Genomic DNA, 214918 nt, shown 5'->3' with positions numbered 1-214918 from the left:
TCCTTTATCTCGTCGGGCTCCAAATAGTTGGGAGTTCCCCCGCCCCAGTGGAGTTGCTCCACCTTCCTCTCCCTGTCCAGGAGGGGAGAGACCATGTCCATCTCCCTGTAAACCCTGTCGAGATAAGGTTTTTCTATCCCTTTCCTGTGGGAGATGATGATGTTGCACCCGCAGTAATAACAACCGCTCTCACAGAAGGGAATGTGAAAATACAGGGAGAGGGGTGTCTTTCTCTCGTTGCTCTCTATGAGCTTTCTCCTGTAGTCCTCCGCCGTAACCTCTTCGGTGAACTCTGTTGCGGGGGGATAGCTCGTGTACCTCGGACCGGGACGGTCGTACTTCTTTATAAGCTCTCTGTCAAATATCGTTCTCATGATTTTATAAATATAGTCCCTTTAACATTTCAGGCTCCGCCCAGTATGAGATTGTAAAGGAATATGAGGGGAGGGTATATGATCCTTCCCAGAACTCCAGTGAAGAGGAGTATCGTTATGACGAAGAAGCCGTAGATCTCATACTTGTAGAAGATCTCCCAGTATTTGAAGGAGAGGAAGCTCATGACCGCCTTGCTACCGTCGAGGGGAGGTATGGGAATTATGTTGAATAGGGCGAGGATAAGGTTTATAAGAACCGACTTGGCTGAGAATATGAGGAGGGGATAGATGATAGTGTTGGTAATAAAGGGATCTACCACATCGGAGAGGTTGTAGAGTATCCGGTAGGCTGCTCCGAAGAGGACGGCGAGGGTGAGGTTCATTACAACTCCCGCTATGGATGTGAGGAACGTCCCTCTCCTCAGATCTCTGAAATTGAGAGGATTTATGGGCACGGGCTTCGCCCATCCGAATATGACGGGAGATCCTAAGATTATGAACATCGCCGGGAGGATTATAGTCCCGAACGGGTCTATGTGAGGAATTGGATTCAGGGTGAGCCTTCCCGCCAACTTTGCCGTGGGATCACCCATCCTGTAGGCGACCCACCCGTGGGCTACCTCGTGGAGTATCACAGCTATCATGAGGGCGGGTATAGAGAGGACGGCTTCACTCAGGTTCATACCAACGAGAATTATAAAATAATACTCATGAATGTTGATAGTAAGGAGATAGCAAGAAAAATCAAAGAGTTGGTAGAGCCTATCGTGAAGAGGATGGGTTACCGGCTCTTTGACGTGGAGTTCAAACCGGAGAGGGGGTGGGTCCTCAGGGTAATAATAGACAAACCGGGAGGGGTTACTATAAGAGATTGCGAGGAGGTGAGCAGGAGGATAAGCGCTCTCTTGGACGTAGAGGATATCATACCCTTCTCCTACATGTTGGAGATATCTTCCCCCGGACTGACGAGGGAACTTGAGAAGCCTGAGCATTACGAGTTCTTCAAGGGTAGGCTCGTTAGGGTCGTTCTGAGAGAACCTGTCGGTGGAAGAAGGGAGGCGACCGGATACGTGGAGGATGTCAGGGAAGGTATAATAACGCTCAGGGAAAGGGAGAAGGGAGAAGAGCTCCACATACCCTTCTCTGCGATCGCCAGGGGAAGACTGGAGCCGGAGAGATGGTAAAGAACATAAGGAAGCTCATCGAACAGGTAGCGAGGGAAAAGGATCTTCCCGAGAGGGTCGTCGAGTACGCCCTCAAGAACGCTATAGCCATAGCTATAAAGAAAGACAAGAGAATAAGGGACACTCTCGATATAGAGTTCACCGACGAAGGTATAAAGGTCTACGTAGTGAAAAAGAAGGGAAAGAGAAGGGAGAGATTCCCTTTGGATATATCCACCGAGGATGTGAACAGGATTGCCGCCTACGCGGCTAAGGAGGAGTTTTTAAGTGAGCTCGAAAGAGCCGAGAGGGAGAGGGGATTTTTAGAGTTCAAAGAGCTCGAGGGTGAGATAGTTACGGGTATAGTGAGAAAGGTCTACGACAACGGGGACGTCCTCGTGGATCTCGGTAAGGTGGAGGCTATCCTCCCCAGGAGAGAGCAGATACCGGGAGAAGCCTATAAAGTGGGGGACAGGGTCAAGGCTCTGCTTTTAGAGGTAAAGAAGGTTCATGGAGAGCCGAGGCTTATCCTCTCGAGGACACATCCCCTCTTTTTAAAGAGACTTCTCGAGACGGAGATACCGGAGGTGGCAGAGAAGGAGATAGAGATCAAGGCTGTAGCAAGGATACCGGGTGAGAGGGCTAAGGTCGCAGTCTTCGCTAAGGACATGAAGATGGATCCTGTAGGTATAGTGGTCGGTCTCAGGGGATCGAGGATACAGCCTATCTCTGAGGAACTCCACGGGGAGAAGATAGACGTGGTGAGGTGGACCGAGGACGAGGAAGAGTTCATAAGGAGAGCTCTCTCGCCAGCTCAACCTACTGCGATAAGATTGATACCTGAGGAGGAAAGGGCTGAGGTGGCAGTTCCGAAGGAACAGCTATCTCTCGCCATCGGGAAGAAGGGGAGCAATGTTAAGCTTGCCCATAAGCTAACGGGGTGGCATATTGATGTGATGTCGGAGGAGGACTTTGAGAAGCTCGCAGAGCTTAGAGAATCGGAACCGGGTGAGTGAAGATACCTTACGCCTCAAGATAGATAAGCTCGTTTACGGCGGTTACGGACTGGGAAGGCACGGGGACAAGGTGTTCCTCGTCAGATACGCCGCTCCCAACGAGCTTGTGGACGTTGAAGTTTTAGAGGAGAAGAAGGACTACACCGAGGCTCAGGTAAAGAAGGTCGTTATATCCTCCAACGTCCGCAGGGATCCGCCCTGCCCTTACTTCGGAGTCTGTGGAGGGTGCCAGCTCCAGCACGTAGAGTACAACGCCCAGTTCGAGGAAAAGGAAAAGATCCTTTTAGAGACCCTCGAGAGAATAGGGAAGATAAGGGATTCCAAACTTCTCGAAGGTATACCCTCGGGTCAGGAGTTCGGCTACAGGATAAGGGTTCAGTTCAAAGTAAAGAACTCCCGGATCGGCTTCTTCCGCTGGAACGAGAGGGAGGTGGTGAACGTAGATAGCTGCCCCATAGCCCATCCGAGGATAAATGAGCTGATAGAGCCTTTAAGGGAGTGTGCGGAGTACATAAAGGAGCTTCAGGAGATCCACATAACCTACTCACCCACTGAGAATAAGTTCCTCGTTAAGTTCATAGCGCCGACAGAGATAGACAGGGAGTTCCTCAGCAGATTGAAAGAGGATTATCTCCCCGAGGACGTGGTCGGTGTGGGAGACTACTCGAGACTCAGAACGATACTGAATAGACGCTACTGGATCGGAAAGGATTACCTGTTTATGAAGGTAGGAAAGTGGACCTACAGAGTGAGTGCCGACTCCTTCTTTCAGGTGAACCACACCCTCTGGGAGAAGTTTATAGACGCGGTTGTGGACGACATCTCCTACAGGAAGGCTCTCGATCTGTACTGTGGTGTGGGTTTCTTTACAATACCTCTCTCGGAGCGGGGAAACTTCATAGAGGGTTCGGACGCGGGCACCTCGGCTATAAACGATGCGGAGTACAACGCTAAGATAAACGGAAGGGACAACGTCGTATTCGTCCGATCCGATGCCTTCAGACACCTGAAGAGCAGAGGTGGAGAGGTTCTTGATCTCGTCGTTCTCGATCCTCCGAGGAGCGGTTTAGAAAACAGGGAGCTCGATTTACTCATTAAGAATAAACCGGAGAGGATAATATACGTCTCCTGCAACCCCTCCACCTTAGCGAGGGATCTGAAGGTTCTGATAAAGAGCGGATACGAACTCGAGGGGACGAGGGTTATAGATATGTTCCCCCAAACATACCACGTAGAAAGCATAAGCTACCTGAGGGTTCAGGAGTAGGAAAAGACGAACTTTCCTTTCTGTATCTCTTCGGGAGTTAGAACTACCTTGTCGTTGGACATGAACTGAACGAAGCCCTCTATCAGGCCTATGAGGAAGTAGATTACCGGCGATTTCCCTATATCTTCAGCCCTTACGGCGTCGCTGAATATATCGTTCTCAACGGTTATCTTCCCGTCCTCCTTAATAACCTTTTTAGCAAAGCCGAGTTCCTCCAACATCATGCAAGTCCTTCTGACTGCCTCCTCCTTTTCAAGAACCTCCGGCAGATGACCTATCAGACTTTCGAGAAGCCTCGGACCGCTGTGTCTACCCGCGTCCCTGAGAACGGCGTTAGCCCCCTTATCACCTATAAGATTCCTAACACCCTCTATCATCTCAACGATCGCTATTAGGAGTATGTCCGGATCTACCATGCTTCACCCCCTGCACTGTTCTAAACCTGAAATCGGCACGAGCCGATCATCTTTAATCTCTACAAAGTCCGTAACTATGCTGTAGGTATCCCGAAGGGTGTAAAAGGCTTCGAGAACACTTTTTTCGAAGTTCCTTTCCAAACTTTTCACCGTGTAGTCCAGATCCCTCATCTTTATGAAGGCGACTCCTGCCCACCTGTCCTTGAGCATACCAACTGTGACATTGAGCCGGTTTATAAAATCGAAGATCCCCTCCTTCGTAAGCCTTACGCTCCCGTCTATGAGAAGGACGTCGCTTCCCCTCAGCTTCCTGAGACCCCTGTACGCTGCGAAGGCTGGATTCTCCCTCACGCTGTTTATCAGACAGAGATCCGGAAACCTATCGAAAAGATCCTTGAAGTGGGAACTCACCGAAGCGTACATACTGTCTATACCTATGATCTTCTTTATTATCTCAACGTTCCTTTCGAGTTCGGAGTAGAGTTTCTCCTTACCGTGCTTGAGGAGTTCCGGGTAGAGTATCATCAGAGCTTTCATGGGTATAATTCTAACGTGAAGTGGGAACTCAGGAAAAGGCTATTGCTCGAACCACCTGACTTAAAAGGAATCACCGATCCCCTATGGGTTCACTGCGCTAGCGTCGGAGAGTTCAACACACTGAAGCCCATCTTGCAGGAACTAAAAAGGCGCTTCCCTATAGTGCTTACCTACTTTTCATCGAAAGCAAGCGACTACCTTAAAGCTCAGAAGGGTTTCTACGACATTCTCTTCCCCCTTCCCTTAGACCTTCCCTTTTTAATTAGAAAGTTCGAGAAGTTAGTGAAGCCAAAAGCTTTAATAGTAGCCGAGAGGGAGATGTGGATATCTTTGATCAGCTTTACCCGATGCAGAAAGATACTTGTAAACGCCTACGCGAGGGGAGGTCTTTTGGAGAAGTTCCTCGTTCCGAAGTTTGATCTGATAATTGCGAGAACGGAGAAGGATCGGGAGATATTTCTGAGAGAAGGAGCTAAAGGTGTTATTACCTGTGGAAATCTTAAGCTCGTTCGGGAGGGAGAGGTAGAACCACCGGCCATAAAGATAGAGGAAGGCTTCAAGGTTATTGTTGCAGGGAGTACCCACAAGGGCGAGGAGAAAATAGTTCTGAGAGCCTTCACAGAGCTAAAGGAGTTCTTCCCTATAAAGCTGATAATAGCTCCGAGGCACATAAGCAGATCCGCGGAAGTGAAGAGAGAGGCGGAAGAATTTGGCCTGGAGGTATCTCTAAGAAGCGAAGATAAGGATACGTGGGACGTTTTGATAGTAGATACCCTCGGAGAACTCAGGGGTTTCTACTGTCTCGGGGAAGTTGCCTTCGTGGGGGGAACCTTTGTTCCGATAGGAGGACACAACCTTTTGGAGCCCGCCTTCTGCGGAAAACCTGTCCTATTCGGACCTCATACGGAGAAGGTGAAGGATCTCGAAGAAATACTCTCAAAGGCGGGTTACGGGTTCAGGGTGGGGAGTTATGAGGAGTTGAAAGACACTCTTCTGAACTTACTTAAGGCGGGCTTTTCTCCGAAGGAAGATATAAAAGGCTTGTCGGAAAAGGTGGAGGAGTGTTATCTGAAGAACCTTCTAAGAGAGCTTGAGTAGATTCCTAACATGTTCCTCTATCTCCTCCAGGGTTTCCCTGAAGGACTCCACCGTTTCCCTGGGCTCATCTATGAGCCAGTTTTCCCTTCTCTTGTGGGATATAACGAACTCGCACTTCTCCTTAGCCTCGTTGCAGACAGTCACCAGAACGTCAAGCTTTTTGTAGGGGATCTTCCCGATCGGTTTTGGATAGAGGCCTTTTGTAGAATAGCCCTTCTCCTCGAGTACCCTTAAAGTAAGGGGATGAACCTCTCTCGCCGGCTCCGTCCCTGCAGAAAACACCTCCGCTCTTATGCCGAGATCCGAGAGGACACTCTTCGTTACAGCCTCGGCCATTATGCTCCTTACAGCGTTCTTCTTTCCAACAAAACCGATCTTCATGGCTTTTAATAATACCATGTCGCTCAAGGTCTTCCTCTCCGTTGGGGACATATCTGCGGCTAACTACCTCTACGAGATCTTCAGAGAAGGCTTCGAGGACGTAAATCTTATCGGTATAACGAATGAAAAGCTCGAATCGATAGGCGTAAAGAGCGTTGCCAAGATATCTGATATATCGGTGGTCGGGATAGCGGAGGTTGTTCCCAAACTCTTCAAGATAAGGGAAGTGTTTAAAAGGACTCTTCTTGAAGTGAAGAAATCTGACGTTCTTGTAGCCTGCGATGCTCCTGGCTTTAACCTCCGGCTCATAAAGAAAGCTAAGGAATTAGGAGTTAAGAGAATCATCTACTTCATATCCCCTCAGGTGTGGGCTTGGAAGCCGAGGAGAGCTGAGGTAATAGCAGAGTTCGCCGACGATCTTATCGTTATCCTTCCCTTCGAGGTGGATATATACGGAAGGTTTGAAAGCCTCAGGGTTCACTACGTGGGACATCCCCTCGTAGACATGGTGAAGCCTTCCCTCGATAAAGCTGAGTTTCTGAGAATATTAAACCTCGAGAGAAAACCCGTAAACCTGATGCCCGGAAGCAGGTGGAGCGAGGTAAAGAGACATACCGACTTTCTGAAGGAAGTTATAAAGAAGATTCTCAAAGGAAAAAGGATAGACTTCGTTCTCCCTACCTTCCCCGAGTTTAAGGAGTTCATAGAGAGGAAGCTCTCGGATCTTCCCGTGAGGGTGATAACCTCTGAGGAGATCCCCGATCCTGCCTACAACTCCATGTTCCACTCCGAGATCTCCCTCATAGCTTCCGGAACTTCTTCCCTCGAGGCGGCTCTCGCCCTTAATCCCCACGTTGTCTTCTACAGGGTGAGTCCGATAACCTACCTACTGGGTAAGCTTCTTGTAAAGGTGTCCTTCGTATCCCTTCCTAACCTGATCCTTGGTGAGGGCATAGTTCCCGAGATGATAAACAGAGATCCAAAGGAGGTCGCCTCTGAGGCTCTGAGTCTTCTCGAGGATGAAAAAAAGAAGGATAGAATGAGAGAGCGTTTCAGGGAGCTGAGGGAGAAGCTCGGGGGTGGGGGGGGTATCCTGAAGTTGAGAGAACTCTTTAAAGAGCTGATCTTCTCTCCTTGACGGGAAAGTGATTATTTACAATACTTAAACTATGTTCACCGAAACGACGATCCTGATAGTTCTGAGCAGAATCGTGGAGTTCATGGGGATACTCGCCACCATGTTTCTCATGTTCAAAGGATACAAGCTCAGATACGTTGTCATAGTGGGAGGGGTCGTGGTTCTGAGTCTTATTACCAGCTTGATAGGACTCTTCTTCAGGGATTACCTGCCTCAGATAGCCCTCGCCGATCTTATAATTACGGGTTTAGTTCTCCTCGGAGTTATCCTCTACGTTAGCAGAAATCCAGAGAAGGCTAAGGACTTTACACCTCCCGAGAAGGTTAGATGTCCCGTCTGTAATGTCCAGATAATAAAGGAGGACGAACTCTGTACGATGAAGATAGGTTCCTATACCTATTACTTCGATTCCTGCGACCATCTCGTAAAGCTGATGAAGGAGATAGAGTTCTTCCTCGAGAGGAACAACCTCCCGAGAGGTGAGGTGAGGGATCTTTACGTAAAGACGAAGGACACGGGAAGGTGGAAGAAGTTGGAGAACGTTTTTATAGTGGAAGAGGAGGGGGTTTACAGAGCTTACGAGAAGCCTCAGGAGAACAAGAAGATCTTAGATCTTAAGGAGATCCTCGAGAACTTCAAAGACAAGATCGGAAGTAGGAAGGCTTGAGCACTCGTAAGTTCCCGTCCTGCACCTCTTCGGGTTAGGAGAACAGGGTGAGCAGGGAGCGGGATTGTTAATGTACCTGCCTAAAAGGGGGTAGAAGCCATACTCGGAGGAGGTCGCAGTATAGATGGTGAGCGCAGGAACACCGAGAGCGTTCGCTATGTGGACAGGGGAGGAGTCGTTGGAGATAACGATCTTAGAACCCGCAATCACTCCCATGAGCTCCCTGAGAGAGGTTCTCCCTACAAGGTCTATAAAATTTACTCTCTTTTTCAGTTCCTCAACCTTCTTCCTGTCCGATGGGAGACCTGTAACCACCACGTTGTCGAGCCTTCTTATAAGCTCAGCCCAGTTTTCCAAACTCCACTCCTTCAGGGGAAAGTTTGAGAAGGGGTTCACTACGATGTAATCCTTATCTCGAAGTCCGAACTTCTCTAAGGTCCTCTCCCTCTCCTCATCGGGAAGGGGAAGGTAAGTCTCCTTAACAAACTCCTTTATTCCGAGGGGTTTGAGCAGTTCGAGGTTTCTCTCAACTTCGTGGAGCTCCCACCTGTGCCTCACTATCTTCGTGTAAGCCCACCGGAACTCTGATCTGTCAAAGCCTATTCTCTCCGGTATTCCCGAAAAGAGCATTATCAGAGCAGTTCTGAGTGAGCGGTGGGGGACTATAGCCACATCGTACCCCTTTATTTTTTTCAAGATCGAGAAGCTCTCCCTGAGTCCTTTCGAGAAGGGGATTAACTTTATGTCCCATCCCTTGAAAAGTTCAAGAATAAAGGGTCTTCCCACGAGGGCTATCTCCGAACTGGGGAAGTTCTTTTTTAGAGTTCTTACCACGGGTGTAGTTAAGATTACATCCCCGAGGAATGCAGTCTGCCAGATAAGAAATTTCACTTCCCTTTAGCTTTAGTCGGAGGAACGTAAGGAGAGATATCCGCTATCAACCACTTCCCATCTTCCTTTATAAGAACGAAGCTAAATATTTTTTCTATATCGTTCTTGTCTTCTACCTTCACCTTTATAAGGGCCGTGTTCTCGCCTATGATCTTTCCGTCCTTTACCTCCACTTCCTCTATGTTAGCTCCCATAGTGCTCAGCAGGCAGGCAAGAACCTCCGAGGGCCGCAGTTCCGTAAACTGGACTGGCAGTTTGATTTCCTTCGCGAGGGAGTCCCTGTAGGAAGGGTGGAGGTACCTTATCGCTTCCATTCCTTCCTTTTCCTTTATCTCTTCCATGAAGTCCTCAACCGTGTCCTTTGCAGCTCCGTAGGGTTCACCACAGGACTTGATTCCAAACAGGGTAAGTGCTACAAGGGAGGCGAGAGCTATCTTCCTCATGCTAAAATTATACACCATGTTCATCGGCCTTCTCAAAGAAACGTATCCCAACGAGAAGAGAGTCTCCCTTATTCCGGCCGAGGTTCAGAAGCTCAGAAAGTGGGAAGTGAGTGTTCTCGTGGAAAAAGGTGCGGGCGAATCGGCGGGATTTTCCGACGAGGAGTACAGGGAAGCTGGAGCTGAAGTAGTAAGTAGGGAGGAGGTCTTCGAGAGATCCCAGATCCTCCTGAAGGTAAGGGACCTGATGGCAGATAAAGAAAACTTCTTAAGGGAGGCGGACGGATACTTCGGGAAGGTTCTCATAGGTTTTCTCGAGCCTTTTGCGGTGGAAGAGATCCTTGAAAAGGTTAAAGCTCTGAACCTAACCGCCTTTGCTATGGAGCTTATACCGAGGATAACGAGAGCGCAGAGTATGGACGCCCTTTCATCTATGGCTACCGTAGCAGGTTATAAGGCTGTTCTTATAGCTGCAGATATGCTACCTAAGATGTTCCCCATGCTCATGACCGCGGCGGGAACGATCCTTCCCGCAAAGGTGTTCGTGGTCGGAGCTGGTGTTGCTGGTCTTCAGGCTATAGCAACGGCAAAGAGGCTCGGTGCGGTCGTTCAGGCTTACGACATCCGTCCTGCTGCAAAGGAACAGGTTTTATCCCTCGGTGCCAAGTTCGTTGAGTTAGGTCTTGAGAGCGAACAGGCAGAGGACAAGGGAGGATACGCGAGAGCTATGGACGAAGAGTTTTACAGAAGACAGAGGGAGATGATGACCGAGGTGGTGGCGGAGAGTGACGTGGTGATAACCACCGCAATGGTTCCCGGTAAAAGGGCTCCCGTTCTCGTAACGGAGGAGATGGTTAAGGGAATGAGACCGGGATCGGTGATAGTGGATCTCGCCGCCGAAAGGGGCGGGAACTGCGAGCTTACCGTTCCGGGAGAGGTCGTTGAGAGGTACGGAGTAAAGATAGTGGGAGCTGTGAACCTTCCGTCGAAGGTTCCCCATGATGCAAGCCAGATGTATTCGAGGAACGTATTTAACTTCTTGAACCTGCTTATAAAGGATGGTGAGCTGAATATAGATTTAGAGGACGAAATAATAAGGGACACTCTCCTCTTCAGAGACGGAGAGCTCGTAAGTGAGAGGATAAAGGAGCTGTTGGGAGGTTGATCTAAATGGAAGACTTCGTCATGTACTTCACCATTTTTGTTCTCTCGATGTTCGTTGGTTTTGAGGTGATAACGAAGGTTCCTCCGACCCTTCACACTCCCTTAATGTCAGGTTCCAATGCCATATCGGGGATAACGATCGTGGGAGCTCTCATATCTGCAGGATCCCACCACACAACGTTGACAACCATCCTCGGCTTTATAGCTCTTGTCTTTGCGACCATAAACGTCGTGGGAGGATTCTTGGTTACCCACAGGATGCTTGAGATGTTCAGGAGGAAGGAGTGAATGGAAAAGATAGTGGTAAATCTCGCCTACCTCCTCGCCGCTTCACTTTTCATCTTCGGTCTTAAGGGGCTATCCCATCCAAAAACCGCTGTACGAGGGAACATGCTCGGTGCCCTCGGTATGCTGATTGCGGTTGTCGTAACTCTCTTAGACAAGAGGATAGTGGACTTTTCCCTCATCATAGCAGGTCTCATCATAGGTGCTGCGATAGGAACACTTCTGGCTCTTAAAGTTGAGATGACCGCCATGCCTCAGCTCGTTGCGGTCTTCAACGGACTCGGCGGTGGAGCCTCAGCCCTCGTTGCAGGTGCAGCTCTCTACGAAACCAAGAATCCTGACTACCTCTTTACCACAGCCTCCGTTGCTTCCGGGATCATAGGCTCCGTTACCTTTTTCGGAAGCGGTGTCGCCTTCGCCAAACTCCAAGGGCTTATAAAGGAGAGACCCATAAGGTACACGGGTGAGCAGGTAGTAAAGGCTCTCTTTGCTCTTGGAGCTTTGGTGTTGGGAGCTTACCTAATTGCGCACCCTCAAAACATCAGCCTTTACTGGATGATCCTTCTCCTCTCGGCTGTTCTCGGTATTCTCCTCACTATAGCCATAGGCGGAGCTGACATGCCTGTCGTTATCGCTCTACTGAACTCCTACTCCGGTCTCGCCGCCGCAGCTACGGGGTTCGTTCTCCAAAACAACGCTCTTATAATCTCCGGTTCTCTCGTCGGAGCGTCGGGAATAATCCTTACGAACCTCATGTGTAAGGCTATGAACAGATCCCTCCTGAACGTTCTCTTCGGAGGCTTTGGAGAGATCGCTAAGACGGAAGAGGAGGACATTTACGCTGGAAAGATAAAGGCTACCTCTCCCGAAGAGGTGGCACTCCTCTTAGAGGGAGCTCGGAGAGTTGTGATCGTCCCAGGATACGGCATGGCGGTTGCTCAGGCTCAGTATGCGGTGAGGGATCTTTACAACCTGTTGGAATCCAAAGGAGTCGAGGTTGAGTTTGGGATACATCCTGTAGCCGGTAGGATGCCCGGACACATGAACGTCCTGCTTGCAGAGGTGGACATACCCTACGAGAAGATGAAAGAGCTCGAGGAGATAAATCCGACCTTTGAACAAACGGACGTGGTGATAGTGATAGGTGCCAACGACGTGGTAAACCCCCTCGCACAGACCGATCCCAAAAGCCCCATAGCAGGTATGCCCGTATTAGAGGTCTGGAAGGCAAAGACCGTGGTAGTCATAAAGAGGAGTCTCAGCCCCGGATTTGCTGGAATTCCTAACCCCCTATTTGCTATGGACAACACACTTATGCTCTTTGCGGATGCCAAGAAGGCGGTTCAAGAGATAGTGAACGCTTTGAAGGAGGGATAAAGGTCTCTTACTTTTTTTCTTCCACTCCCAAAGCCTTATAGAGAAGATAACGGATTTCTTTCAACGCTGTCTATCCTCTAGTTCACCATGTCAATCTGTCTGTTCATCAAAAGCATGAAGATTGCCGTAAACACAGAAACACCGAATATGATAGTAATAACCTGACCCCAGTCCATGCTTTGGATATAAACCAATAATAACCCGGTTCAAGTTTTCCAAAGGTTTTATCTACTCTCGGCTTTTCTGCTTACCCTTTCTCTCTCCTCCCCAGAACCCTCAGAGGAAGCCCCCAAATCTTCGTGAAGTGCTTACCAGCTATATGATCGAAGACATCCTTCTCGGAGTAGGTGGCGAGATCCTCAACGTAGAGGGAGTTCGGAGACCTTCTACCCACCACACTGACACTTCCTTTGTAGAGCTTTAACCTCACTTCTCCCGTTACGTCCTTTGCGAGCCTTTCGGTGAAGGCGTCGAGAGCCTCTCTCAAAGGTGTAAACCACAGACCCTCGTAAACGAGCTTCGCATACTCGTGAGGAACGTGGCTTAAAAAGTGGTGGAAGGTGAACCTGTCGGTTACAAGGGAGAGCAGATCCCTGTATGCTTCATAGAGGACTATAGCTCCCGGAGCTTCGTAGATCTCCCTGCTCTTAATACCTACGAGCCTGTTCTCTACCATATCTATTCTTCCAACCCCGTGCTTTCCCGCTATCTCGTTCAGATCAAGAATAAGTTCGCTCAGGAGGTTGTAATTTTTGCCGTTCAAAGATACGGGGACGCCCTCTTCAAAGCCTACCGTTACGTACTCTGGCTGATCGGGAGCCCTTTCGGGGGATGTCGTTATCTGGTAAGCGTCCTCCGGAGGCTCGTTCCAGGGATCCTCCAAGGGTCCGCACTCTATGGAGACCCCCCAGAGGTTTCTGTCTATGGAGTAGGGCTTTTCCTTTGTAACCTTAACAGGTATGTTGTGTTTCTTTGCGTACTCTACCTGCTCCTCTCTCGCTTTGAACTCCCACTCCCTCACGGGTGCGAGAACCTCGATGTCCGGATCTAAAGCCCAAACCGAGAGTTCAAACCTAACCTGATCGTTACCTTTTCCGGTAGATCCGTGGGCGACGCAGTCGGCTCCGAGCTTGTGGGCGTAGTAGACGAGCTTCTTCGATATCAAAGGTCTCGAGAGGGAGGCGGTCAATGGATACTTCCCCTCGTAGAGGGCTAAGGCTCTCAGAGTTGGGAGGCAGAAGTCCCTCGCAAACTCCTCCTTTATATCCTCCACTATAGCCTCAGTCGCCCCGGAAGCCCGTGCCTTATCGGGTATTTCGGAAAGCTCCTCACCCTGACCCACATCGGCAGTGTAGGTGATAACTTCATAGCCCTTATCTGTGAGCCACCTTACGATTACTGATGTATCGAGCCCTCCGGAGTAAGCGAGAATAACCCTCTTAGCCATGGAAGTATTTTACTCCAAAAAGCTGAGCTTAAGAACTTTACGGGCTAAGGAGGGATCCTTCTTTAACAGCTCCTTTGCCCTGTGCTTGACCTCCCCCGAGGCGCCCTTCGGCACTTCTATGCCGAACCGCTCTTCCAACTCCTTTAATCTCCTCAGAAACTTTTCCCTGGCCATTATGCTCGCCACGCTCACCGCCACGTCCCTCTCCCCCTTCTCGATGAACTCAACCTCCTTGACGTCTCCAAAGGGGTCCCTCGAGGAGTATCTGTCCACAACCACCTTATTTAGTTTGAACTCGCTCAGCACCACTCTTACCAGTTTCCTGTAAGCGTCATCCATCAATCTGTTGATGTTTTTATAACTCTCGTAAAGTTCGTTGAATCTCTCGGGCATGAGGGTTATACACTTAACCTTAACGAGCTTTCTAAGTTCCTTCGCCTTCTTCAGAACCTCTTCATCCTTAAGTAGTTTGGAGTCCTTCGGGTTTAGAAGGAGAACCTTCTTGAAGTTTTCGGGGGTGATTACAGCACAGCAGAGAACGAGAGGTCCGAATATATCCCCCTTACCGACCTCGTCGCAACCTCCAACAGGAAACCTTAGATTATCCACCACCGAAAGTATCTTCTCCACCCACTCATCCGCTTCCTTTCCCTGTATAAGCAAAGTCCCCGACGGGTACATGTTGAAATAAATATCCTCCCCTTCGTAGCTCCAGAGGGTGTTCCTAACTTCTCTCCTTTTAAATCCTGAACTCTTCAAGAAGTCCTCTACTCTACGTATATCCTTTTCAGGCAATCTTAAAGCTTTCATATTGATACCGCCGTTACTGATTATATTTGTCCAGCAACCTCCTAAACTCAACAGGAGAAAGGATTTTTATTCCTCTAAACTCTTTCAAAGAAAGGAGTTCCCTGTCCCCACTGACGATGAAATCGGCTCCACCAGAAACAGCACATTCAAGGAACTTTACATCTTCTCCGATACCGTTTTGAAGTCTCCCCGCGCACGGGATCCAAATAGATAAACTCTACTTTCCTCATCGCTAAGAGCCTTCACATTCCAATAAAAAAGCCCCGCACAGGGCGGGGCTGGGAGTTTTTGGAGTAAGTAATTAGAAGTTGTACCAGAGTGCGAGGGTTACGTCGGTGTAGGAGTCCTTGTCGGGTGCCGCCGCATTGTCATCTTTAATATTGTCTACGGAAAGAGCTATCCTGTTCCCTACTCCTTTGACATAGAGCTGTGCAACTACACCAAGCACCTGAGCTTTCTTGGCACCATCAGGATCAGACTGAGCCCACCTTATACCCAACGCGGGCTTTCCTAAGAGGGTTGCTTGATTGAATAGAACCTGCCCCTGGAGGATAAGACCGTTCACATCATTACCGCTAGAACCACCCTTATCCTTGTGGCTTACGTAACCTATGCTCAAGTTGGGTGTGACCATACCAAGGTTCTGTTCCCAAAGGGCATCGACGCCGAAGGACTTCTGAGACTCCTTTCCAGAACCGTAATCCTGGGTGAAGTAAGACAGACCGACCGTAAACGTATTTTGCTTTCCGAGATAGGTTTCCTTAAGAACGTATCCAGGATGCCCTTTGTAACCTGCCATCGTTGGGGCAAACTCGACCCTCACACCGAAACCAGTTTTCACGTCTGTACCTGATTTCCTATTAGTCCCGTCCACAGCATAGAGATAGTATTTGAACATGCCACCTGCGACCTTACCCCATACACCAACCTGAGGCGAACGGGAACCGGATCCAGGAATTTTCTCAGCCGCCGGGTTCGAGAATGGATTTCCTGCACCTGTTTTTTTCAGCCCATAAGCAGGACCAGTGGGCATTACGAAGGACCATCCTGACTGTATACCGGAATGGAGTTCCCAGGGCACCTTTATAGCACCGGCATAGAGCTTAAATTCCTTAGCAAAATCGAGCATGACAAAAGCATCAACTATTTCAAAGACACCTGAAGTCTTACCACCAAAATCTCCCTGAAACGCCCACTTAAATATCTTTGAGATAGAGCCTTTACCGTATATCCTTGCATTTGGAACAGAGAAGAAGATATCAGACTTATCAGTATCAGACCTCTTACCCGCATATACAGCATGCACCTTTGCCCTGAAGCCCATCTTGAAGGACTTGCCTTTACCGAGGTCGATCTTGACCGCATGAGCCTGACCGGCAAAAACTGCTGCACCCAGTATGGCTGCCGCTGCTAAGTAGCTCTTCTTCATGACATACCCTCCTCTCAAAAATTTTTCAGAAAAATTATAGACACATAAGTGTGAATTTGTCAAGTCTTTTTGCACCAAGGCTTTGCTTTTGCAAAATTACCAAGAGCTTGTGTATCAAGGCTTTCATCTTTGCAAATTTGCAACCATTTGAATGAGAACATCGATCCTCTGATTTATCCTGCCCATATCCTGCTTAAGCTGACCGATTTCTTCCTTCATCTCCTGTCTGAGCTGTCCTATCTGAATTTCTACCTTCTAGTTGAGCTGATTTATTTCACTGTCAAGATGCTTGAAGTCTTCCTGTCTCTGTCTGTCAAGTTGCTCTATTTTCTCCGTGAGGTGCTTCGCATCCTCCTGTCTTTGTCTGTCGAGCCGGTCAATCCGCTGGATTAGATATCTAAACTATGTCGTAATATAAAGTCCTTTTGTCCACTCACGCATGGTTTAATTATTAGGTTCCTTATCTTATCTCCTCAATCGCCTTCTTTCTTTCGAAAACTCTGGGTATTAAAAGAGCATAACCCTTCTGCTGCCAGTGGAGGAGTTCGGTTATGGCTGAGGGAACCATCTCTATAAAGGGAGGGAAGTCCTCAGGTTTGTAACCGTAGATCAGCTCAGCCGCCATGGCACAGACCTTGAATTTCACTCCGTACATCTCCATCCCCTCGATCCTATCCCAGATGTCCCTGTACTTATCCTTATTCTTCTTTACGAGGGTCGTTATCTCCGTCCCGTGGATTATCACCACGATGTCTATATCCTCTCCGGGAATAAAGTTGTAGGGCTCCCTGGAAAGGACGTAGATGATGTTGGATACCCATTCCAGAGCCGGTCTTATCTTCTCGGGTTCGTCGAAGTAGAACTCGACCACAGCCCTGAAGGGTGCCTCATACTCGGTTTGGACAAACTTAGCCTTCTCCTGAGCAAAAATTACCGAGAGGGTAAGTAGAACTCCCATCAAAATTCCCCTCATGACCTCCACCTCCTTTTTAGAACTTAATCCCTGTGCTATACTTTCAGTATGAGAACGGTTATAAGGGGAAAGGTCTGGAAGTTCGGGGATAACGTCGATACCGATCAAATAATTCCAGCAAGGTATCTTAATACTTCCGATCCTTACGAACTCGCCAAGCACGTTATGGAGGACTCGGAACATCCGGAGTTTGCAAAGGAACACAAAGAAGGGGACATTATCGTGGCGGGGAAAAACTTCGGTTCAGGATCTTCAAGGGAGCACGCTCCAATAGCCATAAAGTTCGCTGGTGTCCCTGTTGTGATAGCCAAATCCTTTGCGAGGATATTCTTCAGGAACGCGATAAACATAGGCCTTCCTATAGTGGAGGCTCCTGAGGCTGTCGATGAGATAAGCCACGGGGACGAGATAGAGGTCGATCTGGAAAAGGGAACTGTCAGGAACCTGACGACAGGGAAGGAGTATAAAGCTACCAAGTTCCCTGAGGAGCTTCAGGCGATCCTAAAGGCGGGCGGACTCATGGAGTATGCAAAGAGTAAGCTCAAGAAGTCCTGAAGCGGTCCGCTTAGCCTATGAAGCTCTCTCTAAAGGTGAGTTCGTAGTCGCTCCAACGGATACCATATATGGAATCCTCGCCGATGCCCTGAACTACGAAGCTGTTCAGAAACTCAAAAGGCTAAGAAGACCCTCCGGAAGACCTTTCTTAGTCCTCGTTCCCGATGTATTTTGGGTCAGAAAGCTTGGTCTTGATGTAGGCAGAAGGGCTACAAAGCTCCTTGCCGTTCCCAGTCTTACCCTCATCCTTAAAAAGAAGAAAAACCTGTACCACTGGCTCGGTAGTCAAACCGTAGCGGTCAGGTGTCCGAAAAAGGGATTTATTATGAATCTTCTTAAGGATTTTGGAAGACCTATTGTAGCCCCAAGCGCTAACCTTGAGGGAGAACCTCCGGCGAGGACCATAGAGGAAGCTATTGACTACTTTGGAGATAGTGTATCCCTTTACGTGGACGGTGGTAAGATAGAGGGGAAACCTTCCACGATATTAGAGCTAACCGATGGGGATATTAAGGTTATCAGGAGAGGGAAATTAAGCTCTTCCAGCTTGAAGAGGTTGTTAAGAAGAACCAAACTTTAAAGCTTATAGAGGAGGCGAAGAATGTGGTCAGGAAGGTAACCCTTGAGCTTGTTTACGAGGTGGTAGAAGAGAGAACCGCTGAGCTTAAGGAGAGTATAAACAAACTCAGCGAGAAACAGGAGATGGACTTCAGGTATCTGAATGACAAGATAGACAGGGTAGCCTCGGAACTCAGACAGGAGATGGGACAGCTTAGACAAGAGATGGGACAGCTTAGGCAGGAGATAGGGCAACTCAGGCAGGAGATAGACAGGCTTGACGAAAAGATAGACAGGGTGAACCAACGTATGGATACTGTTATACAGATGCTATCCGAGCTGATGAGAAGATCCTAAACCTCTATGACTTTCCCCGGATTGAAAAGGTTCTTCGGATCAAATAAAAGTTTTATACCCTTCAGGAGCTCGTAACCTATCTCTCCGAACTGCCACTTGAGAAACTTCTTTTTGGTCAGACCAACACCGTGCTCTCCCGTTATGGAGCCGTGGTAGGAGAGGGCAAGCTCAAAGACCTCATCGACCGCCTTCTCGGCTCTTTCTTCCTCTTCCCTCTTGGTTTTATCGTAAAGGAAGTTCACGTGGAGGTTCCCGTCCCCTATGTGCCCGAAAACGACCATGAGGAGGTCGTACTTCTCGGCTATCTCCCTGAGTTTTGGAAGGGCTTCGGCGAGGTATGTCCTCGGAAAAACTATGTCCTCGTTTATCTTACCGCTTCTGAGGTTCCCCAAAGCCGGTCCTAAGTTCTTCCTCGCCGTCCAGAGTTTCTCAGCTTCCCTCTCATCTGAAGCGACCCTGACCTCTATCCCCATACCGCTGAGCAGTTCCCTCACCTCCTCTATCTGCTCCCTTACCGCCGTCTTTGAGCCATCTACCTCTATCAGAAGGAGCGCCTCCACGTCCTTCGGGAGTCCTGCAGGTTTAAAGTCCTCTACCGCCCTTATAGCATCCCTGTCCATGAACTCCAAAGCGGAGGGGAATATACCGGAGGTCATTATCTTTGTGACAGCTCTACCAACCGTCTCGAGGTCGTTAAAGAGCGCCAGAGCGGTAGCCCTCGCCTGAGGTTTGGGAATTAGCTTCAGGGTGGCTTCCGTGAGTAATCCGAGGGTCCCCTCCGATCCAACGAAGAATTTCGTTATATCGTACCCCGCAACGTCCTTTATGACAGGATTTCCCGTTCTGAGAACCTTACCTTCCTTTATAACTGCCTCTATACCCAAAACGTACTCCCGTGTTACCCCGTACTTGAGACATCTCGGACCTCCAGCGTTCTCCGCTACGTTTCCTCCTATAGTCGAGTACTTAAAAGAGGAGGGATCCGGAGGGTAGAAGAGCCCGAGCTTTTCAACGTGCCTCTGGAACTCGTATGTCACCACACCGGGCTGAACCCTCGCGGTAGCGTTATCCACGTCTACCTCGAATCCATTCATCCTCTCGAAGGAAACGACTACGCCCTTTTCCGTTGTGGGGACTGCGCCGCCGGTAAGCCCCGAACCAGCTCCCCTCGGGAATAGGGGTACGCTCTCCTCGTAGCAGATCTCTACGAGTCTTACCACGTCCTCCTTGCTCTCCGGGAAGACCACCGCTGCTGGAACGGCTCTCTCTATGGGTATAGGAGTAGCGTCGTAGGAGTAGAGTTTTCTCTCAACAATGGATCTGTTTACCTTCTCCTTTCCCAAGATCTTCTCGAGCTTCTCTATCGGATCTTTCTTAACTATACCGAGCATGGGAATAATATAAACTCTGACCGCGTAGTTAGGATGAGAAAGCTCAATTAAAATATATAGCGATGAAAAAGATCCTTCTTCTAATAGCGGTTGTACTTATAATTGCTTTTGTCATGCTAACGGCTATTCTCTCGAGGGTTCCGGTAGGGGACAGGGTCGCGATAATAAAGATCGCCGGAGTGATAGTTAATCCCCTTCCCACGGTAAAGAAGATAGAAAGACTCAAAAGGGATAAGAGCGTTAAAGCGCTCGTGATACGGGTGGACAGCCCCGGCGGTTCGGTGGGAGCGTCTCAGGAGATATACAGGGCTATAGAGAGGTTCAGAGCGGAAGGGAAGCCTGTGGTGGTTTCGATGGGTAACGTCGCCGCTTCAGGAGGTTACTACGTCTCCGCCCCGGCGGACTACATCTTTGCCAATCCGGGGACGATAACGGGAAGCATCGGTGTGATAATCCAGCACGTGGCTTACAAGGAGCTGATGGAGAAAATTGGCGTCAAGGCGACCGCCATAAAGACGGGGAAGTTTAAGGATACGCTGAATCCCTTCAGGGAACTCACTCCGGAGGAGAAGAAGTACCTTCAGGAAACTATAAACGAAGCTTACGAGCAGTTCCTCGAAGCGATTCTGAGGTACAGGGGGAAGAAGATAAGCGAGGAGAAGCTGAGAGAGGTGGCGGACGGAAGGGTTCTAACCGGTGAGAGGGCTAAGGAGCTCGGTCTCGTTGATGATATAGGGGGGCTGGAGGATGCGGTTGAGAAGGCTAAGGAGCTGGCGGGGGTTCCCAAGGCGAGGGAGTTCTTCGTTCCGGAGGAAAAGACACTTCTTCAGAGGGTCTTAGGAGGGGAAATCGAGGAGCTAAAGATATTGAACTCCTACAGCCCCCTCTTTTACCTCATGAGCTTCTGATATGGAGTTTGTTGTAGATAGAACGGACGAAGATACCCTCTTCAGGCTTGTCTTGGGTCTTGTGGTTCCGAGACCTATAGGCTGGGTTTCCACCGTAAGTAGGGAGGGAGTGAGAAATATAGCTCCTTTCAGCTTCTTCAATGCTGTGAACGATGCCCCGCCTGTTCTCATGATCTCGGTGAGCGACAGAGACGATGGAACTCTGAAGGACACGGTAAAGAACATATTAGAGACCGGGGAGTTCGTAGTAAACCTCGTTTCTGAGGAGCTCTTCGAGCCTATGTTGAAAACCGGGGAGGACCTTCCTCCGGAGGTGGATGAGTTCGAGGTTGCAGGTCTTACCCCCGAAGAAAGCAAATTCGTTAAGGCACCGAGGATAAAGGAGTCCAAAGCTTCCTTCGAGTGTAAACTTTACCAACATCTGAAGGTTTACGATATGCACCTCATACTCGGGGAGGCTCTCCTTATAAAAGTTCAGGACAACATACTCGACGAGGAGGGACGGATACTTTACGATAGGTACAAACCCCTCGGAAGGCTCGGAGGGAAGTACTATCTGAAGACACACAGAGACTGTCTTCTAAAAGCATGAACGTGGCGGTTGTATACAATCAGGACTTCACGGGTGTTCTGAAAAAAAGGAAAACCCAGACGAGGGAGGTATACAAGAGGGAGGTGATCGAGAGGATAGCTAAGGCTATAGGGGATCGGGGACACAGGGTAGAGATAATGGACGGAAACATGCACTTCTTCGAGAGGATAAGGGAGTTCGCTCTCGAGAACGGGGTGGAAGATACCTTTGTCTTTAATCTCGCTTACGGCATACAGGGGGAGAGCCGTTACTCCCACATACCCGGAATGCTCGAACTCCTGGGAATACCCTACACAGGTTCCGGACCTCTGGGTCACTCTTTAGCCTTAGACAAGGTGGCAACGAAGGTCATGTTCTCGCACAGTGGCATTCCTACCCCCGATTTCCACATCGTTTCAAAGCCTTCTGATATGCCGGGAGGGCTTGAGTTCCCTTTGGTAGTAAAGCCCCGCATGGAGGCAGTCTCACTTGGAGTCACACTTGTAGAGAACGAGGAAGAGCTAAAGGCAAACGTGGAGAGACTCTTAGAGGAGTTCTCTCAAGACGTTTTGATAGAAGAGTTTATAGAAGGTAGGGAGTTCTCCGTCAGCCTCATAGGAAACGGAGAGGATCTGAAAGCCTTCCCCGTATCGGAGATAGATTTGAGCGAACTCCCCCACGGGATACAGACCCACTCGGACAAGATGGAGAGACCTCCGAGGAAGATCTGTCCCGCAGAGATCCCAGAGGAGGTAGCCACAAAAATGGTGGAACTCAGTAAAAAAGCCTTTGACCTTCTCTGTCTCAGAGACTACGCGAGGTTCGATATAAGGATGAACGGGAGAGGGGAGATATTCTTCTTAGAAGTGAACTCTATGGCAAGCCTGAACCCTTCAGGATCCTACGTCTGTTCCACCAGGGCGGCGGGACTCACCTATGAGGAGCTTATAAACGAGATACTTGAGGTTGCAGTCAGGAGGTACGAAAGGGATGCTTGATCTTGACAGGATAGAGGGGAAGTTCAGGACATCGGAAGACGGGAGGTTTTTCGAAGCTGAGAACTGCATGGTCTCCACAGCCCATCCGGAGGCTACAAGGGCAGGAGTGGAGATACTGAGATCTGGGGGAAACGCGGTGGATGCAGCCTGCGCAGCAGCTCTGACTCTCTCCGTATGCGAACCTCAGGCGAGCGGTATAGGCGGACAAACGATGATGCTCATCCACACAGGGAAGAAGACGATGGCCATAGACGGCTCTTCAAGGGCTCCCTCCTTAGCCCACGTGAGTGCAGTGTACGAGGAGGACAGGGAGGTAGGTTATAGAGCCACTACGGTTCCCAGCACGCTTGCAGTTCTCGGATACGTCCACAGCAGGTACGGGGAGTTACCCTGGTCTATGATCTGCGAACACGCTATAAGGGTTGCCTACGAGGGCTATCCCATAACAGAGCTCCAGCACAGACTCCAGATGAGGGAGCTCGAGAACTTCAAAAAGGTGGAATCCTTCTCCGGAGGTAGATACTTCCTGAAGGATGGGAGACCTTACAGACCGGGGGAGATATTCAAGCAGCCAGACCTTGGGAAACTCTTGGAGGAGATAGCCGCGAACGGATTTGAGTACTTCTACAGAGGAAAGCCCGCGAAGATGATAGATGCGGATATGAGAGAGAACGGAGGACTCCTTAGGTACGACGACCTCGCCCTTATACCTCTTCCCATAGAGAGAAAACCTGTGGTGGGAAGCTTCAGGGGACTTAAGGTGGTAAGCATGCCCCCTCCGGGAGCGGGAAGACCTTTGATCTACGCCCTTCACATGTTCGATGCCATACCTCCCGAGGAGCTCCACAGGGAAAAGATCTCCAAAATTCACCTCCTCGTTGAGGTTATAAGGGAAGCTCTCTTAGAGTGGACTGGAAGGCCTTACGATCCCAACTTCTATCCCCAGATACCTCCGGAGAGGATGCTGAGCAAAGAGTACGCGAGAAAGGTTGTTAAGAGGATAGTAAGATCTATAGACATACACCTTCCGATCCACGAGACCTTCGATGAAATCGCAGGAGAGACGACCCACCTCTCCGTTATGGACTCCGATGGTATGGTAGTCAGCCTCACCCAGTCCATAGAGAGAGTTTACGGGAGTAAGGCAGCGGCGGAGGGTCTCGGATTTTTATACAACAACTACCTCATGGACTTCGATTACAGAAAGGTGGATCACCCCTACTACCTGAGACCCAACTCTGTGCCTTGGGCAAGTGTGGCACCGACGATCCTCTTTAAAGGAGATAAACCCTGGATAACCTTAGGGAGTCCGGGAAGCGAAAGAATTTTTTCGGTTCTCACCCAGTTCCTTCTGAACGTCATAGACCTCGACATGCCCCTTAGCGATGCGATAGTTCAGCCAAGGATACACAGTTCCCTCGGAGGTCTCGTAAGCATAGAGGAGGGAGGTGAGGACGATGAGGTTATCGACTATCTCAGGAGGGAAGGTTACAGGGTAAGGATAACCGATCCCTTCTTCTTCGGTTCGGTTCACGCCATACTGAGGAAGAGGGACGGAGGCTTTCAGGGTGTTGCAGACCCGAGAAGGGACGGAACAGCGGGAGGCTTCTGATGCTACCCTGCCTCCTGTCCATACCTCACGGAGGAACCCTAATTCCAGATGAGGTGAAAGATCTCATCCTCCTATCACCTGAAGACATAATCGAGGACGGAGATCCCTTTACCATAGAGCTCTACGATCTAAAAGTGGTGTCCCTTCTCAAGGCCGAGGTAGCGAGGGCTGTAGTAGATCTCAACAGGGCGCCCAACGACCTCCCTCCAAAAAACCCCGACGGGGTGGTTAAGAGCGAGACCGCCTTCGGCAAAAAAGTGTACAGGAGGTTCCCTGACGAAGAGCTTGTCAAGAAACTTCTCGATAAGTACTACTTCCCCTACCATAGGAGGATACAGGAGGAGGTGAGAAAGGATGAAGTTCTCATAGCCTTCGACTGCCATTCTATGGCTCCGGAAGCTCCCAAAATAGCTCCCGACAGTGGAAAGAGACCTGCAGTATGCCTTGGAGATTTTCACGGAAGAGCCTGTCCGGGGAAGATCACGGAACTCTTAGCTTTTTGCTTCAGGGAAGTCTTCGAACTCCCGGAGGAAGAGGTCAGGATAAACGAACCCTTTGCCGGAGGTTACATCACGAGAACCTACGGTATGAGGCCGAAACCCTGGATACAGATAGAGATAAGGAGGGATCTTTACATGAACTGGGAGGAGAGGAAGAAGGATCCGGAGAAGCTGTCGCAGGTTAGGAGGAAGATAGGCGAAGTGCTGAACCTGTTTTTTGAGAGGACGACTCTTTAAAATATATACATGCTTATAAAACACTTCAGCGATAAGGATCTCTTCTACAAGTTCCTCAAAGAGAGAGTGGGGATATTCTTCAAGGAGGCAGAGGAACGGGTCTTTGAAGGGATAAATCACTGCCTCTACTTCGAGTTCTCAGGGAATCCAGAGCCCCTTTACCTCTCCGCAAGAAAGACCTCTATCTCTGTATTCCAGAACGGGAACAGGTTCGCCCTCTGCGGGAGTGAGGCTCAGATAAGGGATATGTGCTCCGAGCTCGTCGGCTACCCCGAAACGAAGGCATTAGCCCGCGAGATCCTCGAGTCACTTATAAGATACAGAAAGAAGAACTTCCAGATCCAATACAACAGGAAGATCCTTCCTCTCGGACTCAAAACGGCGATAATGGGAGTACTCAACGTCACCCCCGACTCCTTCTCCGACGGAGGCTTATACACCGACCCTGAAAAGGCTCTCGCGAGGGCGGTTCAGATACACGAGGAAGGGGCGGAGATAATAGACATAGGGGGAGAGTCAACAAGACCCGGTTCGGAAAGGGTCCCTGCGGAGGAAGAGCTCAGGAGGGTTATCCCGGTTCTCAGACTAATAAGAAAGGAGTTACCCGACGTCTGGATATCCATCGACACCTACAAGTCGGAGGTGGCGAGAGCCTGCCTCGAGGAAGGAGCGGACATTATCAACGACATAAGCGGGGGAACCTTCGACGAGAGGATGTTCGAAGTTGTTTCCCAGTACGGATGTCCTTACGTTATCAATCACATAAAGGGAAGACCGGAGACGTGGAGGAGCGAGCCGATAGTCTACGAGGGCGTGGTCGCGGAGATAATCAGCTGGTGGGAGGGAAGAATAAGCCTTTTGAGAGAGAAGGGTTATAAAAGAGAGGAAAATCTTATCCTCGATCCTGGCATAGGCTTCGGGAAGCTACCCGAACACAACGTTGAGATCCTGAGAAGGTTCGAAGAATTCAGGATAATGGGGAAGCCTCTGATGGTGGGGGTTTCGAGGAAGTCCTTCGTAGGTCTCGTGCTCGAGGGATTTCTAAACAGAAAGACGGAGCCTAAGGAAAGGCTCTTCGGAAGTCTCGGCGCTGTCGCTCCCGCCGTCCTTCAGGGTGCTCACATAGTGAGGGTTCACGATGTCAGGGAGACGAGGGAGTTTCTTGCCCTCCTCGATGCGGTGAGGACCTACGATGCTGTTTGATCTCATCCGGGAACTCTTCGGTCCAAGAGACCTTATAGATATCATCGCCGTCGCCGTCTTCATATACGGGATAATCCACTTCCTCGTAATAAGCAGAGGCTACCAGATACTTAGGGGGCTGATAATAATCGGGATACTCTGGGTGCTGGCGGAGATAGTTCAGCTCAGAACCCTCTCGTGGATCTTTGAAAAGATCTGGACCCTCGGATTATTTGCCATAGTTGTAATATTTCAGCCGGAGATAAGGAAGACCCTCGCGAGGATAGGGGAAAGGACAAAGGTTCTGAAGCTCTCCTCCCTCGAGGAAAGGACGATTGAAAGGATTGTAAGAGCCTGCAGGTTTATGTCCGACAGACAGATAGGTGCGCTTATAGTGATAGAGAGATATCAAAATATTGAGGACATAATCGAGGGGTGCGTTTACATAGACGCCACAGTCAGCGTTGAGCTTCTAATCACTATCTTCTACCCCATGACCCCCCTCCACGACGGAGCTGTGGTGATAAGGGGTGAGAGGATAGCCTTCGCCTCCTGCGTACTTCCTCTGTCGAAGACGGCGGAACTGCCCAAGAAGTACGGAACGAGGCACAGGGCGGCTCTTGGAATAAGCGAAGAAAGTGACGCTATAGCGGTGGTCGTCTCGGAAGAGACCGGGGAGATATCCCTTGCTGTGGAGGGAAAGCTGGAGAGGAACTTAGATCCGGAGATACTCAAAGACAGGCTTACAAAACTTATGGGGTTGAGCGATGAAACTTCTTAGGGAGATATTCTTAAAGGACTGGAGGTACAAGCTTACCGCGTTGATAATAGCGGTAGCCCTCTGGAGCGTGGTGAACCTCGGTAAGAGGACCGCTATAACGGTCTCGAGATACGTAGATATCCGTGGGGAAAGACCGGAGTTCGTCTACAGGGTAAAACCCGAGAGAGTTGACATAACGGTTTACGTTGTAGAGAGGCTTCTCTTTTCCAAGATGATAGAGGAGGTAAGGGCTTACGTAAACGTCTCTGATATAGATAGACCCGGAACTTACAGACTTAAAGTTTTTACGGAAACGAAGGTGCCTATTTTTATCCATCCGGCGAGCGTGGACCCGCCGGTGGTGAGGGTAGTTATAAGATCAGCCGCAGCTGAATGAGCTTCCGCAACCACATCCACCGGTTGCGTTGGGGTTCCTTATGGTGAAACCACCACCCATAAAGTCAACAACGTAATCGAGCTCGGCTCCGTTGACGTAGGGCATGGAGAAGGCATCTATTACAACCTTCACACCTCCATGCTCAAAAACGTGATCGCCTTCCTCTATGGTGTCATCGAATCCCATAGCGTACTGAAATCCCGAACATCCACCCGGAACAACTCTAACCCTCAGGATAGGGTTCTCTATGTTGTTCTCCTTTGCCACCTTGAGTATTTCCTCAGCTGCCTTGTCGGTCACCTTAAAGACCATCGTTGTTTGCTCCTGCATACTTACGACCTCCTTATAAGATTTTGCTAATAAGATACACCATCAACTTAACCTCTTTATGACGTAAGTCAAGGGAAAGAAAAGGAAGCCAACGAGAAAGCCAGCAAAGAAAGCTAAAAGCACCACGAGACCGACGGGTAGTTCCGGAGTCCTCACACCAGACCAGAGGCTAACGCTCACGCTCTGCTGAGAATTCATGAGGAAAAAGTAGAGGGACAGCCCGAAGACTATGAGAAAGATGAGAACGTATAGAAGACTCTTCATGCCTTAAGATTTTGAACTAAGCTTTCTAACAATTCAAGGGCTTTGAGGCTCGGCATCGGATCAACTATACCTTTCCAAGCTATATCGTAAGCGGTTCCGTGGTCGGGAGAGGTTCTCGGGAATGGTATTCCGAGAGTAAGGTTCACTCCCTCCTTGAAGGAAAGCATCTTGAAAGGAATCAGCCCCTGATCGTGATACATGCAGAGAAAGGTATCGTAAGCCTCCGGATTTAAAAAGGCGGTGTCCGGGACGAGAGGACCCTCAACCTTGTATCCCTTCTCTTTAGCCTCTTTTACCGCCGGTGCTATCTCCTTCACCTCCTCCCCACCTATCTCTCCGAATTCCCCCGCATGAGGATTCAGTCCCAGGACTCCTATAACGGGTTCCTTACGAAAGAGACGGCTGAACTCCCTGACTATCAGCTCGATCTTGGAGAGTACGTTCTGCTTCTTTACATAGGAAGGTACGGATGACAGCGGTATGTGGGTCGTCAGAAGGACGACCCTTATCTTTTCCGAATACATCATCATGGCGTAGTTTTTCGTAGAGGTAGCCTGAGCCAAGTACTCCGTTTGACCTTCGTAGGAAAAGCCAGCCCTTCGAGCCCAGAACTTGTTTATGGGCATGGTGAGGATCCCGTCGATGTTTCCGTAAACGGCATCGGCAACGGCTCTTGCGAGGTAAGCAACGGCAACCTTGCCAGAAGTAAGGGAAGGTTCCGGTCTGGATGTTTCACATATGTTGAGATCTGCTATATAAACTCCCGGCGATTTCACTTCCTGAATGGTATTTACACCTTTGGCCTTCAGCTCGATTTCCAGTAACCTCTGAGCCGCCTCTATGATCTTTTCCTCACCGTAGATTATGTAAGCGTTCTCTTCTTTAAAGTGTTGGGATATCTTCAGTATTAGCTCGGGACCAACGCCCGCCGGGTCTCCTATCGTTATCCCTATCCTATTCACTGTACTCAGCTCCACAGTTTTCTGTTTCCCACACCACGACCTTTTTAAGTGAGGGGTAGCGTTCCTTTACCCTATCGTAGATCCACTTAGCCATATTCTCAGCGCTCGGGGAAAAATCGAAGAGGTCATTCAGGAGAGTATAGTCTGGGAGTATATCCTTTAGGTAGGTATCTATTTCTATAAAATCAACGCCCATTCCACCCTTGTCGAGCTTGTCAGCTTCTATATAAACCTCGATCTCCCACGTGTGCCCGTGTAAGGGTTCTGGGCTTCCATGATAGTCAGTTAGGTAATGGGCTGCATTAAACTTCCTCTTTACTCTTATCGTCCACGGCATACTTCTTTACCTCTTTAAGTATAGTTTTGGATCGGTACATCCTGCTGTCCGCAATCTCAACGAGTCTTGCGAGGCTATCTCCATCGTAGGGGAAACAGGCGTATCCCACACTCAGGGTGACTTCTATGTCCTTGTATTTTATAACGAAATCGCTAACAAGCCTGTTTGCAACTTCGAGTACGTCTGTATGCTTCTCCGCAGGAAGAACTACCAGAAACTCATCCCCTCCCCACCTCGCTATCATATCGTACTCCCTCAGATGTCTTCGGAGATCTTCTACTATTCTCTTCAGGACAAGATCGCCGGCGTTATGCCCGTATCTGTCGTTCACCTGCTTGAAGTCGTTCAAGTCGATAAGCAGAATACAGAACTCTTCTTTGAGCCTTTTCGCCTTGAGTATCTCCTCCTTCACAACCTCCTCTATAAAACCTCGGTTGTAGGCTTTAGTTAGTGGATCAAAGAAAGCCGTCTGCTCAAGAGCCTTTGCAGACCTAAGGTGGTTAGTGAGTTTTATCGCTGAAAGGACTAAAAGAAAGTATCCGCTCGCGGTCGTGACATAGAACAGAGGTATTAGAGCTGCTTCCCCTGTAAAGGCTAAAGCCCTCGATACAGCGACAAGGAAAAATCCACCGAGTAGATACTTGGGTTCCCTCAGCTCTCTATTCATAACAACTATAAATAGGAGTGTTAGGTTTACCATCAGGAGCAGAGAAAACTCGTAGGCTAAAAGGTCAAAGGTCATCTATATCCTCTCCCCTCAGGAGACGCTGGGCGTAGTTTACACAGCTGAGGACTGTAAACAGGAGGGCGTGCTTGTGGGTATCCTCAAAGTCCTCCTTCACCCAGACGGTCCCGTCTTCCCTCTCCACTATCTTTATATATTTCAGCGCTTCCTCAGCAAGTGCCTTGTTCTGAACTTTCTGGAGTATTCTTTCCCTCACCCAATCCGGGAGAGGTCTCTCCACTTCCCTCATACCCTAACCTCAGTATATCAGATACAAACAGGGGTTTAATGCCAAAAAGCAACTTACCAACTCTGAAAGCATAGGTATAACCTACTACCATGCACCTGTCGGTTTCAAGTTTATCTATCTCAGCACAAGATCCCAGAAACTTACCTACACGCCCAACCGGTGTGCAAACCACAGATAAAGTATTCTGGAACGGAGAGTATACCTTTATCACGTTTCCATCGTTCCAGACAAGGGAAGGCTTCTCTGAAAAGGATATTACGTTAACACCATCACGTAGAGCCTTGAGAAAATACTCCTTAGACCTTATCTCCATTTCAGAGATCATAAAGTTTCTGAGGAGAGACATGGAGAGTTTGTAGTCCGGGATGAGAAGTCTTTTCCCGATCTCTCTGAAATAGAGTTTAACGTGATGATCCAGCCCTCCCACCACTTTACTCCTCCATCCCTCCTCAAAGTATCTCCTTACATACCTCTCCGGATCTATCAGCTTAGAGAAGTTTTTAACAATTCTATTTCCGAGAATAGGATAGAGTAGCAAGGAAACGAGCAGATATAGAAACAGTCTTAACTTATTTTCCAAGAGGGCATCCCTCAGATCTATGAGTTCGAGGAAGTAATCGGATCTCTTCTCTAACCTCCAGCGATACTTGCCCCTGAAGTGATGGGCTATGATCTTTACATCTCCTACCTCCAAAAGATCTCCTAAGAGTTTTCCCCTTTCATCGTTCAGCTTTATTTCCCTCCCCGCTATCAGCCTCTCATCGGAAAAGTTCCTTATGCTGTCGTTATCGTGATCCGTGACTATCGCGTAGTCTATGCCGAGTTCGTCCCTCGCTCTGATCACGTCCTCCGGCTTCCCAAGGGAGTCGTAGGAAAATTGGGTGTGTATGTGAAGAACGTAGGAGTAAAGGAAAAAATCTGGCGGTTCTACCAGCCTTTTGCTCTCTTTGGCATCTCCGACGTACCTGATCGGGAAAAGGTAGAACCAAAGTATCAGCAAAAGGAGGAGAACCAAAAGGGCTGTTACTATCTCTATCATTTGAGGTTCATGGCTTGTCTGACTTCCTCCATGGTGCCCTGGGCGAAGTTCCTCGCTCTGATGGAGCCTTCAATAAATATCTCCTCAACTTCCTTTATGTTCTTCTCTATCTCCTTCCTCTTTTCTCTTATGGGGGAGAGAAACTCCTCGAGACCTTCGAGCATCATCTTTTTACAATCGACACATCCGAGTTTCCCACTCCTGCAATCCCTTTCTATCTGCTCTATCCTTTCACCCTCCTTTGTGAAGAGCTTGTGGTACATGAAGACGGGACATATCTCGGGTCTTCCGGGATCGTTCTTCCTCAGCTTCTGGGGATCGGTGAACATCTTCATAACCTTGAGCTGAACTTCCTCCTTAGTGTCAGCAAAGAATATAGCGTTGTTGTATGACTTGCTCATCTTCCTTCCGTCCGTTCCGGGAACCTTCGGGGTTTCCGTGAGGAGTGCCTCCGGCTCCGGGAAGGTCTCTCCGTAGAGGTGGTTGAACCTTCTCGCTATCTCACGGGTGAGCTCTATGTGGGGAAGCTGATCCTCACCGACGGGTACTCCCTGTCCCTTGTATATGAGTATGTCCGCTGCCTGAAGGACGGGGTATCCCAAGAAGCCGTAGGTGTCTGTCTCGTAGAAGTCCCTCTTGGAGACGTTCAGATTTTTGAGAAGTTCTGGTTCTATCTCTCCCTCAAATAGGGCGGCTACGAAGGTGTCGGCAAGATCGTCGAGAAGGTGCTCTTCGAATCTCTCAAAGTCCTCAACTTTGTAGGGGATCATGTTTATGAACTCTCTAACCACGTCCCGAAGCCCTCCTCTGAACTGGAGAGCTACATCCTGAAGCCTGAGGAGGTTGTACTTCATATCCTTGTAAGTCGGGTTCCACTCGAGCCAGCTCTTGGGTGTGATCATGGAAAAGAGGAGGTGGAGCTCGGCGTGTTCCTTTACCTTGGACTGAATGAAGAGAACGCTCTTCTTGGGATCGAGACCAAGGGCGAGCCAGTCTAACATAACCTCCCTTATGTTCTTCTGAAGCTCGTTTGTCTTCTTGTAAGCGGTTGTGAGGGCGTGCCAGTCCGCGATGAAGAAAAAGGTTTCGTGCTCTCGCTGGAGCTGAGTCCAGTTCCTTATGACACCAAAGTAGTGTCCGAGATGAAGTTTTCCTGTGGGGCGCATTCCGCTAACTATACGCATAGGGAGTATTTTACTATTAAGTTTTTATATCAAGCCTGTGGGCTCTACCAATTAATTCTTTGAAGTTTTTTACGCCTTTCCCCTTCATAAAGTTTTCAATTCCCTCGATAATCTTCAGAGGGGAAAGGGGGTCATAGAAGTTAGCAGTTCCGACTTGAACCGCCGAAGCACCGGCGTAAACATGTTCCAAGGCATCTTCGTGGGTGGTTATCCCTCCAACTCCTATTATGGGAACGGCAGAGCCGTACTTTTCGAAGGTCTGCCATATCATACGAACCGCTACGGGTAGTATGGCGGGTCCTGAGAGCCCTCCGGTTTTAGTAGATAACTCCGGCCTCTCCTTGTGTATGTTTATCCTCATTCCCAGAAGCGTGTTTATTAAAACGAGCCCGTCCGCTCCGGAGTCTACGCAGACCCTTGCAAATTCTGTGACGTCCGTAACGTTGGGCGAGAGCTTTACGAGGAGAGGTTTCTTTATACGCTTCTTTATGCTTTCGACCAGATTCCCCAAAATGATGGGGTCGTGTCCGAACACGATACCTCCCTTCTTGACGTTGGGACAGGAGACGTTAAGCTCGTAGGCAACTATCCTCGGGGCACTCTCCAAAGCCAAGCAGACCTCCACATACTCCTCTTCGGTCTCTCCGAATACGTTGGCTATGAAGTGGGTATCTATCTTCTCAATTTCGGGGTACAACTCTTTCAAAAACTTCTCCACTCCCGGGTTCTGAAGACCTATGGAGTTGAGCATACCGCAGGGTGTCTCAACTATCCTCGGAGGCCCGTTTCCGAGGCGTGGTTTTAGGGATATTCCTTTCGTCACTACTGCGCCCAACTTAGAAACGTCGTAAATCTCCCTCGCCTCCAGTCCGTAGCCAAAGGTTCCGCTCGCGACCCATACAGGGTTTTTGAAGGTTATTCCGAAAAGGGTGATGGAGAGGTCAGCCATTATAAGGCTCCTCCAAGTTCGTCTAATGCTCTTTTTATCTCCTCAACAACTTCCTGATTGTATATAACTTTCTTTCCATCCTTCTTTATGGAAAATACTACGAAAACCTTTCCTCCTATTTCACTTTCAAACTTCTTATGGCTATTTTTTAACCATTCATACCATTTGTGAACTTCTGGAATTTGATTATATGTAATAGGTTTAACTTGAATACCAATAATTCCCTTCTTTGCTTTTATATAAAAATCTACGTTGTATTTCCTATCCCACTCATCAGGAGCAGGCTCTATTTTAACTTTAAGTATCTTTTCAAGTATGCCATATATAGTATCTATTTCTGTCCTGTACCCCTGGTAGGTTCTATCAAAAACAAGTTCTTTTATATAACGCTTACAGTCTTCCTCACTTATTTCCTCAATCTCTTTTTTCATAACTTCATGTATCTTTTTACAAAGTTCCTTCCCTATCCATTCCAAATAATCCTCCTTACTCAAAGTTTTTATATGCTTTTTCTTTTTTATTTCCAAGAATTTCTGGGGTTCCACCTTGCCTATATAGTACTTTCTCCAATCCTCTAAATTCCTAGGCTGGCATTTACGTATCTCTTCAGAAACTCTACCTACATATTTAGGTCTATTAAACTGCCACCGATTAGTCGCTATATTAAGTATCCATTCCTTAGGCATCTGCAACCTCCAAGAATTTCTTCTTATAAGAAAAGTTTTTTTTGGAATCGACTCTCGCTAAACCCATTTGAAGCATCTTCCTGTTTACAAATATTTTGTTCTTCAGATACACGTATGCGCTAACCTTGTCCTTAGTCTCAGGTTTATATTCTGGATCAAATTTCAAGAACACCTGTTTACCTTTAATATACCTGTTAAGGTAGTTTATTGCTTCTTCTTTCTTATCTAAAGACACGCTTATACCCAGCAACTCTACCCTCAATCCTGTATCCAGCAAAATCTCTTTCTCGGAAAGAATATCCACAACCTTATAAAGCCTTTCTCCATTGAGTTTTAGTTTCTTCTCATCCAAAATAGGCTTTGCATCTTTCACCATTGGAGTGTAGTCAACATCTTCAAGCTCTACAGGATTATCACGCTTTATAACTGTCAAGTTTAAAGAGCCTACCTTTCTTTTTATAATCTCCACGAACTCCGGGTTTATCTCGTATCCAACTGCCTTCCTTCCGAGTTCAATGGCTACCTTCAGTGTGGTTCCGCTACCTGCAAAGGGATCAAGAACTGTATCGCCATAGAAGGAAAACATCTTTATAAGTCTCTTAGGTAGTTCCTCTGGAAAAACCGCTTCATGGTTTATCTGCTTGGCGCCTCCAAAGTTCCAGTGCCCTGAGAAGTACTCCTTCCACTCTTCCTTTGATAGTTTGGATTTCTCCTTTATCTCTTTTGCAACCTTCCTTTTTCCTTCTTTCCTAAAGATGAGAATGAACTCATAATCTATCTCCACTATCCCGTTGGGTGGGTAGGGAAAGCTCCCCATTATTACCGCTCCGCCCGTTGTGTTCATGGTGGTTTTCTTCTGCCAGATTATAGCCCCCATATAATCAAAGCCGATATGTTCGCACATGGAAATTACCTCAGCATGCAAAGGAATCACCTTATACTTTCCATAAACAATCGCTCTCGTAAACTGGTCGCCTATATTTACACACATTCTTGAGCCCGGCTTTAGAACTCTGAAACATTCCTTAAAAACTCTGTAAAGGTCTCTCAGGTATTCGTGCAGACTCTGTCCGTATCCTATCTGATTTTCAACACCGTAATCTTTTATATGCCAGTAGGGGGGCGAGGTTACGACGAGGTCAACGCTTGAATCCGTTAGCTCATTCATAGAACGAGAATCAGCAATGTATAGAGTAGCCCGCATTCTCCTATTTAGTATAAGTTAAAAAGGTGGTGGACATGGATAAAGCGCTGCTAATACTTTACCTTGTAGCATTAGGAGGTAGTGCTCTATACTTAAGCTACGTGGCTTTTCGGCACAGGAAAGCTCTGAAAAGGCGGGAGGGTGATTATCTCAGCAGAAGATACGGAATCAGCCCTGATGTAGCTTTAGCCATAGGTTTGTTTTCCCTCCTGCTGTCCGCCCCCTTCTTTTACATGGAAAGGGAAAACATACCTTCGGTCTTCTTTGAAAACCCTCCGACGGTTCTATTTCTACTCTTTTCTCTCATCGGTTTGGGTTTCATACTCTATGCCGCTTTTAAGTTCGTGAGAGAAAAAAACGTATCTAAGGAACTCCGTATATCAGAGATTGACCTCTCTCCGAGAGGTATTCTCACTGGGGTGGGGAGGTTCAGGGGAAAGGAGATTAAGAGGGAGAGCCTGAAGGTGAGGTTAATTCTTCAAAAGTCCTACTTAGCTTCCAATAGGGAGCTCAGAATAGGGGAAATTCTCCTCTGGTCGCAGGAGATAGAGAGCGTGCCCTACCTCTTGGGGAACGTCCTCGAAGTTCCTTTCAAATTTGAACTCGGGGAGAGTTTTCCCGCTTACGAGGACTGGGAGGGGGGATACGAACTCTTTTTACTCGTGGAAGGAAGCGATTTCGGCGTTGAAGTCTTCCCGATTAAAGCAAAGAGAGCTCCTACCGAGGAAATTTCCCCCGATGAGGTCTTCAGAGAGCCCATAACTCCCCGCTCAAAGACCGCGGGAGAGATATTAACTGAGAAGCGGTATTCAAATCCGTGGTACGGACTCATAACTTCTTCTTTCTTAGTCGTATTTCCTCCCTTTATGTGGTTTCTGTTGAGAGAGGAAGAAGTATTTAAGATAGAAGCGATAAAGCGGTTCCTGTTGAGCGGTTTAGTAGGTGTAGTGGTTTTCTACCTGCCAATTTACTTATCTGTAAAGAAGCTCGGAGAGAGTAAGGTTGAGGAAAGGAAGATGATGGTAAGGAGGATAAGGAATACGGCGCTTATCCTTTTAATGGGTTCATTCATCGGTTGGGGGTACGTTCTGTTCAGGTTCTTAAAAGGTGATAGCGCTCCTCTGGAGAGGCTTATGAAGTTCTTAGAGATATACTTCGTTGACGGCCTCTTAGGTATGTTTTTTCTCTTGGGTGTATACGCGCTTTTCGTGAGCCTCAGAGACCTTCCGACAAGAAAAAGCACGTCTCCCTAAGAAAGTATACCTTTTAGAGCTTCCTCCCTCTGGATGCAAGTCGGGCACTCACCGCAGGGAGGCTCCGTTCCCCGGTAGCAGGAGTAAGTCTTCTCATAGGGAACTTCGAGCTCTTTGCCGAGCAGGGCTATGTCCCTCTTGGTCATTCCGAGGAAGGGAGCCCAGACGTGGATCCTCAGTTTCTTCTTTGCCGTCAAAATAGAACCTGCGTTTATCGCCGCTTCGGCGGAGGTTATAAATTCCGGTCTACAGTCGGGGTAGGGAGTGTCTAAGGCATGGACACCTATGCCTATATGGTCTATCTCGTAAGCGTCGGCGAAGGCGGAGGCTATTGCCAAGAAGTTTAAATTCCTCATGGGAACCGTGGTTACGGGAGGTTCGTTCTCAGGATAATCACCGGACGGAACCTCAACGGACTCGTCTATAAGAGCACTCCCCTTTACATTCCGGTATATCGGCACTTCAACTACTATGTGCTCCTCCACTTTGGCGATAGAGGCGAGCTCCTTGGCGTACCTTAGCTCTACCCTGTGCCTCTGCCCGTAGTCAAAGGAGATAGCCCATACCTTATCAAACTCCCTCTTGGCGAGCCATAGGAGCGTGGCAGAGTCCATACCCCCCGAGAGGAGGACTATAACCTTCCTCATCGGGAGTTAATTTTACATAAAACCGCACTTCCAGCTCGATCCCTCAAGGGTCTCCTTGTTGTATATCTTCAGTCTCTGAATTCCCTCTATGTTTTCCGTCTCCCTATCCAGGAAGCTCTTTAAAAGTTCGGCGGAAAGTTTATAGAACCCCTCCTCGGTGTTTTCCATGACCTTCTCAACAAAGATGTCGTACCACCTTCCGAGGTGATCCTTTAAAAACTTTATTCTGCCCTCACGGGTTATCTCCACGCCCTCGTTGTCTCCCCTCTGAGATAAGAGGAGCTCCTTCTGGTATAGGAAGGATAAGAACTCAAGCTCCGCCACAAGGCTATCCGGTTCTACGGGAGAAGATAGTTCAACGCCGAAGGCTCTGTAAAAACCGATCAGATCCGCCATCTCCATGGATCTCCTTGCCATCTTGTCCAGTTCGTAGGAGGTTTCCCTCGCGGGAGCCTTCATCTCAGTTTCAAAGAGGGACGTAAACTCTCCCTGAAGATCCATAGGATTTGCCTTCGCGTATAGGATAGCCTCCCTGAGTCTATCAAGAGGGAACTCTATATTTAGAGCTTTCAACACCTTCTCAAGATCTCCCAACGCGCCCTCCAACTCTTCTAAGCTCTCCTGAGAAGGATAAGAAAAGGAGAGGGCGAGGAAGCGGGAAAGGAAAGCCTTCTCTAAGAGCATACTCCTCACCTCTCTATCCTTAACTTTATCCACTGATAGCTGAGGACCTTCCTCGCTCCTCTGTCTCCTGAGCTTCCGTCCCACACTGCAAAGGTTACGTAGGTCGTCTTACCAGGTCCCCAATTGGGATTGCTTGAGTTCTCCACCTGAAACTTCCTCTTTATCACCACGTACCACTTTCCGTTCTTATACACGCCCTTTCCTTGTGCGGTCTGAACGTCCTTCCAAGTGGAGGACCCGTAGCCCTCCGCTACCACCTCTCTGACGGGTGTCTTGAAGGTGTTCTTTCTGTAAACCTTCTCACCGCCTATGTAGGCGAGGGCGTACTGGTTGCCCCAGTCTTCGGGATATTTGTAGGGTGGCTTGGCGTGGGGATACCAGTCGTAAGCGTAGTTGGGGTGTATCTTGGAAACGTCCGCGTATCCGTTCTCTATGTTCTCTTGACGGAAGGCGGTCCAGTGCAAGATAAGAACCCTGTGGCGTTTGTCCCCCATAGTTACGGGAACTTCGGAAGACGGAGAGTAGGGGATCTGAACCGCAACCGCATCGGAGAACTTGTTTATGAGGTGGAACCTGTCTTCAGTCTTATCCTTCCACACGAGCAGGAAGGCTATCTCCTTTCCGTTGTTTACGCTCTTGACCGTTACCTCATTTATGGGAGAGCTCACAACCATGGGTTTGGTAACCGCCTGACCGGTCAGAGAAACCTTCACGGCCTTCGCTTTCTTCCACACACCTGCGAATGGGTCGGTGGGTATATCCCCTCTGACCTTCTTAGAAACGAGCTCCTGGGAAAAGACCACCGCCAAGCTGATCAAAAGTCCTAACAGAACGCCCCTCATGGCTTACCTCCTTAAGGTATGTCCTGCCTGACAACGCCGAGCCTCTCGTCCTTGTGGGGTCTGATCTGGAGAGGCTCAACGAGGGGAACCCTAACTATCTCCTCACCCTCTTCGTTGTAGCCTATCACCTCGTTCTTTCCTACCGCAAAAGAGTGGACTATCCTGTCGGTGGATCCGAAGAGGTGCAGGAGTGCCTGAAGCTCTGGCTCTTTACCTTCCCTCATCTCCATGTAGGTCTTTACCGCCCTCTCGGCTCCCGGACCGAACATCTGCTTGAGGAAGTTGGTGGGAACGTTTATCGGAGGTATGTAGTAAACGTTGGGTTCAAGTCCCGTCTGCGGATAGAGAGGCAGGGCGACCTTCTTGATATGAACGAGAAAGTCTATGGGGTTGGAGCGTTTGGCTTTTTCAGGAGGGTTGAGGAAGCCCATGAGCCTTATCTTCCCGATGCAGGTTATCACGCACTGGGGCTGGAGTCCCTGCTCAACTCTCGGGAAGCAACCTATGCACTTCTGGGATATCCTCGCAACGTAGTTAAACATGGACTTTTTGTAAGGACAGGCTTTCACGCACTCCTGATAGCCCTCGCACCTTTCGGGATCTATCAAAACTATCCCGTCCTCCTGTCTCTTGTAGATAGCCTGCCTCGGACAAGCAGCAACGCAGGCGGGATAGGTGCAGTGGTTACATATCCTCGGAAGGTAGAACATCCAGACGGGGTGGGGGAAGTTTTCAAGAACCGTTCCTATATCAACGGGTTCGTTTACCTCGTCCTCTCCTATGTTCGGATTGGTCCAGTCCAAGTCGTCGGGTAGCCATCCCTTAACGACCTCGGTGTCCGTTCCGTCAAGCACCGTAGATCCCTTGTAAACCTCCCCTTCCCACCTCTGATTGTCTCCGAGGATTTCCATGAGCTTCACGTCCCATCCCAAGGGATAGAAGCCGTTGGGTTTTGTCTCTACGTTGTTCCAGAGCTGATACTCCTGACCTCTTCCGGGCGTCCACGTGGTCTTACAGGCCACGGTGCAGGTCTGACAGGCTATACATTTGTTGAGATCCATAACCACCGCGAACTGCCTCTTGGGTCTCTTGTGCTCGTAAGGGTAGTTAACTTCTCTCTTAAGTTGCCAGTTGTATGCCTTCGCCATGGCTAAAGACCTCCTTTATGCAAACTTCACAAACTGAGCCTTCAGATACTTCCTGAAAGCCTTGTTGGGCTTATGAGGTCTGAACCCTAACTTTACAGGTCTCCAGACTCCCTTTCCGTTTAGCCCGCCGGGCTCTGCCTTCTCTATCTTCGCAAAGGCTTCCCTCGGAGCACCTATGAGGCAGTGAACGTCTGGCGCGAAGCCTTTTCCGATAACCTGACCTGCGAGGTTCTTCCTGACGAGTGTATCCGTCTGGAGGGTAGCCTTGTGCCAGCTCCTCGTTACGCTCTGGTGGGAGCCTCTCCTGTACATGGACTGGTAGCCTGTGTAAGGGTTCTTGGCAAGTCCGTTCTTGTTAACCTTAGTTCCGAGGACTGATCCGTGGGAGGAGCCGTACATGTTGAACCATATCTTGGCGACTCCGGGAGGTGTGTTGTTGGAAGCTCTCGCCCTCAAGAGCAGCCTCGCTACCTCGTAGTCTTCCTTTCTCTTCTCCCAGCCTGCGAAGGGTCTGTCCTGTGGATCGGGATCAACCCAGACGTAATCCCCGTCTTCAATGCCCATCTTCTTAAGATCTTCGGGGTTTATGTCTATGTAAGCCTCGGAGACGAAGGGCTTCCTCTTGTCGTGCCTGTAAACGTCCCCAAAGGGTCCGAAGAGGAGGGTCGTTATGTCGGTGTCTCCCGTAGTGGTGTGAGCTGCGTGCCTGTACTTTGGCGTGTGGACTATATGGGAGGCACCTATTGTTGCCTTAAGGGGATGCTTTGTCTTAGGTAGCTTGACGGGAGAGACGATCACGTTCCTCGCCTGCCTCCACTCGGTGTTTACAAGTGCCTCCTTAGAGCTTACTCCGTAGTCCTCCGGCTTTTTAGGTCTCAGGAGCGGATGGGGCTTTTTGACGACTATAACGTTCGGTTCGTAGTCCGTCGCATCCACAGGCTCCCTGTAAACGGGCAGGTTCTCTCCCGCATCTATGAATTCGGGCTCTTCCCTGTAGAACTCTAACCTTCCGCTCTTGGTATACCAGGGCATGTTCTCCTGCAGTTGGTCCATACCCACGTACTTGGGATAACTCCTTGTCATTATCAGGGAGGGAATACCTTCCTGAGCCTTCTTAGCTATGTCCTCGAGCTTGTACCCTCTGAGGTTGGAGGAGGCGTTTATTACCCTCTGGACATAGACCTCCTGCCTTCCCTCTAAGGCGAACTTCCAGTAATCGGCGAACCTCCTATCTCCTGTAAGCTCTGCCAGCCTCTTGCCTACAAGGGCGAAAACTTCGGCATCGTTCCTCGTGTCGTAGAGCCTCCTGTGTCCCGTCTTTGGCCAGACGTATATGAAGGGATTGGTAACCGAACCCGCTATGTCCCAGTACTTGTTCTCGTTCCAGGAATCGACCCCTAAGACTATGTCCGAGTACTCACAGGTTAAAGACCACCACCATTCGTTGGTGATTATGCATTCTATCTTAGGAAGGGTGTTCATTATGATGTTGTACTTCCACTTGGCGTTTCCGAGGATGGAGTTGGCGTCGACGAACCAACAGAACTTGGTGGGCGTGGGCATGTGGGTCTTACCCGTGAGTATATGCTCGCCCATCATCTGAGGGTGATCGTCGTGGGAGTAGTAGTGGGCGGACTCTCCCTTCCAGTACCTCCTGACCTTGGCAGGCTTGTTGGGATCGAGCTCTATGTTGAAGGGATCTTCCAAGAAGTACTGACCGACCCCGTTGAAGAGGGCGAGCCTGAAGTTACCTGCGTAGGATCCGATGTTACCCGTTGCGTGTCCGATGTTGTCTGTCAGAGCGACTATAAGGTACATGGCTCTGTCCTTGAGATCCCCGTGGAAGTACTGGTTAACACCCATTCCCTGAGCGAGCTTGACGTTCCTCGGATGGGCGGCTATCTCCCTCGCCAATCTCCTTATCTTCTCCGCAGGAACTCCCGTGATCTTCTCTGCAAGTTCTGGGGTGTAGTTCTCCTCAAAGAACTCTAAATAGACTTGGAAGAGTGGTTTGACCTTGACCCTCTTACCCTCAACGGTCCTTACGGTGAACTCTCCCGTCAGGGCAGGATCTATACCGAGCTTCCAGAAATCGTCTCCCACATCGTCGCGGGTTATCACCTTGGGGGAGTTGGTTTTGGTGTCCCAGACGACGAAGTCGTTCATATCTTCCTCTCTGATCTTGTCGGGTATGTACTGCTTCTCCTGCTTGAAGAATGGGGGCAGCCTGTCTCCCTTCCTGAAGACCTCCGCCTTCTTAAGGGGCTTGGGTTTGTAATTTCTGATTATGTCCCTCGCCCTTAGAACCTTTCCGTTGTCCATCCTCACAAGGAGGGGCATATCGGTCCAGGCTTTGACGTACTTCTCCTGATAAAGTTTTTCCTTCATGATCACGTAGGCTATTGAGAGGGCAAGGGCTGTATCTGTTCCTGTTCTTACAACTATAAGTTCGTCGGCAGCTCTGGAGGTGGGTGAGTAGTCGTTGGATATGACTATTACCTTGGATCCTTTAATCCTTGCCTCTGTTAGCCAGTGGCAGTCAGGCATTTTAGTTGTGAAGGGGTTCATACCCCAGAGGATTATCAGCTTAGAGTACTCCCACATGCAGAGGTCGAAGTCGGTGTTCTGTTGTCCCGTTACCATCGGGTGTCCGGGAGCAAGGTCCGTGTGGAAGGAGTAGTTGTCCCATCCCCTTCCACCGAGAGCCTTCTCAGGAGGGACTCCCCTTATGAGGTGGTCGAGAAGACCCATGAGGTTCGCCATCCTGTATGGAGAGGTGTAACGTACCACCGCGAGGAAGGGCATCGATCCCCTGAACTTCATCGTCTGGGTTCCCGCTCCCTTCATAGCGTCAAGCATCTCCTTCTTGTAGTGTCCCTGTTTCTCGAGCCTCCTTCTTCCTTCCGGACCTGAGTAAGTCTTGGCGATATTTATCATCGTCTTTGCTATGATGTCAGCTACCTCGTCCCAAGTTACCTTTATGAACTTGTCCTTACCCCTCTGGAAGTACTTTTCGGGCGGTTTGCCTGTTTCCGGATCTCTGGGGAAGCCGTCCTTGTACCACTGGTAAAAACCTTTCCGAACCATGGGTCCCTTTACTCTTCTATCCCCGTAAAACCTCCTCATGAGGGAAAGCCCCTTGTTGCAACATCGGGGGTCCCACCTGTGACTCGCCTTCAATCCGTACAGGTCAGTAGCTTCTCCGAACCTGTAGGTAGGTTCTATCCTCGTTACGACTCCGTTCTTGACATGCGCCCTGAGCAGGCAGTTGTGGGTGTCGTTGGGAGCGCAGAGGAACACAAATGTGTCCTCCGACCTGAATATGTCCCTGTACATAGTCTCCCAATCTCTGTTGGGATAGTGGAGTATGGGATTGTCCACCTTAACTACTGGTTCGAAGACTCTCAGGGAAAAGGATGGAGAGGACAGAAGTGCAAGGGATAATCCTCCTGCCTTTACAAAGTCCCTTCTTGTGAGGCTCATATCTCACCTCCTCACCATGATTAAGATCATCTGATATAAGTCAGTATAGACTTATGTGACTAACTTGTCAATAACTCAGATTCTCTCTACACCAGTCTTTGTATGTAAGTATTTGCTAATACTTAATTTTTTGTAAGGATAAAATGGATACGTCGGGTTAAATTTAAAGTATGAACATACTTAAGGAGTACAGGCTTATACCTCTCGAGGAGAGCAACGGTAGGTTGAAGCTTCTCGTTCCAGAAAACTTTCAGGAGGAAAAGATAGAAGAGATAAGGTTCAGAACGGGTAAGGACATAGAGCTCGTTGTCCTTCCAGAGGAGGAGTTTGCCAAAGAGCTTCAGGAAAAGCTCTCGGCTGAAGATATACACGTAGAAGGTGAAGAGGAGGAGAGTAAGGAGGGTCTTGACCTGCTTCAGGCTCAAGATGAGAGCCCGGCGGTTAGTCTCGTAAACCAGGTCCTGATAAAAGCCTCCACAGTTGGCGCCTCCGACATACACTTTGAACCCTACGAGGACGAAGCAATCGTTCGACTCAGGATGGACGGAGTGCTCCACGATATACTCAAGGTTCCTACCTCAACATACCAGAACGTCGTATCGAGGATAAAGGTGATGTCCAACCTCAACGTTGCTGAGAAGAGGATTCCTCAGGACGGACGCATCCGAGTGAAGATAGGAAACAAGGATCTCGACATAAGGGTCTCGGTCGTTCCCACGGTCTTTGGCGAGAGGGTTGTTATGAGGCTCCTCGATAAAACTGGATCTCTACTCACCCTCGAACAGCTTGGGCTATCCGAAGAGGATAGGAGGAAGGTAGAGAAGCTGGCAAAGAAGCCTTACGGTATAGTTCTCGTGACGGGTCCGACGGGTGCGGGAAAGTCAACCACTCTCTACGCGATGCTCCTCTACGTGAAGGATCCAAAGAAGAACATAATCACTATAGAGGATCCCGTCGAGTACCAGATAAAGGGCATAAGCCAGATACAGGTAAATCCCAAAGTAGGACTTACCTTCGCCAGCGGGCTTCGCTCTGTCCTGAGACAGGACCCAGACATAATAATGGTCGGAGAGATAAGGGATGCCGAAACGGCGGACATAGCCGTTCATGCTGCTCTCACAGGACACCTCGTCCTATCCACACTACACACCAACGATGCTCCCTCAGCTGTCACACGACTTGCGGACATGGGAATAGAACCCTTCCTGATAGGAAGCTCCTTAGAAGGGGTGATAGCCCAGAGGCTTGTTAGGAGAATATGCGAACACTGTAAGGAAGCTTACAGTCCCAACGAAGAAGAACTTAAAGAGCTTGGACTGGAAGGATACGACGGACCCTTTTACAGGGGCAAGGGATGTGATATGTGCCTTGGAACCGGTTACAGGGGTAGGGTGGGTGTCTTTGAGGTCCTGGAGCTGGACGACGATATAAAGGCTCTCATAACGAGGACGCAGGACTCCAACGACATCAGGAAGCGGGCAAGGGAAAGAGGATTTAAGACAATGCTCGAGGACGGGATAGAGAAGGTGAAGAGGGGTATAACAACGTCGAGCGAGCTTATAAGCGTGGTCAGGAACTAAAGCCTCCTGTTTCGACCACACTGAGAGCCACCTTAAGAAACTTCTGTTTCCTTTCGAAGGAACCTATTCTATCGGCGAGCCTATGGATGAGTTCGTAGGCTTCCTCCTTAGTTATATGTTTCGGGTCTATAGCCATCTCCTTCACAGTCGCCTTAAAGATTATGGAGTAAGCTGGTCCTATCTCCTTTTTCAGCTCTTCGAGTATGGCGTCTACCTGGTGGGGGGCTAAGTATTTTAGCTGAGTTTTAGGTAAGCTCTCCTTTTCTCTCTCCTTTATGAACTCTTCCTTTTTCCTTTTCAAAATGTCCCTGAGCTCATCGGATCTGTTTTTTAGTACTTCAGTAAGCACACCCATAGACTGGTAAACCTTTAGGAAGTTGGTATCTTTCTGAAATACTCCAAGAAGACATATATCGGAGGTTATGGAGGACAGGTATATGAGGTTCTTACCAGCTGTACCAGCAAAGAAGCCCTCCGGTGAAGAGCTTTCCCCTTCAAGTTCTTTAAGCTCAGAGGCTACTCTGCAGAAAACGTTTATCATGCCGTCCAGCTCCGCTTTAGACATATCGTAACTTTCCAACCTCATGAAGTTGCTTCTATCGAACAGGACTATAGCGGCTGCCTTGGCAAGCCTCCTTTCCTTTTCTAAAAACTCTATTATTTCCCTCTCACTGTCCATCAGATCATCTCATACAGAGCTTTTATACTGAGTCTCATCCTTTCGAAGGCATCGGCAAGCTGTGCTATCTCATCGTTCCCTTTAATATCCAGACTTGCATCGACCTCACCAGTGCTTACCTTCTCCATAAGTTCGGTTATGTGCTCTATCTTCGACAGAATCAGCCTCTCTATTAGTACCTTTATGCCAAGTATGGGACCTACTATCCAGGACAGTTCCATAAATATGGCGGAGGCTATGGCGTATTTCAGAGCTTTAGAATCGTCCACACCGCTTTGAACAAGGGCAAGATAGAACATAAAACCTACGAAGGTCGCTCCTATCAGGGAGCCAAGGAAGACAATTAACATTATCTTTGTTATAAGACTGTTCTTCTTCATTTCTCGTCCACCTTAGACATCAGCAACTTTAGGCTCTTTCTCATACGCTCGAAGGCTTCAGCCATTCTACCCACCTCATCATCCGAATGTATATCTACCTTTGCATCTATTTCTCCTTCAGTTATTCTGTTAATTACTTCGGTCATGTGCTTTACTTTCCGGATGATGAACTTGTCTATCAGTATCCTGATCATATAAACGGGTATAAGAAAAGATATACCTATGAAGGTGCTGTATATTAAGGTTTTTCTCAGCGCCTCGGCAGGGTTCACGCCGGCAATTACGAGAACAAAGTAAAGAACTAAGCCTGTGAGGATCGCTCCAAACACCGCCCCACCGAGTACTATCAAGGAGATCCTGTTGAGTAAGGACATTCTATCGATTATTATTCGGCAAAGCAATGCACTCTAACATAAGAGTTCCTAATAGAGACCTTAGACTTAAGAATTTAAGAATATTCCTAAGCTCTTAAAAAGGCTTCTCGGGAACCTTCTCCCAGTCTTTCAGGAACAGCTCTATACCCCTATCGGTCAGAGGATGCTTGAAGAGCTTCTCCATTACGGCGAAGGGCATGGTGCAGATGTCCGCCCCTATCAGAGCAGCTTCCAAGACGTGCATAGGATGTCTAACGCTCGCGACAATTATCTCGGTATCCGCCTCGTAGTTGTAGAAGATCTCCTTAATTTCCCTTATAAGCTTCATCCCCTCTCCGGAGATATCATCGAGCCTTCCCACGAAGGGTGAGACGTAGGAGGCTCCTGCCTTGGCGGCGATCAGAGCCTGCATAGGTGAGAATACGAGGGTTACGTTGGTGGGAATCCCTTCAGCTTCAAGAACCTGAACAGCCTTCATGCCTTCTGGCGTCATGGGGATCTTTACCACCACGTTTTCGCCGAGCTCCGCCAGCATCCTGCCTTCCTTTATCATACCCTCTGCGTCCAAGGAGACCGTCTCGAGGCTCACGGGTCCGTCAACCTCCTCCAGAATCTCCTTGACCACGTCTTTAAACGGTCTTCCCGTTTTGGATATCAACGTTGGGTTTGTGGTAACCCCGTCGAGTATTCCCCAACTGTTCGCCGTCCTTATCTGCTCTATATCTGCCGTATCGAGGAAGAACTTCATCCCTTAACCTCCTTCAGTATTTTATCCTCGCTCTGAAAGCCAACGAAGACCTTTTTAATCCTTCCGTCTTTAACAACGACTGTCGTAGGTGTTCCCATAACCCCAAGCTCCTTCGCCATCTCAAGTCCTTCTCTTTCAGCAACGTTCATCCTTTTCACTCTGACCTTTTTAGATAACGTTTCAATGACAGGGTTCATCCTCCTACAGGCACCGCAGTTCGGCGAGTAGAAGTAAAGGATAACCTCCTTTCCGAAACCCTTCAGTTCTCTCCCTACCATCCTCCCAGCCTTCCAGCGGACAAAGAGCTGCAGACCGAACATAAATAGAATTGTGGCAGCAACACCTATAAGGAATATCTTCAGGATCTCCATTCAGGAGAGTATTTTAACCCAACCGCCGAAAAGAGCTGTCTTAATTCCCTATGTGTTAGATCCCTCCACCTTCCAGGGGGGAGCTTCCCGAGCTTTATAGGACCTATAGCTATCCTCTTCAACTTGAGGACGGGATGACCGAAGTGGGCTAAGAACCTTTTTACTATATGCTTCCTTCCCTCGTGAAAGACTATCTCTACGAAGGTGTTTTCCCCCTCGTATCTCACTATCCTCACATCGTCCGGCTTGGCAAAACCGTCCTCGAGATCAGCTCCATTTCTCATCTTGCGTAGAGTATTTTTAGATACCTTTCCCTTCACGAGAGCAAGATAAACCTTCGGGAGCTTATACCGCGGATGGAGTATTCTGTTAGCAAGTTCACCATCGTTGGTGAGTATCAGGAGACCTTCGGTGTTGTAGTCGAGCCTTCCCACAGGATAGACCCTCTCTGGTATATCCTTTATAAGCTCTTCTATCGTTTTCTTACCGCTCTGGGACTTCCCGAGCTGGGTGAGATAACAGCAGGGCTTGTTGAGGATCACGTATCTCTTCTTCGGAGGTTTTACCTCCCTACCGTCAACTTCAACCTTGTCTACCTCGGGATCTATCTTGACTCCAAGGTCCCTTACCACCTCGCCGTTTACCCTGACCCTCCCCTCCTTTATGAGCTGGTCTGCCTTTCGGCGGGAGGTCACCCCGCACATAGAGAGGTAGCGGTTAAGACGAATGAGCATATATAGAGTTTAATCGCTCTCGAGATCCTTTATGAGTTCCTCCTTCGTCTCCGGAGGTATCTCAACCATAGCCTTGTAGTTCTCGTGGTTTATCTCTATCCTCACAGGCTCCTTCTTGAAAGCCTCTACCTGCTCCGGTGTGAGATCCCACTTGAGGAAGTGAACCACCGAAGCTTTGCCTTCCCGATAGTCCATCTGACTCTTCTCGTCCGCACGAGCTTTTATCGTGTACTTGTTCCCTATATGCATGTAAACGGCGTCATGTATTCCCACGAGCTTGGGAAGCTCTTTTCTCCTCTCCTGAGGATCGGGTATCTCTATGAACATGGATGCGGATAGCTGGTTCTTCTCAGGGATGAGCTCGTTGTAGGTGTCTATCTCGAACTGTATGTCTTCATCTTTAACCATCCTCTCAGCTCTTATCATCTCCTGTATCTGGAACCAGGCGGTGTCAAAGTTCTCGAAGACAAGACTAACCCTGTCCCCTACCTGAACCCTCCTCCTCTTCTTCAGATCTATTATCTCCTTAACCTTCTGAGGTCTTACTTTCTCATACTCGTAGAGGTTGAGTACGTCCTTCATCGTAACCTTTCTCATCCCTGATCACCTCCGTAGGCTCTGAAGAGAACCTCTATCGGGTGGAGGGGTTCCTTTCCCGTTCCGAGCTCTATCATATTGCTCGCGAGGGGGCACTCGGATACGTAGAGATCGGCATCCTGAGCCTTAAGGTCATCGAAGAGCCTCGATCCTACTTTGTAGGCGTAATCGAAGGTCTCCTTCTTAACACCGAAGGTTCCGTCGTGTCCAGAGCACCTATCTACCACTCTTACCTTAGTTCCCGGTATGAGCCTTAGGAGGGCTACACCTTTATATCCGACGTTTAAGGATTTCAGGTGACAGGGGATGTGGTAGGCTATGTTTCCCATAGACACTTTGAAGTCGGTGTTCAGCTTACCTTCCTCTTTAAGCTTCCAGAGGTACTCGTGGAGGTCAAAGACCTTTTCGGAGACCGCCTTGACATCAGGGTCATCGGGAAGCAGGAGTGGATACTCGTACTTTATCTGAAGAGCGCAGGTCGGGATAGGGACGAGTATGTCGTATCCTGCATCCACGTAGGGCTTTAGCCTTGCAACGTTCCTTTTAGCCTTTTCCTTCGCCGAGTCAAGATCTCCTATGTCGAAGTAGGGGATACCACAGCACTCCTGATTCTCCGGAAGCTCTATAAAAACATCGTTCTTTTCCAAAACTCTGACCAGTGCTATTCCTTTCCTTAGATAGTTGTAATTGAGAAGGCAAGTCGAGAATAGAACGACCCTTCCGTTCTCCCCCTTAACCGGTCTTCTGTTCTTCTTGAACCAAGATACGAAGCTCTCGGTGTTGAACTTGGGGAGCTTAGCCCTACGGTCTATACCCATGAAGTTTTCCAAGATAACCCTGGCGGGTTTTGTATCCATAAGGCTGTTTACTATGTGTGCCTGAGGTCCAACGTTGAGCTTACCGTTTAGATCCGTATTCACCATCAGCTTATCTGTCAGCCCTGCTCCCTGCCTCTTGAACTTCCACGCCTTGTACCTTAAGGAAAGATGGGGGAAGTCTATCCTCCACTCGTGGGGAGGAGTGTAAGGACATCTGAAGTAGCACTGCTTACAGTGGAAGCACAGCTCTAAAGGCTTGGCGAGCTCTTCCTTAGTCAGGTTTTCAACGTTGTCATCCTTGGCGTCCACAGCATCAAACAGCGCTGGGAAAGAGGGACAGAAGGCAACACAGAGCCTGCAATCTTTACACTTCGAGTAAACCCGCTTTGCCTCCTCCCACAGAGCTTCTTCGTCGTAAAACTTTGGATCCTTCAGGTCAAAGTTGAACTCCTTAAGACCACCTATACTGGATTCGTACATTATCTCTCTCCCAAAATTAAAAGGAAGGGGGAAATCCCCCCTCGGGTATTAGGCGGAAGCCTTGTACTGCTCGAGAGCTTTCTGGAACCTTCCGGCGTGGGACTTCTCAGCCCTTGCGAGGGTCTCGAACCACTCGGCTATCTCATCGAAGCCCTCTTCCCTCGCTACCTTCGCGAAGCCGGGGTACATCTCGGTGTATTCGTAGGTCTCGCCGGCTATGGCAGACTCGAGCATTTCTTCGAGGGAGTTTATGGTTTTGTCAGTTGCGGGATCAACACCGCCGTACTTCCTCATCATGTCGAGGTGTCCGAAGGCGTGCCCAGTCTCACCCTCAGCGGTCTCCCTAAAGATATTTGCAACATCGGGATAACCCTGAATGTCAGCTTCCCTTGCAAAGTAAAGATACCTTCTGTTAGCCTGGGACTCCCCAGCGAAAGCTGCCTTGAGGTTCTCAAGGGTCTTTGTTCCAGATAGGCTCTTGCTCATGGCTGTCACCTCCTCCTTAGGATTTTATCTATTATTATATGCGAAAAATTTTCAAAACGCAATAGGGAAGTTATAAACTCGGGAAGCCCTCTCAGGTAAAGATCCCTGTATCCGAGCTCTCCCTTAAGGAGTTTAAAAAACCTCTCTAAAGCGAACCCTCTACCCATACCGAAAGCGGCCCTCTGAAACCTGTAGGCAAGCCTCGCTATCTTCCCAGCGTAAACGAGCTCAGGAAGTATGTACTTCTTAATCTGAGAGGCATATTCTTTTAGGGGATCTTGAGGACTCTCAAGTATTGATTTAGCTGCCAAGTGTCCGCTCAGGACAGCGTAGTATATCCCCTCTCCGAGGAGCGGATCGACGAGGTTCGCCGCATCTCCGAGAAGAAGGACCCTCCCTCTGCCGAGATGTAAGTCCTTTTCATTTTCCGTAAAGGGAATCATCCAACCCCTCACCCCTTTAATTTTTTTCTTCTCTATCAACCTGTGTCCTCCCACATAATCTTCAAGCTTTTTCAGGGGATTCTCTCTTCCGACGAGAGCGAGACCTACGCTAAGTCTCTCCCCCTTCGGGAAGATCCAGCCGTAGCCCCTCCTAACTATACCGGCGTCTATTACAACTTTATCTCCCAAATTTCCCTCCGTCCAGAACTCTACGGAGCGGAAAAACTTCCTTTTTTCGTAGCCGAGCGCTCTTCCCACTCTCGTATAGAACCCGTCTGCACCTATGAGGAAGTCGGCTCTTACCTCTCCCACCGAAGTCATCACCTTAAACCCTTGCTCGAAACCTAAAAACTCAACCCCCTCCCATAAATCTGCTCCCGAACTGACAGCTTCCTTAACCAAGAAGTGGTCGAAGCTCATCCTGTCGATTATGTAGGCTATATCCTCACCCGCATCTCTCTCGACAAATTCCCTTCCCCTGAAGCCGAGCACCCCACCGCGTATGACGTTTAGAATCTCCTCTTCCCAACCTTTGGGAAGAAGTTTATCTATTCTTTTAGACAGGCATCCTGCACAGAGCTTGAAGCGTGGTAGCTTCCTCTTCTCTAAAAGAAGGACCTTGGCGCCGTTTTCGGCGAGAACCTTAGCACAGCCCGCACCGGCAGGACCACCACCTACAACAACTGCATCGTACCTCACCGTTATAATTATCCCCCATGACTCCTAAGGAAGCGGTGATCTTGGGAATAGTGGAAGGTCTAACCGAGTTCCTCCCCGTATCCTCAACGGGACACCTGATCTTAGCCTCCCACATGCTCGGTATTCCTCAAACAGAGTTCACAAAGAGCTTCGAGATAGCCATTCAGCTCGGCTCCATACTTGCGGTCCTCACGCTATACTCCGAAAGGCTCATCAAGGATATAGAGACCTGGAAGAGGATAATCTTAGCGTTCCTCCCGACGGCTTTGGTTGGATTTTTCCTATACAAGCTCATAAAGGAGTATCTCCTCGGGAACGATCTAATAGTCGCCGTGAACCTGTTCATTGGAGGGATAATTCTTATCCTTGCCGACAGGTACTGTGAGAAGTTCTGCCATCTTAAAGACATGGATGAACTCCCTCTAAGGAGGTCTTTGATCATAGGTATCTTTCAGTCCCTTGCCGTGGTTCCCGGTGTTTCGAGGTCGGGGGCGACGATAATAGGTGGCATGCTCATGGGGCTTTCAAGAAAGAGTGCAGCGGAGTTCTCCTTTCTCCTGGCTATCCCAACGATGTTTGCTGCAACCGCCTACGACCTTTATAAAACAGGTCCTCAGATAAGCACAGCCCAGTGGGAGGTTTTAGGAATAGGTTTCCTGACAGCCTTTATAACAGCGCTCCTGACCGTGAGGGCTTTCCTCAAGTTCCTGAGCAACCACGGGTTTACTATCTTCGGTATATACAGGATCATTGCAGCCTTAGCCTACGCCTCCTTCGTTCTGTGAACTCTTATCTTGGAGAGACGAACTACTAAGAATATCATCGTCCCAACTATCCCGAGCATCCCTACGAGAAAGATGTGTCCCCTGAACTTCTCCGGCAGAGCCACCTCACCCCTCGCTATCCTCAGCGCGTTGGCAAACTCAAGCTTGTCAAAGGTAACACCGTACATGTACTTTCGGATCACGAGATCCTCATCGAGGAAGACTACAAGGTTCGGATGGACGAACTCCCTGTTGGGAAGGGTAGCGAAGCGAAAGTCCACAGCGTCGAGAAGCTCAAAGAGCTGGTTTTTATCCTTAACCAAAACCACCTTCCAGTCGGGAGGCAGGTCATGTTCCTTTTTAAACTTCTTTAAATCTGATGGCTTATCCTTCGGATCGAAGGTTAGACTCAGAACGTAGAAGTCCTTTCCGGGCTCTCCGAAGAGTTTTACGGTCTTCTTCAGGCTCTCGGTTATGATCGGACAGGCGGAGGTACAGTGGGTGTAGATAGGGCTCAGGATAACAGGTTTTCCCTTCAGGGAGTATAGGTTGAACTCCTCTCCATCAGAGCTTATCAGGACGACGTCGGGGACTTTATTTCCGAGGGTTCTACTCTCGTTGGGAGGTATCCCCGTGCCTCCCGTTTGGGAAAAGGAAAAGAGGAAGAGGAAAAGGAGGGAGAAGAGGGGTGCCAGAAGGAACATATCACCTCTCCTCCTTCAGGGAAACACTCTTCTCTCCCTTGCTCGTTTGCTTCATCTGCTTTATGGGTATGGGATACTTCTCGTTGTAAGCGGGAGAGTCATGAAAGACACCCCTCTGGGTTACGTCATAGAGGGGAGGTATGTAAGACAGAACTGCAAGGAGAACCGCCGCAACCGTCCAACCTTTGAGGTTATTTAGAACCGGAGAGGGTCCGTCGTGGTAAGCCTCCGCTATCGGAAACTCAACTACCGACTCCCTGATCTTGGGAGCGAGCAGAGTACCGAAGAAGGCTATGAGGAAGAGGACGAAGCCTATACCGAGGAGAGCTCCTCCGACAACGGAGAGCTGGGCGTATCCCACCCACTCTGGTCTGTAGAGGGGAGAGTCAGGGTTTAGATACGTGAGTCCGGCGTTGGTTCTCCTGGGAAAGCCTTCGAGAGCTCCTCCCACCATCATAGCGTAGGAGAACATGAACATACCCTGCATCCAGAAGTAAGGAGCGAGGGCAGCAAGACCCTTGAACTTAACCTCCGTCCCCCTGAGCTTGGAGACCATATAGAGGGACATTCCTAAGAAGGCAAGGAGGACGAGCCCACCGACGGTGGTGTGAAAGTGGCCAGGGACGTAAGCTGTGTTGTGAACCGTAAGGTTGAGGTTGTAGGAGGCATTCACTATTCCGGTGATACCGCCAAAGAAGAAGAGAACGAGCCCCGCGAAGAAGTAAGAGAAGAGCCACTTGTCCCCTTCGAGCCTGAGGTAGGGCAACCTTGTCCACCAGTAGAACTTGGAGTTTTTGACAGAAGGATCTTCCGCCTTGGCGGTATACTCTAAGGAAGCGGCAACCGTGAAAGCTGTTATTAGACTTGGGAGAGCCACGCAGAAGGTGAATATGGCGTGAATAAGCTTCCACGCGTTGGATATACCCGGCTCCGTAAACTGGTGGTGGAGCCCCACAGGCAAGGAGAAGAGGAGGAAGAGTATGAAGGCGAACCTCGCCGCCGGATCGGAGTAAAGTTTCCCTTTCTCGGAAGCTATCTTGGGAAGCATCGTATAGAGCATCACGTAGGCCGGAAGGAGCCAGAAGTAAACGACCGGATGTCCGAAGAACCAGAAGAGGGTTCTTGCAAGGAGCGGGTTTATCTCGTCAATCCAGCCTACAGAGAGAGGAAATAGCTGGAAGAGAATCTCTATCGCAACGGGTACGATCATTATAGTCCACAGGGTGTGGTTTACAAAAACTCCGAAGACAGCAAGGGGTAGTTTTTCCTGTTTTTCCCTCCTCCACGCTATGGCGTTCGGTATCCAATCAAAGAAGAAGGGAATTAAAGATCCTACGACAAGCAGAACCGCACCTATGTAAAAGGTCCAGTGTCCTATAAGGGGAGGGTAGAAGGTGTAGAGGACCGTTGCCTTTTTGGTGAACATAGCCCAGGCCGCCATAAGGGTTCCGCCGACCATGAGTATCCATGAAAGCCACTGAACCGTCGGTCTAAGAGGTCTCTTGAGAAGATAGAGAACTACCGCATTTCCGAAGGCGACGGCGAAGAAGGTGGTGAAGACTATCGCGTTTATAACTCCGTGGAGAGTAAGTCCCTGGTAGTAGTCTATTCCGAGGAATGAGTCCGCCTTAATTATCCCCGCCCTGTAAAGGACCTGCATAACGCCGTGATAGATACCAAATATAAGAAGGAGGATAGGGAAAACTATCTCACTGAGGATTATGAACCTTATGCTTCCTTCCACTCTCATCCTTACACCTCCTCACTTAACAACGATCTTCGCCTGCATGGCTTGATGTCCAACACCGCAGAACTCATGACATACTACGTGATAAACTCCCGGCTTGTTGAAGGTGTATCTTGCGTAGTTCACAGTCCCGGGTATTGCCATCAGGTTGATTGTCGTGTTGTTTATGTGCATTCCATGGACTACGTCAGCAGAGGTTAGGTATATATCCACCGTTGAGCCAACTGGTATCTCTATCTCCGTCTGTCCTCCGTTCATATCGAAGTACCACATTTTCGCCACGACGTGAAGTTCGTATCTCTTGTCGGCGTGTTTAATTAGCTTCCCTTCCTTAAAGGGCTGGACATCGGTTATGCAGGTCGGGAGGTCGATCTTCAATCCCTTCGCCGCGTAAACTATAAGGACGAAGAAGAAAAGAAGGAGTGCTATTGCAACGGTTATAGCGTTCCTTTCCGCTCTATCCATGGCTCACACCTCCTAAGAGGAGAAGGTCAAGAGCAGTAAGTAAACAAGCACCCACAGGAAGACGTAAAATCCCACAAGGAAGCCGAAGAAACTTATAGCTCCCGAAGGGAAGAAGCTCTCTCTTTCTCCCATGGCACACCTCCTGGTATTAGTAAGTCATAACTAACTAATATATTAGACCAGAAGTTTACGAAATGCAAGGAATTTTTAAATTGAAATTTTCCTCAGAAAATCTTCAAAAAATTAAAAGGCGGGGGCACAGCCCCCGAAAGAACGGCTCAGGAGGTTGCTCAAGGATCTAAAACACGGGAGGTGCGCCGTATTTGTAGGGATGATAATCGGGTTCTACCTTGGGATGCTCCTCACCGAAGTTATCAACGGGAGCAGGTGAAGGTATCCTCCACTCGAGGGACTGAGACTGCCACGGATTGTCAGGAGCCTTCTCTCCAGCGAGGAGTCCCTTGAGTATGCCTATGGTGAATACGAGAACTCCGAGACCGAGTATAAGACCTCCTATGGTCTGTATCTGGTGGAGGGTTACCCACTCGGGTATGGGAGGATAGTCAGGGTACCTCCTCGGGTTGCCGAGCATTCCGACAACCATCTGGAAGAAGTAGAAGAGGTTTGCACCTATGAAGGTGAGCCAGAAGGATACCTTTCCGAAGTTTTCCGGATACATCCTTCCGGTCATCTTGGGGAACCAGTAAATTATAGCTCCAAAGAGTCCGAGCGTCAGAGCCATTCCGAGAACGTAGTGGAAGTGTCCGACTATAAATAGGGAGTCGGATATTCCAAGGTCTATAGCTACCATGGAGTTAGGTATTCCTGTCAAGCCACCGATGAGGAACATGAATATTCCACCCAGAGCATAGAGCATGGGAGATCTGAGAATTATCGCTCCACCGTGGAGTGTTCCAATCCAGTTGAAGATCTTTATACCGGTGGGAACGGCGATCAGTATGGTGGTGTAGGACATTATAACTCTTGCCCAGTCGGGCACACCGGAGACGAACATATGATGTATCCAGACCATAAAGCTGAGTATGGTTATTCCCCACACCGCGAAGATCATCGACTTGTATCCGAAGAGGGGTCTCCTTGCGAAGGTTGGCACGAGTTCGGAGAAGAATCCAAAGACCGGCAGTATCTGAACGTAAACGACGGGGTGGGAGTAGAACCAGAAGACGTTCTGGTAGAGAAGTGGATCTCCCCCTTTGTCAGGGTTATAGAAGTTTGTTCCGAGGTACTTGTCGAGGAGGAGCATCGTAACCGCACCTGCAAGGGAGGGAACGCCCACGAGCTGAATAACGTTCGCTGCTATCAGACAGTGGACGAACATGTTAGTGTTCCAGAAGTTTATTCCGGGAGCCCTCATCTTTATGTAGGTGGTTATGAAGTTTACAGCCGTGGCTATGGAGGAAATTCCTATCAGGTGAATTATGAAAACGTAAAGGGCTGTAACTCCGGCATCACCCGTTGCAGAGTAGGGAGGGTATCCAGTCCACATCATCTTTATGTGGTTCCCGGGTATCAGGGTCAGGAGCACCAGCACACTCGCACCGAAGAAAGACCACCAGCTCAGTGCGTTGAGCCTCGGGAAGGCAACGTCCTTGGCTCCTATCATCAGCGGAAGGAGGAAGTTACCAAATCCACCTATATGGGAAGCTATCGCCCACCAGAGGAGAAGAACGGCGCCGTGACCCGTGAGCAGGTAGTTGTAGAAATCTGGCTGGACGAACTGATAGCCGGGAGAGGTCTGTTCGAGCCTTATAATCAGTCCGAAGAGACCTGCCACGAGGAAGAAGATATAGGAGGTGGTCAAGTAAAGGATCCCTATCTTTTTGTGGTCCGTTGTAAAGATCCACTCCTTAAGGCTTGCGCCGAAGTAAGGTACCGGTAGAGCTTCTCTCATCTCACAACCTCCTTAAAGATTCCCCTCTATTTGATTAGACTTTTCAGCAACGTTGGTCTCACCCTTAAGCCAGAGGGCAAACTGCTCGGGAGGGACTACCTTAAGCTTGGTGAACATGTGGGAGTGTCCCGTTCCGCAGAACTCCCTACAGAAGATCCAGTACTCTCCTGGCTTGTTGATCTGGAACCAGAGGTGGGTTATCCTTCCCGGAACCATATCCTCCGTTATCCTTGCAGGCTTCACATAGAAGGAGTGGATGACGTCCATGGAGGTAAGGAGGGCTTTGACAGGTTTCCCTGCAGGGACAACTATCTTCTGATCCTCTGGGACTTCGTAGCTCGTGGGGTTGAAGGATGTTACAACCGTCTTGATCGTGTTGCCGTTCTCATCAAGGTACTCCGTCTGCCATCCCCACATGAAGCCGGTGACCTTTATGGTCATAGCGTCCGGGGGAGCTGTCCTCTGCTTTTTGAACACCGCAAAGGAATAGGTTGCGAGGACAAGGACTATTATTGTGGGAACTATCGTCCATAGAGCCTCAAGTCCCCAGTGTCCGTGTTTCTCGTGATCACCGATTTCCCTCTCACCGGGTTTGAACCTGTACTTCATGATGAAGTAAAGACCCGGTATGGCGACCACGAGGTAGATAACAACCGCAACCACCAACCACACGGTTACGGCCTCGCTCCACCACTTTGCCGGATAGGCGAGCACCTGCTCCATCATTGCACCTCCCTTTTGATCAACTTATTGGAAGCAAAGGCTATCAGTATCACGCTTCCAAGAGCCAAGAAACCTATGCCACCGAAGATTATGGTCGGGTTTACGACGAAAGTACTCCTCGAGGGGTCGTAGGTGTAGCAAACCAGAAGGGCAAGATCTACCACCGAACTTGCAGAGATCCTACCGCCCTCTGCTTCAGCCAAGGCTATCCTGACATCCTTCTCGGGCGGGTTTATGCCAAATAGGTATCTCGTTATCCTTCCGTCGGGAGCGAGGAAGATGTAAACGTTCGTGTGAACGAAAGTTTTGTCCCTTTCGGAGAAGAAGAACTTAAAGCCAGTGCTACCTGTAAGGGTCTCTATCTTCTCCTTGGGAATAATTCCGAACACCCACTGGGATGTGAAGGGTCCATGGCCTTCCTTGAACTTCCTTAGTGTCTCGAGTGTGTCCCTCTCGTCGAAGGAGAGAACAAGCACCCTGAAGTCCCTGTTGAGGAGGGAGCCTGATTTCCTTATCAGTTTGTTCAGGTTGTCTATCCTTATAGGACAGGATCCCTCACAGGTATAGTAGGAGAAGAGTAGTATCGTGGGCTTTCCTTTAAGGACATCGTACAGCTTGGCTTTCTTTCCATCTTCGAGGATGATCTCTGTATTCGCCACGTAATTTCCCAGGTATTTACTCGTATCTATCTTCAGTATGGAGGGGTCAAAGTAGTCCTTTCTCAGAACGTTATTCGCCCCAACGGCCTCAGCGAGTGTCGTCCCTACAGCGAGAAGTAGCGCCAAGACAGCCATCATCATATTGCCGTGGACCCCACGAGGTATGCAGTTCCTGCGACGAGCATCCACATGACATCAACGAAGTGCCAGTATGCCGAAACCGCTGCCATCATGGTGGGTTTCTCCTTAGTCATCTTACCCGTTGCGAGGAGCCACATGACGTATATCTGGGATATCAGACCGACGAGAACGTGAGAGGTGTGAAGCCCCGTCAGCGCATAAAAGCCAGTCCCGTAGGCGTTCGCGCTCAGGGTGAAGCCCCCGTGCCAGAGGTGCATCCACTCCCTAACGTGAAGGACTATAAAGAGGGATCCCAGAATGAAGGTCAGGAAAGTCCACAAAAGAGCCTTTCCTGTATCCCCCTCTTCTTCTAAGGAAAGCTCGGCTTTGAAGATGGTAAAGCTCGACGCCCACAGGATGAGGGTAAGAATTCCTGCCATTCCGAGGCTTATCCCCTCTGGAACCCACTCAGACCACTTGTCCGCGTGGGCTGTTCTCGCCATCCAGAAGTAGGCAAAGAGCGTTCCGAATATAACTATTTCTGAAATTATGAAGGAGAGAATACCGAGCCATCCGTATCCTTCATCCTTCTCCACCTGGAAGTGTTCGTTAGCCCATCCTGCAGCTCCGACGAGGATAAGGACTAACCCGACGCCCCCTACGATAAGACCGGGCATCTGCATCCCGTAATGGAAAAACATAGTGAAGGCTATGGGTATTAACAGCGTCCCTATCCCAATCGGGAAGGGCCATATACTGGTCTCGTGGTGCGGATGCTCATGAACTGCTCCCTGTGCCATCTCAGTCCCTCCTATAAGTTAGCGTAAACTGAAATGAGCTCGATCATACGTGTCATATCATAGAACGTGTCCACATCTATTTCAACGCCTTTTTATTCAATAAATGACCATCAGGTAAGTTTATGATTTACTTGATTGATAAAGCTTTTAAACTTACGTTAGTTAGTTGATACTTACAAATGGACTAAAAGGTGCGCCTAAGTTGTTGTTAAGCTTAAATATTTCTATCAGTGTCTCAAAATTTGAAAACGACAGAACCATAAGCTAAAATTTAAAGTTAGCACTTACTAAAATGATGGAGGTCAGGCTATGGCGAAACATGTTGTGATAATAGGCGGTGGCATCGGTGGAATAGCTACAGCTTACAATCTTAGGAAGTTCGATAAGAATTTAAAAATCACGGTGATCTCTAACAAACCTTACTTCGGTTTTACCCCCGCCTTTCCTCATCTTGCCTTAGGTTGGAGGAAGTTTGAAGATATAACCGTACCCTTGGCTCCCCTCCTTCCGAAGTTCGGTATAGAGTTCATAAACGAGGCGGCAGAGACTATAGATCCGGACGCCAACAAGGTAAAGACGAAATCGGGAAGGGAGATAGAGTACGACTACCTCGTCATAGCAACAGGTCCAAAGCTCGTCTTCGGTGCCGAAGGGCAGGAGGAAAACTCTTCGTCGGTCTGCACGGCCGAGCACGCTATGGAAACCCAGAAGAAGCTTCAGGAATTCTATCAAGATCCCGGACCTGTGGTGATCGGAGCCATTCCCGGTGTTAGCTGTTTTGGACCGGCTTACGAGTTCGCCTTTATGCTCAACTACGAGCTTGTGAGGAGAGGCATAAGACATAAGGTTCCCATAACTTACGTCACTTCCGAGCCTTATATAGGACACTTAGGACTCGGAGGGGTAGGACCTTCGAAGAGGATGATGGAGGATCTCTTTGCAGAAAAGGATATAAAGTACATCACTAACGTGAAGGTTACGAAGATAGAGAAGGACAAGGTAGTCTACGAAGATCTTGATGGAAACACCCACGAACTCCCGGCAAAGTTCACCATGTTCATGCCGAGATTCCAAGGTCCCGACGTCGTAGCTTCCGCCGGGGATAAGGTAGCTAACCCCATGAACAAGATGGTTATCGTGAACAGGTGTTTCCAGAATCCGACCTACAAGAACATCTTCGGTGTAGGTGTTGTTACCGCCATACCCCCGGTAGAGAAAACACCAATACCCACCGGAGCACCCAAAACGGGACAGATGATAGAAGGTATGGCCATGGCGGTAGCTCTGAACATAATCAATGACATACACAACTCACCCGACAGGTACGCCCCCACGCTCGCTGCTATATGCATAGCGGACATGGGTAAAGAGGCGGCAGGTTTCATAGCGAATCCTGTTATACCGCCGAGGGCTTGGGTCAAGACCAAAAAGGCTAAGTGGGTACACTACCTCAAGACCGCCTTCGAAAAGTATTTCCTCTGGAAGGTAAAGAGAGGTGATATAGCTCCTTGGTTTGAGGAGAAGGTGCTCGAGCTATTTCTCCATCTGAAGCCTGTAGAACCCTGCAGAGAATGCGAAGGATCACCAGGTTCGAGATGTTAGTTATACTTATTGGTCATGGTGAGCACTAAGGAACGTATCATATCGGTTGGAGCCCAGATAATAGCCCACGAAGGACTCAGGATGTTTACAGCTAAAAAGATAGGTGAAAAACTGGGTATATCCGATGCGGCTATTTTCAAGCACTTCCCCACGATGGACAGTATAGCGGAGGAGATAATTTCCCGTTACACAAACGAGTGCCTTAGGAGGACGGACGAAGCCATAAGTAAAGGTAAGGACGCCATAGAAAAACTGAGGTTGATAATAGACGGGCACATAGACCTCCTCGAGGAGACCAAGGGGGTCACGCCCGTCCTCTGTTTTGAATTCTCGAGAAGCAACAAGCAAAAGTTAAAGAGGATGATCTTCGAGTTTCTGAATACTTATGCTAAGAAGGTGGGCGACGTGATAGCAGAAGGTATAAGGGAGGGAAGCATAAGGAGAGATATAGATGTGGAAGAGGTCAGCTTCTCTTTCATAGGTTTTATGCAGGCTAAGGTGTTTCAGTGGTTCATCAGGGGAAGAAAAGGAAAGATAGTTAAAGACAGGGAGTCTGTGAAGAAGATGCTCTTAGAGGGTCTTATCCACCGACCCTGAACATCTCCACCTTATTCGCGGAACCTTTCATAAGCTCAAACCTTCTCTCGGAGTATCTATCTTCCCTGTTCGACCAGAGTCCCCTTATTTTGGAAAGTATCTCCTCCTCAGAAGCACCGTTTCTCAAAAGCTTCTTTATATCAAACCCTCTGTCAGAAAAGAGGCAGGTAAAAAGCCTTCCATCGGCGGAGAGTCTCAGGCGCGTGCAACCTCTACAGAAGGGTTTTGTGACAGAGGCTATTATCCCGAACTCAAGTCCGTTGTCCGAGTATCTATATCTCAGGGCGGTCTCACTTTCTCCCCTCCCGATTTCCTCAAACCTGTAAACTCTGCCAAGCCTTGAGAGCATCTCCTCCGCAGAAACAACTCTCTCCATGCTCCAGCCGTTGAGCGTTCCCACATCCATGTACTCTATGAACCTGAGGATCAGTCCTCTCTCTCTACAGAACTCGGCTATATCCACTATCTCATCGTCATTTACGCCCCTCACAACGACGGTGTTTATCTTGATAGGATTTAAACCTACCTCTTTAGCTCTGTCTATTCCCTCTATGATCCTTCCAAGGTCCACCTCCCTGCCCACCATAGCAGGTAACTTTTCAGGTTTTAAAGTTAGAAGACTAACTGTTATCCTTCTCAATCCTGCCTCCTTAAGCTGATGCGCCTTCTCAGAAAGTCTGTACCCGTTCGTGGTTAGGGCTACATCCTCTATCTCTTCAACTCCGGCAATCAGCTCGATCAGATTTTCAAGATGGGCTCTTATTAAGGGCTCTCCTCCCGTTATCCTTATCTTCCTAACTCCCAGAGTTGTTAGTATCCTCACGAGTTTAGCTATCTCTTCGTAACTTAAGAGCTCCTCTCTCTTTAAGAAGTCAATCTCCTTATCGGGAGGCATGCAGAAGAAACATCTGAAGCTGCACCTATCGGTTACGGAAATCCTTAAATCCTTTAGTTCTCTGCCGAGTTTGTCTTCAACCATTATCAGGCTCCTAAGATCCACTCGCCCTTCCCGGAACGGTATACTTCCTTCTTCCATATAGGAGCCCTTTTCTTCGTCTCGTCCACCGCATACTTACAGGCCCTGAAGGTCTCCTCCCTGTGTCCTCCAAAGACGACCACCAGAAAAGAAGGCTCCCCAACGGGAACCACTCCGAGCCTGTGATGGATAAATACCTCTCTAACCCCAAACTTCTCAAGTGCTTCTTCCCTTATCCTCTTCATCTCTTTGATTGCCATCTCAGGATAGGCTTCGTAATGTAGCTCTTTCACATCCCCATCCTCGGGAGCACTCCTCGGTATACCGGTGAATATCACGGAGGCTCCACAGTCAGGCGGAACGCTGTAATCAGACAGGACCTTTTCCACGCCGAACCACTCATGACCTATATAGACACGGGGTATCATCGTGCCCTCCTCACTTATTATGACATTCATGTCATATATTATAGATCCGAGTGTATTTTTGACAAGAGGAACTTCCTGTATAATTTCCATTTAAGAAAGGAGGGGAGAATTGGAGGTCCAAACCGAGATTAAAGAAGTAAGGTTGATCGATATCATTCAAAGGGCGGTTCAGATGGACGCCAGTGACATACACATAACCTCGGGTGCAAAACCGGCTGTTAGGGTGGACGGCAACATAACCTTTCTGAATGACTTCCCCGTTCTAAAACCCGACATGACCCAAAAGCTCGCTTACTCCGTTATGTCTGAGAGGCACAGAAAGACGTTGGAGGAAAGGGGACAGGTTGACTTCTCCTTTGGAGTCAAGGATCTCGGGCGATTCAGGGCTAACGTGTTCTACCAGAGGGGCTCCGTAGCAGCGGCTTTAAGACGACTGCCTTACAAAATAAGATCAGTTCAGGAACTTGGCCTCAGCGAAAAGGTTCTTGAGCTATGTCATAAGAAGATGGGACTCGTCCTCGTCACGGGACCTACCGGATCCGGTAAGTCTACCACCCTCGCAGCGATGATCAACTACATAAACGAGAACTTCCCTCACCACATAATAACAATTGAGGATCCCGTAGAGTACATATTTCACCATAAAAAGAGCATAGTTAATCAGAGAGAGATAGATCAGGACGTTTACTCCTTTGCGGAAGCTCTACGGGCCGCTTTGAGAGAGGATCCCGACGTTATACTCGTCGGGGAGATGAGGGACAGGGAAACGATAGAGACAGCTTTAAGAGCCGCCGAGACGGGACACCTTGTCTTCGGGACACTGCATACGAACACGGCTATATCTACAATAACGAGGATAGTTGATATCTTCCCATCGGAACAACAGGAGCAGATAAGAGTTCAGCTATCCTTTACCCTTCAGGGAGTTATTTCTCAAAGGCTCCTACCAAGGATAGGCGGAGGAAGGGTATTGGCTTACGAGCTCCTGATACCTAACGTTGGTATAAGAAATCTAATAAGGGAAAACAAGCTACAGCAGATATACTCGCTCATGCAGAGCGGTCAGCTTGAGAGCGGTATGCAAACTATGAACCAGAGCCTTTTCAGATTGTACAAAGCCGGGCTAATAACTGTGGATGAAGCTTTAAGAGCCTCGCCCGATATAAGAGAATTAGAAAGGATGCTTGGACTACAGAAGAGGGTTTAAGGAATGCCAAGGTATAAAGTCAAAGCCTATACGGAGGAGGGAAACTTAGTCGAGGATGTTATAGAGGCTCCTTCCTTTAACGATCTCGTAGAGAAGGTTAGGGAGAGGGGTCTTCACTTCATAAACGCTGACGAAATAGTTGAAGCCACGCCCTCGGAGAAGGAGAGGGAGGGAAAGAAAGGTAGGGGTTTTGCATTATTCTCGGGGGTTTCAGATAGGGATATATCCCTCTTCTGCCGCCAGCTTGGAGCTATGGTGAACGCCGGTGTAGGAATAATAGAAGCCCTTGAAATAGTGGCGGAACAGATGCCTAACAAGAAGCTGGCGGAAGCTACGGCGGAGGTTGCAAAGAACGTGAGCGAAGGGATGTCTCTTTCCGAGGCTATGGCTTTAAGGAGTGATGTTTTCCCAGAACTGGTCATCAACCTCGCCGCTGTGGGTGAGGAAACCGGAGAACTCGATAGGGCACTCCTTAGGGCTTCCGAGTACTACGAAAAGCTCGCTATGATAAAGAGCAAGATAAAGAGCGCCTCCTTCTACCCCGTTTTCGTTCTTGTAATAGCAACACTTATAGTGACAGGTATACTTTACTTCTTAGTTCCCACCTTCGCAAATATATACGCAGGCTTTGGCGGATCGCTTCCTCTACCAACGCAGGTTCTAATAAACCTGTCGAACGCTTTGAGGGACAACATACTCTATATAGTGATTTTTATAGTCGGTGGCTCGATACTGTTCCGATACGCCTACAAGAAGAGTTATGGCTTCAAGAAGGCGGTTCACAGATTTATCCTCAGACTACCTAAGTTCGGTGATCTCGCAATAAAGAGCTCTATGGCGAAGTTCAGCAGGACCATGGCAACACTCTTCGCCAGCGGTGTATCCATCGAAAGGGCTCTGGAAGTAGCCGGCAAAGTGGCAGGAAACCTCGTTATAAAGGAAGCGGTAGACGAGGTTCAGAAGAAGGTAACGGAAGGTCAGAGTATGTGGTCCTCGATGGAAAAGACTGGGCAGTTCCCGAAGCTGATAGTAGCTATGGTTAAGGTGGGTGAGGAAACCGGTAGGCTCGATGAGATGCTCGATACCATAGCCAGATTCTACGAGGACGAGGTCGATAGGACGGTGGAGGGGCTGATAACCCTTATAGAACCCATGCTTATAGTTATCCTCGGAACTATAATAGGTGCAATACTCATAGCCCTGTACATGCCCATATTTAAGATGGGAGAGCTGATCAGGTAACTCGTTTATAGATAAGATCCACAAGGTAGTTAACCGCCTCCCCCTTTCTTCCAAATAGGCTCTCTACCAGCTTCTTGGTTCTCTCATATACATCGCTCGCGTGTTGGAGGGATCCTCTCTCCCCGTAGACGACGAAGTAGCCGTCCTTATCCAGTATATCGTCGGTTATCTGGAATAATAGTCCGACGTTCCTTCCGAGCTCTTCAAGATCGCCGAGGATATCCTTCCTTCCCGCTACCACTCCCCCGCAGAGAAAGCAGGCTTCGAATAGGGCAGCGGTCTTCATCAAGCTCGTCTTCCGAGGGTCCCCCTCTCCAGTTATATCGAGAACCTGACCACCCACCATCCCTGAAGCACCGGACTTAACCGCCAATATCCTGCATATCTCTATCAGATCGGCTTCGTTCAGACTAAAGAACTTGCTACCTTCGGACAGAACCTCGAAGGCGTAGGTCAGGAGTGCATCGCCAGCGAGTATCGCTATCGCCTCCCCAAACTTAATGTGGCACGTGGGCAGTCCCCTCCTCAGATCGTCGTTGTCCATAGCCGGAAGATCGTCGTGGATAAGGGAGTAGTTATGGATCATCTCTATAAGACATCCCACGGTGAGGGCGTCCTCCTCGTTGCCTCCGAGAGCATCGCTCACAGCCACCGTAAACAGAGGTCTTATCCTTTTCCCTTCTTGAAAGAGGTAGTAAGCCATCGCTTCCCTCAGTACGGGAGGTCCTTCTGGATCAAAGATCTCTCTCAGCCTCCTTTCTACCCTATCTTTCCACAGCTTTACCTTTTCCATAAGCTTTAAAATTTTAGCTTAAGGATGAGGATTGGCGTATTCGACTCCGGTGTGGGAGGGCTTACAGTTCTAAGGGCTATTAGGGAAAGATTCGATAAGGTAGACATTTTTTACCTCGGAGATACTGCAAGGGTTCCCTACGGGAACAAATCCCCTGAGACGGTCGTAAGGTACAGCCTTGAGTGTGCTGAGTTCCTTTTAGGAAAAGGAATAGAGGTTATGGTGGTGGCATGCAACACCGCCAGCTCTTACGCCTTAGACGAGCTTAGGGCTTTTTCTCCCGTTCCCGTTATAGGTGTGGTCGAGCCGGGAGTAAGGGCGGCCCTTAAGAGAACTAAGGGAAAGGTTGGAGTCATAGGAACAAGGGCGACCATAAGCAGCGGTTCTTATCAGAGACTCCTTGAAAGGTCGGGGGTTGAGGTCTTTTCTAAAGCCTGTCCGCTATTCGTTCCGCTGGTCGAGGAAGGGCTGGTCGAGGGGAGCATAACAGAAGGCATAGTCAGGATGTACCTTTCTGAGTTTTTGGATATGGGTATAGACACCCTGATACTTGGTTGCACCCACTATCCTCTGCTTAAGAAAGTCATCGGCAGGGTTCTGGAAGGGATAGAGATAATCGATTCGTCGGAAGCTGTGGCTGTTGAGCTGGACAGGTTTGTGAAAAACGAAGGGAACAGCCTGACCGAACTTTACTTTACGGACCGCTCCCAGAACCTCGGCAGGCTTGTGGAGATAATCTTAGGCAACGGAGTAGAACCTAAGATACTGAGCGGTGGGGTCCACAAGGCCTAACCGTATATCTCAACGAAGCTGTTCTTCTTAAGCTTGGAGATTATCTCCTCTTCCATCTCCTTCATCTTCTTCTCGACAATCTCCCTTTTTATCTCGTCCTCGCTCCTGCCCGAGATCTTTCTAATAACCCTTACCACCTTGGCTATGTAAATATGCTTTTCGTCCTCAGCTATAGCCAGATCTCCCGGTTTAACCCTCCACACCTCCCGGTCGAGAGGTTCCACCAAGTCCCCCCTGCTCACCTTTAAAGTCTCTGTGTTAAGTCCAAGGTTTTCGGCGATCTCATTAAGATCCGCTTTATCTCCTATGACTTTAAAAAGATCTTCTTTCTTGCTCTTATCTACAACAAGGAGTTCTATCTCCCTCAGGAATTTTATCTCGCCACCTTTCAATCTCTCAAGTTCTATCTCTATCTCTGATACCTCCACCTTAGTTTTAAGGAACTCCTTAAGTCCGAGGGTAGAAGCCACCTCTATTCTGAGGAAATCCTTAAGATCCTTAGGCGTCAAACCCTCTTCGTAAAGGTCCCTGTAAAACTCCTCAACGCTCTTACCGTTGGACTTGGCTATATCCTTTATAAGCGATTCGAGGTAATCCTCGGGAACATTTAGCCCGTTCTGTTGTAAAAACTGCGCTACAAGATGCTTCTCGACGAGCATCCTTATTAGCTCGTTTCTGTCCTTGATACCGTAGAAGATACTTGCTATCCTTACCTCGCTCTCGAGAATTGGTTCACCGTTGACGTTGGCAACCACCCTGTCTAAGAGCTGTCCAAAGGATAAGGAAAGTACGAATATCAGAGCCGCTCCAATTCCTCCAAGTAAATTACCAAGTCGTAGTGTTTTAGTATGTCCCTGAACCATCTTCTCATAACCTCCTCTCTTTTCTTCTTAAGGAGTTTCGATCTCACTTTTTCCTTTACCTCTGAAAGGGGCATAAAACCAGCCTTTCTTTTATCTGTTATTTTAAGGATGAGATAGCCAGTTTCAAGGTTTATAGGTTTGGACACTCTGCCTACTTTGTAGGGGTAAAGCTTTTTCTTTATAGTTTTGGGAAGTGACTCTATCGAGTACCATCGCTCCTTCCCTACAAGTATTCCCTCACCCCGGGGAAGCTTTCCCATTCTCAGAGCTTCGTACACCTTCCTCGCCTTCTCCCTATCTTCCACTAAGATCCGTAGGAGTTTTATCTGGTCGGGATAATAGAACTCCCTTTTATTTAAAAGGTAGTAAGCTTCTATCTCCCCCTCGCTCACCTTTACGTCTCCGGCTATCCTCTTAGTGAGCTTCTCCATTATTATTTCTCTCCTCACCATATCTACAGTCACATCCGATGCCTTCCTAACACCCCACCTCCTTAACCTATCTCGAACCTCCCCCTCGCCGACAGATATATCGAGATCTGAAGCTACCTTTTCGATGATTATTCCTTTTATATACTCAAAAAGGAACTCTCTCCGGTCCTTATAGGTCGCCTTTCTGCCGTTCACGTGGACCACATCTCTCCAATAGGTCTCAAAGGCTCGGTCAAACTCCTCACGGGTTATTATCCTGTCATCTATGCGGACTATCATCTGACCGAAGGATAAAGAAAGGGCAAGGAGAAGCGTAAAGAGGAGCATTAAGCCCTATTATATCTCCAGCCCCAAAACAGCAGTAGGAGAGGGAGAAGACCGAGGATAGCAAAGACACCGCTCCAAACAAAGAGATCCTGAAAGGCATAGGAATAGGCGAGTTTTGTTTGGAGAGAGCCGACACCGTAGTAGGCTTTTATCAGAGCTTCCTGAAGATCGGAAGAGGTACTTAAAAAGAATTGGGAGAGCTGTTCTATTTTCTGTCTCAGGTAGTGCAGGTTTGTGGACTGGATCGCAGATATCTCATCGTAGTGAAAGGAAGAGTTACCCTTTATTATGTTCGTAGCTATCGCCGTTCCGAAGGAACCACCTATGAACCTTATGTAGTCTAAGAGGCTAATGACGAGTATCGTCTTCTCCTCGAGACCCCTCAAGGCTATGACAGTTACGGGGGCGAAAAAGAGACCCATGCCCACGCCCATGAGAGCGAGCTCTAAGGAAGCCTGATACTTCGGAGTGTATATGTCGTAGTGCCTTATAAAAAGGAAGATAGAACCAAGGTAGAGAACTATGGCTATAAGAAGAGTTCCTCCCGCACTCCACCTGTCGCTCAGCGTCCCTGCGACAACGGAGAACACCGCTATCGAGAAGGCGAAGGGTAGAAGGAGTAATCCGGTGGTGAAGGTGCTCAGTCCCTTTAGAAACTCGAAGTAAAGAGGTATAGCGTAGAAGAGGGCGTACATGGAGAATCCGAGGACGAAGAGGAAGACTACAAAGGATACGGTGAAGTTCAACCTCCTGAAAATGCTCAGATCCATCAGTTTTGTCGGAGAAAAAATGTCGGAGAGTAGATAGAAAAGGTAGCAGATAACCGCCGTGAGGGTAAGGAAGGCGATCGTGTTGGAGGTAAACCAGCCAAGCTGCTGTCCCTTTGAAAGGACCACGAGCGTGCTAACAGTCGCAATAGATATAAAGGTGAAGGAGATGAAGTTGAAGGGAAGAACCTTTCTTTCTTCGGAGACCTCCTTCAGAAAAAAGAGTGAAGCGGAAGTCAGGACTATTCCGACGGGGACGTTTATGAAGAATATCCAGTTCCAGTTTATGTGTTCCGTGAGCCATCCGCCGAGGGTGGGTCCCACAGCGGGGGCAAAGGAAGCCCCGAGACCGAAGATACCCATCGCCACACCCTTCTGTTCCGATGGGTAGATGGTAAAGAGTATTGCTTGAGCTGAAACTATTATGAGAGCTTCCGCAAAACCCTGAATTGATCTGAAGATTATCATCTGGTATAGCTCGGTGGATATACCGCAAAGATAACTCGAAAGTCCGAAGAGTGCTATACCGGCGATGTACATTATCCTGAGACCTATGATCTTCTCCATCCACTCCAAGAGAGGAAGGGTAACCGCGGCCGCTATCATGTAAGAGGTCACGACCCACTGAATTCCGTAGAGATCCGTTTTTAGAGGAGCTATCATCTTGGGAAGGGCTATATCCACTATGGTGGTATCCAAGATAGCCATGAAGGCACCCGCCATAACTATGAGGGTGTGGATAACGAGGTCTCCTTTGGACAGGTTTACTGACTGACTCATCAGTTTTAGATTTTAACGTAGAAAGATCCTATCCTCCTTATCTTTCCCTCCATTTCGAAATTGGACAGTAGTGAGAATAACTCCCCGTCATCTATACCAGAGAATTCTCTTATTTCCTCAAACGTCCGGGGAACGTTCAGAAAATCAAGTATGGGAGATCCATCCTCTTCTCCTCCAAATATCTCTTCAGGATCCTTGAAAAGCTCCGCCTTACCTTCCTTCAAAAGCTTGTAACATCCCTCCCAGTTGGGAGACCTTCCCATACCTATGTGAACAAAAATTCTCTTGCCGTAGGATGAGGCGTAGTCCGCAGTTATAAGAGCTCCGCTTTTGGAGCCCGCCTCGGGAACTATCAAGAACTCAGAGAGAGAGGCGATGATTCTATTTCTCCGTGGGAAGGTGAACCTATCAGCCGGTTCGTTTGGAAAGAACTCTGAGAGTAGAAGCCCTGACTCTTCGAGTTTTCTAAAAAAGCTTCCCTTAGCTCTGAGAATTCCGAAACCCAAGACACAGACGGTATATCCTAAAAGCTCGAGAGTTCTGAAGTGTGCCCTCATGTCTATCCCTCTCGCCCCTCCCGAGACAGTCCCATATCCCCTCTCGACCGCCTTCCTGACGAGCTCATCCACCAAGGAGAAGCTGTAGGCGGCAGCCTTCCTCGTCCCTACTATTCCTACCAGGGGAAGATCCCTAAGCTCTCCTCTATAGAAGAGTACGGGCGGAGGATCCTCTATCCCCCTCAGTTTCTGGGGATAGTCCTCATCTTCCAGAGTAATAACGTTTATACCCTCCCGCTCTAAGGACTTTAAAATCGTATCAACCTTACTCTCCGATACACACTCCCTCCTCAGAATAAGGTCAGCTTTCTTTTCACCAACGATCTTCGATAAGGTATTCCTGTCCGCTTTTAAAATTTCCTCGGAGCTTCCCAGAGAGTTAAAGAGCTTTTTAAGGCTCTTTTCTCCCAGCCCCCTTATAGACTTTAAAACAATCCAACGATAGATTTTATCCATGGCTAATCTATATCATAGGGCAAACCCTTGTTTTCATATAAGGATTCCCTTATATTGTTTATACAACCGTCCGTGAGGAGGCAGGAGAATGTATTATGTCGCTCAGGTCATAAGGGATGAGTGTTCAAAGTACAACTGTAAGCAGTGTACCCTCTTCTGTCCAGAACCCAACACTCTCATGTACACCGACGAAGGTCATCATGCCTACGTTATGACGGAAAGATGCAAAGGATGTGCTCTCTGTGTCTATGTTTGTTCCAACCTTCTGAAGAGAGATTCTATAGAGATGGTATATGCAGAGAACAGGGACGTTGCAGGAGTTAGATAAAAGCAGGAGGTAGGTTATGGCAAAGTTAGGACCTTCGGGATACTCTCCCTATCCCGTTGCTATGTACGAAGGCTTGCTTACACCTCCACCGGGCAAGGCTCTCATGTTCAACGAGATAGTAGACGAAGAGATCGCCATGAGGGAGGCGGCGAAGGCTATGCTCACGAGAGAGAACCCCACCATATTCCCCGGACCTCAGGTTCTCTACGCCTGGAACGAGGAAGCTAAGGAGAAGGCAAAGCTCGTCAAGAAGATAGCGGAAACCCTCGGAGCGAAGATAATACCCATGTACGACTACAGACCCAAGTATCCCAAGATAGATCCCGAGAAGGAAATAAACCCCAATCACCCGAACCTGACCATCTGGCACAACAACATAAAAGCTTGCATCTTCGTAGGAGTCCACTGCCACTACGCCAACGTTGCTCTGAAGATAATAAGGGCTGAGACGGATTGCTTCACGATAGCCCTTTGCGGAAACGCCGGGCACGAGGATGCGATGATAACCCTCAGGGACCAACACGTTGAGGAGCTCGAGAAGTTCATAAGAGTTGCCGAAGAGGTGAAGAGGGAGCTGGGCAAGTGATGGCTACCCTCACAAAGAGGTGGACCTACGAGGACTATTTCAAACTTGAAGACGATAAGAGATATGAAATAATAAAGGGAGAACTCATTGAAATGCCGGCGTTTTCCACATCGCACCAGAGTATAGTCAAGAGGTTATTAAAGTTAATGGACGACTTTGTAGAGGAGCAAAAAACAGGTGAAGTTTTCGTCTCCCCCGTCGACGTCATCCTCTCGGAAGAGAACGTAGTTCAACCCGATCTCGTTTTCGTATCTAAAGAGAACTCCAAGATCATCAAGGATAGAGGCATATTCGGCGCTCCCGACTTAGTGGTTGAGGTTATATCTCCGTCAACTTTAAAGAAGGATACGGAGGATAAGAAAAAACTATACGCGGAATTCGGAGTTAAGGAACTCTGGCTCATATTTCCCGGAGAGAAGGTGGTGGAGGTGTTTTCTCTCGGTGAAGAAGACTATAAAGTTTGCTCCTTCGGATACGAGAAAGGTGAAGTTAGATCATGTATTTTAAAGAACTTTAGGGTAGATTTAGAAAAGCTCTTTAAGGAGGTGTGGTGATGCAGAAAACGGAGCAGGTTCAATACAATAGAGCGGGTCAGAGGGTAGTTTCTCCGGATTATCTTCTCTTTGAAGCTCCGAGAGAGAAGCAGTTCATGACAGGTTCGGAGGTAGTTAAGGAGGCTGTTAAACGTGCTTCCGTTGACGCCTCTGTCTCATACCCCATCACGCCCCAGTCCGAGGCAGCCCACCTCATAGGTGAGCTCTGGGTAGAAGGATACGTCGGAGTTTACTTCAGAGGAGAATCGGAGTTCGGTGTTATGTCCGAGGTTGCGGGTTGTTCCATGGCAGGAGCGAGAACGATAACCACCACCTCCGGACCCGGAACCCTCAGAGCCATGGAGAACTTCCCCATGTGGGCAGGATCCCGCCTTCCCATACAGCTCGTTTTGATGGCAAGGGGTGTGAACTCTCCTCTAACGATTCAGCCGGATAACCTTGAAGTTTCTTTCCTCTTGGATACGGGTTGTATGATATGGCATGCCGAAACCGCTCAGGAACTCTTTGATATGATCCTCGCCGGTTTTGTTGTTGCCGAACAGCCCGACGTCCACGTTCCCGTAATAACCGTGATAGACGGCTTCTTTATATCCCACACGAGGGAGGCGGTCATGCTTCCTCCGGATGACATAGCTCTTCCGCCCTACAACCCCTACAAAGCTCCCATGCCGCCCATAGACATGGAGATGTCCCCCGGAAGGTTCTTGAGAGACCCCTACGTCATGAAGTCCAACTACATATCCTACGCGGCTCACACCAGTTGGCAGTTTGAGGTTAGAGCGGCGATAGAGAGGTCAAGACCTTACGCCAAGCACTACCTCAGGGGTCTGATAGAGGAGTTCGGAGATCCCGAGGGCGAAATAGTCTTCGTAGCCTCCGGAACGGCCGCAGCCCAAGCCAAGGAGGCGACCCAGATGCTAATCCACGACGAAGGGGTGAAGGCGAGGGTTGTAAGGCTCAAGACCATAAGGCCCTTCCCCGCTCAGGAATTGATCGAGGCTGTAAAGGGTGCGAAGTACATCTTCGTTCCCGAGTTCAACGTCATAGGCTGGCTCGAAAGAGAGGTGAGAAGGGTCCTTTACGGAAACACCGACGTTCCGGTCATAGGATCCCCGAGGGTCGCGGGCGGTATGACCATGCCTCCTGAGTTTATAGTTAAGGAAGTTCTTCAATTCCTTGGAAAGGAGGTGAAGCATGTCGTTTAAGGTGTTCAAGATAAACGAGGACTTGAAGGAGTTTATGCCTGAGGAGATCATCGATCTCGAGGAGAAGGCCACCTGGGGCAACCCCAAGAGGGGCGTTATGGATCTTCCCTACGCCAAGGAGCTTATAGAGGAGCACTCCCTCTGCGCAGGATGCCCCGAATCCGCCGCTTTCAGATATATACTTGCCTCCCTTCCCAATCCGGAGGAAACCATAATCGTTAATTCGACCGGATGCACCTCTCTCGTCTTTCCCCATATAGCGCTCCACACGGTTCACTCCCTATTTGGAAACCAGAACGCGATAGCCTCTGGAATTAAGAGAACCTTAGAGTGGAGGTTCCCGGACAAGGTTAAGGATGTAATTGTCCTTGCGGGAGATGGAGCTACGGTCGATATAGGTCTCGACTGCACCCTTCAGTCCTTCTTCAGACAGGAGAAGATAACCACAATATGCTTTGACAACGAGGTCTACGCCAACACGGGAGGACAGGAGAGCGGTATGACCGTGAAGGGCCACGTCTTCAAGATGGCTCCCAAGGGTAAGCAGTGGGAGAAGGTTCCCATGTGGCAGCTCGCGATAGACGCAGGATGCCACTACGTCGCAAGGCTCACCGTCTCCTCTCCCAAAAAGGTTGAAAAGGTTATAAAGCAGGCGATCTACGTTGCGAGGGAGGTAGGACCCACCTACGTCCACCTCTACACACCCTGCATACTGGAGATAGGACTCAACTCCGACGACGGTCTCGAGGAGATGAGGAGGACCGACAAGGAGAGGTTCAAGTTCTTCGAATACATGACTGACGAAGCCAAGGAGGTCATCCAGAGGAAGAAAGAGGAGGGTCTGATATGAGCCAGGTGAAGAGGAGAAGGATAAACGTAAGGATGCCCGCTATAGGTGGTCAGGGAGCGGTTACCGCCGCCCACATAATGGCTACCGCCGCCGATCATGCGGGATACTACGCCGTCTCTAACCCCTTCTTTGGAGCCGAGAAGAGGATGGCTCCCGCTGAGAGCTACGTGAGGATCGGGATAGAACCCATATACGACAGAGGAGAGGTAGTCTATCCCGATGTGATAATGGTTTTCCACTCTCAAGTCATAACCATGGGGAAGTCCTACACGATGCCCTTCTACTCCGGAATAAAGAAGGACGGACTGATAATAATAAACACCGAGGAGGACTTACTTACCGACAGGGACAAGAAGTTTTTAGAGTCTTTGAATGTTAAAGTCTTTAACTTCCCTGCAACCAAGTTTGCTCTGGAAATAGCGGGAACTGAACTTGCAACGAACATGGCTATGCTTGGAGCTTTCTTCGGTGCCACCCAGATAGTTGGACTCGACTCCATAGAGGAAGGAATAAAGGCGAGGTTCCTTAAGAAGTTCGTCGCTTCGGGAGGAACGATGTCCCTTGACTCCGCTATAGAGAGGAAGTTCAAGAAGAAACTCGAGCTTATAGAGAAGAACATCAATACCGCAAAGGCAGCCTACGAGGTGGCTCAGGAGTGGGCTAAGGATCAGGGTATAGAGGTCTGGCTGCCGAAGCCTTCGGAGATAGCCGCTCTCCAGAGGTAACCTCCCTACCACTGGGAGGTTATCTTCGCCTTCTTGTTTATAAACTTGTCCACGGCAAGGGCTGCTTTACATCCGTCCGCCGCTGCGATAACCGCCTGCTTTATGTTTGTGCAGAGGACATCACCTGCGGCGAACACGCCGGGAACCGAGGTCATCATCTCCTCGTTCACGACTATACAGTCTCCTTCCGTCATCTCCACCTGACCCATGAGGAAATCCACTGAGGGTTTAGTTCCTCCCAAGAATATAAAAACTCCGTTCACCTCCAAGAGCTTCTCCTCCTGCTTTGCCACGTCCTTGAGCTTCAAACCCTTAACGAGCTGATCCCCGACTATCTCTAAGACCCTGTGTCTGGTGAGTATTTCCACGTTCTCCAACTTCTCAAACTCCTCTATCACTTCGGGAGGAGCCTTTATCTTGCTTCCGGGAACGACGAAGAAGACCTTGCTTGCGAACCTCGCTATGAACTCCGCCTCCTCTATCCCGTAGTCGTCCTCCCCTATGACGGCAACCGGCTGATCCTTGAAGAAAGCTGCATCGCAAACACCGCAGTAGGACACACCTCTTCCTAAGAACTCCTCTTCCCCTTTGAACTTGTTAGCCCTCTCCATGGCTCCAGAAGCCACTATTATCGCCTTTCCCCTGAACTCCCTGCCGTCTATGGTAAAGACCTTCTTTATCTCGTCGGAGAGCTCGGTGGCTATGACCTTCCCTCTAACGAACTGGGCTCCGAAGCTCTTAGCTTGCTCCCTCATTATCTTCAGGAGATCGTATCCCGACACAGGTCCGGGAACTCCGGGGTAGTTCTCTATCTGCTGGGTTACCCCGAGGGCTCCGTCCGCCTCCGCCCTGTAGAGGACGATTGTTTTGAGTCCCGCCCGTGCCGTGTATATGGCGGCTGTGGAGCCGGCGGGACCGGCTCCTATGATGATCACATCGTAGATCTCTTCAGGTTGATAGTTGAGACCGAAGCCTATACCCATCTACTTCCTCCACAATAATTTTAACCCACTCGCTCAGGCGCCGTTCCTGTGCCAGATCATTTCAGAGCCTCGTGAACCTTACCCACTATCTCCTCGGAAGGCTTGAGTGTCTTCTTCCCGGGCTCCCATCTGGCTGGGCAGGCTTCGTCGGGATGACTCATGAGGTAGACGTTAGCCTTCATCTTCCTAACGAGTTCCTCGGCATTTCTTCCCACGTTGTAGAAGTTTATCTCCGAACCAACGAGGACTCCGTCAGGGTTGATTATGAACGTACCCCTCAGAGCGAGTCCTGTATCTTCATCGTACACCCCGAACATCCTCGATATTCTTCCGGTGGGATCTGCCCCCATAGGATACCTGACCTTCTCCAACAGCTTTTCAGTTTGCTGCCACGCAAGGTGAACGTACTTGGTGTCCGTCGAAACCGATATCACCTCCGCTCCGAGATCAACGAGCTCTTTGTAATGCTCGGCAAGATCTGCAAGCTCGGTGGGACATACAAAGGTAAAGTCCGCCGGATAGAAGAAGAGTATGAGCCACTTCCTCTCTCTCATAAAATCTTCCAGGGATACCTTCCCAAAGGTTCCAGTTTTGGGATCGTAGATCTCGATCTCGAAGTTGGGCACTTTCCTTCCTACCTTAACCTGTTCCATCTCTTCACCTCCTTTCGATCTTATTGAGAAATTTTATCATTTAAAACAAATTGTCAATATGATCGTCATCATCGAAGTAGTGTGTCGGGCGATATGAGGGTGTCCCTCCTGAAGACCTCTCTCTCGTAAGGGAAGTCTGATCTGAAGTGAACACCCCTGCTCTCCCTCCTCGCCAGGGCACCCTCTACAGTGGCAAGGGCAACGAGTAGGAGATCGCAGAGCTGTCTATTCTTAACCGTCGGTTTGAAACCTTTTCCCCTCGAGATCCACCTCTCTAAGGTGTGCTTTGCCTTCAGCAGATCCACTCCGTTCCTTTCAAGTCCTACCCTCTCCCACATGAGCTTCCTCAGATCTTCAAAGGTGAAGTTGGGCTCCTCCTTAGACGTTCTCGAATTTCTGATCTTAGCCTTGCTCGGTTTCAGATATCTCACGTCCAGGTAGACCCTGTAAGCGGTTCTGTAACCGAAAACTACACCTTCGAGAAGGGAGTTGGAGGCGAGCCTGTTAGCTCCATGAACACCCGTACAGGCACATTCACCCACGGCGTAGAGACCCGTAAAGCTCGTCCTGCCGAAGCTGTCCACCTCGAGACCCCCTATGTAGTAGTGGGCTGCCGGAACAACGGGGACAGGATCCCTGTGAGGGTCTATCCCCTTATCTCTCAGGAAACCGAGGATTGTGGGAAACCTTTCCTCTAAGTTTATCCCCCTTTCGAGTACAGGTCTCATATCGAGAAAGACCTCCCCTCCCCTCTTGAGGATGTTGTATATGGCACGGGCAACCACGTCCCGGGGTTGTAGCTCATCGACGAACCTCCTTCCTCTCTCGTCCACGAGGTGTGCTCCCTCTCCACGAACCGCTTCCGATATGAGTACGTTCGTCCCCTTGAGGACCGTCGGATGAAACTGAACGAACTCAGGATTCCTAATACCAACACCGGCTCTGAGGGCTATTCCTATCCCGTCACCTCTCACCTTAGAGGGGTTGGAGGTGTAGAGAAACATAGAGGCTGCACCGCCGGTGGCTAAGACGAGAGCCCTCGTCCTGATAAGTTTCAAATTATCCCCATCCCAGTAAATAACTCCCGTTAAGTGATCCTCCCCAAGGATCTCCTGGAGCTCCCCCTGAATTATCGGTATATTCAGGTCTCTCACCTTCGCCAAGAGCTTGGTGTATATCTCCCTCCCCGTGTAATCCTTGACCTTCAGGACCCTTGGAAAGGAGTGTCCACCTTCGGTAGTTGTATGGTATATCTCTCCCTTCCTGTCGAAGTTAACCCCCCATCTCTCAAGATCGACTATCCTGAGGACTCCGTCGTTTACGAGGATCTCAACCGCCCTCTCATCGTTCAGATACCTTCCAGCTCTCAAGGTGTCTAAGAAATGGACGTAGGGGCTGTCCTCTGGATGAACCGCTGCGGCTATCCCCCCTTGAGAGTAGTAGGTGTTCCCTACACCCCTTGTGAGCAAAATGGGAGCAAGACCGAGTTCCTTAAGGACAAGGGCACAGGTGAGTCCTCCTATACCGCTCCCGCATACGATTACCTGAGCCTCCTCTTCGGGAAGCGAGGAGGTGTCAAAATCCAGAAAGTATCTCATTCTTAGAGATTCTCAGTATAACCTCAGTCAGTCTGTCGGGATCGTGCCTCACAAAACTGCCCTGCTCGCCTATAAGATCCTCCGCAAAGACAGATATATCCTCCTTAGCTATCTTACCCACGTCAGGAACTACAGGCTCCTGTCCTTGCTCCACGTACCTGCGGAGAACATCGTTGGGAGGCATCCTCGTGTTTACTATGGCGGCGTTAACCCTCTCTATACCGGAAAACCTCAGGAAGGTCATGAGGTGATCGTAGGCTGTAAATTCGTCAGTCTCGCCGGGCTGGGTCATAGCGTTGACTATAAATATCTTTAGCGCAGAACTTCTTTTAACTGACTCCCTTATATCCTTTATCAGAAAGTTGGGGATTATACTTGTAAATAGGCTGCCAGGACCTATCAGTATAACGTCAGCGGTTTCTATCGCCGCTATTGCCTCTATCGGAGCCTTTGCATCCTTAGGCTCTATCCATATCTCCTCAATTCTCACATTACCTTTTTTTCCGTACTCTGTTATCTCCTCCTCACCATGGACAACCTCCCCATCGCTGAAGCGAGCCACGAGATGAACGTCTTCAACTGTAGAAGGTATTATCTCCCCTTTGGTTCTCAGGATCTGGGAGGTGAGCTTTACAGCCTCAAGGAAGTTTCCTGTTATATCCGTAAGGGCAGTGAGAAATAGGTTCCCGAAGGCGTGTCCTTCGAGTTCTCCCCCCTTGAACCTGTACTGAAACAGCTTCTGCATGATCTCTTCACTTTCGGAAAGGGCAACTATACAGTTCCTTATGTCTCCAGGAGCCGGTATCTGGTATATCTTCCTGATTCTCCCAGTGCTTCCTCCGCTATCAGCAACGGTAACTATGGCGGTGAGCTCCTTTATACTACCACCCACCTCCTTTTTAAGACCCCTTAAAAGGGTCGAAAGCCCCGTTCCCCCACCAATCGCAACCACTCTCATACCCTAACCTCCTCTCTCTTTATATCGGCCGTTCTCCCAATAGTGAGAGTTCCACATCCCCCTATTTTATCCCTCCTAAAGCGCGTGGACAGGGTAACCCTGATTCCTAAGGATCTCAAGAAGAGGAAGGTGTTCTCATACTCCTCTGGACTGACAGGCATAAATCTGCCCGTATCGTTGTAATTGAGTAGCGTTACACCAACGCCAAGTCTAAGGGCAACACCGGCTAACCTTTTCAGATCCTCCTTACTATCGTTCACTCCCTTTAGGAGGAGGTAAGCGAGACTTATCTTGTTCCTTTTCCTCTTTGTAAGCCTGGAAAGTTTCTCCTCAAGGAATTTAAGAAGACTGTCCATATCCCCGGAGTGGGGCAAGAGAACTTTTCTTTTGAGTGGATCGAGAGAGTGGATTGAAACGGTTACTCCAGAATGAGGAAGATCGAGGAGTTCATCGAGGTTTTTAAGGGGAAATCCGGTGGTATAAAAGGAAACCTTTAGCCCCTGAGATTTAAAGTGCCAGAAGGCCTCCTTCACGTTCCTCCAGTTTGCCAAAGGTTCTCCTATCCCAGCCACAGCTATCCTCTTAACGGGTAGCTCCTCTTTTACTATGCCGTACTGCCCTACGATCTCATGAACTTTTAAGTTCCTTATAAGCCCATGACTTCCAGAAGCACAGAAGGTACACCTTACATGACAGCCCACCTGTGTAGATATACATAGGGTATCCCCCCTATAATGCACACTTTCGATTAGGTAGCCGTCCTCTAATTCAAAGATGAAAAGTTTATTTAAAGCACTCTTAACTGTGCGTAGTAGCTTCATACACCGATTCCTCTGATAATCTTCTACAACAGCCTCCGCAAGCCCGACAGTGCTCCAAGGCAACTTCGTAGCCCTTCGGGAGCATATCGTACATGTTTACTTCTTTCTTCCTATCCTCGAACTCAACAACAACAACACCTCTTAGAGGATCAACTTCTAAAAGCTTACCCACCTTACCGTCCATACATATTTCGGTTCCCTTTTCAGGGAAAAGGTTTTTGATCAGGTAGTTCTCCTTCTCAAAGGACATACAGCAAACGAGCCTGCCGCAAGGTCCCGTAAACTTCGATGGTGAGAGGGGCAGATTCTGCTCCTCTATATCCTTAAGGGATATGGAGTCGAACTTTTCCATAAACTTTATACAGCAGGGAACCTCCCCACAGAGTCCTATCCACCCGAGTATCTGAACCGCATCCCTCACTCCCACCTGTCTCATCTCGATTCTTTTCTTGAAAACCCTTGCCAGATCCCTTACGAGACGGCGGAAATCCACTCTCTCTTCGGCGGTGTAGTAAAAGAAGATCTTCTTTGAGTTCAGAGGAACGTAAGCTTTGAGCAGGTGCATCTGGAGCCCTTGCTCCTTTATCTTCTCCTTACAAGTGTTGAAAGCCTTTTTACTCTCCTCCTGATTCCTCTTGAACCTATTTATATCCTTCTCCGTCGCTTTCCTGACGAAGCGGAATCTTATTCCAGATGGGCTGTCCTCCTTAGAGCTTCCGAGGACCCTGACCACGTCCTCGCCCTTATCCTCAGCCTCTATAACCACGACTTCATCTCTTACAAGCTCCTCATCGCAACCGTCAAGAACACCGACCTTATTTGTGTCAAAGCTTCGAACCTTTATGTAATTCATGAGTTCTCACCTCCACAGGGTGCGCAAAGATACGAGTGCAAGGCTAAGCTTTATACCTCTGTCTATACCGTTCCTAATCTCTCCGAGCCTGCCCATGACAACCTCAAATCTATCATAATCCAATCTACCCTCGAGAAAAGACTTCCTCGCTCTCTCCTCTAAAAGATAGACGAGAATCTCCTTTTTCTCAAGCCTTTCCGCCTCTTCTACGGCTTTATAAACTTTTTTTGGATCTCCGCTTAAAAGGTCCTCCACGAGATTAAAAACCCTATCTTCCTTCTTAAGATCTCTTGCGCGGCTTACACTGCCTCCAGAGAGTTCGTAAAGCTCTCTATTTTCCTCTCCCAGAAGTTCGTAGAACGTCTCTCTGTCTAAAGGAGAAAACTCTACCTGATATGTCCTTGACAGGACTGTAGGAAGCAGGTTTTCCTTACCCTGAGCCACTAAGAAGAAGTGTGTATCTTCAGGGGGCTCCTCAAGAACCTTCAGCAGTGCGTTTGCCGATTCCTTAGTCATCTTGTGGACGTTGTCCATGAGGACAACCTTTTTCTTAGAAAGGGCCGGTCTCTTATTTACGAACTCCTTCACGCCTCTGACCTGGTCTATCTTTAAGCTACTTCCCGAAGGAGGGACAAAGATAAAATCTGGATGCTCTCCCAAGAGGTAGAGAAAGCTCCTTTTACCTCCCTCTTCTTCGTAAACCGATATTTCCTCCCACTCTTCGTTTAAGATCTTCCTTTCCGTGTGCTCGAAGTGGATACAGGAGGGGCACTCACCGCACCCCCACACCTCTCTTTTAAGACAGAGTACGCCCTTAGAGAACTCCAGGGCACAGGTCGTTTTCCCTACACCGGCAGGTCCATAGAATAAAAAGGAGTTTGGGAGCCTACCGCTCGAATGTAATGTTTCTAAGAACTTTTTAACCCTCTCCTGATCTTTGAGGCGCATAGGATAAATTTAATCCTTAAAGAACCACCTGTTTGACGAAGAGTATCTCCGGTATGCTCCTCAGATCCTCTAAGGCATGTTCGGGAACGTGGTCGTCGAGATTGAGGATACCGAGAGCTATTCCTCCCTTCTTCTCCCTTCCGAGTCTGAAGCCCGCTATGTTCACTCCCGCACTTCCCAAGACGGAGCCTATCTTACCTATAACTCCCGGAACGTCCTTGTTCTCGAAGACAAGGAGTATACCCTCCGGCTCCACGTCCACCCTGTATCTGTCGATCTGCACTATCCTCAGAAGCGATCCCTCCAGAACCGTTCCTGCAACTACCTTCTCGGAGCCATCTGATCTGACGACCACCTTTATGTAGTGTTTAAAGTCAGGAGTCTCCTCGGAGGATAGTTCTTCCACCTTTATCCCCCTATCCTTGGCGACGTAGGTAGCGTTTATTATGTTCACGGGGAAATCTACAACCTCCTCTAAAATTCCCTTCAGAACCGCGGCGGATATAGGATGGAAGTGCTCCGATATGTCTCCCCTGACCTCTATGTGTACCTCTCTTATTCCCTCTTCAGACCACTGAACCATAAACCTCCCCATCTTCTCCGCGAGGTCGAGGTGAGGCTTTATGAGAGTTAGAACGGATAGATCGGGGAAGGGAGCGTTTACGACGTACTCTACGGTCTGTCCTTTGAGAGCCTTTAGAACCTGCTGAGCTACTATGACCGCAACGTTCTCCTGAGACTCGTAGGTGTTAGCTCCTATATGGGGTGTGAGGGAAACGTTCTCAAACCTTCTCAGTTTATCTACAAATTCAGGAGGGGGTGGTTCCTTAGAGTAAACGTCTAAAGCTACACCCTTAACTTTACCGCTCTCGAGGTTCCTTAGAAGCGCCTCCTCGTTGATTATTCCTCCCCTCGCGCAGTTGACTATGTATATCCCCTCCTTCATTATCTCGAACTCCTTCTCGCTTATCATGTTCCTTGTCTCATGGGTTAGGGGAGCGTGGATCGTCAGAACGTCTATCTCTTTCAGCATATCGTGGAGGTTATCGACGAGCTTCACACCGAGTTTGTCCGCCTTCTCCCTCGGTATGTAGGGATCGTACGCCATAACTTTCATACCGAAGGCTTTAGCTCTGATCGCCACCTGTGATCCTATGTTTCCAAGCCCTATAATCCCTAAGGTTTTCCCGTAAAGCTCCTCTCCCATAAACCTCTTCCTGTCCCATCTGTGTTCGAGCATGGACTCGTGAGCCCTGTGTCCGTTTCTCAGGATCGTGAGCATGTGCATCATCGTGAGTTCAGTAGCTCCTATGGTGTTCGCTCCCGGGGTGTTCACTACGAGGATACCCCTCCTCGTCGCCTCCTCTATATCCACGTTATCAACGCCTACTCCTGCCCTGCCTACTACTTTAAGCTTTGTGGCTCTGTCGAGGAGTTCCTTGGTTACGGGAGTTCTGCTCCTCGTTATTATGCAGTCGAAGTCCTTAACTACCTCTAAAAGCTCTTCGTAGGATATCTCCGGCTCGTTATAAACCTCTACGTCCGGCTCTCTCTGGAGAAGCTCTATACCCTTCGGAGCTATCGGATCCGTTATGAGTACCTTGTACAATTCCCTTTCCTCCGTGGGATTTAGGAAAACTATTATAAAGCAGGAGTGTGTTGAGAACCACGCTCAGGGATGAGAGAGCCATCATCAAACCGGCTATCTCTGGCTTCAGAACTATTCCGTAGGAATAGAGTGCGCCTGCCGCAACAGGGATGCCTATAACGTTGTAGATGAAAGCCCAGCCGAGGTTCTGAAAGATCTTCCTGCGGACCCTTCTTCCAAGCCTCAAGGTCAGGGGGAGCTTCCCTATGCCCGAGAGTAAAACCACATCGCCCACCTGCTTTGTTATATCCACACCTTGGGGAACGGCGAAGGAAACGTCAGCCTGAGCTAATGCAGGAGCGTCATTCACCCCATCCCCCACCATACCGACTGTCTTCCCTTCCTTCTGTAGTTTTTCTACGAACTCCCTCTTCCCTTCCGGACTGACCTCAGCCACGAACTCGTCAAAGCCGAGATCCCGAGCCATCCTCTCCACGTTTTCCTTCCTATCTCCGGAGAGTAAGACGGTTCTGATACCGAGCTCCTTAACCTTCTTTACCGTCTCCTTTGCTTCCTGTCTCAGTATGTCTCTTAGGTAGAATCTCGCGAGAGTTTTCTCTCCCTTCTTCAAGGAAATCACCTTCGCTCCGTTCTTTGAAGTTTCCTCCCCTATAAAGTAATCACCGCACAGAACACCTTTGCCGATTATCTCCCTGCAGTCGGTCAGCGGTATCTCCTTCGCTCCGCTTCTCCTCGCAAATTCCCTTATAGCGACGGCGATAGGGTGATTGGATCTTGCCTCTAAGGAGTAAGCCAAATCTATTGCCCCGTTCTCGTAGAGCTCGTGCTTTATAACCTTGAACTTTCCCTCCGTGATCGTTCCGGTCTTGTCAAAGATGAGAACGTCGAGCTTGGGTATGCCTTCGAGGATCGAAGGTTTCTTTACGAGTATTCCGTTCTTAAGAGCCATGGAGAGTCCAACCGTTACCGCTAAAGGTGTGGCTATGCCAAGAGCACAGGGACAGGATATGACGAGAACGGCGAGGGAGAACTGGACAGCCCTCTGGAGGTCTCCGCTTTTCCAGAACCACAGGAGAAAGGTGAGAACTGCGACAGCCACGACGAACTGAACGAAGTAGTGAGAGACCTTGTCGGCCACTCTCTGAACCTTCGGTTTGTCTGAGAGAGCTCTTTCCACGAGGGAGCTCACCTTTGAGAGGTAAGAACTTTCGTAGGTAGCCTCAGCCCTTATCTTTAGATAGCCTTCCTCAACGATGGAACCGCTTATAACTCTGTCTCCCACCTTTTTAGGCTTAGCCTCCGGTTCTCCTGTCAAAACAGCTTCCGAAACGTAACCCTCCCCTTCCACGATAACGCCATCGAGGGGGATCATGTCTCCTGTCCTGCAGAGGAAGACCTCTCCTTTAAAGATCTCCCTCACGTTCTTCCTAATCTCCCTTCCATTTTCAAAAACCGTAACCTCGGAGTTCTGAACGGAAAGGAGCCTCTTGAGCAGTGAAGTTGCCCTCTCCTTAGCTTTTTCCTCTATAAACCTTCCACCCCTGACGAAGGTGATCAGAAAGGCGTTGGTCTCGAAGAAGGGATACCCCCCAAGTATTCCGAGGAAAGAGAAGAGACTGTAAAGGTAAGCTCCCGACGTCCCGAGAGCTACGAGAACATCCATACCCGCTACTCCGTTCCTGAGAGAGTTGTAGGCTCCCACGTAGAACTTCCACCCCCCAACTATCTGGACGAAGGTCGAGAGGAGAAGTTGAAAGGCCATTCCGTAGGGAACCTGATAGAACATCAACAGAGTTATGAGTAGAGAAGAGAGAGCGGACAACAAGAGTATATATAGATCCCTACGGCGGTCGATATCCTCTACTACCCTGTATCCGAGATCCTCTATGGTTCTTACTATCTCCTCCTCAGAGATCTTCCTCTCATCGAAGGATACCTTGACTCTTCCGAGCTCGAAGGATACCTCGACTCCCTTCACCCCTTCCTTCTTCTTCAAGGCTATCTCTATGGTTCTCGCACAGTTCACGCAGGACATTCCCTCAACCTTAAAGGTGCGCTTCATGGACTTTAGCTTATTCTTACGAGCCTGTTAAAACAAGTCTTTAATTTCACGTTAATAGTTTCATGATCTCCTCGTCCATTCCCTCCCTGTTATTCCTCGTAAGCTCTATCAGAACCGCTCCGGGCAGTTTCCTGAGCTCCCTCACGAGCGGATGGACGTCCCTTATAGGAAGGGTCGCCACCATGGTTACGGTAGGATCGTGGGCGAGTTCCCTCACAATATCCCCGAACCTCTTCGAGAAGAGCTCCATCTTCCCTATCTCGTCTATTACCAGTACCTTATCCTTTTCGTATCTTTCTAAGAGAGGAATCACCACGTCCTCGAACCTCTTCACGTTCACTCCGTAAGATCCCACGAGGTGCTTGGATGTAAAGGTCTTGCTCGCAAAGAGAACCTCCCTGCCTTCGGTGGTAACGACCTTAAAGCCGGTCCTCCTTTTCGTCTTCCTGTCTCTCACCTCCTCCGTCCAGAAGCCGTAGGCCTTATCCCCGAGTTTCTGAACTATCTTCTTGATAAGTGTTGTCTTCCCAACTCCCGGCTCTCCGGTTATAAAGATCTTCATGGGTCCTCCTTTATCCTTTTGAAGGCTTCCACTACCTGCTCCCTCGTTCTCTCCAGATCCATAGAGTTGTCTATCACGTAGTCCGCATACTTCACCTTCTCCTCTATGTCCATCTGGTTCCTCCATCTCCTCTCGAAGTCCTCCTCGGAAAAGCCCCTCTTCAGAGCCCTCTCCTTACATACCTCGTAGGGAGCGTAAACGACAACGGTCTTATCGTAATTTTTGTAGGTTCCCTTCTCTATAAGTAAACTCGCCTCGACGATAACAACGCTGTCCTCAGGAAGTGAACGGTAGAAACTTTCGAGCTCTTCGTAGAGGGCTCTGTGGGTTATCTCCTCGAGCTTCCTCAGCTTTTCCCTGTCGTTGAAGACGATATCAGCCAGCTTCTTCCTGTCTATGTTTCCCTCAGAATCTAATATCTCCTCTCCGAACTCCTCGAGAACTTTACTGTAAATAGGATGTCCCTTCCTGTAAAAGGATCTTATAACCTCGTCCGCATCGATCACCTTTGCACCGAGCTCCTCAAAGATCTTGGCAACGGTGGACTTCCCACAGCCTATGTTTCCCGTAAGAGCTATCTTCTTCATCGCTTTTACTATAATAATCCCATGCTCATCGCCGTTCCTCTCACGGATAAGGACTTTAAAGAAAGGGTAAAAGAAGCTAAGGAAAAAGGTGCAGATATAGTGGAACTCAGGGTCGATCAGTTTTCAAAGACAGATCCCGACTACGTTCTCGACCTTCTTCGGACGGCTAAGGAGGAGGGACTCAGGACCATACTGACGGTCAGATCTCCCGAGGAAGGCGGGAGAGAGGTGGCGAACAGAAGGGAGATATTCGAAAAGGTAGCCCCCGAAAGTGACTACGCGGACGTAGAGCTGTCTTCGAGGGATCTGATAATTCCTGTCAGGAACGCAGTCTCTAAGGGTGGAGGGAACCTTATAGTTTCCTTTCACAACTTCGAGCTCACGCCCGCCAACTGGATAATAAGGGAGGTTCTGAGAGAGGAACACAGGTACGGGGGTATCCCGAAGGTAGCGGTAAAAGCTAACTCCTACGAAGACGTGGCGAGGCTCCTCTGCGTTGGCAATCAGGAGAAGTACGAGAAGATACTTATAGCTATGGGAGAGATCGGTAGAATTTCGAGGCTCGCAGGCTTTGTCTTCGGCTCTGTGATAAGCTACGCCTCCCTCGGCGAGTCCTTAGCTCCCGGTCAGCTCCCTCTGGAGGAGATGGTAAAGCTGAGGGAACTCTTTTACAAATGAGGAGTAGATTAAATTGGCGGTGAAGTGGAGTAAAACGGGAGCCAAGATAGATCCGCTCTTCTGATAGGCGTATCCAAAGAGTAGGGAAGGGAAAAAGGTCAGGAGAGAGTTTAAGTTAGGGTAGTTTACCAGGTGAGCAAAGGAGAAAAGGAGAGAAGTTCTGAAGTTCCCGAATACATTTATGAGATACCCTCTGAAGAACACCTCCTCGGCTGTTGCAACACCGAGCTGATTAAGGATCCACGCAGGGCAGGAAAGATCGGGCGGGAAGATAAGCAATAAAGGGAATAGAAAGGATCCGTAGAGAAGACCTTTGCGATAATTCCTGAAGCCGATCCTATCGTCAGGGAGAAAAAACATCGGTAGCAACATGTAAAGGAAGGGAAGGAAATCCAGAACAGGGTGAAGCTTCCCTAAGAAAAGAAGTAAGATAAGACCGGCATAAATCAGAAGTCCTCGACGCATCTCTCTATATTCCAGTAGTGTTTCAGGGGTCCCCTACCCTTCCCTACGCTCAGGCTGTTCTCTATCGCCCCCTGAATGTAATCCTTAGCCCTCTTTATAGCTTCGTAGAAGTCGCTTCCCTTTGCGAGGAAGGCGGTTATTGCAGCGGAGAGGGTGCATCCAGTCCCGTGGGTGTTTTTAGTTTTAACCCTGTCACCAACAAAGTAGTGGAACTCCTCACCTCCAGTGTAGAGAACGTCTATCGCCTTGCTACCCTCCATATGCCCACCCTTTATAAGTACAGCCCTCGGTCCCATCTCCAATATCTTCTTTGCACAGAGTTCCACATCCCTCAACTTCTTAATCTCTTCGCCGCATAGTGCTTGTGCCTCATCTATGTTCGGAGTTACAAGGAGAGCCAAGGGGAAGAGTTCCTTAACCATAGCCCGCACACCCTCGTCCTTCAGGAGGGAAAACTCGTTCTTGGATCTTATCACCGTATCCACGACGAGCTTATCTATCCTGAAGTCCTTTATCGCTCTGGCAACGCTCAGGACTATCTCGGTGTTCGAGAGCATTCCTGTCTTTGCAGCGTCCACACCTATGTCCTCACAGACTACCTTTATCTGATCGTAAACAAGGCCGGGGGGAAGATCCTTCGTGTAGAGAACCCCTTCGGTGTTCTGGACGGTGATGGAGGTTATGGCGCTCATCCCGTAAACGCCGAGAGCAGTGAAGGTTTTTAAATCCGCTTGAACTCCGGCTCCACCACTGGGATCGGAACCGGCGATTGTAAGAGCCCTCGGGACCATGAGATTAAATATACTCAGAAGAAACCGCCTATCACGAAGTGGATCCTCGACGGTGAAGTGTCTCCGGGAACCTTCTTGGTCTTCCAAGCCCAGTCGAGCCTTATGGGAGCCATAGGTGTTATTAACCTTACTCCTATACCATAGCCTCCCCTCCAGTTCTTGGGATCAAAGTCCTTCCACTCATCGGCTCCAAGACCTGTATCGAAGAAAGCGCCCAGATAGAGCATCTGATGGAGCTTGTAGTTGAGTTCAAAGTTCAGGATTAACTCTTTGGTTGACCCTATCGGATCGTTGTTCTGATCCACAACACCGGCCATACCGTAGTCGTATCCTCTTATGGTAAAGTCCCCTCCCACAAAGAACCTCTCATCAAGAGGAACCTCCTCGCCCCCGTAAGGTTCAACAAAGCCAACGGTTCCTTTAGTACTTAAGACGAGACCTGTATCGAAAAACGTATCTTTAAAGAACTTAGAACCTGTAAGCACAACTTTGTGAAACTTCTCCGTTCCTCCTAAAACAGGAACGGCCACCGTATAGCTTGCGTTAACGTAGGACCCTTCCGTTGGGAACAGGAAGAAGTCCCTCGTGTCCCGAGATATAGAAAAGGTAAGTTTCCTTGAGTCCCTCCTGCCTTCCTGCTCTTTTATAAAGGAAGAGGCGTTTTCATCTATATCAGAGTACTTTATCCTCTGAACAGAGACTCCTACTGCCCATCTCCAGTACTCCCAGAACTCTCGGGAGAAGGTGACGCTGATACCCTGTCTCTCAACGGTGTAAGTCGTGTACTTTGTTCTCCTGTCAAAGATGGACCAGGTCAGATCCACTGGCTTTTCGAGGAACCACTTGTCTGTGTAAGATAATGAGTTGTCCTTATACTGGGAACCATAGCTAACGGAAAGACCCACGATATCTCCTGTTCCACGGAAGTTGCCCTTCTTAAGCGAAACAAAGGCGGAGAGTTTCGTCACCTCGTTGTAGGAAAGCCCTACTGAGAACTGACCAGTGAACCTCTCCCTGATCTTCACGAGTAAATCCCACTTATTCTTCTCTACAGGGAAAGGCTGGATTTGAACGTCTTCGTAATATCCTAAGTTCAGTATTCTGCTCCGCGATCTCTTGAGCCCCTTCTTTATAGCAAGCTCCTGCTCTTGAACTCTCATTTCCCTCCTTATCACGTAGTCCCTCGTCTCGTAGTTTCCCTTCACCTTGACCTTTCTCACGTAGACGGGCTTGCCTTCATGAATCTTTAAAAGGACAGATACGGTCTTCTTTTCGACATCGACATCCTTTTTTTCCTCTACCGTAACGTTGGCAAAGCCTATTTCAGAGTAGAGGTCTTTTATGTTCTCTTTGAGTCTCTCGATTACCTCCACCCTGTAGTATCCACCTTTCTTACTGTTCTTCTTTAGTATGTTACCCACAAGTTCGGAGTAGGCGTAGAGAGTGTTTCCTTCTATTCTCAGCTCTTTTAGCTTGTATCTCGGCCCCTCTTCTATAAAAACGTAAATGTCGTGCCTGCCTCCTTCCCTTTCTACCTTGTAATCAACCTTTACCTCAAAGAAGCCCTCTCCCTTGTAAAACTCCTTAATGTTTTCTATATCCTCCTTCAGAATTTCCTCACTGAAGGGAGGTTTCAACCTGAATATGAAGATGTTCCTATCCTGCGTCTGCATTAGATCCTCTAACTTCCCCGAGGAGAAGGTCTTGTTGCCTTTGAAGATGATGTGCCTTACGTACTTCTGCTCTCCTTCCCTTATATGGAACACGAGCTTTGAAGCTCCCTTTTTGGGAACGATCTCGGGAACGACCTCCACGTCAGGGTATCCCTCTTCCCTGTAGATTTCTTTTATCCTCTTAGCCAAGAAGTCTATCTCCTTCTGAGAGAGAACCCTTCCGAGCTTTATCCTCCTCTGGATCTCCACCCGCTCCTCTATCGCCGGGCTCGAGGTATAGCCGGTGATAAGTTCGTCAACGTCTATCTTCCCTACCTCCGTCTCCACACCCAGCTTGTCCGCAAGGTCCTCGTCATCGAGCTCTTTGTTCCCCCTGAACTCTATCTTGTAGATAACGGGCAGATCTTCCACAACGAAGAGGAGCCTCACCTTTCCGTCCTCTTCGAACTTGTGAGCCTCTATCCTTTTAAAGAACCCCGTTCTGAAGAGTCTCTTTATGTCCTCTCTTACCCTCTCTATAGAGAACTGGGATCCTTCCTTTGTCGTGATAATCTCCTTTATAAGATCTTCGGGAACGTACTTATTTCCCCTCACCTCTACTTTACTGACTATCTGGGCAAGGGATAGTCCTACGGTCACAAAGAGAGAGAGCAGCAAGATTGTTATACTCTTTGCCACGGAAAACGTATTATATCAGAAGGGAGGGAGAGACTCCCCTTTCAACTGGACTCCTTGAGGAGAGCCTCCTCTAACTTCTCTTTCTTCTTGACCGGTTTTATGTAAGGTTTGTTGTTCCTTACTCTTATCTCCACGAGCTCAACGTCCTTAAGAGTTCCCTTAATGAGCTCCTCAGCAAGGAGATCCTCCACATGCTTCTGGAGGGCGCGCTTGAGACTCCTTGCACCGAACTCGGGCTTGTACTCCTTGTCTATTATCCAATCGACGAAGCTCTTATGGAGCTTGACCTTTATATCCCACTCTTCGAGCTTTTCGTTCACTTCCTTCACCTGTAGGTCGAGTATCTTTTCCACATCCTTCTTCTCGAGCGGTCTGTAAACGATGATCTCATCGAGCCTGTTGAGGAACTCGGGGTTGAACGTCCTCTTGACCTGATCCATCACGTTCTTTCTCATCTGCTCGAAGTCGATCATACCGAACTTCTTCTCAAATCCCATAGTTCCGCCTTGAACTATCATCCTCGCACCAAGGTTAGAGGTCATGATGATGATCGTGTTGGAGAAGTCTATGGTTCTTCCCAGTCCGTCGGTGAGCCTTCCGTCGTCGAAGATCTGGAGGAAGACGTTGAAGACGTCGGGATGAGCCTTCTCTATCTCATCAAAGAGCAGAACGGAGTAAGGTCTTCTGCGAACCTTCTCGGTGAGCTGTCCTCCCTCTTCGTATCCCACGTATCCGGGAGGTGCACCTATGAGTCTGGAAACCGTGTGCTTCTCCATGTATTCGGACATGTCGAACCTGATCAGCGCTTCCTCCGTTCCAAAGAGATATTCGGCTAAGGCTTTTGCCGTTTCCGTCTTACCCACACCGGTGGGTCCGAGGAAGAGGAAAACGCCTATCGGTCTATGCTTACCTTTGAGTCCTACCCTCGACCTTCTTATAGCCTTCGCCACTGCTTTTATAGCCTCGTCTTGACCAACCACGCGTTTCTTGAGCTCTTCCTCTATATGGAGTAGCTTTTCCATGTCGCTCTCGTGAACCCTTCTGACCGGTATTCCCGTCCACCTCGCCACGACCTCGGCGACGTCCTCGGCTGTAACCTTGGGTCTGTCTTTCTCCATCTCCTGCTTCCACTTGGTCTTGAGGTTCTCGAACTTAGCTCTCAGCCTCAGCTCCTCGTCCCTTATCCTCGCCGCCTTCTCGTAGTCCTGTTCGTTAGCAGCCTCTTCCTTCTCCCTCTCGAGCTCCTTTATCTTCTCCTCGAGTTCTTTAAGTTCAGGAGGTAGATCCATTGCCTTGAGCTTAACTAAAGCTCCAGCCTCGTCCACCACGTCTATGGCTTTGTCGGGAAGGTTCCTGTCGGTTATGTACCTGACCGAGAGGGATACCGCCTTTTCGATAGCTTCGGGGGTGTACTCCACGCCGTGGAACTCCTCGAACTTCTTCTTGAGTCCGTAGAGGATCTGGATAGTGTCCTCCTCTGAAGGTGGATCCACCAGAACGGGCTGGAACCTCCTCTCTAAGGCTCCGTCCTTCTCTATGTACTTCCTGTATTCGTCCAAGGTGGTTGCACCGATAACCTGTATCTCTCCCCTCGCAAGGGCGGGCTTCAGCATGTTGGAGGCGTCTATCGAACCCTCCGCAGAACCGGCACCCACGAGGGTGTGAATCTCATCTATGAAGAGTATCACGTTAGGAGCCTTCTCCAGTTCTTTGAGGATGTTCTTGAGCCTCTCCTCGAACTGACCCCTGTACTTGGTCCCCGCCACAAGAGCAGCGAGATCGAGGGCAACCACCCTCTTGTTGAGCAAGGGTTCGGGGACCTCCTTGTTGGCGATCCTCTGGGCTAAGCCTTCCACTATAGCCGTCTTACCTACACCGGGATCTCCAAGGAGAACGGGGTTGTTCTTCCTCCTCCTCACGAGTATCTGGATAACCCTCTCTATCTCCCTCTCCCTTCCTATAACGGGGTCGAGCTTCCCTTCCCTCGCCATCTGGGTTAAATCCCTCGAGAACCTGTCTAAGTTGGGTGTAGGAGCGTACTTGACGCTCTCCTGAGGGGGAAGCTCTCCGAGTATCTGAAGGACCTCCCTTCTCACCGAGTACTCGTCGAGACCGAAGCCCCTGAGTATCCTTCCGCCGAGTCCCGTCTTCTCACGAACTATACCGATGAGAAGGTGTTCGGGACCGACGAACTGGTGGTGGAGTATCCTCGCTTCCTCAACGGCGAACTCTATCACCCTCTTGGCGTCGGGGGCGAAGAGGATCTCCCCGGTGTGGGATCCTCTGTTGATCTGCCCCATCACCGCCTTTCTAACTTTCTCAGGCGTAAGTCCAAACTTGGAGAGGACGAGGGTAGGGATATCTTCCTCTTTTATCAGAGCGAGCAGAATGTGTTCGCTTCCGAGATAGCTATGTCCTAAGTCTAAAGCCTCTTCCCTCGCCTGAAGTATTACCTGTCTTGCTCTTTCCGTAAACTTTTCAAACATGTCCTAACCTCACTTGAGTTTATAAGATAACAATAAGGGCAGTCCATGACAATACCATGTTAAAGGTCATTGACCGCCGTCATTTGACAGGAACCTTAAGGGACTTTATTCTAAAGCGGGATGGCTACCAAGAAGAAGGGCTTTAAGATCAGCCTCATAGTCGAAGCGTTTCAGAACCTCGAGAAGTCTTACGTGGATCTGAAAAAGCACCTCTCCCTCCCGAAAGAGGAGTTCCTTAGCAACAAGCTCGTTCTCGACAAGGTGAGGATAGACTTCAACTTAGCCTTCGAGAGCTCCATGAGGGTCTGCAGACACATGTCCGCTGTTCTCGGTCTCAGAACGAGCTCCAAGGACTGCCTTGTTAAGCTCGCCGAGCACATAGGCATGGAGGATGTGGAGAGGCTGAGAAAGTTCACCGAGTTTTACTTCAAGTACAGGGATCTAAAGGAATCAGTCTCTCCCGAAGAGCTTTACGACTTCATGAGGGAGAACCTCGTTATGTTCAAGGAGTTCGCAAGGGCTGTGGTGGAGTACATCAAGGAGACAACGGGTAACTACCTTCTGATAGACTTCGACCTACTCAACGAGAAGTCCAAGTTCATAAAGGACTCGGTTAAGAAGATTGACTTCGTTCTCTCTCAGGGGCTCGAAGAGTTCAAGAGCAAGCCGATGTACTACGACAGGACCAAGTACTTCTATCAGGTAGCCTACGACTCCCTCTTCGACATCTGCAAGCACCTCGCCCCCAAGTTCGGGATAAAGAAGTTCGGAGACGACTGCCTCTCCAAGATGGTCGAGCACGGGATAATCCCTCAGGAGCACTACATGGACGTCTTTAAGATGACGAACCTGAAGAACAAGCTCATAAGCACCTGGGAAGTTCCCCCGGAGGAGCTCTACGAGTCTCTGAAGGAACTCAACCCGAAGTTTGAAATAATAGTTAAGGAGATCTCGAAAAGCCTTAGGAAACTCTTAGAGGAGAGGAGCGTCAAGAGATGAACCTATTTATAACCGGCATAGGATCGGGTTTGGGTAAGGCTTTGACGGAGGAGGCTATTGCAAGAGGTTACAGAGTCTATGCCCTGAGCAGGCGCCTGCCCGAAGATCTTAAGGGAAGGATAGAGTTCGTGAGATGTGATCTCAGGGAGTTAGAGAGGGTTCAGTTCAAGGTTCTTGAGCTCTTAAAAGACGTAGAGAATCTCGACCTCGTCATACTGAACGCGGGTATCCTCGGGGAGTTCGGGGATATGCGCGATGTTCCCCTCTACAGGTTCCAAGAGGTAATGGATGTGAACGTATGGGCTAACAAGGTTATACTCGATACGCTCATCGATATGAAGATCCCCGTAAAGCAGGTCATAGGGATATCCTCCGGTGCCGCCCACAACTGCAACAGGGGCTGGAACGCCTACTCTATCTCCAAAGCCGCGTTGAACTGCCTCATAAAGCTCTACGCAAGGGAGATGGAGAGTTCCCACCTGATAGCCCTCGCGCCGGGACTGGTCCTGACCCCGATGCTCAAGGAGGTTATGAAGCAGGATCCGGAGAAGTATCCTTCCGTGAAGAGGATAAGAGAAGCGGATAAGAGAACTCCCGAGGAAGCTGCCAAGCTAATATTCGATCTTCTCCCAAAGCTCAGAGAGTTCGAGAGCGGATCCTTCGTGGACGTGAGGAAGATATAAACTCCGCTTCTCAGTCTCTATGAATTAAAAAATTCTGAAGTTTATCGCGAACCGAAGGGCCGTACTTCACGTACAGTTTACCCTTTTTCATGATTAGCTTAGTCACATTCCCTTCAAAACCGCTATGTGCCCAAAAGTTCCGCTCGGAAATATTTTTCTTCAGTTGAAAACCTTCTAACTAAAGTTTTGCAGATCTTGACAGGAAGCCACTCAAGTTGATAAAAAAGAACCTCCCCGAGGAAGTCCCCGAGGAGGTGAAGCTATGTTAAACGAAACCAAGTACCACGCTCTACTTAATATTTTCTCACAATCCCCCTACACTCTGTCATCCTCTCCTACTTATTCTGCCTCTGCCCTCTCAAGATTCCTTAGCTCTACCAACTTCAATCCTATGCCTCTGATCCGAGATCTCATTTCTTCACTCCTGTGTAAGCTTAACCCTTCAGATACCACCGCCTTCCTCATAGCAGATACCACTCTCTTGAGAAAAACAGGCTCAAAGATAGAAGGTATCAGAAAGCTCTACGATCCTTCCCTCAAAAGATCTGTTCTTGCTCACAAAGCCCTGGTTATCAGCCTCTCGGTTCAAAACTTCAGAATCCCTATTTACTTGGAGCTTCTGATTGACAAAAGCCCATAGATGCTCTGATATCTGTTCTCGGAGATCTCATTCCTCCACTGAAAAAGCTTTTCCCCAATCTCCTCTTTCTTTGCGATGCAGGGCTTACCTGCAACAGGCTTATTGACTTCCTTCTCTCTCAAGAGATAAACTTTGTTTGCGCCATAAGCCAGAGGAGAGTAGATGAAGAGACAGGACACAAATTAAGGGATCTGTGGTTTCCCAAGCCTGAAAGGATAAAGCTCAGAGGTATAGACAAGTGCCTTTACGCCTATAGGATAGGGGAAGGAACAGATAAGGAGAAGGTGGTAATAAGCAACAAATGGTTGAGTGCAAAGAGGTTTGAGAGCTACTACAAGGTGAGATGGGATATAGAGCATGAGATAAGGATTATGAAGGGGATGGGACTTGAGGACTATATGGTAAGGAGGCTCAGGGCTATAAAGCTCTGGATACTGGCTGTATGGCATGTGAGGCTTATAAGGCTCAAGGCAAGGCTAAGTGGTATAGACTTCAAGAGGTTTCTTCTTTCTCTTGTTATGCCTGACATTTACTTGCGGATTCTGGATCTGCTTGAGTTTTTTGAGTTACCGATACGACGAAGTTTGAGGTTTTCTTCTTTCCCTGATGATAGACTGGTCTTGCTCCTGTTCAAAGACTTTATGGGAGATCGCTCATGTTTCGCAAAAGTTTAGTCCGGTGATAAAACCCTTTCACTTGTGTTTAAAGAACCTCTGATTGATGAGAAGAACGCTCACCTTTACGCTTACCTGACCGCAGCTTATCTGAGGAGCAAGCTAAGGAACTGCACACGCATAACTCTTGAGACTTCTAACTCCTTCGCCTTCGCTCTTGGTTATTTCCTTGAAGACTACAAATGCTTAGCCCTCGTCCATCGCGAGAAGGTCGTTCACAGGATAGGAGGGGAATTTGCGGGTAAGCTCTATCTCCTGAACGCCTTTTCTTTAAGCATGCTCACCTCCAAAAAGGCTTTTGTGGAAGTTGAGAAGATACCGGTTCAGGAAGCCACAAAACTCTTGGAAACCAATCCATGGGTCTCCTACATCTCCCATGAATCCACTGCAAAGGTATTGAGCCGTTTTCTCGGAAAGGAGGTTCAGGTGAGACGCGAGAAGCTCATTCTTAAGCCGGGGGACAAGGCTTTAGTCTTCCAGATAGAGGTTAGACCTAAAGAAGGTCAGGTGTTTACGGAGGAGGAGATAAATAAAATAGTTGCTAAAAACCTCTTTTCCTTTAGGTTTGTTAAGGTATTGTGAGATGTTGCTGTTTTGTTCAAGGTATGCTGCCCATAAGTTTTTCCTGTTTGTCATGGTAACATATACAGAGGTTCCGTTGTAAATCCATAGCGTAAAGGTGTACAAAGCTTTTAGCATCTTACCCACTGGCCAACAAAGCTTTGAGCATCGAGGGTTTCGGAAGTGTTTGAATTTTAAGGAAAAGAAAATGGAGACGAGGGGATTTGAACCCCCGACCTCCGCCGTGCGAGGGCGGCGCTCTCCCAGTCTGAGCTACGTCCCCATACAGGTTATAAATTATACTTAGTCCATGGAAAGTCTCAAGGACAGGAAGAGCTTAGAGTCGAGAGAGTTAACTATTATTAATGAAGTTGCGAAGATACTGAGCAGGGGGTTGGACTTTAAGGAAGCTATCAACGAGATACTCAAGGCTCTTTACTCCTTTTGGGACGTAAGGTTAAGTTTCATGACACTCCTTGATCAAAATATAAAGGCTCTTAAGATAGTAGGAGCTTTTGGCTTTTCCGAAGAGGAAGTAAAGAGAGGCATCTTTAAAAAGGGAGAAGGTATCACCGGGAAGGTCTATAAAACCGGTATTCCGGCGGTTCTTTCGGACCTCAAGTCAAGCTCCGACTTCCTGAACAAGACGAGGGTGAGGGAAAGACTTACGGGAGACGAGACCTTTATAGCGGTCCCCGTCAGGGTTGGAGGGGATATAGTCGGCGTCCTTTCGGTCTTCAAGACCTTCTCCTCGAGGGAGAGCATTGAGAAGGGTCTCGAGATCCTGATGATCTTGGGAACACTGATAGGAATGTTTTACATGCTGAGCAGGAAGATGGAAGAGGAGAGGATGGAGTGGGAGGAGGAAAAGAGGGTTTTGAGGGAAGAACTTAAAAAGAACTACAACGTTCACGGCATAGTGGGGACGAGCGACGCTATCCTGAACCTCATCGAAACTGTTAAGAAAGTCGCCCAGACAGATACAACAGTCCTTATCCTCGGAGAGAGCGGAACCGGAAAGAGCCTTATAGCCAAGGCTATACACTTCATGAGCCAAAGGAAAGAGAAGCCTTTCATAACAATAAACTGCGCTGCGATACCCGAGACCTTACTCGAGGCGGAGCTCTTTGGTTACGAGAAAGGAGCTTTCACGGGAGCTACTACTTCTAAGAAGGGAAAGTTTGAGCTTGCCGACGGAGGAACGATCTTCCTCGATGAAATAGGCGATATGCCCCTCTCCCTTCAGGCTAAGCTCCTGAGAGTTATACAGGACAGGGAAATAGAACGTCTCGGCGGTGAGAAGGTGATAAAGGTAGACGTGAGGATAATAGCGGCGACCAACAGAGACCTGAAATCTATGGTTGAGGAGGGAAAGTTCAGAGAGGATCTTTACTACCGGCTAAACGTGGTTCCAGTTTACGTCCCACCGCTCAGAGAGAGAAGGGAAGACATACCTATACTGATAGAGCACTTCCTTGAGAGCTTCAACTCCAAGTACGGGAAGAAGGTTCGCATATCTCCGGAAGCCCTCGAGGTTCTGATGGATTACGACTGGCCCGGGAACGTGAGGGAGCTTGAGAACACCGTAGAGCGACTCGTCGTAATGCATGGGGGTCTCATAAAGGATATAGACCTGCCCCCTCACATACTCGCCAGCAGGCACAGGAAAAGGAAGGAAGGGGTTATGGATCTTCCGAAACACATCCAAGCTACCGAGAGGGAGAAGATAATAGAGGCTCTCGAGATGACAGGCTATGTAAAATCGAGGGCTGCAAAGCTCTTAGGATATACTCTAAGACAGCTCGACTACAGGATAAAGAAGTACGGAATAGAGATAAAGAAGTTCTGATGAAGTTCGATCCTCTCATCCCCGCCAGATTTCTGGAGAGATTAAACCGTTTTGTATGTCTCGTAGATCTTAAAGGAAAGGAGGAGAAAGCTCTAATAAGGAACACGGGAAGACTCAGTGAACTCCTGCAAAGGGGAAAGAGGGTTTATCTGAGGGAAAAGGCAAGCGGTAAGTACGGCTTCGAGCTCCTGCTCGTTGAACATCCCAAAACCCTCGTATGCGTGAACTCCCACCTTCCACCGAAGCTCCTCGTGGAGTATTTGAGTAAGAGCGGTTATCCGTGGGAGCTGAAGAGCTACAGGTTTGAATTTCCCCTCGGTGGCTCGAGGTTCGATCTGCTTATAAACGACAGAGTTTTGATCGAGACCAAGTCCGTGAATCTTGTTGTAGACGGGAAAGCTCTCTTCCCGGATGCTCCTACGATCAGAGGAAAACGGCACGTTGAGGAGCTTATGAACCTCGCCGATTCCTTCGAGCCTGCCGTTATATTTGTTGTCCAGAGGGAGGACGCTGAGAGCTTTGGTCCAAACTGGAAGACAGACCCAGAGTTCTCAGAGAGCTTAAAAGAGTTCGGCAGGAAGGGATACAGGATACACGCCTTCGGGTGCAGGGTGACCTTAGAGGAAATATATATAGAAAGAGAGCTACCTGTTGAGATCTGATAGGAGGTGGATAAGATGAGGGTGAGGATAACCGATCAAGATGCTCTCATAGTTGTAGATATGCAGAACGACTTTATGCCCGGTGGCGCCCTCCCAGTTCCGGAAGGGGATAGGATAGTTCCCGTTCTCAACGAGTATATAGAGCTCTTCGAAAAGAGGGGACTCCCCGTCTTCTTTACGAGGGATTGGCATCCGGAAAACCATATATCCTTCAAAGGATACGGGGGTGTCTGGCCTCCCCACTGCGTCCAGAATACCGAAGGAGCTATGTTTCACAAGGATCTCAAAATGCCCCTCGATAACAAGTTCATAATCTCCAAGGGAACCTCCCCCGACTTCGATGCCTACTCAGGCTTTCAGGGAACGGTTTTAGAATCCCTTTTGAGAGAAAGGGGTGTAAGAAGGGTATTTGTCGGAGGAGTTGCCACCGATTACTGCGTGAAGAACACCGTCTTGGGAGCTCTGAACCTCGGCTTTGGAGCCCTACTTCTCCTCGACGGTATAAAGGGTGTGGACGTTAAACCTGGAGACAGCGAGAAGGCAGTAGAGCTCATGTTAGAGAGAGGAGCGGTAGGTATAGAGCTGAAGGACTTGACAATTTGACAAAATTAGACTAAAATTTTATTAGAAAAACATTGTAAGGAGGTGGGAAAGATGAGAAGAGGATTGGCGTTATGGAGTCCCTTTGCAGAACTGGAGAGGATCAGAAAGGAGTTCGACAAACTCTTTGAAGAGGTCCTTCCTGCAAGAGCCGAAGGGGAGGAGATCTTCGTTCCTCCCGTAGATGTCTATGAAACCGACAGCGAAGTCGTCGTAAAGGCGGAGCTTCCCGGCGTTAAGAAGGAAGACATCGACGTCACCATCAGGGAGAACGCAGTTCACCTTAAGGCAGAAAGGAAGGAAGAAAGGGAGGATAAGACGGAGAACGTCCACAGGATAGAGAGGTTCTACGGAAGGATAGAGAGGATAGTCCCTCTCCCCGCAGAGGTCAAGCCTGAAGAGGCGAAGGCAGAGTACAAGGACGGCGTTCTCGAGATCAGGATACCAAAGGTGAAGGTAACAAAAGAAGCCAAGGTTAAGGTCAGCTAACGAGAGCGGGGAGCCTCTCAATCGAGGCTCCCAGACTTTTTAACTTCTCTTCGAGTTTCTCGTAACCCCTATCCAAGTGATATATATCCCTTATGATCGTGGTTCCTTCCGCAACCAGACCGGCGAGAACCAGCGAGGCGGAAGCCCTCAGATCTGTGGATACAACCTCTGCCCCCCTTAACTTATCGACTCCTTCTATAAAGGCGGACCTTCCCTTTATCTCTATATTCGCCCCCATCTTCACCATCTCAAAGGCATGTTGAAAGCGGTTCTCGAATATACTCTCGTAAACCATTGACTTTCCTTCGGTAATCGAGAGGAGAGCCATAAACTGAGCCTGCATATCTGTGGGGAATCCCGGATACTCTTTTGTAACTATCTCTAAAGGATTTAACCCAACACCCCTCCTTATCCTGATTAAGTTACCGAGCACCTCTATAATTCCCCCTACTTCCTTCAACTTCTCTAACACAGATTCCATGTGGTCGAGCCTAACGTTCTCAAGATAGAGCTCTCCGTCGGTTATGAGGGATGCAATCATCAACGTGCCCGCCTCTATTCTGTCCGGTATAACCCTGTGGGAAAAGCCTCTCAGTTGGGAAGAGCCCTCCACTATAGCGGTTCTACCCTCTACCGAAATTTCTGCGCCCATCTTCCTGAGAGCTTCAATTAGATCCATAACCTCAGGCTCTAAGGCGATATTCCTCAATACGCTCCTTCCTTCCACCGAGGCGAGGTAAAGCAGAGCGTTCTCCGTTCCTGTAACTGTGATCAGGTCGAACTTAAACTCTACAGGTCTCTTTTTCTCTATCTTCAAGTTCACGTAGCCGTCTTTTACAACTACCTCCGCTCCAGCGCTTATAAAGAACCTAAGATGTTGATCGATCGGCCTCGCTCCTATGGAACACCCGCCCGGTAGAGCCACCCGTGCCTGGCCGAACCTCGCCAGCAGAGGTCCCATGGTAAGGACAGAAGCCCTCATCTTCTTGACGATGCTCTCAGGTGTTTCCGATCTTCTGACTCCCTCGGTGGATATCCTCAGAAAACCTTCTCTCGAAAACTCCCCACCGAGTATCCTTATGAGCTCTAAAGCGTTTCTGACGTCTAAGAGATCGGGAACGTCCTCTAAAAGGCACTCCTCCACCGTGAGTAATGTTGCGAAGACTATCGGTAGGCTCGAATTCTTAGATCCCGAGACCCTTACCTTCCCCCTCAGTCTCGCCCCACCCTCTACCACGAAGATCTCAGAGGAATATGAGGTGGTGTTCATCATCCTTTGGGATTATTATCTTAACAACATCCCCGTCCCTCGAGTAAAAGATCTGGATTCCCTCGTCCTCCTCCTTAGAGTGGATCGGCTCGTCGGAGTATATAACTACGATCCTATCCTTCTCTTCGATCACCTTCGGATAGTTCATATCCTAACCACCACGCAGGTGAGAGCCTCCCTGACTCCCTCGAGGGAATGGATCTTGTTGATCACGAGTCTTCCGAGCTCGTCCTGATTGGGAACCTCGACGAAGACAATTATGTCGTAGGGTCCCGTGACAACGTCGGCGGTCTTCACACCCTCGAAGGTGGAGAGAGCGAGCATTATGGAGGGTATCTCCCTCGGATCAGCCTTGATGAGTATGTAAGCCCTTATAGCGTGCTCTCCTTCAAGTTCCATCAGCTCTGTTATAGACATAGGATAAGCTTTCTCTTCTGTCGACATCTCTAACCTCCTCGGCGAATATTCTGAATATTATAGATGCGGCGTTGGGATTTCTCTTCATCTCTCTGATAGCCCTGAAGACGAGCTTTCTCACGTAAGGGTTTTCCCTCTCCATCTCCCTCGTCCTCTCCTTCAGCTTCAGTATGAGAGGCTCTATCTTCAGGCTCTCGAGCCAGCCCATGAATTTCTTAACCTCATCCCAGAGTATTATCTCACCCCTCTTAGCCTCTCTAAGCCTATCCTTCAGATTGCTCTCGACCACCTCCTTCAGGTCGTCTATGTCGTACAGAAAGACCTCGTCTATCTTTCCGACCGAAGGCTCCACGTTCCTCGGGACGGAAATGTCTATGAAGAACATGGGTTCGTAATTCCTCCTCTTCATGGCGGACTTTACCATCTTCTCGGTAATCACGAAGTTCCTTGCTCCCGTGGAGACGATAACTATGTCCATATTGCTCAAGAAGTCCTCGAGTTCCTCGAACCTCAGAGCATTCCCGCCGAGCTCTTGAGAAAGCTTAAGAGCTTTCTCATAGGTTCTGTTAGTTATGAATATCTGACAGCCGAGACGCTTGAGATAGTTGGCGGCGAGTTCACCCATCTCCCCCGCACCCACAAGGAGAACCTTAGCCTTCTTGAGATCCCCGAATATCTTCTTCGCGAGCTCAACAGCGGCATAGCTCACCGAAACTGCGTTCCTGCTTATGCCCGTTTCTACCCTAACCCTCTTGGAAGCCTTGAGAGCCTTTTCAAAGAGCCTGTTTAGTATCTTTCCTGTCGTCCCCACCTCCCTCGCCACCCTGAAGGACTCCTTAAACTGAGCGACTATCTGAGGTTCCCCCACCACCATGGAGTCAAGGCTTGAAGCGACCTTAAAGACGTGAAAAACTGCCTCCTCTCCCCTCTTCACAAACATAAACCTCTCCCAGTCCTCAGAGCCCTTTTCCTTCAGAAACAAGGAGAGTAAAAGGTTTACACTCTCCTCATGGGTAGCGTAGGCGTAAAGCTCTACCCTGTTGCAGGTGGAAAGTACACAGAGCTCCTCCACACCGGAGGCAGTCTTGAGCTGGGGGAGAATCTTCTTTGTTTCCTCCAAGTTACAGGCTAACCTCTCCCTCACCTCAACGGGAGCGGTTTTAAAGTTCACTCCAAGGGCGTAAACTTCCCCCATCAGGATAATTATATGTCCTGTTAAAATTAAAGTTAGTATGAAGAGGCTCCTTCCTATGCTTCTGGTTCTCTTCTTCATAGGATGTGCCACCACACCGAGGGTTCCTATACACAAGGTGGTCGGATCTCCAACCGTTAGAACAAAGGTTGTGCTCTTGAAGAACAGGGACTTGGATTTAGCTTATCAGAAGATAGCTGTGAGGGAGTTCGAAGCCGCTCTTTTGAGAGAACCCATCTCATTTTCTATAAAAAAGACCCTCGGCGAAAAGGTGGATCTTGTCCTGATAACAAGGAAGGAGGTTCAGGTAATAAACAGCCTATCTCCCGAAGAGATAGTCAAGATAGGACGGGAGTCTGACGTTCAGGCGGTTGTAGTTGTGGAGCCTATGAAGATAGATTATAGCGAATGGGTCACGAGGGAAGATGAGGAGGTTTGTGTCGTAAGGAACGCTAAGGTTCTTGTATCGGCAAAGGTCACAGAGACAAAAAAGGGAGAGGTAGTCTTAGCAGGGGTCTACGAAGGGAAGGCTAAGGCTAAGCAGTGTTCTAAGGGGATACAGAGAACGGACAAACTCCCTTCTAAGGACTCTTTAATAATTAAAGCTCTGAAGGACGCAGCCTCTAAGTTCTCTGGGGAGTTCTGGTCTAATCTGTAGCGTAGCCGTAATCCTTCAGGGCTAACTTCATTATCTTCACGGGAGCCTCGCAGCCCGTCCATATCCTGAAGCTCTCAGCCCCCTGATAGACGAGCATAGGAAAGCCGTTCTGGTAAAGACACCCCTTCTCCCTCGCTACCTTTATGAGCTGGGTCTCTTTATAGATAAGATCAACTACCGTATGGAAACTTCCTATCTTTGAGTAGTCGAAAAGAGGTTTATCTTCAGGTCTCAGCCCCACGCTCGTCGTGTTCACAATTATCTCCACCTCGTTCAATATTTCCTCAACCGAGTTCACCACCTCTCCCCCGAACTCCTCCGAAAGGTTTAGAGCCTTCTCCCTGGTTCTGTTCCAGAGGAAAATCTTCGCACCGACCTTCTTCAGAGCGTAGAGCACAGCCCTTGACGCTCCCCCGGCACCGAGGACGAGAACTTTTCTGCCTCGTGGATCCGTCAGTTCCTCTATAGCCCTCAAAAAGCCTATCCAGTCTGTGTTGTAAGCTTCTATACCATCAAGGGTGAACTTCAACGTGTTGGCAGCCCCTATCTCCTTAACCTCCTCGCTCAGAAAGTCTGCAATATTTAGAACCTTTTCCTTGTGGGGAACAGTTACGTTCAATCCCTTCACTCCAGACTTCTTTAAGCCTCTTAACGCCTCCTCGAGATCCTGAGGCGCTATCTCGAAGGGAACGTAAACCGCATCTATTCCTAAGTAAGAGAATGCAGCGTTTTGAAATACGGGAGAGAGGGAATGTTTAACGGGGAAGCCTATTACTCCATATACCTCGGTGCTTCCCCTTACGTTCATGTAAGCTCTATCTTGCTCGGAAGTATCTCTACCTTCTTAACCCAGCTAAGGTTTCCTTTTAGAGCTATGTCCACAACGTTCTTGAGAGAAACGTCCACAACCGGGCAGTCGGAGCATCCTCCTACGAACTGGAGGTAAACGACCCCGTCCTCGATATTCACTATCTTGAGGCTCCCCTGGTGATCCTTGAGGGCAGGTCTGATCTTTTCAAGAACCTTTTCTACCTCGTCAAACTCCTTCTTAACCATCAGATCTCCTCCAGTTTTTTATTATAAAGAGTCTGAATTTCCCTTATGAGGCTTCCAGCTTCCTCCTCCCCGACCTTCATAAGCCTGAAGAAACCTCTGAGAGTCAGCTTATCGACAACTACGTCCTCCACGTCAAGCTCCGTAAGTTTCGTATAGCCGTAGTTCATAAGTATATCCTTAGCCTCTGGAAAGATTTCGAAGAGCTCCTTTAAAAGTATGTCCTCCGTTATCTTGACCGTGGTCATTTCAGCTCCTTCACCTTCTTAACAAAGAGATGGTACTCTCCGTCCTCTTCGTACATGCCGAGGAACTCCTGACCAGTGGACTGACACCAGGCGGGAATGTCCTCCTTGACCCCTGGATCGTCAGCTATAAGCTCAAGGATCTGACCTATCTCCATCTCCTTTATCTGCTTCGCGGTCTCCGCTATGGGAACGGGACAGTAAGTCCCCGTAACATCGTGAACGACGTCAGGCTTGATCTCTTCCAACTTCATCTCACCGCTCCTTCTCTGTGATAGATCTTGAGGGGCTCGATCTCCTCATCACTAACGGGATAGCCCCTCAAAACGAGTTCCCTTTCACCTACCTTCATGTATATATCAGATTCTTCCCTCTTGGAGTATCTGGCTATGATATTCGCTATGGTTTGAAGCTCCTCTTCCGAGGGATTACCTTTTATCAACGCGAAAGTTCCCTTACCGTCGAGTCTGTAGGCGTGGTTGTATCTGGTTCTAAAACCTTTCAGGAAGTTCACCTCTCCCTCGTTCCTCGCCACTATGAGCTTAACACCAGAGGGAAGCCTCAAATGTCTTCCTACAGAGAACAGGACGAGGTCATCTCTGGTTATCATACCCTCAACAGCAAAGGCTTCTCTGAACCTTGCAGCGTAGTTCTCATCGGTCAGATAACAGCATCCACCAGCGGGCTGTTCGTACTCCAGACCGTACTTTTTAGCGAGTTCTATCTGAACCTTCCTGCTCCTCCCCTTTATGCCGAGGAGCTTCTCCCTATCAACCCAGCCTTTTATTTCGGGTATAGTAGGAGGAAGAACCTTAGCGGATAGAGGTCTGAGTATGTATCCTTCAAGACCAGCTTCTTTCTCTATCAATTTCAACCTTTCCGGCGTTTGGCTCATAGGTCTTTGATAGAGAACCTCTCCCGTGATCACAAAGTGGTAGCCTTCCCTCTCCATTATCTCCTTCGCCTTTCTGAGCATCATTATCCTGCAGTCTATGCAGGGGTTTACGTTCTTTCCGTAACCAAACTTAGGGTTCAGTACAACATCGTAGTATTCCTCGGATATATCCACTATCTCAAGGGGAACTTTGAGCTGGGCTGCCGCCTTTAATGCAGGATTGACATACTGCTGCCCGTCCTCACGGGTAAGACCGAGGCGCCTCTTGTGTTCCGTTATGCAGAAGCCTGTGTAGAAGTGGAGAGCCCTGACCTCGATCCCCTGCTCCTGAACGAGGCGGACAGCTAAGGAACTGTCGAGCCCTCCGCTTAGAAGTGCGACAGCCCTTATCCTTTCCATCTTATGTGCTGAGGAACTCGAACTCGCCCTGTTCTTCCTCTTCCTCCTCTTCGTAACAATCGGGTATCTTGGCAGCTTCCTCTTCCCTGCCCTGCTTCATCAGGTAGTCCTTTATGGCTACGTGTAAGGTTTCGAGACCCAGGTTCGTGCAGTGGATCTTCTGAGGAGGGAGTCCCCCGAGCTCCTCGAAAATATCCTTGTAGGTCAGGTTGAGGGCGTAGTCTATGGGCTTGCCCTTTATCATCTCCGTAAGCTGGGAACTGACCGCTATGGCTGAACCGCACCCGAAGGTCTTAAACCTGACGTCCTCTATGACATCGTTCTCAGGATTCACCTTTATGGTAAAGAGCATAGCGTCCCCACAAGCAGGATTACCACACTGCCCCACACCGTTTGCATCCTCAAGCACACCAACGTTCCTCGGGTTCAAGAAGTGATCAAGCACCTTCTCGTTGTATTCGAAGCTCATCTCAGCACCTCCTATCCGTTTAAATTTTAACAGTTATTAATATCTCCTCGTCTCGTCGTCAAGTTATGACAGAAGTCAAGTGAGTTAGAATATTCCAAGGCTATGAGGAGTCTTATTTCGAGTAAAGACCTGAGAAAAGAAGAGGTTTTAAAGATACTCAGGAGAGCGAGAGATTTCAAGATCGGGGAGACCGAAACGGTTGAAGGAGACGTAGTTCTTCTCTTTCTGGAACCCTCGACAAGAACCAGGATCTCCTTTGAGAAGGCCTGTAGAAACTTGGGACTTAGAACTTATACCGTGCTGGGTGAAAGCAGTTCGATCACCAAGGGGGAGAGCTTCTTTGATACCTTGAAGACTTTCGAAGCCCTCGGATTTTCAGCTATTGTGTTCAGAGTTCCCTTCGTGGTCTTTCCCTACGAAGATCTATTGGAAAAGGTGGGACTCCCGCTTATAAACGCCGGGGACGGGACCCACCAACACCCGACACAAGGACTAATAGATCTCTTCACACTGCTCGAGCGCTTTGACAGCATTGAAGGGCTCAAGATTCTCTACGTGGGTGATATAGCCCACAGTAGGGTGTTCAGATCTGGGGCGCCCCTATTGAGAATGTTTGGAGCGAAGGTATCCGTATGCGGACCGAGGACTCTGATACCAAGAGATATACATGTATTTGAGGTGGAGTATGTATTCGATAGCGTGGATGAAGGGATGGAGTGGGCGGACGTCGTTATATGGCTCAGACTCCAGAAGGAAAGGCAGAAAGAGAACTTTATACCTTCGGAGAGGAGCTACTTTGAGCAGTTCGGACTGACGAAGGAAAGACATGAAAGGCTAAAGAGCTTCTTTATGCACCCTGGTCCTGTAAACAGAGAGATAGACGTAGACAGTGCTCTGCTTTACTCAGAAAAGTCTCTGATACTCGATCAAGTAAAAAATGGGATCCCCGTAAGGATGGCAGTGCTAAGCTGGTGTATGGAATGATAAGGGTAGGTCTTGGCTTCGATTCCCACGAGTTTGAGAAAGGGAAGCCCCTCCTCCTCGGCGGGATCGAGATAGATTTTCCTTACGGTCTTAAGGGACATTCGGACGGGGATGCCCTTCTCCATGCTATAACCGACGCTATTCTCGGAGCTCTTGGAGAGCCCGACATAGGTGAGCTCTTTAGCGATAAAGACGAAAGGTGGAAAGATGCACCCTCAAGGATATTTCTGGAAGAGGCACTCAGAAGGATGAAGAACAAGGGGTACGGAATAGTTAACGCGGACTGTACTATTATAGCCAACGAACCCAAGATAGCTCCCTGGAAGGATAAGATAAGAAGGAGTCTCTCGGAACTCCTGGAGATCGATGAGGATAGGATTTCGGTAAAGGGGAAGAGAAGGGAAGGCTTCACCAAGGAGAATGGAATAGCCTGTCTCTGTGTTGTTCTTCTGGAGGCTCTGGATTGAGGGTAAATCTCGTCCTCTCAGGAGGAGCGGCGAGAGGAGTAGCTCATATAGGTGCAATAAAAGCCTTTGAGGAACTCGGAATAAAGATTAAGGCTCTCAGTGGATCGAGTGCGGGCGCTCTTGTGGCGGTTTTTTACTCTCAAGGATATTCTCCTGAAGAGATGTTAAAGCTCATTAAAAGAACGAGGTGGATAACCCTATTTAAGCCTAAGATACCCAGAAAAGGGTTGTTTTCTTTATCTAAAGCGGAAAAAGAACTTAAAAATCTCATCGAAACCGATAGACTTGAGGATCTTCCCATAAAAACCTTCGTGTGCGTTACCGACTTCCTGAAAGCAAAACCACTCTATTTCGACAGGGGGGATCTCGTCCCCGTACTCTTAGGGAGCTGTGCTTTACCGGGTATATTCGAACCTGTGATATATGAAGGCAATGTCTTCATAGACGGGGGTGTTATGAATAATCTTCCGGTGGAACCCTTCGAAAGATACAGAACTCCAAAGGTAGGTATAGACGTGAATCCAATAGAAGAGGTGGAAAACGTCGGAAATATAGTGAACGTTCTCCTCAGGAGCTTCTTCTTAGCTGTCAGGTCGAACGTGGATAAGAGAAGGGAGCTCTGCGACGTTGTGATAACTCCCGATATACTCTCCTACTCTCCCTTAGATATCAGGAAGGCAGATGACCTCTTCAGACTCGGTTACGAAAAGACGTTGAAGGTCATGAGGAAGTTCATCGGAGATTAAATTGGTTATACTATCCCTTTAAGGAGTTCAGACATGAGGAAGATAGAGGTAACGGACGTATCTTTGAGGGATGGCATTCAGAGCCTCCTTGCAACGAGGGTAAGAACGGAAGATATGCTGGATGTCCTTGAGGTTCTTGACAAGTGCGGCTTCTGGTCCTTTGAGGTCTGGGGTGGAGCTACCTTCGACGTGTGTTTGAGATTTCTAAAGGAGGACCCCTGGGAGAGGTTGAGGAAGTTCAAGGACGTCGCCAAGAACACGAAGTTGGAGATGCTCCTGAGGGGTCAGAACGTTGTCGGTTACAGACACTACGCCGACGATGTGGTCGAGGAGTTTGTTAAAAGAGCTTACGACAACGGTATAGAGGTCTTCAGGATATTCGATGCCCTCAACGACACGAGGAACATGTGGAAATCGATAGAGACAGCCAAAAAGGTAGGAGCGACAGTTAAGGGAGTCCTCTCCTACACTATAAGCCCGGTTCATACCGTTGAGTACTACGTCGGTATAGCGAGGGAACTCGTGGACATGGGAATAGACATAATCTCCATAAAGGATCAGGCGGGACTCCTTTCACCTAAGATGGCTTACGACCTCGTATCGGCTTTAAAGTCGGAGTTCCCGAATTATCCCGTCCATCTTCACACCCAAACGACGGCGGATCTGGCAGAGATGGCTCAACTGAAGGGAATCGAGGCGGGAGCGGATATGATAGATACCGCCTTTTACACACTGTCCTGTCAAACCTCCCACCCGCCGGGAGAGACAATGATATACGTCTTAAGGGAGTTCGGCTACGAGGTTAACATCGATGCGGAGCTCTACAAGAAGGCGGGAGACCTTTTCAGATCGGTGAGGGAGAAGTATAAGAAGTTCGATGTTCTCCCCCCCTACCCCGATGTAGGGGTTCTCATACATCAGATACCTGGTGGAATGATAACCAACTTTATAAATCAGCTCAGGGAGCAGGGACTTGAAGAAAAGCTCGAAGAGGTTCTCGAAGAGGTTGTAAGAGTTCGTGAGGAACTCGGCTACCCTCCCCTCGTTACACCAACAAGTCAGATAGTCGGAACACAGGCTTTTATGAACGTCCTCCACGGGGAAAGGTATAAGGTCGTTACGAAGGAAACCAAGGATTACGTCAAAGGTCTCTACGGAAGACCCCCTGCACCCATTAAGGAAGAAGTACTCAGGAAGATACTCGGAGAGGAGGAGCCTATCTATGACAAGAGACCGGCAGATCTCTTAGAGCCAGAACTCGATAAGCTCAGGGAGGAAGCTAAAGAGGCTGGGGCAAGGAATGAGGAGGACGTTCTCTCATACGTTCTCTTCCCGGTGGTTGCCAAGGAGTTCTTCGAGTGGAGGGAAAAGGTTGAGAGGGGAGAAGTTCCGCCCGTTCCGGTTGAAGAAGTTGCTGAAGAAGCCTGCCCGGAAAAGGCTCCTGTGGAGTTCAACATAACCGTTCACGGGGAGCAGTACCACGTCCAGATAGCGGGAAGAGGTGAGGAAACGGCGGGAGGAAGGACCTTCTTCATAAGGCTTGACGGAAGGCTTGAGGAAGTAGTTCTCCAACCGATAAGGGAGGTGGAGGTAAGCGGAAGCTACGAGATATCCGAAGGCGCTCCCGTTACTCCAAGGAGACCAAAACCGAGAGATGTAGGAGACATTACCTCTCCTATATCGGGTAAGGTTGTGAACATAAAGGTGAGCGTCGGTCAGGAGGTGAAGGAGGGAGACGTTATTTTGGTAGTAGAGGCGATGAAGATGGAGAACGAGATCCACAGTCCCGTTGACGGAGTGGTGGAGGAGATACTCGTTCAGGTGGGCGAGAGCGTAAACCCTGACGAGGTTCTGGTGAGGGTGAAACCTAAAAGGAGATGAAGTTAAGTAAAGGAACGCTAAGGGAGCTTGGTAAGCTCCTTCTCGATTTTTCCAAGATATCAGGTGGTCTTGGACTTATCCTTCCATACCTGCGCGGTAAAGAATTTAAAGATCCGGAAATATTATCAGCGTTTATATTTACGGTTATTTTTATAGTGTTGGGTATACTCCTTCTGGAGGTTGGAAAGGATGAATGACGCTCTTATAGTACAGCTGATAATCTTCGGAACGGTAGCTTTTATAGGACTTTTAGCTCTTCTAATATCTATCAATCAAAAAAAAGAGGCTCCGAGGTGATATGCCCGCTTTAAAAATCGCCCTGCCCAAAGGAAGGCTCTTTGAGGAAAGCGTCGATCTCCTTATCTCAAAAGGAATTCTAAAGGAGAGGATAGAGGAGGGAAGGAGGCTTATCCTCGAGGTAAACGGACTCAAACTCTTCCTCGTAAAGCCCTTCGATGTCCCCGTCTATGTAGAGAGCGGAGCGGCGGATTTAGGTTTCTGCGGTTACGACGTATATCTTGAGAGGAAACCGGAGGTTTACAGGATACTCGACTTAGGAATAGGAAAGTGCAGGATATCTGTTGCGGGAAAGCCTGAGAGCTTGGAGCGTTACGGAACCTGCTCCTTTATAAAGGTGGCTACCAAGTATCCGAGGATAGCTAAGTACTTCTTCTCCAAGAAGGGGATAAAGGCTCAGGTCGTTGAACTCAGCGGTTCAGTTGAGCTCGCCCCCTTAGTAGGCGTGGCGGAGTTCATAGTTGATCTCGTCCAGACCGGTAGAACTCTGAGGGAAAACGGCTTGGTGGAAATTGAGAAGATAGACGACTCCTCAGCGTGGTTGATCTGCAACAGGGCGAGCTTCAGGAATAAGAAGGAGGAGATTTTAGAGTTTATAAGATCACTTGAGGGCTAAGTCAACGAACTCCCTGAAGAGATAGTAAGAATCGTGAGGACCGGGGGAGTTCTCCGGATGATACTGGACAGCAAAGATGGATAGTTCTCGGTGCCTTATGCCTTCAACGGTCTCATCAAGGAGGTTCAGATGGGTTACTTCCACCTCCGGAGGGAGTGAATCGGGATCTATAGCGAAGTTGTGGTTCTGAGCGGTTATCTCCACCTTCCCGGTTCTGAGATCCTTTACGGGATGGTTCCCTCCGTGATGACCGAACTTCAGCTTGTAGGTTTTCCCTCCAAGAGCGAGTCCGATTATCTGACAGCCAAGGCATATACCGAAGATCGGTTTCTTCTCCATGAACTTCTTCACGAGCCTTATACCGGAAACCACCCTTTCGGGATCACCCGGTCCGTTGGAAAGGAATATGGCGTCTGGATCTTCCCTCTCCACGAACTCCTCGGCGGTCTCCGGAGGAACTACGACTACCTTAGCTCCTTCTTTTATGAGCCTCCTTAAGATGTTGAACTTCACCCCGAAGTCTATGACCGCTATAAGAGGCCTGTCGTTTTCCCTTCTGATATACCCTTTGAAAAGATCCCACTCCCCCTGATCCCAGTGGTAGATCTCCTTCGTGGATACCTCCTGAACGAGGTCTAACTCCGAAATGTCGGGGACTCTCCTCGCCCTCTCGACCAGCTTTTTGGGATCTAAAGTTTCGGTAGATATGACACCCCTTATTACTCCATGTTCTCTTATCTTCTTCACGAGCGCCCTCGTGTCTATTCCCTCTATTCCGACAACCCCGTTCTCCTTCAGATACTCGTGAAGAGACTTCTGTGCCCTCCAGTTGGAGTACCTTGAAAATGCCTCCTTGACGACGAAGCCGTTTACCTGAACCTTCTTAGACTCTATATCTTCCAGATTAACCCCGTAGTTGCCCATCTGAGTGTAGGTCATAACCACTATCTGTCCCTTATAGGAAGGATCTGTGAGAATCTCCTGATAGCCCGTCATGGAAGTGTTGAAGATGAGCTCTCCCTGAGTCTCTCCCTCCGCCCCGAAGGATCTACCTACGAAGTAGGTTCCGTCCTCCAAGGCTAATACGGCTTTCTTCATATTGGGAAGATTGTAGAATATTTTAAATGGACTTTGCAAAGCTTCAGGGATCGGGAAACGACTTCATTTTGATAGACAACCGGGACGGAAAGGTTTATGAAACTATAGAAAGGCTCGGAGTTTGTCTTAAAGAGTTCGTCGTAAAGCTCTGCGAGTTCCACACAGGGATAGGTGCGGACGGACTGATACTTATAGAAGATCCAGAGTCTCCGGAGAACGACTTTAGATGGCAGTTCTTCAACGCGGACGGATCGGAAGCGGAGATGTGCGGTAACGGATCCAGATGCGCGGTTCGCTTCTGCTACGATTTGGGGATAGTTGATGAGAAGGTTAGGTTCGAGACCCTTGCGGGTGTTATAAAGGCGGAGGTTCTTGACGGTGGAAAGAGAGTAAAGGTTCAGCTCACACCCCCTTCCGAGCCACAGGAGAAGGTACTGGATGTGAACGGAGAGAAAATTGAAGGCATCTTCATAAACACGGGAGTTCCCCACTTCGTTGTTCCGGTGAGAGACATAGATAAGATAGACGTAAAAAAGCTCGGCAGGGAGATTAGATTCCACGAGGAGTTTCAGCCGAAGGGAACGAACGTGAACTTTATAGAGCCTGTCTCCGAGAACGCCATAAGGATAAGAACCTACGAGAGGGGAGTTGAGGCGGAGACCTTAGCCTGCGGGACAGGAGCTACGGCAGGAGCGATAGTAGCCTACTTAAAAGGTCTTGTGAAGGAAGTTCCCGTAGAGGTAAAGACCAAGAGCGGAGAGATCCTTAAGATAGAGTTCGACGAGGATCTCAGAGAGGTGTTCTTGGACGGGAGCGTTTACAAGGTCTTTGAAGGGACTCTAAGCTACGAGATATTCAGAGATTGAGCCTCCTACTAAGCCTGAGAGCTTCCCGATCGATTTCTTTGTACTCCTTAGCTCTTTCAAAGTCTTCTATGTAAAACCTACCCTTTTCGTAGGCTACAAAGCCCGACCTCTCCCCCGACAGAACAGACTCAACCGCCACTTCCCCAAACTTCATACCCATTATCCTGTCTGTGTGGGTAGGAATACCTCCCCTCTGGAGGTGTCCGAGAACAGTCGCCCTTATCTCTCCGTACCTCTCCCCTATCTCCTTCAGCAGAAAGCTCCTCAGATCCTCAGCCCTACCGTACCCTTCCGCCATGACGATTATGAAGTGTATCTTTCCCATCTCCTTGGCTCTGACTATGTCCTCAGGAATTTTCTCCATAGGATATTCCTCTTCAGGAACGAGAATAAGCTCCGCTCCCGTAGCCAAGCCCGCCTCAACGGCGATAAATCCTCTATTCCTCCCCATCACCTCCACTATAAAGATCCTTTCGTGGGAACTTGCAGTATCCCTGATCTTGTCTATGGCGTCCACCGCGTTCCTCAGGGCAGTATCGTAGCCTATGCAGTACTCTGTCCCGCCTACGTCGTTGTCTATCGTGCAGGGAACACCGATCACGGGAATTCCGCTCTCCTCCGCTATCAGCTCCGCTCCTCTGAAAGTTCCCTCTCCACCCAGAACTATGAGGGCTTCTATCTCCTCCCTTCTCACGTGTTCATACGCTTTCTCTCTGAACTTCAGATCCTTGAAACGTTCATCTCTGCTACTCAGGAGGATCGTTCCGCCCCTGTCTAAGATACCTCCGACGTCTCTGCTCTTTAAGGGGATGAAATTCCCCTCTATAAGACCCCTGTATCCCCTCCGTATACCGATAACTTCATGACCGAGGGAGTGGGCGGTTCTGACCACCGATCTTATCACCGCGTTCATACCGGGAGCGTCCCCTCCCGAACAGAGGATACCTATCTTCATGGTAACTCTATCTCCCTTTCAAACACGTCTTTCCACGTGTAGGGAGGTTTTTCGGGTATCTTGAACTCTTTAATATCGTATCCGTTATTTACAAGCCATTTATAGATTCTGTCCCTCGCATCCTCCCACGCCCTTTTGAGGTGCTTGTCTCCTATCCTCTTCTTTAAGCTCGGAGAGTCTTCAAAAGCTCTTTTCAGTTTCCTTCTGTGCTCCCTTATGCTTATGAGCCATCCCACTCCGCCTGACGAAATATCCCTCAAATGATCCCACTTGTAGAGATGCTCGAGAACTACGCTCAAATTGGAAACGAAACGATCAATCTCCTGCTTTATGCTCATCTGGAGTTCCTCTACGAGGTTTTCCCTGTCTATCATCTCAAGCCTGTTTTCCTTTAAAAGCTTTATGTTCTCTTCAAGCCATCCTACGTAATCCTTTTCGTAGAAATTATATTTGAAAACCCCATCAAAGTCTCCTATTGAATGGAGGTAGTTCATAGTGTTCACATTCATATTGCTCTAAAAGTTTGCGTTCCTCTCTCCCAATATCATCGTCGTCATTCAACACTTTAAAATAGACATGAATTCTATATCCTTCTTCCAATAATCTAACCAAGAAGTCCCCAACTCTTCTGTTTGTTATTTGACTTTTATCCGGATTAGAAGAGTAACGATCTAATCTGGTTTCAAACTTTTTTGCTCTACCTATATAAAGTATATCACTTCTACCCTGCAGCCTACCAAATTCTTCGCACAATATAAAAGCATAAACACCCTTCCCCTCAAGAACGCCATCTCTTCCTATTAGTTCTAACTTTCCTGTATCACTTAACTTCCATTCACCATATATCTCAAAACCTCGTTCTCTTAAATTTTCTGAATTCATCATGGTATTAAATTTATTAGGTCATCGATTAAAATTCAAGCATGCCAAACTACAGGCTCAGGCTCGCCTTTGTGGGAACGAACTATCACGGATGGCAGATACAGCCCGGCGTTCCGACCGTTCAGGGAACGTTGAAGGAGGCTATTGAGAAAATCCTCTGTGAAGAGGTAAAACTTATAGGTTGTTGCAGAACTGACGCAGGGGTTCACGCCAAGGACTACGTAGCCAACTTCTGGAGTTCCAAAAATATGGAGACCTACAAACTCCTTCGGGGTCTGAACTCCCTCCTTCCTAAGGACATCGGCGTTTACGAGGTGGAAGAGGTGGAGGAAGAGTTCAATTCGAGGTATTCGGTAAAGGGAAAGGTTTATCTTTACAGAATTTGGAACTCACACACCAGAGATCCGTTCCTTTACCCCTTCTCATGGCAAATCACGAGGGATCTCGACATCGAAAGTATGAAGGAGGCGGTAAGGATGCTCAGCGGACTCCATGACTTCAGAGGTTTTGCAAAGTTAGAGGATGAAAAGAGTACGCTTATAGATCTTAAGATAGAGCTTTCTAAAAAAGGAGAGCTAATAGAACTGAGGTTCACCGCCTCCCACTTTCTAAGGTATATGGTCAGGAGGCTCGTGGGGGCGATAGTCTGGACTGCAGAGAGGAAGCTTCGCCCAGAGGATATAAAAAGATTTCTCGAAGGAGAAAACTTCCCCTACACCGCTCCCGCGAAGGGGCTTACCTTAGAAAAGGTACAGCCTTAGTCCGCCTTTACCTCAACGGGCTTCTCTTCCTTTTCCTCCTCTTTCTTCTCGAAGTCGGAGGGTTTTATATCCTTAAGCTTTTCCCTTAACTTCTTCCTCTCCTCAACTATAGCCTTGAGCCTTTCATACTCCTCCATAGAGAAACACATGTCTCTCACCTCCTTACTCAGAAATTTGAGCCGTAATAGCGTACGGTCAATCTGCCCTTAGATATGGCTAACTCTCCCTTCGGGGACTAAATTTAAAGCTTTTGGAATGTAACTCCCTTATAATACTCTTCCATGCAAACCTTTAGAGTGGCGGTTCTAAGAGGAGACGGCATAGGTCCGGAGATAGTCGATGCGACCCTTCGGGTGTTGAAGAAGGTCGAGGAGCTCTTCAACGTCAGGTTCGAGCTCAGAGAAGGATTGATAGGTGGAATAGCGATCGACGAGACGGGAGACCCTCTGCCAGAAGAGACCCTCAAGATATGTAAGGAATCCGATGCAGTCCTTCTCGGAGCGGTCGGAGGACCGAAGTGGGACGACCTGCCCACGGACGAGAGACCCGAAAAGGGGCTTTTGAGAATTAGAAAGGAGCTCGACCTATTTGCCAACCTCAGACCCGCAAAGGTATGGGAACCTCTAATAGACTCCTCCCCCCTAAAACAGGAGGTAGTTCGGGGAACGGACATGCTTGTGGTGAGAGAGCTAACGAGCGGTATATACTACGGAGAGCCGAGGGGGATATTCGAGGAGAACGGAAAGAGGGTAGGGATAAACACCATGAGGTACACCGAGGACGAGATAAGGAGGGTCGTGAGAAAAGCCTTCGAGATAGCGAGGAAGAGGAGGAAGAAGCTCACGAGCGTAGATAAATCCAACGTCCTCGAGGTCAGCGCCCTCTGGAAGGAGGTGGTGGAGGAGGTAGCTAAGGAGTATCCTGACGTTGAGCTCGAACACCTCTACGTGGACAACTGCGCTATGCAGATAGTCAGGAGACCCAACACCTTCGACGTTATCGTTACTGGGAACATCTTCGGAGACATACTCTCGGATGAGGCAGGAGTTGTTGTTGGAAGCCTCGGTATGCTCCCCTCCGCGAGCGTTGGTGAGAGGTACGCCCTCTACGAACCTGTCCATGGCTCCGCTCCTGATATAGCTGGAAAGGGAATAGCCAATCCGATAGCAACGATCCTTTCCGCCGCTATGATGCTCAAGTACTCCTTCGGAATGGATGAGGCGAGCGATCTGATAGAAAAAGCCGTTGAGGAAACTCTCAATCAAGGCTACAGGACACCAGACATATACTCCGAGGGTTGTAAAAAAGTGGGAACTCAGGAGATCACAGATGTGATAATTGAAAATATGGGGAGGTTAAAAGGTGAAGAGACTTAATATCTTAGCCGTACTACTCCTACTCGTAGGGTTCTCCTTTTCCCAGAACCTCGAAGGGATAAAGAAGTTCTTCCAGAGAGAGGGCTACGTAGTTGAGAAGTTGGACGATAAGGTAGTGCTCGATCTGGGTAAAGGATCTGCTTTTGTGGGGGAAGTCTTTGAGGCGGTTAAGGAAGGGAAGAAGCTTGTCCACCCTGTTACAGGTGAGGTCTTAGGAGCGACCGAGGAGGTGGTGGGCAAGGTCAGGATTACTGAGGTAAAGGATAGGTTCTCCTTTGCGGAGATCCTTGAAGACAGGGGTATCGAGAAGGGAAACAAAGTCAGGCTACACCATGGAAGTATCTGCTTCGTGGGGAGCGAGGAGGGATATTTCAAGGTAAGCTCCCTCGTGGGGACCTTAAGAAAAGGTGAAGACTGCAACTACGTGGTGAGGGAGTTCGAGAGAGGCTTCGGGATAGAGAGGAAGGGTGTTGCCCTCGCCTTTTTTGAAAAACCGGCACCCAAGGTGGCTCAGATCGTGGAGAGAAGGCTCCCCGAAGAGTTTAGGCTACACGCCAAGTTCCTATTTACCTTCCCAGAACTACCTCTCTCGGCAGACGCCTGCAACTTCTTTGGAAACGAAAAGGACTACGTAGTGGTTCTTTTTAGCAGTAAGCTTAGAATTTACGAGATTTTGAGGAAGGAATTAGTTGAGTACGCCTCGATGAATCTACCATCCGGCTATCCTGTTTCTGTCCAGTGTGTACCCCTCGATAATGGCAAGGACGTGATAATCTTGAACATGATATCAGGGGATTCCGTAAACTCAGCCCTCGTCAAGGTCGTGGGTTCTACGCCCGTGATAGTGAAAAAAGACATACCCTACTTCATGGCTGTTTTAGACAAAAGCAGGGCTGAGGAAACCTTCGTGGGTCAGGGCTTCGATAGTAGAAACCTGTGGGGGAGCGTTAAGAAGTTAAAGCTTCAAGGGGAGGAGGTGGTAGAGGGGGAAGACTTCCCCGTTCCCTCCGGCTTCAGGATAGACTCCGCGGTACTCTTCAAGGATCTTCTCATATTCACTGACGACGATGGATACCTGAGGGTTTACAGAGGAGAGGAACTACTGCTTTCAGAGGACAACTTCTCAGGGTCCTACACCACGGCAGAACTTCCGGGCACTTATGAAGACGACAATAAGTACACCTTCAATCCACGTTTCGGATGGACCAGAGTTCTTAAAGAGGAGTATCCCGTACTGATTAAAAACGTGACGAGTCCGATTTACCGCTTCTTGGACGTTACGAAGTTCTCAGAGGGTGAGGTCTACCTTCTGGTCTCCGACAGGAGGGGCAGGCTCGAGCTAAAGAAGGTTATCGGAAAGAAGTTCGAGGAGGCTATTCAGGCGGTAGTTACAACGAGGAAGGGAAAAACCTTTGTGATAACAGGAAGAACGGGAACTCTTCCACTTCAGAACAGAGGCGACATCTTCGAGGTGGAGATAGAACCTTACTGAGCGGTTACTGGATATCTCGTCAAAGCGAGCTTGAAAACTTCTTCCAAGCGGTTCACAAAGTGAAGGGTCATCTTCTCCCTGACGTACTCGGGAAGATCCTCCAAGACTTCGTCCTTGTTCCTATCTGGAAGGATCACCTCATAGATTCCGGCCCTCTTAGCCGCGAGTATCTTCTCCTTGAGACCTCCCACCGGCAGAACCCTTCCCCTCAGGGTTATTTCTCCCGTCATGGCTATGTCCATCCTCACGGGTATGTCGGTGAGGAGTGAGATAAGAGCGGTGGCTATGGCAACGCCTGCGGAGGGTCCGTCCTTGGGAACCGCTCCCTCCGGAACGTGTATGTGGATGTCTATGTTGGGAAATATATCAGGATCTATCCCGTAATGCTCGGCGTTGGATCTTATGTAGGAGAGAGCTGCCTGAGCAGACTCCTTCATTATGTCCCCCAGAGATCCAGTCAGTAGAAGACCCCCCTTCCCCTTCATCTTCGTAGCTTCGATATACATTATCTCCCCACCGACCTCCGTCCAAGCGAGTCCTGTGGCTATGCCTACGAGGGGTTCAAGCTCCCTCTCGGGCTTGTGCTTGGGAACACCCAGGAGTTTCCTAACATCCTCTTTGGTTATCTTAAAGGGTCCTTCCTCACCCTTGAGCTTCTTCACCGCTATCTTCCTGAGAACCGAAGAGATCTGCCTCTGGAGGTTTCTGACTCCAGCCTCCCTCGTGTAGCCCCTGATTATCTCAAGAATAGCTTCGTCCTCAAACTGAACCTCTTCTTCCTTAAGACCGTGCAGGGGTATGAGCTTGGGTATGAGGTGTCTCTGGGCTATAAAGAGCTTCTCCTCTTCGGAGTATCCGGAGAGCTGGAGGATCTCCATCCTGTCCAAGAGGGGTGTGGGTATGGTGTCCATCCTGTTTCCGGTGCAGATAAAGATCACCTCTGAAAGATCGAAGGGGAGTCCTATATACAGGTCTGTGAAGTTCTTGTTTTGCTCAGGGTCTAAAACTTCTAAGAGCGCCGCCGCAGGATCTCCCTGAAAGGAGATGGCGAGCTTGTCTATCTCATCGAGCATTATGAGAGGGTTCTTAGTTCCCGCCTGCTTTATCGCCTGTATTATCCTGCCGGGCATGGCTCCCACGTAGGTTCTCCTGTGTCCCCTTATCTCCGCCTCGTCCCTTATCCCGCCGAGGGCTATCCTGACAAACTTTCTTCCGAGGGCTTCCGCTATGGATCTGCCGAGAGAGGTCTTACCGACACCGGGAGGTCCTACGAAAGCCAATATCTGAGCCTGAGACTCTTTCCCTTCGGTGAGCTTCCTGACTGCCAAGTACTCTATTATCCTGTCCTTTACCTTCTCAAGATCGTAGTGATCCCTGTCCAAGATCTTCCTCGCTCTCTCGAGATCGTAGTTGTCTTCCGTCCTTTTGTTCCAGGGGAGTTCGAGGATCCAGTCGAGCCACGTTCTTATAACTCCGGCTTCTGCCGAGTCGGGATGGAGCCTCTCGAGTCTCTTTATCTGTTTCTCTATCTCCTTTTTGGTAGATTCTTCAAGCTGGAGTTCTTCGAGCTTCTTCCTGTACTCCTCTATCTCCGCTCTCCTCTCGTCCGCTTCTCCAAGCTCCTCCTGAATGGCTCTCAGTTGCTGCCTTAAGAAGTACTCCCTCTGCTCCTTCTCTATCTGCTCCCTCGCCTGAGTACTTATCTGCTGCTTTACCTCTAAGATGCCAACCTCGTTCAGGAGGAACTGATGAACCTTCCTAAGCCTTTTCCTCGGGTCTATGGTCTCGAGGACCTCCTGAGCCTCCTTAGATTTCATCTCAAGGATTGAGGCTATCAGGTCGGCGAGCCTTCCGGGGTTCTCTATCTCCCTAATTATCATCACGATGTCCGGGATCACCTGCTTTCCGAGGGAGATAGCCTTATCCAGAAGTTCCTTCACTGACTTTATAAGGGCTTTGTCCTCTATCGTAAGATCCTTCTCCTCTATGTCTCTTTCCTGAACTGGTTCTACGAGGGCGACGTAGTGGTCGTCTTTCAGCTCTATGCTCTTTATAATTCCCCTCCTTATACCCTGGACGAGGACCTTTATCCTGTTTTCTTCTATGGGAACAACCCTTATTACGTGGGCTATAACTCCAACCTTGTAAAGATCCTCCTCCCTTGGCTCCTCTATATCCTTCTCCTTTTGAAGGGTAAGGAAGATGAGCTTATCCTTTTTACTTGCCTCCTCCACCGCCTTTATTGAAAAGTTTCTGCCAACGAACAGGGGAAGAACCATAGTTGGGAACACGACTATGTCCCTGAGGGGCATCAGTGGATATTCCCTCGGAAAGTCGGGAACTTCTGGAACCTGCATCAGTTCTGGTGTCACCGCTCTCCTCCTTTCCCTAAGTATATTATATTTTTCTTATGAAGATTCTCGTTAACGGTCAGGAGAAGGTTATAGATAGAGAAGTAACGGTTATGGAGCTCCTCGAGATCATGGATGTGAAGTTCCGCGAAGTGGGACTTGCAGTAGCGATAAACGAGGAGGTAGTTCCAAAGTCGGAGTACACAACAAGGAAGGTTAGGGAAGGGGACAGGGTTGAGATAGTCCAGCTGGTGGGAGGTGGTTGATTGAAGGCGAGAGTTCTTCCCCATTACACCGTAGAGGACTGGGAAAGGTGGGAAGGAAGATGGGAGCTTATAGAAGGTATCCCTTACGCGATGTCTCCTCTGCCTACTCCCAAGCATCAGAGGATAAGCCTCCTTATAGGAAGCCTTTTGGAGAAGGAACTTGAAGATTGTGAGAACTGCGTATCTCTTATCTCAATAGACTGGTTCATCTCAGAAGATATGATCTTAGAGCCTGACAACCTCATAGTGTGCTCCGAAGATCTTGAAAAGGATCTCTTTTCCAAGAAGAGGTTGGAGTTCCCGCCGAAGGTGGTTTTTGAGATATTATCCCCCTCTACGAGAGAGAAGGACAAAATAAACAAGTTCTACATCTATGAGAGGGAAGGCGTTGATTACTACGTAATAGTAGATCCGGACACTGAGGAGGTGGAGATCTACAAACTTAGAAACGGAAAATACTCCTTGGATGTCAAGTTTTCTAAGGAAGGCGAATACACCTTTGACCTCGGAAAGTGCAAGCCTAAATTAAATTTCTCTAAAATCTGGAGGTGAAGGAATGACCGACTGGGAAAGACTCCTTGAGGATGACCCCTTTGAGATAGCGGGAAGACGCTTCAAGTCGAGGCTGATCATAGGCTCGGGTAAGTTCAAGAGCTTTCAGGAGAACAAAGAAGTTCTCGAAGCCTCCGGTGCGGAGATAATAACCGTAGCGGTAAGAAGGGTCAACATAACCGATCCTACGAAGGAGAACCTCTTGGACTACATAGATCCCAAGAAGTACCTGATACTTCCCAACACAGCTGGTTGCTATACGGCGGAAGAAGCAATAAAGACCGCTATGCTCGCCAGAGAGGCGACAGGTATAAACTGGATAAAGCTCGAGGTCATCGGTGATCAGAAGACCCTACTTCCGGACATGGAAGAGACCCTCAAGGCTGCTAAGGTTCTTGTCAAGGAAGGTTTCGTGGTTCTCCCCTATATATTTGACGATCCTGTCTATGCGAAGAAGTTTGAGGACGTCGGTTGCGCCGCGGTTATGCCCCTCGCCGCTCCGATAGGTTCAGGTCTCGGACTCCAGAACCCCTATAACATCATGTTCATTAAGGAAGCTGTCTCAGTTCCTGTCATAGTGGACGCGGGAATAGGTAGCGCTGCAGATATTCCTCCCGTTATGGAGCTCGGTGTGGACGCTATACTCACCAACACCGCTCTCGCTGAGGCTAAAGATCCCATAAAGATGGCGGTCGCCATGAAGTACGCGACCATAGCCGGCAGGCTCTCTTACCTCGCCGGCAGGATGCCGAAGAGAACCTATGCGGTCCCTTCTTCTCCTACAAAGGGAGTCCCCTTCAAGTCCTGATGAGGGACGTCGTAGTAATCGGCTCCGGTATATCCGGGCTCTCGACCGCCTACAGACTTAAAAAGCTCGGCTACGACGTCGTGGTCTATGAGAAGGACGAGGACATAGGAGGGAACGTAAAAACTATCCGCAAAGACGGATATCTCTTTGAGCTCGGTCCCCAGACCATCTTGGCGGATGAGGAGGTTTTGAGGTTTTTTGAAGAGGTCGGATTAAAGCCTCTCAAAGCGAACCCTTCATCAAAGAACAGATACATTTACAAGAAAGGCAGACTCGTGCCTCTTCCCCTCAGTCCTGTCTCTTTTTTATTTTCTCCTCTCCTCTCCATCGGCGGAAAGGTAAAGGTTCTCTTAGAGCCGTGGGCTAAACCTTCTCTGAAAGAGGAGGAGAGCATAGCAGAGTTCGTGAGGAGGAGGCTCGGACAGGAGTTTTTGGATTACGTGGTAGCACCTTTCGTATCGGGAGTTTACGCGGGGGATCCCGAAAAGCTCTCCGTGAAGTATGCGGTGAGGAAGGTCTATGAGCTTGAGAGAGAGTACGGGAGTCTGATAAAGGGAGCCATCAAGAAGAAGGCTCTCGGACCGAAGGGAGGGCTCATATCCTTTGAAGGAGGTCTGAAAACCTTAATAGACAGGCTTGCGGATGAGCTTGAGGTAAAGAGGGAGAACGTAGTTTTAAGGATGAGAAGGAAGGACGACAGGTTCATCTTAGACACCCGCGGGGGAAAGGTTGAGTCAAGGAGCGTAGTAGTCTCTTCTCCCGCCTACACCTCCTCCTATCTGCTCAAGGATCTCTCTTGGAGCGCCTCCTTGGAGTTTGACAAGATAGACTACGTTCCGGTGGTTGTGGTAAACCTCTCGGTCAGCTCAGGAAATATTCCGGAAGGCTTCGGTCTTCTCGTTCCGAGGAAGGAAGGGAAGAGAATACTCGGCGTGATCTTCTCCTCCAAGCTCTTTCCCGGAAGGGCTCCGCAGGGAAGAGATCTCCTCACGGTTTACATGGGAGGGGCAGCGGACAGAGAGGCTATAGAGCTCTCCGACGAGGAGATAGCGGAGGTAGTGGAGAGGGAACTCAAAGAGATACTCGGAGTGAACGATGTGGAGATACTCCATATCCAGAAGTGGAAGAGGGCTATACCTCAGTACACTCTCGGCTACGGGAAGTATTTAGATCTGGCGAAGGAGATGGAGGAGATACATAAGGGACTCTTCCTTACAGGGAATTATCTGAGCGGTGTATCTATGGCGGACTGCATAAGGTTCTCCTCAAAGACCGCGCAGAAGGTGAAAGAGTATTTAGGATGAAATTAACGGATCTTGCCAAAGACTTTTACGTCGGGGAGATAAACGACTACAGACTCTACACGGAGCTTGCCGGCAGGGTTAAAGATCCGGAGCTCAGGGAGGAGCTGAAGAGAATAGCGAACATGGAGAAGGGACACGCCAAGTTCTGGCGTGAGTTCCTGAAAAGGAGAGGGGAGGAGGTCCCTTCCGAAAGGAGAAGGTTTTTTCAGAGCTTCGTTTTTTTCCTGTCTAAGTTTATAAATCCTCTGCTCCTCGTCTCTCTCTTAGAGCTTGGCGAGTCCTCCGCTTACACACAGTACTACAGGTTTGTAAAGGAAAGGTCCAATGAACTGAGCGAGGAGGAGGTCAAGGCTCTAAAAGCCATCATCTTGGACGAGCTATCCCACGAGAGCGCCTTCAGGGACAGGCTTGAGAGCATGGGACTTTCGAACGTTAGGGATCTCGTTCTCGGAATGAACGACGGCCTCGTGGAGCTCCTCGGCGTGGTTGCGGGTCTCTCGGCGGTTTACAGGAGCGAACCCGTAGTTGTGGGCGCAAGCGCCGTTGTAGTTGGTGTGGCAGGAGCTATCTCTATGGGCGTGGGAGCCTTCGTATCCGTCCGATCCCAGAGACAGGTGAACGAGGCTATGAGGGAAAGGGAAAGGATTCTCGCCGATATAACTGGGAAGGGGATACCGAAAGATTTCAACAGTTCAGAGAACGAGATAAGATCCGCTCTCTTTACGGGACTTTCCTACCTTCTTGGTGTCGTCTTCCCCGTCTCTCCCTACTTCTTGGTGGAGGATTCCCTTACGGGGCTCTACTTTTCCCTCTCATTGGCGGTTCTTGTCCTCGCCCTCGTGGGAGGCTTTATAGCCCTCGTCTCGGGTATATCTCTGAAGAAAAAAGTCTTAGAGATGGTTCTCTCGGCCGGGTTTGCCGCCGGAGCGAGCTTCCTATTTGGATCCCTTGTTAAAAGATTTTTCGGGCTTGAGGTATGAGTTTATAGCGTCGTTCATTTCCCTGAACACCTCCCTGTCAATCTCCTTCCTCGATCCCTCAACCTCCACCACAGGCACAGCTCCCATCAACGAGTTGGTTATGAAGACACCGTTCGCCTCCTCGAGATCTCTCAGCTTCAACCTCTCTTCCTTCACACCTATCTCCCTCGAGATAACCTCGAGGGTCGTTCCCCACAGAAGTCCCGACTCACTCGAAGGGGTGTAGAGTTTTTCTCCCTTAAGGAGCAAGAGGTTCGATGCTGAGCACTCCGTTATCTCATCTCTCTCGTTGAGGATCACGGCATCGAAGAAACCTTTTTCTTTTGCCTCCCTCTTCACAAGAACGTTAAAGAGATAGTTCATGGTTTTATGTCTCCATAGAGGATTTGAGGAGTGTCTTTGGAAGGGAGAGAGGGTAAGCTTTACCTCCGAAGGAGGTTCAGGGAGCTCTCTTACAATAACCTTTATCTCGTATCCTTCGGATCTATCGGCGTAATAATTCCCTCCTTTTGAAAAGAGACAGAACTTAACGTAGCATTCACCTTTAGCTTTTTGGGATATCTCTCTTATGAACTCTTCAAAGGTAGGACAGGGTATTCCGAAGAACTCTGCTGAACCTCTCAACCTCTCGTAGTGGAGTTTCAGTTTTCTGTTTACTCCCTTCCACCTGATCGTCTCGAAAAGTCCCTCCCCGAAGTAGAGGGTTCTGTTCATACCTTTGCCTGTAGCTTTCTGAAAGCTCTCCTTATCCCCCTCACAGCCTGCTTTATCCTCAGTTCGTTCTCGACGAGGGCGAACCTCACGTATCCCTCACCATACTCTCCAAAGCCTATGCCGGGGGATACAGCAACCTTGGCTTCTCTCAGAAGGAACATCGAAAAGTCCAAGGAGTTCATACCGATCCATTCGGGAATCTTTGCCCAGACAAACATGGAGCCTTTCGGTTTCTCCACGTGCCATCCTGCGGAGGCGAGTCCCTCAACGAGGACGTTTCTCCTCTGCTCGTACATCCTTGCGTTCTTTTCCACAATCTCGTAGGGACTGTCTAAGGCTATTACGGCGGCAACCTGGATGGGGGTGAAAACTCCGTAGTCGAGGTAGCTTTTAAGATGAGCGAGATTCTTTATGAGCCTTTCGTTTCCGACGGCAAAGGCTATCCTCCATCCCGCCATGGAAAAGCCCTTGGACATGGAGTAGAGTTCCACCGCAATGTCCTTAGCCCCCTCCACCTCCAAGATAGAGGGGGGTCTGTAGCCATCGAAAGCTATATCTGCGTAAGCGAAGTCGTGGATTATCCATATCCCCTTCTCCTTGGCGAAGCCGACGAGCTCCTTAAAGAAGTCCCTTTCAACGCATACGGTGGTGGGGTTGTGGGGGAAGCTCACCACTATCCCCTTCGGAGAGGGCATCGACTCCTTCACCGTCTGGTAGAGTCTCCTGAGGAACTCCTCCTGAGGATCCTGCCCTTCGTCGAAAACTATAGGAATGGTTCTAACTTCCCCTCCCGCTATGATCGGGGCGTAGTAGTGTATGGGATAGGTGGGATTGGGGACTATGATTGAGTCTCCGGGTGTCACGAGGGCAAGTATTAGGTGGGAGTAGCCCTCCTTCGCCCCTATGGTCATTATCGCCTCTCGGTCGGGATCCAGTTTTACGCCGAACCTTCTCTCGTAGAAATCACAGATGGCCTTCCTAAGTCTCGGTATCCCCTTCGAGGAGGAGTAGCCGTGAACGTTGGGACGTCTCGCCACCTCGCAGAGCTTCTCTATTATGTGGGGCGCTGGAGGGGTGGTCGGGTTTCCCATACCGAGGTCTATGATGTCTTCTCCTTCCCTCCTGAGCTTGTACTTGAGCTCGTTCACAACCGCGAAGACGTAGGGGGGAAGCCTCTTTATCCTCGGGAAAGCCCAGTCCATGTTCTGGTCAATCATTCTCGAGCTCCTCTTCCAGCTCCTTACACTCAAAACACATCGTCGTTACTGGTCTCGCCTTTAACCTCTCAAAGGGTATCTCCGCACCGCAGTTCTCGCAAATTCCATAGGTTCCCGACTCTATCTTCATCAGGGCGTAATCTATCTTGTGGATCAGCGTCGCCTCCCTTCCCTTTATCCTGAAGGTCAGGTATCTCTCCTCCTCTAAGTCCGCCCTGTCTATCTCGTCTCCTCCCTCGAAGGTGACATTTGAGGGATCCCTTATCTGCTCCTGCGCCGACTCTATGAGCTTCTCCCTCATTCTGAGGAGAGCTTCCTTGATTTCCCTTATCTGCTCCTCGCTCAAATGCTTCATTATATTAAGTATAACTACTTCTTTTCTTCCCGAAGTATGTTCGATAATAGGATGCGTATTTGAGAAAGTTCCCGTTTGATCAGACTCTTGCGTAATCAATTCCAAAATAGTCATGGACTATCACATCCCTGAAATCTGCCATCTCTTTCCACGGCACCTGTGGATACTTCCTCTTCAGCTCCGAAGGTGTCTTCTTAACAGCTTCACCTAATATCTGAAACCTTATCTCCACCGCGTCCCTCGTTTTTTCGTCTCCGACAAACTCCTCAAAACTCATTCCCTCCGTGTGTTCGAGTATCCTTCCTACAGCCTCGAAAGTATCCATAAGGTAGAGCAAGGGATCCTTCACTTCGACGACCCCCTCAAATACATGGTCCGCTATTCTCTCAGGGCGGGAACAGTTACAAGATCAATCTTTCTGCCTAAAAGTTCGGACAGGTAGTCGGAAAGCCTTACAAGATCAAAGATGGTTCTTGCTGGTTCCACCTCCACGAGGATATCAACATCGCTATCCTCCCTCTGTCTTTCTCTTGCAAAAGAACCGAAAACTCCTATCCTTCTGACACCGAACCTCTCTCTGAGTTCAATCAACTTGTCCTTTAAAAGAGATACACCCCTGGGAGGGAGGAGACCTTCCCTTTAACAGCCATGACTTATAATATAAGCTTCCCATGAGGGCGGTGATCCAGCGGGTGGAAGAGTCCTACGTTAAGGTGAACGGGGAGACAGTGGGGAAGATAGGACGGGGGGTAAACGTCCTCTTAGGTATTAAGAAGGGGGACGGAGAGGAGGATGCTGATAAGCTTGTGAACAAGATAGCGAACCTCAGGATCTTCGAGGACGAGAGGGGAAAGTTCCAGCACTCCCTGCTCGATATAGGTGGAGAGGTTCTCATAGTCTCCCAGTTCACTCTCTACGCCAGCGTCAGAAAGGGGAGGAGACCGAGCTTTGAGATGGCAGAGGAGCCGAAGAGGGCTGAGGAACTTTACAATTACTTCGTGGAGAAGTTTAAGGAAACGGGTCTAAGGGTGGAGACAGGAATATTCGGTGCCATGATGGACGTTTATATAAGGAACTGGGGACCCGTGACAATCATCTTAAATTCGGAGGAACTCTGAGCTTAAACAGGTTGAAATATTCGAAACTACCGACGAAATTATTAGGAAGCTGGAGGATCGGAATGGGACAGGACATAGCCTTTTTAGAGGGCATGCTCTTCAGCAGCATGTTCTCGGAGATAGAGGAGAGATACAACGACGTTGTAGATCTTTACAGAAACGATTACGAGATACTGTCCCTCGCACAACACCTAAAGAGCATAAGCGATGCTGTGGGGGAGATATTCAAGGAGATACCGAATCCTCAGAAGAAGATGGGAGAGGAGCTCTACACCACGCTGTACAACGTTCTGAAGGATGTCAGCTCTATACTCTACGATCTGTCCATAGCGGAGGGGGATCAGCTCAGCTACGTGGTGGTTCAGGCTTACAGGAAGCTCGATAGCATAAACTCGATCTTTGAGAAGCTGGTATGATTCTTGAAAACAGAGAGGAGGCAGGGAGGCTTCTTGCCGAGGTTCTGAAGGACAAGATTTACCACGAAGACAGACCCATAATCCTCGCCATTCCGAGGGGAGGTATCCCTGTTGCCTACGAGCTCTCAAGGGAACTCAGGATACCGATGAGTATAGTTGTAGTCCGGAAGCTCGGTCTGCCATGGAACGAGGAGGCTGGATTCGGTGCTATAGATCCCGACGGGGAAACCTACCTCGACCACGAGCTCGTCAGCTACGCCAAGCTCGATGCGGAGACTATAAGGAGCGTTGCCGAGAAGGAGTTGAAGGAGCTCAGGGAAAGGGAGAAGAAGTTCCTGCCTCAGGGATATCCCGACCTCAAGGACAGGGAGGTGATAATAGTGGACGACGGCGTGGCTACGGGATACACCGCTATAGCGAGCGCAGGCTTTGCCAAGAAGAGGGGAGCCAGGAGGGTAATAGTTGCCGTTCCCGTGTGCCCCAAAGATGCAGCTGAGAGGTTCAAAGGACATGCGGACGAGTTCCTCTGCTACCACAGATCTTCGGAGATGAGCTTTGCGGTGGGTATGTTTTACAGGGACTTCCATCAGCTCTCCGACGAGGAGGCTATCGATTATATAGAGAGAGCAAAGAAGGAGGGTCTCTTCGAACCGTGAGGGTATATATTAATCTCTCATGAAGATCCTGATGATCGACAACTACGACTCCTTTACCTATAACCTCGTCCAGTATCTCAGCTCGCTCGGTGCTCGGATAATAGTAAAGCGCAACGACCAGACAACGATCGAAGAGATAGAGTCTCTCGCTCCTGAAGGCATAGTGATATCTCCGGGTCCCTGTACGCCGGCAGAGGCGGGGATCTCGGTGGACGTCATAAGGAGGTTTCACAAAGAGATACCTATACTCGGTGTCTGTCTCGGTCATCAGTCAATAGGTGTAGCCTTCGGAGGAAGGATAATCAGAGCCAGGAGGCTGATGCACGGGAAGGTTTCTCAGGTATTCCATACGGGTGAGGGGATCTTCAAGGATATACCGAGCCCTTTTACAGCGGTCAGATACCACTCCCTCGTTATAGAGAGGGAGAGCCTCCCCGACGTCTTGAAGATAACAGCGTGGTCTGAGGACGAGGAGATAATGGGGGTTCAGCACAGGGAGTATCCCGTGTTCGGTGTCCAGTTCCATCCTGAGTCGATTCTCTCGGAGCACGGCATGGATGTCCTCAAGAACTTCCTCGACGTGGTTGGAGATAGGGTAAAGGTCTAAAGCTCCAAGCTCTCTATGTTGTATAGCTCAAAGACCTCCCTGTGTTTTAGAAGACCGAGAGCCTCCCTGTAGATTATCAGATAAAATCTGTGTTTGTAAGCTTCCTCCCTGACTTTTAAAAATCTTTTCCTCAGCCTGATGGACATCCTTATGGAGAAGAGGGGAGTTCGCTTCTCCCTCTCTATCCTCGATCTGAGGTAAAGGATAGCCCTCCTCAGCCTCTCCATCTCCCTCATGTACCTCTCTATCTTTGTTCCGTAGCCCCCACCTACGCTCGCTATCTCCTTGAGGAGCTCCTCGTCGAGCTGAGACTTGTCCATCCACTATAAGATATTCCATGCCGCCGATCATAGGATTCGGTGTCCTGTAGATATAAGATCATTGAAGTATGAAGAAGAGGATCGTAAGTCCGATAAATCAGAGACCGGACCGCCTTCCTCCCGGTCAGCACTGGATAAACTATCCGATCGTTTACGACATAGTGGAGAAACTGCCAAGGATCGATATAGAGAAGTACAGGTTCAAGGTCTGGGGAGAGGTAGAGAACCCCATAGAGATGACCTACGAAGAAGTGCTGAGCCTGCCTTCGGTGGAGCTTGTCGCCGACTTCCACTGCGTGACCCGATGGAGCGTTAGAGAGATCCAGTGGGAAGGAGTTCCAACTACAGAGATAATAAAGCTCGTAAAGCCAAAGCCCGAAGCCAGGTACGTCTTCGTTTACTGTCTCGAGGGATACACGACCAACATGCCCTTAGAGTACTTCGCAAAGGAGGACTCTATATTAGCTTACAGGATGTTCGGCGAGATCATACCTCAGGAGCACGGCTACCCTCTCCGCCTCGTTGTACCTCAGCTGTACGCCTGGAAGAGCGCCAAGTACGTCTGGGGAATAGAGTTCAGGAGGGAGGACAAACCCGGTTACTGGGAGGAAAGAGGATACCACATGCTCGGTGATCCATGGAAGGAGCAGAGATACTGGGGCGATTGATATAATTTCCCTGTGCTTATCACCTTCGAGGGAATAGACGGCAGCGGTAAAACAACTCAAGCAAGGAAACTTTTTAATTTTCTGAAGGAAAAAGGCTTGAGCGTTTCCCTCTACAGGGAGCCAGGAGGCACCCTTTTAGGAGAGAGGATAAGAGAGATACTCTTGAACTTCGACATGGACATAAGGAGCGAGCTACTTCTCTTCGAAGCGAGCCGTGCCCAGCTCGTCAGTCAGGTTATAAAAAAGGATCTTGAACTATCCAAGGTAGTTATTTTAGACAGGTTCACAGACTCAACCTTAGCCTATCAAGGTTATGGAAGGGGAGTAGATATAGATCTGATTAAAAAGCTAAACGAGTTTGCCACTCAGGGGATAGTTCCCGATCTGACCTTTCTCCTGGACGTCGATCCGGAAGTAGCCTTGAGAAGAATAAAGGAGAAGAGTCGTTTCGATGACATATATTTTCTGAAAAGAGTTAGGGAGGGATTCCTGAAGATCGCCCGGGAAGATAGGAGCAGAGTAGTGGTTGTATCCTCAGAACTCGAAGAGGAGGAGGTATTCAGGAATATAATAGGAATTCTCAAGGAGAGAACGGATTTAATTTAGAAAGGCCCCTCCGGGCGGAGGGGCAAAAACTCTTGGGGAGGGAGGGGGAGGGAGTTTATCACTCCCAGCCTCTTTCTCAATACCTAAGAAAAATATAACACTCCCTGGAAGTTTTGTCAAGAAATTTTGCACTCCTTGCCTCCCAAGGACTTCAGCTTATATCCTCTATGGGCTTACCTTTAGCTTCCACGCCGAATACACTCCACAGGAGGTAGGCGAAGAAACCAAACATCCAGAGGCAGAAAAGCCCGTATATACCGAGGACGTAGTTGAAGCCTGAAAGCCAGATAAGCAAGGGAGGGGCAAGAACTCCTCCGATCCTTCCGACTATCGAAATAAGCCCTATAGCCGTTGCCCTCAGGTAGGAGGGGTAAATCTCCATGGCGGTCACGTAAGCTACGCTGGCGAAGGAGAAGGCTATGAAAGAGTACAGGGCAAACGCCACGTAAAAGTCCCCCAAGTGAAGGAGGGCGAGTGTAGAGAGCGCCGAAAGGAGAGATACTCCGAGACCCGTAGCCTTCCTTCCCAGAACGTCGGCGAAGATAGCGACCACAACACCTCCGAAGAACCCTCCTACACTACCCACGAGGAACAAAAAGGGAATATCCTCCGAAGGAATACCCATCTCAGGAGCCAAGCTTATAGGAAGGAGAGCGACCAAACCGTAGTAGGTCGTGAGTATGGTAAAGCTGAGAGCACTGGAGAAGATGAACCTCCAACGATACCTGCTCAGGATGAGTTTGAGTCCATCGAGGAGACTTCCCTCGAAAACTGGAACCTTACAGGATGGGGGTTTTTCTTTTACACCGGCTAAACGCTCAAGTTCTTCGACTATAGCCTCCGCCTCCCTTTCCTTTCCCTTGGAAAGCAACCATCTGGGAGATTCGGGAACGTTCTTCCTGACCCAAAGGATCAGTAGGGCGATCACACCTCCAAAGAAGAAGGCAAAGCGCCAGCCCGTACCTTCAGGAAGGTTTCTTAGTAAGAAGAGAGCTGTCAGGGAGGCGAGTATGCTTCCTACGTTCCATGAGGCTACCACAAAACCATCTACCTTTCCCCTGTGCCTTGCGGGAATGAACTCGTCTATTGCCGAGTGAATGGCGGCGAACTCTCCTCCTATCCCCGCTCCCGCTATTATCCTGAGTAAAAATGCGCTATAAAAGTCCCAAGCAAAACCGGTGAGAAACGTTCCAAGGGAGTAGAGAAGTAGAGTTAGGAGAAATATCCTTTTCCTTCCATATCTGTCGGCAAGGTAGCCGAAGAGAAAGGATCCTACTATGGCTCCTATGAGGAAACCGCTTATCACCAGCGAACCTTCGAAGGGCGACAACTTAAGGGAGTTGGTCATGCTCTTTAAAACGTTCCCAACTATAACCACCTCGAAGGCGTCGAGGATCCATGTAACACCAAGAGCTAAAAGGAACCTCGTATGAAACGGACTCCAAGGGAGATTGTCAAGCCTGCAGGTTATATCGCTCTCTATGAGTCGCACCGGTATTATATTAATAGACACAGGGATGGTTAAAGAGGGATGTTGGGATTTCTAATTCCCACACTTCTCGGATTTGGAATAGCCTTAGGAGGAAAGGTTATGAAGGTGGAAAGTAAAGCGTTTAACGAGGGGGAGGTAATACCTGTTCGCCACACCTGCGATGGGAGCGATATATCTCCGGAGATAAGCTGGTCTGGCGTTCCGGAGGGCACGAAGAGTTTCGTCCTTATAATGGATGATCCTGACGCCCCTATTGGGACCTTCACTCACTGGGTGGTCTACGATATCCCCGCCGGGGTGAGAGAGCTACCCGAGGGCTTACCGAAGTCCGACAGGATTGACGGTATAAAGCAAGGCATCAACGACTTCGGCTACGTTGGATACGGAGGACCCTGTCCTCCCAAGGGACACGGGTACCACAGATACTTTTTCAAAGTTTACGCTTTAGATTTGGAAACCCTCGATCTTCCACCAAGAGCAACAAGGAGACAGGTGGAAGAAAGGATAAAGGGCCACGTCCTTGGGCAAGGATCAACGATGGGAAGATATAAGAGAGATTAAGTTTTCTGGAAGCCGAGGAAAATTTTCAACCATATTACCAGTTTCATCGAAGATTATTGTAGCAGGGAGAAAAATCAGTGTAACTTTATCAGCAAAAACTCCCTTAGGATCTGCAAGTACAGGATAGTTGGGTTCTATTCCGTTAGCTTTGAGAACCTCCTCAGCGTCTTCCGTGTCCATCATCACAGCTATAGAGATTAGTTCTGATTCTTTCTTAAGCTCTGGATATATCTCTACCAGTCTCTTTAGATCCTCCGTATGTCCTATGCAGGTGCCAGACCAAACGTAAACAACGAGTTTCTTACCTCTATACTTATACAGGGAAACCTCCTTACCGCTGAGATCTTTAAACTTTAGGTCATAAACACTCTCGGAACAGGAAGCGAGAAATATAAATAGAAAAGCGAGAACCTTAACCATTAGTGCATCATCATCTTCCTGACGGGAGCCTCGATGCTCATTTCGCCTGTCTTCTTGAAGATAAGTATCAGCTTAACCTTCTCCCCAACCTTTAAGGGCTTCTTCAGATCTATCAACATTATGTGCTTTCCCATAGGTCTAAATTCCACGGTCTTACCCGGCGGTATGGGAACCTCCTTCAGTCTCCTCATCTTCATCATCCCGTCTTCCATTATCGTAGTGTGTATCTCTGCAACCTTAGAAACGTCGGTTTTAACACCCACAAGCACATCCTCTTCATCGCCGAGATTGGCGACCTTCATGAAAGCAGCGCTCATAGTTGATACAGGAGGTACCTCCCTTACCCAGGGATCCTCAACGACGATCTTTGGTTTGGCAAAAACCATTCCAGCCATGAAAAGGAGCAGATAGAGATATCTCATCTATAACCTCCATTAGAAGAACTTTTTAAGATCCTCAGCTATAAGTTCGGGTTTCTGTCTCGTCGAGGGATAAATAAGCTTGAGGATTCCCTCAGGATCTATCAGGTATATATAGGCTGTGTGGTCCACGAGGTAGCCCCCCTCAGTTTCTCCCTTAACCTTTTGATAAAAAACCATATAGTCCTTCGCTACTTTCTTGATATCTTCCGGACTTCCTGTAAGACCTATGAAGGTGGGATAGAAGTACTCCGCGTACTTCTGGGCTACCTCGGGTGTATCCCTCTCAGGATCGACGCTGATGAAGATTACCTGTACCTTCTCCCTCTCATCCTCGCTCAGGAGGTTCATGGTCTTGGACAGTACCTGAAGGGCTGCCGGACATACGTCCGGACAGTGGGTGTAACCGAAGAACATTAACACAATCTTTCCTTTGAAGTCCGAGAGACACACCTTCTTTTCCTTTCCTTCCTTCCAGCCAGTAAGGCAGAACTCTTTTGCAGGTTTATCGTAGAGGGTTCCGTTAAACTCCTTCTTCTTTTCGCATGAGAGCAAGAGGAGTAGCGGGATAGTGAGGACTAACCAAAGGAATCTCATCATGGTAAAGTATAATCCCTTTCAGAGAGTAAATCAACTCCGCACTCGAGGTTCTCTACCCAGTTTATGAACCTATCTACCATCTCCTTTCCCTGAAAGACCGCTCCGTGCTGGGGAGCTATCGTTTCTACATCGAGGTTTCTTACCATATTAGCCCATAGCTTCATTACTTTACCGCTTGCCATGTACCTCCTGTGGAAACCCTCCATGTACTTGATGTGGGAATCGAAGTCCTCCACAAAGAAGTAATCCTGACCCAAGGAAGCTCCGAGGTCTCCAGAGAAGAGTATTTTGGAAACAGGATCGTAGACCTGGAAGTTTCCCGGGGAATGGAGGAAGTGGGCGGGAATTATGAGCAGTTCGCAGTTTCCTCCGAGGGTTATCTTCGTTCCTACGTCGTCTATTGGTATAACTCTTCCCTCTAACTTTGAATCGAGACCAAAGTGGGGCAGGAACCTCGTCCAGAGCTTTGATATAAGAGCATCGGCCTCTGTGGTCATAAGCCAGTAGTTTATGCTTGCTACTATGTCAGGATCTTGATGGGACAGGAAGATATATCTAATCTGCTTTGGTGGTACCAAGACCGCGATATCTGAAAAGAGTTTGGACTGAACCTTGTGCCCGCCAGGATCGAGAAGAATAGCCTCCTCTTTATGAATTATCAGGTACTGATTTGCTTGAACAGCGCTCGCCGGGGTTAACTCTTCGAATAGAAAGACCTTGTGATCTGGAGACTCAAAGAGAACTTTTCCCGCCATGACTCTCCTCCGATATGATATGTGTCATAGTTTAAATATTTTAGAATATCTGTGTGATGCTCTTCACAGGTATAGACGGAAAGAAGAGGTTCAGCGTTAATTGGTCTCTACTTAAAAGAAGTTGGGAGGTTTCGAAAAAAGAAGGTAGAAGGATTTACGTTGTTCCTTCCCATCTTACCTACGTCCGCATAGAAGAGACGGATATAAAGGACACCTACGATCTGAGGAGGTTCCTCTCCTTAGAGATAGAGGAGAAGTTCGGAGATGTTCTCTGGGATGTAAGACTTTCAGGAAACAGATACTGCCTCGCTCTAATCCGGGATTTCAATATGCCGGAGGACGCTTACGCCTTTGATCCAGAACCTTTTTCTCTCGCAAGGGCAGCAAAGGCACTTGGCGAGACTGATTGCTGGATCCTCGACCTCGGCAAGAGGAAGACAACTCTCGTGAAGTTATCGAAAGGTGAACTGTCCGGCTACAGGGTGATCCTGAAGGGTGGGGACTTTATAGATCGGGAAGTGTCCGAGAAGCTCGGTGTGGAACTGGAAGAGGCAAGGGCTTTAAAGATAAAGGAAGGGCTCGGGAACGAGGTGGTAAGGGACGCATTCGAAAAGATAGTCTCGTCCCTCGGCAAAGATGTGATAGACAGGAAGATCCTCCTTAGCGGAGGCGGGAGCAGGCTAAAGGGAATAGATGAAGTTCTCCCGAAGGCTGTAAGGAAGAGGGAAGTAGAACCGGAACTGTTTTCCGCCTTCGGAGCCTCCCTTAAGTTCGTCGTAAAGGACTGCTCACCGGACTTCAGAGAGGAGGAGCTGAGCGATAGAGATTTCAGGAGAGTGGCACTGATCTTTGGCACTTCCCTACTGCTTTTCGTAGGTGTAAACTTATCCCTTAACTTTATAGAGAAGGGCATAGTTAAAGAGGTGAGGAACGCAGAAAGGGACGCCTTTAGAAGGGTGTTTCCCAATTTGCCTCCCGTCGCCGTTAGAGACCAGTTAAAGAGCATGGTGGGTAGCGAACACTTCTCGGCTATGAAGAAGATGATATCCCTTTCTGAAAAACTCCCCGAAGGTATCAAGATATACAGAATAGAGTTTGTCGGCGGGAAGCTTAAGGTTGTGGGAGAAGTAAGGTCGAAGGATAAGATAATTGAGTTAAAACCTAAGGTGCTGAGAGAGACTCCCGAAAAGACTTACGAGTTTGAGGTGGAGCTGTGATCAGATATTTGAGTAAGAGGATGGTTTACGCCCTATCTCTTCTGTTATTCATGCTCTACGTAGGATACAGCCTTCCGGCAATCACAGACCTTAAAGACACTGTAGTAAGAGAGTACTTTAGCCACAAGGAATTCCTCTTCAATCTGAAGAACGCTCCCAGAGTTAGGAAGGAACCTGCCCAGGAAGAAGACCTACAGAGAATACTATCGGAAATAGGGGTTGAGCCTGAGAAGATCCTTAAAACGGAAAGCGGTATGGAACTTCAGATTTCCGAGCTGAGTTGGGAGAAGCTTCCACACCTGATTAAAGAGCTTGAGGGCAGATACGAGGTAGTCAGTTTTTCGGCTGTGGACAACACGGGAAAGGGTATATTCGAGGTCAGGATAGTCGTCCGATGAACATATTCAACAACTTGGTTAAAGAATACGACGAGTGGTACGAAAAGTCCTTCGGCAGCTCTGCGTATCGCTTAGAGGCTAAGTGCTTAAAAGAACTTATCGGAGAGTTCGGGCTCGGCTTAGAGGTAGGAGTGGGAACGGGGAGGTTCGCCTCACCTTTGGGAATAAAGGTTGGCTTGGATCCCTCCCTCGAGATGTTGAAGGTAGCTAAGAAGAGAGGGATACTCACCGTCCAAGGGGAGGGAGAAAGCCTTCCCTTCAAAGATAAGAGCTTTGATCTTGTTCTGATAGTGGTTTCCATCTGTTTCGTAAGGGATCCCCTCTTAGTGTTGAGAGAGTGTCGGAGAGTTATGAAGGATGGAGGCAAGCTGGTATTGGGACTTATACCTGCGGAGAGCAGATGGGCTGAGTTCTACAGAAAGAAAGCGGAGCAGGGTCATCCGATTTACAGAGAAGCCACGTTCTACCCGATGAAAGAGGTGGAAGAGATGCTCCACAGCACTGGCTTTAAAATAAACTCGATCAGGAGCACACTCCTCGATGAGCCTCAGGACATCCGTCCAGTAAGAAGGAAGGACATTATCGAGGGCTTCGATCCAGAGGGAGGCTTCGTCTGTATAAAGGCTACTTGAGAACCTCTTGAAAAAACTCGATCGCTATTGAGCTTAGATCCTCGGCAGCAAGGTCCCTGAAGAAATGATCGGCGTAGTCTATAACTTCTATACGAACGTTCTTCTTTCCCTTAACGTAGGGCTCTAAGAACTTCGGGAGGTCTTTCACCCTGTCGTCCTCTCCGCCCCAGACTATAAGAACGGGTACCTCTATCTTCTCGAGAGATTTTCCAATATTTCTGTTCACCCCGTAGTAAGAGTAGAGGGTCCTCGCGCTTACCCTGGTTTTCTGACAGTAAAAGAAGCTTGTTTCAAGCATTCTTTTCCCTTTTCCATCCTCAACGAGTTCCTTAGCTTCCTGAAGGAGGGGATGTTCCCGTGGCGTCCCCTTTGCGGGAGCAACAGCGAGCACACCCGCTAAGTCTATCCCATCTTTCAACTCCTCCGCAGTGTGGATAACCTGCTGACCCCCCATGGAGTGTCCGGCAAGAATTATCCTCTTAACCCCCTTTGATCTAAGCCACTCGATCCACTCCTTTATCTCCTTAATATTCAGTTCGTACTCATGGTCGAGAGGGTAGGAGCAGTCGTAAGGCTCCTTCCTGTCGTTGATTCCAAGGGTCAAGGTGGGAGAGAGAACGGGGTAACCCGCCGCCACCCAAGATTCCCTCTGAACGGATATGGGCTCCTTCATCCTGTGGGTCTGAAAGAGTCCGTGAAGCCAAAGAACAGCCCCCTTCTTCTTAGGATCTACACCTTCCGGCACGGACCATTCGGCGTTCGCCTTGAGCCTTTTCCCTTCATAGTCTATGTAAATGGATACCGGTTTAGACAAGAGTATTAAGGGTGTGAGTAGCACAAGCAGGAACAACCTTCCCATAGGAAACATTATAATTTTTTCCATGGAAAAGCCCCTTGTCGGGATCATAATGGGGAGCATATCCGACTGGGAACATATGAAGGGAGCTTCCGACATACTCCGGGAGTTCGGTGTTCCCCATGAGAGGAAGGTGGTATCTGCCCACAGGACGCCGGAGCTCATGTATGAGTATGCAAAGACTGCGGAGGGTAGGGGAATAGAGGTTATAATCGCGGGGGCAGGCGGGGCAGCACACCTGCCCGGTATGGTCGCATCACTCACAACCCTGCCCGTCATAGGTGTCCCCGTTCCCTCAAGACATCTATCAGGTCTCGACTCCCTTTGCTCGATAGTCCAAATGCCTGCCGGCGTTCCAGTTGCAACGGTCGCGATTGGAAACTCAACGAACGCCGGACTCTTAGCTCTGAGAATACTCTCGATCAAGTATCCCAATATAGCTAAGAAGCTCAAAGAGTACAGAGAGAAATTAAAGGAGAAGGTTCTAAACATGAATATAGAGGGCTGATATGAACGTCGGTATACTCGGAGGCGGTCAGCTCGGATGGATGACTATACTCGAGGGGAGGAAACTTGGCTATAAATTCTTCGTTCTCGATAAGAATCCAGAAGCTCCGGCTTCAAAGATCGCGGACGTGTGGTTTCCACCCGAAGAGGTCGAGGAGTTCTACAGCGTTTGCGACGTGATAACCTACGAGTTCGAGCACATAGAGGAGGAGGTTCTTGAAAAGGTTGAGGATAAGGTGATTCCTGATCCAAAAGCACTCAGGCTGAAAAAAAGTAGAGGCGAAGAGAAGGAGTTTCTTTACAGGCACGGCTACCCGCTTCCGAGGTTCAGAAGAGGGAGGATGGAAGATTTAAAGAGGTTGATCGATGAGATCGGAGCTCCCGCCGTGGTTAAATCCGAAAGGTTGGGGTACGATGGGAAGGGTCAGTACAGGGTGAGTTCAGGGGAGGATCTCGAAGAGATATACAGGAACCATTCCCCCGATGAGAGCTTCGTTGTGGAAGAGTTCGTGGACTTCGAGAGGGAGGTCTCGGCGGTAGGAGTGAGGGACAGAAGAGGGAGAATAAAGATTTACCCGATAACGGAGAACTTCCACGAAGAGGGCATACTCCTCTACAACCGCACGACTGAAAGGTTTCCCTCAGAGAAGGAAGTTCTTGAGATAGTTTCCTCCCTTATGGAGGATCTCTCGATAGTCGGTCTCCTCGCCGTGGAGTTCTTTGTGACCGAAGACAGGATCCTCATAAACGAGTTTGCTCCGAGACCCCACAACACGGGACACTACACCCTCGACGGGGCGTACACCTCCCAGTTCGAAAACTTTCTCAGAGCCATAACCGATCTTCCGCTGGGATCTACACGCTTGAAGCTACCCTCCGGAATGGTGAACATACTTGGTCTTTCCTACAATGAGCTCAGTATCCCTGAGATACTCTCGGTCGAGGGGAGTAAGCTCTACTGGTACGGAAAGGAAAAGAGGGAGAGGAGGAAGATGGGACACGTTAATCTCGTAGCCAAGGATAGCAAAGGTGTGAAGGACAGGATCGAGCAGGTGCTAAAACTCCTATACCGAAGGGACTACGCGCTCACATGAAGATAGCGATCGAGAAAGTAAAGGAAATAATACCGAAGATAGAAAGGTTTGTGAGACAGAGGATAGAGGAGTTCAAAAGGCTCGGAAGGGAAGGTCGAACCCACTACGACTTCAGACCTTTTTTAGATATAGACTTCGATGCGGGGCTCTTTTCGGAGCTCTGCTTCTGTCTGCTAACCGCAAACTCTTCCGCTTCGATGGGGATAAGGATACAGGCTGAGGTGGGGGACGAGGGCTTTATGAACTTTGATTTTGAAGAGCTGACGCGGAGGATAAGGAAGCATGGGCACAGGTTCCCCGAGCAGAGGGCTCAGAGAATAGTGGAGGTCAGAGAGAGATGGGAGGGTATAAGGGAACTGATAGGAAAGAAGGGAGACAGCAAAGAGCTGAGATACTTGCTCGCAGATCCGAAATCGGAGTTCAAGATAAAGGGCTTTGGATACAAGGAGGCTTCCCATTTCCTAAGGAACATCGGGAGGGAGGACGTAGCAATAATAGACAGGCACGTATACAGGTTCCTGACGGAGAACGGGCTCTTTCCGGAGGTAAAGACGATGACCCCCAAAAGATACTTAGAGGCTGAGGAGGCTCTGGCGCGCGTTTGCTCTGAGCTCGGTATAACCCAGGCTGAGCTCGACCTTTACATCTTCTATATAAAGACGAAGAAGGTTCTCAAGTGATCAACCGAACCTCCCAGTTATGTAGTCTTCGGTGAGCTTCTCGTTGGGCTTTGTAAATATCTTCTCCGTTTCGCCGAACTCCACCAGCTTGCCGAGGTACATGAAGGCAGTGTAATCGGAGACCCTCGCCGCCTGCTGCATGTTGTGGGTGACGATAACTATCGTAAGCCTTTTCTTGAGCTCTACGACGAGATCCTCTATCTTCGAGGTGGAGATAGGATCTAAGGCGGATGTGGGCTCGTCGAAGAGAAGAACCTCAGGTTCGGGAGCTATCGCCCTCGCTATGCAGAGCCTCTGCTGTTGACCTCCCGAAAGGGAGTAGGCGTTCTCGTGCAGTCTGTCCTTCACCTCATCCCAGAGGGCTGCCGCTCTGAGAGCCTCCTCCACCTTCTCGTCCAAGATGTTCTTCCTCTTTATACCCTTTAACTTCAGTCCGTAGGCTACGTTCTCGTATATGGATTTGGGGAAGGGGTTGGGCTTCTGAAAGACCATACCTATCCTCATCCTTACCGTTATGGGATCTACGTCCCTGCCGATTATGTTTATCTCCTCCGGATGAAGGATTATCTCCCCCTCGTACCTGTTCCCGGGATAGAGATCGTGCATCCTGTTGAAACATCTCAAAAGGGTCGTCTTCCCACACCCGGAGGGTCCTATTATTGCGGTAACTTTCTTCTCGTAAATCTTCATGTTTATATCTTTGAGGGCGTGATTGTTCCCGTAGTAGAAGTTCAGGTTTCTGACGTCTATCTTTACGGGCGATGCGTTGTCCATCTTTCTATTTATTTAACCACAGGATTTCGGATCTCCTCGGTCTGTGGTACAGCATCGTGAGTCCAGCCGTCAGTATGAGGGGAAAGCCGTAGAACCTGTCTCCGAGCAGGAGCAGAAGGAAGCCGAAAACACCTATGAACTCGGAGATGCCGAGGGAGACGATGACCGCTATGCGGTAGAGCTCTAATGATCTGTCGATGTCCTTTTCTTCCTTAGCTTTACTCAGATAGCTTCTCCTTGCGTAGACGGAGTAAGTCACCGTTCCGATCGTGAGGAGGTAAAAGATCGTTCTGACTATCTGAAGATCCTTCTCTCCGAAGGAGAGGGCTATGTAACCTTTTAGGAAAACCCCAAGGAAGGCAAAGATCACGAGGGAGAAGAACATGGCGAACCATATCAGGTTCAGAGCGCTCAGGGTTCCACTCGCCTTATCTATAACTTCCTTCTTCATCAGGTCCTCCTCATGCCGTGGACGACCGCCTTGGCGGATATAAAGAAGAGAAGCGTCCCAAAGGTTAGAACGAGAGCCGCTGCCCAAGCCTGCCCGTGCCAGTCCTCGTAGGGTCCCATGGCGTACTGGAATATGGTAACGGTGAGGGAAGCCATCGGTTGGGTGGGGTCTATGGTGAAGAAGTTGTTGTTGAAGGAGGTAAATAGGAGCGGTGCGGTCTCACCCGAAACCCTCGCTATACCCAAGATCACACCCGTGAGTATCCCCCTCTTGGCGGCGGCGAGGGATATGTCCTTTATAACCTGCCACCTGTGGGCGCCGAGGGCGTAGCCCGCCTCTCTCAGAGAATTGGGAACGAGCTTCAGAATCTCATCGGTCGTTATCGCTATCACGGGAATCATCAAGAGGGCGAGAGCTACGGAGCCCGATATCCCCATGAAGTGCCCTATCGGCTTCACCAAGAGGGCGTAAACGAAGGTTCCTATAACTATGGAGGGAAAGCTAACCAGAACGTCGGTTACGTTCCTGAAAGCCTTCACAACCTTGGAGTGTCTCCCGTATTCGGCGAAGAATATGCCCGTTCCTATCCCTATGGGAACGCCTATGAGGGTGGCGAAGGCTGTGATTATGAAGTGCCCTACGAAAGCGTGCCTCAGCCCTCCTCCCTCTATACCCGGCGGGGTCGGGTCGTTGATAAAGAGAGATAAACTTAAGAACCTGAATCCGTTCACGACTACGTCCGCCAGTATCCAGAAGAGCCAGACGAGTCCGTAAAGTGCTGTTAGAACGGAGAGGGTGAGCATAACGACGTTTACGAGCTTCCTCTTGAAGATGACCCTTCTCAGATGTTCTTCGTGCCCCATCTCTTACCCAACCTCTCGAGTATGAAAAACTTAGCGAGCATCAAAAGACCGAAGGAGAGAACGAAGAGGATAAGAGCCAAGTAGTAGAGGGAAGACAGATATATATCCGAGTGGGCTTCTGTGAACTCGTTGGCTATGGCAACCGTGATGGTGGTGAGGGGTTCCAACAGACTCATGGGTATCTGGTGGACGTTTCCCGTTAAAAATGCCACCGCCATAGTCTCTCCGAGAGCTCTTCCCACCGAGAGAACCATACCCCCCACTATGCCGGGAAGGGAGTAGGGGATTACCACGTTCTTCACCACCTCCCACTTGGTGGCTCCCAGTCCGTAGCCCGCCTCTTTGAGGAGGGGAGGTGTCATCTCGAAGCTGTCCTTGACTATGGCGCTCATGAAGGGAATTATCATTATGGAGAGAACGAAGCTCGCCGTCAGGGCGTCAACACCCGTCGGTGCACCTTCAAAGAGCTTTCCGAGTAGAGGAACTCTGCCAAAGGTTTCCTGAAGGAAAGGCTCAACGTAATCGGCCATAAGGGGAGCTATCACAAATAACCCCCACATTCCGTATATTATGCTCGGTATCGCTCCAAGGAGTTCAACAGCGGTGGAGAAAACGGGTTTTAGCTTTGGTGGAGAAAGCTCGGAGATGAATACGGCTATGCCTATACTGACCGGGAGAGCTATAAGGGAGGCGAGGAAGGTAACGAGAAGTGTTCCAAAGAGTGCGGGGAGAGCTCCGAAGACCTCTGCCACCGGGTCCCACGTGGTTCCAGTGAGGAAGTCTATCAGCCCGAACTTCTTTATAGCGGGTAGGGATTCGTAGAAGAGAACAACGAGCGTGAGGAAAGGAAATAGGAAGCCAACCGAGAGGGCGAAGAGCCCCAAAGTTGATCCGGTTAGAGCTTCTACTAACTCCTCTCTCTTTTTCACTTTTAAGAGATTATACACTCAATACCAGCCGTGGGCTTTCCAGTAGTTCCTTATCTTTTCCTTCACTTTTTCGGGCAGGGGAACGTAGTGGAGCTTAACGGCCACCTTGTCTCCCTTTTTGAAAGCCCAGTCGAAGAACTTAACGACCTTCCTGTTCTTCTCCTTGGGATAATCCTTCGCCATGAGAACGAAGGTCGAGCCTGTTATGGGGTAGGCGTCTTTACCCTTCTGCCAGGTCAGAACCTCGTAGAAGTCCTTTTGAGGATCCCACTTAGCACCTGCTGCAGCCGCTTGGAAGGTCTTTATATCAGGCTTTACGAAGTTCCCATCCCTGTTTTGGATAGTTGCCACCCTTAGCCTGTTCTCAATGGCGTAGGCGAACTCAACGTAACCTATTCCGCCCCTTACCCTTCTTATGTAGTTAGCCACTCCCTCGTTGCCCTTAGCACCTATTCCGGTGGGCCAGTTCACAGCCTTTCCGTATCCTACCTTCTCCTTCCATTCAGGGCAGGCTTTGGAGAGGTAATTGGTGAATATCCACGTTGTTCCGGAGCCATCCGACCTCCTGATCACGGTTATCTTTCTGTGGGGAAGCTTTGCGTTCGGATTGTGCTTTTTTATGAGAGGATCGTCCCAGTACTTGACCTTGCCGAGGAATATCCCGCAGACCGCCTCCGTCCCGAGCTTCAGTTCTTTAACAGGAAGGTTGTAGGATATAACCACACCGCCTATTATTACGGGAAACTGGGCAAGCTTGCTCTTCTTTGTTTCTTCGGGCTTGAGGGGTGCGTCCGAGGCTCCGAAATCGACCGTTCTGTTGACTATCTGCCTGACACCCCCTCCAGAGCCTATTGACTGGTAGTTCAGCTTAACACCCGTCTCCTTGTAGTAGAGGTAAGCCCACTTGGAGAGCAGCGGGTAAACGAAGGTAGAACCTGCTCCTGTCAGGGACTCTGCTGCAAGGGCAGTGGTAGTTGCTATAAACGCTCCGGCTATCAGCCTTCTCATTTTCCAACCTCCTCTGGGTTTGATAAAGTATAAATCCCCCATTGTTAAGAAAATGTTAACGCTTTATCTTTAACTTTCTAAAAAATGGAGAAAGTCCTGAAGAAACTCTCCATAGGCTTGGTGGTTCTGGACAAGGAGGGAAGGATAACCTTCGCCAACGACTTTTGCCTTGACAGGGGTATTGTCTCGGAGGATTATAAGGGAAAGAGGTACTACGAGGCTATAAGGAGCCTTGAACTTATCGGTTTTGTAGGGGAACTTTTAGAAGGGAGAGCGAAAACGATCGACTTCGTACATTCGGGAAAGGTTTACAGAACGTCTCCGGCAGGAAGGATCAGCTTTCAGATAGAAGATATAACCGATCTAATCCAGTTCAAGAGACTTCAGAAGGAGTTTGCCGCCTCGGTAAGCCACGAACTCAGCACACCTATAGCCGCCATAAAGGGACTTCTTGAAACCTCGCTCCTGAGCGATCCACCAAGCAAGGAACTCGTTGAAAAAGCCCTAAAACGTGTGGAAGACCTTGAGAAGCTCATAAAATCTTTGAGGTTTCTCGTTCTGCTGGACGCAAAGGAAACACTGAACAGGGAAAAGGTTTCTTTAAGGTCCTTGATACTCAGTGTGGTTCAAGACCTCAAGGAAGAGATAGACAGCAGGAAGTTGAAAGTGGAGATACAGGGTGAAGATGTAGAGATAGAGAGCGACAGGGAGAAGCTCTACGTCCTGTTAAAGAACCTGATAGAGAACGCCGTCAGATACAACGTAGAGGGAGGAAAGGTTCTTATTGAACTTGAAAGAACCCCCGACGGAGTTGAGGTAAAGATAGAGGACACAGGAGAGGGAATACCTAAAGAAGAGCTCCCCCTCATATTCCAGCCCTTTGTGGGAGGGAAAAACAAGAAAGGAATGGGACTTGGGCTTACGATAAGCAAGAAGATAGCGGACGTTCTGGATGCCGAGCTTGAGATAGAGAGTGAGGAGGGCAAGGGGACGAGGGTTAGGGTTTTGCTACCTTAGGGCTAAGCCTCAAGCTTGTATCCAAACCCCCGCACCGTTTTAATAAACTTCCCGTATTCTCCCAGCTTATCCCTCAGGTGCTTTATGTGAACGTCCACAGTCCTGTCGGTTGAATTCTTCTCAAAGCCCCAAACCTCCTCTATTATCCTCTCCCTGCTAACGGGCTTTCCGTAGTTTTCAAGCAAGAACCTCAAGATACTGAACTCCGAAGGAGTCAGTTTTACCTCTCTGCCTTCAACCGTTACCTTCACCCGCTCAGTGTCCACCTCAAGCCCGTCGAACTTGAAGACCTTAACTTCCTTCTTTCCCTTTGCTCTCCTCAGAACCGCTTTAACTCTTGCCACAAGCTCTTTTATAGAGAAGGGCTTGGTTATGTAATCGTCCGCACCGAGCCCAAAGCCTTCCAACTTGTCCTCTTCGGAGACCTTCGCGGTCAAGAATATGACCGGTATGTCCGTAAGGTCGGGTCTGTTCTTTAGAAACCTTCCTATCCTGAAGCCGTCGAAGTCCGGGAGCATTACGTCTATTATCACGAGGTCGGGGACTTCCTTCTCTATGCGGGAGAAGAATTCTAAGGCTCTTTTGAAGTGAACAACATCGAATCCCTCCCTCCTTAAGGCTTCTTCAACTACAAGGGCTATATCCTCGTCGTCCTCGATCAAAAATATCATCTTTTTTCTTCTGAGGTTGCGCTATTTACAATACTTCTCTCGATATCTTTTAGATCTATCGTTATGTCCCTGTAAGTGCCGTTGGGAACTTTGATCCTTACCTTCAGTTTCAGGTCTCTCCCGAACAATCCGAGTTCCTCAAAAGCCCTCTTATTAGTGTATTTATACCAGAACGGAACAAGTGGAGAGCAGATGTTGTCTAAACCCGGATTCAAGTAGTCTATAGATTTGAGCTTCTCATCGGAGAAACAGGCGCACAATCTTACAGGTAGGAGCTTGAAGTCTCCCTTTGATGGAAGGTGAGAGGTAGATACTACCATCCTGTCCCCCACCTTGCCAATCACTCCATACACGTTTTTTCTTCTATCCCGGTAATAGGCTGCTCCGTAGCACAGGGTCAGGTATGCGTACTTGTAAATACGGCTGTATCCCACATGGTCGGTGTTTGGACCCACCTTATATACCTGTGGAGGGTTCAGAACTTCAAGATTCAGCGTAAGAGCTCCTTTAATAGGTATGAGTATGTCCTGCTCCCTTATTTCTATCTCGCCCACTTCGAGAGCGAACGCGAGCGAACACAGTACGGAAAGAGCCAGAACCTTAATCCAGATCCACATCCAGCCTGTAGCCCTCCAGGCAGAGATTCCTGCGGTCAGAATACAGGACATAGAAAATATCCCTGTTGAATATCAACCTCCTAATTCTGAGATCAGAACAGCTAAGCCCGATCGAGCCTACCGCCCTGCCTCCTGTAAGTATCATTATATTGTTATTCACACGTTTTAACGCTGTGGTAAGGTAAACGTGATCCGGATAAAAGACTCCTTTTTTCTTGCCCAAGATCCTCCAAGTTCTGAGGTCGCGTAGTTCCACCTCTCTTTCCGACTTTATGCAGAACGCAGTTTTAGAGTGCTTTCTTACATAACAGTTTTCCGGAATCTTCCTGTAGGTTCCGTCCGGGAACACCACGAACTTCCCGCCTGAACCCTGGAAAAGCAGGATATCGCGAACGATCAGTGAATAGGGATCGGACGAACCAGAAATATCGAGGGGCTTTACCTCTAAGGAAGAGTTTACAAAGAAGCATTTTCCTCTCAGGCAGTACACGAAACTCCTCTTCAGAGGATAAACATCAGCCCTTTTAGGTATGGCAATGCGTCTAACAACCCTGCCCTCTGGAAGCTCGATTATCTCAGCTAAGCCCTCGTAATATTTCCAGCCACTACATCCCCCCTGCCAGATTGGATCAATGCATACCTCAAAGGGAGGAGAGATCCTGAGAAACTTCCTATCCCCGATGGGAAGGAACTTGTGATTTCTAAATCTGTTCTTCTCTTTCACGGAGAACAGCTTTTCTACCTTGCCGGTAGAGGTGTCGAAGGAGATAAGCTCGAACCTTTCAAAGGGCGTGAGAACTGTAAAGTAAAGTTTCCCCTCAAGATGTGCGAGGAGTATAATATTGCCCTCCGGTTTTACCTCTCCTAATCTCCTCAATTCCTTATCCAGAATCAGAGCGCGGTTTTGATCCCAAAGCAGAACATAATCCCCAAGGAGACGAACAGACGGAGAGACCTCTCTGATCTCAACCTTTCCGAGCAGTTTCACCTGCTCATCGGAAGGTTTCTCGATAAGGCTAATACTTTTACCTTTCACGTCCTTTTCTAAAACAAGGTTGCCGTTGATGCAGAAGGCTCTGCCTTTAACCCTTTTAACAGTTCCGCTATCGGGATCCACATAAATACGAACCTCCTCCCCGTATTTGTCTATCCAGTATTTATCGCCGCACGGTATGACGCCTAAGGGCTTGGGATAAGCCCACCACTTGGGTATGCCCTTAGGCACCTTTATAACCTTATCTCCATGGTGTATCTCCACCACCTTGTCGGGACCCACCGTAGCGTAAGCGGGATACTTCTTAACCTTGCTCGTAGAGAGACTTTGTAGATCCAGCTCGATAAGTTCATGATGTCTGCTCATAATAAGAGCCCTGTGCCTGTCGGAATCCACAAGGTAGCCGTCCACACAAAAACGGGCCGGGACGTAACAGGTTCTTACGCCTTTATATGTATCTCCGTAAACCTTTGTAACATCTAAGACCACAAAGTGCCCGTCATCGTAGAGGACCTGGGCGCTCGCGGCCTCCAGTTTAGTTAGTAGCTCTTCTAAATAGGTTTCAGCACCTGCGCAGGTGAAGAAGAGGAAAACCAGAACCGAGATCCAATTCATGTTGACAGCCCTCATAAAAGCTAAAGCTCCTTCTCAGGTAAAATTATGCAAAAAACAGGAGGTGAAAGGATGGAATTCAGACACGTCTTCGTATGCGTAAACCAGAGACCCCCCGGACATCCCCAGGGATCCTGTGCTGAGAAGGGATCGAGGGAAGTCTATCAGGCTTTTATGGAAAAACTCCAGATGGATCCTGAGCTCTTCATGAGCGTTGCGGTTACCCCTACGGGGTGTCTCGGACCTTGTATGATGGGACCGACGATAGTCGTTTATCCCGAAGGTATATGGTACGGAAACGTTAAGGTGGAGGATGTGGACGAGATAGTGAATCAGCACCTCAAGGGTGGTCAGCCTGTTGAAAGGCTCGTTATATCCAAGGGAAAACCGCCGGGAATGTTCTAAGCCTGTCCCGGCACTCCCGCCTCTTCGAACTCTATCTCTAACCTCTCGTGGGGAATTATCGTAGTTATCGCGTGCTTGTAGACAAGCGTCTGCTGTCTGCCGTCCTCTAAAAGTATGGTGAACATATCGAAGGATCTTATCTTTCCCTGAAGTCTGACTCCGTTAACCAAATAGATGGAGATCTTAACCCTCCTTTTCCTCGCCGTATTGAGGAAGCTCTCCTGTAATTTGTAGGGCATTCTGCCTACCTCCTTATTATCATGTTTTCTGTAATATCATACAGCTTTTCAGCCAGCTCTTCATAACGAGAGTAGCCTTCGAGCTCCTCGAGAAGATGCCTCGGGAATACCTCCTCTCCAAAGTAAGCACCCGTGAAGGCACCCACGAGGAAGCCTATAGAGTCCGTATCTCCGCCGTACTCCCCGTAAGAGTTAATTCCCCACCAAAAGCCTTCGAGAGGAGAGTCTACGTTAGAGAGGAAGATAAAGAGGGAAAGAGGTAGTGCCTCGAAGACGTAGGAGCCGTTTCCGAGGTTTCTGATAGCCATGTCGAGATCCGCCTGCTCGTAGAGTAAATCTTGAACCGTATCGATGGTCTTGGCGAACTTTCTCTCCTCTATAAATCTCTTTAACGTGTTTAGAAACCTTATCCTTTCGTTAAAGTCCCTCAGATCGAACTCTTCCAAAAGGAGATAGGAGATGGCAGAGCCCAAAACGGCGGAACCGTCGGAAACAGCTTGACTCCTGTGGGTAAGCAGAGAGACTACCTTAGCGCCTTCAGCGGCGAGGTCGGGGTTGTAGTAGTGGAAGAGTCCGATAACGATACTCCTTAGAATTCCCTCCACCGAGTTCGAGACAAGTCCATGACTCGAAGGATTTATCCCCCTCGATAGAAGATCTATGGCTGTCAGGAGAGTGGGGTCGGGATACCTGTGGGAGGGTTCGTCCTCGTACCAGAGGATCAGCCTGTTTAGAAAGTCCCTAAGGTCTATTCCCTTCTTAGCTACCACGCTCTCTAAGAGGATCCTCATTATCGTCGTCTCGTCGGAGGTCTCTTCGGGTAGCTGTCCGTAAGCGGGGCTCGAGGGATGGGGAGATACAAAACCCTCTATCCTTCCCCCGTAAAACTCGTAAACCTCCCTCTCCACTATGTCCTCTACGCTCTTTCCTATAGCGTCTCCGAGGGCTGCGCCCAGAACGGTTCCCTTGAACCTTTCCCTTAAAATCCGCATACTTTAATTTTATTCCTCGCCATGCTGAGAGCTATCTATCTTATCCTCCTCCTTCTGAACCTTTCCTTTGGAGTGGAGAGGCTCTTTTACCTGATGGGAACCTACACCTACGTAGATCTTCCTTCGGAGGAAAAGGTTTACGAAGCCTACAGGTACATGAGGAAGCTCGAGGAAAAGCTCTCGGATTACGTTGAAGATTCGGAGATCTCCCTCATAAACAAAAACGCCGGACTGAGAGCGGTAGAGGTATCTGAGGAAACTCTTGAGGTTATAAAGATCTCCCTCGAAGTGTCCGAGAGAACTTACGGATACTTCGATATAAGCATCGGAGCGATCACGGTAAACTGCAAGAGAAAGAAAGCCATAGATTGTGAGCGTGCGGAGAAGCTCGTCAATTATAAGAACGTAGAATTGAACGGAAGTAGTGTGTTTCTTAAAGAGAAGGGGATGGCTCTCGACTTGGGAGGGATAGGGAAAGGCTACACCGTTGAGAAAGCCTACGAAAGGGTTAAGACAGAGAAGGGTTTTATAGGTATAGCCGGGGACATGAAGGTGTGGGGAGAGAGGAGACTGTTGGCTGTTAAGGATCCTTTAAAGAACAGCGTTCTTGCTCAGATGGTGAACAGGAAGGACGTGTGCCTGTCCAGCTCGGGAAACTACGTAAGAAAACACATAAAACAGGAAGATAGGGAGCTAATTCAGATAACAGTGGCTCATGAAAACTGCGCTTACGCGGACGCCTTTGCAACAGCCCTCTTCTCTATGCCGAGGGAGAAGAGAGAAAAGTTCTTGAGAGAAAATCCGGAGATAGGTGTTCTGGAGCTTTACGAGGACGGGACGGTAAGAATGAACGGAGCCTTCAGAGATTTCTTTGAGGTGATTCTCTTCAGATAATTTTGAGATCGCATCTCTTTTTTAAACGTTGCCGGATCTGTTAGTAGCTACATTATGACCTCCATCATAGAAATAGATATTGAGATCTGATTTCATTTTCTAAAACCTGAAGGAGGTCAACGCAGATGAGGAAATATCTGATAGGTAGTCTCCTGCTCTCCACGGCTCTGTACGCCCAGCCACAGAATGAGCTTGAAAGTATAAAGAACGAACTGGAGGTTATCAAGGAAGAGCTAAGAAAGCTCAAGCTTGAAATAGCAGCCCCCGAAATAAGGGAGTACAAAAGCTACACAGGTCTTGGACCGGCAGCCTCAAAAGCCCTCTTGAACCCCAAGGGAGTTTCCATAGGCGGATACGGCGAGCTGTGGCTTACCAACAGACCTAACAAAAGACCAAATACCGAAGTTGACCTTTACAGATTTATCATCTACCTCGGATACGCCTTTACCGAAAAGTTGAAGTTCAACTCCGAGATAGAGATAGAACATGCAAAGGTAGAGGGCGGAGAGGAAGGCGGTGAGGTCGCGATAGAGTTTGCCTTCTTAGATTACAGGTTCAACAAGAACTTTGGCGTAAGAGGTGGTATGGTTCTCGTACCTCTCGGTATCACCAACGAGTATCACGAGCCTCCTACATACTTTAGCGTAAGACAGCCCTACCTTGAAAAGACCCTATTTCCCTTCACCTGGAGGGAAAACGGAGTCGGAGTTTACGGTGAAACAGATCTGTTTGAATACAGAGCCTACGTGATAAACGGACTCAAAGCGGAGGAAGGAGAATATAAAGCAGGAACACCCCTTAAGAAACTTAAACAGGACGGATCGGAGGCGGTTGCGGATCAGTTGGCGTTTACGGGAAGGTTCGATCTCAAACTCCCCAAGAACCTGAAGGTGGGTCTGGCGACCTTTATATCTGGTGTCCAGAACAAGGATGGAGATAATATCGGAACCGTATCCGTGTTCTCGCCTCACCTCTGGTGGCAGTGGGCGGGCTTTGACGTTCGCTTCGTAGGTGCCTATACGACGGTTAACGATGCAGATAAGATAACGGCGGAGCTATCCCCTGCAGCCTGCGGAGTAGATCCGACCCAGTGTAACGTCTTCCCCGAAAGGATGCAGGGTTTCTACCTTCAGGTCGCTTACAACGTGTTCAGGTTCACGGACCTCGATCAGGAGCTCTACGTATTCGGGAAGTATGAGGACATAGACACTTACGCCGACGTGCCCTCCGGCTACACCAAACCTACGGGCTACAAGTTCAGGATCTACAACGTGGGTCTCGCCTACAGACCCCATCCCCTTGTTGCTTTAAAGGCAGACTATGTAAGAAAGGACGTTGCCGACGAAGAGGGTGCTGATGAGGACATATACAGCGCCGCGATAACCTGGATGTTCTAAAGGTTTCCACCCTTGCGCCCCGTATGGCTGCTCTTGGGGGAGGGAGAGGAATATAAAGAGGTGCAGAGATGCCTTCCGATCCATGGCTTATAAGAGAGTATGTGGAAAGGCAGTTGAAGGTAGCCGGAAAGTTCAGGAAGAGGGTTCGGATAGACGAGTTCAAGCTCCTCTTCGCCGTTCCCCTCGAGGACGAGAAACTCATAGAGATAGCCCGCGAACTTGGTTTCAGAGTGTCAAAGAAGCACCGCTGTATAGTTGTGGAACTCAGGAAGGGAGGTTGTAAAAGTGGTTAAGAAGGGTCTGGTAGCTCCGAAGGTCGGCTTAGCCCTTTTCCTCTTAGCCTCCTGCGGTTCGGAAGCTCCGTCTTCTGAAGAGATCCTCGCCTCCAAACAGGCGAACCCCGAACCTAACATACCCTTGGAGTGCTATACCGATACGGGAGTTGTAAAGCTCGGAAGGGCGATAGCCAACCCCTGCTACGTGTGCCACACAAAGGCTAACACCCCCTACGCCAACGAGGTTGAAGATTACGACCTGACCCTCTCTTACGACTTTCCCGAAGAGATAAAAAAGATAGGAAATCCGTGGCTCAACGCCGTAAAGCCTGAGCTGACCATAGGTAATATCCCTGTGCCTTCTGACGAGGAGATAAAGAGCTGGATAAGGACGGACAACTGGAGAGAAGCCTACCAGAACAGAGGTAAGGGGGATCTCGAATACTTCCCGGACGTCCCTCCTCTCTATACCTACACGGGAGGTTCTTACTCTTTGAACAACGCCGTGGTGGACAACGAGGGTTTCATCCACGATCCGGATACCGGAGAGTACACCGGCTGGAGGGTCTTCAAGTGGAAGCCCTTTCCCGGCTTCTTTCCCACGAACGGCAGGATAGACTCTACCCTCATAAGGCTCCCTGAGAAGTTCAGAACAAACAGAGGTTCCTTTGATAAAGGCACTTACAAGAAGAATCTTGCCATACTTGAGTGCGCTATCAAGGGTGTGAAGCCCGGAGAAATCTGCAGAGGGACGGAGGTAGGGGACTTTACGATGTCCTCCAGATATGAGGGCAACGCTTCGGACGTTGAGGTCGTTACCTTTCAGTACCCGCCCGGAACGGAGTTCGCCCACCCCGTTTATTACCTTGATCCTGACAACGCTATTTCCTTCAAATCCTTGAGGATAAAAGAGATTAGGTATATGAGGAAGCTCGCCTACGCACCGCTCCAGTCCAGCGGTGAGGAAGAAGAGGAGGATGAGTTCTTCTGGGACAAGGGGAAGGTTCTTAACGCTTCGGGCTTTTGGGAGATGGTCGGCTTTATAGAGGACGAGAACGGAAGGCTCAGACCTCAGACGGCGGAGGAGATGAAGTTCTGCATCGCCTGCCACGGAGGTGTAGGAGGTAGCGTTGACGGCACCTTCACCTACTGGAGAAAAGTTCCTGGCTCGGCAGGCTGGAAGGAACAGGACTACAACCTCTCTTCTAAAGACATAAAGGACTGGAGCTACGGAGCACTCAGATGTTCCAACCTTAGCAACGTAAATGTAGGAGATACCATAAGGAGCGCACTGGAAGCCTACTGCAGTCAGTACTCAGATGACGTAGGCGAGTACGCCTTCTACTTCTCTTTGACGGCGGGAGGAGATCACTTCAGGAGCAATGAGGAGATCCTTTCACGTATAAGCGCAGATACGAACAAAATTTCTCTGGTTCTATCACCTTCTGACAACCTGATAACAAACCCCGGACTGATCAACTATCTGGACAACAACGGGTATGTAAAGCCGGAGCTCTTCCTGCCTTCCGAGGGAAGGGCTTACGGGATAGATAAGCAGTATTACCGCGTGGTTAAGGCTCAGAGGTTCGTTTACGGAAGAGATGTCTTTGATAGAGCCTTCGGAGTATCCAACGGAGGAAATTCCCTTGAAAGTCTCAAGGAGGTAGACACCACGGGTGTAATTGAGTCAAAGATATGGGTGTTGATGAAAACCCTCCTCAGGTAGGCTCTTCCCGTGGCTGCCCCTCCTGCCTCCTTTTTTTATAATTTTTTTCATGTTCTTCTACGACGACAATAGAAGCAATAAACTCTGGATACACCTCCACGGCTTCGCTACCAACGTTTTGGGCTCTAAGATAGAGTTTGCGAGGAACTACTTTAAAAGAACCAAGGCTTACTCCTTCTTTGCCATGGATATGGATTACGAAAAGCACACTACCACCGAGGTTCTTGATGTCTTGGAAGCCCTCGTGCTTGGCTTTTCCGAAAGGTATCCTCACATAACCCTCTGCGGGAGTTCCCACGGGGCTTATATAGCTACCAATTATGTGAGATTTAAAAAGCTCGGAAATATTAAGAATCTTCTTCTGCTCGCCCCCTCCTTCAGAACCCTCGACCTGGTCATCAGAGAGTTGGGAGAGGAAAGGGTAAAGAGCTGGCTCGAAGGAAAGGAGGTTCTGAGATTTCAGGAGGAGGACGTGGAGATAGAGGTTAGGGAAGACTTCGCGACCGACATACTCAAAAACGGCTACGAGGTAATTCAAAACGGAAATGTGAACTTTCCCGAGGATCCGCCCGTGGAGATCATTCTGGTTCACGGAAGGAGGGATGAAATAGTCCCTATAGAGGACTCCAGGCTGTTCGCGGAAAAGGTGAGGGTAAAGGAGTTTATAGAAGTGGACGACGACCACCAGCTGAGCGAGAGCTTCGGCAGAGTTCTTACCGAGCTCGTTGAGGAGGGGAAGTTGTGAGGTTCTCCGCCTTTCTGTTCGCCGAGTATGAGAATTACGAGGGTAAAGTAAGGGAGCTTCTTCTAAAGATAGCTGAGGCTGATTTTGAGACCTTTGAAGAGGCTTTGAAGTTTGCGGAAAGATTGGAAAACGAAGAGATAAAGGAAATACTTATAGAGCTAAAACCTGAGTTTCTTCGCATGGAAAAGCTAAAAAACTTGCCTTAGATTTCTCTCTATGAAGTGCAAGATCTGCGGAAAGAAACCGATCATATACATGCCCCATCACAGGCTTGCCCTCTGTAAGGAAGACTTTATCAGTTGGTTCGAGAGGTACACCGAGAGAACCATAAAAGAGTTCCGAATGTTTACAAAGGAGGACAGGATCTTAGTTGCCATATCGGGAGGGAAGGATAGCCTTGCCCTGTGGCACGTTCTTAGAAAGTTGGGCTACGAGGCGGACGGGTTTTATCTCCATCTCGGCATAGGGGAGTACTCGGAGAGATCAAAGGAGAAGGTTGAGAAGTTCGCTGAGAGGATAGGAGGAAAAGCTATCGTTGTAGATCTTAGGGAAGAGCTCGCAGGTATTCCGGAGTTGGAAAAGGTGAGTTCGAGGGAAGCCTGTTCTGTATGCGGTCTCGTCAAGAGATACAACTTCAATAAGGTGGCGAAGGAGCACGGCTACAACGTTGTGGCCACTGGACACAACCTCGACGACGAGGCGAGTTCCCTCTTGGCGAACGTTATAAACTGGAACATCAAGTATTTGGGAAGGAAGTATCCGGTTCTGGAAGAGGAGGAGGGGTTCGTCAAAAAGGTAAAGCCCTTCTGCAAGTTTACAGAAAAGGAGACGGCTCTATACGCTCTTTTGAATAACATCGATTTCATAGAGGAGGAATGTCCATTTTCGGAGGACGCGACCTCAATCTTCTACAAAGAAACCTTAAACAGGATAGAGGAGAAGTTTCCGGGAACGAAGCTGAGGTTCTACCTTGAGTATCTGAGAAAGGTTTATCCCAAGTTCAGAGAGGAGGAGAGGAGAGACCTCCAGCCCTGCAAAATCTGCGGCGAACCGAGTCCTACCGAGATCTGTCCCGTTTGCAGGCTCAGGGAGAGAGTGGTAAAGGAGAGGACATAAACTCGAAAATATTTAGGAACTTTACTCGGCATCCATTCAGGGACACAGATTCTAAAGAAGTAAGGGAGATCACGATAGCAACGGAGGGTTTGTATTTCCTTATAAAGCTCCTTAGGGAACGTGAAAGCTTAGGCTCTTTTAGTTCTTTAAATTTAACCTCTATAGGGATAGCTCTATTACCTAACTTTATGACAAAGTCAACCTCAGCACCGCTCTTAGTTCTCCAGTAGTGGAGGCTTGCTCCTGTGCCTCTGATTTTTGTCTTTGCTATGTTATATACGTGGTTCCGGAAGGGTAAAGAGAGCTGGTCAGGCAGAGTTAAGAATCCCATTTGACCGCTTGCGAAGTTTCTGAGTCCCACATCGGTGAAGTAGAAGATAGGGAGCTTGACAAGCTCTTTAGATCTGTTTCTGAAAAAGGGTCTTATCTTCCCTACTATAAAGGTCTTCTCCGCGTACCAGAGGTAGTTTTTCAACGTGGGAAGGGAGACACCCAAGGCAGAAGAAAGCTCCGTAAGGTGAACAGGCATACCGGTCTTTACAGCAAGGAGTCTTATCAGATCTCCGTAAACGTCTATCCTTTCCGAGCTTACCAACTCCCTTATATCCCTGTCTATGTAACTTGAGAAGATCTCTTCTATAGTGAGAAGTTTCTCCTCATGGGTTTCGGAGGTTACAACCCTCGGATATCCTCCGTAGTTCAGATATTCCTTTAAGAGACGATGGGATAGTTCGCTCTCGACACGGAAAAAGAGATCGAGCCTGTCCTCGTATCTGTAGCCAGTCCTGTAATTTACAAACTCCTCAAGATCAACCGTGCTCAATTCAAAGATCCTCTTCCTACCCGCCAGAGATTCCTTTACCTTCTCTTTGAGCTCAACACTTCCCGAACCTGAAACGATAAATTTGTAAGGCAGTTCCATATCGTATATGCCTTTCAAGAACAGCCCTGCATTCTCCTTCCTTTGTATCTCATCTATAAAAACAAATCCCTTTGAACCTCCAAACTCAAGCCTGAGCTTGTCGATAAGATCCTTCTGCGTCCGAAGATGTCTTCTGTCCTCTTCTACATCAAGGTTAAGAAAAAGTGTTTTCTCTCCTTTCTGCTTCAGCTCTCCTTCCAGAATTTTTAGGACGGTGGTCTTGCCTGCCTGCCTCGGACCTACGAGCATAGTTATCTCCGGAGATTTCAAATGTTTCCTTAGTTCATTCAGGATCTTCCTCTTTATCATAAGATTCCAATTTAACCTTACTTTTTTAAAAATCAATCTCAATATTAGCCCTACTTTTTTAAAAATAGTGGTTTTGTATTTTACAGTTTCTTTGCAGATCGGAGTCTGAGGTAGTAAACTTAAAAGAGGACGGGGCGTAGCTCAACTGGATAGAGCGCGGGACTACGGATCCCGAGGTTGTGGGTTCGACTCCCACCGCCCCGGCGAAAAACCATGGCAAAGGAAGGAAAGATAATCCCGATAGCCGAGAACAGAGAAGCTAAGGCTAAGTACGATCTAATAGAGAAGTACGAGGCTGGGATAGTTCTGGAAGGTCCTGAGGTAAAGTCCTTAAGAAATAAAGGAAACGTCTCCTTCAAGGACAGCTTCGTCAGGATAGACAACGGCGAAGCCTGGCTCTACAACCTGTATATCGCACCCTACAGGTTTGCCACCATTAAGCCCCCCGATCCGCTCAGAAAAAGGAAGCTCCTTCTCCACAAGAGGGAGATAATGAGGCTCTTTGGCAAATCTCAGGAGAAGGGATACACTATAATCCCCACCCGACTTTACTGGAAGAACGGGAAGGTTAAGGTAGAGATAGCACTTGCCAAAGGCAAAAAGCTCCACGACAGAAGACAGGAGCTCAAAGAGAGAGCTATTAGAAGGGAGCTTGAGAGGGAGTTTAAGGGAAGGATAAGACTATAATACCTAACCTGTGAGGGAGGAGGTTGTAAGCTCCGCTCTTGAGTATATAAGGCATGTCAAATCTGCCCAGAGTGAAGCCCAGATAAGGGACGAACTCAGGAGTTTCCTTAGGGAGCTCCTCGGAGAAAGCGGAGACGCCCGTAAAGGAGCTTGCAAACGACATCAAAAGGCTCGTTGAAGAGAAGGGGGATAGCATCTGGGCTTTTATCTTCAAGAACATTTACAAGCCCGTATTCTTTAAAGAGAAGTTTGACCTCATCGTGGGAAATCCTCCGTGGCTCGTTTACAACAGGATGCACACGGGACTCCAGAGGTTCGTAAACGACTTCATGAGGGCACAGGGAATAAAGGTAGCGGGACATAACAAATCTCACATAGATATAGCCCTAATATTCTTCATCTCGTGTTTCCTTAACTTCCTGAAGGAGAACGGAGTTATAGCCTTCGTTCTACCCTATGCGGTCTTTTCGGGAGACCAACACCTATGGTTTAGAACCAAGAACCGCTACAGCGGATGGACTCTTGAGTTTGTGAAAGTCTATGACCTCTTGGAAGTAAGCCCTCTCTTTAACGTTCCCTCCTGCGTTGTGGCAGGTAGAAAGGTCAGAGCGGTAAAGCCCGCTCAGGAGGAGATACCGGCGGTCAGGATAAAAGGGAGGCTACCGAGGTCCAACGTTGATATATCCGTCGCGGAGACAAGACTTCAGGAGGAGCGGACGAAAGTTTACGTGGTCAAACACTCTGAAGGGAAGGTTTACTGGAGCTATGATATTCAAAAGTCGTTCACAAGTGTTTATGCAGATAGATTCAGGGATGGAGCGACAATTTACCCCAGACCCTTCTGGTTTGTTGAGATTGAGGAAACGCCTCTCGGAAAGTCGGAATACAGCGTTCCCGTCTTTTCAAAAAGGCTCGGCGATGAAAAGTTAGAAGTGGTCATAAGAGGCTCTGTCCCTAAGAGGTTCTTTTTCAAAACCCTGCTCTCAAAGAGGATGTATCCCTTCGGATACACGGAAGTGGACGACGTTATCCTGCCCCTTGAGATTGAAGGAGACTCATACAGGCTCCTTGACTACTATGAACTTACAAAAGGAAAGAAATTCAAATCCGCGGGAGAAAGGTTCAAATACTGGATAGAAAACTCCCACCTGCTACCGAGAAACTTCAAGGAATGGCTTACAGAGTGCCAGAAGGTCTGGGAGGAATGGAGGGGAGAGAAGGCGAGGAGTATGAACATTATTGACAGAATAAACTACAGAAACGATTTAATATCTCAACCAGTCAGAGACGGCTGGCTGGTGCTTTATACCACAAGCGGAAGCAACCCCGCCTCATGTGTGGTTAAGAATGAGGAGAGGTTTGTAGTAGATACAAAAACTTATTACGCACACTTTGGTAACGAGGAAGAAGCCTTATACATTTCCGCCTTTATAAACTCTCATGTTCTTGGAGAGAGGATAAAAAGGTTTCAATCAAGAGGACTATATGGAGAAAGGGACATCCACAAACTCATAGTAGAACAGCCCATACCCCAGTATGACCCTTCCAGCGAACTCCACAGGGAACTTGTTGAGACTGCAAGGACAGCTCAGGAGAAAGCCCTGAGTAAGCCCATAAGGGAGTGGCTCAAGTCCGCTCCGCCCAGCAGGATAAGGACACTCGGAAACATAGCCCTTGAATTTGAACTCAGCGAGATTGACCGCAGAGTCGCCGAGATTCTGGCAGAACCTAAGCCAGAACCGTTAGAAAGGCTCGCCCTCCTCCTTGACACCGAAGACGATAAAGAGATAAAGAAAGCCCTTAAGAAGTTCCAGAGGGAAGCCAGCCTGCCCTTTAATTACAGGCTCCTGCCTGCAGAGGTTGCCCTCGTCGAGTACAACCCCATAGACCAGATACCCGAAGGATTGAGGATAGCGGTTGAATTCACCTCAAACGCCACCGATATACTCGCAAAGATTTACATACTCCTTAAGCTCCTTTCTCCCTTCGCCCGCAAAGCCTTCAGCATTTACAGAAGAGGGAAAAACAAAAAATTGAAGGACTATCAATTACCACTATAATTAGACATATGCGTGAGAGGACAAAAGAGATTGTAAAGAAGGTAACCTTAGAGGTTATATACGACATAGTTGATGAAAGAACGAAGGATATCTACCGCAAGATCGAAAAGATAGAGACGGACGTTTACGACAGGTTTGATGAGGTCAACAGAAGACTTGACAAGATAGAAAGGAGACAGGAGGAGGACTTCAAATACCTGAACCAGAAGATTGACCAACTGAATCAAAAGGTTGACATCCAGATAGGACAGCTCAGACAGGAACTTGACAGAATAAACCAGAGAATAGACGTCCTTATCCAGATGGTTGCCAATCTACAGAAGTGAAAGCTTTATAATACATTCCCCATGAAGAAGATCGAACTCCTGTTTGAGAGTTTTCTCTGGAGATCCCGCCTTCTCGTTCTTCTCGCCGTGATAAGTTCTCTTATAGGCGCCTTCGCGTTGTTTATAGCCGGTCTTTTCGAGGTTCTCCTCCCGCTCACCAAGTTCTTGAGGACCTTTGAATACGAGGTGCTATCAAAAAAACTCGTAGCTTCGGCGATAGCCTCAATAGACATGTTCCTGATAGCCACCTTTCTACTGATCTTCTCTTTGGGGCTTTACGAACTGTTCGTGTCTAAGATAGACGTTGCAGAAAGGGACCCGAGAAGCTCTAAGGTTCTATTCATCACAAACCTCGAGGATCTAAAAACTAAACTGGGGAGGGTCGTTATCATGGTTCTCATAGTTACCTTCTTAAAGGAAGCTACAGATATGGACTACGAGACGCCCTTAGATCTACTTTATCTGTCTGCTGGAGCCTTTGGAATAGCCCTTGCCCTTTACTTCACCCACAAGGAGGCACACAACCACTAAAGCCTTCCCTCGTAAGCCTCTTGATAGAGCCTCCTTACATCATCAAGAGAAGGTTCGACGGGATTTATCAGGAAGGAGTGTCTTGAGAGCATGTAAACGTCTTCCGTGAGTCGGTCGAGCATATACTCCTCAACACCTATATCCTTCAGAGTTTTCAGGAGTCCTATCCTTTCGAGTAAGTTCACGAGGGCATCGACCGCAAGCTCGGGTTTCTCTCTGTATCCCATCAATCTCGCAAAGAGGGCGTACTTCTCAGGGTTCCCCTTGTAGTTGAACTTGGTAATGTAAGGGGCGAGCACGGCAAGACCAAGTCCGTGGGCAACTTCGGGATAGTGGGCTGATACGGGATGCTCCATGGCATGGATCAGAGCGACTCCAAGGTGGTCTATCGCAATTCCCGCAAGCATGGAGGCATATGAGAGTTTCTCCCTCGCTTCGTAGTTCTCGGACTCCTCTATTGCAACGGGAAGCCATTTTGCGATCAGTTCTATCGCTTTCACAGAGTACTCCTCAGCCATGAAGTTCTCTGCTCTATTTGTGAGGGATTCGAGGGCGTGGGTAAGGGCATCAAAGCCGGTTATCGCTGTGAGCTCTGGACTCATTGTCGTAGTAAGTTCCGGATCGATGATGGCTACCTTTGGATAGTTCAGGCTGTGGGATATGACGAGTTTTTCCTTCCTTATGGAGTTGGTTACTACAGAGTACCTGTTCACCTCGCTCCCGGTTCCCGCGGTGGTGGGTATGCATATTACCGGTCTGTTCAGGTAGGGGACGAGCCTGGGACCTTCCGGATACTTAACATAGTCCCAGACGGATCCCTCGTTGGAGGAGACGATCGAGATAGCCTTGGCGGTATCTAAGGCGCTCCCTCCTCCGAGTCCGATTATAAAGTCCACCTTCTCCCTAACCGCTATATCCGCTCCCTCGTTCACTATTTTGTCAGTAGGGTTCGGTATAACTTCATCGTAAAGTATGTACTCCTGTATCCCGTGGGCATTCAGAGACCTTATCACTCTATCTAAGGCTCCGCTCTCCTTAGAGCTCTTCTTCCCTGTAACTACCAAGGCTTTAAAGCCGTATCTCCTCGCGACTTCCCCTACCTTGTCTACCGCACCCCTTCCGAAGAAGACTTCAACAGGTCTGTAGAAGTTTATCACCATGGAAGTTTAAATTATACCGAGCCAGCGGAGTATAAAGTAAATCACCACAGCTATTCCTATACACCCGGCGCAGGCGATCAGGAAGCGAACCAGTTTGGGCATAATGGTATAAATTATTACCCATGGCAGAAGTTCAAGAGGGAGAGAGAATAGCAAGGCTTAAGGAAAGAATGACTGCTGTAGAGAGGAGTCTGGATCGTTTAGAAAGCAGACTGGATAACGTTGAAGTTGGAATAAAAGAACTCTGTGAAGAAATTCACGGGCTCGATATAAAAATAGCCTACTTAGGTAGTAAGATGACCATTATGTTTCTCATCTTAGCTTTTCTTATCGTTTTCCTTAATCAAGATGCCTTGATCTTCATACTTAAACTCCTGAGAATTCTTCCAACGTAGAGTTATGATACTCGATCTGAAGGATCTTATCAGGATATTGGATCCCCTCCGCGGTAGTAAAAGAATAGTCTTCACCAACGGCTGTTTTGACATTATCCACGCTGGACACGTCGATTACCTCGGGAAGGCTAAGTCTTTAGGGGACGTTCTCGTTGTAGGCATGAACTCCGATAGTTCCATAAGGAGGATAAAGGGAGAAAAGAGACCTATACTCCCTCAAGAACTGAGGGCTAAGGTTCTCAGCTCTTTGAAACCGGTCGATTACGTTGTTATCTTCGAGGAAGACACACCTTTGGAGCTTATAAAGGCTGTAAAGCCGGACATCCTCGTCAAGGGAGGAGACTGGGAGATAGACAGAATAGTGGGAAGGGATTTCGTGGAATCTTACGGCGGAGAGGTAGTTACCATTCCCTTTGAGTACAACATCTCCACAACGAAGATAATTGAAAGGATCATCCAGCTTTACTGTCCAGATCGAGGGTCATCCTGACCCAGTAGTTGTACTGCCCCTTTTCTTTGAAGCCGAGCCTTCTGTAAAAATCTATAGCCTTGTAGTTTTCGTCTCCCACCCAAAGCTCGGCGGTGTGGAGTCCCTTCTTTCTGAAGTAGTCGAGTATTGTCTCCATAAGTGCTTTCCCTATCCCCACACCTCTGTACTCTGGGAGGACTGCTATTTCATGGACCGCCCCCACCTTTTTGTGTTCCCTCTTGCTGAACCAGTTGGAATCTCCAGCTACGAAGCCTACGATCTTATTTCCAACCTTTGCAACAAATATACCTTCTGGATCTCTCCGCCACAGCCAGTTCATGTAAGCTCTCACGTCATCGGGATGAGTGTAGGAGTACTCTTCGAGTCCCTTGTAACTATCGAGATACACCTTTACAAGCTCTTCAAGATCGTTCTCTTTTGCCTTCTCTATTTTGAAATCGATCTTCTCCTTTCTCATCACATCTCCCCGGCTCTTCTAACCTTCACATCCGCAGGGAGATCTATTCGAAAAAGGTTCTCCGATGGTCTATAGTTCTTCACAACGTCTATGAACTCTATGGTGGTTTCTGTTCCTTCGCTGTCCACAACTCTCACCCTTTTTACCTCAAGATCGTTGTCCACCTCAACGTAGACCTCCTTTATATTTTCGTCCTTCCTCTTGGGCTTGAGTATGACCACCTTTAGATTTCCCTTAGTTAGTTCACCTGTCGGCTCAAAGACCTCGCTGAGCGGTCTTGAGAAGAAGAAGAGGGATTCTATGACCGGAGAGGTGTTGTTCTCTGTGGAGTCTATTATCGCTTCCCTGTCCTCTTCGTTGAAGATTATTATCCCCCTTCCGTTGGAGACCATTATCACCTTGTCGGGGTAAGTGTACTCTATCCTGAACTTTCCTCCTTTGGTGGCGTAAAAGATGCCCTTACTGAGCTCCGGCTTAGGATACCATGAGTACTTCGTTTTTTGAATGAAGACTACCTTGACGGTCTTTACGTTCAAGAGCTTCTTTTCAAGCTCTTCGAAGGTAGAGGAAATCGCGAGGAGTGGAATTAGAAGCAATAGGAGTAAGGTTTTAAAACGCATGAGCTTAATATATCACAGCTTGTGAAACCTTCTAAGAAAGGAGCTGAGAACATCAAACCACATCTCAACCACGTTCCAGTCCACCGCCTCATAATTGTCGTAGAAGGTATGCCTGAGGGTGAAGGGATTGGAGGATAGAAACAGAGCCTCGACGCCTTTCTCCTTGAAGGGTATGTGATCGCTCCTTCCCCTCTTGCCTTCCCTGAAGGGTATGTCAATTTTCAAATCCTTCATGTGTTTGTAGAACTTATCCATTATCTTCTCACCGTTGTAGCCGGAGGCGTCCCTGTATATCACCGCCGGATTGGACCAGCCGACCGAGTCGAGGTTTATCACGTAGTAGGCGTGCTTTAGGTTCCTCACGTGGAACTTCGCTCCCTCGAGACCGAGTTCCTCACCGTCCGTTATCATGAACCTGAGGCGGAAAGGGAAGTAGTAGGAGTCTCTAAGCTCTTTTGCAAGGGCGAGAAGGAGGGCGACCCCGACGGCGTTATCTATGGCACCCTTGACAAAGGGTTTTGAGTCAAGATGGGCTGTGAGGTATATGAAAGGTCCCTTACCAATGTCGAAGTAAAGATTCTTTCCTCTAACCTTCACTCTCCTGGTCTTTGCTTCTATCCTTACTTTCTTACCGATCAGATCCTTTGCCTCTCCCCTGCTTACCGAGAGGGCTAAGAAGTTCTCCTCCCCGAGGTTCCCTACAAAGGGAGAGTCCACCTCCTCCAAGTAAAAGATCGCCCCGATCGCTCCTCTTTCTTTTAGTTTCCTCACCTTTTCGCTCTCCCTCTTCCCGCCTACCCTGACTAAGGCTATTTTCCCTTTAACGCTATCACTCTCGGGAACCACCTCACCTTCCCTGTCCCCCCAGAGGCTACCCACAAAGGGATAGGCGGTGATTTCCTTTCCGTTTAGCCTTACACTTCCTTCCACCGGAATGTTCTTCTCTACCTCGAAGCTCTCTTCTACGAAGGGAACGCCGAGCTTCTTTACAAGGTTTCTCACGAACTCCTGAGACTCCCCCATCCCTTCTGAAGAAGACAGTCTGTTCCTCTCCGAAAGAAAGTGAACTACCTCCCTAAGCTCCTCTACCAGTTCATTTCTCATATACGGGCGTTAGCCAGCTTCTGTACCTCTCTATCTTCCCCCTCACTGCCTTGAAGTAAAGCTCTTGGAGCTGTCTCGTTATCTCACCGATCTTCCCGCTACCCACTTTCCTGTTATCCACCTCAACCACGGGGGTGACCTCCGCCGCCGTTCCGGTGAGAAAGATCTCGTCTGCAACGTAGAGTTCGCTCCTCGCCACCGGCCTCTCCTCAACCTTCACCACAAGATCGTTCCTCAGAAGATTTATTACCGCCCTCCTCGTTATCCCCTCGAGTATGTGCTCGCTGTAAGATGGAGTTACAGCCTTTCCTTCCCTTATGAGAAAGATGTTCTCGCCCGAACCTTCGGCGACGAATCCCTGTGAGTTTAGGAGAAGTGCCTCGTCGTATCCGGACATCAGGGCTTCGGTCTTTGCGAGGGCGCTGTTCACATAGGCTCCCGCAACCTTCCAGCGGGAGGGAATAGAGTTATCATCGTTCCTCCTCCAGGAGGAGACCTTCACCCTTATTCCCTGGGAGGTGTCTAAGTATCTACCGAAATTGTAGGTGTATATGGCTACCTCCGGAGTGTAGTCTAATAACTTTGGAGTGAGGGCAAGATCCTTGAAGTAGGCGATAGGTCTTATATAGACGTCCTGTCTTATCTCGTTCTTCCTGAGAAGCTCCTTTGTTATCTCAACAAGCTCATCTACGGAGTAGGGTAGTTCCATGAAGAGAGAGCGGGCGTTCCTGACGAGCCTCTCAAAGTGCTCCTTCGCAAAGAGAATGTATAGCTGTTCGTCCTCCTCGTTCCAGTATGCTCTCAGACCCTCGAATATGGCAGTCCCGTAATGAAAGGAGTTCGTCTTTATGTTTATGTTCGCTTCCTCTATGGGAACGAACTTTCCCTCAAAGAAGGCGTATTCCATGAGCTAAGATTTTAACACATAACCTGTGCTATAATACCTCTCCGTTATGCCAAAGCTGTCTCCGAGGGATATTAGAAGGAAGATACAGGGTATAAAAAATACGAGAAGGATCACCAACGCGATGAAGGTGGTCTCCGCCGCAAAGCTCAGGCGAGCACAGGAGCTGCTCTACTCTTCGAGACCCTACTCGGATAAGCTCTACGAGCTGGTGAGAGACTTAGCCTCCAAGGTTCACAGAGACTCCCACCCTCTGTTAGAGGAGAGAGAGGAGAAGAGGGTGGATGTGATACTCGTGACCGCCGACAGGGGACTGGCGGGAGCCTTCAACTCTAACATAATAAGGGAAGCTGAGAAGTTTATCGAAAACAAAGAGAACAAGGGAGCGAAGGTAAACCTGATACTCATAGGAAGGAAGGGGTATCAGTACTTCTCCCGAAGGGATTACAACATAGTTAAGGGCTATGATGAGGTCTTCAGAAAAGAGGTGAACTTTGGCGTTGCCAAGGAGGTCTCGGAGATAGTCAGGGAGCGGTTCCTAAGTAGAGAAGTGGACGCCGTTTACCTGATGAATAATGAGATGATAACCCGTGCGAGCTACAAGCCTATCACGAGGAAATTTCTCCCCTTCGATGTCCCTGAGGGTGGTCTTGAAGATGCGATGAGCGTTTATACCTTCGAGGTGGAAGAACAGGAGTTCATGAACTCGATAATAAACCTCTACCTGAACTACCAGATATACAGGGCTATGGTGGAATCTAACGCCGCAGAGCACTTCGCGAGGATGGTGGCTATGGATAACGCTACCAAGAACGCCGACGACCTCGTCAAGCAGTGGACCCTCATATTCAACAAGGCAAGACAGGAGTCCATAACCCTCGAGCTCATAGACATAGTCGGCGCCGCCGAGGCTATGAAGTGAAGGAGTACTTCCGGAAGGCGATAGAGGTAGAGATGCAGAGGTTCGGACTCTTCTTCACTCTTATGATTGCAGCTGGAGGAGGATCTGTAAGTTTGTTTATAGGAGATCTCAATGCGAAGAAGCTATTCTTTGCTCTTGCAGGGATCTCTATTACCTCTATATCTGGACTTTTTGCACCCAGGAGTTATCGTAGAATAAATTCACTGCTGGAGGAGATTAAAGATGCTTGAGTTCATCGCTTGGGTGGTGGCTCTTATAGGTACAGGAGTTATCCTTTACGTTCTTATAAGTATGCTCATAGAAGAGTACAAACCCATGCCCCATGAGAAAAATTAGGAGGTTGAAGGATGGCTGAAAAGATTGTCGGGAAGATAGTTCAGGTCATAGGACCGGTCGTTGACGTTGAGTTCGAGACCAAGGAACTCCCTCCCATAAGGCACGGGCTTAAGACTATAAGGAGATATATAGACGATAAAGGTAACTGGGCCGAGGAGGAGCTCTTCCTCGAGGTAGCACAGCACATAGGCGAGAGCAGGGTTAGAGCGGTCGGGATGGGTGCCTCCGACGGCCTCGTTAGAGGTCAGGAGGTGGAATACCTCGGAGGTCCCATAAGTGTTCCCGTCGGGAGAGAGGTTCTTGGAAGGATATTTAACGTCGTCGGTCAACCCATAGATGAGCAGGGACCTGTTGAGGCTAAGGAGTTCTGGCCCATGTTCAGGGAACCTCCCGCTCTGGAGGAGCAGTCCACCAAGGTCGAGATCCTCGAGACGGGGATAAAGGTAATAGACCTCCTCGAGCCCTACGTCAAGGGTGGTAAAGTTGGACTCTTCGGAGGTGCCGGTGTTGGAAAGACAGTACTGATGCAGGAGCTGATCCATAACATAGCTAAGTTCCACAAGGGTTTCTCCGTCGTCGTCGGAGTTGGAGAGAGGACGAGGGAAGGGAACGACCTCTGGCTCGAGATGAAGGAGTCGGGAGTTCTTCCCTACACCGTCATGGTTTACGGGCAGATGAACGAGCCTCCCGGAGTTAGGTTCAGGGTCGCTCAGACGGGTATCACGATGGCTGAGTACTTCAGAGATGTTGAGGGTCAGGACGTTCTCACCTTCATAGACAACATATTCAGATTCGTTCAGGCTGGTTCGGAAGTCTCCACGCTTCTGGGAAGGCTCCCTTCCGCTGTCGGATACCAGCCAACTCTGAACACGGACGTCGGTGAGGTTCAGGAAAGGATCACATCAACTAAGAAGGGATCTATCACCGCCGTTCAGGCGGTCTACGTTCCCGCAGACGACATTACGGACCCCGCTCCCTACTCCATATTCGCCCACCTCGACGCCACCACCGTTCTCGCGAGGAGACTCGCGGAACTCGGTATATATCCCGCCATAGATCCCCTCGAATCAACCTCTAAATACTTGGCTCCCGAGTTCGTTGGAGACGAACACTACGAGACCGCCATGGAGGTGAAGAGGATACTCCAGAGGTACAAGGAACTTCAGGAGATAATCGCTATCCTCGGTATGGAGGAGCTCTCGGAAGAGGACAAGGCGATAGTCAACAGGGCAAGAAGGATCCAGAAGTTCCTCGCCCAACCCTTCCACGTTGCTGAGCAGTTCACCGGAATGCCCGGTAAGTACGTTAAGCTCGAAGATACCATAAGATCCTTCAAGGAGATACTCACCGGTAAGTACGACCACCTTCCGGAGAACGCCTTCTACATGGTGGGGACGATAGAGGACGTGGTGGAGAAAGCGAAGCAGATGGGAGCTAAGGTCTAATGTGGAAAAAGAACTAATAGCATCCGCCTTTTACTTCTATACACGGATCGAGAAGAGGGGTCTCCCTCTGGAGACCTCCAAGGCTCTTATAAACTTCTATTATGGGAAAACCAGTAGGGATACATCTAACTCTATGTTAGAGCGGGCGAAATCCTATCTTTCTTTTTGGATAGAGAACGATTCCCTCGTTCAGATATACAAACGCTACTTTAATTCCTTATTAAAAAAGGAAGATTTGACCTTAGGGGAGTGCTTCGCACCATTCGTCCTAATCAACTGTCAGGAGAGCTTTGATAGGTTAATATTTAACAGGAGAAGGAAGCAAGCGAGCGTTTTTTTAGAGAATTTTTTTGGGAATTTAGACATAGAGGATCTTTTTTCTTTGGAAGATAGGGAAGAGTTCTTCAAAAAGCTCTACAGAAGGGTTCCTCTTCCAACACCTCACAGGCTCTACATATCAACCCATATAGCATTTCTCGTAAGTCCCAACGATTTCCCTCCGCTCACTCCCTCCACCGGCAGTTATGTGGACATAAGATCCTTAGAGTCCTACCTTCGGTTCAGGAGATACATAAGGGAAAGGAAGCACAGACCTATAGAGGTGTACGCCCTTCTACATACGTTATTGGAAAGCGTGCCTTCAAAGAGGAAAGGTATAGAAAATGTCCTCGGTTTGGACAGAGAACACGAGCTTTTATTAAAAGCCTCGGAGCTCTGGAATAAAGGTAGGTTTTACGAGGTTCATGAGGTTCTGGAAGAAGTATGGAAGGGATTGTCAGACAGAGGAGATAGGGAATGCCTTCAGGGGATTATAAGGCTTGCCATAGCTTTACATCACGTAACCGAAGGCGAGAGGAAGAGAGCGATTAACGTCCTTCGGAAAGCCCTTCCTCAGATGAAGGGCTGCGGAAGAGGAAATAAACTCAACGTTTCGGAACTTAGAAAATTCGGTGAAGCCTTACTCCACAGCCTCCAGAACGCTTCTGAACCACCCACTACCCCAAAGCTCAGAGTGATATAATTTAAAAAGTCTTAGGAGGGTGTAGCTCAGCTGGTAGAGCGGGGGACTGTGGATCCCCATGTCGCGGGTTCGAGTCCCGTCACCCTCCCTTGACATCCCTCTATTGCGAACAACTCAGGAGAGTATTGAATTTCAAAGGCTCGGTTGTCGTAGGTTATCTCCTTGACAAGAGTTTTGAAGAAAGTCCTTATTTTGTAGTAGTCTCCGCTCTTCATAAGCTCTTCAAATATAGACTTGACCTGTTTGGGATCTATTCTCGGCGTTACGCTCAAAACCCTCAGTTTCTTGATCTGGGATAACTCGGCTTCTATTTTCTCTCTCCATCTCTGGAGACGGTTAAGTTCGTCCTTCACAGCTTCGGGATCTACGCCGAGGGTGATGGCTTTAACGAGGTTGTCTATCTGCCTTTCTATCTTTTCCTTTTCTTTCCTTAGCTCGGCTTCTTTCTTCCCGAAGGTGTCCGTCTCCTTTCTGATCACTTCTTCGAGACGTTTTGTGAGTTCCTGTAAGGTTTTCTCGTCAAGGATGTAGTCAAGGATTTCTTTCGACAGGAACTCGTCAACCTTATGAGCGGGAAGGATCTCTTGATTGCACTTGCGGTGTAACCGGTTGTAACAGACGTAGTAGAAGTAAAGTCCGCCTTTCCCCTTTCCCGTCCGTGTGGTCATGGCGGATCCGCACTTCCCACATTTCAGAAGACCGACGAAGAACATCTTTGCCTTGTGCCCGCCCTTCTCTTCTTTGTATCTCCGTTGGAGTTCTTTCTGTATCTCTTCCCATTCTTCGTCGGAGATGTAGCGAAGATCCTCGAAATAGACTCGAATGTCGCCATACTCTATAATCCCTTTGTAGAGGGGATTTTTGAGAACTCTGAGAACTTTCTTTTTGTTCCATTCGCTCGTGCCGAGTTCCCGATTCAGGTAGTGGGCTATCTCAAGTCCGCCCAAACCTTTACGGAAAAGCTCAAGGATCTTGAAGTAGATCGGTGCTGTTTCCTCATCTTTGTGTATGCGACCTTTGCCATCTTCTCCTTTTACGATTTTGTAGCCTACGGGGCACTTGTTTTTGGGATAGATCCGCTTTTTGATAGCCTCTTCTATGCCCCTGAGCGTATGCTTTTTAACCATGAGCGTGTAATATTCATCAAGAAGCTCAAAGATACCTTCGGTTAAATACGAAGCAACCGGATCGTTAGGTAGAGGAGTAACGACATAGTGAAGCTCTATTCCGTTCTTCCTCAGGAGCCTTTTGTAGTAGATAGCGTCCTCCCGGTTGCGAGCAAAACGGGAGGTGTCAAAAACTATAAAACAATCGACTTTGTTTTTGATTGCGTAGGCTATAGCTTCTTGGAACTGTGGCCTTTTGTCTGTGGATCCTGATATACCTTCGTCTTTGAAAATAGCTACAACTTCAATCCCTTTCTCCTGTGCATACTTCAGACATTGCGAGATCTGGCTCTCTATCGGGGTTTCCTTCTCCGCCTGATCCTGAGTAGACACACGGGCATAGATTATTCCTTTCACGCCACTCCTCAATTATGAAATTTACCAAAAAATCGTAACCTTTGGGAGAAAGTTTGTTTCCACTTCTGTGTACGGCTTTGAAGTCCACTAATTAGCCTCCCGTAACCTTCTCCACTTCTCACACAGGGTGTTGAACATCTTCTTAGCATCTTCGTATTCTTCCATCACCACTCGGAGTTCTCTTTTGAGATCTTCAACGAGTTTGTATCTGCCTCTTTTTGAGTGGTATTTGATGCGTGTCTTGAGGTTTGAAACGTCTTGTTTCAGTCGGTCTCTTCTTCTTCGAGCCTCCTCTATTTCGAATTCGAGGGATTTGAGCGTGGGCATGACTTGACCTCCTCACAACCTCATTGGCATTACTACATAAATGGTTCCACCAACTTCACTCTCCATAACAACCGCCGTATCGGGAGAAGTGAACTTAAGCTTTAGTCCGTGCGTGCATTTCGACACAAAATCGTAAAGGTATTTGGGGTTAAGCCTTATCTCTATATCCTCTCCCTTCGCATAAGGGATTATTATCTCCTCTTCTCCTTCTACCTCATCCTCCTTGAAGGAAATCCACATTCTGTCTTCGTGAACAGAAATGTATATCTTCACCGTAAGAGCCCCTGCAGAAATAACCCGCTTGAGTGTTGTACCGAAGGGAGGAACATCTGCTATGCAGGTAAAATCTTCTTCCTTAGGTATGACCGCAAGATAGTCGGGGAATTCGCCTTCAAGCTCTCTTATATAGAAAGTGAAGGTCTCTGACTCTACAACGGTAAAGTTCTCCGCCTTCCTAAGTAGAACCTCTCCCTCTTCCGTTTTAAGGGCAGACCTCACAAATTTAAGGCTCTTCGCTGGAAGAAGTGCAGAGAAATCTGTTTCTTGACCTGTATCTATCTTATGAAGGGCAAGCCTGTACCCATCCGAAGCTACAAAATGTACCTTGTCGTCCACAGCATGAACATACACACCACGCAGGGACGGTCTCGCTTCGTCATCTTTTGCCACCGCATAGATGACACTTTCAACGCCGTCAATAAAGCTTTGTACCGGCAAGCTTACTTCCGAAGCAACTTCTTCCACCGCCGGAAATTCTGGTAAATCCTCAATAGGGAATAGATCAAGCTTAAAAGCCCCTTCCCTGTAATCTATTACTGCTTTATTGCCGTCAACCCCTATCTCCACCCGCTCATCCTCAATGTTTTTGATAATTCCTGTAAGAGTTCTCCAGTCCACGCATATTCGGAAATCCCCGCTACCCGACATCTTAGCTATTCCGTAGGTTTCCATATCAGTAGCTCTGAGCTCCAAAATTCCATCCTTAGCGGTAATCAGGACCTTAGAAAGAGCCGGTAGCGCCCCTTTCTTTTCTACAGGAAGGGAAATGAGAACGTCTAAAAGCTCTTTCCTGTTTAATTCTGCTCCCACTTCTATCATCTCCCCGCCTCCTTTTCTAACAGCTCAGGATTGTCGTAGATGTTGCCGATAACTTCTGTATTTTTCAAGCTCAAATTAGCATTTTTAAAGTTCAGATTAGCTACTGGGATAGACGATCTCCCCTTCAATGAAGGGTCGTTTGTGTTGATAAGCTCTATATACCACCATTCATATGATTCCTCACCTGTCGCATCCCCAAAACTGGCACGAGGAACAAAACACTGACTACGCCTAACAACACCAACAAGATAGCATCCACTATCGAGCAGAACTACTCTCAAAATATCCCCCTCACATATCTCCTTACCGTTTTTATCCAAAAAACCTACACACCGTCCTACCGTTTCAGGAAGTATGGGATATATCCTCCCGTTTTCACATTGTATTGCAAGCTTTTTAGTCTGTTTGCCCTTTTCGAACTCGTGAAGCTCACAAAGATAACCATATAGCCACTCACCGCTTTTGTCTTTTGCTCTGAACTTAATTGGTCTCACTTTTCACCTCCTTTTCAAAGTCGGGGCGGGAAGCCCCAAAGGGAGAAGAGGAGGGATGCCTACGGCAGCCGGCGGTTGGCATTTCAAGCCTCCGCTTTTATCGGCTGAGAGAGCTTACGGAAGTAGTCTATGATCTCCTCATACTTGTCTTTTGTTATCTCGGCGGTGGACTCTATGCCGAACCTGTCTTTGAGGATCTCCTTGATGGCGTCTTCTCTGTATCCGAGTTCTTTCTTGACTATGGCGAAGAACCTCTTTCTCTGGGCTTCGGTGATGTAGTCTCCGTTTGCTGCAGGAGCGTTGTCTGGGTCTATCTCAGGAGGCTGGCTTGCCTGTGAGACCGGGCTTTCTATTTCCGCTAATACTTGCGGATCCCATTGCTCAGCTTCTTCGTAAGGCAATTCTCCCGCTTCTGCCGGGAACGCCATCCTGAAGCCTTGAGCGATTGTAACTTTCTTTAGCATAAAAATGGGCTGCTCTTTCCAAGCTTTAGTGTCCCTTGCAACTTCTTTTTCGTAAACGGTCCAAACAACGGGTTTCGACCTATCTTTCCGATAGATCGTTATGGTTGCAAACCTTCCCAGAGCTTCATCGTTGCCGATTTCTATCTCCCATCCGTCAAGCTTACCCGTTGCCTCCGCCCTCTTTAAATATTCTCTGTAATCCACAACGGGTTGAATTACATACCTTTGCTGTTCTTTATCCCAGTAGGGGATTAAGTGGATTTCTCGCTTGAGGGGGTCTAAACCCAAATGTTTAGCGTATGCAAGGGCAAGTAAGGCTGTTTGGTCGTCAACCTTGCTGAGGCTGGGCATAGTAGTTCTGAGTATGGCGAGGACTTTCTTAGCGTCCTCCTCCCTAACAATTCCGCCGTTGTTGGTCTTTGCTTTTGCAATTGTGCTCATGATACTACCTCCTGCAAATTGTTTTGAACGGGCTCAACGTAATCGGGCTTGTAAGTTTCTAAAAGCTTCCCAGCGATGTAATAGGTGTTGCCTCCCATCTCGATGATGTGGGCGAGTTCGTATTCGTCGTATCCTCCTCGTAATGGGCTTTGTGTATAGATCCTGATCTTCCTTGCCCTTTTTCTCACAACTATGCCTTCGTGCTCTTTCATTTCGGGATCATTGGCTCTGACTACATATCGCTGGGAGTACCTAAAAGCCTCCCTTAAAGTACGGGGAGTACCGTTTGGTATGAGGACAATCTCCATTTCTCACCTCCTCCTGTGATAAAAACGAGGTTTCTTGGGAGGAGCAACGTGGTAGTTCAGCCCCTCCCATGCTTGGAGCTCCTTCCTGAGCTTGCGGTTTTCTTCCAGAAGGTGGACACTCAGGAAGGTAAGGGCTAAAATGTAGAAAAGCAGAACCGATAAGCCTATGCGGGATCGCCAATCCCTCTTCTTGGCGGTCCTTGCCTCCTTGTAAAATGGACTTATGGGAAAGAAAAAGTTTCTTGCTGAAACAGTTAGGAACTTCGGCGTCGGGCTTATGGTGGGCTCTTTTCTGCTACGAATAGCGGAACGAATATCCGATATTACACTGGTTCTTATTCTTGTAGCAGGCTTGTCAAATGTCGTATTCGCTTTTATCTTATTCCCGGAGGAAGAGTAAAATGGATATAGACTGGACGCTTGTATTGATGGCTGTGGCTGCTTCCCTTGCTCTGTGGTCTTTGGCTTTGTTTGTTGTTTTGCAAGAAAAGAAAACCTCGGTCTGAGACTCATACCGCTACCCTCTTTGTTTCCATTTCCGCAAGGGTTTTTCTGATGTGATGGGCGAGTTCCCCGTTATCCATTCCTGCACTTGCGAGAATTTGGAGGGCTTCGGTAAGCTTTTCTTCGGCTTTCTCCATCCAGAACTCGGCTCCTTGTTCGTTCCCATAGCGCATGTCATCTTTTGCGGCGTTATACCAAGCCCACCCGTGGCGGGCTTTGAGGAATGCAAGGCGCCAAATGGCGTCCTTCTTGGGATCCTCCCTCAGCTTGGTATCCCACGTTCTCATAGCTGACACCTCCTTTGTGGTTTTGCCCCCGCAGGGGTAAACTGGAAAGGGATAGACCCTTCCCCTGCGGAGGTGGTAAAATGGAATGGGGAGCGATAGTAAGCTGGGCAGGAGCTCTGCTTAAACTCCTGCCCAAGGTAGGCGTCCTGCTCAGGCAAGTCCGCCGACTCACCATCACAGGCACTAATGCGGAACTCGGAATGATGGTTATTAGCGTTATCATCGGCGGGCTTGTGGGTCTGGTTCTGTGGTTGTGGAAGGGAGCCCTCTGGAGCTTCTTTGTTGCCCCCGCTTTCTCGGTTATCCTCTACGTGATTTTTGTGAAGGTCAAACAGGCTAAGGAGCCTGTTTATCATGCCGAGGGCTATCTGACTGTAGAGGGCAAAGAGGGAGTCTTTTGTCCTAAGTGCTGGGAGGAAAAGAAGAAGCTGGTTCCTATGAGACATAGGGAGGCTAAGCTTCCCACTCTGGCGGGGGATACTGTGGAATATGAGGATTACATCTGTGAGATGTGTAGGCATGTGGCGACCGTGAAGTGATTTTTTGCCCTCCACGGGCGGGGTAAAATTGCCCCCAATACCCGTGGAGGCGGTAAAATGGAAAAGACGCTGGTGGGCGCCTTCCTCAGATGGGCATTTTTCAGCCTGTCTGCAAGGGAGGCGATTATGCGGACTGTTAATCTTCTGCTCTTTTTCGTTGCGGGTGTGCCTACTCTCCTTATCCTGCTTATTAAAACTTCTCCTGAGCTGCGGGACCTGCGGGACTTGCCGCTTCTTGATCTTGTGTTTATTGTCGCTCCTATAGCCACGCTGATTGCTTACAGGATTGTTATTGACGACCTTGTTGTCCCCAAATACAAACACAACGAGGAGAAGACAAGAGCCTTCTATATGGGGAAGTGGAACACCATTGAACAGCTCGGTACTCGCGTGGGGGATGTAAAAACCAGTGTAGGGAAGATTACCGTTTACAAAATAGGCGATCATGTCGACCTTGTCCCGTGGGATAAGGAGAAGATTGACCTTGAAGAATGGCGGGATTTTAGGGCTAAAGCGGTGAGATCCAAGCCTGACTTCAACACTTTGGAGGACTGGATCAACGCCCTTAAGGAGCTGTGAGGGAGTTGCAAGGATGTGGGAAGCTGTAAGAGAGCTTATTAGCCTCGTCGGGAAGCTCGGAGAAAACGCTTTTATCGTTACTCTTGTAGGAGCGGCACTTGCATTCACGTTATGGTTATACGCCCAAACACGTGACCCGCATCTTCTAAACATTGGATCCCTCCTCGCTGCCACGTTTATGGTTATTGCTCTTCTCTCTCTCCGCTTCCCGCATGAGAGCGATTAGCTGTTTCTTTGTGCGCAGGTAGTCTTCGAGCAAGAAGATGAAGCCTGCGCCGAGAAAAAAGACCGCTATGAAGGCTATCCCCGCTACGGCTATCTCCATCGTGCTCATGGTAGGGATAAATATACAACTAATACTTGTAGATGTCAAGTATTTTTTGTAAATTGCCCCCTCCCCTACTCCGGCTTAAGTTAGAGGGAACTTTTGAGTAGGGAGGGTATAAAAATTTTGGTCGTTCTCCGCTTGATCGTAAACGTTATCTACTGGCTGATTTTCCTGTTCTATGTTGTTGCCTATTCCCTATTATTAACCGCATTGATTGCGCTTCTTGTTGTCTATGCTCTATCGATTTTGGGTGTGGAGGATCGCGTTTTGTTATGGGTCATAACAGGAGGCATATTTGTAGTAGTGTTGTATCGGACTATTAAAAAGGAAGCAAGGGAATACTTTCGTCATGGGGAAACTGACGCTGAAGCAGACCACAAAGATGAAAACTGGGACGATGATATAGACGAGAGTGAGTTGATTATATTCTTGGATGCTCTGGAATACTATAGACCTATTATAGAAATTCTGGAAGCTAATAATAAGCAGATTGATACAAATGAGCTTTCTTCAAGACGAAAGGCGGATGACTTATTGAGACAGGAATTTGCCCCTTTGCTTTTTTCGAAGCTGAACGAATATGTTAAAAACAGCATAATCCTCCTCAGGGCCAATTCATGGCAGGAGTTTGAAAAAGCGGTCGCATTTTTCCTTAAAGCTAATGGTTTTAAAGTATATCTGACTAAGCACGGCGGTGATTTTGGGGCGGATGTTATTGCGGAGAAGGGTAATAGAAAGATATGTATTCAGTGTAAATACTGGAAGAAGCCTGTAGGCGTCAGAGCTGTACAGGAAATAAACACGGCTAAAGGTTTTTACGGCTGTTCTGAGGCGTGGGTTGTAACATCAAACAATAAATTTTCAAAGCAAGCAATAAAATTAGCTGCTGAGGTAGATGTAAATCTTTATAACGTTGCGGACTTAATAAGAGAAATAGGTGTAACTAAAACTCCAAGTAACACCGTGGGAAATTTAGAGAAAGAGATATGGGCTATGTTAGGGGCGGCTGAGTGGGTGAGATGGATAGATCTGCCGAACTCTGAAGATATGTTCTCGGTCGTTGATCACATAATGTTATACTACTGTCCCCTTTGCCTTGGGAAACTGCAATTGAAATATATCCGCAAATTCGGGAAGGAAAAATACTGTTGTACGCGATTCCCTAAATGCTGGTATTTACGGGATCAGGTGGATTATCTACCTACGTTAGCCGTAAAAGTTTATCGCTGGCGACACCTTGAATAACCGTTCCTTTTCCAGAAACAGGTAGTTAGGTTATATACGAGTTAAGGAAGACGAACTGAAGAACAAGGCTACTCAACCCTGATATCATTACCACAAAAAACTCCCCACAATCAAAAGAGATAATGAATAGACGAGTCAGGGCTGTGAGGGGTTATATTATTAACATGGTACTTATACCTTTTCCTAAATCGAGAGCTGACGAATACAGGATAAAGATAGCTTTGGCTAAGTCTATCGAAGATCTCCAGAAGATAGCGGCGAGTATTGAGTATGACCTTGAGAGAAACGCCGTATTCGAGCTCGTTCCTGTACTTCTTGATGCATATCTACTTCTCGGTAAGGCAGATGAGGCTTTATCTCTTCTTAAAAGCATCGAAAAAGAGGGGAGATCTCCCGAGCTTGACCGCTTTGTGGTTTCGTATAAAGTTACCGCACTGATAATGAAAGAAATGCCTGAAGAGGCTCTTAAAGTAATCGAGGAGTACGAGAGCAAACATAAGGGGCGTAGTATGCCTCCGGATGTCAGGCTCTCTAAGGTGGTGACCTTGGTAAATGTTGGCAGATGGGAAGAAGCTATGAGAGAAATGGAAAATATAGATCCGGGCGAACTTGAAAATACCAATACAGAACTTGTTGCACAGATAAGTATCCTCTTAGAAGAGTACAAGAGAGGGAAAGAAGCTCTTGAACAGGAGGAAAGTTTCAGGCGGGCGTACAATCTGCTGACGGATAAAGGGCTTAGAGTCCTTCCTGTCGTCAAAGAAGAAGATGGATGGGAAGAAAAGATGTTTTTCTTTGTACCTCCTACTAAAGACGTCGATAAGATCGTAGAGATAGAAGATAAAGCTTTCAAAGAGATTGTGGATAAGGTAGGCACGCCTTACACTGTCATGGCTCTTTCGTAATGGAAAAACAGAGGTTTGAACCAAGGTATTTTATGGACACTGCAAAGAAGATCTTCCTGTGTGACAAAAACAACCCCAATACGTTCCACAAGCCAACGTTGATAAGAATAGCTATAGGCAGATTCTACTACTCCGCATTTTTGACAGTAAGGGAGATGCTTGCCGACATACTTCCTTCTGAGAAGAGGGCTGAGTTTTTTAAACGTAAGGGTGAGCTTCATTTTATAATCCCCAAAGCATTGAAGCTGTCGAGGAGCGGGGAAATCCGATCTGTGGGGGATAACCTCGCTAAGCTAAGAAACCTGAGAAATCAAGCCGATTACAGTATGGTATATGTACCAACAATGGTTGACTATCATCGGGCACGGCTATACTGCGAAGCTGTCTTTGAAGCTAAAGAAAACCTTAAAGAAGATACAGAGCTTCAGAATCTTGTGATAGGGGTGTTAGAGTCAAGGCTGTGAGAGTTATCTTCCTATAAGACGGGTGTGGGCTTTCTCAAAAGCTTTCTCTACTCTTTTAGGATTAAGCTGGGATATGCGCTTTGTGAAGTCTGCTAAGGAAGAATATAAGTTCATAGCCCTTGAGTAGTGATATTTGCCTGTTGTTCTCCTTGTGTTATAGTCCGCTTGTTTTCTCATGCTGTGCAATTCCTTTAACAAAAGACCTACATCTTTGTTCAGCTCAAGAGTGGCGAGCTTGATGAGGGCGTGCACTTTCGGAAACTCGCCCGCCAGTATTCCCACATACAGGCTGTCTTCGGGCAATCGCTTCAAGTATTGTTCTCTCAACTCAAGGAAGACTGCATAGTACAGTCTACTAACTGCAGTTCTGTAGTTTGCATCGTGGACATGCTGAAGATCGTCCACTATCATACTGGATAGTTTATGAAAGCTCAGCGATACTCGGTTCATCCTCGATTAGGCGTAAAGACACCCACTCAACATCTGGGTTCTCCCAGATCTCATCCGGGACGAGCTTTGCGAACTCCCGAATCAATCCTGTGTATTCCTCGGGAGAAACAGGCTTTTTGGATTTAACGTAGAAGTAAAGAGACCTCATTTCGCCATCTTCTTCGTAAACAGGGATAACCTCTTCAAAGCGGTTATCTTTCTTCAGGTGATCGTATATGCGCTTGAAGTAAGGATACTTATCCACCAGTTCCTTTGCTATAACTTGACCCTTAGCAAAACTATACATATCTATAAATGTAACAATATCGACAAAAGAATACACATCTTTTAGAGCGCTTAGCAGATCCTTGAGTGAAGATTTATAGAGCGGTTTTCCGAGGAGCTGCTCAAAAGCAACGATCCCTTCACGGAACTTTCCGAGGTTAAAGAGGGCAACGATCTTTTCAGCCATGAGCAGTTTGCGCAGTTGTCCTTCAGAATTAGCAAGAAGTGGCTCTATTATCGAAAGAATCTCGTCGTAGCGCCTCAATCGGGATAGAGCTCTGAGATAAAGAAAGAATAATGAAAGAGGGGGCTCCTTGCTCTCCAAAATGATTGGATGGAGTACCTCTACGACATATCCGGGATCCCCTATTTTCAGTTTCACAAGGCATAGCACGTAAAGACTTTCAAAATCGTCGGGCTTTTTGCTAAGATGAGTTTCTATATCTTTCTCTAAGGCTTTCAGTTCTTCGAACGTAACGGCTTCCATTAAGCGGTTCTGAAACTCTACAGCTTTCTTAATAGGTACTATTTTTGCCATCCCTCACTCCACATCCATAGGCTCGTTCGGCGGGAGCTTTTTAAGGACTCTACCGATGATCTTGTAGTCACCGGTCAGTTTTTGAGGGGCGTATTTGCGGTTGTCGGGGACAAGTTCCCACTCGTCGTTCACCTTATGGACTCGACGTATGATCAAGCCGTTCTCTGAGTTCCCGTAGGAAACTGCAAAGAGATAGATCCCTCCCTCTACAAGCTCTTTATCGTTTGGGTCTATAAGCACGGTCCAGCCTTTTGGGATTGTTGGTTCCATGCTATCGCCCAAGACATCAAAAGCCGAGACACTTTTGCGGGAAAGCCTTGACCTTTTTATGAGTGTGTAGTCGTCAGTTATCACCTCTCCGCCCGCTCCTACACCTGTTATTTTAGGAATGGGGACATACTCCCTTTCTACAACATCGGGAGGCGGGGGATATTCTTTAGGGGGTTCTTCTTCAAGGAAGTAAGAGGGTGATACGCCGAGAGCTTGGGAGAGTTTTTTTATTGCTCTCACTGACGCCCTGCTCTTGTTATTAGCAAGTTGGTTTATATACTGTTGCGTATAACCAGTAAGCTTTGCAAGCTTACGCTGGCTTATCCCAAGACGGGCTAAAAGCTCTCTAAGTTTGTCTCCGATGTAGTGCTCCTGTTCTATAGCCTCCACGCCTAACAAATTACAAGCTTTACTTGTATCTGACAATTTACAAGAAAGACCTTGACATATACAAGAATTATTTGTATATTTGGAGGTATGGTGAAGCAGACTCAGTTGGCCCACCAGATCGGCACCTCCCAACAATTCATATCTGCTTTACTTAAGGGGAAAGCTAAAACCTCCCTTCCAAAAGCCATCAAAATAGAAAAAGCCACCAGAGGAAAAATAAAGGTAGAAGACATCGTCCGCCCCGAAGTAGCGGAAGCACTCAAAGAATACGTCAGGCTCAGGTGTCCCATGGGAATAACGATAGAGCAATCCCCAAATAGCTCAAAGTGTGAAGAGAAGGAGGAGGCTTACGGTTGACGAAGAGCTTTAAGTCTATGAGGCATAACGAAGACGTACTCAAGAAAGAGACGGGTAAAGCCCAGAAGCTCTTTAGCTTCCCTTCTGGTCCCCTTAGCCTCGTGAACGCTTTCGTTGCCGAGAACTCTTATAGAGTGTGCCCATTCCCCCATAGGTTTGGGGATTTCGCACCTCTTGACAAGTTCATCGATAGCATCAAGGAGCCTCATCTTCTTGCCGAGAAGGTGTTTAACTGCAAGGTCAAGAGTGGTTCTGCACCCCGTTATAACAAGGTAGTAGCTCTCTTCCGCATGCCTGAAAGCCTTCTGAGCTTCAAGAAAGGCGGTGTTGATCTCTTTGGGAATAGCTTCGTGGGAGTAAAGTTCGGGAGGAGAGGGAAGAATACCGACAACATCAAAATCGTGGCTGACGTTAGATCGTGCCTGTTTTCTGGTTGTGTCGAAGTTCCAAGTATTCCCCAGACCGATGACCGGATTTCTGCACTTAGGGCACTGACCGAAGACCGCAATCGCTTCCTGAGCTGGGGCGGGCAAAGGGGAAGAGAAAACGCTCCTCTCTATGGGCATGACCTCTATACCGACAAAGGCGACATCCTTGAAGCAGTAAGGGCATATCCCGCTGAAGATGAGCACCTTGGAGGTATTCTAACATGGAGCTGACGAGCCTGATCAACGAAATCGACAGGATCGTCAAAAACGAACCGCCCGATAAGGCGGTCTCTAAGATACTCTCCCTGTCTCCGGACAAGGAACTTCTACAGCTTGCTCTGTCTGTGCTTGTGGTTACGTATGCAAACAGACTCAAGGGCGGAGGTGGTGTATGGAACTCAGAAACCTTTCCTTTACCACAGTACTGAGAGTAACAAAAGAGATGAGCGGGAAGACTCTGGAAGAGATAGCCAACGAGACGGGGATAGGGCTGTCTCAAATACAGAGGTATTTTTCGGAAGAGGGATATTACCCATCTCCGCCTAAGTTAGTGAGCATATGTAAAGTTCTCGATTCAACGCTCCCGATAGACTGGCAGTATGCACAGCTGGAAAAGAAAAAACGCTTTGATGGTTATCTTTCGCTGTGCGAGGAGCTGAACGCCCTTGTGTCCACGGTCATCAGAGTCGTGGCGGATCTCAAGGTAACGCCCTACGAAAAGAGACAGCTCCTTCCGGTAGTGGAAAGAACTATTACAGCCCTCGAGGGGCTCAAGGAGCACCTGATAAAGGAGGGGGATAGGGAAGAGCTGATAAAGGAGGGATAAAAGATGGGGAAAACAAGCTATAAAACAAGGTACCGCAACGAGAACGGAAAGTCAAGTCTTTCCATCAAAGAGCTCGACCCTCCCAAAGACCCCGGAGCAGAGAGGGCGGTTATTGCCACTCTTTATGTGGAACCGGAACGAGCTCTTGAGGCAGTTAAGGCAGCCAACCTCAGGGCGGAGCACTTCTACTATAACGAACACAAAGAACTTTTTAACCTTTTCAACCTCTTTCTCGAGGATCACACAATAGCAGAGCTGACGGAAGTCACTTTCAGGAACTTTCTCGAGAGAAGAAAGAAAGGACATCTGTGGGATTACTTGGTCTCGATCATCGACGAAGCCACACCCTTAGCCAGCCTCAAAACCGCTATAGAGATAGTGAAAGAGAAGGCTATTCTCAGGAAAACCATCGAGAAGGAAATAGAAATCCTCTTCTCGGTCAGAGAGGGGGCAGATTTATATAAACTCAGGGAGCTCCACGAGCAGGCTATAGAAGAGATCAAAGAGACAAAGATAGAGAAGATAGAACCCGAAGAGTGGCTCTACGAGATAGCCCTTGAGTATTCAGAGGAAGAGGCTAAGGTTGAGTGGCTCGTTCCCGACATGGTACCCAAGAGATCCATGGTTCTCTTTACCTCTCAGGCGGGAGTGGGAAAGACATACCTGATGTATGCACTCATGAAGACCTACCTTCTCCCGAAGGGAGAGAAGATCATATACCTTGACATGGACAACTCCCGCGTGGTGATAAACAAGAGGCTCAAGCAGTCGGGACTCGGACAATACACGAAACCCTCCAAAGATCCCAAACTCTTTATAATCTCCAGAGACGAAAAGAGAATATTCGTAGGCTCCGAGGCATGGGACAAGTTTAAAGAAGCTATGAGGATACTGAGTGAAAGGGGAGAGCACCGCGTTATCATAGTGGACTCCCTAAAGAACATCTCCCGTAACATGGACCTGAATTCAGACAAAGAGACCGAGTACGTGATGAGTGAACTCAAAGACCTCATGAGCATGGGACACACGGTAATAGTAGTTCACCACGTCCCCAAGATCCTCAATCCTGAACTTCCGTTTAAAAACTCTGGGACGATTTTAGATAACGTTGAGATGGCTTTTCACCTGAAAAGAGACAAAGAGAAGAACATCGTAACCCTCAAGTGCTTCAAGACCCGCTTTGATGTGGAACCTACGTTCTACTACACGATAGACGGTGAGATGAACATGGAACCCGCCTATCCTCCCGAAGTCCTTGAGGAAATTGAGATCGTAAAGACTATCCTTGAGGTGATAGGACTGGGAGGGAAGGGGAAAGAACAGGTAGCGCTTGAAGTTGCGGATAGAACCGATAAGATAGGGAAGCAAAAGGTGAAGGATTATCTGGATAAGTACGAAGGCAAGGTATGGACGGAGAAGGAGGAAAGGACAAACGGCAGACCGAAAAAGGCTTACTACCCTATCCAGGACGTAGATGTTACCCAAGTTGTTGTCTCCCAATTTTTCGCCAGCGGTCAGAAGAGCGGAGAGCCTTCAAGTCCTTGTGCCACGGCTTTTCGCCAAAACTCCAGCCCTTATATATATAAAGAAAAATTGGCGAAAAGTCCCAAAGAAGAAACCATAAAAGAGATGGCTGAGGAAATAATAAGCTGGGGAGGAGAGATAGACCTTGAAATAGCTAAATATACAGATCCCGATGAGCTTGTAGAAGACATAAAAGATGACCCCAACCTTCAAGCGATTCTCTTAGAACAGTGGATAGCCATGGCCGGAGGAAACGTTGAGAGCTTTAAAGGAATGATAGAGAGCGTAAGAAGCGGAAAGGCAGGAATAGACTGGGCTCACAAAACAGCTAAGGCGGAAATGGAAGGCGATGATGATGTAGAGGTGGATTTTTGATGAGATGGACCATCGGTAAAGTTGTTTCCCTCCTTAAGGAGATGAGGTTTGAAAATGTAAAGACGGAAAGGGTTGTCTTGTGCGAAAACGTTAACGGTAGAAGAAAGAAAGAAGAAAAGCTTTGGGTCATAAGGGGACAAAAAGACGGAAGCTCCTATGAAGGCGTAGGCATAAACGCACGCCTTGCGTTCGAGGATCTAATAGAGAAATGGTTCAAGAATGCAGGAGAGCAAAAATGAAAAAACTCTACCTCAAACTAAAGCTCAGAAGTTCGGAGATAAGGAGGATAGAGGAGGAGTTGAAGTGATACTGTTTAAGGCAAAAAACACGGAGGCGAGGCAGGAATACATCAAAGATATGGCACTCCTAATTCTAAAGGAAAAAATCGGTGATCTTCAGCCCGATAAATACAAGAGGTTGGCACACTTCTTTGTATGGCTTTACAAGTTAGAGAGAATGAGCCACAACGCCACGCCCAAAACAAGGGATGCCGTATGGAGATACTACATACTCGGTATAGAGATGTACAAGGAGATTTTTCAATACGTCCCGATGGAATTACTCCTTATGGCGGATCTGTGTGCTGTGAGGCTGCCGTGCAGAGGAGGAGCTTGATGTTAGAACCGGTTGAGGATGGGATGAAGGAGGCGGAGGAATGAGCACAGTTCACGTATGCGGGCCCCGTATAAAAGAAGATAAGCTTGAGTATGTTTATTGGAGGTATAGCAAGGTCTTCCCAAGAAGGTGGAAAAGAAGGGAATGTGACTTTTGCCGAAAATCTGTGATTCCTCCTAAGCTCTACATAGTCAGGAGAGTCCCCAATAAAGAGTTCTGGGAAGAGCTTGCCGAGCAAGGAGACTTGATGACTCTCCAACACCTATACGATACAAACTATCTTGCCTGTGAAGAATGTCTTGAGGGGCTGAATCCTAAAAAAGAGGGGAAGTATTGATAGAGATAAGCGTGTCAAAGGAAAACTTAGAACCAGTTGATGAGGTAAGGACGGTGATAACGGAAGGTGGTGATTGACGTGATAGAAAAGGTCGGTGAAGAAGTCACTTATACCGTAAAGGCAAAGTGCGACATCTGCGGTGAGATCATGATTCTGCATTTAACTGAAGGCGAATATAGAAACTTCGAGCGTGGATTTCTCCCCTACAATTTAGCTCATCTTCGCTTCACTGTTCGCCGTAATAGACGTGGGCTAAAGGAAGTTCTTGATCTTTGCCCTAAATGCTTTAACAAGCTGGAACCAGAGATTAAAGCACTTGCCAAAGCAATCAAGGAGTTAAGAGGAGAAAAAGAAGAGCCGAAGATAGTTGATTCTATGTTTGATGTACTTGAGGAGGGTAAATCATAATGTTTCATTTTAGACATTGCTGGATAGAGTATAAACCTAACAAGCCTGTAATCTATAGAGGATCTGTTTATGATCTCTTCAGAATATGCGCCAAGTGCAAGAAAGTTCAAGCGAGGCACGAGCCTTCGAAAGGCGACCCTCGTTGGAAGAACATACCTGTTCAGATGTTTATCAACCTGTTAGAAGGTAAGGAGGAGTCTGGATGACAGGGGTAGTAGCTCAACTGGTGGAGCGTGGGATTCCAAATCCCAAGGGTGCGGGTTCGAATCCCGCCTGCCCCACAAAAGGTGATAAACGGCGGATGGGAGACCCCCTCCCTTGGCGCCACGCCGTATTACCCCGCCCCTCAAGGGTGTTCTGGTGGGAGACACCCGAGCCGTGGGGGAAATCCTGTCCCACCCCTTCCACGGCGGGCGGGGGTTAAAAGGAGGCGGATAATGGGGTGGCTAAATATGAAAGCCAAGGATGTGAAGATCGGTAATCTTTTGAGACTTACAGCAGACGGGTATCACGTTGCAGGTGTCGAGGTGCTCCGGGTTGAGCAAATATGCCAGATCGACCCCTGTTTGTTGAAGTTTCAGGGCAGGGTGTTTCACCTTGGGAACCGACAAGAATACCTTGAGTACACTGGTGAAGAGAAAGCGATTGTTATACACGCCACTGCTGACGTGAAAATCTTTTTGGCGGAGGGAAGCGATGATAAAAATCTCTGAGCAGGAATTTGAAAAATTCTTTGAAGAACGTGTCCAAAAGTGCCGTCAAGTCCTCGTAAAGAAAGCACAAGAGTACTCGTCGAATGATGACAAAATGAGGAACTTCAACGTAGCGGGGAGGATGTTAGACATGAAGCCTTACCAGGTCGCCTTTCTCTACATGATGAAGCACTTTGAGAGCCTCTACGACATCATCATGAGCGACAAAGACGTTCCGCCTGAAATGTGGGACGAGAAAATGGGGGATGAGCTGAATTACTTGTTTCTGATAGATGCGATGTGGCGGAAAGCGAAGTATGGGAGGGATTGACGATGGCGTATTCAAGTTGGTTATCAAGTGATTGGTATATCTATCCTGCCGCAACCCTATCAGGTAAACAAGGGTTGGCGATTTGGCATCGCTCTTCTGCAGTTTTACCCATTATCCCTTATAACGAGCTCCTTGATATAGACTCTGTTGCCACCCTTAAACGTGTGTTATGCAACTATGACCCATCTGTGAACTGGGAAACCTTTCCCGAATCCGATTTTGAGTGGATGATGGGAATAATACGAGACTACCTCAAGGATTTTTCTCCCGGAAAGAGCGCGAAGCATTAGGGAGGAAGCTAAAGGATGAAAGACCCTATCCTCAAAGAATACCGGAAGAAGGCTAAAACACCGATCGTAAAAGCCTTGCTTAAGTTGAGGGAAGTGTACTTGAAAAGTGGGAAAAAGCTCCTCAGCCCTGAAGAAGTTGAGAAGGAAGTTAGAGAGCGTAGAGGAGGACTTAAGTAAGGAGGACGTCATGAAGGGGAAAGGAGGCACTAACAGAAACTGGATTGTGTCCGCCGAAACCGGAGCGCCCCCGATAGAGCTCTTAGACAAGAGGGCTCAGGCTTTGCTCAGTTCGTACACGTACGCCGTGGGAGAACTCGTCGAAGCTGTCAGACAGGGAAGAGCAGAATCGTACAAGAAGCTCAAAGAGAAGATAGACAGAACGCATAAGGAGATGATGGCTCACATAGAGATGTTGGAGAGGAGGCTGTAGCGTGACCCGAACTGAGAAGGCTAAGGAGCTCCTTCGTCAGGGAGAGTTGACTTACAGACAGATAGCCGAGCAGACGGGGCTTTCCCACAACTACGTCAAGAGGCTGGCGAGCGATCTGAAGAAGGCTTTACGAAAGACAGAAGAGAAACCGGCTCATGAGATTCAGATAGAAAGAGAACGCATCAGAAGACAGGTGGCGGAGCAGAAGTACATCCAGCTCAAAAAGACCCTTGCCAGAGATGAGAACATCATACAGGCTCTTAAAACCGTCATCCCCCAGTTTCCCGTTCCGGAAAAGATAGAACCTCCGAGACCTATCGTGCGAAAAACAAAAGAGACCGCCGTGCTCCTTGTGTCCGATTGGCACATAGGCGAGGTAGTCTCAGAAGAAGAGACTCTCGGACTGGGGGGCTTCAATGCCGAGATAGCTACCGCAAGGGTTGAACTCATAGCGGAGAAGACCATAGACCTTATTACCGGATACACACGCTCAAGGATAGACACCCTTGTGGTCGGAGCACTCGGAGACATGGTATCAGGGCAGATACACGAAGAGCTTGAAAGAACTCAGGATCTGAACGCCGCAGAACAGGTCTATGTAGCCGCTCTTTTACTTGCTTACCTTCTCGATGAGCTATCCGCATACTTCAACATCAAAGTCGTCGCAGTCGTGGGCAATCACGGAAGGCTGAAGCAGAAGAAGGAAGCTAAGGAGAAATACGTAAACTGGGATTACATCGTCTATCAGATAGCTTCGCTCCTTCTTAGAGACAATAAACGAATAGAGTGGAACATCTCAAAATCTCCTCACGCCTTTGTAGAGATAGAGGGGCATCTCTTCCTTTTCACTCATGGAGATTCCATCAGAAGCTGGGCGGGTATCCCGTGGTATGGGATCTCAAGATATGCGAACAACATGAGAGAACTACTGAACAAAAAGGGAATGATCCTTGACGGGCTCTGTATGGGACACTTCCACCAGCCGGCAAACGTGGCGAGGATAAACGGGCCGATAGTGGTGAACGGCTCTCTCAAGGGACCCGATGAGCACTCCTTCCAGTATGGTGCCGCCATGCAGGCAAGTCAGACTCTCTTCGGAGTCAGTAAAGAGTATCCCGAGACGTTCAGATACACCCTTTGGCTCGACGAGAGAGAAAGACCTACGAGATGGGATGTGAGTGTTCCACAAGTTTGGGGAAATGTGGAGGTCTTTTAATGCGCCCGGATACCAGAAAGCTCCTTGATAGGCTGAAAGAGCGGTATTCTCTTCGGCAGCTCTCAAACCAAGAGCTCCTGTGGTGTAGGAGAGTTGCGAGGAAGATAAGAAAAGCTCACCTGCGGTACATGAGAGCCTGTGAGGTTTTAAACGGAAGCAAATCGGTTATCAAGATCGGAGAAGGGGGCGGGGAACACAGAAACAGCGTAGAAGACGCTCATGTTACAAAGGCGACATGGGAGGAGTTTGAGAAAAAGCTGTCAGAGCACGAGAGAGAGCTTCTTGAGGACATCGTAGAAGGGCGAGATCATTTCATTAGGAAAGAGAAGGGGCTCCTCAAGAACATAGACAGGAAGGGGAGGAGGATGGGACTCTGGTGATTGCAACTTTCGTGCCAAAAAATGAAACTTTTTGAAACTTTTGACCTTAAATTCGTCTTGACACTATATATACCTTGACACAGGTTATTATCGTGGGCAAGATACATCTTCCCGCCCGCCCACTTCCGCTCTTCTCTCTTCCCTGATCTGGGAGCGTTCGATGAAAAGAGGAGAAAGGATAATCAAAAAGGTCATAGACTACTATGCCCTCTCGGAGAACATCACCAAGCCCCTCCGTCAGGTCTGCGATGAGCTGGGGCTCGACTACAACAAGGTCAAAATACACATTTCAAGGTACGGAAAAGACAGATTCTACGCCGAGCTCGCCAGGGCTCACGAGGAGTTCAGGAAAGAACACATAGTCCCGGAACGCATAGAGGCGGAAAGAAAGCTCTGGAGATGGGCCTGTGAGAAGGCGGAGGATCCGAACACTCCGCCGATCATCAAGGTCAGACTCCTCGAACTCATAGAGAAGGTCAACCAGAGGATAGAGGGGATTAAGCAAAAGTTCGAGGGCGATATGACCGTCAGGATAGTGAAAGAGATAGTAGATGGGGGAAGTTCGGTATAAGTTCTTCAGGAAGTTTCAGGAGATATTCAATCATCCCGCCCGGTTCAAGGTCATAGCGAAAGGCAGAAGGGTCGGCTTCACACGCCACTGTGCGATCTACCTGTTAGAGCTCGCCCTTGAGAATCAGGGAAAAGAGTTTAAGGCTCTCTGGGGGGACACCACTCACGAGAACATAGTCAGGTACGTGGAAAGATACTTCTTTCCCTATCTTAAGCAGATTCCCCAGAATGCGATCGGGTGGAGATACTACAAAACCGAGAAGAAGCTCACGATCGGTGATGCGGTCATAGACTTCAGGAGTGCGGACAAGCCCGAGAACTGGGAGGGGTTCGGCTACGACCTCGTGATCCTGAACGAGGCGGGGATTATCCTGAAGAACAGATACCTGTGGGAGCACTCGGTTCGTCCGATGCTCCTTGATACGCCTTATTCAAGAGCGGTCATAGGCGGAGTTCCGAAAGGGAAAAACCTCTTCTACGAGCTCTTTCAGTACGCTCAGTCCGGGGAAGATGAGAGGTGGAAGGCTTGGAGGCTGACCACTTACGATAATCCCCTCCTGAACAGGGAGGAGATAGAGAACCTGAAAAAGGAGCTCAAGGACGAGAAGATCATCAAACAGGAGATATACGGAGAGTTCGTAGAGGCGGGAACGATATACCTCTTCGACTACGACGACCTCGAGAGGTGTTCACGCCTTGACTTTGAACCCGAAGGTGTAGAGGTCTGGGGCGTGGACGTGGGGCTCGTGCACGACAGAACCGTCCTTGTGAAAAGGAGAGGGAGGGCGGTTTACGAAGTGCTCGAGTTTGACAACCTTGAGAAGGTTACGCTCGTCGCTCAGGTGGTAGAGAACGAATACAGGCGCGCACAGATAAAGCCTTACAGGATATTCGTGGACACCATAGGTATAGGTTGGGGCGTTGCGGATATCCTTCAGGATAGAGGTCTGCCTGTAGTTCACGCTAACTTCTCGGAACAGAGCATAGAGAGCTCTTATCTGAACAAGAGGGCGGAAGCCTACTTCAGGCTCAGGGACGAGGTCAAGAGGCGGGGGATCAGGCTTCCCTATGAGGCTTCCCTCTTCTCTGAGCTCTCGGTTCTGACCTACGAGGTGGACAAAAGAACGGGGAAGATCAAGGTTGCGGACAAGAGCGAGATCAAGAACGAGCTCGGAAGGAGTCCCGACACTGCGGACGCTTTAGCTCTCACCTTCTTTGAACCGCTCCCGGTGCACGAGGAGAGGGATATCAGGTTCACCGTTTCCAACCTTCCGAGGTTCAGGGGGATACTATGAGGCTGAGTCAGAAGAGAAAGGAGGAGCTCGTCTCCTTCCTTCAGGAGAGGATCAAGACAGCGGAAGAGTACTACAGAGAGCACATAGAGCCCGAGATCCTGACCGCCTACAGGAGATATAAAGGGGACGAGGACTTTTACAGGGAGAAGCTCGGGAGACTGGGAGAGCTCTCGAAGGTAACCTCTTCGGATATCTCGGACAAGATAGAGTGGGCTATGCCGTCGCTCATGCGGATCTTCTTCGGCTCTGACGAAGTTATTACCGTCAAGGGAAGAACCTTAGAGGACGACAGGGCGGCGGAGCTCCTTCAGACCCTGGTGAACTTCCAGCTCCAGAGACAGAACAACGCCTTTATGGTCTTTTACCGGTGGTTTAAGGACGCTCTGAAGTACAAGATAGGCGTTGTGAAGGCTACATGGGAGAGGAGCACCGAGGACGAGACGGTAGAGGTTCTTGTTTCCCCGCTCCGCTACGAGGAGATCCTGAACGACAGCGACAGGCTCCTTGAGGAGATAGAGGATGAAAAGCTCAGGAAGGTCTTCGAGGTTCGTATAGAGGAGGCGACCTACGACGAGGACATAGACGCCTACAGGCTCAAGCTCAGGCTCAGGCGACTGGTCTCCAACAGACCGAAGGTGGAAAACGTCCTTCCCTTCGAGCTCATATTTACTCCCGACGCCCGGAACCTCCATGAGTGCTCCTTCGTAGCTCACAGGAAGAAGGTCAAGGCTGACTACCTCCTCAGAAAGGAGAGGGAGGGGGTCTTTAAGAACGTCAGAAAAGCCTTAGAAGGGGCTTTGTCGGAGACAGCAAAGACAGAGCTTGAAAGGGAGCTTTACGGGGACGCCGAGCTTGAGGCGACCCCTTCCGTTGAGGGGCTCAGGGAGGTTTACCTCTACGAGTGTTACACCAAGTACGACATAGACAGGGACGGACTCCTTGAGGACGTGATAGTCTGGTACGTCAACGGGGAAATACTCAGGATAGAGGAGAACATTTACGGGAGACCTCCCTTCTTCGCTCTCACGCCGATCATAGAGAGCGAAACTATCCTGGGCAAGTCCTTTGACGACCTGATAGGACAGCTTCAGGATCTCAAGACCGCTCTTCTGAAGCTTCTGATGATAAACGCCACCAAGGTGAGCAATCCGAAGATCTTCTTTGATTCGACCGTAATAGATCCTGACACCATGAAGGACAACGAGGTTCTTCAGGCTATTCCGCTCAACCTCAAGAACAGGAATATACAGCAGGTCATCCAGTTCGAGCCCGTTCAGAGCATAGCGGGGGCGGTTCTTCCTCTCCTGGAGTACATAGAGACGATGATAGAGAACAGGACGGGGATAACGAGATACAACCAGGGGCTTGATGCGAGATCCTTGAACAAGACTGCCTCGGGTATCTCTATGATCATGCAGGCGGCTAATCAGAGGCTTGAGCTCATAGCCCGGATCTTCGCCGAGACGGGCGTGAGAGACCTTTTCAGGTTTCTCGTCGAACTCAATCAGAGGTTTATAGATCAGGCGACGGTTATAAGGCTGACGAACAAGTCGGTAGAGATAAAGCCCGACGATCTCAAGGGAGAGTTCGACTTTGTTGTGAACGCGGGCATAGGAGCGGGGACTAAGGAGCAGGAGATGCAGTTTGCCCAGATGCTCCTTCAGATAGTCCAGCAGGCGGTCCAGCAGGGTGTAGCCGGGCCTGTGGAACTCTTTAATGCCTATAAGAAGGTCATAGAACAGCTCGGTTTTAAAAACGTGGGGGACTTTCTCAGGAACCCCGAGGAGGCTTTGAATGGACAGGGACTTGGGCAGGAAGGCGGAGGCATGCAGGGACTACCTTCAGCACTTGTTCAGGCGCTACAAGGAGGATCTCTACAGGGAATGGGAGAACTCCTCCCCGGAGGAATGGGCGAAGATCAGGGCTAAGCTCGACGCAATCGCGGAGCTTGAGAGTGTAGCGTCTCAGGATTTAGCCCTTCACAAACTTTTACCGCAGGAGGTGGATGATGATGCAGGATAATGCGCCCGTGCAGGATCAGGATCTTCAGAATCAACCTGAAGGTTCTGCAGAGGGGGATCTGACTCCGGAGCTTCAGGATCAAACGACGAACGAGCCTATGTCCGAACCGCAGGATCAGACTCAGGATCAGACTCCGGAGCCGCAGGATCAGGGCGAGCCCGATCAGGATATGCCGGAACCGACAGGTGAGCCGGCGGTACAGGAAGCTCAACAGCCGGAGCCTCAGCCTTTGAACTTCCCCCTTGAGCTTGAGAAGGAAATCATCTACAGAGCGACTCAGGAAGCTCAGGAGGTGTTCAAGCAGTTAGCCGGCAAAGATTACGATGAGTTTGAGGCGAACCCTGCGGAGAAGATGCTCTTTTCCAGACTCGTGGAAGAGAGGGCGCAGGTCTACAGACAGCAGGTTAGCCAGCAATTGAGAGCCACAATATACCAGCAGAACGAAGCCCTCTTCTGGCAGATTACGGGCTATTCTCCCGAAGACAGGGAGAGAGTGAGGGAGTATCTCCAGACTTCCGTTCCCTTCGCCCAGGCTCTGAGGATAAACGAGCAGTTCATAGATGCGGTGGTAAGGGGGGACTTTGCGACCGCACGGAAGATATTCGATGACCTGAGAGTGAAAGCCCTGGGGAAGACTCAGAAGCCCCAGCGGAAGCCTGATGTGAGGGTTCCTCATTCGGAGCCTCCCTCTCCGGAGGGAAACATAGAGCCTTCTCCGCCAAGTGTTGAGGAGGAGGTCTGGAGCTTCTTCTCGTAAACAATCAAAAATCCGATAGGAGGTAAGTAAAATGCCTGCAATCCAGCAGTCTTACGACGTTGCCCAGCGTCTCCCGGTGGATAAGATCAGGAAGACGCTCGGGATCAAGAAGCTCGCCATACTTTCGGCGATAGGAACAGCCCCCAAGATCTCCCAGACGGGCGTTGAGTGGTACGAGGACGAGGTTCTCGGTCTTTACACCACTGGAACGGGAAGCGGGACTAACGGAGAGATAACCGCAACGGACACAACCATAAACGTTGCTACCGCCGAGATTTTCAGGATAGGAGACATAGCGGAGATAGAGAGCGAAAGGGTCAAGGTCACGGGCGTTGACTACAACAACAACACCATAACCGTGGTGAGGGGCTTTCAGGGGACTACCGCAGCGACCCATCCCGCAAACTCCAAGATAGAGGTTATAAGCTCCGTAGCGCCTGAGGGAGAACTTGCGGGAGCTTCGAGGGTATCCAGACCTATAAAGCACACGAACGTTACTCAGGTCTTCCAGGACAGGCTCTTCCTGACTGGGACTCTTGAGGCGGTTTCTCCCGAATGGGCCAAGGACGAGAAGGGAAGACAGATAGCCCAGAAGATCTACAGGCTCGACTCCCTGAAGGCCAAGTCCATCTGGTACGGGATAAGGTACGACTCTGCCTCTGATGCGGAGAGGACTATGGGAGGTGCGGACTTCTACATCGGCAACAAGGTGGACGCAGGCAACGCCGCCCTCACTCCCGACATGCTCATAGACCAGATCATAGCCATGGACAACGACGGCGTCTTCGACATGGGGCTAAGCGTTGAGATATGGATGAATCCCAACTACATGAAGGTCGTGAACGACTGGCTGGCTTCTCAGGTCATGTTAGAGAGACAGGATCAGGCGGTCGGAAGGGTCATCAAGTACCTCGTCACCAACGCCGGAGAGATCCCGATAAAGTTCGACAGGAACATAAAGGTGGGGGATGTGTTCCTGATAGACCCCAAGGCTATCAAGAAGGCGGTGCTCAGACCGGAGGTGAGCGAGAAGCTCGCCAAAATCAAGGACGGGACGGAGTATCTCATCCTCGAAGAGTTTACCGTCAAAGTTGACTATCCCTCCGCATGGAGGAAGCTCTACAACGTTGCCGCACCTTAAAAACTCTTAGGGAGGCAGGGATATGGCTAAGAGTGTTAAGATCGCAGAGGGGGGAGACAAAGCCCCTCCTGCTCCTTTTTCTCCTATACAGATCTCCGTGAGGGGGTTCTTCTACAAGGGCAAGTACTACGAAGCCTCGAGGCAGGGAGGCAAGTTTATCTTTGCGGTGGACGATGAGGAGGTCATGAAGCACGCCGCCAAGCACTACGGAGTGAGGTAAGATGACCGTCTCCGATCTTATCCAGAGGCTCAGGACTTACCTCAACGACACCGCAGGTGTAGAGTTCAGCGATACGGAACTCCTGACCTACATAAACCAGTCCATAGACGTGCTCTCTCAGATGCTTGCGGACTTCAACACGAACCTCAACAGGAAGGAGACAACTCTCACCTTTGTGGACGGGAAGGCTCCGGTTCCCTCCGACTTTCTCAGGGATGTGTCTGTGAAGGACGGAACTGGGGCTAAGGTTCCTTACAGGGTTGTCGGGAACGAGGTGGCGGTCTCTCCTGATGTTTCGGAGGCCGTCCTTGATTACTACTTCTTTTATCCGAGCGTCTCTTCCCCGGACGATCTCATCCCTGTTCCGAAACTCTTAGAGAACGCTTTCTTTTACTTTGTGGCGGTATTAGCCAAGAACAGGATCCAGCAGTCCTCGAAGGTAGAGGGCGAACTCTCTCAGATATTTATCCAGTACGCTCTCCCTGTTCTCGGAAGATACGGCAATCCGCCCTTCGCCTTAACTCCTCCCGTGGTGGTCTAAGATGGCGAGAGCCAAAATAATCTCCTTCCAGGACTTTGTGGGCGTGGTCAACACCAGAGAGCCCGCATCTTTGAACACGAACGAGCTCGTGAACTGTTCCAACCTCTACGTTACACCACAGGGATCGCTCAAAGCCCGCCCCGGTCTTGAGGTTGTCGGGACTCTCGCGTCCGCCGACTTCAGGTCTATAGGTTACTTCTCAAAGACGGGGAAGCTCTATCTTGCGAGCGGGACGGAGCTTTACGAATTCGATCCTTCGGCGGGAACTTTTACGTCCATAGGTTCCGTGGACTCTCCCGACTGTGTGTTCGTTTCCGCTTTTGATAAACTCTGGATAGCGGACGGAGGTATCCTCAAGTACTACGACGGGACGACCTTCGGGACTGTAGAGGATTTTATCTACAAATACCAGAACATAGGGGCGGGGGACGGGACTACGACGACCTTCACGGCGGTTCTTCAGGAAGTCCCCGTAACACCTAACTCTGTCTCTGTGGAATACACAATCGGGGGCGTTTCTTACACTTCCCATGACGACGGGAACGGGAACATATCGGGAGCTTACATATCGAGTGGTTCCATCAACTACCAGAGCGGAGACATCTCTATTACCTTCTCAACCGCCCCTGACAACGGGACAAACATAAGAGTCAGGTATTCGAACTCCGACGTCCTCAACGTCAGGGCGGAGGATATCGAGTTCAAAGATGAAAAGCTCTACGTGAGCTACGGGACGGATATATACATATCTGAAGTAAGAGACCCCTCCCTGTGGTACTTCATCTCCATAAACAGGCAGGACGGGGCCAAGATAAACGCCATACACAGGTTCTACGACAAGCTTGTGGTTTTTAAAGGCTATCCCGCACCTGCAATATATGTGCTTTCGGGGACTTCTTTAAGCGATTACACGGTCTCAAGAGTCGCCCGGTATGTCTCGGCGAACAACAAGTATTCCGTTTCTGCCTTCGGTGGGGATCTGTTCTTTAACTGGGGCAAGCACGTTTATTCCCTTTCTAAGGTGATGGGATACGGGGACGTTGAGCCGAGACCTCTTACCTACCACTTCAACCCTTACGATACGACCTCTCAGGAGAGGTTCGCCCTCCCTATCCCTGAGGAGAACGTGATATTCTTCCTCTCCCGCTCGGACGCAAGGGATTTTGCCTTCACTCCTCAGAGGAACGCCTGCACGTTTTTGAGCTTTGCCCTTCCTGTAGTGTGCGGCGTTTCTGTGGGGGACACCATCTATCTTGCGGGCGGTGAGAACGTCTATAAGTTCTCTCCCATCGGAAAGGACGGAGAGAGTTCTGTATTCTACGATGCGGTCTTTCCATGGTTCGGCTCTCCTATGGCTTTTGTCCTCGCTAAAAGGTTCTCCCTGAACATCAAAGCTATAGAGAACGGGGATCTTTATCTTTACCACGACACTAAGCAGGTTGCGACCTTTTCGCTTACCGCTCCGGCTCTCTGGGATTCTGCAGTCTGGGATAGTGCGCTTTTTGGCTCAGACTACAAGGAGCCTTTGCAGAGAAGACAGATCATTCACGACAGGTTCTTGAAGCTTGCCCTCAAGAGCAATAAAAGGTTTGAGCTTTTCGCTCTTTATGTGGATGCGGAGGTGAAGAATGGCTAAGAAGACCATCTCCCGGCTTTATGACTTCCAGGCTGGGGAAGTTATAAGGAGCACAGAGGTCGATAATGAATTGAATCAGCTTGTAGAGTGGCTCAACAAGACGATGGATCCTATGGACTGGGACGGTGTTCAGTTCTATGTCGTTCCGTCAAGAGTTAAAGATCCGACCTGGACAACGACGGTCGCTGATGTTTTTAATGCGGACGGGACGGTAAACACGCAAAAGGTTTATGATCCGACACTCAATAACGATGTCTCGACGCTTTTAAACGCCTCTCACAATCCCGACGGCACGGTAAAGAGCTCTGCTATTACCGATCCTGATTGGACGCCCACCAACCTTAAGGATTTCCTTTCCGTTGCTCACCACAATGACGGGACGATAAAGAGCACGGGAATAAATGATCCACTTATTGAAGCACACAATGGCGATTTCCAAGCTCATCCGTATAACAAGGCTTTTTCATTTTTCTTGGGAGGTTAACAACAATTGAGCAATAGTGTGCAATTCCATGCAGTTTGGATTAAATTATTACTAATGCTACTAAGTGTAAAGAAGGTTCAGGAGCTTTACGGTATCAGTAGAAGAACTTTAATTAACTGGGAAGAGAAAGGGCTCCTCAAGCCCTACAGAACTCCGGGAGGGAGAAGAAGATACAAAAAAGAAGACATAGAGAAACTCCTTGGCATGTTCGAAGAAGAGCTAAAACCCAAGGTAGTCCTCTATGCCCGTGTATCCACAAAGAAGCAGGAGGAATATCTCAAGAACCAGATAAAAAGACTTGAGGAATTTGCCAAATCCAAGGGCTGGAACTACGAAGTCATTTCTGAGATAGCGAGCGGAGTAAACGAAAACAGAAGACAGCTCAGAAAACTCCTCAACATGGTAAAGAGAGGAGAGGTAAGCAAAGTAGTTATCGAATACCCCGACAGACTCGCAAGGTTCGGATACGAGTATCTGAAGCTCTTTTTTGAGAGCTTTGGAGTAGAGCTTATAGTCCTTAATGGAGAAGAAAACGAAGAGGACAGGACTAAAGAGCTTGCTGAAGACCTTATAGCGATAGTTACCTCTTTTGCGGCAAGGGTTTACGGAAGCAGAGGAGGGAAGAGGAAAAATGGAAACAGCTAAAACTACCATTCAGGCAAGGCTTAAGGTCAAGGGAGAAGAGAAGAAGATACTTGACGACCTAATGAAACGTTGGTCTTCCTGTATGAGGTTTGCATACAAGAGACTCCTTGAAGGGAAGAAAAGGAAAGAACTAAAGAGAGAACTTCAACCTGTTTTCGGTCTTAACTCCCGCTATGTGGACGATGCTATCCTGGAAGCCCAGAGCATAATAAACCTCTCTAAAGAACTCGGCTTCAAACCTGAAAAGGTCATATTCGGAGGAAGAGACCTATTTAAAAAGCTCTCCAAAAACCACCTGTCCGAGAAGGAGAAGAGGGAACTCAAGAGAGAGTGGAAAGACAGAAGACAGGGAAACCTCTACTCAAGGGGAGACAAATCAAAGAACGGAAACTTGAACCTAAGAATAGTCAAGGGGGGAGAGAAATATTACCTGAGAATTAACACAGGAACGAGGAAGTGGATACTCTTGGAGCTTATAACTTCTCACAAGAAGTGGGGTCTCTTTGAGAGTTTTCTAATTCAGGGAGTCCCTTACTCTGTGAGAGTTCAAAGGAGAAGCGGAAGATACTACGCTTACATAACCTTTGAAGAGCCTATGCCGGAGATAGAGATAGGGTTTGAAAACGGTGCAATAGGGATAGACCTTAACGCTTTCCCCTCTCATATAGCATGGTCGGAAGTGGACAGGGAAGGGAACTTAAAGAGCTATGGAGAGATACCAACACCACACCTTTGGGATGGGAAGAAGGAAAAAAGAGATTACTGGGCTTGGCAGTATGCCCATGAGGTTGTGAGAATAGCTTTAGAGAAGAGGAAGGGGATAGTTCTTGAATACCTCAAGATAAAGAACAAAGGACACAGAGGAGATTATTCAGGGAGGAAGTCAAGGAGGATAAGACACAACTTCAGCTACAAGAAGCTAAAGGAGAGGATTATCAGCCTTGCAAGGAGATACGGTATAGCGGTCAAAGAAATAAATCCAGCTTATACCTCAGTTATAGGAATGCTCAAGTATGCTCCTCAACTTTCCCTTACCAAAGATATAGCTTCTGCGTGGGTAATAGCGAGGAGAGGTATAGGGCTATCTGAGAGAGTTCCTAAAAATTACCTGAAGTTGATAGAAAGCCCTCAGCGTGAGTCAGGGACGGTAGAGGTGTCAACCGACGGAAGGAACACCTCTACTGCGGGGAACCTCAAGAGGTCTCCGTATAATCTCTGGCAAGTGCTGAGGGTAGCGGTGCTAACTGCACTCTCCCCTGAGAGACGAAATACTCCCAGGTGTCTCTCTCCCTTGAAGCCATTAATGATTTCAGGGGACGTGGGGAGAACCCGAAATGGGCGTGAGATCCCGCTACCTGGGGCGGGGTCTATGGGTGCTCAAATGCCGCCTGCCGGGTTTATGGGCACCCTGAATAGGCGGGGTATAAATAGCCCGGCACCGAGCTGTGTCAGTTTTGCACAGTTCGGGTAACCAGGATAAGGCATGAAAGCAGGTGCAAAGCTCACTACTACGCAAACGGATATATACACGGCGAACCAGAAAGAAGCCGTGTCCATTTTTGTTGTGAATACGGACGCTTCTAATTCGGTAAATGTTACGCTTCTGATTTCTGGGGACGGAGGAGCGACATATCACGAGTTTTTTAAAGCCCCACTAAATCCGAATTCAAGTGTTCAGTTGACGGGGATAGCCCTCGATCAGAACGACATAATCGCTGGAGTGGGTGATGTTGCTGGCGTTGTGTCTGTAGTGATAACAGGAATGGAGGCGTAAGATGATAGCCCAGTTTCCGTTTAAGGGTGGCGGAAGATCTTTTCTTCAGTCAATTGTAGAAGATTTATTGAATATGACAAAATTTGCTTCTGATCTGGCTTATTCTGCTTCGACAAACGAGACCGGAATGTGTGTAATAGCTAAGACGCTTACTATCCCGGCTGGTGTTGATGTGAAGTTTGACCGCACAAATAACGTAAATCTTGTAATAGCCGAAGAGATACAGCTGGACGGTTCTCTGAATATAGACGGTGATAACGGAACAACAGACGCAACGTATGCATATGGAACCGGTGGAGCTGGAGGGGGAGCTCTGATAGTGATAGCGAACAAGATTACAGGCGGAGGGAGGATCTCGGCAAATGGCGGAAACGGTGGTGATGGGGGAAGCCCCGGAAGTGATAGAAATGGAGTAAGTGGAGCAAGTGGATATTATTATCAATGGTATATATGGGGCGGATCTCCTTCGAATACTGCGAATGTTACCTCTGAAGTAGCAAAATTTCGCAACATTCTTCCCTTTCTCGTTTTAAATCAACTATTTTCAGGAGACGTCAAATTAACATATAACGGTGTAACTGTTGTGGCTTACAGTCTCCTGAAAGATTTTGCAGGCGCCTATTTTCATGGCGGAGACGGCGGAAGCGGTGGATCATACGCAACAACCACTGATTATTCTGAAGGCGGTGTAGGGGGAGCAGGAATAGGTGCAGATAGTGGAGGGGGAGGAACAAAGGGGGGAACCGCCCCGTCTTCCGGCGGTGGCGGAGGAGGCGGAGGGGGTTTCGTTTGTGTTATAACGCCTTCCGCTCTCCCTCCTTCTCTGACAATTTCTGCTGACGGAGGAAACGGTGGAAGTGGATATAACTACGGTGGCGGAGGCGGTGGCGGAGGCGGTGGAATTGTGTCTGTTTTTGCCCCCGTTATTGATTCGACGGTTTCTGTCAACGGAGGGACAGGAGGGAATCCGGGGGCTAATGGAGGAGGGGCGGGCCAGAACGGTCAAAGCGGTGCTGTTGTGAAAGGACATTTTGAATTGTAAGGAGGAATCAAATGACACCGGGAACTTTAGCGCCGATGCCTCAAATAATGCCGAGTACGGGGCTTGGCTCTACGGGCGGAGGTAATACGCTGGGTATTTCTCTTGGTGTAGGATCGCCCTTCACTATCTGGTCTCAATCCCGTAGTTCTGGAAGTTCTTGGAGCAGAAGCGGATTACCTGCCGACGTAAAGAAAAAATATTTACAATTCCTGACACCTCTCTTTTCTCGTGGCGGGCTTTTAGGGAGCGTGTTCGAATCCGCTTTGACGGGAAAACCAAATCAGAACATATGGGATAACCTCACTAAGACCGCTTGGAAGAACTATCAGGCCCAGCTCAGGCCCGCAATTCAGCAGAATATTAGAAGCGTTATAGGGAGCTTAGCAGATAGAGGCGTTCTTGACAGCTCCGTTGCATCGAGAACTCTCGGAGGTTTACTGGGGAATTACCAGCAGATCCTTGCTAACTATTTAGCTCAGCTCCAACAAAGGGCATTGTTCTACCCGCTCGAAGCCATGAGGGTTGCACAAATATTCCCCGCCCTTGTTCAGATACTCAGAGAGAGCCAGAGCGGTTCTTCTCAGAGTTCGAGTTCTACAAGCTACAATCCGAGCCCGGCAATTAACTTAGCTATGGGACTGATAGGTCTGTAAGGAGGGAGGAGATGTTTGATCCAGTATCTGCATTAATTGGCGGCGGTGCTATGCTACTGGGCGGGCTTCTGGGCGGTGGCTCGGAGCCAAATGTCAACACCAACATCATTCCTAAGCCTCCTGAATATACAGATTTCGTGAAGCTCTTTCTGGGGGATTGGGAAGTAATCGAGGATCCGGAAACGGGAGAAAAGAAAAAGGTTTTCAGGGGATCGCCTTACATAGAGGCTCTTCGTGCGTATCAAAACTTTTTCAGGAGCCCCCCTTACGTGTCCCTCGGTGGACTTCGTCTTCCTGCTTTCGGCCTACTGAATGCATACAGGAGAGCAATAGAAGGTGGTCTGTCTCTCGGAAGGGAAGCGTGGTATCCCCTGAATGTTGAGACAATAGCGTCCCCGTCCGTCGGTCAAATGTTAGGCGGTGGAATGATGGGGATAGGAGGAGCATTGCTTGGAAGCGGTTTAGGGCTGTTTAAGTAGGAGGAGTGCTATGTTTAATTTTGATGCGACTCTTAATCCGTTTCCTTCTTCTCAGTTTTTTGACTTCGAAGACAACTTCAAAAGAGCTCTGTGGACCGGGAGAGCGCCCACGTGGGAAGACAGAGCGAGCTACAAATTCATCATGGGGCTTCTTCAGCCCGAACAGGAAAGGGCGGGCCTCCTGAACATGCTTACACTCATGAAGCTGGTTAATTCGTTTGTGCCTGACTCCATACTCGGCCGGTCGGTAGCTTACAGAGATCCCTACTTGGGGGTGTGGTAATGCTATACATCGATCCGGTAGGACAATACGCAAAGCTGACATACGGGCTTTTGTCTCCCTTTATAGAGGCGGGTCTGAGGGAACGGCTGATTGAGCGTAAGAACGAGCTTGCTATACAGAGGGCTAAGGAGCTTGCACAGTTTGAGCTTGACCTTAAAAAGCAGCTCGAACAGGAGAGGCTCAACAGGATACAGGAACTGGCGAATCAACTTGTTCAAGGGTTGCCTTCTCCTGCAAACACCTACGTTTTAGGCTCTCCCTCTTTCAGTCTTCCGGAGCCGACTCTCGATATTTCCCCTGTGCCTTCGGTTCGGGAACAGATAGGGGAAGGCCTTTTAGGCGATTACTCTATGCCTTCTATCGATCTTCCGGATAGAGCTGAGTTTGTGAGCACTCTTATGTCTCCGACGGAGTATCAGGGGCTATTGTTCCAGAAGACGCTCCCTCAGATGGCGATGCTTGTGGCTGAAGGGGTGAACGTCTCGCCTTTGATTACTTCCCTCGCCAAGACTCAGGCGGAGATGTATAAGGCAAGGGAGGAAGAGGCTAAGAGACTGCAGGAAGAGCGAAAAAGCCTTGCTAAACTGCAGGTTAAGTTCAATAACTACCGTACCAATCTTAAAAAGGTAGCTAAAAAGTACGGCGCCGGTCTGTCTCCCGATGAGCTCGATGCTTGGGCTCTGAATATGGCGATGGGGGAAGTTAAGCTGAAGGACTTCGTGGATACGTTTAAGAGGAATGTATCTGCGGAGAGGGTCGTGAATCCGAAGACCGGAGATGCGGTGATTGTTTACACAGATAAGAATACAGGGGGTGTTGTCAGGACCATCAGAATACCGACGGATATGGATAAGTTCAAGGCTATGCAGGAAGTGAAGGCAGGGCATGGGAGAGGGGGATCAAAAAGCTATCAGTGGAAAACGATCGAGGTTCCATACACCCCCGAAGAGATAAAGCAATTGCCCAAAGAGAAGCAACTTGCTGCACAGATGGGGTTTATCAAAAAGGAAAAGGTTATATACTTTGATCCGAAGACAAAGAAGGCTTACGATCCCATTACAGGTGCTGAAGTAGATCCGAACACGGGAGAGCCGCTTGTAAAGATTCGCCCCAAGCAACTTGGACAAAGAAGCGTTTTAGATCTTTACCCTGATCTCGGAGGCGTCCCCTAATGCCTACACTTCAGGAAGTTCTTGAGTATGTTGACCCTGTTTTTGCTCAAGCACCAGAAGAAGTAAAAAAGAAGATAATCGACGACCTTCGGGGCAATCCTGAGAAGATCGACAAGGTTCTGAGTTATGTCGATCCCGTATATGCTAAAGCTCCGGAGGAAGTAAAAGCGAGGATCTTAGGGGATATATCAGACGTTTCCTTACCTGAGAAAATAGCCAGAGCCTTAGCCTATGGAGCGGGCGAGTTTGTAGAGGATCTCGGCTCAGCTCTCAAAGCAGGGAGGGAACTTATAGAGAAGCTCCCGTTTATTCCCGAATCCGAGGATAAAGGTTTGGCTGAGACCTTGATACAGTTGGGAGAAAATGCCAAAAGATACTGGATCCCCGATCAGTATAGGTCTGCTTACGATTTTACGGGTTCCTCGATAATCGAAGAGATCCCATCTCTTATAGGGTTTGGCGGTGTTATAGGTAAAGGGGCAAAGATAGGTTCAGCCTTAGCGGGCAGGTTCGGAGCTAAAGGGCTTGCTAAGGCGGTAGCCGAGAATGTCGGGGGCGGTCTTGCCTATTCGGGAACTCAGGCGTTAAGCGGTGATTATGAAAGCGAGGACGTAGCGGTTCAGGCGGCACTTGATACACTTGTTGGAGCTGGGGGACATGCTGTCGGCAAGGCTATCAAGAAATTACTAAGCAGAGGCCAGAGCCCCGAATCCGCTGTAAAAGCCCTTGAGGAAATAGAAACCAAACTGCCGGAAGGAGAGCAAAGGGGGGCGGTTAAAACACTCAGGGAAGAGATAAGCGAGTTGTTAGATGACACAGAAATACTCCGTAAAAGCGAGGTGGAACTTTATAGACCTTTCCCCATGATGGGGAATAAGGCTCAGTTGCTACGCAAAAAGGGATATGCTGAGCTTTTCAAGGAGGGGGTTGAAAGCTCTAACAGAGTCATAGATGCTTTTATGGGAACGGGACTGAACTCTAACATAATAGAGCGGATCACGGATAAAAAAGTCCCCATCATCAAAAACGAGTTTAATCCGTTCAGGTATAGAGTTTATAAGGAGCTTTACGAAAGACCTGAAGAGGTCATAAGAAGAGTTAGACAGCATGTGGAATTCATAGATAGGGAGTATGTCTCTCAGTTAGCAAAAGGGAAGCCTTCTAAACAAATAAAGGAGCAGATAGAATCATATCTTGTCCAAAGCATAGAGAAAGACCCTGCGGTTTATATAGTTGCTCAGCATCTGACACCTGCATCTCGTCCGATAAATAGTCCTAAGGACGTTGCGGTTGATATCCGGAAAGGTGAAACCAAGATAAGGGGCTGGCAGGCTCTGAAGAGCGGGAAAGTTGAAGAAAGGCTCCGGAAAACGGCTGAAGTCCTACGGAAGTATCCTCATGAGATACGTCAGGGCGACGCCTGGGAACTTGTTAAAGAGACAAGGGCGGGAGATTTCGTTATCTTTGACCCCGATTACATAAGGGAAGGTGGGCGTAAAGTAGCGGGCTACGGTGCTACGACCGAGGATAAGGAGCTCTCTTCTTTCCTGAAGAAGTTCGATCAGATTGTCTTGCCAAAGGCGAGAGAAGGAGTTAGATTTCTCATCACAAACACATGGGACGATGGCTTAGCGAAGGCTCTGCGAGAGAGAGGTTTTATAGTTTACAGAGTCCAAAGGAGGTCGGCTAAAAGTGTCAAAGATGAACTTGTCGCGGTTAATTACAGAGCTGGAGAAATTACCACCGTCGGAGCTGGAGGAGGCAAGGAAGTTCGTCCCTCTCATGATTTACCAGATGCAGGACGAGGATTTGGACAGACTGGACAGGGACTTCAAGGGAGTGGAAAGATTATACGTCCTCATGGCGATGCTCCTGTTTCCGAAGGAAAGGTGGAAGGAGCTGGGGATACCCGACTACCTGATGAAATACGAGATAGCGGACGACGAGGACGAGGAGGATTAGAAGAGCCTCCTACACATCTCTACTCCGGCGGGCCCTCCACTCAGCAAATAAAAGAGTTCTTTAAAGTTCCTGAGGATCCTCTCAAGAGTGCGCCCCCTGAGATAGCGGAACAGGGAAGACTCCATCGCTTTGCTTCTGCAAGCAACTGGAAAAGGTGGATACTCCCTCAGTATGAGTGGCTCAAGAAGGATCCCAGAACCGTAAGAGTTTACAGGGCGGCTAAAGCATACACGGAAGGTTTTGAGAAAGACCTCAACAAGTGGATCGGGAGGAGGCTTGAAAAGATCAGGGGCTTTTTAAAGAGACTCCCCGAAGAGGAAAGGCTCAAGATTGCGGACTACATAGAGGGGAAGACGACCGACATATCCGAGGAAGGGAAGAGGATAGCGAAGGTTATAAGGAGATACCTTGATCAGATCTATAAATACGCAAAGGAACAAGGCTTAGATATTCACTACCGTGAAAATTACTTCCCCCACGTCTTTGAGGGCAACATTAGAGTTCAGGTGGGCGACGAGTTTAAATCCGCTAAAACCTGGGATGAGGCGATAGAGATAGCCCGTCAAGGCATGCAGGAAGGTAAGAAGGTAGAGATAAAGGCTATGCTCGATCCGAATATCTACGAGCTGAAGATAACCAATCCGAGGTTCTGGAGGCTTGTCAGGAAGTTAGAGGACGGAGTTGAACTGACGGAAGAGGAAATTAAAGGGCTTGTTAAGGAGGCAGGGATAGGCAGGAGACCGAGATACAGGTTCGTTTCTAACTTATTACAACGTAAATACGATATTGAAGGCTACATCAAAGATCCCGAAACCGCTTTGGGGCTTTACACTTTCAACATCATCAAAAAGATCCATCAGGACAGGTTTTTAAAGGAGTTTGAAAGGGCTTACGAGAAGATAAACGATCCGAGACTGAGGCAGTTTCTTGATGAGTACAGAGGGCAGGTCTTAGGCTATCCCACAAGGGGAGAACAGCTCGTTGCCGACGTTGTAAACAACTTCTTCAAGACGTCGCTCGGTAGGTGGTTTTTAAAGACCCTGCAGAAGTCTCTGGGGACTGAGATAACGCCCTTCGACGTGAGAAAAGGTTTCGGAACGGCGGGCTTCTGGATTAATTACTTCCCTGACCTCGGGCTGAGAGCAAGTTCCGCTCTTGTGAACGCTACACAGACACTAACTCACACTTTCCCGACCTTAGGATTCAAGCAAAGCGCCTTAAGAGGGGCGACCAGATATATCAAAGGACTCGTAACTAACGATCCGAAGATAAAGCAGGAGCTCTTTGATGCGGGGATACTGACGGAGTTAGGTTTTGAGGGAATGAAGTTCAAGCCTGAGGCGGGCAAAGACCTGCCGAGGACTGTCGGGAATATCGGTATGGCTCCCTTCTCCGGTGTGGAGCTCATGAACAGAGTCGCCACCTACGGAGCGGCTAAGACATACGGGCTGAAAGAGGGCGTTAAGGGAATGCTCAGGACTCTTGACCTTCTGGGCGTCCCTAAGCACGATCCCCTCTGGAAGCTGATAGAGGATCCGAAGACTCCTTTAGAGAAGAAGGCGATAGAGTTTGCCAAGGAGGTGGTGGATAAGACTCAGTTCCGTTATGAGAAGTTTGCAAGCCCCAAGATCCTGAGCGGATCTATAGCTAAGTTCATAGCCCCTTACAAGACGTTCCTGATAAATCACCTGACCTTCTCGGCTCGTATGCTCACAAAGACTAAGACCCATCCCCGTGAGGCTATCCTCTTCTTTGCGATCCCCATCCTCTTGGCTGGGAAAGATGGTAATCCCGCTCTGTCTTACACTTGGGATGTCTTGAATGTTCTCTACAGTCAGGTGGCAGACAGAGACCTTGAGGAGGACATAAGAGCTAAGCTTGGAAAGCTCGGCGATGTTCTCTTGGGAGGACTGCCGAGACAGGCGGGAGCGGACATCAGAGGGGCTGTAAAGCTCGATTTTCCCAATCCCTTCGATGAGGGCTTTTACGGAAGACCGATAAGGCTCGCAAAGGACATCTACGATATAGCGGAAGGGGCTAAGGGATGGGATGAGATCAAGAAGGAGCTGACACCGAGGTTCTGGAAGGACTGGATGGATGCGTATAAGATACTCAAGACCGGTCTGATCAAAGACAGCAAGGGAAGGATCATCGGGGAAGGCGGCAAGAAGGATGCGGTTCTCCGTGCTCTGGGAATAAGACCTCCCGAATACTATGACTTCATAGACAAGAAGGAGCTCATCTACAAGCTCGACAAGAGGTCTAAGATCAAATACGATCCTCTGATAAACGAGTTTGTGGATGCACTTATAAGTGGTGATAAAGAGAAGGTGTCGGAGAGTGCCGAGAAGATAAGGGACGAACTCCTGACACTGAGCGAGAAGATAAGGAGCACTTCGGGAGGGAGGCAGAAGGCTTATCTTTACCTCTACCTCAAGCTCATGGGTGCTCTGGAACCTTCCGCCATTAAGAGAAGAATCAAGAGCAGGCTCATTCCCTTCAGCACAGATAAGAAGAAGCTAATGCTTACCAATTAACGCTTCTGCAAGTATGCCTTTCTAATCCTTGAGAGAGAACGCATAGAGCTCGCTAATTTTGCGGTTGACAAATCTTTAAGGAGGTGTATAGCCATGGTGCAGGTTATCTTAGCCTTTATCCCCTGGGAGAAGGTCATCCCCTGGCTGATTGCACAGCTGACAGACCTCTCTAAGGACTTTGTGGACAGGATAGTTCCTAAGGCGGTCGAGCTTGTCCTTGAAGCTGAAGAGAAGCTCGGCGGTAAGCCGGGAGCGGAGAAGGCGAAGTACGTAGATGAAAAACTCAGAGAAATCCTCTCAAACGTGTCCGACTTCGTCATCAACCTGATCAGAGAACTTGCGGTAGCCTACGCCAAAAGAAAGGGACTGATCAAGTGAGGTGACCAATATGCTCAGGTGGCTCAGAAGACTCCTCAGCCTCGCCTCAGCCTACAGATCCGCAGAGGAAAGGTACGGCAAGAAGTGGTACAGATCAAAGACCCTCTGGGTGAACGCCGTAGCCCTCTTAGCACTCTTCATGAACGAAAAACTCGGAATACCCCTCTCCCAAGAAGATCAGCTCGCCATCCTTGCCGTGATCAACATAGTCCTCAGGCTTGTAACTAAAGAGCCGGTCAGATGGTAGAGAGGATTAAGGAGATCCTCCGTAAATACAGGGAGTCTAAGGTCAGGATAGAGCTCGGATCTGAAACGGGAATAGAAGAGGAGTTAAGCAGGCCGAGCTGGAAGTTAGAGGAGAGGAAGAGGGGTAAATCTTTCAGGCTTTTTGGTGTGAGGCTTGTCTTTCGTTTTTAGGGGGCGTAGTGGTATCGGGGCGGTTTGCGTGACCGCCTGACGAGAGGTTCGACTCCTCTCCGCCTCCATCACAAACACTGGGGAGGGAGGGGTATGAGATCCCTCGTTCTACTTCTGTGGTGTAGTCTGTCCTTTTGCTTTGCTCTGCCGAAGGAGTATCTGATAGGGCAAGGGTTTTACACGTTCTGGCACGTTCTGGATTGGTCTCAAAGCCACTACATCTCGAAATCCTATCCGAAACATACCGAGAAGAACCCCATCTTGGGTCGTCATCCCTCGGCAAGTAAGGTCAATGCCTATTTCGCCTCAACTCTTGTGCTGCACTGGGGATTGGGTTATGTGCTTTACAGAACAAACAGAAACCTCTGGAGGGCGTACATAGGCATCACTTCTGCCGTAGAGGTTTACACGGTGTTTCGTAACAGGTCGCTCGGCGTAGGCTTCGGCTGGGGATTTTAGTATGGGAAGGGAGATAAGCTACATCTGCGACGCTTGCGGTAGAGATTGCACACACCACTACTTTATTGTTTCGTTAACGAGGAAAATCGGAGACGAAACACACAGGGGACAAGTAAAAGGAGACGATCCTATCCTTTGCCCCGATTGTGTTGTTCCTGTTCAGTCTTTTCTCTCCCGCTTAGAAGGTATGGAATGGGAGCTTGACGATGAAGACGACGGCTTTTGATTATGCTCTCGTGTTTACGCTAAAGTGGGAAGGGGGATACACGGACGATCCCGACGATCCGGGAGGGAGAACTAAATACGGGATAACCGAAAGCACCTTTGAGTATGCGAAGAGAAGGGGGATAGTGTTTAAAGATAGCGTTAGGGAGATAGACAGGGAGGACGCCGAGGTAATATACAGGCGTCTCTTCTGGGAACCTCTCAGGTGCGACGATATGCCTCTGTGGGTAGCGACCCTCGTTTTTGATACGGGGGTCAACCAAGGACTTTACTGGGCTGGTGTGCACTTGCAGGGGGCTCTGAATGACCTGTATCTTCACGACAGGAGAGCTCCCTACTTCAAGCTCAAAGAGGACGGGATCATAGGAGAAAAGACGCTCTCAGCGGTGAGAGATCTGAGATTCAGAACTTTTTTAGAGACAAAGAGGCTCTTTATAAGACTTTACTGTGTCAACAGGGACATCAGATACACGGAGATAGTTTTGAACAATCCGAGGACTAAGAAGTTCTTGAGGGGTTGGTTCTTGAGGACGTCAGATCTTCAGGACTATGCGAATAGTTTGATGGAGGAGTAGGGATGGCTAAGAAAACTAAGGAGAGGTGGATTCAAGGAGCCATCAAGAAACCGGGGAGCTTCACCGCGTACTGTAAGAGGAAGGGACATAAGGGAGTTACGGAAGAGTGTATTAGGGAAGCTATGAAGTCCAAGAATCCTAAGACCAGAGCAAGGGCGAGACTTGCAAAAACTCTAAGAAAGATGGCTAAGAAGAGGAAGTAACCATGAACGGCGAGAAGCTTCTTGAGCACAGTGAAAGGCTCGCTAAGGTGGAGGCTAACTTAGATTCGCTCCAGCGGTCGGTGGAAGAGATAAAAGCTCAGAACCAACGAATTGAGGAAAAGCTTGACCAACACCTTGAACGCATAGCTTCCCTGAAAGGGAAAATAACAGGAATAGCGGTGCTCGTTACCACGATTGTATCCGGGATTGTCTCCGGAGTTGTTACTCTGCTCTTCAAAAAAGCGGGCAATTAGTTATGAAGTGGGTCCTGCCTCTGCTTGTGATCTTCTTTGTGTTCAGGCACGGCGAAAGCTGGACATACAAAGTTATAAACAAAGCTGAGGGTCGCCTTGTTATCATGGTTCAGTTAACTGATGTAAACTTTTTGTGGATAGAACTTAACAAAAAAGGTTTAAAACTGCGGGAGCTTGTGAAGAGTTAGACGGCCGTCCTGACCTTAAGGATGTTCGCAGCAAGGTCGTATAACGTCCCCAAACTTTTAAATTCAGGAAGCTAAATTCAGATAGTTAAAGGTCTTGCTCAAAATATCCTCCCTCGTTTTTGCTATATCTATGCCATCTACGGGATGGGTTCTGTAGCCGACTATATACTTACCAAGTATAAGGGCGTAGGCTATCTCCGATAGAGTTCCCCAATGCCCGCCTATGGCAATCACCATTTCCCCCGAAGCAACGACTATGGGATTTCTGTTCCAGCTCATCCCTGTGTTTATCTTTATGTCCACGTAGGGGTTAGCCTCGTGTCCGTCGTAGGAAGGCATTATGCCGATCGTGAGGCCACCTTCTTCCTTGGCTCCTTTGCAGACCGCTTCCATAACCCCGGTTCTTCCTCCGCAGACGATCGCTATACCTCTCTTGGCGAGTTCCTTTCCCACAAAGTAAGCGGCCTCGTACTCCTCTTCGGAAGAGTTGGAAGAACCTATGACCGATACTATTCTCATGACAGGACTTCAGAGAGTTTTATCCTAACTCCCTCTAAGAGCTCAAACTCCTCGTCAAAGTCGTATATCTTTGCCTCTCTCTTTCCCTTTTCAAATAACGTTGCCTTCCTAACTTGCGGATCTATAACGAGGACCCTATCTACACCTGCGCTCAGGTAATCGAGAACCTTCTCCTCCATCTCCGAGTAAGTGTTGCTTGGAGAGACTATTTCTATCACAAGTTCGGGAGGTACTTCGAGAATTCCTTTCGGTCTTTCAGGTGAACGCTCCTTGCTTATATATACCACGTCCGCCGAGCGTATCCTAAGAGGATCTTTTGATATTAAAATCCCCACCTCTCCGACCGCAACGTAGCCTTTGTTTTTCAAAAATTTCTTTAGCAAAAGGTAAAGCTCTCCTTCATACTCTCCGTGTTCAAACCCCGTTGGAGCCAACTCTACAACCTCCCCGTCTATAACCTCGTAGTTTCCCTGTGGTAGTCTCTTTATATCCTCGTAGGTGAGTTTATCCTTTAGCTTCATAACACTGATTATACGCCGGAGACGTTACTCCACAACCTTTATGTGAACGTCCTTGAGCTGTTTTGGAGTTACGTAATCGGGAGCTGAGGTGAGCATGCATATGCCCTTCTGAGTTTTGGGGAAGGCGATCACGTCTCTGATGGAATCGAGACCCCTCATGAGAGCCACGAGCCTGTCGAGACCGAAAGCGAAGCCCCCGTGGGGAGGTGCACCGAACTTGAGAGCCTCTAAAAGAAAGCCGAACTTCTCGTGAGCCTCCACCTCGCCTATGTCGAGGAGTTTGAAGATAATCTCTTGAAGGTCCGTCCTGTGGATACGTATTGAACCTCCCCCTATCTCCTCTCCGTTAAGAACGAGATCGTAAGCCCTCGCTCTCACAGAGTGGACTATCCTCTTCCTCTCCTCGAGATCGTCAGTCTTGAGAGCCTCCCTGAGTTTTTCTACGTCTTCTTCCCTCGGTGAGGTGAAAGGGTGATGCAGGGACACGAACCTTCCCTCCTCCTCGTCCCACTCCATAAGGGGAAAGTCCACAACCCAGAGG

General features: G+C 48.8%; 267 protein-coding genes, 5 tRNA genes and 1 pseudogene (2 of these 273 only partly in view). 143 read left to right on the top strand and 130 right to left on the bottom strand.

Annotated features, from left to right (window positions below; all coding sequences use genetic code 11):
- Both hemN and ACZ483_RS01660 read right to left on the bottom strand, forming a co-directional pair.
- A protein-coding gene (gene hemN, locus ACZ483_RS01665) for an oxygen-independent coproporphyrinogen III oxidase (protein WP_464324438.1) crosses the window boundary here: on the bottom strand, positions 1-374 show its start. It extends 997 nt beyond the left edge of the window; only the first 374 of its 1371 coding nucleotides appear in the window; the start codon lies at positions 372-374; its stop codon lies off the left edge, out of view.
- A gap of 29 nt (positions 375-403) precedes the next feature.
- Positions 404-1057 (bottom strand): site-2 protease family protein, encoded by a 654-nt coding sequence (locus ACZ483_RS01660; protein ID WP_464324437.1) that lies wholly within the window; start codon positions 1055-1057, stop codon positions 404-406.
- Positions 1058-1084: 27 nt separating this feature from the next.
- Between ACZ483_RS01660 and ACZ483_RS01655 the strand changes: the two genes are divergently transcribed.
- Genes ACZ483_RS01655 through ACZ483_RS01645 form a run of 3 tightly spaced genes read left to right on the top strand, consistent with a single transcriptional unit; the run spans position 1085 to position 3820 of the window.
- The gene (locus ACZ483_RS01655; RefSeq protein WP_464324436.1) at positions 1085-1558 is read left to right on the top strand and encodes a ribosome maturation factor RimP; all 474 of its coding nucleotides are present in this window, start codon (positions 1085-1087) and stop codon (positions 1556-1558) included.
- Positions 1552-2553, top strand: a complete 1002-nt coding sequence (gene nusA / locus ACZ483_RS01650) for a transcription termination factor NusA (RefSeq protein WP_464324435.1) — start codon at positions 1552-1554, stop codon at positions 2551-2553. Before ACZ483_RS01655 ends, nusA begins: the two co-directional genes overlap by 7 nt.
- Positions 2546-3820 (top strand): class I SAM-dependent RNA methyltransferase, encoded by a 1275-nt coding sequence (locus ACZ483_RS01645; protein WP_464324434.1) that lies wholly within the window; start codon positions 2546-2548, stop codon positions 3818-3820. The genes nusA and ACZ483_RS01645 overlap by 8 nt, the downstream gene beginning before the upstream one ends.
- On the opposite strand, the gene ACZ483_RS01640 is transcribed toward ACZ483_RS01645, so the two are convergent.
- Together ACZ483_RS01640 and ACZ483_RS01635 are read right to left on the bottom strand one after the other, a co-directional pair.
- Positions 3811-4236, bottom strand: a complete 426-nt coding sequence (locus ACZ483_RS01640; protein WP_464324433.1) for a hypothetical protein — start codon at positions 4234-4236, stop codon at positions 3811-3813. The two genes, ACZ483_RS01645 and ACZ483_RS01640, sit on opposite strands and share 10 nt — an antisense overlap.
- A gap of 3 nt (positions 4237-4239) precedes the next feature.
- Positions 4240-4773 carry a hypothetical protein gene (locus ACZ483_RS01635; RefSeq protein WP_464324432.1) on the bottom strand — a complete coding sequence of 178 codons (534 nt, stop codon included), beginning with the start codon at positions 4771-4773 and terminating at the stop codon, positions 4240-4242.
- A gap of 15 nt (positions 4774-4788) precedes the next feature.
- Here ACZ483_RS01635 and ACZ483_RS01630 point away from each other — a divergent pair, with 15 nt between their 5' ends.
- Positions 4789-5871, top strand: a complete 1083-nt coding sequence (locus ACZ483_RS01630; RefSeq protein ID WP_464324431.1) for a 3-deoxy-D-manno-octulosonic acid transferase — start codon at positions 4789-4791, stop codon at positions 5869-5871.
- Here the strand turns inward: ACZ483_RS01630 and ACZ483_RS01625 are convergent.
- Positions 5854-6252 (bottom strand): arsenate reductase ArsC, encoded by a 399-nt coding sequence (locus ACZ483_RS01625; RefSeq protein WP_464324430.1) that lies wholly within the window; start codon positions 6250-6252, stop codon positions 5854-5856. The genes ACZ483_RS01630 and ACZ483_RS01625 overlap by 18 nt on opposite strands.
- 16 nt (positions 6253-6268) lie before the next feature.
- On the opposite strand from ACZ483_RS01625, the gene lpxB reads away from it, so the two are divergent.
- Positions 6269-7390: a lipid-A-disaccharide synthase gene (gene lpxB, locus ACZ483_RS01620; protein ID WP_464324429.1), complete on the top strand. Its 1122-nt coding sequence runs from the start codon at positions 6269-6271 to the stop codon at positions 7388-7390.
- Positions 7391-7421: 31 nt separating this feature from the next.
- Positions 7422-8057: a hypothetical protein gene (locus ACZ483_RS01615; protein WP_464324428.1), complete on the top strand. Its 636-nt coding sequence runs from the start codon at positions 7422-7424 to the stop codon at positions 8055-8057.
- On the opposite strand, the gene ACZ483_RS01610 is transcribed toward ACZ483_RS01615, so the two are convergent.
- On the bottom strand, positions 7998-8948 hold the full coding sequence (locus tag ACZ483_RS01610) for a glycosyltransferase family 9 protein (RefSeq protein WP_464324427.1): 951 nt from the start codon (positions 8946-8948) through the stop codon (positions 7998-8000). The genes ACZ483_RS01615 and ACZ483_RS01610 overlap by 60 nt on opposite strands.
- Positions 8945-9391 (bottom strand): DUF4878 domain-containing protein, encoded by a 447-nt coding sequence (locus tag ACZ483_RS01605; protein ID WP_464324426.1) that lies wholly within the window; start codon positions 9389-9391, stop codon positions 8945-8947. Before ACZ483_RS01605 ends, ACZ483_RS01610 begins: the two co-directional genes overlap by 4 nt.
- A gap of 16 nt (positions 9392-9407) precedes the next feature.
- On the opposite strand from ACZ483_RS01605, the gene ACZ483_RS01600 reads away from it, so the two are divergent.
- The 3 genes from ACZ483_RS01600 to ACZ483_RS01590 are packed head-to-tail and all read left to right on the top strand — an operon-like array spanning position 9408 to position 12214.
- The gene (locus ACZ483_RS01600; RefSeq protein ID WP_464324425.1) at positions 9408-10553 is read left to right on the top strand and encodes a Re/Si-specific NAD(P)(+) transhydrogenase subunit alpha; all 1146 of its coding nucleotides are present in this window, start codon (positions 9408-9410) and stop codon (positions 10551-10553) included.
- 5 nt (positions 10554-10558) lie between these two features.
- Positions 10559-10840: an NAD(P) transhydrogenase subunit alpha part 2 gene (locus ACZ483_RS01595; RefSeq protein WP_464324424.1), complete on the top strand. Its 282-nt coding sequence runs from the start codon at positions 10559-10561 to the stop codon at positions 10838-10840.
- On the top strand, positions 10841-12214 hold the full coding sequence (locus tag ACZ483_RS01590) for an NAD(P)(+) transhydrogenase (Re/Si-specific) subunit beta (protein WP_464324423.1): 1374 nt from the start codon (positions 10841-10843) through the stop codon (positions 12212-12214). It abuts the gene before it with no gap.
- A gap of 247 nt (positions 12215-12461) precedes the next feature.
- Here the strand turns inward: ACZ483_RS01590 and ACZ483_RS01585 are convergent, their stop codons facing one another.
- From ACZ483_RS01585 to ACZ483_RS01570, 4 genes are all read right to left on the bottom strand, one after another.
- Positions 12462-13661: an argininosuccinate synthase gene (locus tag ACZ483_RS01585; protein ID WP_464324422.1), complete on the bottom strand. Its 1200-nt coding sequence runs from the start codon at positions 13659-13661 to the stop codon at positions 12462-12464.
- Between the two features lie 9 nt (positions 13662-13670).
- Positions 13671-14471, bottom strand: coding sequence for a ribonuclease HIII (rnhC, locus tag ACZ483_RS01580; protein WP_464324421.1), 801 nt, complete (start codon positions 14469-14471; stop codon positions 13671-13673).
- A gap of 301 nt (positions 14472-14772) precedes the next feature.
- Positions 14773-15900, bottom strand: coding sequence for a porin (locus ACZ483_RS01575; RefSeq protein ID WP_464324420.1), 1128 nt, complete (start codon positions 15898-15900; stop codon positions 14773-14775).
- A 460-nt stretch (positions 15901-16360) separates the two neighbouring features.
- Positions 16361-16873, bottom strand: coding sequence for a DsrE family protein (locus tag ACZ483_RS01570; RefSeq protein WP_464324419.1), 513 nt, complete (start codon positions 16871-16873; stop codon positions 16361-16363).
- Between the two features lie 48 nt (positions 16874-16921).
- Between ACZ483_RS01570 and leuD the strand changes: the two genes are divergently transcribed.
- Genes leuD through ACZ483_RS01555 form a run of 3 tightly spaced genes read left to right on the top strand, consistent with a single transcriptional unit; the run spans position 16922 to position 18343 of the window.
- Positions 16922-17428 carry a 3-isopropylmalate dehydratase small subunit gene (gene leuD / locus ACZ483_RS01565; RefSeq protein ID WP_464324418.1) on the top strand — a complete coding sequence of 169 codons (507 nt, stop codon included), beginning with the start codon at positions 16922-16924 and terminating at the stop codon, positions 17426-17428.
- On the top strand, positions 17400-18008 hold the full coding sequence (locus tag ACZ483_RS01560; protein ID WP_464324417.1) for an L-threonylcarbamoyladenylate synthase: 609 nt from the start codon (positions 17400-17402) through the stop codon (positions 18006-18008). The genes leuD and ACZ483_RS01560 overlap by 29 nt, the downstream gene beginning before the upstream one ends.
- Positions 18009-18031: 23 nt before the next feature.
- Complete coding sequence (locus ACZ483_RS01555) at positions 18032-18343, top strand: hypothetical protein (RefSeq protein ID WP_464324416.1); 312 nt, start codon at positions 18032-18034, stop codon at positions 18341-18343.
- Here the strand turns inward: ACZ483_RS01555 and ACZ483_RS01550 are convergent.
- Entirely contained in the window at positions 18340-19734 is a 1395-nt protein-coding gene (locus ACZ483_RS01550) for an FAD-binding oxidoreductase (protein WP_464324415.1), read from the bottom strand. The two genes, ACZ483_RS01555 and ACZ483_RS01550, sit on opposite strands and share 4 nt — an antisense overlap.
- Before the next feature lie 62 nt (positions 19735-19796).
- On the opposite strand from ACZ483_RS01550, the gene sppA reads away from it, so the two are divergent.
- The 8 genes from sppA to ACZ483_RS01510 are packed head-to-tail and all read left to right on the top strand — an operon-like array spanning position 19797 to position 26899.
- Positions 19797-20642 (top strand): signal peptide peptidase SppA, encoded by an 846-nt coding sequence (gene sppA, locus ACZ483_RS01545; RefSeq protein ID WP_464324414.1) that lies wholly within the window; start codon positions 19797-19799, stop codon positions 20640-20642.
- Between the two features lies 1 nt (position 20643).
- On the top strand, positions 20644-21234 hold the full coding sequence (locus tag ACZ483_RS01540; RefSeq protein WP_464324413.1) for a flavin reductase family protein: 591 nt from the start codon (positions 20644-20646) through the stop codon (positions 21232-21234).
- Positions 21231-22211, top strand: coding sequence for a D-alanine--D-alanine ligase family protein (locus ACZ483_RS01535; protein ID WP_464324412.1), 981 nt, complete (start codon positions 21231-21233; stop codon positions 22209-22211). Before ACZ483_RS01540 ends, ACZ483_RS01535 begins: the two co-directional genes overlap by 4 nt.
- The gene (gene ggt / locus ACZ483_RS01530) at positions 22204-23823 is read left to right on the top strand and encodes a gamma-glutamyltransferase (protein WP_464324411.1); all 1620 of its coding nucleotides are present in this window, start codon (positions 22204-22206) and stop codon (positions 23821-23823) included. The genes ACZ483_RS01535 and ggt overlap by 8 nt, the downstream gene beginning before the upstream one ends.
- Entirely contained in the window at positions 23823-24560 is a 738-nt protein-coding gene (locus ACZ483_RS01525) for an N-formylglutamate amidohydrolase (protein WP_464324410.1), read from the top strand. Before ggt ends, ACZ483_RS01525 begins: the two co-directional genes overlap by 1 nt.
- Before the next feature lie 9 nt (positions 24561-24569).
- Positions 24570-25763, top strand: a complete 1194-nt coding sequence (folP, locus tag ACZ483_RS01520; protein ID WP_464324409.1) for a dihydropteroate synthase — start codon at positions 24570-24572, stop codon at positions 25761-25763.
- A complete protein-coding gene (cdaA, locus tag ACZ483_RS01515) occupies positions 25753-26523 on the top strand; it encodes a diadenylate cyclase CdaA (protein ID WP_464324408.1) in 771 nt (256 codons plus the stop codon). Before folP ends, cdaA begins: the two co-directional genes overlap by 11 nt.
- Positions 26510-26899, top strand: coding sequence for a hypothetical protein (locus ACZ483_RS01510; RefSeq protein WP_464324407.1), 390 nt, complete (start codon positions 26510-26512; stop codon positions 26897-26899). Before cdaA ends, ACZ483_RS01510 begins: the two co-directional genes overlap by 14 nt.
- Here the strand turns inward: ACZ483_RS01510 and erpA are convergent.
- From erpA to ACZ483_RS01455, 11 genes are read right to left on the bottom strand one after another with little or no spacing between them, the layout of a single operon-like run.
- A complete protein-coding gene (erpA, locus tag ACZ483_RS01505) occupies positions 26882-27229 on the bottom strand; it encodes an iron-sulfur cluster insertion protein ErpA (RefSeq protein ID WP_464324406.1) in 348 nt (115 codons plus the stop codon). The genes ACZ483_RS01510 and erpA overlap by 18 nt on opposite strands.
- 42 nt (positions 27230-27271) lie before the next feature.
- Entirely contained in the window at positions 27272-27493 is a 222-nt protein-coding gene (locus tag ACZ483_RS01500; RefSeq protein WP_464324405.1) for a lipopolysaccharide assembly protein LapA domain-containing protein, read from the bottom strand.
- Positions 27490-28455: a 4-hydroxythreonine-4-phosphate dehydrogenase PdxA gene (gene pdxA / locus ACZ483_RS01495; protein WP_464324404.1), complete on the bottom strand. Its 966-nt coding sequence runs from the start codon at positions 28453-28455 to the stop codon at positions 27490-27492. Before pdxA ends, ACZ483_RS01500 begins: the two co-directional genes overlap by 4 nt.
- Positions 28448-28792, bottom strand: a complete 345-nt coding sequence (locus tag ACZ483_RS01490) for a 6-pyruvoyl trahydropterin synthase family protein (protein WP_464324403.1) — start codon at positions 28790-28792, stop codon at positions 28448-28450. The genes pdxA and ACZ483_RS01490 overlap by 8 nt, the downstream gene beginning before the upstream one ends.
- The gene (locus ACZ483_RS01485) at positions 28758-29534 is read right to left on the bottom strand and encodes a GGDEF domain-containing protein (RefSeq protein ID WP_464324402.1); all 777 of its coding nucleotides are present in this window, start codon (positions 29532-29534) and stop codon (positions 28758-28760) included. Before ACZ483_RS01485 ends, ACZ483_RS01490 begins: the two co-directional genes overlap by 35 nt.
- Positions 29524-29733, bottom strand: coding sequence for a hypothetical protein (locus ACZ483_RS01480; protein WP_464324401.1), 210 nt, complete (start codon positions 29731-29733; stop codon positions 29524-29526). The genes ACZ483_RS01485 and ACZ483_RS01480 overlap by 11 nt, the downstream gene beginning before the upstream one ends.
- Positions 29687-30805 carry a hypothetical protein gene (locus ACZ483_RS01475; protein WP_464324400.1) on the bottom strand — a complete coding sequence of 373 codons (1119 nt, stop codon included), beginning with the start codon at positions 30803-30805 and terminating at the stop codon, positions 29687-29689. The genes ACZ483_RS01480 and ACZ483_RS01475 overlap by 47 nt, the downstream gene beginning before the upstream one ends.
- Complete coding sequence (trpS, locus tag ACZ483_RS01470; RefSeq protein WP_464324399.1) at positions 30802-31989, bottom strand: tryptophan--tRNA ligase; 1188 nt, start codon at positions 31987-31989, stop codon at positions 30802-30804. The genes ACZ483_RS01475 and trpS overlap by 4 nt, the downstream gene beginning before the upstream one ends.
- A gap of 16 nt (positions 31990-32005) precedes the next feature.
- Positions 32006-32938 carry a dihydroorotate dehydrogenase gene (locus tag ACZ483_RS01465; RefSeq protein WP_464324398.1) on the bottom strand — a complete coding sequence of 311 codons (933 nt, stop codon included), beginning with the start codon at positions 32936-32938 and terminating at the stop codon, positions 32006-32008.
- A complete protein-coding gene (locus tag ACZ483_RS01460) occupies positions 32938-33624 on the bottom strand; it encodes an MjaI family restriction endonuclease (protein ID WP_464324397.1) in 687 nt (228 codons plus the stop codon). Before ACZ483_RS01460 ends, ACZ483_RS01465 begins: the two co-directional genes overlap by 1 nt.
- Positions 33617-34792, bottom strand: a complete 1176-nt coding sequence (locus tag ACZ483_RS01455; protein WP_464324396.1) for a DNA methyltransferase — start codon at positions 34790-34792, stop codon at positions 33617-33619. Before ACZ483_RS01455 ends, ACZ483_RS01460 begins: the two co-directional genes overlap by 8 nt.
- Positions 34793-34863: 71 nt before the next feature.
- Between ACZ483_RS01455 and ACZ483_RS01450 the strand changes: the two genes are divergently transcribed.
- Complete coding sequence (locus ACZ483_RS01450; protein ID WP_464324395.1) at positions 34864-36081, top strand: hypothetical protein; 1218 nt, start codon at positions 34864-34866, stop codon at positions 36079-36081.
- Here ACZ483_RS01450 and queC read toward each other — a convergent pair.
- Genes queC through narG form a run of 5 tightly spaced genes read right to left on the bottom strand, consistent with a single transcriptional unit; the run spans position 36078 to position 42885 of the window.
- Positions 36078-36728, bottom strand: a complete 651-nt coding sequence (queC, locus tag ACZ483_RS01445; RefSeq protein ID WP_464324394.1) for a 7-cyano-7-deazaguanine synthase QueC — start codon at positions 36726-36728, stop codon at positions 36078-36080. The two genes, ACZ483_RS01450 and queC, sit on opposite strands and share 4 nt — an antisense overlap.
- Before the next feature lie 12 nt (positions 36729-36740).
- The gene (locus ACZ483_RS01440) at positions 36741-37445 is read right to left on the bottom strand and encodes a TorD/DmsD family molecular chaperone (protein ID WP_464324393.1); all 705 of its coding nucleotides are present in this window, start codon (positions 37443-37445) and stop codon (positions 36741-36743) included.
- Positions 37418-38254 (bottom strand): ethylbenzene dehydrogenase-related protein, encoded by an 837-nt coding sequence (locus ACZ483_RS01435; protein WP_464324392.1) that lies wholly within the window; start codon positions 38252-38254, stop codon positions 37418-37420. Before ACZ483_RS01435 ends, ACZ483_RS01440 begins: the two co-directional genes overlap by 28 nt.
- 11 nt (positions 38255-38265) lie before the next feature.
- Positions 38266-39402, bottom strand: a complete 1137-nt coding sequence (gene narH, locus ACZ483_RS01430) for a dissimilatory nitrate reductase subunit NarG (protein ID WP_464324391.1) — start codon at positions 39400-39402, stop codon at positions 38266-38268.
- Between the two features lie 15 nt (positions 39403-39417).
- Positions 39418-42885: a dissimilatory nitrate reductase subunit NarH gene (narG, locus tag ACZ483_RS01425; RefSeq protein WP_464324390.1), complete on the bottom strand. Its 3468-nt coding sequence runs from the start codon at positions 42883-42885 to the stop codon at positions 39418-39420.
- Positions 42886-43055: 170 nt separating this feature from the next.
- On the opposite strand from narG, the gene ACZ483_RS01420 reads away from it, so the two are divergent.
- On the top strand, positions 43056-44465 hold the full coding sequence (locus ACZ483_RS01420) for a GspE/PulE family protein (protein ID WP_464324389.1): 1410 nt from the start codon (positions 43056-43058) through the stop codon (positions 44463-44465).
- On the opposite strand, the gene ACZ483_RS01415 is transcribed toward ACZ483_RS01420, so the two are convergent.
- The 10 genes from ACZ483_RS01415 to ACZ483_RS01370 all read right to left on the bottom strand — a co-directional run bounded on the left by ACZ483_RS01415 (position 44455) and on the right by ACZ483_RS01370 (position 51274).
- Positions 44455-45144: a DUF8082 domain-containing protein gene (locus ACZ483_RS01415; protein ID WP_464324388.1), complete on the bottom strand. Its 690-nt coding sequence runs from the start codon at positions 45142-45144 to the stop codon at positions 44455-44457. The two genes, ACZ483_RS01420 and ACZ483_RS01415, sit on opposite strands and share 11 nt — an antisense overlap.
- Positions 45144-45524, bottom strand: coding sequence for a HAMP domain-containing protein (locus ACZ483_RS01410; protein WP_464324387.1), 381 nt, complete (start codon positions 45522-45524; stop codon positions 45144-45146). The genes ACZ483_RS01415 and ACZ483_RS01410 overlap by 1 nt, the downstream gene beginning before the upstream one ends.
- A complete protein-coding gene (locus ACZ483_RS01405; protein WP_464324386.1) occupies positions 45521-45898 on the bottom strand; it encodes a HAMP domain-containing protein in 378 nt (125 codons plus the stop codon). Before ACZ483_RS01405 ends, ACZ483_RS01410 begins: the two co-directional genes overlap by 4 nt.
- Positions 45899-45992: 94 nt before the next feature.
- Positions 45993-46646: a fructose-6-phosphate aldolase gene (gene fsa, locus ACZ483_RS01400; protein ID WP_464324385.1), complete on the bottom strand. Its 654-nt coding sequence runs from the start codon at positions 46644-46646 to the stop codon at positions 45993-45995.
- Entirely contained in the window at positions 46643-47017 is a 375-nt protein-coding gene (locus tag ACZ483_RS01395; RefSeq protein WP_464324384.1) for a thioredoxin family protein, read from the bottom strand. Before ACZ483_RS01395 ends, fsa begins: the two co-directional genes overlap by 4 nt.
- Complete coding sequence (locus tag ACZ483_RS01390) at positions 47005-47751, bottom strand: pseudouridine synthase (protein ID WP_464324383.1); 747 nt, start codon at positions 47749-47751, stop codon at positions 47005-47007. The genes ACZ483_RS01395 and ACZ483_RS01390 overlap by 13 nt, the downstream gene beginning before the upstream one ends.
- 9 nt (positions 47752-47760) lie before the next feature.
- On the bottom strand, positions 47761-48348 hold the full coding sequence (locus ACZ483_RS01385) for a DUF3501 family protein (protein WP_464324382.1): 588 nt from the start codon (positions 48346-48348) through the stop codon (positions 47761-47763).
- The gene (locus tag ACZ483_RS01380) at positions 48345-49646 is read right to left on the bottom strand and encodes a heterodisulfide reductase-related iron-sulfur binding cluster (RefSeq protein WP_464324381.1); all 1302 of its coding nucleotides are present in this window, start codon (positions 49644-49646) and stop codon (positions 48345-48347) included. Before ACZ483_RS01380 ends, ACZ483_RS01385 begins: the two co-directional genes overlap by 4 nt.
- A gap of 48 nt (positions 49647-49694) precedes the next feature.
- Entirely contained in the window at positions 49695-50132 is a 438-nt protein-coding gene (locus tag ACZ483_RS01375; RefSeq protein ID WP_464324380.1) for a rubrerythrin family protein, read from the bottom strand.
- A gap of 5 nt (positions 50133-50137) precedes the next feature.
- Positions 50138-51274 carry a geranylgeranyl reductase family protein gene (locus tag ACZ483_RS01370; protein WP_464324379.1) on the bottom strand — a complete coding sequence of 379 codons (1137 nt, stop codon included), beginning with the start codon at positions 51272-51274 and terminating at the stop codon, positions 50138-50140.
- A gap of 17 nt (positions 51275-51291) precedes the next feature.
- Here ACZ483_RS01370 and uppP point away from each other — a divergent pair, with 17 nt between their 5' ends.
- Positions 51292-52059 (top strand): undecaprenyl-diphosphatase UppP, encoded by a 768-nt coding sequence (gene uppP / locus ACZ483_RS01365; protein ID WP_464324378.1) that lies wholly within the window; start codon positions 51292-51294, stop codon positions 52057-52059.
- Here the strand turns inward: uppP and ACZ483_RS01360 are convergent.
- The 7 genes from ACZ483_RS01360 to ACZ483_RS01330 form a co-directional block, all read right to left on the bottom strand.
- Positions 52038-52742: an SCO family protein gene (locus ACZ483_RS01360; protein ID WP_464324377.1), complete on the bottom strand. Its 705-nt coding sequence runs from the start codon at positions 52740-52742 to the stop codon at positions 52038-52040. The two genes, uppP and ACZ483_RS01360, sit on opposite strands and share 22 nt — an antisense overlap.
- A 1-nt stretch (position 52743) precedes the next feature.
- Complete coding sequence (locus tag ACZ483_RS01355; protein WP_464324376.1) at positions 52744-54492, bottom strand: cbb3-type cytochrome c oxidase subunit I; 1749 nt, start codon at positions 54490-54492, stop codon at positions 52744-52746.
- Positions 54493-54504: 12 nt separating this feature from the next.
- Positions 54505-54954, bottom strand: coding sequence for a cytochrome c oxidase subunit II (locus ACZ483_RS01350; protein WP_464324375.1), 450 nt, complete (start codon positions 54952-54954; stop codon positions 54505-54507).
- 298 nt (positions 54955-55252) lie between these two features.
- Positions 55253-56866 carry a cytochrome c oxidase subunit I gene (locus tag ACZ483_RS01345; RefSeq protein WP_464324374.1) on the bottom strand — a complete coding sequence of 538 codons (1614 nt, stop codon included), beginning with the start codon at positions 56864-56866 and terminating at the stop codon, positions 55253-55255.
- A 12-nt stretch (positions 56867-56878) separates the two neighbouring features.
- Positions 56879-57589: a cytochrome c oxidase subunit II gene (gene coxB / locus ACZ483_RS01340; RefSeq protein ID WP_464325159.1), complete on the bottom strand. Its 711-nt coding sequence runs from the start codon at positions 57587-57589 to the stop codon at positions 56879-56881.
- Entirely contained in the window at positions 57589-58383 is a 795-nt protein-coding gene (locus ACZ483_RS01335; RefSeq protein WP_464324373.1) for an SCO family protein, read from the bottom strand. Before ACZ483_RS01335 ends, coxB begins: the two co-directional genes overlap by 1 nt.
- A gap of 2 nt (positions 58384-58385) precedes the next feature.
- Positions 58386-59168, bottom strand: a complete 783-nt coding sequence (locus ACZ483_RS01330) for a cytochrome c oxidase subunit 3 (protein WP_464324372.1) — start codon at positions 59166-59168, stop codon at positions 58386-58388.
- Positions 59169-59477: 309 nt separating this feature from the next.
- Here ACZ483_RS01330 and ACZ483_RS01325 point away from each other — a divergent pair, with 309 nt between their 5' ends.
- Complete coding sequence (locus tag ACZ483_RS01325) at positions 59478-60770, top strand: NAD(P)/FAD-dependent oxidoreductase (RefSeq protein WP_464324371.1); 1293 nt, start codon at positions 59478-59480, stop codon at positions 60768-60770.
- A 15-nt stretch (positions 60771-60785) separates the two neighbouring features.
- Positions 60786-61367, top strand: a complete 582-nt coding sequence (locus ACZ483_RS01320) for a TetR/AcrR family transcriptional regulator (protein WP_464324370.1) — start codon at positions 60786-60788, stop codon at positions 61365-61367.
- Here the strand turns inward: ACZ483_RS01320 and moaA are convergent.
- Both moaA and ACZ483_RS01310 read right to left on the bottom strand, forming a co-directional pair.
- Complete coding sequence (moaA, locus tag ACZ483_RS01315; protein WP_464324369.1) at positions 61351-62403, bottom strand: GTP 3',8-cyclase MoaA; 1053 nt, start codon at positions 62401-62403, stop codon at positions 61351-61353. The two genes, ACZ483_RS01320 and moaA, sit on opposite strands and share 17 nt — an antisense overlap.
- On the bottom strand, positions 62349-62771 hold the full coding sequence (locus tag ACZ483_RS01310; protein WP_464325158.1) for a molybdenum cofactor biosynthesis protein MoaE: 423 nt from the start codon (positions 62769-62771) through the stop codon (positions 62349-62351). Before ACZ483_RS01310 ends, moaA begins: the two co-directional genes overlap by 55 nt.
- 109 nt (positions 62772-62880) lie before the next feature.
- On the opposite strand from ACZ483_RS01310, the gene ACZ483_RS01305 reads away from it, so the two are divergent.
- Positions 62881-63978 (top strand): type IV pilus twitching motility protein PilT, encoded by a 1098-nt coding sequence (locus tag ACZ483_RS01305; RefSeq protein ID WP_464324368.1) that lies wholly within the window; start codon positions 62881-62883, stop codon positions 63976-63978.
- 3 nt (positions 63979-63981) lie between these two features.
- Positions 63982-65220, top strand: coding sequence for a type II secretion system F family protein (locus ACZ483_RS01300; protein WP_464324367.1), 1239 nt, complete (start codon positions 63982-63984; stop codon positions 65218-65220).
- Here ACZ483_RS01300 and ACZ483_RS01295 read toward each other — a convergent pair.
- Positions 65213-66013 carry a polyprenyl synthetase family protein gene (locus ACZ483_RS01295; RefSeq protein WP_464324366.1) on the bottom strand — a complete coding sequence of 267 codons (801 nt, stop codon included), beginning with the start codon at positions 66011-66013 and terminating at the stop codon, positions 65213-65215. The genes ACZ483_RS01300 and ACZ483_RS01295 overlap by 8 nt on opposite strands.
- Before the next feature lie 24 nt (positions 66014-66037).
- On the opposite strand from ACZ483_RS01295, the gene murI reads away from it, so the two are divergent.
- Positions 66038-66805, top strand: a complete 768-nt coding sequence (murI, locus tag ACZ483_RS01290) for a glutamate racemase (protein WP_464324365.1) — start codon at positions 66038-66040, stop codon at positions 66803-66805.
- On the opposite strand, the gene ACZ483_RS01285 is transcribed toward murI, so the two are convergent.
- From ACZ483_RS01285 to dprA, 4 genes are read right to left on the bottom strand one after another with little or no spacing between them, the layout of a single operon-like run.
- Positions 66802-67668: a SurA N-terminal domain-containing protein gene (locus ACZ483_RS01285; RefSeq protein ID WP_464324364.1), complete on the bottom strand. Its 867-nt coding sequence runs from the start codon at positions 67666-67668 to the stop codon at positions 66802-66804. The two genes, murI and ACZ483_RS01285, sit on opposite strands and share 4 nt — an antisense overlap.
- Positions 67602-68426 carry a peptidyl-prolyl cis-trans isomerase gene (locus ACZ483_RS01280; protein WP_464324363.1) on the bottom strand — a complete coding sequence of 275 codons (825 nt, stop codon included), beginning with the start codon at positions 68424-68426 and terminating at the stop codon, positions 67602-67604. The genes ACZ483_RS01285 and ACZ483_RS01280 overlap by 67 nt, the downstream gene beginning before the upstream one ends.
- Positions 68426-69973, bottom strand: a complete 1548-nt coding sequence (locus ACZ483_RS01275; protein ID WP_464324362.1) for a DHA2 family efflux MFS transporter permease subunit — start codon at positions 69971-69973, stop codon at positions 68426-68428. Before ACZ483_RS01275 ends, ACZ483_RS01280 begins: the two co-directional genes overlap by 1 nt.
- A 5-nt stretch (positions 69974-69978) precedes the next feature.
- Positions 69979-70986 (bottom strand): DNA-processing protein DprA, encoded by a 1008-nt coding sequence (dprA, locus tag ACZ483_RS01270; RefSeq protein ID WP_464324361.1) that lies wholly within the window; start codon positions 70984-70986, stop codon positions 69979-69981.
- 88 nt (positions 70987-71074) lie between these two features.
- Here dprA and ACZ483_RS01265 point away from each other — a divergent pair, with 88 nt between their 5' ends.
- From ACZ483_RS01265 to ACZ483_RS01240, 6 genes are read left to right on the top strand one after another with little or no spacing between them, the layout of a single operon-like run.
- Positions 71075-71314, top strand: a complete 240-nt coding sequence (locus ACZ483_RS01265; protein WP_121012496.1) for a 4Fe-4S dicluster domain-containing protein — start codon at positions 71075-71077, stop codon at positions 71312-71314.
- Between the two features lie 16 nt (positions 71315-71330).
- The gene (locus tag ACZ483_RS01260; RefSeq protein WP_464324360.1) at positions 71331-71900 is read left to right on the top strand and encodes a carbon monoxide dehydrogenase beta subunit family protein; all 570 of its coding nucleotides are present in this window, start codon (positions 71331-71333) and stop codon (positions 71898-71900) included.
- The gene (locus ACZ483_RS01255) at positions 71900-72454 is read left to right on the top strand and encodes a Uma2 family endonuclease (protein ID WP_464324359.1); all 555 of its coding nucleotides are present in this window, start codon (positions 71900-71902) and stop codon (positions 72452-72454) included. The genes ACZ483_RS01260 and ACZ483_RS01255 overlap by 1 nt, the downstream gene beginning before the upstream one ends.
- Positions 72454-73659 carry a transketolase C-terminal domain-containing protein gene (locus ACZ483_RS01250; protein WP_464324358.1) on the top strand — a complete coding sequence of 402 codons (1206 nt, stop codon included), beginning with the start codon at positions 72454-72456 and terminating at the stop codon, positions 73657-73659. Before ACZ483_RS01255 ends, ACZ483_RS01250 begins: the two co-directional genes overlap by 1 nt.
- Positions 73649-74509, top strand: a complete 861-nt coding sequence (locus ACZ483_RS01245) for a thiamine pyrophosphate-dependent enzyme (RefSeq protein WP_464324357.1) — start codon at positions 73649-73651, stop codon at positions 74507-74509. Before ACZ483_RS01250 ends, ACZ483_RS01245 begins: the two co-directional genes overlap by 11 nt.
- Positions 74506-75234 (top strand): 2-oxoacid:acceptor oxidoreductase family protein, encoded by a 729-nt coding sequence (locus tag ACZ483_RS01240; protein WP_464324356.1) that lies wholly within the window; start codon positions 74506-74508, stop codon positions 75232-75234. Before ACZ483_RS01245 ends, ACZ483_RS01240 begins: the two co-directional genes overlap by 4 nt.
- A 5-nt stretch (positions 75235-75239) precedes the next feature.
- Here the strand turns inward: ACZ483_RS01240 and trxB are convergent, their stop codons facing one another.
- The 11 genes from trxB to coaE form a co-directional block, all read right to left on the bottom strand.
- Positions 75240-76217, bottom strand: coding sequence for a thioredoxin-disulfide reductase (gene trxB / locus ACZ483_RS01235; RefSeq protein WP_464324355.1), 978 nt, complete (start codon positions 76215-76217; stop codon positions 75240-75242).
- A gap of 56 nt (positions 76218-76273) precedes the next feature.
- Complete coding sequence (locus tag ACZ483_RS01230) at positions 76274-76870, bottom strand: peroxiredoxin (RefSeq protein WP_464324354.1); 597 nt, start codon at positions 76868-76870, stop codon at positions 76274-76276.
- A gap of 68 nt (positions 76871-76938) precedes the next feature.
- Positions 76939-78468 (bottom strand): L-aspartate oxidase, encoded by a 1530-nt coding sequence (gene nadB, locus ACZ483_RS01225; RefSeq protein WP_464324353.1) that lies wholly within the window; start codon positions 78466-78468, stop codon positions 76939-76941.
- Positions 78446-79426, bottom strand: a complete 981-nt coding sequence (locus tag ACZ483_RS01220; RefSeq protein WP_464324352.1) for a gluconeogenesis factor YvcK family protein — start codon at positions 79424-79426, stop codon at positions 78446-78448. Before ACZ483_RS01220 ends, nadB begins: the two co-directional genes overlap by 23 nt.
- Complete coding sequence (locus tag ACZ483_RS01215) at positions 79423-80127, bottom strand: radical SAM protein (RefSeq protein WP_464324351.1); 705 nt, start codon at positions 80125-80127, stop codon at positions 79423-79425. The genes ACZ483_RS01220 and ACZ483_RS01215 overlap by 4 nt, the downstream gene beginning before the upstream one ends.
- 97 nt (positions 80128-80224) lie before the next feature.
- A complete protein-coding gene (locus ACZ483_RS01210) occupies positions 80225-81100 on the bottom strand; it encodes a PSP1 domain-containing protein (protein ID WP_464324350.1) in 876 nt (291 codons plus the stop codon).
- 6 nt (positions 81101-81106) lie between these two features.
- Positions 81107-82048 carry a DNA polymerase III subunit gene (locus tag ACZ483_RS01205; protein ID WP_464324349.1) on the bottom strand — a complete coding sequence of 314 codons (942 nt, stop codon included), beginning with the start codon at positions 82046-82048 and terminating at the stop codon, positions 81107-81109.
- A 16-nt stretch (positions 82049-82064) separates the two neighbouring features.
- Positions 82065-83657: a phosphoglycerate dehydrogenase gene (gene serA / locus ACZ483_RS01200; RefSeq protein WP_464324348.1), complete on the bottom strand. Its 1593-nt coding sequence runs from the start codon at positions 83655-83657 to the stop codon at positions 82065-82067.
- Positions 83575-85719: a heavy metal translocating P-type ATPase gene (locus ACZ483_RS01195; protein ID WP_464324347.1), complete on the bottom strand. Its 2145-nt coding sequence runs from the start codon at positions 85717-85719 to the stop codon at positions 83575-83577. The genes serA and ACZ483_RS01195 overlap by 83 nt, the downstream gene beginning before the upstream one ends.
- Before the next feature lie 46 nt (positions 85720-85765).
- Complete coding sequence (locus ACZ483_RS01190) at positions 85766-86281, bottom strand: NTPase (RefSeq protein ID WP_464324346.1); 516 nt, start codon at positions 86279-86281, stop codon at positions 85766-85768.
- The gene (coaE, locus tag ACZ483_RS01185) at positions 86278-86868 is read right to left on the bottom strand and encodes a dephospho-CoA kinase (RefSeq protein ID WP_464324345.1); all 591 of its coding nucleotides are present in this window, start codon (positions 86866-86868) and stop codon (positions 86278-86280) included. The genes ACZ483_RS01190 and coaE overlap by 4 nt, the downstream gene beginning before the upstream one ends.
- Before the next feature lie 21 nt (positions 86869-86889).
- On the opposite strand from coaE, the gene aroD reads away from it, so the two are divergent.
- Positions 86890-87546 carry a type I 3-dehydroquinate dehydratase gene (gene aroD, locus ACZ483_RS01180; RefSeq protein WP_464324344.1) on the top strand — a complete coding sequence of 219 codons (657 nt, stop codon included), beginning with the start codon at positions 86890-86892 and terminating at the stop codon, positions 87544-87546.
- Here aroD and ACZ483_RS01175 read toward each other — a convergent pair.
- From ACZ483_RS01175 to ACZ483_RS01160, 4 genes are read right to left on the bottom strand one after another with little or no spacing between them, the layout of a single operon-like run.
- Positions 87484-88011 carry a CPBP family glutamic-type intramembrane protease gene (locus ACZ483_RS01175; RefSeq protein ID WP_464324343.1) on the bottom strand — a complete coding sequence of 176 codons (528 nt, stop codon included), beginning with the start codon at positions 88009-88011 and terminating at the stop codon, positions 87484-87486. The genes aroD and ACZ483_RS01175 overlap by 63 nt on opposite strands.
- Positions 87993-88802 (bottom strand): bifunctional hydroxymethylpyrimidine kinase/phosphomethylpyrimidine kinase, encoded by an 810-nt coding sequence (gene thiD / locus ACZ483_RS01170; RefSeq protein ID WP_464324342.1) that lies wholly within the window; start codon positions 88800-88802, stop codon positions 87993-87995. The genes ACZ483_RS01175 and thiD overlap by 19 nt, the downstream gene beginning before the upstream one ends.
- A gap of 14 nt (positions 88803-88816) precedes the next feature.
- Positions 88817-91153 carry an outer membrane protein assembly factor BamA gene (gene bamA / locus ACZ483_RS01165; protein WP_464324341.1) on the bottom strand — a complete coding sequence of 779 codons (2337 nt, stop codon included), beginning with the start codon at positions 91151-91153 and terminating at the stop codon, positions 88817-88819.
- Positions 91154-91194: 41 nt separating this feature from the next.
- Positions 91195-93639, bottom strand: coding sequence for an ATP-dependent Clp protease ATP-binding subunit (locus ACZ483_RS01160; protein WP_464324340.1), 2445 nt, complete (start codon positions 93637-93639; stop codon positions 91195-91197).
- 120 nt (positions 93640-93759) lie between these two features.
- Between ACZ483_RS01160 and ACZ483_RS01155 the strand changes: the two genes are divergently transcribed.
- Both ACZ483_RS01155 and ACZ483_RS01150 read left to right on the top strand, forming a co-directional pair.
- A complete protein-coding gene (locus tag ACZ483_RS01155) occupies positions 93760-94638 on the top strand; it encodes a DUF86 domain-containing protein (protein WP_464324339.1) in 879 nt (292 codons plus the stop codon).
- The gene (locus ACZ483_RS01150; protein ID WP_464324338.1) at positions 94635-95321 is read left to right on the top strand and encodes an SDR family NAD(P)-dependent oxidoreductase; all 687 of its coding nucleotides are present in this window, start codon (positions 94635-94637) and stop codon (positions 95319-95321) included. Before ACZ483_RS01155 ends, ACZ483_RS01150 begins: the two co-directional genes overlap by 4 nt.
- Before the next feature lie 10 nt (positions 95322-95331).
- Here ACZ483_RS01150 and ACZ483_RS01145 read toward each other — a convergent pair whose 3' ends face one another.
- The gene (locus ACZ483_RS01145) at positions 95332-95472 is read right to left on the bottom strand and encodes a TM1812 family CRISPR-associated protein (RefSeq protein ID WP_464325157.1); all 141 of its coding nucleotides are present in this window, start codon (positions 95470-95472) and stop codon (positions 95332-95334) included.
- A 111-nt stretch (positions 95473-95583) separates the two neighbouring features.
- Here ACZ483_RS01145 and ACZ483_RS01140 point away from each other — a divergent pair, with 111 nt between their 5' ends.
- The 3 genes from ACZ483_RS01140 to ACZ483_RS01130 are packed head-to-tail and all read left to right on the top strand — an operon-like array spanning position 95584 to position 97217.
- Positions 95584-95961, top strand: coding sequence for a transposase (locus ACZ483_RS01140; protein WP_464324175.1), 378 nt, complete (start codon positions 95584-95586; stop codon positions 95959-95961).
- Positions 95958-96635 (top strand): transposase, encoded by a 678-nt coding sequence (locus ACZ483_RS01135; protein ID WP_464325156.1) that lies wholly within the window; start codon positions 95958-95960, stop codon positions 96633-96635. The genes ACZ483_RS01140 and ACZ483_RS01135 overlap by 4 nt, the downstream gene beginning before the upstream one ends.
- Positions 96636-96659: 24 nt before the next feature.
- A complete protein-coding gene (locus ACZ483_RS01130) occupies positions 96660-97217 on the top strand; it encodes an STIV orfB116 family protein (protein WP_464324337.1) in 558 nt (185 codons plus the stop codon).
- Between the two features lie 188 nt (positions 97218-97405).
- Here ACZ483_RS01130 and ACZ483_RS01125 read toward each other — a convergent pair.
- Positions 97406-97479: transfer RNA gene (locus ACZ483_RS01125), tRNA-Ala, on the bottom strand.
- 27 nt (positions 97480-97506) lie between these two features.
- Here ACZ483_RS01125 and ACZ483_RS01120 point away from each other — a divergent pair.
- Genes ACZ483_RS01120 through ACZ483_RS01105 form a run of 4 tightly spaced genes read left to right on the top strand, consistent with a single transcriptional unit; the run spans position 97507 to position 100796 of the window.
- Positions 97507-99045 carry a sigma-54 interaction domain-containing protein gene (locus ACZ483_RS01120; protein ID WP_464324336.1) on the top strand — a complete coding sequence of 513 codons (1539 nt, stop codon included), beginning with the start codon at positions 97507-97509 and terminating at the stop codon, positions 99043-99045.
- The gene (sfsA, locus tag ACZ483_RS01115; RefSeq protein WP_464324335.1) at positions 99045-99707 is read left to right on the top strand and encodes a DNA/RNA nuclease SfsA; all 663 of its coding nucleotides are present in this window, start codon (positions 99045-99047) and stop codon (positions 99705-99707) included. Before ACZ483_RS01120 ends, sfsA begins: the two co-directional genes overlap by 1 nt.
- Positions 99708-99722: 15 nt before the next feature.
- Positions 99723-100310, top strand: coding sequence for a nicotinamidase (locus ACZ483_RS01110; protein WP_464324334.1), 588 nt, complete (start codon positions 99723-99725; stop codon positions 100308-100310).
- A 51-nt stretch (positions 100311-100361) separates the two neighbouring features.
- Positions 100362-100796, top strand: coding sequence for an Hsp20/alpha crystallin family protein (locus ACZ483_RS01105; RefSeq protein WP_464324333.1), 435 nt, complete (start codon positions 100362-100364; stop codon positions 100794-100796).
- Here the strand turns inward: ACZ483_RS01105 and murA are convergent.
- From murA to hemA, 4 genes are read right to left on the bottom strand one after another with little or no spacing between them, the layout of a single operon-like run.
- Complete coding sequence (gene murA, locus ACZ483_RS01100) at positions 100789-102069, bottom strand: UDP-N-acetylglucosamine 1-carboxyvinyltransferase (RefSeq protein ID WP_464324332.1); 1281 nt, start codon at positions 102067-102069, stop codon at positions 100789-100791. The two genes, ACZ483_RS01105 and murA, sit on opposite strands and share 8 nt — an antisense overlap.
- Positions 102041-102214: a hypothetical protein gene (locus ACZ483_RS01095; RefSeq protein ID WP_464324331.1), complete on the bottom strand. Its 174-nt coding sequence runs from the start codon at positions 102212-102214 to the stop codon at positions 102041-102043. The genes murA and ACZ483_RS01095 overlap by 29 nt, the downstream gene beginning before the upstream one ends.
- Positions 102211-102483 (bottom strand): Lrp/AsnC family transcriptional regulator, encoded by a 273-nt coding sequence (locus ACZ483_RS01090; RefSeq protein ID WP_464324330.1) that lies wholly within the window; start codon positions 102481-102483, stop codon positions 102211-102213. Before ACZ483_RS01090 ends, ACZ483_RS01095 begins: the two co-directional genes overlap by 4 nt.
- A complete protein-coding gene (gene hemA / locus ACZ483_RS01085; protein WP_464324329.1) occupies positions 102455-103756 on the bottom strand; it encodes a glutamyl-tRNA reductase in 1302 nt (433 codons plus the stop codon). The genes ACZ483_RS01090 and hemA overlap by 29 nt, the downstream gene beginning before the upstream one ends.
- Between hemA and ACZ483_RS01080 the strand changes: the two genes are divergently transcribed.
- Positions 103734-104333: a hypothetical protein gene (locus ACZ483_RS01080; RefSeq protein ID WP_464324328.1), complete on the top strand. Its 600-nt coding sequence runs from the start codon at positions 103734-103736 to the stop codon at positions 104331-104333. The genes hemA and ACZ483_RS01080 overlap by 23 nt on opposite strands.
- Here ACZ483_RS01080 and ACZ483_RS01075 read toward each other — a convergent pair.
- From ACZ483_RS01075 to ACZ483_RS01050, 6 genes are read right to left on the bottom strand one after another with little or no spacing between them, the layout of a single operon-like run.
- A complete protein-coding gene (locus ACZ483_RS01075; RefSeq protein ID WP_464324327.1) occupies positions 104323-105141 on the bottom strand; it encodes a shikimate dehydrogenase in 819 nt (272 codons plus the stop codon). The two genes, ACZ483_RS01080 and ACZ483_RS01075, sit on opposite strands and share 11 nt — an antisense overlap.
- Complete coding sequence (locus ACZ483_RS01070; protein ID WP_464324326.1) at positions 105138-105389, bottom strand: NifU family protein; 252 nt, start codon at positions 105387-105389, stop codon at positions 105138-105140. The genes ACZ483_RS01075 and ACZ483_RS01070 overlap by 4 nt, the downstream gene beginning before the upstream one ends.
- Positions 105389-105634: a DUF1858 domain-containing protein gene (locus ACZ483_RS01065; RefSeq protein WP_464324325.1), complete on the bottom strand. Its 246-nt coding sequence runs from the start codon at positions 105632-105634 to the stop codon at positions 105389-105391. The genes ACZ483_RS01070 and ACZ483_RS01065 overlap by 1 nt, the downstream gene beginning before the upstream one ends.
- On the bottom strand, positions 105631-105885 hold the full coding sequence (locus ACZ483_RS01060) for a sulfurtransferase TusA family protein (protein WP_464324324.1): 255 nt from the start codon (positions 105883-105885) through the stop codon (positions 105631-105633). Before ACZ483_RS01060 ends, ACZ483_RS01065 begins: the two co-directional genes overlap by 4 nt.
- Entirely contained in the window at positions 105882-106925 is a 1044-nt protein-coding gene (locus ACZ483_RS01055; protein WP_464324323.1) for a hypothetical protein, read from the bottom strand. The genes ACZ483_RS01060 and ACZ483_RS01055 overlap by 4 nt, the downstream gene beginning before the upstream one ends.
- 1 nt (position 106926) lies before the next feature.
- The gene (locus ACZ483_RS01050; RefSeq protein ID WP_464324322.1) at positions 106927-107394 is read right to left on the bottom strand and encodes an iron-sulfur cluster assembly scaffold protein; all 468 of its coding nucleotides are present in this window, start codon (positions 107392-107394) and stop codon (positions 106927-106929) included.
- Between the two features lie 102 nt (positions 107395-107496).
- On the opposite strand from ACZ483_RS01050, the gene ACZ483_RS01045 reads away from it, so the two are divergent.
- The 6 genes from ACZ483_RS01045 (at position 107497) to hisG (ending at position 112385) form a co-directional block, all read left to right on the top strand.
- The gene (locus tag ACZ483_RS01045; protein WP_464324321.1) at positions 107497-108378 is read left to right on the top strand and encodes an aspartate carbamoyltransferase catalytic subunit; all 882 of its coding nucleotides are present in this window, start codon (positions 107497-107499) and stop codon (positions 108376-108378) included.
- The gene (gene ispF, locus ACZ483_RS01040; protein WP_464325155.1) at positions 108375-108845 is read left to right on the top strand and encodes a 2-C-methyl-D-erythritol 2,4-cyclodiphosphate synthase; all 471 of its coding nucleotides are present in this window, start codon (positions 108375-108377) and stop codon (positions 108843-108845) included. The genes ACZ483_RS01045 and ispF overlap by 4 nt, the downstream gene beginning before the upstream one ends.
- Entirely contained in the window at positions 108842-109591 is a 750-nt protein-coding gene (locus tag ACZ483_RS01035) for a patatin-like phospholipase family protein (RefSeq protein ID WP_464324320.1), read from the top strand. The genes ispF and ACZ483_RS01035 overlap by 4 nt, the downstream gene beginning before the upstream one ends.
- A 33-nt stretch (positions 109592-109624) precedes the next feature.
- Complete coding sequence (oadA, locus tag ACZ483_RS01030; RefSeq protein WP_464324319.1) at positions 109625-111472, top strand: sodium-extruding oxaloacetate decarboxylase subunit alpha; 1848 nt, start codon at positions 109625-109627, stop codon at positions 111470-111472.
- A complete protein-coding gene (locus tag ACZ483_RS01025; protein WP_464324318.1) occupies positions 111469-111669 on the top strand; it encodes a hypothetical protein in 201 nt (66 codons plus the stop codon). Before oadA ends, ACZ483_RS01025 begins: the two co-directional genes overlap by 4 nt.
- 101 nt (positions 111670-111770) lie before the next feature.
- Entirely contained in the window at positions 111771-112385 is a 615-nt protein-coding gene (gene hisG / locus ACZ483_RS01020) for an ATP phosphoribosyltransferase (RefSeq protein ID WP_464324317.1), read from the top strand.
- Here the strand turns inward: hisG and carA are convergent.
- Entirely contained in the window at positions 112371-113483 is a 1113-nt protein-coding gene (gene carA / locus ACZ483_RS01015; protein ID WP_464324316.1) for a glutamine-hydrolyzing carbamoyl-phosphate synthase small subunit, read from the bottom strand. The two genes, hisG and carA, sit on opposite strands and share 15 nt — an antisense overlap.
- 26 nt (positions 113484-113509) lie before the next feature.
- Here carA and dapF point away from each other — a divergent pair, with 26 nt between their 5' ends.
- The gene (dapF, locus tag ACZ483_RS01010) at positions 113510-114349 is read left to right on the top strand and encodes a diaminopimelate epimerase (RefSeq protein WP_464324315.1); all 840 of its coding nucleotides are present in this window, start codon (positions 113510-113512) and stop codon (positions 114347-114349) included.
- On the opposite strand, the gene ACZ483_RS01005 is transcribed toward dapF, so the two are convergent.
- From ACZ483_RS01005 to ACZ483_RS00995, 3 genes are read right to left on the bottom strand one after another with little or no spacing between them, the layout of a single operon-like run.
- A complete protein-coding gene (locus ACZ483_RS01005) occupies positions 114339-115304 on the bottom strand; it encodes an ATP-dependent 6-phosphofructokinase (RefSeq protein WP_464324314.1) in 966 nt (321 codons plus the stop codon). The two genes, dapF and ACZ483_RS01005, sit on opposite strands and share 11 nt — an antisense overlap.
- Entirely contained in the window at positions 115301-115798 is a 498-nt protein-coding gene (locus ACZ483_RS01000; protein ID WP_464324313.1) for a DUF29 domain-containing protein, read from the bottom strand. Before ACZ483_RS01000 ends, ACZ483_RS01005 begins: the two co-directional genes overlap by 4 nt.
- Positions 115767-116189 (bottom strand): GIY-YIG nuclease family protein, encoded by a 423-nt coding sequence (locus ACZ483_RS00995; RefSeq protein WP_464324312.1) that lies wholly within the window; start codon positions 116187-116189, stop codon positions 115767-115769. Before ACZ483_RS00995 ends, ACZ483_RS01000 begins: the two co-directional genes overlap by 32 nt.
- Positions 116190-116227: 38 nt before the next feature.
- Between ACZ483_RS00995 and truA the strand changes: the two genes are divergently transcribed.
- Complete coding sequence (gene truA / locus ACZ483_RS00990) at positions 116228-116947, top strand: tRNA pseudouridine(38-40) synthase TruA (protein ID WP_464324311.1); 720 nt, start codon at positions 116228-116230, stop codon at positions 116945-116947.
- Here truA and ACZ483_RS00985 read toward each other — a convergent pair.
- Positions 116944-117096, bottom strand: coding sequence for a hypothetical protein (locus ACZ483_RS00985; RefSeq protein WP_464324310.1), 153 nt, complete (start codon positions 117094-117096; stop codon positions 116944-116946). The two genes, truA and ACZ483_RS00985, sit on opposite strands and share 4 nt — an antisense overlap.
- 132 nt (positions 117097-117228) lie before the next feature.
- Here ACZ483_RS00985 and leuB point away from each other — a divergent pair, with 132 nt between their 5' ends.
- Both leuB and ACZ483_RS00975 read left to right on the top strand, forming a co-directional pair.
- Positions 117229-118323: a 3-isopropylmalate dehydrogenase gene (gene leuB, locus ACZ483_RS00980; protein ID WP_464324309.1), complete on the top strand. Its 1095-nt coding sequence runs from the start codon at positions 117229-117231 to the stop codon at positions 118321-118323.
- Positions 118310-119815 carry a hypothetical protein gene (locus ACZ483_RS00975; RefSeq protein ID WP_464324308.1) on the top strand — a complete coding sequence of 502 codons (1506 nt, stop codon included), beginning with the start codon at positions 118310-118312 and terminating at the stop codon, positions 119813-119815. Before leuB ends, ACZ483_RS00975 begins: the two co-directional genes overlap by 14 nt.
- On the opposite strand, the gene lon is transcribed toward ACZ483_RS00975, so the two are convergent.
- Entirely contained in the window at positions 119809-122172 is a 2364-nt protein-coding gene (gene lon / locus ACZ483_RS00970; RefSeq protein ID WP_464325154.1) for an endopeptidase La, read from the bottom strand. The two genes, ACZ483_RS00975 and lon, sit on opposite strands and share 7 nt — an antisense overlap.
- Positions 122173-122225: 53 nt before the next feature.
- Here lon and thiS point away from each other — a divergent pair, with 53 nt between their 5' ends.
- Genes thiS through ACZ483_RS00945 form a run of 5 tightly spaced genes read left to right on the top strand, consistent with a single transcriptional unit; the run spans position 122226 to position 126076 of the window.
- Positions 122226-122432, top strand: coding sequence for a sulfur carrier protein ThiS (gene thiS / locus ACZ483_RS00965; RefSeq protein WP_464324307.1), 207 nt, complete (start codon positions 122226-122228; stop codon positions 122430-122432).
- Positions 122433-122984, top strand: a complete 552-nt coding sequence (locus ACZ483_RS00960) for a Uma2 family endonuclease (protein WP_464324306.1) — start codon at positions 122433-122435, stop codon at positions 122982-122984.
- A gap of 4 nt (positions 122985-122988) precedes the next feature.
- Positions 122989-123792 (top strand): thiazole synthase, encoded by an 804-nt coding sequence (locus tag ACZ483_RS00955; RefSeq protein ID WP_464324305.1) that lies wholly within the window; start codon positions 122989-122991, stop codon positions 123790-123792.
- Complete coding sequence (gene hemG / locus ACZ483_RS00950; protein ID WP_464324304.1) at positions 123792-125096, top strand: protoporphyrinogen oxidase; 1305 nt, start codon at positions 123792-123794, stop codon at positions 125094-125096. The genes ACZ483_RS00955 and hemG overlap by 1 nt, the downstream gene beginning before the upstream one ends.
- The gene (locus ACZ483_RS00945) at positions 125093-126076 is read left to right on the top strand and encodes a VIT1/CCC1 transporter family protein (protein WP_464324303.1); all 984 of its coding nucleotides are present in this window, start codon (positions 125093-125095) and stop codon (positions 126074-126076) included. Before hemG ends, ACZ483_RS00945 begins: the two co-directional genes overlap by 4 nt.
- On the opposite strand, the gene ACZ483_RS00940 is transcribed toward ACZ483_RS00945, so the two are convergent.
- The 5 genes from ACZ483_RS00940 to ACZ483_RS00920 all read right to left on the bottom strand — a co-directional run bounded on the left by ACZ483_RS00940 (position 126032) and on the right by ACZ483_RS00920 (position 128953).
- A complete protein-coding gene (locus tag ACZ483_RS00940) occupies positions 126032-126790 on the bottom strand; it encodes an aminotransferase class IV (RefSeq protein ID WP_464324302.1) in 759 nt (252 codons plus the stop codon). The genes ACZ483_RS00945 and ACZ483_RS00940 overlap by 45 nt on opposite strands.
- The gene (locus ACZ483_RS00935; protein ID WP_464324301.1) at positions 126787-128007 is read right to left on the bottom strand and encodes an aminotransferase class I/II-fold pyridoxal phosphate-dependent enzyme; all 1221 of its coding nucleotides are present in this window, start codon (positions 128005-128007) and stop codon (positions 126787-126789) included. The genes ACZ483_RS00940 and ACZ483_RS00935 overlap by 4 nt, the downstream gene beginning before the upstream one ends.
- Positions 128000-128362 carry an RNA polymerase-binding protein DksA gene (gene dksA / locus ACZ483_RS00930; protein ID WP_464324300.1) on the bottom strand — a complete coding sequence of 121 codons (363 nt, stop codon included), beginning with the start codon at positions 128360-128362 and terminating at the stop codon, positions 128000-128002. Before dksA ends, ACZ483_RS00935 begins: the two co-directional genes overlap by 8 nt.
- A 79-nt stretch (positions 128363-128441) precedes the next feature.
- Positions 128442-128711 carry a HepT-like ribonuclease domain-containing protein gene (locus ACZ483_RS00925; protein WP_464324299.1) on the bottom strand — a complete coding sequence of 90 codons (270 nt, stop codon included), beginning with the start codon at positions 128709-128711 and terminating at the stop codon, positions 128442-128444.
- A gap of 29 nt (positions 128712-128740) precedes the next feature.
- Positions 128741-128953, bottom strand: a complete 213-nt coding sequence (locus tag ACZ483_RS00920; RefSeq protein WP_464324298.1) for a nucleotidyltransferase family protein — start codon at positions 128951-128953, stop codon at positions 128741-128743.
- 80 nt (positions 128954-129033) lie between these two features.
- On the opposite strand from ACZ483_RS00920, the gene dtd reads away from it, so the two are divergent.
- The 4 genes from dtd to ACZ483_RS00900 all read left to right on the top strand — a co-directional run bounded on the left by dtd (position 129034) and on the right by ACZ483_RS00900 (position 131159).
- A complete protein-coding gene (dtd, locus tag ACZ483_RS00915; RefSeq protein WP_464324297.1) occupies positions 129034-129480 on the top strand; it encodes a D-aminoacyl-tRNA deacylase in 447 nt (148 codons plus the stop codon).
- A 62-nt stretch (positions 129481-129542) separates the two neighbouring features.
- Positions 129543-129896: a hypothetical protein gene (locus ACZ483_RS00910; protein WP_464324296.1), complete on the top strand. Its 354-nt coding sequence runs from the start codon at positions 129543-129545 to the stop codon at positions 129894-129896.
- The gene (locus tag ACZ483_RS00905; RefSeq protein ID WP_464324295.1) at positions 129893-130552 is read left to right on the top strand and encodes a phosphoribosyltransferase; all 660 of its coding nucleotides are present in this window, start codon (positions 129893-129895) and stop codon (positions 130550-130552) included. The genes ACZ483_RS00910 and ACZ483_RS00905 overlap by 4 nt, the downstream gene beginning before the upstream one ends.
- A gap of 19 nt (positions 130553-130571) precedes the next feature.
- A complete protein-coding gene (locus ACZ483_RS00900; RefSeq protein ID WP_464324294.1) occupies positions 130572-131159 on the top strand; it encodes an anthranilate synthase component II in 588 nt (195 codons plus the stop codon).
- Here ACZ483_RS00900 and ACZ483_RS00895 read toward each other — a convergent pair.
- Positions 131156-131479 carry a hypothetical protein gene (locus ACZ483_RS00895; protein ID WP_464324293.1) on the bottom strand — a complete coding sequence of 108 codons (324 nt, stop codon included), beginning with the start codon at positions 131477-131479 and terminating at the stop codon, positions 131156-131158. The two genes, ACZ483_RS00900 and ACZ483_RS00895, sit on opposite strands and share 4 nt — an antisense overlap.
- 68 nt (positions 131480-131547) lie before the next feature.
- Here ACZ483_RS00895 and ACZ483_RS00890 point away from each other — a divergent pair, with 68 nt between their 5' ends.
- Positions 131548-132147, top strand: coding sequence for a sulfite oxidase-like oxidoreductase (locus tag ACZ483_RS00890; protein ID WP_464324292.1), 600 nt, complete (start codon positions 131548-131550; stop codon positions 132145-132147).
- A 12-nt stretch (positions 132148-132159) separates the two neighbouring features.
- Positions 132160-132753, top strand: coding sequence for a dTMP kinase (gene tmk / locus ACZ483_RS00885; RefSeq protein ID WP_464324291.1), 594 nt, complete (start codon positions 132160-132162; stop codon positions 132751-132753).
- Between the two features lie 151 nt (positions 132754-132904).
- Here tmk and ACZ483_RS00880 read toward each other — a convergent pair whose 3' ends face one another.
- A complete protein-coding gene (locus ACZ483_RS00880) occupies positions 132905-134245 on the bottom strand; it encodes an MFS transporter (protein WP_464324290.1) in 1341 nt (446 codons plus the stop codon).
- A gap of 39 nt (positions 134246-134284) precedes the next feature.
- On the opposite strand from ACZ483_RS00880, the gene ACZ483_RS00875 reads away from it, so the two are divergent.
- A complete protein-coding gene (locus ACZ483_RS00875) occupies positions 134285-134806 on the top strand; it encodes a YbhB/YbcL family Raf kinase inhibitor-like protein (RefSeq protein ID WP_464324289.1) in 522 nt (173 codons plus the stop codon).
- Here ACZ483_RS00875 and ACZ483_RS00870 read toward each other — a convergent pair.
- From ACZ483_RS00870 to ACZ483_RS00855, 4 genes are read right to left on the bottom strand one after another with little or no spacing between them, the layout of a single operon-like run.
- Entirely contained in the window at positions 134777-135226 is a 450-nt protein-coding gene (locus ACZ483_RS00870) for a peroxiredoxin family protein (RefSeq protein ID WP_464324288.1), read from the bottom strand. The two genes, ACZ483_RS00875 and ACZ483_RS00870, sit on opposite strands and share 30 nt — an antisense overlap.
- Positions 135226-135648, bottom strand: coding sequence for a copper chaperone PCu(A)C (locus ACZ483_RS00865; protein ID WP_464324287.1), 423 nt, complete (start codon positions 135646-135648; stop codon positions 135226-135228). The genes ACZ483_RS00870 and ACZ483_RS00865 overlap by 1 nt, the downstream gene beginning before the upstream one ends.
- A 12-nt stretch (positions 135649-135660) precedes the next feature.
- Entirely contained in the window at positions 135661-136245 is a 585-nt protein-coding gene (locus ACZ483_RS00860; RefSeq protein WP_464324286.1) for an SCO family protein, read from the bottom strand.
- Positions 136242-137000, bottom strand: a complete 759-nt coding sequence (locus tag ACZ483_RS00855) for an oxygen-binding di-iron domain-containing protein (RefSeq protein WP_464324285.1) — start codon at positions 136998-137000, stop codon at positions 136242-136244. The genes ACZ483_RS00860 and ACZ483_RS00855 overlap by 4 nt, the downstream gene beginning before the upstream one ends.
- A gap of 56 nt (positions 137001-137056) precedes the next feature.
- Here ACZ483_RS00855 and ACZ483_RS00850 point away from each other — a divergent pair, with 56 nt between their 5' ends.
- From ACZ483_RS00850 to ACZ483_RS00840, 3 genes are read left to right on the top strand one after another with little or no spacing between them, the layout of a single operon-like run.
- Positions 137057-138217, top strand: coding sequence for a cell division FtsA domain-containing protein (locus ACZ483_RS00850; protein WP_464324284.1), 1161 nt, complete (start codon positions 137057-137059; stop codon positions 138215-138217).
- On the top strand, positions 138214-138615 hold the full coding sequence (locus tag ACZ483_RS00845; protein ID WP_464324283.1) for a hypothetical protein: 402 nt from the start codon (positions 138214-138216) through the stop codon (positions 138613-138615). Before ACZ483_RS00850 ends, ACZ483_RS00845 begins: the two co-directional genes overlap by 4 nt.
- Positions 138612-139247: a class I SAM-dependent methyltransferase gene (locus tag ACZ483_RS00840; RefSeq protein ID WP_464324282.1), complete on the top strand. Its 636-nt coding sequence runs from the start codon at positions 138612-138614 to the stop codon at positions 139245-139247. Before ACZ483_RS00845 ends, ACZ483_RS00840 begins: the two co-directional genes overlap by 4 nt.
- Here the strand turns inward: ACZ483_RS00840 and ACZ483_RS00835 are convergent.
- Positions 139240-140106 (bottom strand): alpha/beta hydrolase, encoded by an 867-nt coding sequence (locus tag ACZ483_RS00835; RefSeq protein ID WP_464324281.1) that lies wholly within the window; start codon positions 140104-140106, stop codon positions 139240-139242. The two genes, ACZ483_RS00840 and ACZ483_RS00835, sit on opposite strands and share 8 nt — an antisense overlap.
- A 22-nt stretch (positions 140107-140128) precedes the next feature.
- Here ACZ483_RS00835 and purE point away from each other — a divergent pair, with 22 nt between their 5' ends.
- Genes purE through ACZ483_RS00820 form a run of 3 tightly spaced genes read left to right on the top strand, consistent with a single transcriptional unit; the run spans position 140129 to position 142384 of the window.
- Positions 140129-140611, top strand: a complete 483-nt coding sequence (gene purE / locus ACZ483_RS00830; protein WP_464324280.1) for a 5-(carboxyamino)imidazole ribonucleotide mutase — start codon at positions 140129-140131, stop codon at positions 140609-140611.
- A 1-nt stretch (position 140612) separates the two neighbouring features.
- Positions 140613-141704, top strand: coding sequence for a 5-(carboxyamino)imidazole ribonucleotide synthase (locus ACZ483_RS00825; RefSeq protein ID WP_464324279.1), 1092 nt, complete (start codon positions 140613-140615; stop codon positions 141702-141704).
- Complete coding sequence (locus ACZ483_RS00820; protein WP_464324278.1) at positions 141701-142384, top strand: N-glycosylase/DNA lyase; 684 nt, start codon at positions 141701-141703, stop codon at positions 142382-142384. Before ACZ483_RS00825 ends, ACZ483_RS00820 begins: the two co-directional genes overlap by 4 nt.
- Here the strand turns inward: ACZ483_RS00820 and pstB are convergent, their stop codons facing one another.
- From pstB to pstS, 5 genes are read right to left on the bottom strand one after another with little or no spacing between them, the layout of a single operon-like run.
- Positions 142385-143158: a phosphate ABC transporter ATP-binding protein PstB gene (gene pstB, locus ACZ483_RS00815; protein WP_464324277.1), complete on the bottom strand. Its 774-nt coding sequence runs from the start codon at positions 143156-143158 to the stop codon at positions 142385-142387.
- Between the two features lie 4 nt (positions 143159-143162).
- Entirely contained in the window at positions 143163-143609 is a 447-nt protein-coding gene (locus ACZ483_RS00810; RefSeq protein ID WP_464324276.1) for a hypothetical protein, read from the bottom strand.
- Positions 143609-144472, bottom strand: coding sequence for a phosphate ABC transporter permease PstA (gene pstA / locus ACZ483_RS00805; protein ID WP_464324275.1), 864 nt, complete (start codon positions 144470-144472; stop codon positions 143609-143611). The genes ACZ483_RS00810 and pstA overlap by 1 nt, the downstream gene beginning before the upstream one ends.
- Positions 144451-145401 (bottom strand): phosphate ABC transporter permease subunit PstC, encoded by a 951-nt coding sequence (gene pstC, locus ACZ483_RS00800; RefSeq protein WP_464324274.1) that lies wholly within the window; start codon positions 145399-145401, stop codon positions 144451-144453. The genes pstA and pstC overlap by 22 nt, the downstream gene beginning before the upstream one ends.
- Positions 145402-145419: 18 nt before the next feature.
- The gene (gene pstS / locus ACZ483_RS00795; protein ID WP_464324273.1) at positions 145420-146409 is read right to left on the bottom strand and encodes a phosphate ABC transporter substrate-binding protein PstS; all 990 of its coding nucleotides are present in this window, start codon (positions 146407-146409) and stop codon (positions 145420-145422) included.
- Between the two features lie 84 nt (positions 146410-146493).
- Here pstS and ACZ483_RS00790 point away from each other — a divergent pair, with 84 nt between their 5' ends.
- Complete coding sequence (locus ACZ483_RS00790) at positions 146494-147426, top strand: sensor histidine kinase (protein WP_464324272.1); 933 nt, start codon at positions 146494-146496, stop codon at positions 147424-147426.
- A 2-nt stretch (positions 147427-147428) separates the two neighbouring features.
- On the opposite strand, the gene ACZ483_RS00785 is transcribed toward ACZ483_RS00790, so the two are convergent.
- The 3 genes from ACZ483_RS00785 to ACZ483_RS00775 are packed head-to-tail and all read right to left on the bottom strand — an operon-like array spanning position 147429 to position 150323.
- Positions 147429-148097: a response regulator transcription factor gene (locus tag ACZ483_RS00785; protein ID WP_464324271.1), complete on the bottom strand. Its 669-nt coding sequence runs from the start codon at positions 148095-148097 to the stop codon at positions 147429-147431.
- A complete protein-coding gene (locus tag ACZ483_RS00780; protein ID WP_464324270.1) occupies positions 148094-148714 on the bottom strand; it encodes a hypothetical protein in 621 nt (206 codons plus the stop codon). The genes ACZ483_RS00785 and ACZ483_RS00780 overlap by 4 nt, the downstream gene beginning before the upstream one ends.
- Positions 148698-150323, bottom strand: a complete 1626-nt coding sequence (locus ACZ483_RS00775) for a hypothetical protein (protein WP_464324269.1) — start codon at positions 150321-150323, stop codon at positions 148698-148700. Before ACZ483_RS00775 ends, ACZ483_RS00780 begins: the two co-directional genes overlap by 17 nt.
- A gap of 69 nt (positions 150324-150392) precedes the next feature.
- Here ACZ483_RS00775 and ACZ483_RS00770 point away from each other — a divergent pair, with 69 nt between their 5' ends.
- A complete protein-coding gene (locus tag ACZ483_RS00770; protein WP_464324268.1) occupies positions 150393-150725 on the top strand; it encodes a (2Fe-2S) ferredoxin domain-containing protein in 333 nt (110 codons plus the stop codon).
- Here the strand turns inward: ACZ483_RS00770 and hfq are convergent.
- Together hfq and ACZ483_RS00760 are read right to left on the bottom strand one after the other, a co-directional pair.
- The gene (gene hfq / locus ACZ483_RS00765; RefSeq protein ID WP_464324267.1) at positions 150722-150964 is read right to left on the bottom strand and encodes an RNA chaperone Hfq; all 243 of its coding nucleotides are present in this window, start codon (positions 150962-150964) and stop codon (positions 150722-150724) included. The two genes, ACZ483_RS00770 and hfq, sit on opposite strands and share 4 nt — an antisense overlap.
- A 5-nt stretch (positions 150965-150969) precedes the next feature.
- A complete protein-coding gene (locus ACZ483_RS00760) occupies positions 150970-151956 on the bottom strand; it encodes an ADP-ribosylglycohydrolase family protein (RefSeq protein ID WP_464324266.1) in 987 nt (328 codons plus the stop codon).
- Positions 151957-151977: 21 nt separating this feature from the next.
- Between ACZ483_RS00760 and ACZ483_RS00755 the strand changes: the two genes are divergently transcribed.
- The 7 genes from ACZ483_RS00755 to ACZ483_RS00725 all read left to right on the top strand — a co-directional run bounded on the left by ACZ483_RS00755 (position 151978) and on the right by ACZ483_RS00725 (position 158109).
- Positions 151978-152850 (top strand): FAD:protein FMN transferase, encoded by an 873-nt coding sequence (locus tag ACZ483_RS00755; protein ID WP_464324265.1) that lies wholly within the window; start codon positions 151978-151980, stop codon positions 152848-152850.
- Positions 152851-152975: 125 nt separating this feature from the next.
- Positions 152976-154247, top strand: a complete 1272-nt coding sequence (locus ACZ483_RS00750; RefSeq protein WP_464324264.1) for a DUF3373 domain-containing protein — start codon at positions 152976-152978, stop codon at positions 154245-154247.
- A 68-nt stretch (positions 154248-154315) separates the two neighbouring features.
- Positions 154316-154540, top strand: a complete 225-nt coding sequence (locus ACZ483_RS00745) for a hypothetical protein (protein WP_464324263.1) — start codon at positions 154316-154318, stop codon at positions 154538-154540.
- A complete protein-coding gene (locus tag ACZ483_RS00740; protein WP_464324262.1) occupies positions 154533-156248 on the top strand; it encodes a hypothetical protein in 1716 nt (571 codons plus the stop codon). The genes ACZ483_RS00745 and ACZ483_RS00740 overlap by 8 nt, the downstream gene beginning before the upstream one ends.
- A gap of 49 nt (positions 156249-156297) precedes the next feature.
- On the top strand, positions 156298-156993 hold the full coding sequence (locus ACZ483_RS00735) for a YqiA/YcfP family alpha/beta fold hydrolase (protein WP_464324261.1): 696 nt from the start codon (positions 156298-156300) through the stop codon (positions 156991-156993).
- Positions 156990-157199 (top strand): hypothetical protein, encoded by a 210-nt coding sequence (locus ACZ483_RS00730; RefSeq protein WP_464324260.1) that lies wholly within the window; start codon positions 156990-156992, stop codon positions 157197-157199. The genes ACZ483_RS00735 and ACZ483_RS00730 overlap by 4 nt, the downstream gene beginning before the upstream one ends.
- A 10-nt stretch (positions 157200-157209) precedes the next feature.
- Entirely contained in the window at positions 157210-158109 is a 900-nt protein-coding gene (locus ACZ483_RS00725) for a TIGR00269 family protein (protein ID WP_464324259.1), read from the top strand.
- On the opposite strand, the gene ACZ483_RS00720 is transcribed toward ACZ483_RS00725, so the two are convergent.
- Positions 158078-159340 carry an ATP-binding protein gene (locus ACZ483_RS00720; protein ID WP_464324258.1) on the bottom strand — a complete coding sequence of 421 codons (1263 nt, stop codon included), beginning with the start codon at positions 159338-159340 and terminating at the stop codon, positions 158078-158080. The two genes, ACZ483_RS00725 and ACZ483_RS00720, sit on opposite strands and share 32 nt — an antisense overlap.
- A 130-nt stretch (positions 159341-159470) precedes the next feature.
- On the opposite strand from ACZ483_RS00720, the gene ACZ483_RS00715 reads away from it, so the two are divergent.
- From ACZ483_RS00715 to ACZ483_RS00690, 6 genes are all read left to right on the top strand, one after another.
- A tRNA-Arg gene (locus ACZ483_RS00715) sits at positions 159471-159544 on the top strand.
- A gap of 9 nt (positions 159545-159553) precedes the next feature.
- A complete protein-coding gene (gene smpB, locus ACZ483_RS00710; RefSeq protein ID WP_464324257.1) occupies positions 159554-160027 on the top strand; it encodes an SsrA-binding protein SmpB in 474 nt (157 codons plus the stop codon).
- A 10-nt stretch (positions 160028-160037) separates the two neighbouring features.
- Positions 160038-160205: a hypothetical protein gene (locus tag ACZ483_RS00705; RefSeq protein WP_464324256.1), complete on the top strand. Its 168-nt coding sequence runs from the start codon at positions 160038-160040 to the stop codon at positions 160203-160205.
- Entirely contained in the window at positions 160189-162087 is a 1899-nt protein-coding gene (locus tag ACZ483_RS00700; protein ID WP_464325153.1) for an Eco57I restriction-modification methylase domain-containing protein, read from the top strand. Before ACZ483_RS00705 ends, ACZ483_RS00700 begins: the two co-directional genes overlap by 17 nt.
- An 8-nt stretch (positions 162088-162095) precedes the next feature.
- The gene (locus ACZ483_RS00695) at positions 162096-162413 is read left to right on the top strand and encodes a hypothetical protein (RefSeq protein ID WP_464324255.1); all 318 of its coding nucleotides are present in this window, start codon (positions 162096-162098) and stop codon (positions 162411-162413) included.
- A gap of 21 nt (positions 162414-162434) precedes the next feature.
- Complete coding sequence (locus ACZ483_RS00690) at positions 162435-162944, top strand: YqhA family protein (protein ID WP_464324254.1); 510 nt, start codon at positions 162435-162437, stop codon at positions 162942-162944.
- On the opposite strand, the gene ACZ483_RS00685 is transcribed toward ACZ483_RS00690, so the two are convergent.
- Complete coding sequence (locus ACZ483_RS00685) at positions 162941-164104, bottom strand: iron-containing alcohol dehydrogenase (RefSeq protein ID WP_464324253.1); 1164 nt, start codon at positions 164102-164104, stop codon at positions 162941-162943. The genes ACZ483_RS00690 and ACZ483_RS00685 overlap by 4 nt on opposite strands.
- 122 nt (positions 164105-164226) lie before the next feature.
- Between ACZ483_RS00685 and ACZ483_RS00680 the strand changes: the two genes are divergently transcribed.
- Positions 164227-164499, top strand: a complete 273-nt coding sequence (locus ACZ483_RS00680) for a hypothetical protein (RefSeq protein ID WP_464324252.1) — start codon at positions 164227-164229, stop codon at positions 164497-164499.
- Positions 164500-164503: 4 nt separating this feature from the next.
- A complete protein-coding gene (gene rfaE2 / locus ACZ483_RS00675; RefSeq protein ID WP_464324251.1) occupies positions 164504-164989 on the top strand; it encodes a D-glycero-beta-D-manno-heptose 1-phosphate adenylyltransferase in 486 nt (161 codons plus the stop codon).
- Here the strand turns inward: rfaE2 and ACZ483_RS00670 are convergent.
- From ACZ483_RS00670 to ilvE, 4 genes are read right to left on the bottom strand one after another with little or no spacing between them, the layout of a single operon-like run.
- Positions 164952-165446 carry an N-acetyltransferase family protein gene (locus ACZ483_RS00670; protein ID WP_464324250.1) on the bottom strand — a complete coding sequence of 165 codons (495 nt, stop codon included), beginning with the start codon at positions 165444-165446 and terminating at the stop codon, positions 164952-164954. The genes rfaE2 and ACZ483_RS00670 overlap by 38 nt on opposite strands.
- On the bottom strand, positions 165446-166066 hold the full coding sequence (locus ACZ483_RS00665; protein ID WP_464324249.1) for an outer membrane lipoprotein carrier protein LolA: 621 nt from the start codon (positions 166064-166066) through the stop codon (positions 165446-165448). Before ACZ483_RS00665 ends, ACZ483_RS00670 begins: the two co-directional genes overlap by 1 nt.
- Before the next feature lie 12 nt (positions 166067-166078).
- Positions 166079-167170 (bottom strand): M28 family peptidase, encoded by a 1092-nt coding sequence (locus tag ACZ483_RS00660; protein WP_464324248.1) that lies wholly within the window; start codon positions 167168-167170, stop codon positions 166079-166081.
- Positions 167160-168077: a branched-chain-amino-acid transaminase gene (gene ilvE / locus ACZ483_RS00655; protein WP_464324247.1), complete on the bottom strand. Its 918-nt coding sequence runs from the start codon at positions 168075-168077 to the stop codon at positions 167160-167162. The genes ACZ483_RS00660 and ilvE overlap by 11 nt, the downstream gene beginning before the upstream one ends.
- 46 nt (positions 168078-168123) lie before the next feature.
- On the opposite strand from ilvE, the gene ACZ483_RS00650 reads away from it, so the two are divergent.
- The 5 genes from ACZ483_RS00650 to ACZ483_RS00630 all read left to right on the top strand — a co-directional run bounded on the left by ACZ483_RS00650 (position 168124) and on the right by ACZ483_RS00630 (position 171886).
- The gene (locus ACZ483_RS00650) at positions 168124-168996 is read left to right on the top strand and encodes a F0F1 ATP synthase subunit gamma (protein ID WP_464324246.1); all 873 of its coding nucleotides are present in this window, start codon (positions 168124-168126) and stop codon (positions 168994-168996) included.
- Positions 168993-169226, top strand: coding sequence for a hypothetical protein (locus ACZ483_RS00645; RefSeq protein WP_464324245.1), 234 nt, complete (start codon positions 168993-168995; stop codon positions 169224-169226). The genes ACZ483_RS00650 and ACZ483_RS00645 overlap by 4 nt, the downstream gene beginning before the upstream one ends.
- Positions 169227-169343: 117 nt before the next feature.
- The gene (gene atpD, locus ACZ483_RS00640; protein ID WP_464324244.1) at positions 169344-170777 is read left to right on the top strand and encodes a F0F1 ATP synthase subunit beta; all 1434 of its coding nucleotides are present in this window, start codon (positions 169344-169346) and stop codon (positions 170775-170777) included.
- A 1-nt stretch (position 170778) separates the two neighbouring features.
- Positions 170779-171798, top strand: coding sequence for a DUF309 domain-containing protein (locus ACZ483_RS00635; protein ID WP_464324243.1), 1020 nt, complete (start codon positions 170779-170781; stop codon positions 171796-171798).
- Between the two features lie 15 nt (positions 171799-171813).
- A tRNA-His gene (locus ACZ483_RS00630) sits at positions 171814-171886 on the top strand.
- 460 nt (positions 171887-172346) lie between these two features.
- Here the strand turns inward: ACZ483_RS00630 and ACZ483_RS00625 are convergent.
- From ACZ483_RS00625 to ACZ483_RS00585, 9 genes and pseudogenes are all read right to left on the bottom strand, one after another.
- Positions 172347-173297, bottom strand: a pseudogene (locus ACZ483_RS00625) (recombinase family protein); the annotation flags it as partial.
- A complete protein-coding gene (locus ACZ483_RS00620; RefSeq protein ID WP_464324242.1) occupies positions 173209-173409 on the bottom strand; it encodes a hypothetical protein in 201 nt (66 codons plus the stop codon). The pseudogene ACZ483_RS00625 and the gene ACZ483_RS00620, both read right to left, overlap by 89 nt.
- Positions 173409-173648, bottom strand: a complete 240-nt coding sequence (locus tag ACZ483_RS00615; RefSeq protein WP_464324241.1) for a hypothetical protein — start codon at positions 173646-173648, stop codon at positions 173409-173411. Before ACZ483_RS00615 ends, ACZ483_RS00620 begins: the two co-directional genes overlap by 1 nt.
- 12 nt (positions 173649-173660) lie before the next feature.
- Positions 173661-174746 (bottom strand): DNA polymerase III subunit beta, encoded by a 1086-nt coding sequence (gene dnaN / locus ACZ483_RS00610; RefSeq protein WP_464324240.1) that lies wholly within the window; start codon positions 174744-174746, stop codon positions 173661-173663.
- Positions 174743-175240, bottom strand: a complete 498-nt coding sequence (locus ACZ483_RS00605; protein WP_464324239.1) for a YopX family protein — start codon at positions 175238-175240, stop codon at positions 174743-174745. The genes dnaN and ACZ483_RS00605 overlap by 4 nt, the downstream gene beginning before the upstream one ends.
- An 83-nt stretch (positions 175241-175323) precedes the next feature.
- On the bottom strand, positions 175324-176145 hold the full coding sequence (locus ACZ483_RS00600; RefSeq protein ID WP_464324238.1) for a RecT family recombinase: 822 nt from the start codon (positions 176143-176145) through the stop codon (positions 175324-175326).
- A complete protein-coding gene (locus ACZ483_RS00595) occupies positions 176142-176357 on the bottom strand; it encodes a hypothetical protein (RefSeq protein ID WP_464324237.1) in 216 nt (71 codons plus the stop codon). Before ACZ483_RS00595 ends, ACZ483_RS00600 begins: the two co-directional genes overlap by 4 nt.
- Positions 176358-176456: 99 nt before the next feature.
- Positions 176457-176966, bottom strand: a complete 510-nt coding sequence (locus ACZ483_RS00590) for a hypothetical protein (RefSeq protein ID WP_464324236.1) — start codon at positions 176964-176966, stop codon at positions 176457-176459.
- Positions 176963-177244, bottom strand: coding sequence for a hypothetical protein (locus ACZ483_RS00585; RefSeq protein WP_464324235.1), 282 nt, complete (start codon positions 177242-177244; stop codon positions 176963-176965). Before ACZ483_RS00585 ends, ACZ483_RS00590 begins: the two co-directional genes overlap by 4 nt.
- An 80-nt stretch (positions 177245-177324) precedes the next feature.
- Between ACZ483_RS00585 and ACZ483_RS00580 the strand changes: the two genes are divergently transcribed.
- Both ACZ483_RS00580 and ACZ483_RS00575 read left to right on the top strand, forming a co-directional pair.
- Positions 177325-177783, top strand: coding sequence for a hypothetical protein (locus ACZ483_RS00580; protein WP_464324234.1), 459 nt, complete (start codon positions 177325-177327; stop codon positions 177781-177783).
- 57 nt (positions 177784-177840) lie between these two features.
- On the top strand, positions 177841-178362 hold the full coding sequence (locus ACZ483_RS00575; protein WP_464324233.1) for a hypothetical protein: 522 nt from the start codon (positions 177841-177843) through the stop codon (positions 178360-178362).
- A 145-nt stretch (positions 178363-178507) separates the two neighbouring features.
- Here the strand turns inward: ACZ483_RS00575 and ACZ483_RS00570 are convergent, their stop codons facing one another.
- Complete coding sequence (locus ACZ483_RS00570; RefSeq protein WP_464324232.1) at positions 178508-178696, bottom strand: hypothetical protein; 189 nt, start codon at positions 178694-178696, stop codon at positions 178508-178510.
- Positions 178697-178789: 93 nt separating this feature from the next.
- Between ACZ483_RS00570 and ACZ483_RS00565 the strand changes: the two genes are divergently transcribed.
- The 3 genes from ACZ483_RS00565 (at position 178790) to ACZ483_RS00555 (ending at position 181304) form a co-directional block, all read left to right on the top strand.
- Positions 178790-179935, top strand: coding sequence for a restriction endonuclease (locus ACZ483_RS00565; protein WP_464324231.1), 1146 nt, complete (start codon positions 178790-178792; stop codon positions 179933-179935).
- Between the two features lie 143 nt (positions 179936-180078).
- On the top strand, positions 180079-180840 hold the full coding sequence (locus tag ACZ483_RS00560; RefSeq protein ID WP_464324230.1) for a hypothetical protein: 762 nt from the start codon (positions 180079-180081) through the stop codon (positions 180838-180840).
- Entirely contained in the window at positions 180840-181304 is a 465-nt protein-coding gene (locus ACZ483_RS00555; protein WP_464324229.1) for a hypothetical protein, read from the top strand. Before ACZ483_RS00560 ends, ACZ483_RS00555 begins: the two co-directional genes overlap by 1 nt.
- A gap of 3 nt (positions 181305-181307) precedes the next feature.
- On the opposite strand, the gene ACZ483_RS00550 is transcribed toward ACZ483_RS00555, so the two are convergent.
- From ACZ483_RS00550 to ACZ483_RS00540, 3 genes are read right to left on the bottom strand one after another with little or no spacing between them, the layout of a single operon-like run.
- Positions 181308-181715 carry a hypothetical protein gene (locus ACZ483_RS00550; RefSeq protein WP_464324228.1) on the bottom strand — a complete coding sequence of 136 codons (408 nt, stop codon included), beginning with the start codon at positions 181713-181715 and terminating at the stop codon, positions 181308-181310.
- Positions 181716-181725: 10 nt separating this feature from the next.
- The gene (locus ACZ483_RS00545) at positions 181726-182556 is read right to left on the bottom strand and encodes a hypothetical protein (RefSeq protein ID WP_464324227.1); all 831 of its coding nucleotides are present in this window, start codon (positions 182554-182556) and stop codon (positions 181726-181728) included.
- A 3-nt stretch (positions 182557-182559) separates the two neighbouring features.
- Positions 182560-183216 carry an XRE family transcriptional regulator gene (locus ACZ483_RS00540; protein WP_464324226.1) on the bottom strand — a complete coding sequence of 219 codons (657 nt, stop codon included), beginning with the start codon at positions 183214-183216 and terminating at the stop codon, positions 182560-182562.
- 87 nt (positions 183217-183303) lie between these two features.
- On the opposite strand from ACZ483_RS00540, the gene ACZ483_RS00535 reads away from it, so the two are divergent.
- Positions 183304-183573: a helix-turn-helix domain-containing protein gene (locus ACZ483_RS00535; protein WP_464324225.1), complete on the top strand. Its 270-nt coding sequence runs from the start codon at positions 183304-183306 to the stop codon at positions 183571-183573.
- Here the strand turns inward: ACZ483_RS00535 and ACZ483_RS00530 are convergent.
- On the bottom strand, positions 183564-184205 hold the full coding sequence (locus ACZ483_RS00530; RefSeq protein WP_464324224.1) for a DUF4145 domain-containing protein: 642 nt from the start codon (positions 184203-184205) through the stop codon (positions 183564-183566). The genes ACZ483_RS00535 and ACZ483_RS00530 overlap by 10 nt on opposite strands.
- Before the next feature lie 17 nt (positions 184206-184222).
- Between ACZ483_RS00530 and ACZ483_RS00525 the strand changes: the two genes are divergently transcribed.
- The 42 genes from ACZ483_RS00525 (at position 184223) to ACZ483_RS00320 (ending at position 213149) form a co-directional block, all read left to right on the top strand.
- The gene (locus ACZ483_RS00525; protein ID WP_464324223.1) at positions 184223-184429 is read left to right on the top strand and encodes a hypothetical protein; all 207 of its coding nucleotides are present in this window, start codon (positions 184223-184225) and stop codon (positions 184427-184429) included.
- On the top strand, positions 184393-184827 hold the full coding sequence (locus ACZ483_RS00520; RefSeq protein WP_464324222.1) for a helix-turn-helix domain-containing protein: 435 nt from the start codon (positions 184393-184395) through the stop codon (positions 184825-184827). Before ACZ483_RS00525 ends, ACZ483_RS00520 begins: the two co-directional genes overlap by 37 nt.
- Positions 184828-184830: 3 nt before the next feature.
- Positions 184831-186726: an AAA family ATPase gene (locus ACZ483_RS00515; protein WP_464324221.1), complete on the top strand. Its 1896-nt coding sequence runs from the start codon at positions 184831-184833 to the stop codon at positions 186724-186726.
- Positions 186726-186965 carry a hypothetical protein gene (locus tag ACZ483_RS00510; protein ID WP_464324220.1) on the top strand — a complete coding sequence of 80 codons (240 nt, stop codon included), beginning with the start codon at positions 186726-186728 and terminating at the stop codon, positions 186963-186965. The genes ACZ483_RS00515 and ACZ483_RS00510 overlap by 1 nt, the downstream gene beginning before the upstream one ends.
- A 64-nt stretch (positions 186966-187029) precedes the next feature.
- Positions 187030-187341, top strand: coding sequence for a hypothetical protein (locus ACZ483_RS00505; protein ID WP_464324219.1), 312 nt, complete (start codon positions 187030-187032; stop codon positions 187339-187341).
- Between the two features lie 40 nt (positions 187342-187381).
- Complete coding sequence (locus ACZ483_RS00500) at positions 187382-187678, top strand: hypothetical protein (RefSeq protein WP_464324218.1); 297 nt, start codon at positions 187382-187384, stop codon at positions 187676-187678.
- Between the two features lie 66 nt (positions 187679-187744).
- The gene (locus ACZ483_RS00495) at positions 187745-188086 is read left to right on the top strand and encodes a hypothetical protein (protein WP_464324217.1); all 342 of its coding nucleotides are present in this window, start codon (positions 187745-187747) and stop codon (positions 188084-188086) included.
- Positions 188086-188292, top strand: coding sequence for a hypothetical protein (locus ACZ483_RS00490; protein WP_464324216.1), 207 nt, complete (start codon positions 188086-188088; stop codon positions 188290-188292). Before ACZ483_RS00495 ends, ACZ483_RS00490 begins: the two co-directional genes overlap by 1 nt.
- A 2-nt stretch (positions 188293-188294) precedes the next feature.
- Positions 188295-188367, top strand: a tRNA-Trp gene (locus tag ACZ483_RS00485).
- Between the two features lie 156 nt (positions 188368-188523).
- A complete protein-coding gene (locus ACZ483_RS00480) occupies positions 188524-188799 on the top strand; it encodes a hypothetical protein (protein ID WP_464324215.1) in 276 nt (91 codons plus the stop codon).
- Positions 188783-189109 (top strand): hypothetical protein, encoded by a 327-nt coding sequence (locus tag ACZ483_RS00475; protein ID WP_464324214.1) that lies wholly within the window; start codon positions 188783-188785, stop codon positions 189107-189109. The genes ACZ483_RS00480 and ACZ483_RS00475 overlap by 17 nt, the downstream gene beginning before the upstream one ends.
- 305 nt (positions 189110-189414) lie before the next feature.
- A complete protein-coding gene (locus ACZ483_RS00470; RefSeq protein ID WP_464324213.1) occupies positions 189415-189576 on the top strand; it encodes a hypothetical protein in 162 nt (53 codons plus the stop codon).
- A 10-nt stretch (positions 189577-189586) separates the two neighbouring features.
- Positions 189587-189829, top strand: a complete 243-nt coding sequence (locus ACZ483_RS00465; protein WP_464324212.1) for a hypothetical protein — start codon at positions 189587-189589, stop codon at positions 189827-189829.
- Position 189830: 1 nt separating this feature from the next.
- The gene (locus ACZ483_RS00460; protein ID WP_464324211.1) at positions 189831-191045 is read left to right on the top strand and encodes a metallophosphoesterase family protein; all 1215 of its coding nucleotides are present in this window, start codon (positions 189831-189833) and stop codon (positions 191043-191045) included.
- The gene (locus ACZ483_RS00455) at positions 191045-191425 is read left to right on the top strand and encodes a hypothetical protein (protein ID WP_464324210.1); all 381 of its coding nucleotides are present in this window, start codon (positions 191045-191047) and stop codon (positions 191423-191425) included. Before ACZ483_RS00460 ends, ACZ483_RS00455 begins: the two co-directional genes overlap by 1 nt.
- Before the next feature lie 160 nt (positions 191426-191585).
- Complete coding sequence (locus ACZ483_RS00450) at positions 191586-191996, top strand: hypothetical protein (RefSeq protein ID WP_464324209.1); 411 nt, start codon at positions 191586-191588, stop codon at positions 191994-191996.
- Positions 191977-193290: a terminase large subunit domain-containing protein gene (locus ACZ483_RS00445; protein WP_464324208.1), complete on the top strand. Its 1314-nt coding sequence runs from the start codon at positions 191977-191979 to the stop codon at positions 193288-193290. The genes ACZ483_RS00450 and ACZ483_RS00445 overlap by 20 nt, the downstream gene beginning before the upstream one ends.
- Complete coding sequence (locus tag ACZ483_RS00440; RefSeq protein ID WP_464324207.1) at positions 193287-195218, top strand: portal protein; 1932 nt, start codon at positions 193287-193289, stop codon at positions 195216-195218. Before ACZ483_RS00445 ends, ACZ483_RS00440 begins: the two co-directional genes overlap by 4 nt.
- Positions 195219-195295: 77 nt before the next feature.
- On the top strand, positions 195296-196069 hold the full coding sequence (locus tag ACZ483_RS00435; RefSeq protein ID WP_464324206.1) for a hypothetical protein: 774 nt from the start codon (positions 195296-195298) through the stop codon (positions 196067-196069).
- A gap of 31 nt (positions 196070-196100) precedes the next feature.
- Positions 196101-197210, top strand: coding sequence for an SU10 major capsid protein (locus tag ACZ483_RS00430; RefSeq protein WP_464324205.1), 1110 nt, complete (start codon positions 196101-196103; stop codon positions 197208-197210).
- 22 nt (positions 197211-197232) lie between these two features.
- A complete protein-coding gene (locus ACZ483_RS00425) occupies positions 197233-197430 on the top strand; it encodes a hypothetical protein (RefSeq protein WP_464324204.1) in 198 nt (65 codons plus the stop codon).
- Between the two features lies 1 nt (position 197431).
- Positions 197432-197971 (top strand): phage adaptor protein, encoded by a 540-nt coding sequence (locus ACZ483_RS00420; RefSeq protein WP_464324203.1) that lies wholly within the window; start codon positions 197432-197434, stop codon positions 197969-197971.
- Position 197972: 1 nt separating this feature from the next.
- Positions 197973-199607: a hypothetical protein gene (locus tag ACZ483_RS00415; protein ID WP_464324202.1), complete on the top strand. Its 1635-nt coding sequence runs from the start codon at positions 197973-197975 to the stop codon at positions 199605-199607.
- Entirely contained in the window at positions 199600-200091 is a 492-nt protein-coding gene (locus tag ACZ483_RS00410) for a hypothetical protein (RefSeq protein WP_464324201.1), read from the top strand. The genes ACZ483_RS00415 and ACZ483_RS00410 overlap by 8 nt, the downstream gene beginning before the upstream one ends.
- A 54-nt stretch (positions 200092-200145) precedes the next feature.
- Complete coding sequence (locus ACZ483_RS00405; protein WP_464324200.1) at positions 200146-200736, top strand: IS607 family transposase; 591 nt, start codon at positions 200146-200148, stop codon at positions 200734-200736.
- Positions 200723-202207 carry an IS200/IS605 family accessory protein TnpB-related protein gene (locus ACZ483_RS00400; protein WP_464324199.1) on the top strand — a complete coding sequence of 495 codons (1485 nt, stop codon included), beginning with the start codon at positions 200723-200725 and terminating at the stop codon, positions 202205-202207. Before ACZ483_RS00405 ends, ACZ483_RS00400 begins: the two co-directional genes overlap by 14 nt.
- A gap of 12 nt (positions 202208-202219) precedes the next feature.
- A complete protein-coding gene (locus ACZ483_RS00395) occupies positions 202220-202510 on the top strand; it encodes a hypothetical protein (RefSeq protein WP_464324198.1) in 291 nt (96 codons plus the stop codon).
- A 1-nt stretch (position 202511) separates the two neighbouring features.
- Positions 202512-203552, top strand: a complete 1041-nt coding sequence (locus ACZ483_RS00390) for a hypothetical protein (RefSeq protein ID WP_464324197.1) — start codon at positions 202512-202514, stop codon at positions 203550-203552.
- Between the two features lie 11 nt (positions 203553-203563).
- Positions 203564-204205, top strand: a complete 642-nt coding sequence (locus ACZ483_RS00385; RefSeq protein ID WP_464324196.1) for a hypothetical protein — start codon at positions 203564-203566, stop codon at positions 204203-204205.
- 11 nt (positions 204206-204216) lie between these two features.
- Entirely contained in the window at positions 204217-204684 is a 468-nt protein-coding gene (locus ACZ483_RS00380; protein ID WP_464324195.1) for a hypothetical protein, read from the top strand.
- Between the two features lie 10 nt (positions 204685-204694).
- Positions 204695-204967, top strand: a complete 273-nt coding sequence (locus tag ACZ483_RS00375) for a hypothetical protein (protein ID WP_464324194.1) — start codon at positions 204695-204697, stop codon at positions 204965-204967.
- The gene (locus ACZ483_RS00370) at positions 204967-206139 is read left to right on the top strand and encodes a hypothetical protein (RefSeq protein ID WP_464324193.1); all 1173 of its coding nucleotides are present in this window, start codon (positions 204967-204969) and stop codon (positions 206137-206139) included. Before ACZ483_RS00375 ends, ACZ483_RS00370 begins: the two co-directional genes overlap by 1 nt.
- The gene (locus tag ACZ483_RS00365; RefSeq protein ID WP_464324192.1) at positions 206139-210638 is read left to right on the top strand and encodes a DNA adenine methylase; all 4500 of its coding nucleotides are present in this window, start codon (positions 206139-206141) and stop codon (positions 210636-210638) included. The genes ACZ483_RS00370 and ACZ483_RS00365 overlap by 1 nt, the downstream gene beginning before the upstream one ends.
- 93 nt (positions 210639-210731) lie before the next feature.
- The gene (locus ACZ483_RS00360; protein ID WP_464324191.1) at positions 210732-211016 is read left to right on the top strand and encodes a hypothetical protein; all 285 of its coding nucleotides are present in this window, start codon (positions 210732-210734) and stop codon (positions 211014-211016) included.
- 10 nt (positions 211017-211026) lie between these two features.
- Complete coding sequence (locus ACZ483_RS00355) at positions 211027-211263, top strand: hypothetical protein (protein ID WP_464324190.1); 237 nt, start codon at positions 211027-211029, stop codon at positions 211261-211263.
- Positions 211257-211433, top strand: coding sequence for a hypothetical protein (locus tag ACZ483_RS00350; protein WP_464324189.1), 177 nt, complete (start codon positions 211257-211259; stop codon positions 211431-211433). The genes ACZ483_RS00355 and ACZ483_RS00350 overlap by 7 nt, the downstream gene beginning before the upstream one ends.
- Positions 211433-211501: transfer RNA gene (locus tag ACZ483_RS00345), tRNA-Ser, on the top strand. The genes ACZ483_RS00350 and ACZ483_RS00345 overlap by 1 nt, the downstream gene beginning before the upstream one ends.
- A 25-nt stretch (positions 211502-211526) precedes the next feature.
- Positions 211527-211892 (top strand): hypothetical protein, encoded by a 366-nt coding sequence (locus ACZ483_RS00340; protein WP_464324188.1) that lies wholly within the window; start codon positions 211527-211529, stop codon positions 211890-211892.
- Position 211893: 1 nt separating this feature from the next.
- A complete protein-coding gene (locus tag ACZ483_RS00335; protein WP_464324187.1) occupies positions 211894-212118 on the top strand; it encodes a hypothetical protein in 225 nt (74 codons plus the stop codon).
- A complete protein-coding gene (locus tag ACZ483_RS00330; RefSeq protein ID WP_464324186.1) occupies positions 212099-212692 on the top strand; it encodes a glycoside hydrolase family 108 protein in 594 nt (197 codons plus the stop codon). The genes ACZ483_RS00335 and ACZ483_RS00330 overlap by 20 nt, the downstream gene beginning before the upstream one ends.
- 2 nt (positions 212693-212694) lie before the next feature.
- Entirely contained in the window at positions 212695-212895 is a 201-nt protein-coding gene (locus tag ACZ483_RS00325; RefSeq protein ID WP_464324185.1) for a hypothetical protein, read from the top strand.
- A 2-nt stretch (positions 212896-212897) separates the two neighbouring features.
- The gene (locus ACZ483_RS00320) at positions 212898-213149 is read left to right on the top strand and encodes a hypothetical protein (RefSeq protein ID WP_464324184.1); all 252 of its coding nucleotides are present in this window, start codon (positions 212898-212900) and stop codon (positions 213147-213149) included.
- Between the two features lie 251 nt (positions 213150-213400).
- Here ACZ483_RS00320 and ACZ483_RS00315 read toward each other — a convergent pair whose 3' ends face one another.
- The 3 genes in view from ACZ483_RS00315 to aspS are tightly spaced (at most 24 nt apart) and all read right to left on the bottom strand, a layout consistent with a single transcriptional unit that may run on beyond the window.
- Positions 213401-213856: a TIGR00725 family protein gene (locus ACZ483_RS00315; RefSeq protein WP_464324183.1), complete on the bottom strand. Its 456-nt coding sequence runs from the start codon at positions 213854-213856 to the stop codon at positions 213401-213403.
- Complete coding sequence (locus tag ACZ483_RS00310) at positions 213853-214377, bottom strand: Uma2 family endonuclease (RefSeq protein WP_464324182.1); 525 nt, start codon at positions 214375-214377, stop codon at positions 213853-213855. Before ACZ483_RS00310 ends, ACZ483_RS00315 begins: the two co-directional genes overlap by 4 nt.
- Before the next feature lie 24 nt (positions 214378-214401).
- Positions 214402-214918, bottom strand: the 3' portion of a protein-coding gene (gene aspS / locus ACZ483_RS00305) for an aspartate--tRNA ligase (protein WP_464324181.1). Its footprint extends 1295 nt past the window's final position; only the last 517 of its 1812 coding nucleotides appear in the window; its start codon lies off the right edge, out of view — the gene reads right to left on this strand; the stop codon is at positions 214402-214404.

This window comes from Hydrogenivirga okinawensis (genome assembly GCF_055385515.1).
This window is presented reverse-complemented; position numbering and strand designations above follow the sequence as displayed.

Coding starts and splice junctions, on each gene's coding strand:
- ACZ483_RS00850 (WP_464324284.1), top strand. CDS start 137,057: ATGCTCTTCACAGGTATAGACGGAAAGAAGAGGTTCAGCGTTAATTGG.
- ACZ483_RS00870 (WP_464324288.1), bottom strand. CDS start 135,226: ATGGTTAAGGTTCTCGCTTTTCTATTTATATTTCTCGCTTCCTGTTCC.
- ACZ483_RS00720 (WP_464324258.1), bottom strand. CDS start 159,340: ATGATAAAGAGGAAGATCCTGAATGAACTAAGGAAACATTTGAAATCT.
- ACZ483_RS01265 (WP_121012496.1), top strand. CDS start 71,075: ATGTATTATGTCGCTCAGGTCATAAGGGATGAGTGTTCAAAGTACAAC.
- ACZ483_RS01475 (WP_464324400.1), bottom strand. CDS start 30,805: ATGATAGAGATAGTAACAGCCCTTTTGGTTCTCCTCCTTTTGCTGATA.
- pstB (WP_464324277.1), bottom strand. CDS start 143,158: ATGGACAACGCATCGCCCGTAAAGATAGACGTCAGAAACCTGAACTTC.
- ACZ483_RS00335 (WP_464324187.1), top strand. CDS start 211,894: ATGGGAAGGGAGATAAGCTACATCTGCGACGCTTGCGGTAGAGATTGC.
- ACZ483_RS00330 (WP_464324186.1), top strand. CDS start 212,099: ATGAAGACGACGGCTTTTGATTATGCTCTCGTGTTTACGCTAAAGTGG.
- ACZ483_RS01465 (WP_464324398.1), bottom strand. CDS start 32,938: ATGGCTGACCTCTCCATCACCCTTTTCGGAATAACCTTCAAAAACCCT.
- fsa (WP_464324385.1), bottom strand. CDS start 46,646: ATGAAGTTCTTCCTCGATACGGCAGATATAGAGCAGATAAGGACGGCG.
- ACZ483_RS00555 (WP_464324229.1), top strand. CDS start 180,840: ATGGAAAAACAGAGGTTTGAACCAAGGTATTTTATGGACACTGCAAAG.
- rnhC (WP_464324421.1), bottom strand. CDS start 14,471: ATGAAAGCTTTAAGATTGCCTGAAAAGGATATACGTAGAGTAGAGGAC.
- ACZ483_RS01105 (WP_464324333.1), top strand. CDS start 100,362: ATGAGAAGAGGATTGGCGTTATGGAGTCCCTTTGCAGAACTGGAGAGG.
- ACZ483_RS01375 (WP_464324380.1), bottom strand. CDS start 50,132: ATGAGCAAGAGCCTATCTGGAACAAAGACCCTTGAGAACCTCAAGGCA.
- ACZ483_RS00910 (WP_464324296.1), top strand. CDS start 129,543: ATGGGACAGGACATAGCCTTTTTAGAGGGCATGCTCTTCAGCAGCATG.
- ACZ483_RS00445 (WP_464324208.1), top strand. CDS start 191,977: ATGGGGGAAGTTCGGTATAAGTTCTTCAGGAAGTTTCAGGAGATATTC.
- ACZ483_RS00615 (WP_464324241.1), bottom strand. CDS start 173,648: ATGCCCACGCTCAAATCCCTCGAATTCGAAATAGAGGAGGCTCGAAGA.
- ACZ483_RS00840 (WP_464324282.1), top strand. CDS start 138,612: ATGAACATATTCAACAACTTGGTTAAAGAATACGACGAGTGGTACGAA.
- ACZ483_RS01080 (WP_464324328.1), top strand. CDS start 103,734: ATGCTTCTGGTTCTCTTCTTCATAGGATGTGCCACCACACCGAGGGTT.
- ACZ483_RS00510 (WP_464324220.1), top strand. CDS start 186,726: ATGAGATGGACCATCGGTAAAGTTGTTTCCCTCCTTAAGGAGATGAGG.
- murI (WP_464324365.1), top strand. CDS start 66,038: ATGAGGATTGGCGTATTCGACTCCGGTGTGGGAGGGCTTACAGTTCTA.
- ACZ483_RS01550 (WP_464324415.1), bottom strand. CDS start 19,734: ATGCTCGGTATAGTTAAGAAAGATCCGATAGAGAAGCTCGAGAAGATC.
- ACZ483_RS01450 (WP_464324395.1), top strand. CDS start 34,864: ATGGATAAAGCGCTGCTAATACTTTACCTTGTAGCATTAGGAGGTAGT.
- ACZ483_RS00425 (WP_464324204.1), top strand. CDS start 197,233: ATGGCTAAGAGTGTTAAGATCGCAGAGGGGGGAGACAAAGCCCCTCCT.
- ACZ483_RS00780 (WP_464324270.1), bottom strand. CDS start 148,714: ATGTGGATCTGGATTAAGGTTCTGGCTCTTTCCGTACTGTGTTCGCTC.
- ACZ483_RS01385 (WP_464324382.1), bottom strand. CDS start 48,348: ATGAGAAAGGTTACGATGAAGGACGTACTCAACCTCTACGAGTATGAG.
- ACZ483_RS01605 (WP_464324426.1), bottom strand. CDS start 9,391: ATGAGGAAGATAGCTCTCGCCTCCCTTGTAGCACTTACCCTGTTTGGA.
- ACZ483_RS01205 (WP_464324349.1), bottom strand. CDS start 82,048: ATGCGCCTCAAAGATCAGGAGAGGGTTAAAAAGTTCTTAGAAACATTA.
- ACZ483_RS01485 (WP_464324402.1), bottom strand. CDS start 29,534: ATGACCTTTGACCTTTTAGCCTACGAGTTTTCTCTGCTCCTGATGGTA.
- truA (WP_464324311.1), top strand. CDS start 116,228: ATGCCAAACTACAGGCTCAGGCTCGCCTTTGTGGGAACGAACTATCAC.
- ACZ483_RS00895 (WP_464324293.1), bottom strand. CDS start 131,479: ATGGACAAGTCTCAGCTCGACGAGGAGCTCCTCAAGGAGATAGCGAGC.
- ACZ483_RS01535 (WP_464324412.1), top strand. CDS start 21,231: ATGAACGTGGCGGTTGTATACAATCAGGACTTCACGGGTGTTCTGAAA.
- ACZ483_RS00685 (WP_464324253.1), bottom strand. CDS start 164,104: ATGGTGATAAACTTCTACAGACCTGTTGAAGTCTTCTTCGGAAGGGGT.
- ACZ483_RS01285 (WP_464324364.1), bottom strand. CDS start 67,668: ATGGTTCAGGGACATACTAAAACACTACGACTTGGTAATTTACTTGGA.
- ACZ483_RS01560 (WP_464324417.1), top strand. CDS start 17,400: ATGCAAAGAGTAAGCTCAAGAAGTCCTGAAGCGGTCCGCTTAGCCTAT.
- purE (WP_464324280.1), top strand. CDS start 140,129: ATGGAAAAGCCCCTTGTCGGGATCATAATGGGGAGCATATCCGACTGG.
- ACZ483_RS01275 (WP_464324362.1), bottom strand. CDS start 69,973: ATGAGTCAGTCAGTAAACCTGTCCAAAGGAGACCTCGTTATCCACACC.
- ACZ483_RS00455 (WP_464324210.1), top strand. CDS start 191,045: ATGCGCCCGGATACCAGAAAGCTCCTTGATAGGCTGAAAGAGCGGTAT.
- ACZ483_RS01585 (WP_464324422.1), bottom strand. CDS start 13,661: ATGGCTAAGAGGGTTATTCTCGCTTACTCCGGAGGGCTCGATACATCA.
- leuD (WP_464324418.1), top strand. CDS start 16,922: ATGAGAACGGTTATAAGGGGAAAGGTCTGGAAGTTCGGGGATAACGTC.
- ACZ483_RS00770 (WP_464324268.1), top strand. CDS start 150,393: ATGGAATTCAGACACGTCTTCGTATGCGTAAACCAGAGACCCCCCGGA.
- ACZ483_RS00320 (WP_464324184.1), top strand. CDS start 212,898: ATGAACGGCGAGAAGCTTCTTGAGCACAGTGAAAGGCTCGCTAAGGTG.
- ACZ483_RS00350 (WP_464324189.1), top strand. CDS start 211,257: ATGGTAGAGAGGATTAAGGAGATCCTCCGTAAATACAGGGAGTCTAAG.
- sppA (WP_464324414.1), top strand. CDS start 19,797: ATGAAAAAGATCCTTCTTCTAATAGCGGTTGTACTTATAATTGCTTTT.
- ACZ483_RS00575 (WP_464324233.1), top strand. CDS start 177,841: ATGGAAAAGACGCTGGTGGGCGCCTTCCTCAGATGGGCATTTTTCAGC.
- ACZ483_RS00430 (WP_464324205.1), top strand. CDS start 196,101: ATGCCTGCAATCCAGCAGTCTTACGACGTTGCCCAGCGTCTCCCGGTG.
- ACZ483_RS01045 (WP_464324321.1), top strand. CDS start 107,497: ATGAGGAGTCTTATTTCGAGTAAAGACCTGAGAAAAGAAGAGGTTTTA.
- hemA (WP_464324329.1), bottom strand. CDS start 103,756: ATGAAGAAGAGAACCAGAAGCATAGGAAGGAGCCTCTTCATACTAACT.
- ggt (WP_464324411.1), top strand. CDS start 22,204: ATGCTTGATCTTGACAGGATAGAGGGGAAGTTCAGGACATCGGAAGAC.
- ACZ483_RS01110 (WP_464324334.1), top strand. CDS start 99,723: ATGAGGGTGAGGATAACCGATCAAGATGCTCTCATAGTTGTAGATATG.
- ACZ483_RS00750 (WP_464324264.1), top strand. CDS start 152,976: ATGAGGAAATATCTGATAGGTAGTCTCCTGCTCTCCACGGCTCTGTAC.
- ACZ483_RS01345 (WP_464324374.1), bottom strand. CDS start 56,866: ATGAGAGAAGCTCTACCGGTACCTTACTTCGGCGCAAGCCTTAAGGAG.
- ACZ483_RS01625 (WP_464324430.1), bottom strand. CDS start 6,252: ATGAAGATCGGTTTTGTTGGAAAGAAGAACGCTGTAAGGAGCATAATG.
- ACZ483_RS01415 (WP_464324388.1), bottom strand. CDS start 45,144: ATGGACAGTGAGAGGGAAATAATAGAGTTTTTAGAAAAGGAAAGGAGG.
- cdaA (WP_464324408.1), top strand. CDS start 25,753: ATGCTGTTTGATCTCATCCGGGAACTCTTCGGTCCAAGAGACCTTATA.
- ACZ483_RS00695 (WP_464324255.1), top strand. CDS start 162,096: ATGCGTGAGAGGACAAAAGAGATTGTAAAGAAGGTAACCTTAGAGGTT.
- ACZ483_RS00340 (WP_464324188.1), top strand. CDS start 211,527: ATGAGATCCCTCGTTCTACTTCTGTGGTGTAGTCTGTCCTTTTGCTTT.
- oadA (WP_464324319.1), top strand. CDS start 109,625: ATGAGGAAGATAGAGGTAACGGACGTATCTTTGAGGGATGGCATTCAG.
- ACZ483_RS01150 (WP_464324338.1), top strand. CDS start 94,635: ATGAACCTATTTATAACCGGCATAGGATCGGGTTTGGGTAAGGCTTTG.
- aroD (WP_464324344.1), top strand. CDS start 86,890: ATGCTCATCGCCGTTCCTCTCACGGATAAGGACTTTAAAGAAAGGGTA.
- coxB (WP_464325159.1), bottom strand. CDS start 57,589: ATGGAGCAGGTGCTCGCCTATCCGGCAAAGTGGTGGAGCGAGGCCGTA.
- trpS (WP_464324399.1), bottom strand. CDS start 31,989: ATGCGTATAGTTAGCGGAATGCGCCCCACAGGAAAACTTCATCTCGGA.
- ACZ483_RS01055 (WP_464324323.1), bottom strand. CDS start 106,925: ATGGAAAGGATAAGGGCTGTCGCACTTCTAAGCGGAGGGCTCGACAGT.
- ACZ483_RS00775 (WP_464324269.1), bottom strand. CDS start 150,323: ATGAATTGGATCTCGGTTCTGGTTTTCCTCTTCTTCACCTGCGCAGGT.
- ACZ483_RS01510 (WP_464324407.1), top strand. CDS start 26,510: ATGAAACTTCTTAGGGAGATATTCTTAAAGGACTGGAGGTACAAGCTT.
- ACZ483_RS00670 (WP_464324250.1), bottom strand. CDS start 165,446: ATGAGAAAGGAGAAGATCGATTTCAAAATAGAGAAGGCAAAAGAGAAC.
- ACZ483_RS00680 (WP_464324252.1), top strand. CDS start 164,227: ATGGCAGAAGTTCAAGAGGGAGAGAGAATAGCAAGGCTTAAGGAAAGA.
- ACZ483_RS01390 (WP_464324383.1), bottom strand. CDS start 47,751: ATGCTCATTCGTCTTAACCGCTACCTCTCTATGTGCGGGGTGACCTCC.
- ACZ483_RS00545 (WP_464324227.1), bottom strand. CDS start 182,556: ATGGCAAAAATAGTACCTATTAAGAAAGCTGTAGAGTTTCAGAACCGC.
- ACZ483_RS00365 (WP_464324192.1), top strand. CDS start 206,139: ATGCCTACACTTCAGGAAGTTCTTGAGTATGTTGACCCTGTTTTTGCT.
- ACZ483_RS01435 (WP_464324392.1), bottom strand. CDS start 38,254: ATGAGGGGCGTTCTGTTAGGACTTTTGATCAGCTTGGCGGTGGTCTTT.
- ACZ483_RS01355 (WP_464324376.1), bottom strand. CDS start 54,492: ATGAGAGTGGAAGGAAGCATAAGGTTCATAATCCTCAGTGAGATAGTT.
- ACZ483_RS00500 (WP_464324218.1), top strand. CDS start 187,382: ATGAGCACAGTTCACGTATGCGGGCCCCGTATAAAAGAAGATAAGCTT.
- ACZ483_RS01005 (WP_464324314.1), bottom strand. CDS start 115,304: ATGAAGATAGGTATCCTCTGTTCGGGAGGGGACGCTCCCGGTATGAAC.
- ACZ483_RS01000 (WP_464324313.1), bottom strand. CDS start 115,798: ATGAACTACCTCCATTCAATAGGAGACTTTGATGGGGTTTTCAAATAT.
- moaA (WP_464324369.1), bottom strand. CDS start 62,403: ATGGAAGAAGGAAGTATACCGTTCCGGGAAGGGCGAGTGGATCTTAGG.
- pstA (WP_464324275.1), bottom strand. CDS start 144,472: ATGGGGCACGAAGAACATCTGAGAAGGGTCATCTTCAAGAGGAAGCTC.
- thiS (WP_464324307.1), top strand. CDS start 122,226: ATGAAGATTCTCGTTAACGGTCAGGAGAAGGTTATAGATAGAGAAGTA.
- ACZ483_RS01660 (WP_464324437.1), bottom strand. CDS start 1,057: ATGAACCTGAGTGAAGCCGTCCTCTCTATACCCGCCCTCATGATAGCT.
- ACZ483_RS01250 (WP_464324358.1), top strand. CDS start 72,454: ATGCAGAAAACGGAGCAGGTTCAATACAATAGAGCGGGTCAGAGGGTA.
- ACZ483_RS00435 (WP_464324206.1), top strand. CDS start 195,296: ATGATGATGCAGGATAATGCGCCCGTGCAGGATCAGGATCTTCAGAAT.
- folP (WP_464324409.1), top strand. CDS start 24,570: ATGCTTATAAAACACTTCAGCGATAAGGATCTCTTCTACAAGTTCCTC.
- ACZ483_RS00660 (WP_464324248.1), bottom strand. CDS start 167,170: ATGAGAAATGAACTGGTAGAGGAGCTTAGGGAGGTAGTTCACTTTCTT.
- ACZ483_RS01325 (WP_464324371.1), top strand. CDS start 59,478: ATGGCGAAACATGTTGTGATAATAGGCGGTGGCATCGGTGGAATAGCT.
- atpD (WP_464324244.1), top strand. CDS start 169,344: ATGGCTGAAAAGATTGTCGGGAAGATAGTTCAGGTCATAGGACCGGTC.
- ACZ483_RS00820 (WP_464324278.1), top strand. CDS start 141,701: ATGAAGATAGCGATCGAGAAAGTAAAGGAAATAATACCGAAGATAGAA.
- ACZ483_RS01330 (WP_464324372.1), bottom strand. CDS start 59,168: ATGGCACAGGGAGCAGTTCATGAGCATCCGCACCACGAGACCAGTATA.
- ACZ483_RS00535 (WP_464324225.1), top strand. CDS start 183,304: ATGGTGAAGCAGACTCAGTTGGCCCACCAGATCGGCACCTCCCAACAA.
- lpxB (WP_464324429.1), top strand. CDS start 6,269: ATGTCGCTCAAGGTCTTCCTCTCCGTTGGGGACATATCTGCGGCTAAC.
- ACZ483_RS01190 (WP_464324346.1), bottom strand. CDS start 86,281: ATGAAGATCTTTATAACCGGAGAGCCGGGAGTTGGGAAGACAACACTT.
- ACZ483_RS00755 (WP_464324265.1), top strand. CDS start 151,978: ATGCTGAGAGCTATCTATCTTATCCTCCTCCTTCTGAACCTTTCCTTT.
- ACZ483_RS01210 (WP_464324350.1), bottom strand. CDS start 81,100: ATGAATTACATAAAGGTTCGAAGCTTTGACACAAATAAGGTCGGTGTT.
- ACZ483_RS01335 (WP_464324373.1), bottom strand. CDS start 58,383: ATGGCTGTCTTGGCGCTACTTCTCGCTGTAGGGACGACACTCGCTGAG.
- ACZ483_RS00525 (WP_464324223.1), top strand. CDS start 184,223: ATGGAGCTGACGAGCCTGATCAACGAAATCGACAGGATCGTCAAAAAC.
- ACZ483_RS01255 (WP_464324359.1), top strand. CDS start 71,900: ATGGCTACCCTCACAAAGAGGTGGACCTACGAGGACTATTTCAAACTT.
- ACZ483_RS00995 (WP_464324312.1), bottom strand. CDS start 116,189: ATGATGAATTCAGAAAATTTAAGAGAACGAGGTTTTGAGATATATGGT.
- leuB (WP_464324309.1), top strand. CDS start 117,229: ATGCAAACCTTTAGAGTGGCGGTTCTAAGAGGAGACGGCATAGGTCCG.
- ACZ483_RS00390 (WP_464324197.1), top strand. CDS start 202,512: ATGATAGCCCAGTTTCCGTTTAAGGGTGGCGGAAGATCTTTTCTTCAG.
- ACZ483_RS01655 (WP_464324436.1), top strand. CDS start 1,085: ATGAATGTTGATAGTAAGGAGATAGCAAGAAAAATCAAAGAGTTGGTA.
- ACZ483_RS01410 (WP_464324387.1), bottom strand. CDS start 45,524: ATGAAGAAGAACAGTCTTATAACAAAGATAATGTTAATTGTCTTCCTT.
- ACZ483_RS00665 (WP_464324249.1), bottom strand. CDS start 166,066: ATGCGTTTTAAAACCTTACTCCTATTGCTTCTAATTCCACTCCTCGCG.
- ACZ483_RS00550 (WP_464324228.1), bottom strand. CDS start 181,715: ATGATAGTGGACGATCTTCAGCATGTCCACGATGCAAACTACAGAACT.
- ACZ483_RS00860 (WP_464324286.1), bottom strand. CDS start 136,245: ATGATGAGATTCCTTTGGTTAGTCCTCACTATCCCGCTACTCCTCTTG.
- ispF (WP_464325155.1), top strand. CDS start 108,375: ATGATAAGGGTAGGTCTTGGCTTCGATTCCCACGAGTTTGAGAAAGGG.
- ACZ483_RS00595 (WP_464324237.1), bottom strand. CDS start 176,357: ATGAAAGAGCACGAAGGCATAGTTGTGAGAAAAAGGGCAAGGAAGATC.
- ACZ483_RS00310 (WP_464324182.1), bottom strand. CDS start 214,377: ATGAAGCTAAAGGATAAACTCACCTACGAGGATATAAAGAGACTACCA.
- ACZ483_RS00725 (WP_464324259.1), top strand. CDS start 157,210: ATGAAGTGCAAGATCTGCGGAAAGAAACCGATCATATACATGCCCCAT.
- ACZ483_RS00490 (WP_464324216.1), top strand. CDS start 188,086: ATGTTTCATTTTAGACATTGCTGGATAGAGTATAAACCTAACAAGCCT.
- ACZ483_RS00465 (WP_464324212.1), top strand. CDS start 189,587: ATGAAGGGGAAAGGAGGCACTAACAGAAACTGGATTGTGTCCGCCGAA.
- dapF (WP_464324315.1), top strand. CDS start 113,510: ATGGACTTTGCAAAGCTTCAGGGATCGGGAAACGACTTCATTTTGATA.
- ACZ483_RS00650 (WP_464324246.1), top strand. CDS start 168,124: ATGCCAAAGCTGTCTCCGAGGGATATTAGAAGGAAGATACAGGGTATA.
- ACZ483_RS01300 (WP_464324367.1), top strand. CDS start 63,982: ATGCCAAGGTATAAAGTCAAAGCCTATACGGAGGAGGGAAACTTAGTC.
- ACZ483_RS00855 (WP_464324285.1), bottom strand. CDS start 137,000: ATGGCGGGAAAAGTTCTCTTTGAGTCTCCAGATCACAAGGTCTTTCTA.
- ACZ483_RS00385 (WP_464324196.1), top strand. CDS start 203,564: ATGACACCGGGAACTTTAGCGCCGATGCCTCAAATAATGCCGAGTACG.
- ACZ483_RS00865 (WP_464324287.1), bottom strand. CDS start 135,648: ATGAGATATCTCTATCTGCTCCTTTTCATGGCTGGAATGGTTTTTGCC.
- ACZ483_RS00905 (WP_464324295.1), top strand. CDS start 129,893: ATGATTCTTGAAAACAGAGAGGAGGCAGGGAGGCTTCTTGCCGAGGTT.
- ACZ483_RS00790 (WP_464324272.1), top strand. CDS start 146,494: ATGGAGAAAGTCCTGAAGAAACTCTCCATAGGCTTGGTGGTTCTGGAC.
- ACZ483_RS00580 (WP_464324234.1), top strand. CDS start 177,325: ATGGAATGGGGAGCGATAGTAAGCTGGGCAGGAGCTCTGCTTAAACTC.
- erpA (WP_464324406.1), bottom strand. CDS start 27,229: ATGCAGGAGCAAACAACGATGGTCTTTAAGGTGACCGACAAGGCAGCT.
- ACZ483_RS01160 (WP_464324340.1), bottom strand. CDS start 93,639: ATGTTTGAAAAGTTTACGGAAAGAGCAAGACAGGTAATACTTCAGGCG.
- ACZ483_RS00315 (WP_464324183.1), bottom strand. CDS start 213,856: ATGAGAATAGTATCGGTCATAGGTTCTTCCAACTCTTCCGAAGAGGAG.
- ACZ483_RS00785 (WP_464324271.1), bottom strand. CDS start 148,097: ATGATATTTTTGATCGAGGACGACGAGGATATAGCCCTTGTAGTTGAA.
- ACZ483_RS01295 (WP_464324366.1), bottom strand. CDS start 66,013: ATGGAAAAGGTAAAGCTGTGGAAAGATAGGGTAGAAAGGAGGCTGAGA.
- ACZ483_RS00380 (WP_464324195.1), top strand. CDS start 204,217: ATGTTTGATCCAGTATCTGCATTAATTGGCGGCGGTGCTATGCTACTG.
- ACZ483_RS00375 (WP_464324194.1), top strand. CDS start 204,695: ATGTTTAATTTTGATGCGACTCTTAATCCGTTTCCTTCTTCTCAGTTT.
- ACZ483_RS00935 (WP_464324301.1), bottom strand. CDS start 128,007: ATGATTGACCAGAACATGGACTGGGCTTTCCCGAGGATAAAGAGGCTT.
- ACZ483_RS01245 (WP_464324357.1), top strand. CDS start 73,649: ATGTCGTTTAAGGTGTTCAAGATAAACGAGGACTTGAAGGAGTTTATG.
- ACZ483_RS01320 (WP_464324370.1), top strand. CDS start 60,786: ATGGTGAGCACTAAGGAACGTATCATATCGGTTGGAGCCCAGATAATA.
- ACZ483_RS00355 (WP_464324190.1), top strand. CDS start 211,027: ATGCTCAGGTGGCTCAGAAGACTCCTCAGCCTCGCCTCAGCCTACAGA.
- ACZ483_RS00360 (WP_464324191.1), top strand. CDS start 210,732: ATGGTGCAGGTTATCTTAGCCTTTATCCCCTGGGAGAAGGTCATCCCC.
- ACZ483_RS00945 (WP_464324303.1), top strand. CDS start 125,093: ATGAAATTAACGGATCTTGCCAAAGACTTTTACGTCGGGGAGATAAAC.
- dksA (WP_464324300.1), bottom strand. CDS start 128,362: ATGAAGCATTTGAGCGAGGAGCAGATAAGGGAAATCAAGGAAGCTCTC.
- narH (WP_464324391.1), bottom strand. CDS start 39,402: ATGGCGAAGGCATACAACTGGCAACTTAAGAGAGAAGTTAACTACCCT.
- ACZ483_RS01575 (WP_464324420.1), bottom strand. CDS start 15,900: ATGAAGAAGAGCTACTTAGCAGCGGCAGCCATACTGGGTGCAGCAGTT.
- queC (WP_464324394.1), bottom strand. CDS start 36,728: ATGAGGAAGGTTATAGTCCTCCTCTCGGGGGGTATGGACTCTGCCACG.
- coaE (WP_464324345.1), bottom strand. CDS start 86,868: ATGAAGAAGATAGCTCTTACGGGAAACATAGGCTGTGGGAAGTCCACC.
- ACZ483_RS00440 (WP_464324207.1), top strand. CDS start 193,287: ATGAGGCTGAGTCAGAAGAGAAAGGAGGAGCTCGTCTCCTTCCTTCAG.
- ACZ483_RS00825 (WP_464324279.1), top strand. CDS start 140,613: ATGAACGTCGGTATACTCGGAGGCGGTCAGCTCGGATGGATGACTATA.
- uppP (WP_464324378.1), top strand. CDS start 51,292: ATGACTCCTAAGGAAGCGGTGATCTTGGGAATAGTGGAAGGTCTAACC.
- ACZ483_RS01570 (WP_464324419.1), bottom strand. CDS start 16,873: ATGAGGGGAATTTTGATGGGAGTTCTACTTACCCTCTCGGTAATTTTT.
- ACZ483_RS00420 (WP_464324203.1), top strand. CDS start 197,432: ATGACCGTCTCCGATCTTATCCAGAGGCTCAGGACTTACCTCAACGAC.
- ACZ483_RS01395 (WP_464324384.1), bottom strand. CDS start 47,017: ATGGAGATCCTGAAGATATTCCTTATAGGTGTTGCTGCCACAATTCTA.
- ACZ483_RS01220 (WP_464324352.1), bottom strand. CDS start 79,426: ATGAGAGTGGTTGCGATTGGTGGGGGAACGGGGCTTTCGACCCTTTTA.
- ACZ483_RS00570 (WP_464324232.1), bottom strand. CDS start 178,696: ATGAGCACGATGGAGATAGCCGTAGCGGGGATAGCCTTCATAGCGGTC.
- ACZ483_RS00400 (WP_464324199.1), top strand. CDS start 200,723: ATGGAAACAGCTAAAACTACCATTCAGGCAAGGCTTAAGGTCAAGGGA.
- ACZ483_RS01230 (WP_464324354.1), bottom strand. CDS start 76,870: ATGGAACAGGTTAAGGTAGGAAGGAAAGTGCCCAACTTCGAGATCGAG.
- hfq (WP_464324267.1), bottom strand. CDS start 150,964: ATGCCCTACAAATTACAGGAGAGCTTCCTCAATACGGCGAGGAAAAGG.
- ACZ483_RS01635 (WP_464324432.1), bottom strand. CDS start 4,773: ATGAAAGCTCTGATGATACTCTACCCGGAACTCCTCAAGCACGGTAAG.
- ACZ483_RS01455 (WP_464324396.1), bottom strand. CDS start 34,792: ATGAATGAGCTAACGGATTCAAGCGTTGACCTCGTCGTAACCTCGCCC.
- ACZ483_RS00370 (WP_464324193.1), top strand. CDS start 204,967: ATGCTATACATCGATCCGGTAGGACAATACGCAAAGCTGACATACGGG.
- nusA (WP_464324435.1), top strand. CDS start 1,552: ATGGTAAAGAACATAAGGAAGCTCATCGAACAGGTAGCGAGGGAAAAG.
- ACZ483_RS00450 (WP_464324209.1), top strand. CDS start 191,586: ATGAAAAGAGGAGAAAGGATAATCAAAAAGGTCATAGACTACTATGCC.
- ACZ483_RS00835 (WP_464324281.1), bottom strand. CDS start 140,106: ATGGGAAGGTTGTTCCTGCTTGTGCTACTCACACCCTTAATACTCTTG.
- sfsA (WP_464324335.1), top strand. CDS start 99,045: ATGAAGTTCGATCCTCTCATCCCCGCCAGATTTCTGGAGAGATTAAAC.
- ACZ483_RS00690 (WP_464324254.1), top strand. CDS start 162,435: ATGAAGAAGATCGAACTCCTGTTTGAGAGTTTTCTCTGGAGATCCCGC.
- ACZ483_RS01070 (WP_464324326.1), bottom strand. CDS start 105,389: ATGGTTAAGAAGGAGTTTGACGAGGTAGAAAAGGTTCTTGAAAAGATC.
- ACZ483_RS01525 (WP_464324410.1), top strand. CDS start 23,823: ATGCTACCCTGCCTCCTGTCCATACCTCACGGAGGAACCCTAATTCCA.
- hemG (WP_464324304.1), top strand. CDS start 123,792: ATGAGGGACGTCGTAGTAATCGGCTCCGGTATATCCGGGCTCTCGACC.
- ACZ483_RS00590 (WP_464324236.1), bottom strand. CDS start 176,966: ATGAGTCTCAGACCGAGGTTTTCTTTTCTTGCAAAACAACAAACAAAG.
- ACZ483_RS01050 (WP_464324322.1), bottom strand. CDS start 107,394: ATGAGCTTCGAATACAACGAGAAGGTGCTTGATCACTTCTTGAACCCG.
- thiD (WP_464324342.1), bottom strand. CDS start 88,802: ATGGTCCCGAGGGCTCTTACAATCGCCGGTTCCGATCCCAGTGGTGGA.
- ilvE (WP_464324247.1), bottom strand. CDS start 168,077: ATGGAATACGCCTTCTTTGAGGGAAAGTTCGTTCCCATAGAGGAAGCG.
- ACZ483_RS00760 (WP_464324266.1), bottom strand. CDS start 151,956: ATGCGGATTTTAAGGGAAAGGTTCAAGGGAACCGTTCTGGGCGCAGCC.
- ACZ483_RS00515 (WP_464324221.1), top strand. CDS start 184,831: ATGGGGAAAACAAGCTATAAAACAAGGTACCGCAACGAGAACGGAAAG.
- rfaE2 (WP_464324251.1), top strand. CDS start 164,504: ATGATACTCGATCTGAAGGATCTTATCAGGATATTGGATCCCCTCCGC.
- ACZ483_RS00810 (WP_464324276.1), bottom strand. CDS start 143,609: ATGAAGAAGGAAGTTATAGATAAGGCGAGTGGAACCCTGAGCGCTCTG.
- ACZ483_RS01025 (WP_464324318.1), top strand. CDS start 111,469: ATGAAGTTAAGTAAAGGAACGCTAAGGGAGCTTGGTAAGCTCCTTCTC.
- ACZ483_RS01280 (WP_464324363.1), bottom strand. CDS start 68,426: ATGCTCCTCTTTACGCTTCTCCTTGCCCTTTCTTTATCCTTCGGTCAG.
- ACZ483_RS00600 (WP_464324238.1), bottom strand. CDS start 176,145: ATGAGCACAATTGCAAAAGCAAAGACCAACAACGGCGGAATTGTTAGG.
- ACZ483_RS01240 (WP_464324356.1), top strand. CDS start 74,506: ATGAGCCAGGTGAAGAGGAGAAGGATAAACGTAAGGATGCCCGCTATA.
- ACZ483_RS01360 (WP_464324377.1), bottom strand. CDS start 52,742: ATGTTCCTTCTGGCACCCCTCTTCTCCCTCCTTTTCCTCTTCCTCTTT.
- smpB (WP_464324257.1), top strand. CDS start 159,554: ATGGCAAAGGAAGGAAAGATAATCCCGATAGCCGAGAACAGAGAAGCT.
- ACZ483_RS01260 (WP_464324360.1), top strand. CDS start 71,331: ATGGCAAAGTTAGGACCTTCGGGATACTCTCCCTATCCCGTTGCTATG.
- hisG (WP_464324317.1), top strand. CDS start 111,771: ATGCCCGCTTTAAAAATCGCCCTGCCCAAAGGAAGGCTCTTTGAGGAA.
- ACZ483_RS00585 (WP_464324235.1), bottom strand. CDS start 177,244: ATGAGAACGTGGGATACCAAGCTGAGGGAGGATCCCAAGAAGGACGCC.
- ACZ483_RS00325 (WP_464324185.1), top strand. CDS start 212,695: ATGGCTAAGAAAACTAAGGAGAGGTGGATTCAAGGAGCCATCAAGAAA.
- ACZ483_RS01380 (WP_464324381.1), bottom strand. CDS start 49,646: ATGTACGAATCCAGTATAGGTGGTCTTAAGGAGTTCAACTTTGACCTG.
- narG (WP_464324390.1), bottom strand. CDS start 42,885: ATGAGCCTCACAAGAAGGGACTTTGTAAAGGCAGGAGGATTATCCCTT.
- ACZ483_RS01065 (WP_464324325.1), bottom strand. CDS start 105,634: ATGACCACGGTCAAGATAACGGAGGACATACTTTTAAAGGAGCTCTTC.
- ACZ483_RS00940 (WP_464324302.1), bottom strand. CDS start 126,790: ATGAACAGAACCCTCTACTTCGGGGAGGGACTTTTCGAGACGATCAGG.
- trxB (WP_464324355.1), bottom strand. CDS start 76,217: ATGGGTATAGGCTTCGGTCTCAACTATCAACCTGAAGAGATCTACGAT.
- ACZ483_RS00900 (WP_464324294.1), top strand. CDS start 130,572: ATGAAGATCCTGATGATCGACAACTACGACTCCTTTACCTATAACCTC.
- ACZ483_RS00475 (WP_464324214.1), top strand. CDS start 188,783: ATGATAAAAATCTCTGAGCAGGAATTTGAAAAATTCTTTGAAGAACGT.
- ACZ483_RS01615 (WP_464324428.1), top strand. CDS start 7,422: ATGTTCACCGAAACGACGATCCTGATAGTTCTGAGCAGAATCGTGGAG.
- murA (WP_464324332.1), bottom strand. CDS start 102,069: ATGATGAACACCACCTCATATTCCTCTGAGATCTTCGTGGTAGAGGGT.
- ACZ483_RS00955 (WP_464324305.1), top strand. CDS start 122,989: ATGACCGACTGGGAAAGACTCCTTGAGGATGACCCCTTTGAGATAGCG.
- ACZ483_RS00890 (WP_464324292.1), top strand. CDS start 131,548: ATGAAGAAGAGGATCGTAAGTCCGATAAATCAGAGACCGGACCGCCTT.
- ACZ483_RS01640 (WP_464324433.1), bottom strand. CDS start 4,236: ATGGTAGATCCGGACATACTCCTAATAGCGATCGTTGAGATGATAGAG.
- ACZ483_RS00735 (WP_464324261.1), top strand. CDS start 156,298: ATGTTCTTCTACGACGACAATAGAAGCAATAAACTCTGGATACACCTC.
- ACZ483_RS00405 (WP_464324200.1), top strand. CDS start 200,146: ATGCTACTAAGTGTAAAGAAGGTTCAGGAGCTTTACGGTATCAGTAGA.
- ACZ483_RS01090 (WP_464324330.1), bottom strand. CDS start 102,483: ATGTCTATAACAGAGCTGATGGAACTTGAAGGAGAGCACGCTATAAGG.
- dnaN (WP_464324240.1), bottom strand. CDS start 174,746: ATGATAGAAGTGGGAGCAGAATTAAACAGGAAAGAGCTTTTAGACGTT.
- ACZ483_RS01500 (WP_464324405.1), bottom strand. CDS start 27,493: ATGAAGAGTCTTCTATACGTTCTCATCTTTCTCATAGTCTTCGGGCTG.
- ACZ483_RS00470 (WP_464324213.1), top strand. CDS start 189,415: ATGAAAGACCCTATCCTCAAAGAATACCGGAAGAAGGCTAAAACACCG.
- ACZ483_RS00520 (WP_464324222.1), top strand. CDS start 184,393: ATGGAACTCAGAAACCTTTCCTTTACCACAGTACTGAGAGTAACAAAA.
- ACZ483_RS01540 (WP_464324413.1), top strand. CDS start 20,644: ATGGAGTTTGTTGTAGATAGAACGGACGAAGATACCCTCTTCAGGCTT.
- ACZ483_RS01350 (WP_464324375.1), bottom strand. CDS start 54,954: ATGGATAGAGCGGAAAGGAACGCTATAACCGTTGCAATAGCACTCCTT.
- ACZ483_RS01420 (WP_464324389.1), top strand. CDS start 43,056: ATGAACATACTTAAGGAGTACAGGCTTATACCTCTCGAGGAGAGCAAC.
- pstS (WP_464324273.1), bottom strand. CDS start 146,409: ATGAGAAGGCTGATAGCCGGAGCGTTTATAGCAACTACCACTGCCCTT.
- ACZ483_RS01600 (WP_464324425.1), top strand. CDS start 9,408: ATGTTCATCGGCCTTCTCAAAGAAACGTATCCCAACGAGAAGAGAGTC.
- ACZ483_RS00480 (WP_464324215.1), top strand. CDS start 188,524: ATGGGGTGGCTAAATATGAAAGCCAAGGATGTGAAGATCGGTAATCTT.
- ACZ483_RS01405 (WP_464324386.1), bottom strand. CDS start 45,898: ATGTCCTTACTCAACAGGATCTCCTTGATAGTACTCGGTGGGGCGGTG.
- ACZ483_RS00985 (WP_464324310.1), bottom strand. CDS start 117,096: ATGTGTTTCTCTATGGAGGAGTATGAAAGGCTCAAGGCTATAGTTGAG.
- ACZ483_RS01460 (WP_464324397.1), bottom strand. CDS start 33,624: ATGCCTAAGGAATGGATACTTAATATAGCGACTAATCGGTGGCAGTTT.
- ACZ483_RS01595 (WP_464324424.1), top strand. CDS start 10,559: ATGGAAGACTTCGTCATGTACTTCACCATTTTTGTTCTCTCGATGTTC.
- lon (WP_464325154.1), bottom strand. CDS start 122,172: ATGCAGGTTCCAGAAGTTCCCGACTTTCCGAGGGAATATCCACTGATG.
- ACZ483_RS01140 (WP_464324175.1), top strand. CDS start 95,584: ATGTTAAACGAAACCAAGTACCACGCTCTACTTAATATTTTCTCACAA.
- ACZ483_RS01120 (WP_464324336.1), top strand. CDS start 97,507: ATGGAAAGTCTCAAGGACAGGAAGAGCTTAGAGTCGAGAGAGTTAACT.
- ACZ483_RS01155 (WP_464324339.1), top strand. CDS start 93,760: ATGGCTACCAAGAAGAAGGGCTTTAAGATCAGCCTCATAGTCGAAGCG.
- ACZ483_RS01310 (WP_464325158.1), bottom strand. CDS start 62,771: ATGATACCCCGTGTCTATATAGGTCATGAGTGGTTCGGCGTGGAAAAG.
- ACZ483_RS01095 (WP_464324331.1), bottom strand. CDS start 102,214: ATGAACTATCCGAAGGTGATCGAAGAGAAGGATAGGATCGTAGTTATA.
- ACZ483_RS01490 (WP_464324403.1), bottom strand. CDS start 28,792: ATGCCGTGGACGATAAGAGTAAAGAGGAAGTTTAATGCAGCCCATTAC.
- ACZ483_RS01195 (WP_464324347.1), bottom strand. CDS start 85,719: ATGAAGCGCACCTTTAAGGTTGAGGGAATGTCCTGCGTGAACTGTGCG.
- dtd (WP_464324297.1), top strand. CDS start 129,034: ATGAGGGCGGTGATCCAGCGGGTGGAAGAGTCCTACGTTAAGGTGAAC.
- ACZ483_RS01175 (WP_464324343.1), bottom strand. CDS start 88,011: ATGCGTCGAGGACTTCTGATTTATGCCGGTCTTATCTTACTTCTTTTC.
- ACZ483_RS01590 (WP_464324423.1), top strand. CDS start 10,841: ATGGAAAAGATAGTGGTAAATCTCGCCTACCTCCTCGCCGCTTCACTT.
- ACZ483_RS00410 (WP_464324201.1), top strand. CDS start 199,600: ATGGCTAAGAAGACCATCTCCCGGCTTTATGACTTCCAGGCTGGGGAA.
- ACZ483_RS00415 (WP_464324202.1), top strand. CDS start 197,973: ATGGCGAGAGCCAAAATAATCTCCTTCCAGGACTTTGTGGGCGTGGTC.
- ACZ483_RS00395 (WP_464324198.1), top strand. CDS start 202,220: ATGAAAGCAGGTGCAAAGCTCACTACTACGCAAACGGATATATACACG.
- ACZ483_RS00745 (WP_464324263.1), top strand. CDS start 154,316: ATGCCTTCCGATCCATGGCTTATAAGAGAGTATGTGGAAAGGCAGTTG.
- nadB (WP_464324353.1), bottom strand. CDS start 78,468: ATGAGATACTTTCTGGATTTTGACACCTCCTCGCTTCCCGAAGAGGAG.
- dprA (WP_464324361.1), bottom strand. CDS start 70,986: ATGGATAAAATCTATCGTTGGATTGTTTTAAAGTCTATAAGGGGGCTG.
- carA (WP_464324316.1), bottom strand. CDS start 113,483: ATGAAGAAAGCCGTATTAGCCTTGGAGGACGGAACCTACTTCGTAGGT.
- ACZ483_RS00875 (WP_464324289.1), top strand. CDS start 134,285: ATGTTGGGATTTCTAATTCCCACACTTCTCGGATTTGGAATAGCCTTA.
- ACZ483_RS01075 (WP_464324327.1), bottom strand. CDS start 105,141: ATGAACGTAAGGGGAAGCACCGAGGTATATGGAGTAATAGGCTTCCCC.
- ACZ483_RS01060 (WP_464324324.1), bottom strand. CDS start 105,885: ATGAAGTTGGAAGAGATCAAGCCTGACGTCGTTCACGATGTTACGGGG.